Source organism: Neobacillus niacini (assembly GCF_023715415.1).
Taxonomy (GTDB): domain Bacteria; phylum Bacillota; class Bacilli; order Bacillales; family Cytobacillaceae; genus Neobacillus; species Neobacillus niacini_C.
The window spans coordinates 288,357-495,822 of the sequence record NZ_JAMBOB010000005.1 but is presented as its reverse complement, the minus strand read 5'-3'; the positions used below and the strand labels follow the sequence as shown (position 1 = coordinate 495,822).

At 37.8% G+C, this 207,466-nt stretch carries 220 protein-coding genes, 1 other RNA gene, 4 pseudogenes, 1 riboswitch and 3 other annotated features (1 of these 229 running past the window's edge); of the genes and pseudogenes, 32 read left to right on the top strand and 193 right to left on the bottom strand.

All coding sequences use genetic code 11. The annotated features are described in order from the left end of the window. A partial coding sequence (locus M3189_RS14560) for a hypothetical protein (RefSeq protein WP_251634770.1) occupies positions 1-255 on the top strand: 255 nt, incomplete at its 5' end. Between the two features lie 368 nt (positions 256-623). On the opposite strand, the gene spo0A is transcribed toward M3189_RS14560, so the two are convergent. The 22 genes from spo0A to spoIIIAA all read right to left on the bottom strand — a co-directional run bounded on the left by spo0A (position 624) and on the right by spoIIIAA (position 20,018). Then, positions 624-1,415 (bottom strand): sporulation transcription factor Spo0A, encoded by a 792-nt coding sequence (gene spo0A, locus M3189_RS14555; RefSeq protein ID WP_251634769.1) that lies wholly within the window; start codon positions 1,413-1,415, stop codon positions 624-626. Between the two features lie 283 nt (positions 1,416-1,698). Then, complete coding sequence (spoIVB, locus tag M3189_RS14550; RefSeq protein WP_435368087.1) at positions 1,699-2,997, bottom strand: SpoIVB peptidase; 1,299 nt, start codon at positions 2,995-2,997, stop codon at positions 1,699-1,701. Between the two features lie 100 nt (positions 2,998-3,097). After that, entirely contained in the window at positions 3,098-4,798 is a 1,701-nt protein-coding gene (recN, locus tag M3189_RS14545) for a DNA repair protein RecN (RefSeq protein ID WP_251634767.1), read from the bottom strand. A gap of 15 nt (positions 4,799-4,813) precedes the next feature. After that, positions 4,814-5,263: a transcriptional regulator AhrC/ArgR gene (ahrC, locus tag M3189_RS14540; protein WP_251634766.1), complete on the bottom strand. Its 450-nt coding sequence runs from the start codon at positions 5,261-5,263 to the stop codon at positions 4,814-4,816. A 147-nt stretch (positions 5,264-5,410) separates the two neighbouring features. Further along, complete coding sequence (locus M3189_RS14535; protein ID WP_251634765.1) at positions 5,411-6,250, bottom strand: TlyA family RNA methyltransferase; 840 nt, start codon at positions 6,248-6,250, stop codon at positions 5,411-5,413. A gap of 3 nt (positions 6,251-6,253) precedes the next feature. After that, positions 6,254-8,146 carry a 1-deoxy-D-xylulose-5-phosphate synthase gene (gene dxs, locus M3189_RS14530; RefSeq protein WP_251634764.1) on the bottom strand — a complete coding sequence of 631 codons (1,893 nt, stop codon included), beginning with the start codon at positions 8,144-8,146 and terminating at the stop codon, positions 6,254-6,256. Between the two features lie 147 nt (positions 8,147-8,293). After that, on the bottom strand, positions 8,294-9,187 hold the full coding sequence (locus M3189_RS14525; protein ID WP_251634763.1) for a polyprenyl synthetase family protein: 894 nt from the start codon (positions 9,185-9,187) through the stop codon (positions 8,294-8,296). A gap of 3 nt (positions 9,188-9,190) precedes the next feature. Beyond that, positions 9,191-9,424 carry an exodeoxyribonuclease VII small subunit gene (locus M3189_RS14520; protein ID WP_353057428.1) on the bottom strand — a complete coding sequence of 78 codons (234 nt, stop codon included), beginning with the start codon at positions 9,422-9,424 and terminating at the stop codon, positions 9,191-9,193. Next, the gene (xseA, locus tag M3189_RS14515; protein WP_251634762.1) at positions 9,417-10,772 is read right to left on the bottom strand and encodes an exodeoxyribonuclease VII large subunit; all 1,356 of its coding nucleotides are present in this window, start codon (positions 10,770-10,772) and stop codon (positions 9,417-9,419) included. The genes M3189_RS14520 and xseA overlap by 8 nt, the downstream gene beginning before the upstream one ends. Before the next feature lie 13 nt (positions 10,773-10,785). Then, positions 10,786-11,640, bottom strand: coding sequence for a bifunctional methylenetetrahydrofolate dehydrogenase/methenyltetrahydrofolate cyclohydrolase FolD (folD, locus tag M3189_RS14510; RefSeq protein ID WP_251634761.1), 855 nt, complete (start codon positions 11,638-11,640; stop codon positions 10,786-10,788). Positions 11,641-11,671: 31 nt separating this feature from the next. Next, positions 11,672-12,070, bottom strand: coding sequence for a transcription antitermination factor NusB (gene nusB / locus M3189_RS14505; protein WP_251634760.1), 399 nt, complete (start codon positions 12,068-12,070; stop codon positions 11,672-11,674). A 200-nt stretch (positions 12,071-12,270) separates the two neighbouring features. Next, positions 12,271-12,678 (bottom strand): Asp23/Gls24 family envelope stress response protein, encoded by a 408-nt coding sequence (locus M3189_RS14500; RefSeq protein ID WP_251634759.1) that lies wholly within the window; start codon positions 12,676-12,678, stop codon positions 12,271-12,273. 17 nt (positions 12,679-12,695) lie between these two features. After that, complete coding sequence (gene accC / locus M3189_RS14495; protein ID WP_251634758.1) at positions 12,696-14,051, bottom strand: acetyl-CoA carboxylase biotin carboxylase subunit; 1,356 nt, start codon at positions 14,049-14,051, stop codon at positions 12,696-12,698. 14 nt (positions 14,052-14,065) lie between these two features. Beyond that, positions 14,066-14,578, bottom strand: coding sequence for an acetyl-CoA carboxylase biotin carboxyl carrier protein (accB, locus tag M3189_RS14490; RefSeq protein ID WP_251634757.1), 513 nt, complete (start codon positions 14,576-14,578; stop codon positions 14,066-14,068). A 133-nt stretch (positions 14,579-14,711) separates the two neighbouring features. Continuing rightward, complete coding sequence (locus tag M3189_RS14485) at positions 14,712-15,266, bottom strand: SpoIIIAH-like family protein (RefSeq protein ID WP_251634756.1); 555 nt, start codon at positions 15,264-15,266, stop codon at positions 14,712-14,714. A gap of 15 nt (positions 15,267-15,281) precedes the next feature. Further along, a complete protein-coding gene (gene spoIIIAG / locus M3189_RS14480; protein WP_251634755.1) occupies positions 15,282-15,932 on the bottom strand; it encodes a stage III sporulation protein AG in 651 nt (216 codons plus the stop codon). Positions 15,933-15,936: 4 nt separating this feature from the next. Further along, a complete protein-coding gene (gene spoIIIAF, locus M3189_RS14475) occupies positions 15,937-16,554 on the bottom strand; it encodes a stage III sporulation protein AF (protein ID WP_251634754.1) in 618 nt (205 codons plus the stop codon). Positions 16,555-16,565: 11 nt separating this feature from the next. Then, positions 16,566-17,765, bottom strand: coding sequence for a stage III sporulation protein AE (gene spoIIIAE / locus M3189_RS14470; RefSeq protein ID WP_251634798.1), 1,200 nt, complete (start codon positions 17,763-17,765; stop codon positions 16,566-16,568). Between the two features lie 36 nt (positions 17,766-17,801). After that, positions 17,802-18,191, bottom strand: coding sequence for a stage III sporulation protein AD (spoIIIAD, locus tag M3189_RS14465; RefSeq protein ID WP_095247152.1), 390 nt, complete (start codon positions 18,189-18,191; stop codon positions 17,802-17,804). Positions 18,192-18,363: 172 nt separating this feature from the next. Next, on the bottom strand, positions 18,364-18,567 hold the full coding sequence (gene spoIIIAC / locus M3189_RS14460; protein ID WP_007084610.1) for a stage III sporulation protein AC: 204 nt from the start codon (positions 18,565-18,567) through the stop codon (positions 18,364-18,366). Positions 18,568-18,578: 11 nt separating this feature from the next. Next, positions 18,579-19,094, bottom strand: coding sequence for a stage III sporulation protein SpoIIIAB (gene spoIIIAB / locus M3189_RS14455; RefSeq protein WP_251634753.1), 516 nt, complete (start codon positions 19,092-19,094; stop codon positions 18,579-18,581). Next, on the bottom strand, positions 19,095-20,018 hold the full coding sequence (gene spoIIIAA / locus M3189_RS14450; protein ID WP_251634752.1) for a stage III sporulation protein AA: 924 nt from the start codon (positions 20,016-20,018) through the stop codon (positions 19,095-19,097). Between the two features lie 140 nt (positions 20,019-20,158). On the opposite strand from spoIIIAA, the gene M3189_RS14445 reads away from it, so the two are divergent. Then, positions 20,159-20,833, top strand: coding sequence for an SIMPL domain-containing protein (locus M3189_RS14445; protein WP_251634751.1), 675 nt, complete (start codon positions 20,159-20,161; stop codon positions 20,831-20,833). A gap of 49 nt (positions 20,834-20,882) precedes the next feature. On the opposite strand, the gene M3189_RS14440 is transcribed toward M3189_RS14445, so the two are convergent. The 16 genes from M3189_RS14440 to M3189_RS14365 all read right to left on the bottom strand — a co-directional run bounded on the left by M3189_RS14440 (position 20,883) and on the right by M3189_RS14365 (position 33,232). After that, entirely contained in the window at positions 20,883-21,389 is a 507-nt protein-coding gene (locus tag M3189_RS14440) for a TlpA family protein disulfide reductase (protein WP_251634750.1), read from the bottom strand. 20 nt (positions 21,390-21,409) lie between these two features. Continuing rightward, positions 21,410-21,535, bottom strand: a complete 126-nt coding sequence (locus tag M3189_RS14435; RefSeq protein WP_095247147.1) for a CcmD family protein — start codon at positions 21,533-21,535, stop codon at positions 21,410-21,412. A 13-nt stretch (positions 21,536-21,548) separates the two neighbouring features. Further along, positions 21,549-22,310: a cytochrome c biogenesis protein gene (locus M3189_RS14430; protein ID WP_251634749.1), complete on the bottom strand. Its 762-nt coding sequence runs from the start codon at positions 22,308-22,310 to the stop codon at positions 21,549-21,551. Between the two features lie 3 nt (positions 22,311-22,313). Continuing rightward, positions 22,314-22,988: a heme exporter protein CcmB gene (locus M3189_RS14425; RefSeq protein WP_251634748.1), complete on the bottom strand. Its 675-nt coding sequence runs from the start codon at positions 22,986-22,988 to the stop codon at positions 22,314-22,316. Next, positions 22,988-23,692: a heme ABC exporter ATP-binding protein CcmA gene (ccmA, locus tag M3189_RS14420; RefSeq protein WP_251634747.1), complete on the bottom strand. Its 705-nt coding sequence runs from the start codon at positions 23,690-23,692 to the stop codon at positions 22,988-22,990. The genes M3189_RS14425 and ccmA overlap by 1 nt, the downstream gene beginning before the upstream one ends. Positions 23,693-23,715: 23 nt before the next feature. Beyond that, positions 23,716-24,711 carry a hypothetical protein gene (locus M3189_RS14415; RefSeq protein WP_251634746.1) on the bottom strand — a complete coding sequence of 332 codons (996 nt, stop codon included), beginning with the start codon at positions 24,709-24,711 and terminating at the stop codon, positions 23,716-23,718. Beyond that, on the bottom strand, positions 24,708-25,085 hold the full coding sequence (locus M3189_RS14410; protein WP_251634745.1) for a hypothetical protein: 378 nt from the start codon (positions 25,083-25,085) through the stop codon (positions 24,708-24,710). The genes M3189_RS14415 and M3189_RS14410 overlap by 4 nt, the downstream gene beginning before the upstream one ends. 12 nt (positions 25,086-25,097) lie before the next feature. After that, positions 25,098-25,601 (bottom strand): cytochrome c-type biogenesis protein, encoded by a 504-nt coding sequence (locus M3189_RS14405; RefSeq protein WP_251634744.1) that lies wholly within the window; start codon positions 25,599-25,601, stop codon positions 25,098-25,100. Position 25,602: 1 nt separating this feature from the next. Next, on the bottom strand, positions 25,603-27,585 hold the full coding sequence (locus M3189_RS14400; RefSeq protein ID WP_251634743.1) for a heme lyase CcmF/NrfE family subunit: 1,983 nt from the start codon (positions 27,583-27,585) through the stop codon (positions 25,603-25,605). Between the two features lie 15 nt (positions 27,586-27,600). Next, the gene (locus M3189_RS14395; protein ID WP_251634742.1) at positions 27,601-28,065 is read right to left on the bottom strand and encodes a cytochrome c maturation protein CcmE; all 465 of its coding nucleotides are present in this window, start codon (positions 28,063-28,065) and stop codon (positions 27,601-27,603) included. A gap of 14 nt (positions 28,066-28,079) precedes the next feature. After that, a complete protein-coding gene (locus M3189_RS14390) occupies positions 28,080-29,144 on the bottom strand; it encodes a hypothetical protein (protein ID WP_251634741.1) in 1,065 nt (354 codons plus the stop codon). Positions 29,145-29,457: 313 nt separating this feature from the next. Next, positions 29,458-30,111, bottom strand: coding sequence for a c-type cytochrome (locus M3189_RS14385; protein WP_251634740.1), 654 nt, complete (start codon positions 30,109-30,111; stop codon positions 29,458-29,460). Between the two features lie 10 nt (positions 30,112-30,121). Next, positions 30,122-30,571 (bottom strand): PCYCGC motif-containing (lipo)protein, encoded by a 450-nt coding sequence (locus M3189_RS27165; RefSeq protein ID WP_353057427.1) that lies wholly within the window; start codon positions 30,569-30,571, stop codon positions 30,122-30,124. Positions 30,572-30,990: 419 nt separating this feature from the next. Continuing rightward, positions 30,991-31,551, bottom strand: a complete 561-nt coding sequence (gene efp / locus M3189_RS14375; protein ID WP_251634739.1) for an elongation factor P — start codon at positions 31,549-31,551, stop codon at positions 30,991-30,993. Between the two features lie 20 nt (positions 31,552-31,571). Further along, positions 31,572-32,633, bottom strand: coding sequence for a M24 family metallopeptidase (locus M3189_RS14370; RefSeq protein ID WP_251634738.1), 1,062 nt, complete (start codon positions 32,631-32,633; stop codon positions 31,572-31,574). A 101-nt stretch (positions 32,634-32,734) separates the two neighbouring features. After that, positions 32,735-33,232 (bottom strand): YqhR family membrane protein, encoded by a 498-nt coding sequence (locus M3189_RS14365; protein WP_251634737.1) that lies wholly within the window; start codon positions 33,230-33,232, stop codon positions 32,735-32,737. Between the two features lie 331 nt (positions 33,233-33,563). Between M3189_RS14365 and M3189_RS14360 the strand changes: the two genes are divergently transcribed. Beyond that, a complete protein-coding gene (locus tag M3189_RS14360) occupies positions 33,564-33,956 on the top strand; it encodes an SA1362 family protein (protein ID WP_251634736.1) in 393 nt (130 codons plus the stop codon). 41 nt (positions 33,957-33,997) lie between these two features. Here M3189_RS14360 and M3189_RS14355 read toward each other — a convergent pair whose 3' ends face one another. Next, positions 33,998-34,882 (bottom strand): patatin-like phospholipase family protein, encoded by an 885-nt coding sequence (locus M3189_RS14355; RefSeq protein WP_251634735.1) that lies wholly within the window; start codon positions 34,880-34,882, stop codon positions 33,998-34,000. 88 nt (positions 34,883-34,970) lie between these two features. Beyond that, on the bottom strand, positions 34,971-35,996 hold the full coding sequence (gene splB, locus M3189_RS14350; RefSeq protein WP_251634734.1) for a spore photoproduct lyase: 1,026 nt from the start codon (positions 35,994-35,996) through the stop codon (positions 34,971-34,973). A 194-nt stretch (positions 35,997-36,190) separates the two neighbouring features. On the opposite strand from splB, the gene M3189_RS14345 reads away from it, so the two are divergent. Beyond that, positions 36,191-37,981 (top strand): urease accessory protein UreH domain-containing protein, encoded by a 1,791-nt coding sequence (locus M3189_RS14345; protein WP_251634733.1) that lies wholly within the window; start codon positions 36,191-36,193, stop codon positions 37,979-37,981. Between the two features lie 91 nt (positions 37,982-38,072). Here M3189_RS14345 and M3189_RS14340 read toward each other — a convergent pair whose 3' ends face one another. The 5 genes from M3189_RS14340 to M3189_RS14320 all read right to left on the bottom strand — a co-directional run bounded on the left by M3189_RS14340 (position 38,073) and on the right by M3189_RS14320 (position 43,855). Further along, positions 38,073-39,443, bottom strand: coding sequence for a sensor histidine kinase (locus M3189_RS14340; protein ID WP_251634732.1), 1,371 nt, complete (start codon positions 39,441-39,443; stop codon positions 38,073-38,075). Further along, complete coding sequence (locus M3189_RS14335) at positions 39,444-40,130, bottom strand: response regulator transcription factor (protein WP_251634731.1); 687 nt, start codon at positions 40,128-40,130, stop codon at positions 39,444-39,446. It lies immediately after the preceding gene. A gap of 113 nt (positions 40,131-40,243) precedes the next feature. Further along, on the bottom strand, positions 40,244-42,658 hold the full coding sequence (locus M3189_RS14330) for a heavy metal translocating P-type ATPase (RefSeq protein WP_251634730.1): 2,415 nt from the start codon (positions 42,656-42,658) through the stop codon (positions 40,244-40,246). Between the two features lie 85 nt (positions 42,659-42,743). Beyond that, positions 42,744-42,950, bottom strand: a complete 207-nt coding sequence (gene copZ, locus M3189_RS14325; RefSeq protein WP_251634729.1) for a copper chaperone CopZ — start codon at positions 42,948-42,950, stop codon at positions 42,744-42,746. A 170-nt stretch (positions 42,951-43,120) separates the two neighbouring features. After that, positions 43,121-43,855: an urease accessory protein UreH domain-containing protein gene (locus tag M3189_RS14320; RefSeq protein ID WP_251634728.1), complete on the bottom strand. Its 735-nt coding sequence runs from the start codon at positions 43,853-43,855 to the stop codon at positions 43,121-43,123. A 240-nt stretch (positions 43,856-44,095) separates the two neighbouring features. Here M3189_RS14320 and M3189_RS14315 point away from each other — a divergent pair, with 240 nt between their 5' ends. Beyond that, positions 44,096-45,268: a chromate transporter gene (locus M3189_RS14315; protein ID WP_251634727.1), complete on the top strand. Its 1,173-nt coding sequence runs from the start codon at positions 44,096-44,098 to the stop codon at positions 45,266-45,268. 165 nt (positions 45,269-45,433) lie between these two features. Here M3189_RS14315 and M3189_RS14310 read toward each other — a convergent pair whose 3' ends face one another. The 5 genes and pseudogenes from M3189_RS14310 to M3189_RS14290 form a co-directional block, all read right to left on the bottom strand. Beyond that, positions 45,434-46,459 (bottom strand): HNH endonuclease, encoded by a 1,026-nt coding sequence (locus M3189_RS14310; protein ID WP_251634726.1) that lies wholly within the window; start codon positions 46,457-46,459, stop codon positions 45,434-45,436. A gap of 206 nt (positions 46,460-46,665) precedes the next feature. After that, positions 46,666-47,322, bottom strand: a pseudogene (locus tag M3189_RS14305) (hypothetical protein); the annotation flags it as partial. Positions 47,323-47,626: 304 nt separating this feature from the next. Then, positions 47,627-48,757 (bottom strand): annotated as a pseudogene (locus M3189_RS14300) (vitamin B12-dependent ribonucleotide reductase); the annotation flags it as partial. A 292-nt stretch (positions 48,758-49,049) separates the two neighbouring features. After that, entirely contained in the window at positions 49,050-49,835 is a 786-nt protein-coding gene (locus M3189_RS14295) for an HNH endonuclease (RefSeq protein ID WP_251634725.1), read from the bottom strand. Positions 49,836-49,909: 74 nt separating this feature from the next. Further along, positions 49,910-50,728: pseudogene (locus M3189_RS14290) on the bottom strand (ribonucleotide reductase N-terminal alpha domain-containing protein); the annotation flags it as partial. Between the two features lie 366 nt (positions 50,729-51,094). Between M3189_RS14290 and M3189_RS14285 the strand changes: the two are divergent. Then, on the top strand, positions 51,095-51,571 hold the full coding sequence (locus tag M3189_RS14285) for an SRPBCC family protein (RefSeq protein ID WP_251634724.1): 477 nt from the start codon (positions 51,095-51,097) through the stop codon (positions 51,569-51,571). A gap of 259 nt (positions 51,572-51,830) precedes the next feature. On the opposite strand, the gene M3189_RS14280 is transcribed toward M3189_RS14285, so the two are convergent. Beyond that, positions 51,831-52,667: a lipoate--protein ligase family protein gene (locus M3189_RS14280; RefSeq protein ID WP_251634723.1), complete on the bottom strand. Its 837-nt coding sequence runs from the start codon at positions 52,665-52,667 to the stop codon at positions 51,831-51,833. 183 nt (positions 52,668-52,850) lie between these two features. Between M3189_RS14280 and M3189_RS14275 the strand changes: the two genes are divergently transcribed. Then, a complete protein-coding gene (locus tag M3189_RS14275; RefSeq protein ID WP_251634722.1) occupies positions 52,851-53,234 on the top strand; it encodes a rhodanese-like domain-containing protein in 384 nt (127 codons plus the stop codon). Positions 53,235-53,327: 93 nt separating this feature from the next. On the opposite strand, the gene gcvPB is transcribed toward M3189_RS14275, so the two are convergent. The 3 genes from gcvPB to gcvT are packed head-to-tail and all read right to left on the bottom strand — an operon-like array spanning position 53,328 to position 57,253. Next, entirely contained in the window at positions 53,328-54,788 is a 1,461-nt protein-coding gene (gcvPB, locus tag M3189_RS14270) for an aminomethyl-transferring glycine dehydrogenase subunit GcvPB (protein ID WP_251634721.1), read from the bottom strand. Next, positions 54,781-56,127 carry an aminomethyl-transferring glycine dehydrogenase subunit GcvPA gene (gene gcvPA / locus M3189_RS14265; RefSeq protein ID WP_251634720.1) on the bottom strand — a complete coding sequence of 449 codons (1,347 nt, stop codon included), beginning with the start codon at positions 56,125-56,127 and terminating at the stop codon, positions 54,781-54,783. Before gcvPA ends, gcvPB begins: the two co-directional genes overlap by 8 nt. Before the next feature lie 22 nt (positions 56,128-56,149). Next, positions 56,150-57,253, bottom strand: coding sequence for a glycine cleavage system aminomethyltransferase GcvT (gene gcvT, locus M3189_RS14260; protein WP_251634719.1), 1,104 nt, complete (start codon positions 57,251-57,253; stop codon positions 56,150-56,152). 194 nt (positions 57,254-57,447) lie between these two features. Then, positions 57,448-57,537: riboswitch (glycine riboswitch) on the bottom strand. A gap of 156 nt (positions 57,538-57,693) precedes the next feature. On the opposite strand from gcvT, the gene M3189_RS14255 reads away from it, so the two are divergent. Together M3189_RS14255 and M3189_RS14250 are read left to right on the top strand one after the other, a co-directional pair. Next, entirely contained in the window at positions 57,694-59,382 is a 1,689-nt protein-coding gene (locus tag M3189_RS14255; RefSeq protein ID WP_251634718.1) for a DEAD/DEAH box helicase, read from the top strand. Beyond that, positions 59,360-60,151 carry a YqhG family protein gene (locus M3189_RS14250; RefSeq protein ID WP_251634717.1) on the top strand — a complete coding sequence of 264 codons (792 nt, stop codon included), beginning with the start codon at positions 59,360-59,362 and terminating at the stop codon, positions 60,149-60,151. Before M3189_RS14255 ends, M3189_RS14250 begins: the two co-directional genes overlap by 23 nt. A 33-nt stretch (positions 60,152-60,184) precedes the next feature. Here the strand turns inward: M3189_RS14250 and M3189_RS14245 are convergent, their stop codons facing one another. The 8 genes from M3189_RS14245 to comGA form a co-directional block, all read right to left on the bottom strand. Beyond that, positions 60,185-60,370, bottom strand: a complete 186-nt coding sequence (locus M3189_RS14245; RefSeq protein ID WP_251634716.1) for a YqzE family protein — start codon at positions 60,368-60,370, stop codon at positions 60,185-60,187. A gap of 74 nt (positions 60,371-60,444) precedes the next feature. Beyond that, the gene (gene comGG, locus M3189_RS14240) at positions 60,445-60,819 is read right to left on the bottom strand and encodes a competence type IV pilus minor pilin ComGG (RefSeq protein ID WP_251634715.1); all 375 of its coding nucleotides are present in this window, start codon (positions 60,817-60,819) and stop codon (positions 60,445-60,447) included. After that, positions 60,816-61,289 (bottom strand): competence type IV pilus minor pilin ComGF, encoded by a 474-nt coding sequence (comGF, locus tag M3189_RS14235; RefSeq protein ID WP_251634794.1) that lies wholly within the window; start codon positions 61,287-61,289, stop codon positions 60,816-60,818. The genes comGG and comGF overlap by 4 nt, the downstream gene beginning before the upstream one ends. Next, positions 61,240-61,578: a hypothetical protein gene (locus tag M3189_RS14230; protein WP_251634714.1), complete on the bottom strand. Its 339-nt coding sequence runs from the start codon at positions 61,576-61,578 to the stop codon at positions 61,240-61,242. Before M3189_RS14230 ends, comGF begins: the two co-directional genes overlap by 50 nt. Further along, positions 61,562-61,996, bottom strand: a complete 435-nt coding sequence (gene comGD / locus M3189_RS14225) for a competence type IV pilus minor pilin ComGD (protein ID WP_251634713.1) — start codon at positions 61,994-61,996, stop codon at positions 61,562-61,564. Before comGD ends, M3189_RS14230 begins: the two co-directional genes overlap by 17 nt. After that, a complete protein-coding gene (comGC, locus tag M3189_RS14220; protein ID WP_251634793.1) occupies positions 61,996-62,310 on the bottom strand; it encodes a competence type IV pilus major pilin ComGC in 315 nt (104 codons plus the stop codon). Before comGC ends, comGD begins: the two co-directional genes overlap by 1 nt. 20 nt (positions 62,311-62,330) lie before the next feature. Then, positions 62,331-63,362, bottom strand: a complete 1,032-nt coding sequence (gene comGB, locus M3189_RS14215; protein ID WP_251634712.1) for a competence type IV pilus assembly protein ComGB — start codon at positions 63,360-63,362, stop codon at positions 62,331-62,333. After that, positions 63,349-64,431, bottom strand: coding sequence for a competence type IV pilus ATPase ComGA (gene comGA / locus M3189_RS14210; protein ID WP_353057426.1), 1,083 nt, complete (start codon positions 64,429-64,431; stop codon positions 63,349-63,351). Before comGA ends, comGB begins: the two co-directional genes overlap by 14 nt. 298 nt (positions 64,432-64,729) lie before the next feature. Here comGA and M3189_RS14205 point away from each other — a divergent pair, with 298 nt between their 5' ends. Continuing rightward, positions 64,730-65,425 carry a helix-turn-helix transcriptional regulator gene (locus M3189_RS14205; protein WP_251634710.1) on the top strand — a complete coding sequence of 232 codons (696 nt, stop codon included), beginning with the start codon at positions 64,730-64,732 and terminating at the stop codon, positions 65,423-65,425. An 80-nt stretch (positions 65,426-65,505) separates the two neighbouring features. Further along, positions 65,506-65,748, top strand: a complete 243-nt coding sequence (locus M3189_RS14200; protein ID WP_095247095.1) for a DUF2626 domain-containing protein — start codon at positions 65,506-65,508, stop codon at positions 65,746-65,748. A gap of 45 nt (positions 65,749-65,793) precedes the next feature. Here the strand turns inward: M3189_RS14200 and M3189_RS14195 are convergent, their stop codons facing one another. Next, entirely contained in the window at positions 65,794-66,876 is a 1,083-nt protein-coding gene (locus M3189_RS14195) for a class I SAM-dependent methyltransferase (RefSeq protein ID WP_251634709.1), read from the bottom strand. A 198-nt stretch (positions 66,877-67,074) separates the two neighbouring features. Further along, positions 67,075-67,710 (bottom strand): MBL fold metallo-hydrolase, encoded by a 636-nt coding sequence (locus M3189_RS14190; RefSeq protein ID WP_251634708.1) that lies wholly within the window; start codon positions 67,708-67,710, stop codon positions 67,075-67,077. A gap of 195 nt (positions 67,711-67,905) precedes the next feature. Between M3189_RS14190 and M3189_RS14185 the strand changes: the two genes are divergently transcribed. Beyond that, complete coding sequence (locus M3189_RS14185) at positions 67,906-68,079, top strand: DUF2759 domain-containing protein (RefSeq protein ID WP_251634707.1); 174 nt, start codon at positions 67,906-67,908, stop codon at positions 68,077-68,079. A 39-nt stretch (positions 68,080-68,118) separates the two neighbouring features. Here M3189_RS14185 and M3189_RS14180 read toward each other — a convergent pair whose 3' ends face one another. The 4 genes from M3189_RS14180 to M3189_RS14165 form a co-directional block, all read right to left on the bottom strand. Further along, on the bottom strand, positions 68,119-69,261 hold the full coding sequence (locus M3189_RS14180; protein WP_251634706.1) for a hypothetical protein: 1,143 nt from the start codon (positions 69,259-69,261) through the stop codon (positions 68,119-68,121). Between the two features lie 195 nt (positions 69,262-69,456). After that, complete coding sequence (locus tag M3189_RS14175; protein ID WP_251634705.1) at positions 69,457-70,644, bottom strand: M14 family metallopeptidase; 1,188 nt, start codon at positions 70,642-70,644, stop codon at positions 69,457-69,459. Positions 70,645-70,742: 98 nt separating this feature from the next. Further along, positions 70,743-71,717, bottom strand: coding sequence for an ROK family glucokinase (locus M3189_RS14170; protein ID WP_251634704.1), 975 nt, complete (start codon positions 71,715-71,717; stop codon positions 70,743-70,745). Positions 71,718-71,726: 9 nt separating this feature from the next. Continuing rightward, positions 71,727-71,936 carry a YqgQ family protein gene (locus tag M3189_RS14165; protein WP_095247089.1) on the bottom strand — a complete coding sequence of 70 codons (210 nt, stop codon included), beginning with the start codon at positions 71,934-71,936 and terminating at the stop codon, positions 71,727-71,729. 190 nt (positions 71,937-72,126) lie between these two features. Between M3189_RS14165 and M3189_RS14160 the strand changes: the two genes are divergently transcribed. Beyond that, positions 72,127-72,960 carry a hypothetical protein gene (locus M3189_RS14160; protein WP_251634703.1) on the top strand — a complete coding sequence of 278 codons (834 nt, stop codon included), beginning with the start codon at positions 72,127-72,129 and terminating at the stop codon, positions 72,958-72,960. On the opposite strand, the gene M3189_RS14155 is transcribed toward M3189_RS14160, so the two are convergent. From M3189_RS14155 to M3189_RS14085, 15 genes are all read right to left on the bottom strand, one after another. Further along, positions 72,923-74,452: a rhomboid family intramembrane serine protease gene (locus tag M3189_RS14155; RefSeq protein ID WP_251634702.1), complete on the bottom strand. Its 1,530-nt coding sequence runs from the start codon at positions 74,450-74,452 to the stop codon at positions 72,923-72,925. The two genes, M3189_RS14160 and M3189_RS14155, sit on opposite strands and share 38 nt — an antisense overlap. 190 nt (positions 74,453-74,642) lie before the next feature. Next, the gene (locus M3189_RS14150; protein ID WP_251634701.1) at positions 74,643-74,849 is read right to left on the bottom strand and encodes a hypothetical protein; all 207 of its coding nucleotides are present in this window, start codon (positions 74,847-74,849) and stop codon (positions 74,643-74,645) included. Between the two features lie 56 nt (positions 74,850-74,905). Further along, positions 74,906-75,856, bottom strand: coding sequence for an L-lactate dehydrogenase (locus M3189_RS14145; RefSeq protein WP_251634792.1), 951 nt, complete (start codon positions 75,854-75,856; stop codon positions 74,906-74,908). Between the two features lie 114 nt (positions 75,857-75,970). After that, the gene (locus M3189_RS14140; RefSeq protein WP_251634700.1) at positions 75,971-76,756 is read right to left on the bottom strand and encodes a DUF92 domain-containing protein; all 786 of its coding nucleotides are present in this window, start codon (positions 76,754-76,756) and stop codon (positions 75,971-75,973) included. Next, positions 76,753-77,319 carry a 5-formyltetrahydrofolate cyclo-ligase gene (locus M3189_RS14135; RefSeq protein WP_251634699.1) on the bottom strand — a complete coding sequence of 189 codons (567 nt, stop codon included), beginning with the start codon at positions 77,317-77,319 and terminating at the stop codon, positions 76,753-76,755. The genes M3189_RS14140 and M3189_RS14135 overlap by 4 nt, the downstream gene beginning before the upstream one ends. Positions 77,320-77,377: 58 nt before the next feature. Next, entirely contained in the window at positions 77,378-77,527 is a 150-nt protein-coding gene (gene rpmG, locus M3189_RS14130) for a 50S ribosomal protein L33 (protein ID WP_015594975.1), read from the bottom strand. A 194-nt stretch (positions 77,528-77,721) separates the two neighbouring features. After that, positions 77,722-78,402: a DUF4912 domain-containing protein gene (locus M3189_RS14125; RefSeq protein WP_251634698.1), complete on the bottom strand. Its 681-nt coding sequence runs from the start codon at positions 78,400-78,402 to the stop codon at positions 77,722-77,724. A gap of 211 nt (positions 78,403-78,613) precedes the next feature. Further along, positions 78,614-79,273 (bottom strand): phosphate signaling complex protein PhoU, encoded by a 660-nt coding sequence (gene phoU / locus M3189_RS14120; RefSeq protein WP_251634697.1) that lies wholly within the window; start codon positions 79,271-79,273, stop codon positions 78,614-78,616. 12 nt (positions 79,274-79,285) lie between these two features. Then, entirely contained in the window at positions 79,286-80,086 is an 801-nt protein-coding gene (gene pstB, locus M3189_RS14115; RefSeq protein ID WP_251634696.1) for a phosphate ABC transporter ATP-binding protein PstB, read from the bottom strand. 26 nt (positions 80,087-80,112) lie between these two features. Continuing rightward, positions 80,113-80,991, bottom strand: coding sequence for a phosphate ABC transporter permease PstA (gene pstA, locus M3189_RS14110; protein WP_251634695.1), 879 nt, complete (start codon positions 80,989-80,991; stop codon positions 80,113-80,115). Beyond that, positions 80,991-81,956: a phosphate ABC transporter permease subunit PstC gene (gene pstC / locus M3189_RS14105; protein ID WP_251634791.1), complete on the bottom strand. Its 966-nt coding sequence runs from the start codon at positions 81,954-81,956 to the stop codon at positions 80,991-80,993. Before pstC ends, pstA begins: the two co-directional genes overlap by 1 nt. Positions 81,957-82,018: 62 nt before the next feature. Continuing rightward, positions 82,019-82,981, bottom strand: coding sequence for a PstS family phosphate ABC transporter substrate-binding protein (locus M3189_RS14100; protein WP_251634694.1), 963 nt, complete (start codon positions 82,979-82,981; stop codon positions 82,019-82,021). Between the two features lie 230 nt (positions 82,982-83,211). Further along, entirely contained in the window at positions 83,212-85,314 is a 2,103-nt protein-coding gene (locus M3189_RS14095; RefSeq protein WP_251634790.1) for a peptidoglycan D,D-transpeptidase FtsI family protein, read from the bottom strand. A 209-nt stretch (positions 85,315-85,523) separates the two neighbouring features. Next, positions 85,524-86,741: an MFS transporter gene (locus M3189_RS14090; protein ID WP_251634693.1), complete on the bottom strand. Its 1,218-nt coding sequence runs from the start codon at positions 86,739-86,741 to the stop codon at positions 85,524-85,526. A 108-nt stretch (positions 86,742-86,849) separates the two neighbouring features. Next, a complete protein-coding gene (locus tag M3189_RS14085) occupies positions 86,850-87,458 on the bottom strand; it encodes a superoxide dismutase (protein WP_251634692.1) in 609 nt (202 codons plus the stop codon). Between the two features lie 303 nt (positions 87,459-87,761). On the opposite strand from M3189_RS14085, the gene M3189_RS14080 reads away from it, so the two are divergent. Then, complete coding sequence (locus tag M3189_RS14080) at positions 87,762-88,457, top strand: Crp/Fnr family transcriptional regulator (RefSeq protein WP_251634691.1); 696 nt, start codon at positions 87,762-87,764, stop codon at positions 88,455-88,457. Positions 88,458-88,496: 39 nt separating this feature from the next. On the opposite strand, the gene M3189_RS14075 is transcribed toward M3189_RS14080, so the two are convergent. Further along, positions 88,497-88,979 (bottom strand): DUF456 domain-containing protein, encoded by a 483-nt coding sequence (locus M3189_RS14075; protein WP_251634690.1) that lies wholly within the window; start codon positions 88,977-88,979, stop codon positions 88,497-88,499. A 141-nt stretch (positions 88,980-89,120) separates the two neighbouring features. Here M3189_RS14075 and M3189_RS14070 point away from each other — a divergent pair, with 141 nt between their 5' ends. From M3189_RS14070 to ispG, 3 genes are all read left to right on the top strand, one after another. Further along, on the top strand, positions 89,121-89,900 hold the full coding sequence (locus tag M3189_RS14070; protein ID WP_251634689.1) for a DUF1189 domain-containing protein: 780 nt from the start codon (positions 89,121-89,123) through the stop codon (positions 89,898-89,900). Between the two features lie 86 nt (positions 89,901-89,986). Beyond that, positions 89,987-90,316, top strand: coding sequence for a hypothetical protein (locus M3189_RS14065; protein WP_251634688.1), 330 nt, complete (start codon positions 89,987-89,989; stop codon positions 90,314-90,316). Between the two features lie 119 nt (positions 90,317-90,435). Then, a complete protein-coding gene (gene ispG / locus M3189_RS14060) occupies positions 90,436-91,542 on the top strand; it encodes a flavodoxin-dependent (E)-4-hydroxy-3-methylbut-2-enyl-diphosphate synthase (RefSeq protein ID WP_251634789.1) in 1,107 nt (368 codons plus the stop codon). Between the two features lie 67 nt (positions 91,543-91,609). Here ispG and M3189_RS14055 read toward each other — a convergent pair whose 3' ends face one another. Beyond that, complete coding sequence (locus M3189_RS14055; RefSeq protein WP_251634687.1) at positions 91,610-91,990, bottom strand: DUF4190 domain-containing protein; 381 nt, start codon at positions 91,988-91,990, stop codon at positions 91,610-91,612. A 108-nt stretch (positions 91,991-92,098) separates the two neighbouring features. Between M3189_RS14055 and M3189_RS14050 the strand changes: the two genes are divergently transcribed. Continuing rightward, complete coding sequence (locus M3189_RS14050) at positions 92,099-92,662, top strand: hypothetical protein (RefSeq protein ID WP_251634686.1); 564 nt, start codon at positions 92,099-92,101, stop codon at positions 92,660-92,662. A gap of 71 nt (positions 92,663-92,733) precedes the next feature. Here M3189_RS14050 and M3189_RS14045 read toward each other — a convergent pair whose 3' ends face one another. From M3189_RS14045 to M3189_RS14035, 3 genes are read right to left on the bottom strand one after another with little or no spacing between them, the layout of a single operon-like run. Next, positions 92,734-93,144, bottom strand: coding sequence for a Fur family transcriptional regulator (locus tag M3189_RS14045; RefSeq protein WP_045517657.1), 411 nt, complete (start codon positions 93,142-93,144; stop codon positions 92,734-92,736). After that, a complete protein-coding gene (locus M3189_RS14040) occupies positions 93,141-94,004 on the bottom strand; it encodes a metal ABC transporter permease (protein WP_251634685.1) in 864 nt (287 codons plus the stop codon). The genes M3189_RS14045 and M3189_RS14040 overlap by 4 nt, the downstream gene beginning before the upstream one ends. After that, positions 94,001-94,780, bottom strand: coding sequence for a metal ABC transporter ATP-binding protein (locus M3189_RS14035; RefSeq protein WP_251634684.1), 780 nt, complete (start codon positions 94,778-94,780; stop codon positions 94,001-94,003). Before M3189_RS14035 ends, M3189_RS14040 begins: the two co-directional genes overlap by 4 nt. Positions 94,781-94,952: 172 nt before the next feature. On the opposite strand from M3189_RS14035, the gene M3189_RS14030 reads away from it, so the two are divergent. Continuing rightward, positions 94,953-95,207 (top strand): DUF2624 domain-containing protein, encoded by a 255-nt coding sequence (locus tag M3189_RS14030; RefSeq protein WP_251634683.1) that lies wholly within the window; start codon positions 94,953-94,955, stop codon positions 95,205-95,207. Positions 95,208-95,243: 36 nt separating this feature from the next. Here M3189_RS14030 and M3189_RS14025 read toward each other — a convergent pair whose 3' ends face one another. Both M3189_RS14025 and M3189_RS14020 read right to left on the bottom strand, forming a co-directional pair. Continuing rightward, entirely contained in the window at positions 95,244-96,137 is an 894-nt protein-coding gene (locus M3189_RS14025; protein WP_251634682.1) for a deoxyribonuclease IV, read from the bottom strand. A gap of 24 nt (positions 96,138-96,161) precedes the next feature. After that, positions 96,162-97,472, bottom strand: a complete 1,311-nt coding sequence (locus tag M3189_RS14020; protein ID WP_251634681.1) for a DEAD/DEAH box helicase — start codon at positions 97,470-97,472, stop codon at positions 96,162-96,164. Positions 97,473-97,776: 304 nt separating this feature from the next. On the opposite strand from M3189_RS14020, the gene M3189_RS14015 reads away from it, so the two are divergent. Then, entirely contained in the window at positions 97,777-98,430 is a 654-nt protein-coding gene (locus M3189_RS14015; protein ID WP_251634680.1) for a YqfQ family protein, read from the top strand. Positions 98,431-98,609: 179 nt separating this feature from the next. Continuing rightward, entirely contained in the window at positions 98,610-99,548 is a 939-nt protein-coding gene (locus M3189_RS14010) for a 4-hydroxy-3-methylbut-2-enyl diphosphate reductase (RefSeq protein ID WP_251634679.1), read from the top strand. Positions 99,549-99,614: 66 nt separating this feature from the next. Here the strand turns inward: M3189_RS14010 and M3189_RS14005 are convergent, their stop codons facing one another. The 23 genes from M3189_RS14005 to rpsU all read right to left on the bottom strand — a co-directional run bounded on the left by M3189_RS14005 (position 99,615) and on the right by rpsU (position 120,494). After that, the gene (locus M3189_RS14005; RefSeq protein ID WP_251634678.1) at positions 99,615-100,730 is read right to left on the bottom strand and encodes a Nif3-like dinuclear metal center hexameric protein; all 1,116 of its coding nucleotides are present in this window, start codon (positions 100,728-100,730) and stop codon (positions 99,615-99,617) included. Beyond that, complete coding sequence (locus M3189_RS14000) at positions 100,708-101,439, bottom strand: tRNA (adenine(22)-N(1))-methyltransferase (RefSeq protein ID WP_251634677.1); 732 nt, start codon at positions 101,437-101,439, stop codon at positions 100,708-100,710. The genes M3189_RS14005 and M3189_RS14000 overlap by 23 nt, the downstream gene beginning before the upstream one ends. A gap of 78 nt (positions 101,440-101,517) precedes the next feature. Then, a complete protein-coding gene (cccA, locus tag M3189_RS13995) occupies positions 101,518-101,874 on the bottom strand; it encodes a cytochrome c550 (RefSeq protein ID WP_251634676.1) in 357 nt (118 codons plus the stop codon). 500 nt (positions 101,875-102,374) lie between these two features. Beyond that, positions 102,375-103,502, bottom strand: a complete 1,128-nt coding sequence (rpoD, locus tag M3189_RS13990; protein ID WP_095247056.1) for an RNA polymerase sigma factor RpoD — start codon at positions 103,500-103,502, stop codon at positions 102,375-102,377. Positions 103,503-103,544: 42 nt separating this feature from the next. Further along, a complete protein-coding gene (gene dnaG, locus M3189_RS13985) occupies positions 103,545-105,353 on the bottom strand; it encodes a DNA primase (protein WP_251634675.1) in 1,809 nt (602 codons plus the stop codon). Between the two features lie 691 nt (positions 105,354-106,044). Continuing rightward, entirely contained in the window at positions 106,045-106,854 is an 810-nt protein-coding gene (locus tag M3189_RS13980; RefSeq protein WP_251634674.1) for a pyruvate, water dikinase regulatory protein, read from the bottom strand. Between the two features lie 60 nt (positions 106,855-106,914). Beyond that, entirely contained in the window at positions 106,915-107,550 is a 636-nt protein-coding gene (locus M3189_RS13975; protein WP_285889644.1) for a helix-turn-helix transcriptional regulator, read from the bottom strand. 54 nt (positions 107,551-107,604) lie between these two features. Then, positions 107,605-108,987: a glycine--tRNA ligase gene (locus tag M3189_RS13970; RefSeq protein ID WP_251634787.1), complete on the bottom strand. Its 1,383-nt coding sequence runs from the start codon at positions 108,985-108,987 to the stop codon at positions 107,605-107,607. Between the two features lie 56 nt (positions 108,988-109,043). Continuing rightward, positions 109,044-109,230, bottom strand: a binding site (T-box leader). A gap of 50 nt (positions 109,231-109,280) precedes the next feature. Beyond that, positions 109,281-110,033, bottom strand: coding sequence for a DNA repair protein RecO (gene recO, locus M3189_RS13965; protein ID WP_251634673.1), 753 nt, complete (start codon positions 110,031-110,033; stop codon positions 109,281-109,283). 31 nt (positions 110,034-110,064) lie between these two features. Beyond that, positions 110,065-110,208 carry a YqzL family protein gene (locus M3189_RS13960; RefSeq protein WP_075686228.1) on the bottom strand — a complete coding sequence of 48 codons (144 nt, stop codon included), beginning with the start codon at positions 110,206-110,208 and terminating at the stop codon, positions 110,065-110,067. 168 nt (positions 110,209-110,376) lie between these two features. Then, positions 110,377-111,297 (bottom strand): GTPase Era, encoded by a 921-nt coding sequence (gene era, locus M3189_RS13955; protein ID WP_251634670.1) that lies wholly within the window; start codon positions 111,295-111,297, stop codon positions 110,377-110,379. Beyond that, positions 111,290-111,688 carry a cytidine deaminase gene (locus M3189_RS13950; RefSeq protein ID WP_251634669.1) on the bottom strand — a complete coding sequence of 133 codons (399 nt, stop codon included), beginning with the start codon at positions 111,686-111,688 and terminating at the stop codon, positions 111,290-111,292. The genes era and M3189_RS13950 overlap by 8 nt, the downstream gene beginning before the upstream one ends. Before the next feature lie 194 nt (positions 111,689-111,882). Further along, complete coding sequence (locus tag M3189_RS13945) at positions 111,883-112,260, bottom strand: diacylglycerol kinase family protein (protein ID WP_251634668.1); 378 nt, start codon at positions 112,258-112,260, stop codon at positions 111,883-111,885. Then, a complete protein-coding gene (ybeY, locus tag M3189_RS13940) occupies positions 112,244-112,717 on the bottom strand; it encodes an rRNA maturation RNase YbeY (protein WP_251634667.1) in 474 nt (157 codons plus the stop codon). The genes M3189_RS13945 and ybeY overlap by 17 nt, the downstream gene beginning before the upstream one ends. Beyond that, positions 112,714-114,882 carry an HD family phosphohydrolase gene (locus M3189_RS13935; protein WP_251634666.1) on the bottom strand — a complete coding sequence of 723 codons (2,169 nt, stop codon included), beginning with the start codon at positions 114,880-114,882 and terminating at the stop codon, positions 112,714-112,716. Before M3189_RS13935 ends, ybeY begins: the two co-directional genes overlap by 4 nt. Before the next feature lie 188 nt (positions 114,883-115,070). Further along, a complete protein-coding gene (locus M3189_RS13930; protein WP_251634665.1) occupies positions 115,071-116,039 on the bottom strand; it encodes a PhoH family protein in 969 nt (322 codons plus the stop codon). Next, complete coding sequence (gene yqfD, locus M3189_RS13925) at positions 116,036-117,229, bottom strand: sporulation protein YqfD (protein ID WP_251634664.1); 1,194 nt, start codon at positions 117,227-117,229, stop codon at positions 116,036-116,038. The genes M3189_RS13930 and yqfD overlap by 4 nt, the downstream gene beginning before the upstream one ends. Then, positions 117,226-117,528 (bottom strand): sporulation protein YqfC, encoded by a 303-nt coding sequence (yqfC, locus tag M3189_RS13920; RefSeq protein WP_251634663.1) that lies wholly within the window; start codon positions 117,526-117,528, stop codon positions 117,226-117,228. The genes yqfD and yqfC overlap by 4 nt, the downstream gene beginning before the upstream one ends. A gap of 94 nt (positions 117,529-117,622) precedes the next feature. After that, positions 117,623-118,057: a hypothetical protein gene (locus M3189_RS13915; protein ID WP_251634662.1), complete on the bottom strand. Its 435-nt coding sequence runs from the start codon at positions 118,055-118,057 to the stop codon at positions 117,623-117,625. A 33-nt stretch (positions 118,058-118,090) separates the two neighbouring features. Continuing rightward, complete coding sequence (floA, locus tag M3189_RS13910; protein WP_133367663.1) at positions 118,091-119,056, bottom strand: flotillin-like protein FloA; 966 nt, start codon at positions 119,054-119,056, stop codon at positions 118,091-118,093. Between the two features lie 54 nt (positions 119,057-119,110). Beyond that, entirely contained in the window at positions 119,111-119,743 is a 633-nt protein-coding gene (locus M3189_RS13905; protein WP_251634661.1) for an NfeD family protein, read from the bottom strand. A 115-nt stretch (positions 119,744-119,858) separates the two neighbouring features. Continuing rightward, positions 119,859-120,305 (bottom strand): GatB/YqeY domain-containing protein, encoded by a 447-nt coding sequence (locus M3189_RS13900; RefSeq protein ID WP_251634660.1) that lies wholly within the window; start codon positions 120,303-120,305, stop codon positions 119,859-119,861. Positions 120,306-120,320: 15 nt separating this feature from the next. Further along, positions 120,321-120,494: a 30S ribosomal protein S21 gene (rpsU, locus tag M3189_RS13895; RefSeq protein ID WP_075686208.1), complete on the bottom strand. Its 174-nt coding sequence runs from the start codon at positions 120,492-120,494 to the stop codon at positions 120,321-120,323. A gap of 213 nt (positions 120,495-120,707) precedes the next feature. On the opposite strand from rpsU, the gene M3189_RS13890 reads away from it, so the two are divergent. Beyond that, on the top strand, positions 120,708-121,637 hold the full coding sequence (locus tag M3189_RS13890; protein ID WP_251634659.1) for a Na/Pi symporter: 930 nt from the start codon (positions 120,708-120,710) through the stop codon (positions 121,635-121,637). Positions 121,638-121,667: 30 nt separating this feature from the next. On the opposite strand, the gene deoC is transcribed toward M3189_RS13890, so the two are convergent. From deoC to gpr, 13 genes are all read right to left on the bottom strand, one after another. After that, complete coding sequence (gene deoC, locus M3189_RS13885; RefSeq protein WP_251634658.1) at positions 121,668-122,342, bottom strand: deoxyribose-phosphate aldolase; 675 nt, start codon at positions 122,340-122,342, stop codon at positions 121,668-121,670. 93 nt (positions 122,343-122,435) lie between these two features. Then, positions 122,436-123,794 carry a tRNA (N(6)-L-threonylcarbamoyladenosine(37)-C(2))-methylthiotransferase MtaB gene (gene mtaB, locus M3189_RS13880; RefSeq protein ID WP_251634657.1) on the bottom strand — a complete coding sequence of 453 codons (1,359 nt, stop codon included), beginning with the start codon at positions 123,792-123,794 and terminating at the stop codon, positions 122,436-122,438. A gap of 5 nt (positions 123,795-123,799) precedes the next feature. Further along, positions 123,800-124,552: a 16S rRNA (uracil(1498)-N(3))-methyltransferase gene (locus tag M3189_RS13875; protein ID WP_251634656.1), complete on the bottom strand. Its 753-nt coding sequence runs from the start codon at positions 124,550-124,552 to the stop codon at positions 123,800-123,802. Positions 124,553-124,655: 103 nt separating this feature from the next. Then, on the bottom strand, positions 124,656-125,597 hold the full coding sequence (prmA, locus tag M3189_RS13870; RefSeq protein WP_251634655.1) for a 50S ribosomal protein L11 methyltransferase: 942 nt from the start codon (positions 125,595-125,597) through the stop codon (positions 124,656-124,658). 17 nt (positions 125,598-125,614) lie between these two features. Continuing rightward, the gene (gene dnaJ, locus M3189_RS13865; RefSeq protein WP_251634654.1) at positions 125,615-126,745 is read right to left on the bottom strand and encodes a molecular chaperone DnaJ; all 1,131 of its coding nucleotides are present in this window, start codon (positions 126,743-126,745) and stop codon (positions 125,615-125,617) included. A 136-nt stretch (positions 126,746-126,881) separates the two neighbouring features. Then, a complete protein-coding gene (gene dnaK / locus M3189_RS13860; protein ID WP_251634653.1) occupies positions 126,882-128,714 on the bottom strand; it encodes a molecular chaperone DnaK in 1,833 nt (610 codons plus the stop codon). Between the two features lie 33 nt (positions 128,715-128,747). After that, positions 128,748-129,338: a nucleotide exchange factor GrpE gene (grpE, locus tag M3189_RS13855; protein ID WP_251634652.1), complete on the bottom strand. Its 591-nt coding sequence runs from the start codon at positions 129,336-129,338 to the stop codon at positions 128,748-128,750. A gap of 134 nt (positions 129,339-129,472) precedes the next feature. Then, on the bottom strand, positions 129,473-130,501 hold the full coding sequence (gene hrcA / locus M3189_RS13850) for a heat-inducible transcriptional repressor HrcA (protein WP_251634651.1): 1,029 nt from the start codon (positions 130,499-130,501) through the stop codon (positions 129,473-129,475). Positions 130,502-130,624: 123 nt separating this feature from the next. Continuing rightward, a complete protein-coding gene (gene hemW, locus M3189_RS13845; protein WP_251634650.1) occupies positions 130,625-131,767 on the bottom strand; it encodes a radical SAM family heme chaperone HemW in 1,143 nt (380 codons plus the stop codon). A 78-nt stretch (positions 131,768-131,845) separates the two neighbouring features. After that, positions 131,846-133,681, bottom strand: a complete 1,836-nt coding sequence (gene lepA, locus M3189_RS13840) for a translation elongation factor 4 (RefSeq protein ID WP_251634649.1) — start codon at positions 133,679-133,681, stop codon at positions 131,846-131,848. 250 nt (positions 133,682-133,931) lie between these two features. After that, positions 133,932-134,258, bottom strand: coding sequence for a YqxA family protein (locus M3189_RS13835; protein ID WP_251634648.1), 327 nt, complete (start codon positions 134,256-134,258; stop codon positions 133,932-133,934). A gap of 19 nt (positions 134,259-134,277) precedes the next feature. After that, on the bottom strand, positions 134,278-135,462 hold the full coding sequence (locus M3189_RS13830; RefSeq protein ID WP_251634647.1) for a stage II sporulation protein P: 1,185 nt from the start codon (positions 135,460-135,462) through the stop codon (positions 134,278-134,280). A 95-nt stretch (positions 135,463-135,557) separates the two neighbouring features. Further along, positions 135,558-136,682, bottom strand: a complete 1,125-nt coding sequence (gene gpr, locus M3189_RS13825) for a GPR endopeptidase (protein WP_251634785.1) — start codon at positions 136,680-136,682, stop codon at positions 135,558-135,560. Between the two features lie 222 nt (positions 136,683-136,904). On the opposite strand from gpr, the gene rpsT reads away from it, so the two are divergent. Beyond that, positions 136,905-137,165 carry a 30S ribosomal protein S20 gene (gene rpsT / locus M3189_RS13820; protein WP_251634646.1) on the top strand — a complete coding sequence of 87 codons (261 nt, stop codon included), beginning with the start codon at positions 136,905-136,907 and terminating at the stop codon, positions 137,163-137,165. Positions 137,166-137,213: 48 nt separating this feature from the next. Here the strand turns inward: rpsT and holA are convergent, their stop codons facing one another. Continuing rightward, positions 137,214-138,230, bottom strand: a complete 1,017-nt coding sequence (holA, locus tag M3189_RS13815; RefSeq protein ID WP_251634645.1) for a DNA polymerase III subunit delta — start codon at positions 138,228-138,230, stop codon at positions 137,214-137,216. A gap of 312 nt (positions 138,231-138,542) precedes the next feature. Between holA and M3189_RS13810 the strand changes: the two genes are divergently transcribed. Further along, positions 138,543-138,677, top strand: coding sequence for a YqzM family protein (locus tag M3189_RS13810; protein ID WP_251634644.1), 135 nt, complete (start codon positions 138,543-138,545; stop codon positions 138,675-138,677). Positions 138,678-138,748: 71 nt separating this feature from the next. On the opposite strand, the gene M3189_RS13805 is transcribed toward M3189_RS13810, so the two are convergent. The 3 genes and pseudogenes from M3189_RS13805 to M3189_RS13795 all read right to left on the bottom strand — a co-directional run bounded on the left by M3189_RS13805 (position 138,749) and on the right by M3189_RS13795 (position 142,323). Then, entirely contained in the window at positions 138,749-141,082 is a 2,334-nt protein-coding gene (locus M3189_RS13805) for a DNA internalization-related competence protein ComEC/Rec2 (RefSeq protein ID WP_251634643.1), read from the bottom strand. Positions 141,083-141,158: 76 nt separating this feature from the next. Beyond that, positions 141,159-141,605, bottom strand: a pseudogene (locus tag M3189_RS13800) (ComE operon protein 2); the annotation flags it as partial. 79 nt (positions 141,606-141,684) lie between these two features. Further along, positions 141,685-142,323, bottom strand: a complete 639-nt coding sequence (locus tag M3189_RS13795) for a helix-hairpin-helix domain-containing protein (protein WP_251634641.1) — start codon at positions 142,321-142,323, stop codon at positions 141,685-141,687. Between the two features lie 87 nt (positions 142,324-142,410). On the opposite strand from M3189_RS13795, the gene comER reads away from it, so the two are divergent. Further along, complete coding sequence (comER, locus tag M3189_RS13790) at positions 142,411-143,235, top strand: late competence protein ComER (RefSeq protein ID WP_251634640.1); 825 nt, start codon at positions 142,411-142,413, stop codon at positions 143,233-143,235. A gap of 60 nt (positions 143,236-143,295) precedes the next feature. Here the strand turns inward: comER and M3189_RS13785 are convergent, their stop codons facing one another. Genes M3189_RS13785 through M3189_RS13750 form a run of 8 tightly spaced genes read right to left on the bottom strand, consistent with a single transcriptional unit; the run spans position 143,296 to position 148,328 of the window. Next, entirely contained in the window at positions 143,296-144,051 is a 756-nt protein-coding gene (locus M3189_RS13785) for a class I SAM-dependent DNA methyltransferase (RefSeq protein WP_251634639.1), read from the bottom strand. After that, entirely contained in the window at positions 144,048-144,404 is a 357-nt protein-coding gene (gene rsfS, locus M3189_RS13780; RefSeq protein ID WP_251634638.1) for a ribosome silencing factor, read from the bottom strand. Before rsfS ends, M3189_RS13785 begins: the two co-directional genes overlap by 4 nt. Continuing rightward, entirely contained in the window at positions 144,404-144,973 is a 570-nt protein-coding gene (gene yqeK / locus M3189_RS13775) for a bis(5'-nucleosyl)-tetraphosphatase (symmetrical) YqeK (RefSeq protein WP_251634637.1), read from the bottom strand. The genes rsfS and yqeK overlap by 1 nt, the downstream gene beginning before the upstream one ends. Then, positions 144,963-145,532 carry a nicotinate-nucleotide adenylyltransferase gene (locus M3189_RS13770; protein WP_251634636.1) on the bottom strand — a complete coding sequence of 190 codons (570 nt, stop codon included), beginning with the start codon at positions 145,530-145,532 and terminating at the stop codon, positions 144,963-144,965. The genes yqeK and M3189_RS13770 overlap by 11 nt, the downstream gene beginning before the upstream one ends. 16 nt (positions 145,533-145,548) lie before the next feature. After that, positions 145,549-145,839 (bottom strand): ribosome assembly RNA-binding protein YhbY, encoded by a 291-nt coding sequence (yhbY, locus tag M3189_RS13765; RefSeq protein ID WP_251634635.1) that lies wholly within the window; start codon positions 145,837-145,839, stop codon positions 145,549-145,551. Next, complete coding sequence (gene aroE / locus M3189_RS13760) at positions 145,833-146,672, bottom strand: shikimate dehydrogenase (protein ID WP_251634634.1); 840 nt, start codon at positions 146,670-146,672, stop codon at positions 145,833-145,835. The genes yhbY and aroE overlap by 7 nt, the downstream gene beginning before the upstream one ends. A 27-nt stretch (positions 146,673-146,699) precedes the next feature. Then, the gene (gene yqeH, locus M3189_RS13755; protein WP_251634784.1) at positions 146,700-147,782 is read right to left on the bottom strand and encodes a ribosome biogenesis GTPase YqeH; all 1,083 of its coding nucleotides are present in this window, start codon (positions 147,780-147,782) and stop codon (positions 146,700-146,702) included. Between the two features lie 30 nt (positions 147,783-147,812). Then, the gene (locus M3189_RS13750; RefSeq protein WP_251634633.1) at positions 147,813-148,328 is read right to left on the bottom strand and encodes a YqeG family HAD IIIA-type phosphatase; all 516 of its coding nucleotides are present in this window, start codon (positions 148,326-148,328) and stop codon (positions 147,813-147,815) included. 401 nt (positions 148,329-148,729) lie between these two features. On the opposite strand from M3189_RS13750, the gene M3189_RS13745 reads away from it, so the two are divergent. Next, entirely contained in the window at positions 148,730-148,870 is a 141-nt protein-coding gene (locus M3189_RS13745) for a sporulation histidine kinase inhibitor Sda (protein ID WP_251634632.1), read from the top strand. A 53-nt stretch (positions 148,871-148,923) separates the two neighbouring features. On the opposite strand, the gene M3189_RS13740 is transcribed toward M3189_RS13745, so the two are convergent. Then, a complete protein-coding gene (locus M3189_RS13740) occupies positions 148,924-149,724 on the bottom strand; it encodes a phosphatidylserine decarboxylase (RefSeq protein WP_251634631.1) in 801 nt (266 codons plus the stop codon). A gap of 130 nt (positions 149,725-149,854) precedes the next feature. On the opposite strand from M3189_RS13740, the gene pssA reads away from it, so the two are divergent. Next, positions 149,855-150,394: a CDP-diacylglycerol--serine O-phosphatidyltransferase gene (gene pssA / locus M3189_RS13735; protein WP_251634630.1), complete on the top strand. Its 540-nt coding sequence runs from the start codon at positions 149,855-149,857 to the stop codon at positions 150,392-150,394. Positions 150,395-150,431: 37 nt separating this feature from the next. On the opposite strand, the gene M3189_RS13730 is transcribed toward pssA, so the two are convergent. The 8 genes from M3189_RS13730 to mtnN all read right to left on the bottom strand — a co-directional run bounded on the left by M3189_RS13730 (position 150,432) and on the right by mtnN (position 155,861). Then, a complete protein-coding gene (locus M3189_RS13730) occupies positions 150,432-152,231 on the bottom strand; it encodes a M3 family oligoendopeptidase (protein ID WP_251634629.1) in 1,800 nt (599 codons plus the stop codon). A 117-nt stretch (positions 152,232-152,348) separates the two neighbouring features. Then, positions 152,349-152,510, bottom strand: a complete 162-nt coding sequence (locus tag M3189_RS13725; RefSeq protein ID WP_251634628.1) for a hypothetical protein — start codon at positions 152,508-152,510, stop codon at positions 152,349-152,351. A 113-nt stretch (positions 152,511-152,623) separates the two neighbouring features. Then, a complete protein-coding gene (gene sigK, locus M3189_RS13720) occupies positions 152,624-153,340 on the bottom strand; it encodes an RNA polymerase sporulation sigma factor SigK (RefSeq protein WP_095250093.1) in 717 nt (238 codons plus the stop codon). A 556-nt stretch (positions 153,341-153,896) separates the two neighbouring features. Beyond that, a complete protein-coding gene (locus M3189_RS13715; RefSeq protein WP_251634627.1) occupies positions 153,897-154,037 on the bottom strand; it encodes a YrzI family small protein in 141 nt (46 codons plus the stop codon). A gap of 27 nt (positions 154,038-154,064) precedes the next feature. Beyond that, complete coding sequence (locus M3189_RS13710) at positions 154,065-154,205, bottom strand: YrzI family small protein (protein WP_285889642.1); 141 nt, start codon at positions 154,203-154,205, stop codon at positions 154,065-154,067. 31 nt (positions 154,206-154,236) lie between these two features. After that, complete coding sequence (locus M3189_RS13705; protein WP_251634625.1) at positions 154,237-154,377, bottom strand: YrzI family small protein; 141 nt, start codon at positions 154,375-154,377, stop codon at positions 154,237-154,239. Positions 154,378-154,790: 413 nt separating this feature from the next. Next, complete coding sequence (locus M3189_RS13700) at positions 154,791-155,039, bottom strand: YrhC family protein (RefSeq protein WP_251634624.1); 249 nt, start codon at positions 155,037-155,039, stop codon at positions 154,791-154,793. A gap of 126 nt (positions 155,040-155,165) precedes the next feature. Further along, positions 155,166-155,861: a 5'-methylthioadenosine/S-adenosylhomocysteine nucleosidase gene (gene mtnN / locus M3189_RS13695; RefSeq protein ID WP_251634783.1), complete on the bottom strand. Its 696-nt coding sequence runs from the start codon at positions 155,859-155,861 to the stop codon at positions 155,166-155,168. 215 nt (positions 155,862-156,076) lie between these two features. On the opposite strand from mtnN, the gene M3189_RS13690 reads away from it, so the two are divergent. Further along, complete coding sequence (locus tag M3189_RS13690; protein WP_251634782.1) at positions 156,077-156,283, top strand: DUF2536 family protein; 207 nt, start codon at positions 156,077-156,079, stop codon at positions 156,281-156,283. A gap of 26 nt (positions 156,284-156,309) precedes the next feature. On the opposite strand, the gene M3189_RS13685 is transcribed toward M3189_RS13690, so the two are convergent. The 21 genes from M3189_RS13685 to cymR form a co-directional block, all read right to left on the bottom strand. Continuing rightward, positions 156,310-156,975, bottom strand: coding sequence for a YrrS family protein (locus tag M3189_RS13685; protein ID WP_251634623.1), 666 nt, complete (start codon positions 156,973-156,975; stop codon positions 156,310-156,312). Positions 156,976-157,085: 110 nt separating this feature from the next. Next, positions 157,086-158,846, bottom strand: coding sequence for a peptidoglycan D,D-transpeptidase FtsI family protein (locus tag M3189_RS13680; RefSeq protein WP_251634622.1), 1,761 nt, complete (start codon positions 158,844-158,846; stop codon positions 157,086-157,088). Positions 158,847-158,911: 65 nt separating this feature from the next. Continuing rightward, entirely contained in the window at positions 158,912-159,388 is a 477-nt protein-coding gene (gene greA / locus M3189_RS13675; protein ID WP_251634621.1) for a transcription elongation factor GreA, read from the bottom strand. 160 nt (positions 159,389-159,548) lie between these two features. Continuing rightward, a complete protein-coding gene (udk, locus tag M3189_RS13670; protein WP_251634620.1) occupies positions 159,549-160,184 on the bottom strand; it encodes a uridine kinase in 636 nt (211 codons plus the stop codon). A 1-nt stretch (position 160,185) separates the two neighbouring features. Continuing rightward, positions 160,186-161,457 carry a peptidase U32 family protein gene (locus M3189_RS13665; RefSeq protein WP_251634619.1) on the bottom strand — a complete coding sequence of 424 codons (1,272 nt, stop codon included), beginning with the start codon at positions 161,455-161,457 and terminating at the stop codon, positions 160,186-160,188. A 17-nt stretch (positions 161,458-161,474) separates the two neighbouring features. Beyond that, positions 161,475-162,404: a peptidase U32 family protein gene (locus M3189_RS13660; protein WP_251634618.1), complete on the bottom strand. Its 930-nt coding sequence runs from the start codon at positions 162,402-162,404 to the stop codon at positions 161,475-161,477. 5 nt (positions 162,405-162,409) lie between these two features. Continuing rightward, positions 162,410-163,108, bottom strand: coding sequence for an O-methyltransferase (locus tag M3189_RS13655; protein WP_251634617.1), 699 nt, complete (start codon positions 163,106-163,108; stop codon positions 162,410-162,412). A gap of 103 nt (positions 163,109-163,211) precedes the next feature. Further along, positions 163,212-164,348, bottom strand: coding sequence for an endolytic transglycosylase MltG (gene mltG / locus M3189_RS13650; protein WP_251634616.1), 1,137 nt, complete (start codon positions 164,346-164,348; stop codon positions 163,212-163,214). 191 nt (positions 164,349-164,539) lie between these two features. Further along, positions 164,540-164,830: a DUF1292 domain-containing protein gene (locus M3189_RS13645; RefSeq protein ID WP_179157218.1), complete on the bottom strand. Its 291-nt coding sequence runs from the start codon at positions 164,828-164,830 to the stop codon at positions 164,540-164,542. A gap of 12 nt (positions 164,831-164,842) precedes the next feature. After that, positions 164,843-165,259 carry a Holliday junction resolvase RuvX gene (ruvX, locus tag M3189_RS13640; protein ID WP_095250077.1) on the bottom strand — a complete coding sequence of 139 codons (417 nt, stop codon included), beginning with the start codon at positions 165,257-165,259 and terminating at the stop codon, positions 164,843-164,845. A gap of 3 nt (positions 165,260-165,262) precedes the next feature. Continuing rightward, positions 165,263-165,529 (bottom strand): IreB family regulatory phosphoprotein, encoded by a 267-nt coding sequence (locus M3189_RS13635; RefSeq protein WP_251634615.1) that lies wholly within the window; start codon positions 165,527-165,529, stop codon positions 165,263-165,265. A 99-nt stretch (positions 165,530-165,628) separates the two neighbouring features. Continuing rightward, positions 165,629-168,262, bottom strand: coding sequence for an alanine--tRNA ligase (gene alaS, locus M3189_RS13630; protein ID WP_251634614.1), 2,634 nt, complete (start codon positions 168,260-168,262; stop codon positions 165,629-165,631). A 180-nt stretch (positions 168,263-168,442) separates the two neighbouring features. Continuing rightward, positions 168,443-168,660 (bottom strand) — a binding site (T-box leader). A gap of 45 nt (positions 168,661-168,705) precedes the next feature. Beyond that, positions 168,706-169,791: an AI-2E family transporter gene (locus tag M3189_RS13625; RefSeq protein ID WP_251634613.1), complete on the bottom strand. Its 1,086-nt coding sequence runs from the start codon at positions 169,789-169,791 to the stop codon at positions 168,706-168,708. Positions 169,792-169,887: 96 nt separating this feature from the next. Next, a complete protein-coding gene (locus tag M3189_RS13620) occupies positions 169,888-170,022 on the bottom strand; it encodes a YrzQ family protein (RefSeq protein ID WP_251634612.1) in 135 nt (44 codons plus the stop codon). Positions 170,023-170,104: 82 nt separating this feature from the next. Continuing rightward, the gene (locus M3189_RS13615; RefSeq protein WP_045517826.1) at positions 170,105-170,296 is read right to left on the bottom strand and encodes a hypothetical protein; all 192 of its coding nucleotides are present in this window, start codon (positions 170,294-170,296) and stop codon (positions 170,105-170,107) included. A gap of 12 nt (positions 170,297-170,308) precedes the next feature. Then, positions 170,309-170,824 carry a PRC-barrel domain-containing protein gene (locus M3189_RS13610; protein WP_353057425.1) on the bottom strand — a complete coding sequence of 172 codons (516 nt, stop codon included), beginning with the start codon at positions 170,822-170,824 and terminating at the stop codon, positions 170,309-170,311. Continuing rightward, entirely contained in the window at positions 170,817-173,231 is a 2,415-nt protein-coding gene (recD2, locus tag M3189_RS13605) for an SF1B family DNA helicase RecD2 (protein WP_251634611.1), read from the bottom strand. Before recD2 ends, M3189_RS13610 begins: the two co-directional genes overlap by 8 nt. Positions 173,232-173,264: 33 nt before the next feature. After that, a complete protein-coding gene (locus M3189_RS13600) occupies positions 173,265-173,918 on the bottom strand; it encodes a tetratricopeptide repeat protein (protein WP_251634610.1) in 654 nt (217 codons plus the stop codon). Positions 173,919-174,206: 288 nt separating this feature from the next. Further along, positions 174,207-175,325 (bottom strand): tRNA 2-thiouridine(34) synthase MnmA, encoded by a 1,119-nt coding sequence (gene mnmA / locus M3189_RS13595; RefSeq protein ID WP_353057424.1) that lies wholly within the window; start codon positions 175,323-175,325, stop codon positions 174,207-174,209. A 37-nt stretch (positions 175,326-175,362) separates the two neighbouring features. Further along, positions 175,363-176,505 (bottom strand): cysteine desulfurase family protein, encoded by a 1,143-nt coding sequence (locus M3189_RS13590; RefSeq protein WP_251634609.1) that lies wholly within the window; start codon positions 176,503-176,505, stop codon positions 175,363-175,365. Positions 176,506-176,549: 44 nt separating this feature from the next. Continuing rightward, positions 176,550-176,969 (bottom strand): cysteine metabolism transcriptional regulator CymR, encoded by a 420-nt coding sequence (cymR, locus tag M3189_RS13585; RefSeq protein ID WP_251634608.1) that lies wholly within the window; start codon positions 176,967-176,969, stop codon positions 176,550-176,552. 149 nt (positions 176,970-177,118) lie between these two features. On the opposite strand from cymR, the gene M3189_RS13580 reads away from it, so the two are divergent. Further along, the gene (locus M3189_RS13580; RefSeq protein ID WP_251634607.1) at positions 177,119-178,390 is read left to right on the top strand and encodes a replication-associated recombination protein A; all 1,272 of its coding nucleotides are present in this window, start codon (positions 177,119-177,121) and stop codon (positions 178,388-178,390) included. 29 nt (positions 178,391-178,419) lie between these two features. On the opposite strand, the gene M3189_RS13575 is transcribed toward M3189_RS13580, so the two are convergent. From M3189_RS13575 to M3189_RS13545, 7 genes are all read right to left on the bottom strand, one after another. Beyond that, positions 178,420-179,370: an ABC transporter permease gene (locus M3189_RS13575; protein WP_251634606.1), complete on the bottom strand. Its 951-nt coding sequence runs from the start codon at positions 179,368-179,370 to the stop codon at positions 178,420-178,422. Beyond that, the gene (locus M3189_RS13570; protein WP_251634605.1) at positions 179,363-180,289 is read right to left on the bottom strand and encodes an ABC transporter ATP-binding protein; all 927 of its coding nucleotides are present in this window, start codon (positions 180,287-180,289) and stop codon (positions 179,363-179,365) included. Before M3189_RS13570 ends, M3189_RS13575 begins: the two co-directional genes overlap by 8 nt. Positions 180,290-180,390: 101 nt before the next feature. Further along, positions 180,391-181,158, bottom strand: a complete 768-nt coding sequence (locus tag M3189_RS13565) for a tRNA threonylcarbamoyladenosine dehydratase (RefSeq protein WP_251634604.1) — start codon at positions 181,156-181,158, stop codon at positions 180,391-180,393. Positions 181,159-181,362: 204 nt separating this feature from the next. Continuing rightward, positions 181,363-181,558, bottom strand: a non-coding RNA gene (ssrS, locus tag M3189_RS13560) — 6S RNA. Positions 181,559-181,619: 61 nt separating this feature from the next. Beyond that, positions 181,620-183,398, bottom strand: a complete 1,779-nt coding sequence (gene aspS, locus M3189_RS13555; RefSeq protein ID WP_251634603.1) for an aspartate--tRNA ligase — start codon at positions 183,396-183,398, stop codon at positions 181,620-181,622. Between the two features lie 15 nt (positions 183,399-183,413). Next, entirely contained in the window at positions 183,414-184,685 is a 1,272-nt protein-coding gene (hisS, locus tag M3189_RS13550; RefSeq protein WP_251634602.1) for a histidine--tRNA ligase, read from the bottom strand. Positions 184,686-184,763: 78 nt separating this feature from the next. Continuing rightward, positions 184,764-185,033, bottom strand: a binding site (T-box leader). Between the two features lie 56 nt (positions 185,034-185,089). Beyond that, positions 185,090-185,266: a hypothetical protein gene (locus M3189_RS13545; protein ID WP_179157234.1), complete on the bottom strand. Its 177-nt coding sequence runs from the start codon at positions 185,264-185,266 to the stop codon at positions 185,090-185,092. 167 nt (positions 185,267-185,433) lie between these two features. Between M3189_RS13545 and M3189_RS13540 the strand changes: the two genes are divergently transcribed. Then, positions 185,434-187,167, top strand: coding sequence for an SH3 domain-containing protein (locus M3189_RS13540; protein WP_251634601.1), 1,734 nt, complete (start codon positions 185,434-185,436; stop codon positions 187,165-187,167). A 38-nt stretch (positions 187,168-187,205) separates the two neighbouring features. On the opposite strand, the gene dtd is transcribed toward M3189_RS13540, so the two are convergent. From dtd to M3189_RS13510, 6 genes are all read right to left on the bottom strand, one after another. Continuing rightward, entirely contained in the window at positions 187,206-187,649 is a 444-nt protein-coding gene (gene dtd, locus M3189_RS13535; protein ID WP_251634600.1) for a D-aminoacyl-tRNA deacylase, read from the bottom strand. 12 nt (positions 187,650-187,661) lie between these two features. Beyond that, positions 187,662-189,857, bottom strand: a complete 2,196-nt coding sequence (locus M3189_RS13530; RefSeq protein WP_251634599.1) for a RelA/SpoT family protein — start codon at positions 189,855-189,857, stop codon at positions 187,662-187,664. A 220-nt stretch (positions 189,858-190,077) separates the two neighbouring features. Beyond that, entirely contained in the window at positions 190,078-190,590 is a 513-nt protein-coding gene (locus tag M3189_RS13525; RefSeq protein ID WP_251634598.1) for an adenine phosphoribosyltransferase, read from the bottom strand. Continuing rightward, entirely contained in the window at positions 190,590-192,944 is a 2,355-nt protein-coding gene (gene recJ, locus M3189_RS13520; protein WP_251634597.1) for a single-stranded-DNA-specific exonuclease RecJ, read from the bottom strand. Before recJ ends, M3189_RS13525 begins: the two co-directional genes overlap by 1 nt. 112 nt (positions 192,945-193,056) lie before the next feature. Beyond that, the gene (gene secDF, locus M3189_RS13515; protein WP_251634596.1) at positions 193,057-195,321 is read right to left on the bottom strand and encodes a protein translocase subunit SecDF; all 2,265 of its coding nucleotides are present in this window, start codon (positions 195,319-195,321) and stop codon (positions 193,057-193,059) included. 149 nt (positions 195,322-195,470) lie between these two features. Then, positions 195,471-195,767 carry a post-transcriptional regulator gene (locus tag M3189_RS13510; RefSeq protein WP_251634595.1) on the bottom strand — a complete coding sequence of 99 codons (297 nt, stop codon included), beginning with the start codon at positions 195,765-195,767 and terminating at the stop codon, positions 195,471-195,473. Between the two features lie 136 nt (positions 195,768-195,903). Here M3189_RS13510 and spoVB point away from each other — a divergent pair, with 136 nt between their 5' ends. Next, entirely contained in the window at positions 195,904-197,454 is a 1,551-nt protein-coding gene (spoVB, locus tag M3189_RS13505; RefSeq protein WP_251634594.1) for a stage V sporulation protein B, read from the top strand. Between the two features lie 38 nt (positions 197,455-197,492). Here the strand turns inward: spoVB and M3189_RS13500 are convergent, their stop codons facing one another. Then, positions 197,493-198,155 (bottom strand): DUF421 domain-containing protein, encoded by a 663-nt coding sequence (locus tag M3189_RS13500; protein ID WP_251634593.1) that lies wholly within the window; start codon positions 198,153-198,155, stop codon positions 197,493-197,495. A 175-nt stretch (positions 198,156-198,330) separates the two neighbouring features. Between M3189_RS13500 and M3189_RS13495 the strand changes: the two genes are divergently transcribed. Continuing rightward, a complete protein-coding gene (locus M3189_RS13495; RefSeq protein ID WP_251634592.1) occupies positions 198,331-198,738 on the top strand; it encodes a TIGR04086 family membrane protein in 408 nt (135 codons plus the stop codon). Between the two features lie 35 nt (positions 198,739-198,773). Here the strand turns inward: M3189_RS13495 and yajC are convergent, their stop codons facing one another. The 11 genes from yajC to M3189_RS13440 all read right to left on the bottom strand — a co-directional run. Continuing rightward, positions 198,774-199,073: a preprotein translocase subunit YajC gene (gene yajC, locus M3189_RS13490; protein ID WP_251634591.1), complete on the bottom strand. Its 300-nt coding sequence runs from the start codon at positions 199,071-199,073 to the stop codon at positions 198,774-198,776. Positions 199,074-199,103: 30 nt separating this feature from the next. Then, positions 199,104-200,243 (bottom strand): tRNA guanosine(34) transglycosylase Tgt, encoded by a 1,140-nt coding sequence (tgt, locus tag M3189_RS13485; RefSeq protein ID WP_251634590.1) that lies wholly within the window; start codon positions 200,241-200,243, stop codon positions 199,104-199,106. A 41-nt stretch (positions 200,244-200,284) separates the two neighbouring features. Further along, positions 200,285-201,313 (bottom strand): tRNA preQ1(34) S-adenosylmethionine ribosyltransferase-isomerase QueA, encoded by a 1,029-nt coding sequence (gene queA, locus M3189_RS13480; RefSeq protein ID WP_251634589.1) that lies wholly within the window; start codon positions 201,311-201,313, stop codon positions 200,285-200,287. 25 nt (positions 201,314-201,338) lie between these two features. Further along, positions 201,339-202,340, bottom strand: a complete 1,002-nt coding sequence (gene ruvB, locus M3189_RS13475; protein ID WP_179157248.1) for a Holliday junction branch migration DNA helicase RuvB — start codon at positions 202,338-202,340, stop codon at positions 201,339-201,341. Positions 202,341-202,351: 11 nt separating this feature from the next. Beyond that, entirely contained in the window at positions 202,352-202,960 is a 609-nt protein-coding gene (ruvA, locus tag M3189_RS13470; protein ID WP_251634588.1) for a Holliday junction branch migration protein RuvA, read from the bottom strand. A 108-nt stretch (positions 202,961-203,068) separates the two neighbouring features. Continuing rightward, positions 203,069-203,713, bottom strand: a complete 645-nt coding sequence (locus M3189_RS13465; RefSeq protein WP_251634587.1) for a response regulator — start codon at positions 203,711-203,713, stop codon at positions 203,069-203,071. Positions 203,714-203,724: 11 nt separating this feature from the next. Further along, positions 203,725-204,834: a GAF domain-containing sensor histidine kinase gene (locus M3189_RS13460; RefSeq protein WP_251634586.1), complete on the bottom strand. Its 1,110-nt coding sequence runs from the start codon at positions 204,832-204,834 to the stop codon at positions 203,725-203,727. Positions 204,835-204,928: 94 nt separating this feature from the next. Further along, positions 204,929-205,294: a VOC family protein gene (locus tag M3189_RS13455; protein WP_251634585.1), complete on the bottom strand. Its 366-nt coding sequence runs from the start codon at positions 205,292-205,294 to the stop codon at positions 204,929-204,931. A gap of 13 nt (positions 205,295-205,307) precedes the next feature. Next, positions 205,308-206,336: an S-adenosylmethionine:tRNA ribosyltransferase-isomerase gene (locus tag M3189_RS13450; protein ID WP_251634584.1), complete on the bottom strand. Its 1,029-nt coding sequence runs from the start codon at positions 206,334-206,336 to the stop codon at positions 205,308-205,310. Next, complete coding sequence (locus M3189_RS13445; RefSeq protein WP_251634583.1) at positions 206,336-207,058, bottom strand: SDR family NAD(P)-dependent oxidoreductase; 723 nt, start codon at positions 207,056-207,058, stop codon at positions 206,336-206,338. The genes M3189_RS13450 and M3189_RS13445 overlap by 1 nt, the downstream gene beginning before the upstream one ends. Positions 207,059-207,422: 364 nt before the next feature. Then, positions 207,423-207,466: the 3' portion of an intercompartmental signaling factor BofC gene (locus M3189_RS13440; RefSeq protein WP_251634582.1), read on the bottom strand. It continues 508 nt past the right edge of the window; only the last 44 of its 552 coding nucleotides appear in the window; the start codon falls outside the window, past its right edge; it ends in the stop codon at positions 207,423-207,425.

Sequence of the window (207,466 nt, the reverse complement as noted above, 5' to 3'; positions counted from 1 at the left end):
TTGGACATCCCCATCTTTTGTAAGGTTATCCCATCTTATCAGCCAACATGGTTTCAGCCACCTGTTCCGAGTTTTGCCTTCAAGTCCTCCGCACGAAATCTCACGATACTCGCACTACCTGTCAGCTGTACATTTCCGCCACAACGGCATGTTAGGGACTTTCACCCATTAAGCGAAGCGCTGCCAAGCGCACAAAAGGCGCGGCACTGCAATTACCCCGCCTTTCTCCCTTGGAATGACCTAGTAACCTTATGATTACACCAGTACCTTTTCAATGTCATTATAATAAATGACCTATGATAAGATTCTACAGCCTTCTAATTTATCATACCTCGCTTTTGCCTCATCCCTATTTTCAAACTCAAATATTTGGATGCTTACTTTTACATAATAAGTAAAAACCCAAACAATCATTTCCTCCTTCATATTGAAATTTAAAAAAGGCATCTAATTAATATGCAAGAAGTGTACCAAAAACCTAATCATCCCAACAAATACAAAACCCAACAAATCAATTGATTTATTGGGTGAGATGGTAAAATTTTGTTGGTTTTAAATCAGAATATTAAGGTGAAATAATTGGTTGGCAAAAAATAACTTTTAAACCCTTATTCCGTTTCCCTTCAAGAGGCCTTATGCTCTAAGCGAAGTTTATCTGCAACCATCGCAATAAACTCTGAGTTTGTAGGTTTAGCCTTTGACATGCTAACTGTATAGCCGAATAGAGAGGAAATAGAATCAATGTTTCCACGGCTCCAAGCTACTTCTATCGCATGGCGGATAGCGCGTTCCACTCGGCTTGCAGTCGTGTTATATTTCTTAGCAATATCAGGGTATAAGACCTTCGTAATAGAACCGAGTAATTCAATATCGTTATAAACCATTGAGATTGCTTCACGTAAATATAAATATCCCTTTATATGCGCAGGGACACCAATTTCATGGATAATACTTGTAATGCTAGCATCTAGATTTCTTGGTTTATTTTCAGTGTGCGAACGATAATTTCCAGAAGGCGCCTTTCTGCTTACCTGACTGGTTTTACCGCTTACTTGACGGATATGGTTACCTAAATTCTCCATATCAAAAGGTTTTAAAATAAAATAAGAGGCACCAAGCTCAACTGCCTTCTTTGTAACGTCTTCTTGTCCAAATGCAGTCAACATAATAACATTAGGAATTGCACCCTTTTTAAGCTCTCTTAAACGTTCAAGGACAGCTAAACCATCTAGATGAGGCATAATAATATCTAAAACGAGTACATCCGTATCCGTTGATTCAAGAAGTTCTAAACAATCCTGACCATTATGAGCAATACCCGCAATTTCCATATCATCTTGGGAAGAAATATAGTCCTCTAATAATCCAACTAACTCCCTATTATCATCCACGACACAAACTTTAATCTTTTTCACTTTTATTTCCTCCTCAAATCCAAATGTTCATATCTCTATTTAACATTAATTTTTATTCTCTTAATTCTATTCTAAATTAGAAATTCGACAATGCAACTAAAATTCCTCTAGTTTTTTTAATATTTCTTAAAATAGTGAGAAAATCTCATCTTTTCTTTGTTTTACTTTAAATTTCGACTAAATTCGCATATGTGCCTAATTATTCCATTTTTTTGTCGAAAATACTTTATGTAAAAACAAAATAGGCTTTTATAGCCTATTTTGTTTTTATTACAATTTAGTTTTAGCTAGCCTTTTCTTCAGGTTTTTCGTATATGTTAATTCCTGCTTCATTTAACATCCATTCAATGTGTACTCCATAACCAGAGGTTGGATCATTGACAAAGACATGTGTTACTGCACCAATTAGCTTTCCATCCTGGATAATTGGACTTCCGCTCATCCCCTGAACGATTCCTCCAGTTTTTTCTAGAAGCCTTGGATCGGTTACCTTCAAGACCATGCCTTTTGTTGCTGGAAATTTCTGCGGGATTGTGCTGACAATTTCAATATCAAATTCTTCTACCCTGTCATCATTTACCACTGTTAGAATTTTTGCTGGCCCTTCCTTCACTTGGTGGGATAAGGCAATTGGAAGTGGTTTATCCAAAATTCCGTTCTTTAATTCTTTATTCAACACTCCGAAAATGCCAAATGGGCTGTTTTTTGTGATGTTTCCGACTATTTCACGGTCTGAAGAGAATCGCGCTAGCTTTTCTCCTGGGTCACCATTACTGCCCTTTTCAATGGAGGTAACCGTAGACCGAACGATTTGACCATCTTCTACTACAATTGGCTTCTTCGTATCCATATCTGAAATAACATGCCCAAGGGCACCATATTTCTTAGATTGTGGATGAACAAATGTCATCGTTCCGATTCCTGCTGCTGAATCACGAATATATAATCCAAGCTTATAGGAGTTTTCTCCCTTATCCTTAAGGGGAGTAAGTTTCGTTGTAAACTTACCACTTTCCCTGCTAATAACCATATCTAATGCTTTACCGCTTTGACCTGAATCTTGCACAAACGGGGCAACATCAGTCATTTTTTCAATTTTATTTCCATTGATTTCTGTAATGATATCACCGATTTTGATTCCTGCTATTTCACCAGGTGATTTTTTTCCATCTTCTGTATTAACTAAATGGTGGCCTACGACCAATACGCCAACCGTATTTAGTTTAACACCAATGGATTGTCCTCCTGGGGTGACTTTGAAATCCTTTAAGACATTTACATCGACCTTTTTTACAGGTATCCCTGCAAATTCTAAAAGCATTTCTTCTTTACCTGAATCATTTGCTTCTAAGGATACTTTTTCTTTATCTTGTTCAAGTGAGATAGTTGAATTGAGAGATACTAAAGAGGCTGAAACCGGTACAGCCTTTTGAAAAGTATAATTTTGTCCTTCAAAGACTGTAATGGTCTTTGGTATATCAAGGTACTGCTGAAATGGCTGAAAATAAAGAATGCTGATTAATGAAACAAGGAGAATTCCACCAATGATCTTTCTAATTATTTCTAACTTCAAAATCTTCACTCTCCTCGCTTTGCGTTTCACTCTACATCGAAATGGCTACATCTTTAATTTTGCCTCCATCAGCAGCATTTATAACATAAGACAACATAAAAAAGCTCCCCTAATTGGGAAGCTTTTCAATTTTTTTATTTTCAGATGCTAAAAATAACAATTCTTCAGCGTGTTTTTTTGTTAAATCAGTAATTTCAACGCCAGAAATCATTCGGCCAATTTCCTTTATTTTCTCATCAACACTAAGTGAATGAACTGAAGTTTTGGTTCGTCCGCCTGTTGTTACTTTGGAAATAAACAAATGAGTATCTGCCATAGCAGCTACTTGAGGTAAATGCGAAATACATAATACCTGTGAATCGACAGCTACTTTATAGATTTTTTCAGCTATTGATTGTGCCACCCTTCCGCTTACACCAGTATCTACCTCATCAAAAATAATGGAAGTAACGCCTTGATGTTTCGAAAATATACTCTTGAGCGCGAGCATTATCCTCGATAGTTCCCCGCCAGAAGCAATTTTCGATAAAGGCTTTAATGGTTCACCTGGGTTTGTAGAGATAAAAAATTCCACGTGATCCACACCATTTTTTGTAAAATGTGGCAGAACGGATTCAAAGCGAATTTCAAACACTGTTTTTGCCATGTATAGTTCTTTCAATTCATTATGAATTAATTTTGTCAGCTTCCCTGCCCAGCGTTTCCGGAGTTCCGTCAACTGTTTGGCTTCTAGGCTTAAATCTTTTTTAATGGAGGCTAGTTGTTTCTCTAGTTGCCCTATATGTGTTTCCTTATTTTGCAGCGTTTCTATTTCTTCTTCAATTTTCGCTGCATATTCTAAAACTTCTTCAATTGTTTTTCCATATTTGCGCTTTAACTGATTAATTTCATTTAATCTTTCTTCGATTTCATTTAACCGCTGTGGATCATATTCTAATTCATCTAGTTCATTCCTCAATGTGCGGGAAGCATCCTCTAGCTGGTAAAAGCTGTTCATGACGGATTCATATAATTCTTTATAAGCGGAATCCAATGCTTGAGCGTCTTCAAGCTGTCCCATTACCAAACTAATCCAATCCAGCCCCTTTTGTTCTCCAGTAAGGGCATTATAGCTGGATTGAATCGCTTCGAAAACACGTTCAAAGTTCACAAGCTTTCGTTTTTCTTCAAAGAGCTGCTCATCTTCATTAAGCTTTAGATTTGCATTTTGAATCTCATCAAATTGAAATTGAATTAAATCTAGGCGATGCGCTGTTTTTTGCTCATTCTCACTTAGAGACTTAAGTTTATGAGAAGTTTGTTCATAGCGATGAAACACTTCTTGGTATTCTGTCTGAGAAAAAGAAATATCCTCAAAACCAAATTGGTCAAGTAAGAGTAGATGCCTGCTCTCATCCATTAAATCTTGGTGTTCATGCTGACTATGTATATCAACTAAGGTAGATCCTACTTCCCTTAGAGTTGAGATGGTTACAAGCTTACCATTGATCCGACAAACACTCTTGCCCGTCCGAGAAATATCCCTTCGTAAAACGACCATACCTTCTTCAATTTCTATCCCAAATTCAAATGCCTTTGAAAACACAGGATGGTGCTCATCTATCTGAAAGAGACCCTCAATTTCCGCCTTATCTTCCCCGTGTCTGACAAACTCAAGCGAGCCTCTGCCACCTACTAGTAGATGAATGGCGTCAATAATAATTGATTTTCCTGCACCGGTTTCTCCTGTTAAAACAGTCAGCCCCTTGTCAAACGAAATGGAAAGAGCCTCAATAATCGCAAAGTTCTTAATCGATAATTCTGATAACATGGTCCTTTCCCCCCATTACAGCATGTCAAGGAACCGATTTGTGATAGTCTCTGTATCTTCAGGTGTACGACAGATGATTAATATCGTATCATCCCCACAGATGGTTCCTAATATTTCTTCCCAGTCGAGGTTATCAAGTAACGCTCCGATTGCCATAGCATTTCCAGGCAGACATTTCATGACAAGTAAATGTCCAGCAGAATCTATTCGAACAAATGCATCCATTAATGATCTTTTTAATTTTTGCAAAGGATTAAAGCGTTGGTCTGCAGGGAGACTATATTTGTATCTGCCATCTTGCAAAGGGACTTTAACCAAGTGCAATTCTTTAATGTCCCTTGATACAGTTGCTTGCGTTACATTAAAACCAGCACTTTTTAGTTCATCAACAAGTTCATCTTGTGTTTCAATATCATTGTTGGTGATAATATCTCTAATTTTTATATGTCGTTGACCTTTATTCAACTTTTTCACCCCGTAATCATCAGAACATCTAAGTATTTTGTACAAAAATGTCGCTTATACCAATATGTTAGCCCATTTTGCCTAGGATGTACAATGATTATTCAAGAGAAAAACTTGTCAAATTAAAAAGAAAGGATGAGCATATGCTCATCCTTCAACATCTTTTTTGGATTTAAATTCCTGATGGGAATCTTTCACTATTTGTAAAGGCTCAAAAGGCAATTCATTTTGGCCATTATCTTGCTCCCCAACCCATCTGAGGTGAAGGAGAAACTCAATATTCCCGTCTCCTCCAGTGATAGGAGAAAAGGATAAATTCACCACATTAAATCCTTGTTCAAGAGCAAAAACGACAATTTTATTAACAACCTGTAAATGAACTTTTTCATCGCGGACGATACCTTTTTTTCCAACCTGCTCACGACCTGCTTCAAATTGTGGTTTGACGAGTGCGACAATATCACTGTTAGGAACAAGAAGTGTTTTTAAAACAGGTAATATCAACTTTAAGGAGATAAAAGAAACATCGATGGTTGCAAAATTGGGCATTTCTCCTGCCAAATCTTTCGGTGTCACATATCGGAAGTTGGTCCTTTCCATTACCACTACACGGTCATCCTGTCGCAGCTTCCATGCAAGCTGATTATATCCTACATCTAGGGCATAGGACATTTTGGCACCATTTTGCAAAGCGCAGTCAGTAAAACCTCCCGTAGAAGCGCCAATGTCGAGCATAATTTTATCCTTCACTGTCACATCAAAGACTTTTAACGCTTTCTCAAGCTTAAGACCGCCGCGACTGACATAAGGGAGCACGTTTCCTTTAATCATAAGCGGGATATCAACTTTTACTTTTTCTCCAGGTTTATCTAATCGCTCCTCGTTTGAATAAACCAGCCCCGCCATAATTGAACGCTTCGCCTTCTCCCGAGTTTCAGATAATCCTCTTTCAACTAATAAAACATCTAAACGCTCTTTGTTCTTCATACCTTATGCCCTTTGTTGTTTTTTTCGTGCAAGTATAGTCATTCTTTTAACAACCTCTGAAGTGGTCATCCCTATTTCCTCAAGCAGTGAATCAACATCCCCATGCTCTATAAATTGGTCTGGTATCCCCATACGGTCGATTGCCTGATGATAAAAACCTTGATCATGCGCATATTCTAATACAGAACTTCCAAATCCGCCCTGGAGGATTGCTTCTTCAATGGTTAGGATAGGAATATTCTTTGAGAATAATTGATTGAGCATTTTTTCATCTAATGGCTTTATGAACCGCGCATTAACTACCTTTACTGAAATCCCTTGTTTCTCGAGTATTTCAGCTGCCTCCATCGCCATTGGGATGGTGGTACCAAAGGTTAAGATAGCACCGTCATAGCCTTCCTTTAAAACCTCCCAGGTGCCAATTGGAATACTCTTGAATTTTTCATCCATTTGAACACCCAAACCGTTTCCTCGAGGAAATCTCATCGCAATTGGACCATCATCATAATTTAGAGCGGTATAAACCATGTGCTGCCCTTCATTTTCATCTTTAGGCATCATTAATACTAGATTAGGCACATGTCTTAAAAAGGCAATATCAAATACGCCCTGATGGGTTTCACCATCTGCTCCCACTAACCCAGCCCGATCAATTCCGATGAAAACATTTAGATTCTGACGGCAAATGTCATGGACAACTTGATCATATGCCCGTTGTAAGAATGTCGAATAGATGGCTAAAAACGGCTTCATATTTTGGGTGGCTAATCCAGCAGCTACAGTAGCAGCATGCTGTTCAGCTATCCCAACATCGAACATTCTCTCTGGAAATTCACTAGCAAAGCCCTCAAGCTTAGACCCAACAGGCATTGCAGGAGTAATCGCAACAATTCGCTCATCCTCGCGTGCAAGCTTGCGAACTGTTTCACTAACTAGGCTGCTCCATGCCGGTGGTGCTTTATCAGACTTAACAAAGGCTCCTGTATCCATTTTATATGGTCCAGTTCCATGCCAAGTACCTTTAGTATCACTTTCAGCCGGTTTAAAGCCTTTTCCTTTTTTCGTGATTACGTGTAATAAGACTGGTCCTTCCGTTTTTTTGGCATAACGGAAATTTTCAAATAAAGCATCATAATCATGTCCATCCACTGGTCCTAAATACGTAAAGCCCATTTCCTCAAAAAACATACCTGAAACAAATAAATATTTGAGACTGTCTTTTACACGTTCCGCAGTTGCTGCGAGTTTTCCACCTACAGCTGGAACCTTTTTTAAGAATAATTCTAACTCGTCTTTAACCCACTGATATTTACCAGCTGTGCGTAATTGGCCAAGAATATTATGAAGAGCACCTACATTAGGTGCAATTGACATTTCATTGTCGTTAAGGATGACAATCATATTCTTTTTTTCATGTCCAATATGATTTAATGCTTCTAAGGCCATTCCTCCTGTTAGCGCACCATCTCCAATAATAGGTACGACATAAGAGCTTTCTTTTTTCAAATCTCTGGCAATGACCATACCCATTGCTGCTGAAAGGGATGTTGAGCTATGTCCTGTCTCCCAAACATCATGCTCACTCTCAATTCTTTTAGGGAAGCCGCACAGTCCTTTATATTGACGCAGTGTATCAAATTCTCTAGCCCTGCCTGTTAGTATTTTATGAACATAGGATTGATGTCCTACATCCCAAATAAATTTGTCTTTGGGGCTGTCAAAACATTTATGTAAAGCAATTGTTAATTCGACAACACCTAAGTTCGGTCCAATATGGCCTCCAGTTACAGACAGCTTTTCAATCAAGAATTGGCGTATCTCTTGACTTAAAGCCTCCAATTCTTGATTTGACATCCCTTTTAAAAAGGAAGGGTCTTTTATTGATAACAGATCCATGTTAGGACCACTCACTTTCATACTTTTTCTATCAGTCAACTATTTAAAAATAGCCGCTAACACTAATAGTGGTAACGGCATTAACAACGTTTTCTACATTGACAACAATTATAACACAATTACTTTGTTGTTCAAATACCAGTTATCTTAGTGGTCTCTAGAGGCCACTAAATCTGCAATTTCACTAAGCAGATTTATATTAAGTCCAGTCTTTTCTAAGTATTGTTTGGACAAATCTAATTGCTTTTGTAACTCTTCTTTTGCACCCTTCATCGTTAACAGCTGTGGATACGTACTCTTATCATTAGTGGTATCACTTCCAACAGGTTTACCCAATAGCTCTGGATTGCCCTCTAAGTCTAATATGTCATCCTGTATTTGAAAAGCAAGCCCAAGGTGATGGGCAAAAGAAGAAAGATTCTCTAGTTGCTCCTGATTTGCCCCGCCTAACAATGCACCTGCTATGACACTAAATCGTAAGAGTCTCCCTGTTTTATGTATATGTATATACTCAAGCTCTTCAATGGTAAGAGTTTTACCCTCGCCTTCCATATCCGCTACCTGACCGCCAACCATTCCTTCACTGCCCGCAGCTTTGGCCATTTCAGTTACCAATCGAAGTTTCGTCTCACTCGAAGCATTTTCGTTGGGAATCCGTCCAATTACCTCAAAGCTGTAGGTTAATAATGCATCTCCAGCTAGAATGGCGATTGCATCGCCAAACACTTTGTGATTTGTTGGCTTACCTCTTCTAAAGTCATCATTATCCATACTTGGCAAGTCATCATGAATTAATGAATATGTATGAATCATTTCTATAGCTGAAGCTGGTAACAACCCGATTTTAGGATCTTTTCCAAAAGCAGCGATAGTTGCAAATACTAGTAAAGGACGAATTCTTTTACCGCCTGCATCCAGAGAATAATGCATCGCTTCTTTAATAATAGGAGGCGCCTTCAGCTTTTGCACCAAGTTTCGTAGCTCTGATTCAAGCAGTTGTTTATGTTCTTGTGTAAAAGCATCTAGAACTTTAGCATTCAAAGCCTATTCCTCCTCTTCTATCGTAAAGTTTTGTTTCCGTCCGTCCTCCGTAATAATCTGTGTTAATTGTTCCTCTACACTTTTAAGCTTATCATGACAAAGCTTGGATAGTTCCATTCCTTCTTTATAAAAGACAATTGCCTCTTCTAAAGGGACATCTCCTTCTTCAAGCTTATCCACAATTTGTTCAAGCTTACTCATTGCTTCCTCAAAGGAAATCTTTTGTTCATTACTCACGGTTTTCGCTCTCCTTTATATTCTGTACATTACAGAGAAGGCTGCCATCTGTTAATTGAATTTGAAGTGGTTCGTTCTCTTTCACTTGTTTAATACTTTTTATTAATTCATTTTCATTTGTATAGACAAGGCTGTATCCACGTTCCATTATTTTTAACGGACTTAACGCTTGAAGGGTTGCAATAACCCTATCAAATTCTGTTTGTTTCTTTAAGAGAATTTTCTCCATTGCCCGTTTAACGTCTTTTTGTGAGCGGTCAAACCTGCCAGCGGCGTCGCGTAAAGCTACCCTTGGATGATTTCGCATCAGACGATTATGAACCGTTTGATGCTGGGACCTTTTTACATCTGACAATCGTGAGGCGCCGCGAACCAGGAGTTCTGTTAATTTATCTACCTGCTCAAGCTTCTGTTCGTAAAGACGCCGCGGGTACCGAAAAGCATAGGACTTTTGAGCTCGGTCTAACCGTTGCTTCTCGTATCGGTATAGGCTATTAATAGACTGGAGCATACGGGTTTTCCGCTGCAGCAGTCTTTCCATTAATTCATCGATATGCGGTACAGCTAACTCAGCAGCTGCAGTCGGCGTTGGCGCACGCAAATCTGCAACAAAATCAGCAATGGTAAAATCTGTTTCATGTCCAACAGCCGAAATGATTGGGACTGCAGATTGAAATATAGCTCTTGCAACTACTTCCTCATTAAAAGCCCATAATTCTTCAATTGAGCCGCCTCCACGCCCAACTATAAGCACATCAAGGTCATTCAGCTTATTTGCCTTTTCAATAGCTTTAGCGATAGAAGGGGCAGCATTTTCACCCTGTACGAGTGCTGGCAATACTAGAATATTCGCTATCGGATAACGTCTTTTAATCGTTGTAATAATATCTCTTATTGCCGCTCCTGTTGGGGAGGTAATGACGCCTACCGTCTTCGGGTAGCTCGGAATAGACCTTTTCCGTTCTATCGAAAATAAGCCTTCCGCTTCAAGTCTTTTTCTTAACTGTTCATAGGCTAAGAATAACTCCCCTATTCCATCTGGCTGCATTTCTTTTATATATATTTGATATTGACCACTTGGTTCATAGACAGAAATATCTCCTTTTACAACCACCTTCATGCCGTTTTCTGGCGAAAACTTCATTGTCCGTGATTGGCTGGAAAACATGACAGCAAGAATTCGTGCTTTATCATCCTTTAAGGTAAAATACATATGCCCGCTTGAATGCTGTTTAAAGTTTGATATTTCACCTCTTACATGGACATCCTGCAAATGGGGATCGGCATCAAATTTTCTTTTTATGTATTTTGTTAATGCCAATACAGATAAATACTTTTTCTCCTGCATTAGGTACTCCTTTTTAGGACCGCAGCGTATTTTTTGCTGATTTAAGAGTGTTATACATGAGCATCGTAATTGTCATAGGACCTACTCCCTTTGGTACTGGAGTAATATAACCGGCTTTTTCAACCACTTCATTAAAATCAACATCACCGCAAAGCTTTCCAGCCTCATTTCGGTTTATCCCAACGTCAATAATGACTGCACCATCTTTTACATGATTGGCTTTAATAAAATTAGCAATACCAACCGCCGCAACAAGGATATCAGCCTGTGATGTTTGAGCCTGTAAATCCTTTGTCCGTGAATGACAGTACGTTACAGTTGCATGCTGATTAAGAAATAACTGACCGACTGGCTTCCCAACAATATTACTTCTCCCTACAACAACTACATGTTTGCCAGCAACGGATATACCAGTCTCTTCTAAGAGGACCATGATTCCATAAGGAGTGCACGGTAAGAACGCATCTTGACCGGTCATCATTCTTCCAATATTAATGGGATGGAATCCGTCGACATCTTTTAATGGTGAGATAGCTTCAATAACTTTAATTTCATCAATATGCTTTGGCAGCGGTAGTTGTACAAGAATACCGTGGATTGCCGGGTCTTCATTCAACTCGTCGATTTTTAACAGAAGTTCTTCCTGAGAAGCCTCTCCCGGTAACTCAATGAGCACAGAGTGCATACCAAGTTCTCGACAAGTTTTTTCTTTATTTGTTACATATGTTCTAGACGCATGATTATTCCCCACCAGAATGACAGCAAGTCCTGGTGTTACCCCTTTTTCCTTTAGCTTTTTTACTTCCTCAGCAATTTCTACTTTTTTCTTTGCGGCTATTTCCTTACCATCAATAATCGTTGCAGTCATAATGTTTCCCCTCCAGTAGTAGGCAATCTATTTATTCGCTAATCAGCTGCTGTTTCACCTTTGATAGTACACCATTAATAAATCGGCTGGATTGTTCATCTCCGTATATTTTTGCAATTTCTATTGCTTCATCTAAAATAACATTTTCAGGTGTTTCATTTCGGAAATATTTCAATTCATAAACGGCTAGCCTTAACAAGTTTCTGTCTACAGTTGCTAAACGATCCATCGTCCATTTTTCAAGGTTTACTATGATTAATGGATCAATTTCATTTCTATGTTCAACCACTCCCAACACAAGCTTAGTTAGGTAGTCATCTCCTGACTCCCCTTCTAAGACATGTTCAATTGCAGAAGCTGGCTCTGTATTACTTACATCGATTTGAAAAAGAGCTTGTAGCGCCTTTTCCCTTGCTGTTCTTCTTTTCATTATACCGTTAACTCCTTTAGAGATCATAATTAATTTTTGTCTATTTTCATACAACAATTGTATGATATTGTTTTGCACATAAAAAGATAATAGCATAACTAAAATTGATTCGCACTGTAATACCTTATTTTTACCTAGAAGCTGTATACTAATAACCGTAAAAAAGAAAAAACCAAAGGATTTCTCCTCTGGTCATACGTTTAGATTTCTTCTTCTATTTCTGGTTCTGGTTTTTGGGTTTCGAATGAGATACCTACAACGTGTATGTTTACTGCTTCTGCTTCTAGAGCTGTCATGTTGAGTAGTGCTTGACGAATGTTATCTTGTATTTTCCCTGCTACAGTTGGGATTGATACCCCAAATTTCATTAAGCAGTATACGTCAACTGTAATTCCTTCTTCCGATAATTCCACCTTAACACCTTTACCGTGGTTCTTCTTCCCCAAGCGTTCAACTACACCTGTTGCAAAGTTCCCACGCATTTGTGCAACTCCCTCGACCTCGGAAGCAGCAATACCTGCAATGACTTCAATAACTTCTGGTGCAATTTCAACTTTGCCGTGGCCACTGTTACCTTGATTCATTTCCAGTACATTATACTCGCTCATAAAGTACACCTCCAGATTTAGATAGATTCCATCACATCATGTAACTCAAGAAATTTCGTATTAAACTGTCCCTCTACGAACTTTTCATGCTCAAGCAATTTTAAATGGAACGGAATGGTAGTATGAACACCCTCAATCACAAATTCGCTTAACGCACGTTTCATTCGTGAGATTGCTTCTTCCCTGCTAGTACCATATGTGATGACCTTTGCAATCATAGAATCATAATAAGGTGGAATCGTATAGCCTGGGTACGCTGCTGAATCAATTCGAACACCAAAACCACCAGGAGGCAGATACATATTTATTTTTCCTGCTGAAGGCATGAAGTTCTTTTCAGGGTTCTCTGCATTGATTCGGCATTCAATTGCCCAGCCTGTAAACGTAACATCCTGTTGCTTTACCGTTAGTTTTTCGCCTGAAGCAACTCGAATTTGCTCCTTAATAAGATCAATACCTGTAACCATTTCAGTAACTGGGTGCTCCACCTGTATCCTTGTATTCATTTCCATAAAGTAATATTTACGATTGCGGTAGTCATATATAAATTCTACCGTTCCTGCACCTGAATAATCAACTGCTTTTGCCGCTTTTACGGCAGCATTTCCCATTTCTTCACGAATTTCTCCATCTAATGCTGGTGAAGGAGACTCTTCTAATAGTTTCTGCAGCCTCCGTTGAATCGTACAGTCCCTTTCTCCTAAATGGACAGTATTTCCGTAGGAGTCTGCCAGAACTTGTATTTCAACATGACGGAAATCCTCAATATACTTTTCTATGTATACGCCAGGATTACCAAAAGCCGTTAGAGCTTCTTGCTGTGTAATATTAATACCCTTAACGAGTTCCTGCTCATTTTTTGCAACACGGATACCTTTACCGCCTCCGCCAGCAGTTGCTTTGATGATTACGGGGTATTGTATTCTCTTTACAAGCTCGAGCGCTTCATCGATATCATTAATGATTCCGGTTGAACCTGGTACAATTGGAACCCCTGCATCACGCATGGTTTCCCTTGCAATATCTTTTGTACCCATTTTGGTAATCGCCTCAGGACTAGGCCCCACAAAGGTAATATTACATTCACGGCAAAGCTCTGCAAAATCTGCGTTTTCAGCTAGAAAACCATATCCAGGGTGGATGGCGTCACAAGCTGTAAGTTTTGCCACACTAATTAAATTTGTCACATTTAAGTAACTATCTTTTGATAATGTTGGTCCTATGCAATAGGCTTCGTCTGCAAGCTGTACATGAAGAGCTTCACGGTCGGCCTCGGAAAAAACGGCAACAGATTCAATACCCATCTCCCTGCAAGCACGAATAATTCTGACTGCTATTTCTCCTCTATTTGCAATTAACAGTTTCTTTATCATCCTGTTATCGCTCCTTATTCTGGCTTCACTAAAAATAATGGCTGCCCGTATTCTACTAATTGGCCATTCTTCACTAGAACTTCAACAATCTCACCATTAACTTCAGCTTCAATTTCATTAAATAACTTCATTGCCTCGACAATACAAACGATAGAATCCTTTGTAACAACTGAACCTGCTTTTACATATGCATCTGCTTCCGGTGTTGGTGAGCCATAAAAAGTCCCTACCATTGGGGAAGTGATTTTGTGTAAATTGGATGTATCAGTTGGAGTCGCTGCAACATTGTTAGCTGCTTCCTGCTTTTCTACTTGCACAGGTGCTGCGGATACTGCAGCTGGTGCTGCTGGTTGAGATACAGGGACAACCTCACCTAATGCTTGTGGTAATGATTGTACAGTAGTTACTGTTGTTCCAGTATTCTTTTTCATTTGTATTTTTGAACCTTCATTTTCATATACGAATTCGTCAATACTGGACTGGTCAACTAATTTAATTAATTCACGAATTTCTTGTACTTTTAACAATCTGAACACTCCCTGTCCTACATAAATTAAGACTAACTACTAATACTATACGCTAATACCTTATTGAAGTTCAATATTCTTCTTATCAAACCTCTAAAAAAAGGAAAGCCGTTGGCTTTCCTTTTTGTTTGATTTATTTAGTCGGCTGGAATTCTACAGCTACAAAATTAGTTTCTCCAATTTCTTTCTTAACCATTTGGATAATCGCATTTGCTTCTGATTTAGAAGACTCCTTCTTGGACTTCACAATAATTTTAACAGTTGTACCATCAGCTCTCACTAATGCATCTTCATAATCCATGGCTTTAATTAATGTTTCAAGCATTTCTTCTTTTTTTGCAATTTCAGATAGCTTTTGCATTTGATCAACAGCTTCACTTCTTTGGTCCGCAGGTAAATCAGTTGTTGCCACAACAGTGTTTAATTGTTCTTTTTGTTCACTGCGCGCATCTTGAAGCTCCAAACGAAGTGCTTCAAATTCTTCATCGCCTGCAACTTGTGAAATAATGGTTTCGCCATCCTTAGCTTCAGTATCCGTTTTCGTTTCTTTTTGTTCAGCCTTCTCTTCTTGCTTCACTGCTGCAAGTTCATTGCTTTTTGGTTCAGGCGAGGTAATGTAATAAACCGATAATACAACCACCAAACTTAACATTGTTAATAACCAAACTGTTTGTTTTTTCAATAGCATTCGTAAATCCCCCTTTTATTTTTTAGGCATAACGGAAACGCGATGGCTAGGTACGTCTAACGCTCTTGTTACTGCCTCAATAATCCATTTTTTCACTTGAATATTTTCTGCACCTTTCGCTACTACTAGCACCCCGCGAATGGCTGGTTTTTGATATTCAACCACAATGGGCACCTCTTTCTCGCCTTCACGAATAATGACTAATTGCTGATCCGTGGAAGTATCCTGAACCTTCCGTTCTCCACCCTCGTTGTCTTTTTCCTCTGTTGTCTGAGATTTTGTCACTGTGTTTTTCTCAAGCACCTTTTTGTCTGTTGAATCAATATTCACCATTACCATTACATCGTCTACACCCAGCATTTCTTCCAGTGCCCTCTTAAGCTGTTTCTCATATTCTTCTTCATAACCAGAAATTGTTTTATTATTTGAATCTTTCTTTAAGCTAAAAGCCTCAACCTCTGACGTTTCTGACTGGCTTGCGGTTACTGCCTTACTGTCAAGTGGAGCTGATTTATCCGAGAATAGCACATTACCAACAATCATGAAGGCTGCGCCTATACATAGTACCAGAATCATATATTGATATTTCCCAGACTTTTTATCAGAAGTTTCTCCCTTTGAGACTAGGTTTTTAAGCCATGAAAATGGTCCCTTATTATTTTCCATTCTGCTATTTCATCCCCCCTTCAACCGAGACTTCAATTACTTTTTCGGTTACATTCCATTGTTGCGAAAGAAATGCGGCGACTTTTTCTGATTCCTCTGTTTGTTCTTTAGATGGAAGAGGCGTTTCTGTATCAATGCTAACTGGTTGAATGGCTTCGACGGTTGTAACTTTTGTTTCAGGCTGCTTAAGGTGAACTAATACCATTTCGAGATTTTCAGGGAATGATTCTTGACTATCATCCTGGGTTGTTAGTTCTATTTTTGCAATTTCCAAACCAAATTGTTCCATCAACTCCTCTTCTACTCCCTTTTCAAGCTGGACAGCCATTGTTTCTAAAATATATGCATGATTGGAGGCTTGTATTTCTTTTTTCTGCAATTCTATTAAATTTTCCATATTTTTTTTCCCTGGATCCTGGAAAGAGGGAATCTGAGCCATCGCTGTTTCAAAATCTTTAGAGATTAACTTAAAAATAGGTGTAAGGATTATCGCTATTAGCAGAAGCCCCGTAACCATTTTTGTATATTTTTGCATACTGGTATTTGGAAGCAGCATATCAATAACGGTTGCCAAGAGGATAAAAAGAATAATATTTGTTACCCATTCTATTAAAAATTCCATAACGTTCTCCCCTATCTCATCATCATCGTTAGATTCCCTGCTGCAACAATAACGGTAATACTTAAAAAGAACATGAGAGAGACGATACCGAGTGCTGCAAAAACATAAATAACGCTTTTGCTAATAATATCTAGGCATTTAATAACGGGTCCTCCGCCTAATGGCTGTAAAATTGCAGCAGCAAATTTATAAATAAACGCAATCATTAAGATTTTAAAGGCAGGGAAAGCAACAATGATGAGCAGGATTCCGACACCCGCTATTCCAACAGAATTCTTCAACAATCCCGAGGCACTGACTACAGTGTCCGCCGCATCAGTAAAGATTCTGCCAATGACAGGAATAAAGTTACCTGTCACAAATTTTGCCGTACGGATAGCAACCCCATCTGTTATCGCTGTTGAAGCACCCTGAACGGAAATAACTCCAAGGAAAACAGTCAGGAAAAGCCCCATTAAGCCAATACTCCAATTCCTTAGCAGCTGCGCTAGCTGTGTCACCTTATATTGGTCGGACATCGTACTCACAATGCTCAAAAGAGTGGCCAAAAAAAGCAGCGGAAGGATGACATACTGCATAAACGTCCCGCTGATATTCATTAAAAACAATATCACTGGGTGAAAGAAAGCAGCGGAAATGATTCCTCCTGAAGAAGCAATCAAGGCTAATAAGAGCGGAATCAGTGAAAGCACGAAGGAAATCATGGTTCCAATTGCTTCATTGGTATACTCTATGACAATATGAAAACTATTAAGAGCAATAATCACTAGAACCATATAAACAATAGAATAGGCAACTTTACTAATCGTGCTGCTTTCAAAAGCATTTTGCATTGATTGAAGAAACATGCTGAAAATAGTAAGAAGGATTAAAGAACCAAGTAATTTACCATTTACAACAAATTCATGAAATAGGAATTTAAGCACTCCCCCAGTCCAATCCTTGAAAGAGAATTTCTTATCACCCTTTACAAAATCATACAAACTTCCTTTCTGGCTTTCTGGGAGGAAGCCGCCGTATTCACTTTGAATATCCTCCCAATATTGTTTAAGCTCTGTTAAATCCATGTTTTTAAGCTGTGCGTCTACTAATTCCTGTGGCGATAGAGGTGTGGAGGCATTATTCACTTCTTCGTTAGCTTGTACACTTGTTGAAGTAAAAAACATAATTAATAGAATAATAATGGGAATAATCTGCAGCCTTTGCTTCATCATTTTTCACCTCATTTATTCAAAGAAATGACCTTTCTAGCTAGGAATCAGCTTGATTATCGTTTCTATCATGACCGTTAAAATTGGAATGGCCATCGCAAGAATTAACACTTTTCCAGCAAGTTCAATTTTTGAAGCTACTGCACCCTGACCTGCGTCCTTTGTAATTTGAGAGGCAAACTCTGCAATATAAGCAATTCCAATAATCTTAAGGATAGTCTCTACGTAAACTAAATTCACATTGGCATTTACCGCCAGCTTTTCAAGCATATGAATAATTTCATAGATTTTATCGACTAAAAACAAAAAAATACTGCAGCCTACAAATACAATTAACAGGAAGGCGAAATTAGGTTTTTGCTCCTTTATTATTAAGGCAAGGAAGGTTGCGACGAGAGCCACTCCAACTATTTTAATAATCTCAATGGCAAAGCCCTCCTTTCTTATTGAAGGTTATTTTCTTAACGATTGTTGTTAAAATCTTAAAGCCGATTTTAACGTGGAAATATGTTTTTTAGCGCATTGAATTTAGTTTGCAAGCTCTTTTCTAATATAATTTATGCTTTTTTATCATTAATTTTTGTTTAAGAAAAGAGCCTTATTGAAACAAGAAGACAGATTTTATTTTCTGGAAGAGATCATCTACAATTGAAGCAACTTGAAACAAAATGTAAATAAAACCAAATAAAGTAACCCATTGGGCATATTCCTTTTTCCCAACCTGATCAAGAACTGTGTGCAAAAATGCTACAACTATTCCCACACCGGCTATTTTAAAAATAATATCCACTTCTAAGCCCATTGCTTTTCCCCCTAAATTAATAAAATAATCAGTAATAACCCTGAAAAGAACCCTAAACTCTTCACCATCTTTTCGTATTTTGCTTGGCTTTCAACTGCGTCCGCTTCTTCTCTTTCGAGATGGGAAAGAGTTAGCATAATATGTTTTTGCTGGGAAAAGCGATCATGCCGACCCAGGGTTTCCCCAAATTGTTTCATAATCTCAAATTCACCTTGTTTAAAAGCCGTATGCTTCCAAACCTCCTTCAAGCTGTCCTCCCAAGCATCCTTTACTGTTGTTTCCGTATCTGTGAGTTTCTTTGCAAAACCTTCAAAGAAGGAGGATAATGGCTTGGATAATTGTGCCGCCAATCTCCTTGCTGCCTCATGCAAAGGGGTATGGCCATACATGATTTCAGCTTCAAGCGATTGAAGAGCAGATCTTAATTGCCTAAGCTGTCTTGGTCGTTCACTTAAATGTTTGGCAACTTCAAATCCTGTCCAAGTCGTAGCAAGAATAATAAAAATGGCACCAATGATTTTAACCATTTACGTCACTCTCACTTTTTGACTAAGTTGTTTTCCATTACCATCCAAAATATGTGTAATCGTTCCCGGGCCATGAGCCCTGCTAAGGACAATAAACCGCTGGAAAATATTTTGGTCGATAATAGATTTTAGTGAAGGTCTATTTTTCACTTCTTCTAAGCTTGTTCCATGCGTAGTCATGATTAGTTTTATACCTGCGTGGACAGCTTCTTGAATGGCTTGTGCGTCCTCCATTCGGCCAATCTCATCCACAACTAATACATCTGGACTCATTGATCGAATCATCATCATCATTCCCTCTGCTTTTGGGCAGGCGTCAAGCACGTCTAACCGATGCCCAAACGTCATTTGAGGAATTCCGTTTACGCATCCAGCAATTTCAGAGCGTTCATCTACAATTCCTACCTTAGATGCTTGAATCCTTTTTTCATGATTTCCAGATGAAATAATTCTGGCGATATCCCGTAACAATGTTGTTTTTCCCGTTTGCGGTGGACCAACAATCATCGTATGGTTCCAAGAGCTATTGAAAATAAAAGGGATAAGCTTCTCTGCAATACCTATCTTTTCTTTTGCAATCCGGATATTAAAAGAAGCAATATCCCTTATCGCTTTTACCTTTCCTTCTTCAAGGATGACCTTTCCTGCTAGTCCAATTCTATGGCCGCCTGAAACTGTTATATATCCCCGTTTTAACTCTTCCTCAAGTGTATAAATCGAGAATTGGCTGATTTTATTTAATAAGTGAAAAGCATCTTCTTGCCGAATAATGTACGATAGAAACTGTGGCGCTCCTTTCATCGTAATTTCTATTGGGCGGTCGATACGAATTCTGATTTCTTCCAATTCTTCTTTTTGACTAGGAGGGATTTTACTAATTTGATCTGCAATGTTTTTTGGTAAGAATTTTAGGATTGTTTCCACATATCTTCCTCCTTGCTTGTTGCTTGTCTCATTATTTAAAATGTATGCCTTTCGTGACGCAATATGACTAGATTGCTAGGAATACTTCATAAAGTAATACGTAATTTATGTAGTAAGAATATTAATGAGGGGGAAATTTCATGCACATTCAAAACCCTGGATACCGTAATAATCTACCTCAACGGAATAATGTAATAAAAGTAAAGGGGGAAGGTGAAATTGCCGTTCAGCCAGATACGGCATCTGTTAATCTAGGAGTAGTAACTGAGGGCAAAGAATTAATTGATGCACAGCAGCAGAATTCTATTGTAGGAAATAAGGTGATTGATTCTCTCATTGCTTTAGGTATTGATAGAAATCAAATACAAACGTTTGACTATCGAATTGAACCCAATTATGACTATGACCAAGGGAAACAAATATTTCGAGGATACAAAGTAACACACATCTTGGAAGTGAAAATCGATGATTTATCTATTTTAGGAAAAGTTGTAGATACTGCGGTTCAGAACGGAGCGAACTATGTTGCTAATGTTCAATTTACAACGAGGTACAAAGAAACTTATTATCAACAAGCACTTGTAATGGCTTTAAACAATGCAAGCAGCAAAGCAAAAACCATCGCTAATACCATAAGAGTAACACTCAATCCCACGCCCATTCTTGTAACAGAGGGCATAGACGTGATTCAGCCCTTTGAGAGCCATCAAGTTGCGTTTGCAAAAGGAGCCAGCTCACCACAGATTCTACCTGGACAGCTTCAAATTAAAGCAAGTGTTGCAGCAGTATATAACTATCATCCTATTGGTGGATAAAAAAAAGGATTGAGCCACAGAAATAGTGGTCCAATCCTCTTTTATATTCCTACTCATACTTCTTTACCATTCCATATAATTGTGCTGATGTCACGGGACCATTGTAATGCTCTCTTATTACTCCTTGTCTATCGATGACAAACGTTTCTGGCTGCCCGGTAACATTATATTTTTTTGCAATTTTGGAATTGTAGTCAAATACATAGACCGCAGGCGTATTATATTTTTCGAGGAACTTTTTCACTCGGTCCATGGTTTCACCTTTGTTAATCATAATTAATCGGTATTTATCGCCGTAATCCCTTGCAAATGCCTCAAGTTCTGGAGCTTCATCCACACATGGTTTACACCAAGATGCAAAATAATTTAAGATGATTACTTCGCCTTTATAATCAGAGAGCTTCGTATTGGTTCCATCTAAATTTGGGAGTTCGAAATTATAAGCTTGGTCACCAACATCGGTATTGTCACCTTTACTAGCCAAACTATATCCAAAAAAGCCAAACATTCCAATTAAAAGAAACAATACGAGTAAATTTATGACTCGTCTGCTCATCATGCTTCCTCCTAACAACCCTATTTATCTAGTTGTTTTAAAAACTCAATATCTTTTTTCAGGCTGCTATGACGCTTTCCAATAAGAAGCATATAACCAAAAATAACTAACCAAACAACTGAATAGGCTCCATACATGAATTCCATAATAAAATTCCTCCTAGTTTTCTAATCTTTCACGTAATTTTTCTTTGTACTGGTCAACTTTAAGTTTCATATTTTCAAAGGATACTCCTTTATGAAGAAGGTAGGCATAAAGGAAAGTAAAGGCCGTAATCGTCACTAATAAAGCAACAAGCATACTTGGTGCTATTCCACCGCCTTGTTGTGATGGACCATCTCCGAATACGATTGGATGAAATTTAGATTGCCACCAGCGAATCGCAAAGAATACGATTGGAACATCTGCAAATCCGATAATTCCAAATACTGCAGCTAATCTAGCTTTTTTATCCCAAACACCATCCATCTGACGAACCATCAAATAGGCTACAAAAAGGAAGAAAAGAATAAGTGTTGTCGTTAGGCGTGGTTCCCAAGCCCACCATGTATTCCATGAAGACTTTGCCCAAATAGGACCTGTTGTTAATACAATGATTGTAAATACAACGCCAATTTCAGCAGATACGTAAGCATACGTGTCATAAATTCGTTTGCGTTTGATTAAAAATAATATACTGAAAACAAATGTTACAAAGAAGGCTAAAAATGCTACCCATGCTGATGGAACATGCATATAAAATATCTTTTGTACAGCTCCCATTGTCTTTTCAATTTCTGCATAAAGAAAAATAAAGTAGAATGCCGCTAACATGGTCACTACCATGCCACCGTATAATATTTTGGTAAGCAGTGAAATTTTTATCGGAGCCCAATCTGCTACCTCGAAGGACGCCTTTTCTCTTTCAAGATTCATACTCATCTTTTAAACCTCCAGAACGTACTCAATTAGTAAAAAGCATAGTACAAAGAAAATTACATCATAGGCAGCGACCAATTGCAGCCAGGCAATAGCACTCGGTAATTTCTCCATATTAGTAAGAATAATTTTTGTTGCTTGGGTAACACCAATTAATACTGGGCTTGTCATTGGGAAGAGCAAAAGCGGCAATAGCATCTCACTGCTCTTGGAATTGGAAGCTAATGCGGCCAAGAAAGTTCCAATGGCAATAAATCCAAAACTCCCAACAAACAATACTAAAATAAAGTATAAAATACTGCCATTCACTTTAAAATCAAATAGTAGAAATAGGAAAGGAACTGCTACAATTTCTACTATTAATATCATCGAGAAGTTTGCCATGAATTTGCCCAAATAAATACTAGAGGCCTCCATTGGTGCAACCAATAAACCATGCATCGTATCATTCCGCTGCTCAGATACTAACGAGCGATTAAGGCCTAAGATTCCCGAAAATACAATTATGATCCAGACAGCACCTGGAATCACTGCTTTTGTCGTATTGTTGGCTGGATCAAAAGCAAAGCTAAGGACTAAGATGACTAACCCAGCAAATATAATCATCGTACCCAAAACTTGTTTTGTTCTGAGTTCAGAATAAATATCTTTTTTTGCAATTGTGAGGGCTGCTCTAAACATTACAATACTCCCTCCACTAAAGCCTCGTATTTTTCAGAAACTAAACCTAATGATTTATTATTAATGCTAAAATCATCAGCAATCTTTCCGTTCTTCACAATAATAATTCGATCGCAGATTTCAGCTGCTTGTTTGAAATCATGAGTAACCATTAATGTGGTACATCCCTTTTCTTTCATGGAAAGAACAACATTATTTAGAATCGTAATCGCACCTTGATCCAATCCAGTATGCGGTTCGTCTAGAAGCATGATTTTCGGTTCATGGATAATGGCCCTTGCTATCGCAATCCTCTGAATCATCCCTCGGGAGAAATTCTTAACTGGTTCATTAATAAAGAATGACAATCCTACTTCTTTTACCAATTGTCTTGCTCTATTTTCAACGTCCTTGACGCCATACAGCTCACCAAAAAACAATAAATTCTCTAGTGGTGTGTAATGATCGTAGAGTAAGCTGGAATGCGGTAAATACCCAAACAGTTTTTTTACTTTTATATGATCCTTTTTAAGATTCAATCCGTTAATCTTTACATGGCCTGAAGTAGGCTTTATTAATGTTGCCAGTACTTTTAAAAGTGTACTTTTACCCGCTCCATTTGGACCAAGAATAGCAACCGTTTCACCTTGCTTAATTGATAGGTCCACACCTCGAAGAATTAACTTATTGTCGGCTTGCTTTGTAAGCTTCTTTATTTCAATCATCAAGTATCCCTCGCATTCCGACGTTACTCTACAAATTGGCGTAAATTCATCTTAACTTGAACTAAATGCTGCTTATATGCAGACAGTTTGGCTTGATAATCCTCTTCTGACATATTTCCCTCATCGAAATTTTCTTCTAATTCGAGGATTTTATCCATAATCGCTTTTTGCTTAGCCATTAAATTCTTAAATGCATTTTCTTCCTTGTCAGCACCAAGTCTTTTCTCTTCCGCTCTCGCCTTCATTCTAAAGTAAGCAAAATAAGACATCGCTGCAATAATAATAGCAGCCATTACAATTAAGAAAACATGTGGATCCCAACTGCGCAGAGGAGATTGTGACCACATGCGAAGATGACCAGGATTATGGAAGGCAGGTGCTGTTTTTGTTACACTTCCACTAGTTTCACTTGTACCTTGTTCAGTAGAGCCTGAAGCAGCACTTGCAGATGGCTGTTTATCTTTGTCATAAATCATTGTAAAGGCTTGTTTTGCTTGGATGCCTTCAACACTGTATCCCTGATAATTTTGATCATCCATCTTGAAAAGGCCTTGATTAGTTGCTGTAATGTTCTTAAATTCAATACTGCCCATTCCCTCTGGAACAAGAATTTGCATCATTTGTACAGGATAGTCAAAGCTCAGGTTAATTTCCTCACCCTTTGGAATTCTGTAACTGTATGGCAAAACAATTGTCTGATTGGCTGGGATAGGGTCTGTTGTGATGAATCCTGTATCGACCTGTTTTTGGGCAATTTTATTATCTAAAAAGGTAAACCCTGTTGCTCCTGTCGGAATAGTAACATTTAGTACTGCTTCACCATTGCCGTCCCCTTTAAGTTCCTCTGCTGAAGTATTGGTATAGTTCACCATATTCATCATATTAGTTGAACCATCTTCTGCAGGGCTGACGACTAGGTAATGCATATCAACGGATATCGCTGATTCCCCTGCTGCCATTCCATTTAATGGAATGAGCAGCAGCAGTCCGAGAAGGAAAACGGTGACTTTCTTAATCACTTTCCTCCCCCCTTATTATTCTTATGACTCTTCATAGTCGCTTCAATTTCGCTTTCTATTTCAGCCATTAAATCCTTGTCAACTGTTTGAGATGTTATTTGCTCTTCCTCTTCCTTCATAATGCTGACTACTTGGGATTCATATTGCTTCTTTAGATTTTTGTAATCTACATGTGAAATTTTATCCATTTTGTATTCAAACTCTAGTTCATTTAGAGTGGATAAAAGCACTTCTTTATTGGTAGCGGAATCCTGACCCTTATTCGCAAAACTTAAATATGAATTCCAAGAAAAGATGGGTGCAAGGACGAGAAATAAACAAACGAGCACAAGGGCTGCGGTAAATATCATTGAAATGATCGAGATTTCTTGCATTATGTTCACATCCTAAAGATACTTTTTGCGTTCTTCTTCAATCATAGATGAGAGGATTTCTTCTTCCACTTCATCCTTTTCGATTTCGTTGTCTGCGGATAGTTCCTCGCTTCCTTTTTTCTTCACCCATTTACGAATGATAAAGAATATCGCTGCACCTGCAATAGCCAAAGCGACAAAAGGCATTACCCAAGCAACTAAACTGAATCCGCTTTTTTCTGGAGCTGTTAAAATTTCTTCACCATAAATATTGACATAGTATTCACGAATCTTGTCTTTATCCCAGCCCTTATTCATCATTTCAACGATGTCTTCCTTAAAGCCAATGGTGAGATTACAAGTCTTAGGATCGCATTCAAAGTGGTCTTGACCACAGCCGCATGTGCACATAAATTGAGATGCGGCTGCTTCGAATTCCTTAGATTTGTAGTCAAACTCTTTTGCTTCTACTTGAAAAATTGATGCCTGAAAAATAAAGGCAATTAGGAGGAGTCCAATATAAAATTTATTTTTCATATTAAGACACCTCTTTGCGTACTCCTGTGTATCTTGGAGTAATATTTTGATATTTTCCATTCCACACAGCAAACAGTGAGCCGATAACAATCATAAAAGATCCAATCCATAGCCAAGCAATCATTGGATTAATTTTTACAATAAAGGTTGCTTTTCCATCATTCTCCCAATCACTTAATACAACATACAAATCCTCTTTTAAGGATGTGATTAGTCCAACTTCTGATGATGGCTGATCCCAGTTGCCATAGAAAACTTTTTCAGGCTGGATATTTCCGATTCGTTTACCGTTTTTGAATACTGTCATTTCCGCATAAACGATATCATTTATACCCTCTTTTTTCTGATCAAGACGCTCGTAATTAATACGGTAATCCTTCAGTTCGATGGAATCTCCTAATTTTACAGTTTTCATAGTTTGTACGTCATAGTTTTGTGACCCGATTATTCCCATTGCGATAAACGCTATCCCAATATGAACCATATACCCTCCATAACGGCGGCGGTTTTTAGTCATTAAGCGATAGAGTGATAGATAGACTTTTTCATTTGTCATTTTCCTTCTTGCTTTTACTCCACGGTAAAACTCAAGGAAGTGAGTGATTAAGAGAAGAACGATCACTCCAAAGCCGATTACTGCCCAGGCTTTTTGTATTCCAAGTACAACCATTAAAGCCATTGCTGTAACAGCAAGAATTGCTGGAATCAAGAAGTTTTTCTTTAAGTTTTTTAATGATGACCTTTGCCAAGCAAGTAATGGACATACCGCCATTACAAACATCATAGATAATAGAATCGGAGCTTGAACGGTATTAAAGAATGGCATCCCTACTGTAACCTTCGTACCGCGTACAGCTTCTGATACTAATGGGAATACTGTTCCCCAGAATACGCCAAACGCCGCTCCCACCAACAATAGGTTATTAATTAAGAAACTACTTTCTTTTGAAATATAGGAGTTAAACTCACCTGCACTACGTTTAAGTAGGTTGTAACGGCTCATTAAGACATACAATGCTCCAATGACCATTACACCCATAAAGATTAGGAAGTATAATCCTAGATTTGAGTTAGCAAATGCGTGAACCGATGTAAGAACACCACTCCGAACAAGGAATGTTCCAAATAATGTTAATGCATAAGAAGTAATGATTAAGCTTATGTTCCAAATCTTTAACATGTTTTTCCGCTCTTGAATCATAACTGAGTGCAAGAACGCAGTTGCCGTTAACCAAGGCATAAAGGAGGCATTTTCAACGGGATCCCATGCCCAGTAACCGCCCCAGCCAAGCTCAACATATGCCCACTGGCCGCCAAAGATATTACCCAGACTTAAGAACAACCATGCAATAATCGTCCATCGTCTAGTCATTTTAATCCAGAAGTCATCAACATTTTTCAATAATAGTGCTGCCATTGCGAAGGCGAATGGAATGGCAAGTCCAACATAACCTAGGTATAGTGTAACTGGATGGATAATCATTCCCGGATTTTGCAGCATTGGGTTTAATCCATGACCTTCAATTGGAACTTGATCCAACAGTATAAACGGTTTAGCAACAAATCCAAGGATTAAAAAGAAGAATACGATATTTCCTAATAGAATGGCTGAAATATACGGAACCATCGGATTTCCTCTCATTTTGCGTGAGAAGGCAATCATTACAGTATAAAGAACTAGGAAGAAAGTCCACAACAGCAATGAGCCTGAATTCCCAGCCCATAATGCTGTAAGTTTATAAATAATTGGAAGCTCACTGCTGGTATAATCAGTAACATATTCATATTGAAATTGGGAAGTAGCTAGCAAGTAAAATAAGGAAAGCATGGCCATGGAAGCACAAACTAGGATAGCTATTACTCCACCCTTACCACTATTAATTAATTTTTGATTTTTGGTGCTAATCCCCAGCGTGATGATGAGGAGTGAATAGATTGCAAGCGCTAAGCCTACATAAATTGTTGCGTTAGCAAATAAGTACATATCGTCACCTTCTTATTATTTTGCAATTTCTGGTTCTGTTGGTGGCTGATCTAATAGTTTTTTATGTGCTTCAGGATCATAGTTTTCAACATCTTCACCCTCATATTTAGAAGGACATCTTGTTTTAACTGTTTCAGCGACAAATGTATTTTTCTTAGTAGGTGCACCTTGGAGAATAACAATAACACCTTCAGAGAAGTTATCTGGCCTTGTGCCGTTATGGATAACATGCATAAGGTTTCCCTCGTTATCTTCTAAATCAAATTTCAATTCAATTTTATCTGGATTCCATTTAATAGATTCTTCGATTAATAGTCCTTCTACTGTTACAAAATCATCTTTATGTTTTTCTTGGTTAGCCAAGAGATCTTTCATTGTTAATTCGATACCGCTTGATCCTGGTGTAGCTGCCATAAGTAAGAAAACGATTGCCCCTGCGATAATAAATCCACCAAGCATTACGATTGTGTTCTTTTTCACACCTATTCACCCCATTAGATTAATTTTTTCATTTCCTCATCGTACGTCTCTTGATCAATCTTTCCAGTTAAAAGCTTTTTACGTAATTCCTTTTTATCATCAACACTAATTGACTTCGTTTCTTTTTTACTTTGCTGCTTTTTTGGGTGTTGGTTTACTGCTTTAGAACTAGGTGCTTTAGTCGTAGAATATGATTTCCCTTTTAATCCTAAGTAAACAAACACACCAGCTATGATGATGGCGATTCCAATAACGACTGCACCACCAATCCCAATTAGCGGGCGATTTCCATCTGTTTTAGTGGATCCACCTGATCCACCAGAAATTTGATCTGTTGCCGTACCAGTAACACCAGTATGGTTTTCATCATTAGGTGGTTGTTTCTCATTAATAGCATCTAAAGTTGATTTGAAACCATCTTTTTGATAGGAAAATGAATATTTATAGCTTTCTCCCACTTTTACATCTTTGTATTGGTAGTAGAACAGCTCTTCCCCATATTCACTTTTTGTATTATTTGGTGCCTTAGGTTCCAGTGTGATCTCTTTTGCCTCCATTGGAGCATAGAAGATTACGTCTAGTGTTCCAATCTCTGTTGGGTTGCTATATTCGTATGTAAAGCTTCTTTTATCCTTTACATCCACTGAGCTCGTATAGTACTCGACAACGAATCTATATGATTCATTATTCTTAATTGCTTTTGAAGGTTTCCAAGAAATCGTTCCCTTTTCTTTATCTACATCAAATGGCCGTTGTACTTCAGGCTTATTGTCTTCTGGAAATTCAGCAACTAAGTACGCTTGGAAGCCTTTTTCACCAGCTGGAACAGCTAATTCTACCTTCCCATCAAAATCCTGCCCGCTTTTGTTTGTAAAAGTTCCATATTGTCCCACAAGTAAAGATGGGGTATCTTTTTCCCAACCTTCTGGGTAATCAAACTCTGGCATTACCTGAATTTGCATTTCAGTATAAGGAAACTTCTCTGGCTGAAAGGTTGTTTCGGCCTTAGCGTTTGAAATAATAAAACTAGATAAAAATGAAGTAATTACAAATAAAGCCAGCAACTTATTTTTAAGCATGTTAATCCTCCTTGAGCTCCTAAAGAATCTATTTTCACTATAGCCCTCTTTGAAATAAATATAATATTAATCATCTATGTATAGTTGATTCACTTATGAACATTTTGTAAATGAGGTATAAACGTTGCGTTTTTGTCAAAAAATGCCCACAGAATGTTCACATTTATCCATTTTCCATAAATATCCCCCTGTTTTTTATATATCCCATCTAGTACTATAAACCCTAACCTATATACCTAATTGACTAGAAAATGAACGTTTTGTTAATTTAGTAGATACTAAAAACCCTGAATCCGAAGATCCAGGGTTTTTGTTATTTCGCTTCTAACGAACGTATATAGGTCACAATATCCGTAATGTCTTCTTTCTCAAGCTCTCTTACTCCATCTAGGCCCTTCAATGATGCTGCCATTCTTGTATCATCACGGCCATATGCTGTACCAATCCAAATTTGCTTATCGGTAGTAAATTTCAAGAATTGTGGATTTGATAGAGCAGTTCCCATCTTTAATTTACCGCTGCCCGCTTCGCCATGACAGTTAAGGCAATATAAATTATATAGTTTTTCACCATTTACAATATTACCTGCAATTGTTTTAGGAACCTCAAAATCGATTTCTTCAGACTGCCAATTCCTTACATAAGCAACAACATTATTTAATTCGTCCTCTGAAAGTCTTGGTCCATAGCTAGGCATTCCTGTACCTTCTCTGCCAAATTTAACACTATTGAAAATGTCTTTGTCACTGAAAGCACTCAAATATTGTTGATTATTAATAGCTGTACCAGCATTTTTGCCTTCACCTTTGCCATTTTCACCATGACAAATCAAGCACTGCTTGTTATAAATCTTTTCACCTGCTGCAATTGCTTCACTATTCTTACTTGTAAAAATATCGCTATTAACGATACAAATAATAATCCCAATTATTATAACGATGTAAAGGCCATATAGTATTTTTTTCATAGGTTATCCCTTACTTAGGTTCTGGCGTCGGAGTAGGCTCCCCAAAATCTTGATACTTTGTAGTGATTAGGTCATATATTTTCTTAGGGCTTTTACCGTCTAAATGCATTTCTACCGCCTCCCGGGCGATATCTATACAGACGTCTCAGGATATACTCATTGAGTCCCAGCCGGTAACGGCATTGTCTTCTCCAAATGAATCAATATAGCAATCCAGGTTACTTTCATGCCCATCTTGCGCATAACAGCCGCAATAACAAGGAACACCTGCTACTACTTCTGGGTAGTTCGATACCATAGCATATGTTTCCTGAACTAAATCAGAAGAGTTTAAAACATAATCTGGTAATGGTAAATGTTTCTTATCTAATGTCACATTCGTCTCTTTGGAGTTACCGCAGGCTGCTACTAGTAGACCGATAGCCATACAGAGAAACAAGAGAGAGAGAATTTTTTTCATTGTTGTGTCACCCCTTTTGTTTATATGTTTTCGATTCTACTTAATTTTAGCAAAAACTATTCACCATAATAGAAACTAATTATTACTATTTAGTGAAGTTTTCACAATAGAGAAAGTAATAAACCTTTCATTATAAACAAAGGCTGTGTTAATGGAAATTGTTGATTGGAGCGGAAGGGCGCTTGACTCCTGCGGGATGCACGAGCTGAGTGAGACCCCGCAGGAGCGAAGCTGTGAGGAGGCTCACGGGCGAGCCCGCGGAAAGCATAGCGCCCTCGTGACAGGCAAAGACCGCCTGTCCCTGTGGTGATTATTCCCGGAAGCATTCCTTAGTGGAGCGCAAATCAACAGCCTAATTTAACACAGCCTAAATAAAAAAACTAAGACCCGGGTATTTCGGTCTTAGTTCTTTGAGTTAATTATGCACGAGAAACATAGGATGATTCTGTAGTGTTGATAATTAATTTATCACCTTGATTAACGAAGAAAGGAACTTGAACGGTAAGTCCTGTTTCAAGAGTTGCAGATTTGGTTCCACCTGAAGAAGTATCACCTTTGATACCTGGCTCTGTTTCAGCAACTTCTAGAACAACTGTATTAGGCAGCTCTACACCAAGTGTTTCATAGTTAAACATCATGATGTGTACTTCCATATTCTCTTTTAAAAACTTTAATTCATATTCGATATTGTTTGCTGGCAGCTCAACCTGCTCGTATGATTCCATATCCATAAAGATATGCTGATCACCACTTGCATATAGATATTGCATTTTACGATTATCAATTTGTGCTTTTTCAACTTTTTCACCAGCACGGAATGTTTTTTCTTGAATTGCTCCATTACGCAGGTTACGAAGCTTAGAACGAACAAATGCCGCACCTTTACCTGGTTTTACATGTTGGAAATCAAGTACGCGCCATAGTCCGCCATCCACTTCAATGGTGAGACCAGTTTTAAAATCATTAACAGAAATACTCATATTATATCCTCCTATGTCTATTACAAAATAATAAGTTCTTTTGTGGAATGAGTAAAAGCTTCGTTATGGTCTTTCGAAATGAGAGTATCATCCTCAATCCGAACCCCGCCAAGGCCTGGTATGTAGATACCTGGTTCAACCGTAACAATCATGCCTGGTTCTAAAACCATATCTGAACGCATAGAAAGCGTTGGACCTTCATGGACTTCAAGACCAATACCGTGACCTGTTGAATGCCCAAAGTACTCTCCATAACCTTTTTCCGTTATGTAATCCCTTGTAAGTGCATCTGCCTCTTTACCGGTCATTCCAGGTTTTATTCCAGCCATTCCTCTTAGCTGTGCTTCAAGAACAATTTCGTAAATCTCCTTCAGTTTTGCTTCAGGTTCTCCTACTGATACTGTTCTTGTTATATCTGAAACATAACCGTTATAATAGGCACCAAAGTCTAAGGTTACAAAATCTCCTTTTTCAATGACTTTGTCACTTGCAACTCCATGTGGGAGAGCTGAACGATTCCCTGATGCAACAATAATATCGAAAGAAGAAGATGTTGCTCCTGCTTTTCTCATAAAGAACTCTAACTCATTGGACACATCCAGCTCCGTTTTTCCTGGACGAATAACATCCAAAATATGCTTAAATGCAGCGTCGGCAATATCCGCTGCTACCTTTAATATCTTAATCTCTGCTTCTGTCTTAATCAAGCGTAACTTTTCAATTACACCTGAAACAGGAACAAGTTCTGCTTCCACTTCTTTTTCATAAGCTTTATAAGTAGCAAATGTTAGATGATCCTCTTCAAACCCAAGTTTTTTTATCCCAAGTTTTTTTGCTTGTTTAGCAACCTCTTCAACAAGTGTACCGGTCATTTTAACAACTTCATAACCTTCGCATTCGTTGGAAGCTTGCTCAACATAACGGAAGTCCGTAATAAATTGTGCCTTATCAGCACTTATGAGAACTGCCCCAGCCGAACCAGTAAAGTTTGTCATATAGCGACGGTTAAATTGACTTGTAATTAGGAAACCATCAATTCCATATGTAGAAAAACTTGATCTTAATTTATCTATCTTTCCCATCTTCTCCCACTCTCCCATATGTAATCCAGCAGTAAAATTGCCTTATTCCATAATATCAAAAATATTTTAACACATCTCAGTCCATAAAGACTAATAAAGCTTTAAGAGGCTGTCTCATTTTCTTCCATATGATTATTTTCATACTCATAATTTATGGAATAACCAATAAATAGGCCATAAACCAAATATAAACAAATTGAAGTAATGACGGTATTACGACTTAATTCTAAAAATGGCTTCATTTCTGAAAAAACGGGATTCAATACTAAGTACACAATCAAGAATAGTGCTATACCATAGCCTAATCCCAACCATATACCGTTGAATTTTTTTAGTGCAATCGAATATACAAAAGCACCACCAACCGATAAAATCCCAAGTAATATAATTGAAATGACAGTCCCCAGCCACTCATTTTTCCATTCCCCTAATGCCCATGGACCTAGTATGATATTAGGACGAATTTCAGTGAAATTGAAGTAGTATGCAAAAAAACCAACAGTCCCCCAAAATAGACCTCCAAATAATCCTGTCCAAAATACGACAGTAACAAAAGACATAGGTTTTGGATATTTTGATTTTTCAGGACTTTTACCCATATATAAATTCCTCCAGTAAAATTATTGACTTGCCCAATATGTAATCAGCATTATTATGCCCTACCCACGTTAATCCCTTGCATAGAATAAAATTTTTAATTGGAAATATTATGTCATCCTAGAGGTTTTTTCATATATGAAGTAGAATTAAATAGTAAGTACAAACAATTTTTTACATCCTACAATTTAAACCTTTCTATCTTTTGCATGCAATACGAAAGAACTAGTTGAAGAGTGTTTATATTACAGCAATAAGCTGAATAAAATATTAAAAACATTATTATTTATGAGTTTAAAAAATTAAGAAAATGATTAAGATGCTGTTAGGGAGGTGGCTTTCTTGAAAAATCGGATTTCCGTTCCTTTGGTTGGTAGTGTTATTGTTTTAGGAATAATTGGCATTGTTGCATCATTTACAAGTGATCCTATTGGTTTTCTTAAGAATATCGTAGTGTTCGCATTGGTTGGTTTAGTCATTTATTTTGTTTTCAGACTAATTCGCAGGTCGAATCCAAGGAATAAAGAGCAGCAGGCCTTTATCAAAGCAGCTAAGAAATCGAAAAAAAGGCTACAAACTAAAGGCGGCGAACAATCTACAAAAGGTACATCTTTTGGTTCACTAACTTCTTTAAAGAGAAGTAAAATGACTAAAAAGAAATCCCCTGTTCACTTAACAGTTATCGATGGTAAAAAAGGCAAAAAGAAAAATCGAGCGTCTTTATAAGCGCTCGATTTTTTCTATTTTATTTATGGAAATACAAACCTTTAATAACACCAAGTCTTAAAAAAATTTTGTGCGGAATTTCGACCCAATTGAAAAAGCTCTTGTTTCTTTTCCTCTGTCAAATGGAACTCCATTGTCAACGCACCTTCAGTAGGGATAAAAATGATATTCTTTTCATGCTTTCTTGAAATATAACGTGAATCATGCGCATCCTTCATCGTTTCAAATAAAGCACCAAATAATTGAACCGCATTCTTGATTTGATGCTTTTCATGCTCATACTCATTTGCACTTAATTTAATTCCAATGACTGGTCTTACTTTTTGAAGATTTTCTCTGTCAAAGAGCCACATCGGGAAATTGCTTAATACCCCGCCATCCACTATAACATTTACCCCATCCATCGATTTCATTTTCACAGGTTCAAAAAAATATGGGATACTGCAGCTCATTCTTACAGCTTTTGCAATGGAGAAGGATCCAGGAGCAATACCATATTTCACCAAATCATCTGGCAATACAAGCAACCTGCCGTTAGAAAGGTCTGAGGCAACAATCCTTAAGTTTTGAGGAGGTAAGTCTGAAAAGGTTCTTATGCCTTTTGCGGCTAATTTTTCTTCGATCCATTTTTCTAATTCATTGCCTTTATATAATCCCAACTTCCAATAAACAAACAACCATTTAGCCAGTGGAAAAGGTATAATCATTTTACGAGCATCAAGAAAATTTGTTAAATCCAATTCATCAAGAAGTTGCTCCATTTCACTACTACCATAACCAGCTGCAATAAATGCGGCAACAATTGACCCTGCACTGGTCCCTGCAACTCTTTCGAATCGGAAACCTCTATTTTCAATTTCTTGAATGGCCCCAATAAGGGCAAACCCTTTTATTCCTCCTCCAGAAAAAACACCGTCTATTTTCATGGCAGCCACTCCTAAGGTAACTCATTGTTACATTTTTAAGCAGGAGAACCATGAAATAGTACGGTGTACAAGTAAAAAAATAATTTTTTTAAGTAAAATATTCAACAACTGCATTTGGAAAATATTCATTAATATATTGGCGAATGGTGGTTTCTAATTCATTCGCTTCTTCTGTTGGATAGACATATTTACCAATTCCATAGCGCCCCCATTTATATTTTCGCTTTTCCTCATCCATTTCAAGCTTGGTTTTCGGGTACCTCTTGGCAATTACATTCTTTGCCGGTTTTGTAAAGCGATGCTGAATGAGTTCAAAGGTTAAATCTGGTATTTCTATTCCTGATAGTTCGGCACTTAACCTCTCAAACAATTCACGATAGCCTTCCTTCCAATCGTCATGCAAATATATAGGGGCGATAATAAACCCTAATGGGTAATTTGCCTTCGCAACCTTCCTTGCAGCTGATAACCGATCTTCAAAGGAAGATGTACCTGGCTCAAAATTCTTTATCACATACCGCGAATTCACACTAAAACGGAATCTTGTCCTTCCGTTATGTTTGGCATCAAGCAGATGATCCACATGATGGAATTTTGTAACAAACCTCAGCAAGCCAAACTCCGATTGTCCAATAAATTCAATTGTTTTCTTTAGCGAATGTGTTAAATGATCTAGTCCAACAATGTCCGAGGTACATGCGGCTTCAAATCGAGTTACCTCTGGCTTACGTTCATCCATATATTTTTGAGCTTGTTCAAAAATATCCTCTAGATTTACATAGGTTCTAATATATGGCTTGCTTCCAAGTGTTGTTTGTAAATAGCAATAATGGCAATGCCCCATGCAGCCAGTGGCTAAAGGAATGGCATATTCTGCAGAAGGTTTGGAAGTGTCAAATTTCAAGGTCTTTCTAATTCCGACCACAAGGGTAGATTTTGCATTCCGGTATTTCTGAAGTTCATTATCACCTGGTAAATCCCGTATTTGATTATGGGAGGTAGTCTCACGAATTTCAAGATTCAGTTTTTCAAATTTTTCTTTTAGTTCTCTTCCAAGAGGGTATTCCAATGCTCTAGGTTCAAAGTAAACTAATTGAGGCATAAATGGTTCCAAGTTGGTTCCTCTTTTCAATCTGTTTTTTATAGTATGAACATTTAGGAATGATTAACATAGTTCAAAATTTGGATATTTTTTGTCTACAAATTGTTCACTCCCACACTCTCTTTCTTCATATCATCAACACAAAAATTCTCTATACTTTACCTATTATTTAGTTGGTTCATTAATTGGTAAAGGTAGGGAACTTTATGAGTATAATAAAAGAACGTATAAAGGTATATGAAATGACCTGTACATCCTGTGAGAAGCGTGTTGAGAGAACAGTAAAAAAGTTAGATGGGGTCCTCGATGTAAAAGCTAGTTTTAGCAGTCAATTTGCGGAAATTGAATATGATAATCATGTTTGCGATGTAAAAAAAATAAAAAATGCGATTGAAAGTGTAGGTTATAGTACCCAAAGCCCTAAAGACTTTAAGTTTATTGGCATTATGATTGCCGTAGCGGCCGTTGTGTTACTAGGAATAAACTCTGGAAATTACGATATGGAATCACAATTAAATAATGCCTCATATGCAGTATTATTTGTAGTTGGAGTGATTACTTCTATCCATTGTGTAGGTATGTGCGGTGGAATCATGCTTTCGCAAAGTATTGGTAAAGAAAGCAAGAACAAATTTGATGCAATAAAGCCAGCACTTTTATATAACACTGGAAGAGTGGCCGCTTATACGGTACTTGGCGGGGTTATAGGTGCTATTGGATCGGTTTTCGCTCTGTCTTTAACTGCTAAAGCTGGCTTGCAGTTATTTGCCGGTGTTTTCATGATTATGATGGGCTTTAATATGGCTGGTTTTAAGGCCTTTAGAAAATACCAAATAAAATTGCCAAATATGGCTTGTAAAGCGATGAGTAAACCAAGAGCACCATTTTTTGTCGGACTACTCAATGGAGTAATGCCTTGCGGTCCCCTGCAAACCATGCAAATATTTGCACTAGGTACAGGCAGTGCTTTCGCTGGTGCCTTATCGATGTTTATGTTCTCTATTGGAACAGTTCCGCTCATGCTGACATTTGGAGCATTATCAGGGTTGTTGACAAAAGGGTACACAAAAAAAATACTTAAGTTTAGCGGTGTGTTAATTATTATGCTCGGCCTTATTATGAGTAACAGAGGGCTTGCCTTAGCAGGCATGAATATCAGTCCAATGGCTCTAATGTCCAGTGTGGGAGCTTTCGGTGATATAAATGCCACATCAGCCTCATCCGATATGATTAAAGCAACCATTAAGGATGGGGTTCAGGTTTTAAATATGACAGCTAATGTTTATGGCTATACACCAAAAACACTTTATGTCCAAAAGGGAATGCCGCTGAAATGGGTTATTAATGGTGAAGAAATTACTGGCTGTAATAATACGATTGTTGTGCCAGGTATGAATATTCAACAGAAGCTCCAAAGTGGGAATAATCTAATTGAATTTACACCAGGGAGTGAAGATCTTAATTTTAGCTGCTGGATGGGAATGAAGCGTGGAGTAATGAAGGTTGTAGATGATTTGGAAGCTATCACGGCTTCAGGCAGTGACGGAGATGGGCTAGATTCTGCTGTTACTGCACCCCCAGCAGAACCTGCTAAGCCTAGTATCTACGGTAAAGATTTTAGTAAGGTAGCCACCGAACGATTAGTTAAAAAAGCGGAAGTGGCTGCTAATGAGCAGACAATTAATATAAAGGGAATTGGATATGAGTTTGAGCCGCTTATTACGGTGGTTAATAAAGGTATCAATACAAAAATGGCTTTAGACCTAACAGACTTTGATAATGCGGAAGGATACTTTATGATTCTAAATTCATCAACCATGCAAATTGTTACCGATTTTACCGGGACAAAGGGAATCAATACTATTGAATTTACAATAAGTAATAGTGGTTCATATGCTATCTACCTGAATGAACAAGAATTACTAGGAATTATTGAAGTGGTTGATGATTTAAATACAGTGGACTTCGAAGCAGTTAGAGCGAAATATATTCAATAACCAATAAACAAAAAGAGTCTTGGTAATCGATTGATTACCAAGACTCTTTTTGTTTATCTAGCTGGAGTCAAATTTTGGTCACAGATTTGCGTTAATTTGTTGAATTTATATAGACCTTCACTGTCGTTCCTATTCCTTCATCACTCACAACCTCAATCAGCGCATTGTGAAGCTCTAGTATGTTCTTTACAATCGTTAATCCGATACCATTTCCTTCAATTTGATTCCTGCTTTTATCGCCTCTATAAAGCCTTTCAAAAATAAAGGGTAAATCCTCCTGTCTGATCCCCATGCCGTTATCTTTTATTTCTAAAATGATATTTTTATTTTCTTTATATAGATTAATAAGTACTTTTCCATTGCTTTCAGTAAATTTAATAGAGTTTGATAATAAATTAATTATTACTTGTTTTATCTTATCTTTATCCCCAATCATTTGATAGGTTTCATCAGGTTGAATCACATATTCGATGGAAATATTTTTACAATCACCACAAACAAAAAAATCTTTACTCATCTCAGTAATTAAATCATCAAGGTGAATGGTTTCATAATTAAGCTTAATACTTTCTGATTCAAACTCCTTTAAGAGGTTTAAGTCATTTACTAATTTTCCAAACCGAATGACTTCCTCATTTAAGTAATTTAATCCCTCTTTTGTTACTGGAACTACACCGTCAATCATGGCCTCAAGATTATTTTGAAGGACATTCAAAGGTGTTCTAATTTCATGTGTAATATCCGACACTAACCTTTTTCTAAGCGTGTCCTGATGCTTTAATTTTCCAGCAAGGATGTTTACGCTCTTTCTTAAATCCTCTAATTCTTCAATATTACTTTTAATAGTTGAAACGGTATCAAAGTTACCTTGAGATAAGCTTACAGACATTTTTGCTACTTCCCGAATCGGTGTTGAAAATTGTTTTGAAAAATATAGACTCAAGCTAATAATGATAATAAGGGTGAGAGCACCACTGGCAATGATGCTTTTATTTATAGACGATTTAAAAGTTAAATCTTCTTCTGATAAAAGCACAGATGAATATTGTCCAATATCGACAAAACCGACTACCTTCCCATCCACGTTAATGTCAAATGTTTTGGTTGTATAAACCCCGCTCTCATGTCCTGACATTTCCCCTATGTGGATTTGGGTTTGTAAGTGCTCTGGGTCCATTCCCCAGACTGCATGTTTCCTGCTATCTAAAAGGGTCAAACAATAATTTCCCATATAAGCCTCATGCATTAATTCTATACCTGTATCTGAGGACCATTTCCCTTCCCTTTTGTAGACTTCTTCAAAATAAGAAACAATTCTTTCATACCTCTTGTTCTGGATTTCAATCATGTATTCGTTAAATTTATTGGAAACTGTCATATTAACAAAAATAGTAACTAAGAGGATAGCAGCGACCGCTGATAATACCAATAAAATACTTAATCTTCGGCTGATAGATTGCACCTACTTCTCACCACCAAATTTATATCCTGCTTTCATAACCGTAAGAACATATTTTGGATTCTTCGTATCTATTTCTATCTTTTTACGAATATTTTTTATATGCACATCAATGGTCCGATCATAGCCGCTAAAATCCACACCAAAGATTTTATCAATCAGTTGTTCTCTCGATAACACACTTCCTTTTGCTGAAACAAGGGCACAAATAATATCGAACTCATTAGGTGTAAATGGGACATCTTGTTTCAAAATTTGGACTGTTCTTTTATCACAATCAATTCTTAAATAACCATCGTCAAAAATAACCTTTGAAGAAGGAAATTTGGAGCTAATTCTCCTAAATAAAGCATTTACTCTTGCGGTTAATTCTCTTGGACTGAATGGTTTTATTAAATACTCATCAGCACCTATATTTAATCCCTCTATTTTGTCATTTAATGATCCTTTTGCTGTCAGCATAAAGATATGCACATCCGATGATTGACGAATAATCTTACAAACTTCTTCGCCGCTAATATCAGGCAGCATTAAATCTAATATAATTAATTTAAAATCCACTGTTTTTAATAGATCCAACCCTTTTAAGCCAGAGATTGCACAATGAACGGTATAACCCTCTTTTTCTAAATAACCCTTTATGACAGTTGAAACACTTTCCTCATCTTCAATTAGTAAAATATGATTCATACGATTTCACCCAGCTTATTAAATTTGATTCCTTGTAAATAAGTATAATAGTTAAAGATAGTGAAAAATGTGAAAAAGGCTGACAATTATGTGTCAGCCTTTTTGCGGTATCATTAGAGTTTTACTTTTTGTAATCGTAAAGCGTTAAGGACAACGGAAACAGAACTGAATGCCATTGCTGCGCCTGCTAGCCAAGGAGCTAAGAAGCCGAGTGCTGCAAATGGTATTCCCAGTGAATTATAGGCGAGTGCCCAGAAAAGATTTTGCTTGATATTTGTTATCGTCTTTTTACTCATGAAAATTGCGTCTGCAATACTATTTAGATCCCCGCGAATAAGGGTTATGTCAGCTGCCTCCATTGCCACATCTGTTCCAGTTCCTATCGCCATTCCAATATCAGCAACCGCAAGCGCCGGAGCATCGTTAATCCCATCGCCGACCATCGCTACTTTTTTGCCTTGTGCCTGTAACTTCTTAATTTCAGCTGCCTTGCCCTCTGGAAGAACTTCTGCAATTACGTTTTCAATTCCAGCCTGTTTTGCGATAGCTAAGGCGGTCTGCTGATTATCACCTGTAATCATAATGACCTTAAGCCCCATGTCTTTCAGTCGGTTGATGGCACTTTGTGATGTTTCTTTAATCGTGTCAGCAACAGCAACGGTACCTGCATAATGTCCGTTTATAGCTGTAAGCATCGCTGTCTTTCCTGCCCTTTCTAATTCATTCATTTTTTCAAAAGCAGAAGCGGCCTCTACGTTGTACTTATTCATTAATTTTCTAGTACCAATTAATAATTCTTTCCCATCAACCACAGCCCTGATTCCAAAACCAGGAATGGCTTCAAATTCAGTTACATCTTTAAAGTGAATTCCTTTTTCCTTTATCCCCTGGACAATCGCTTGAGCTAAGGGATGCTCCGATTGCTTTTCAGCTGAACCAATCAATGATAGTAATTCTTCCTCGTCGAAGGTTTCGGCTGTGATTACATCTGTTAAAACAGGTGTACCGTTTGTTACTGTTCCGGTTTTATCCAATACAACAGTGGTTATACGGTGGGTCATTTCTAAATGTTCTCCACCTTTAAACAGAATTCCATATTCTGCAGACCTTCCTGAGCCAGCCATTATTGATGTTGGTGTGGCCAATCCTAATGCACATGGGCAGGCAATAACAAGGACGGCTATCATTTTTTCTAAGCTTTCCGCAAAATCCCCAGGGGCTACCCATACGAACCAAATAATAAAAGTAAGAACCGCAATTCCAACCACGATTGGTACGAATACCCCTGATATTTTATCTGCAAGTCGTTGAATGGGAGCCTTAGAACCTTGTGCTTCTTCCACTACTTTAATAATTTGTGCTAAGGCAGTATCTTTTCCAACCTTTTTAGCTTCTACTTTTAAAAACCCGTTTTTGTTAAGCGTTGCGCCGATTGTCTCATCACCAATAGTCTTATCAACAGGAACACTTTCACCAGTTAGCATGGACTCATCAATGGCTGAATGACCTTCTATGATTTTTCCATCAACAGGTATTTTTTCGCCAGGTTTTATATATAGAATATCTCCTACGACAACCTCTTCAAGTGGTATTACCAGTTCTTTCCCTTCTCTTTCAACTGTAGCACTCTTAGCTTGCAGCCCCATTAATTTCTTAATCGCTTCTGAGGAACGTCCTTTAGCTTTTGCCTCGAAAAGCTTACCTAAGATAATTAAGGTAATAAGGACTGCACTTGTTTCGTAATAGAGCTCAAGTGAGTGGGTACCCATCGAAATTGACATGATTGACAAATATAAACTATAAAAATAAGCGGCTGACGTACCTAGAGAAACTAGAACATCCATATTGGCACTTTTATTCTTTAAGGCTTTATAAGCACCTATATAAAACTGACCTCCAATAAAAAACTGAACGGGTGTTGCCAATGCCAGTTGAAACCATGGATTCATAAATAATTCAGGCACCCATATAAAAGAAGTAAATGTAAAGTGTCCAACCATTGCCCATAATAATGGAAGTGAAAGGATGGCAGAAAAAATAAACTTGTTTGTTTGCTTTTTTATTTCCTTCTGACGATAGTCGCTTGTTTCTTTTGCTGCCTCCTTTACACGAGCTCCGTAACCAAGATTTTCTACCTTTTTTATTATGTCATTAGGGGTTAAAGCCGTTCCATTATACTCAACCGTTGCTTTTTCAAGTGCCAGATTCACATTCGCCTTAACAACACCATCTAATTTACTCAAACCCTTTTCTATTCTCATTGAGCAGGCTGCACAAGTCATTCCAGTAATATCAAATTCAGCTTTTTCGGTTACTACATCATAACCAAGGTCTCTTATCTTTTTTTCAATATCTTCGACCTTTAGTTTTTGTGGATCGTATTTAATTGCTGATTTTTCTAATGCAAGATTTACGGTTGCAGTTTCTACACCTTCTAATTTATTTAATCCTTTTTCAATCCTTAAGGCACAAGCAGCACAAGTCATTCCAGAGATTTGTAAATTGGTTTCTTTTAAAACTTGAGACATAGAAGTCACCCCTTTTATACCCCGTGTGGGTATATTTTATTTTAAAAAGAACGTGCTATTCACTAGCACGTGTCTTTTCCTATTTTTACTCTACGTCGTAACCTTGGTCATCAATTGCTTCTTTGATTTTATCTAGTGATACCTCTTGATTGTTATATTCCACATCAACCGTATTAGCTTTTAAGTTAACTTTTACAGAGCTTACTCCGTTTAGTTCACCAACACTGCCTTCAACTGCTTTTACACAGTGATCGCATGACATTCCTTGCACGTTTAAAGTAACTTTTTCCATTGTATATACACCCTTTCATAATTACACTTTTTTAACCTTGTAATAGAGGTAAGGTTCTTAAGTATATTTAACCATACCCCCCTACCCTATGTAAAGTGATTTTTATAAGTTCAACTTTATTATTTCCAACTTTCACATTCTGTTCATATAACCTTATTTTTATCCAAGAGTTACAATGACCAGTAGGTAAGTGTGTCAAATATTCCCAACAGAATAATCAGTATTCCTGAAACTCTTTGTATGGAAGTCCCAAACTTTCTTCCCTTTTTCATTAATACTCCGCCACCGCCTAAGTACCAAATAATTAAAATAAAAAGGATAAGCGGCAAAGCAGTTCCTATTGCAAATACAGAAGGCAGGATAAATCCGTATGTGCTGGACAAAACAATTGGCATCAAGGTAACAAAGAATAGGATAAACATGGTTGGACAAAAAGCAAGTGAAAAACTGAAACCTAACATAAAGGAGCCTAATGGAGTTTCTCGTTTGTACTCTTTAGATCCTTTAAATAAATGGATTGTCCCTTTTAGTTTAATGAATCCAATCATATATAACCCGACAATAATAAGTAATGGCCCTATAATTTTGCGGATCCAGGGAAAATAGGAAATTAGGCTATCTTGAATTTCTCTTCCTAATATCCATACAAGACCTCCTAATAAAGAGAAGGCAGCTACTTTTCCTAATGTAAAAAAGAGAACATCCTTCCAGACAATTTTCTGTTGAAAGGAGCGGTTGCCATACAGTGTTAAAGCACTGATGTTTCCAGTCAGTTGACAAGGTGCAAGTGCACCGACAATGCCCAAAAGGAGCGCAAAGATAATTGGCCATGATTCCAAGTTATTGGCTATGATAAAAAACGGTTTGCTGACAAAAGAACTGAATTGACTCAATAAATTGTACATATTATCACCTGCAATCTAGAAAACATCTATTTACTACTATTTCAATAGTACTCAGATTATATGAAGATGATATGAAGAGATTTCGACAATTTTTCAACAACTTCCCTAAATTATATAAATTTTTCTATCTATATTTAATTATATTATTAATATTATTTACAAACAAATTACACGTCCCACCCGAAGAAAGACTTACAATTAAACATAAGTATCTATTTTATAAAATTCAAAGGGGGATTTATGAGACAAAATATTTTTTTAGAAATCCTTATTGTTTCTACCAAGCTCGGTTTAACATCATTTGGTGGACCCGTTGCTCATTTAGGATATTTTCATGAAGAGTATGTTCGAAAGAGAAAGTGGTTAGACGAACAGGGATATGCCAACCTAGTTGCACTGTGTCAATTCTTGCCTGGTCCTGCCAGCAGTCAGGTTGGAATTGGTATTGGCGTATTGCGTGGCGGGTTATTTGGGGGAATACTAGCATTTATTGGTTTTACCATTCCTTCAGTCATTGCACTGATTCTTTTTGCTCTTATTCTACAAGAGATGGATATTGGTAATACAAGCTGGATTCATGGATTGAAAATAGTGGCAGTTGCGGTTGTAGCTCATGCCATTATGGGTATGGCACAAAAGCTAACCCCAGACATTTCTCGAAAAACAATTGCTCTGTTTGCCTTGATAGGAACTCTTCTATGGCAAACAGCCTTCGCACAGGTAGGTATAATCCTTCTAGCAGCAGGGGTTGGATACTTTATTTACAAGGAGCAAAAGGAAGATTCGTCTACCTATATACAGGTTCCAATTTCCCAAAGGTTTGCTTTTGTTTGTTTAGGTTTATTTTTTGGATTATTGATTGTTCTGCCTATATTAAGAGAGTTGACAGGTTCGAGCTTGGTGGCAATGTTTGATAGCTTTTACCGTTCCGGTTCTTTAGTCTTTGGCGGCGGTCATGTGGTTTTACCATTATTGGAACGCGAATTTGTTCCAAGTGGCTGGCTTAGTAAAGACGCATTCCTAACTGGATATGGTGCTGCCCAGGCTGTACCTGGACCGTTGTTTACCTTTGCTGCCTATATAGGTGCGGTGATGGATGGATGGGCTGGGGGCTTGCTGGCAACCTTTGCAATCTTTCTCCCTGCGTTTTTATTGGTTTTGGGTGCATTGCCATTTTGGGTAAGCTTAAGCCGTAATCCAAAGATAAAAGGTGCATTGATGGGAGTAAATGCAGCAGTAGTAGGTATTTTAATTTCTGCCTTTTATACTCCAATTTGGACTAGTTCTATACTTGGACCAATGGATTTTGCTTTTGCGGCACTATTGTTTAGCATGCTTGACTTTTGGAAGATGCCGCCATGGGTGGTTGTGGTTACGGGAATCATTTGGGGGTTACTTGCTAGGTTTTATTAAGCAATTAGTGTAAAAAAAGGGTAACAATTATACAAAAAGAATCCATTTTGAAAATAGATTTATCAAAATGGATTCTTCTCTAGTGAAATGTGGCAGGTTTTGTGGATCTCCTTCAGAATGTGCACCGAATACCTCCCTCTAATTAATGATTAAATAAAAAAACAATTAACTTTTTAAACTCTTACTTCTCGGCCTAACCAATCGGGGTGCAATATCATAAAGATTTTGATTAGTCTTTCCATTATAGATACTATAAAGATTTGACTTTGATACCCCCGTCTGGTTCATGATTTCTTTAATTGTTAAATCAGTATTTAGCAGCAAATAAACAGCTTCTTTAATCTTTTCCCTAGAAGAAATTGGATCTTTGAATATGCTCATTTCTCTTGGTCTTATTTCCTTTGGAGACTTAGTATATAATTGCGTCCACCTTTCTCCTAAATAAATCGAGCGTACTCTTTGGTAGGATAATCCTGTTTCCTCCGATATGACTCTTAGCGATTTATCAGTGTTTAACAATAAATATACAACTTTTTTTGCAGTCTCCAGTTGTCTCATTCCTACTCTTTCCAAAGTATTCTCAAAAACTATCTTTTCAGTATTAAATTTTAACGGATGCTGCTTCCCAACATGCGCTTTCCTATGACATGGTTCGCATAAAGAAACTAGATTATCTAACTTATTTGCTTCTGAATAATCATTAAAATATACAAATGGTACTTTATGATGTACTGATAATTCTTGTCCATATTCTTTTTCTGTTATTCTACAGCTTGGATTCTGGCAGGTATAACTGTCACGTTTTCTCGCCCTCTTTCTTTGATGTAACCAATTGGGACCATAATATTTTTTACCACCTGTCTTTAAATCCTCTGAAATTAAAGAATCAAAGAATGTTTGACCAATACTTTTACACACTTGTGAACAATAAAATTTGGTTTTGGCATGACATGACGAAACCCATATTGGTTTATCACAAACTTTGCAAAGCCGAAAAAATCCCGTTACCTTCAATAAACCATTTCTTACATTTTCACAATATTTACAACACGTATATAATCTCTTAGAATACCTTGAAGGAGAAGGAAAAACTCGTTGGCAAATAACACATTCATAATATTCAAACTTATAGTAATTGGGATAACTTCGAATACTAAAAATTGAATCTAAATTTGATTTAGAATTTCCCATCAAAAAATCCCCTCTCCATTATAAGGATAAATTACTCTACTAAGTAGAGTATATAACAAGAACATTTGTTCTTAAATAGGAAATTCAAAAATCTTTAGGGAAATATATCAAAAGTTTTTCGTTTCTGTATCAAATAAGAAAAAGGGAATCAGCTTAATTATCGCTGATTCCCTTTGATATTTCCTATCTGCTAAGGAATATTCATTTTATAGTCCACATTTCAACTGTGCGTTACAGTTTGTACAAGTGTTACATCCACCAAGTTCTTCAACAGTTCCTTTATGGCAAATTGGGCAAGTATCGCCAACTTCAGAACCAATTGTCACGGATGTTGAACGCAGGTCATTGATGGTATCAATTAACACGACATGTGATTGTGGCTTTGCTTTTTTAAGAACACCATCATGATCTTGGGTGTTTTCTTCGGCTTTAAGAGTAAGAACCTGAGAATCACGAGAACCGTCAACGTACACTGTACCGCCTTTTGCTCCACCTTTATATAAACGCTCGTAGACTTTTTCTACTTGTTCTACACTGTATCCTTTTGGTGCATTAACCGTTTTACTGATTGAACTGTCAATCCAACGTTGGATCACACATTGTGTATCAGCATGTGCCTTCGGTTCAAGTTCCATTGCAGTTACAAACCAATGTGGTAAATTTTGTGGATCTGCTTCTGGATGTGAATCTAAATATTCTTGAACAATATCTGCCTTCACTTCAATAAATTTACCTAATCTTCCGCTTCTGAAATATGAGAAGGAGAAGTATGGCTCTAATCCAGTTGATACGCCAACCATAGTACCAGTTGATCCAGTCTCTTGTATTCGTATAAAGACGCTACTCTTTATACCGCTATTAATAGCTGCTTGTGCTTTCACACAAGGATAGACTATATCAAACACTCAAGGAAGAGTGCCCTCCTATTTCCCCCGTCCATCACTTACGGAGTACGAGCTGCCGCTCTAGTCGTTGAAGCTTTTACCTTATCATTTTTTGTACGGGATAAGGCAACTTGCCTGCTGATTGCCCATTGTTCCATCTATTTCATTTTTGAACCTTCACGTTTATTGTTGCCAATTACGTTGTGGTTGAAACAGCTTTAGGGTGTCCCAGCAATTAAAGAGGTTTCGATTATGTGTCACCACATAAAAGCCCAAATTATTTAGGTGCAACAGTTAATAAGTGTGAATTGCGAATTCCGCGTTCAAGTATAGATTCTCTAATATCTCCAGGCATTTTTTTCATAAAACCTGTTTCAATAAAGGCTTGACGAAGACGATTAGTTGCCTCTTCGTTTTCTCCCGTTAAGAATGGGAAGCTTCCTTTTTCTTTAGCCAGTTCTACTGATGTACGATATGCAGTTGTCGCAATCGTTTCGAACACTTTATCAACAAGTTCGTTTCCTTCTGCTGAACCGTATTCTGTTTCGCAATAAATAAGCAAGTCATGTAATCCCATAACACCAAGACCTACACGGCGTTCTCCAAGAGCTTGCTTCTTATTTTCTTCAAGGAAATATGGTGTAGCATTGATAACGTTGTCCTGCATTCTAACACCGACTGCTACGGTTTTCTTTAACTTCTCAAAATCTACTGTTTTAGTTTCCTTGTCTGCCATTTCTGCAAGGTTTACAGCTGCAAGGTTACAAACGGAAAATGGTGCAAGAGGCTGCTCCCCACAAGGGTTTGTAGCAACAACTTGCTGACCATAAGCTTTTGCATTTGTCATGTCGTTAGCATTGTCAATGAAAAATATTCCTGGTTCTGCTGAGTAAGTCGCACAAATGTTAATTAGATTCCAAAGTTCCTTCGCTTGGATTTTCTTATATACTCGTACTTTGTGACCGAGTCTCTCCCATTCACGTACATCTCCAACATTATGCCATTCTTCATTGTAAATCTTCATTTCCTCTTTACTGTAATGTTCAACATATGGGAAACGAAGCTCATACTCACCATCTTTTTCAACTGCGTCCATAAATTCCTTCGTTAAACATATAGAGATATTCGCTCCTGTTAAGAATTCCGAATTATGAACGGTATAGTTACCACCAGTTTGAAGCTTCTCTTCGGCCTCAGCAATGATTTCTTCACCAAATCCACCAGTACCTGGTATATGTTTATAATTAACAATTCCCTTATACATCGCCTTTTCCTGTGGAGTCAATGGAGTGAATTTAAGTTTGTCCTTAGCATGTTTCTTAATTGTTTCATCATTTGTATTTTCAATTAAAAACCGTAGAATTCTAGGGTTTTGCATTTTTGAAATAATAAATTCAATAACGTCTGGATGCCACGTACATACCGTCCTTTTCAGGATATTTACTCCGCTAGTCAATTGTTGACTAACAGACGGCCTAGACTATATCATCACCCTCAGCTTAATACTGTTAGGGGCCGGGCGCTTATGAGGGTTTATTGTTGGGACTCACCCTCTAGTCGTTGAACCTTCGCCATAACCTTTGCCCTATGACGCTTGGCTGCAGATTGTCCAATACTTACAATTTTTAAAGCATTCACGTTCACCGTTTCCAGTCACGTTGTAGCTTGCAAGTCTCTAAGGATTTTCCTGCAATTCACCCGATTTTCTAGTCATTCATTTTCTGAATGACGCGGACTAGTGCATCTATAAAATTAGTTTCTTTCCCAAAAGTCTTTTCATGGCATTTTTTACAAAGAGTTATTCCATTTGATACTTCAAACCGTTTTTCAGGGTAATGCTTTTTAGGGTAAATATGGTGGGCAGCAATTTGTTTAGAATTAGATGAACAACCAGGCATTTTACATTTGTAGGAATCACGAATATACACTTTTTTCCGCCATTCTTTGTATTCTGCAGAATCTGTAATATCCACTGTTACAACCCTATTCTTTTTTAGATAGTCTTTATAACAGGCAAGACTACAAAAGCTTTTTTTACTTTTATTGTATACAGAAACAACCTTCTCAATTTCCTCTTCACAATTTGGACAGTTAAAAATGATTCTATTTTTTATCCTACTGTCTTTAATTTTTTGAATAGAAATGTCTGAGCGTTTTTTTCCTCTACTAGGTGCACCTTTGTCGATTGAGTTGTGTCCTCTAATTTCCCATCCAAAAAATAAAATTCTATCTAAAATTGTGGTGTAACTTACATCCAATTCATTGGCAATTACTGTATACCCTTTTTTCTGTACAATATATTGGTCATACAGCCAATCCTTATTGTCATATATTTGGTCTCCTAGCTTTAGCCTATGTTTCCTAATTCCAAATCTTCTAAGACGCCCCTTAATTCTACTATTTGTATACCCTGTTTCATCTGAAATACCCTGAATGGTTTGATTATCAATTATATACTTTTGGTAAAGAAACTCTTTAGTAAGATTTAACATGATAGACCTCCTTAAAAACGAACGTCTGTTCTGGTTAAATCATACCAAAATTATTATTTATTGTCACTTTTTTAATCCGCTAACATTATCATCTGAGCTCCGCGGCGCGAACCACCTTGCTCTACTAAGTGTGTCAATTTCGCAATATCATCTAACCACGATACCGATCCAGATGATTTACCATTTACGCCTCTTGCCAATGTATTTCTAGGTCGTAATGTAGATCCATTCGTTCCAACACCGCCGCCGCGGCTCATAATTTCCATTACCTGTTTACGATGATCAGAAATCCCTTCACGTGAGTCTGGAACGAACGGCATTACGTAGCAGTTAAAGAATGTTACATCTGTCTCTGCTCCTGCTCCATAAAGCACACGCCCTGCTGGAATGAAATTCATCGAAACAAGCTCATTGTAAAACTTTTCAAACCACTCAATTCGCTTCTCTTCAGTTTCTTCAACTGACGCAAGCCCCGTAGCATTCCTCTTGGCTATTTGCTCATAGAACAGTTCCAAAGGTTTTTCAATGACATCTAGTGACTTCCATATTAAACCTGTGGCACTTTCTTCAGGATCATCAAGGACTCCTCTAAATTCCTCTTCCACTTTAACCTTTGCTTTTTTACTCTCCCAATCTATTTCCATGATGTAGCCAAGACCACGTGCTGGGAATTTTGGATCTTCTTTTATCGTGAGAACAACAAAGTCGCCATTTGTTAGGGTGATTTTTGCAGTGTCTTTGAAGGTGTACCGGTCCAACATGACCAATCGTGAAACACCCTTATGAGTTATTTTCATATCTGGGGTAACCGGGTGCACTTGGGGGAATAAGTGGATATCCTCATTCAACCTTTCAAAATCAATATTCATTTCTTGTCTAAAAACTACAGACATGAGAACAACTCCTTCAAAAAATTCTATATCTAGTGTGTCAATCTAGCAGGTAAGCCATATCTAGTTGACTTAATATAATTAAATTAACACAGGTATGGGACACAAATCAATATATAGTACCGAAAATATTTTCGACACTACTACATATTGTGTTTCAATCAGAAATAAATAAGTTTGTCAAACTCAAAATAAACTAGAAACAGGAGAAAAGATAAGATATCATTCAAATTTCAGCATAAAACAAGAAAATTTAACAAATTTCGCAGGTTGCCATTTTTAATAAAAGGAAAAAAGGAATTTAAGTGATTAGAAAGAATATTAAAAAAGGTATAATTACTTTAAGAGCTATTAGGGAGGAAAAAATAGATGATAGCACATATTGAAAAAGTGGAAAACGGCTATACTGCCACATATGAACGCCATCTTAAACATCCTGTTGAGGAGGTTTGGTCTTATTTAACCTATAACGAGAAACTGCCAAAATGGTTTTCAGAGCTACGAGTAGATGAGCTTCGTGAAGGCGGGGTTATTAAGTTTGACATGGGGGATGGTACCTTTGATGAGCTTACTATTCTAAAATTAAAAATAAATTCCGTTTTGGAATTCTCCTGGTGGGTAGACACAGTCAGGTTTGAGTTGTCCGAGGAATCTGGGGGCTGCTTACTGGTATTTATTGAAAAAATACATACCATAACTGACCATACCCCAAGAGATCTTGCAGGATGGCATGTCTGTTTGGATGTCATAGAAGCATTGTTGGATGGGCGGACAATTGAACGTAAAAAAGAGTGGAAAATATGGTATGAAAAGTATGTAAAGGAAATTGAAAAGGTTATTCAATAATAGTAACTAAGGCGGACACATTATAGATGCGTCCGCCTTCTGCCTTTTTACTAATATAATTTTTAGATTGTTTATAGTTTCTAAACGAATAGTTCATGAGGCCAATTTGCTCTATTCATTCATTATTTTGAGCCTCATGAGTCCTTTATGAGGACCGTTTTCTCTTTCAACTCATCATTTTGGGCTTCATGAGCCATTCATAGGGCCCGTTCCTTCTATCAACTCATCATTTTGGGCTTCATGAGCCCTTCATGTGGCCTTATCTTTTGAAGTTCCACTCATCATTTTCATATCGCTCTTTTGCAATTTTATTTACATAAGCAAGTTCTTCTTCTGTTAATTGATAGGACTCAAGTTCGATATTTAGCCCATCTGCAAAGCCTTTATAAAAAGCTTCTTTCGCTTCCTCGAGTGAGATTCTTCTAGGACTGATTTCATTAATAGCAACCGCTTTATTTTTGAAGGAAGATTTCATCCGTTCCTTTACCCGCTCATTAGGATATTTAAATAAACTGAACAGCTTATCTTCATCTAAATCTAATAGTATCGACCCATGTTGAAGGATGACTCCCTTTTGCCTTGTTTGTGCACTTCCTGCCACCTTACGACCTTCGACTACAAGTTCATACCAGCTTGGGGCATCGAAACAAACAGCAGAGCGTGGATCCTTCAGTGCACTCCGCTCTTCCTCGGTTTTTGGAACTGCAAAGTATGCTTCTAATCCGAGTTGATGGAATCCTTTTAAGATACCTTCAGAAATAACACGATAAGCCTCTGTTACCGTTTTAGGCATTTCCGGGTGATCCTCAGAAACAATTACACTGTATGTAAGCTCATGCTCATGCAGAACCCCGCGTCCGCCAGTGGGCCTTCTTACAAAACCTAATCCATGGGCTTTTACTGCCTCTAAGTCAATCTCCTTTTCAACCTTTTGGAAATATCCTATTGATAGAGTCGCAGGTTCCCAGCCATAAAATCTGATAACCGGTGGAATTTTCCCTGCACTATGCCAATCAAGCAAAGCCTCATCCAACGCCATGTTGAAAGATGGGGAACAATTGCCAGAATCTATAAAACGCCATACCTCTTTATCCATTTAACAACCTCATCTTTATGTAGTTTACTCTTGCTTTAGTCTACCAAATTCTGATATGAATTCAAAACGAGAAGTTTTTGGTATAATGAAGAAGAAGTTTTTTGTCGTTTATTCTTTATCTTTGTACGATTGACTTATATAATAAAACATAGTGTACCAAAGCTTGAAAGGAGCAAAAAGAAATTGAATTCACTTATACCTCTATTAATCATCATTGTAGCCGTTATAGCTTATTCCGTTTTCACCTATTTTTATCAAAAAAGGATTGTTAAAACGGTAACAGAAGAGGAGTTTCGTGCCGGTTATAGAAAGGCACAGTTAATCGATGTTCGTGAACCGAACGAATACGAAGCAGGTCATATTTTGGGAGCTCGTAATATTCCGGTTTCGCAAATAAGAACACGTATGAAGGAGCTTCGCCCAGATTTACCTGTTTATTTATATGACCAAAACGGAATGCGCAGTGCCCGTGCAGCACAATTTCTACACCGTAAAGGTTACAAAGACCTTACCCAGCTTCAAGGCGGGTTTAAAAAATGGTCTGGGAAAGTAAAAGTAAAAAAGTAAACCAATGAAGACTTCTATTTATTGGAAGTCTTTTTTATTTTTTGACAAAAAAAAGGGGCCAGATTCAGCTGTATGAATCTGGCCCTATTATTATTAAGCCTTTTGAAATTTAAGAATTGGTTTACGAGCTGCTGTTGCTTCGTCCATACGGCCAACAACAGTTGTATGTGGCGCTTCTTGGACGATTTCTGGATTCTCCTCTACCTCTTTCGCAATTTGAATCATGATATCAACAAATGAATCTAGCGTCTCTTTCGATTCTGTTTCAGTTGGCTCGATCATGATACATTCTTCTACATTTAGCGGGAAGTAGATGGTTGGCGGATGGTAGCCAAAATCAAGCAGTCGTTTCGCAATATCCAAAGTACGAACACCTAATTTTTTCTGTCTTCTTCCACTAAGTACAAATTCATGTTTGCAATGCTTATCAAATGGAAGATCATAATACTCAGCAAGTCTTCTCATCATATAGTTTGCATTTAATACTGCATACTCAGTTACTGCCTTTAAGCCATCAGGACCCATTGAACGAATGTAGGTATACGCACGTACATTAATTCCAAAGTTACCATAGAAAGGCTTCACACGGCCAATAGATTGCGGACGGTCATAATCAAATATATACTCTTCACCACGTTTTACTATAACTGGTTTCGGTAGGAAAGGAATTAGGTCTGCTTTTACACCAACAGGTCCTGAACCAGGACCGCCGCCGCCATGTGGACCGGTAAAGGTTTTATGAAGATTCAAGTGAACGACATCAAATCCCATATCTCCCGGTCTAGCTTTTGATAATACTGCATTTAAGTTTGCACCATCATAATAGAGCTTACCGCCTGCAGCGTGAACAATCTCAGCCATTTCAACGATATTTTCTTCAAAAAGGCCAAGTGTATTCGGGTTAGTTAACATTAAAGCAGCTGTATCTTCTCCAACCACTCTTCTTAAATCTTCTAGGTCAACTAAACCATACTCATTTGATTTAACCGTAATCGTTTCAAGCCCTGCTACCGTTGCAGATGCGGGATTTGTTCCATGTGCTGAATCTGGAACAATAACCTTTGTACGTTTTAGATCCCCATTTGCTTCATGAAAGGCACGAATCATCATTAATCCAGTCCATTCACCGTGCGCACCAGCTGCTGGCTGTAATGTCACTTCGTCCATTCCTGTGATTTCAATTAAATGCTGCTGCAAATCATACAACAGCTCAAGAGCACCTTGGACCGAGCTTTCGTCTTGAAGTGGATGGACGTGAGCAAATCCATTGAAACGAGCAACATTTTCATTTATTTTCGGGTTATATTTCATTGTGCAGGAGCCTAATGGATAAAAGCCAGAATCAACTCCATGATTTCTCCGTGAAAGGGCGGTGTAATGACGCATAATATCTAGCTCAGAAACTTCAGGCAGCTCCGGCTCTTCCTCGCGTAAATACCCTTCTGGAAGAAGCCTGCTAAGTTCTAATTCAGGAACATCCATTTCTGGGAGGCTGTATCCAATTCTTCCTGGTGTACTAAGTTCAAAAATGAGTGCCTGGTCTTGGTTATGCATGTAAATCCCCCACTTCTTTCACAAAAGTATCAATTTCTTCCTTCGATCTTTGTTCTGTAACCGCAACGAGCATATGATTTGAAAGCTCAGGATAATCACGGCCTAAGTCGTACCCGCCAATAAACCCTTTTCCTAACAACTCTTGATTGATTTCTTTTACTGGTTTGTTTAATTTAACAACAAATTCATTAAATGAGTAACCATCATGGATGACTTCAAAACCAGCCTCTTTAAAAGCAGTCTTTGCATAGTGAGCCTTTTGCAGGTTGGCAGCGGCAATTTCACGAACACCTTTTTTACCTAATGCCGTCATAGCTACTGAGGCTGCCAGTGCATTTAACGCTTGGTTTGAACAAATATTAGAAGTCGCTTTATCTCGACGAATATGCTGTTCACGTGCTTGAAGAGTTAGTACAAAACCGCGGCGGCCCTGATCATCTTTTGTCTGTCCGACAAGGCGACCTGGAACTTTACGCATTAACTTTGTGGTTACCGCAAAATAACCGCAGTGTGGACCGCCAAATGCTGTTGGGATACCAAAAGGTTGTGAATCTCCAATAACAATATCTGCTCCAAACTTTCCTGGAGGTGTTAATACTCCTAGTGATAGCGGGTTGCTTGAAACAACAAATAGTGACTTGTTAGCATGAATGATTTCTTCTAGTTCCTTTAAAGGTTCAATTCTGCCGAAGAAGTTTGGATACTGAACAATCACAGCTGCAATCTCCTCGTTTACCAAGCCCTTTAGAGCTTCAATATCTGTTACCCCGTTATCTACTGGAACCTCAATCACTTCAAGATACTGACCTTTTGCATACGTTTTGAGGACTTCCTTTGATTCAGGGTGAACAGCACCAGAAACAAGGATTTTTTTGCGTTTTGTGTGTCCCGCACTTAGCATTGCTGCTTCAGCTAGAGCTGTCCCGCCATCATACATAGAGGAGTTCGCAACATCCATGCCTGTTAATTCACAAATCATCGTTTGGAATTCAAAAATAGCTTGAAGCTCTCCTTGAGAAATTTCTGGCTGATACGGTGTATAAGCTGTATAAAATTCAGAGCGTGAAATAACATGGTCCACAATGACTGGCATGTAATGGTCATAAACCCCTGCTCCTAAAAAGGATACATTTCTTTTTAAATCGGCATTACGAGAAGCCATTTTAAATAGCTCTTTCATCAAAGCTGTTTCTGACTTTGCGGCCTTGATGTTATATTCACCTTTAAATCTAACCTTTTCAGGGATATCGCTGAATAATTCATCAACAGAATTAACGCCAATTGTTTCAAGCATTGCCTTTTTATCTTCTTCAGTCATAGGTAAATAACGATGTTTCATAAACCTAATCTCCCCCTCGTGTTTACTTTTCTCGTTTATAAAAAGGTGTTGGGACTATTTTCGCCTTTAGGCGTTTGCCGCGAATTTCCACATCAATTTCAGAATCTATACCTGTATGTTCACTTTTAATAAGGACAAGTCCAATATTCCTTTTCAAGGATGGTGATTGAGTTCCAGTTGTTACCTCACCAATTAGCTCTTCACCTTTATATACGGGATATCCATGACGTGGTATCCCACGGTCAATCATTTCAATTCCTACTAACTTTCTAGCTGCCCCTGCATCTTTTTGCTGCTTAAGTACTTCTTTACCGATAAAATCTACTTCTTTGTTTAACTTAACAGCAAAGCCAATACCAGCTTCTAATGGTGAGATTTCAGGAGATAATTCTTGGCCATAAAGAGCCAAAGTTGCCTCAAAGCGAAGTGTATCCCGTGAACCGAGCCCGCATGGAACAACTCCCTCCTCTTCTCCAGCAGATAGTAGTGCCTTCCAAAGTTCTACAGCATCTGACGCATCGCAATAAATTTCAAAGCCGTCTTCACCTGTATAACCAGTTCGAGAAACCAGTGTATTCTTTCCATTGATATTCACTTCCTGTTGGAACTTAAAGAAGCCTATTTTACTCAAATCGCTATCACCTGCTAGCTTTTGAAGAACCTTTTCAGCAAGTGGCCCTTGAAGCGCCAATTGAGCCATTTTTTCTGATAAATTATCGATTGAAACATTGCCCTCTAAATGGTCTTCCAGCCATTTGAAATCCTTCTCAATATTTGATGCATTCACAACAAGTAAATAATGATTGTCTTCTATTTTATAAACTAGGAGGTCATCAACAGTGCCGCCATTTTCATAGCACATTGCATTGTATTGTGCTCCTCCATTATTAATTTTTGAAATGTCGTTTGTTAACATCTTTTGCAAGTAGTTTAAGCTGTCTGGTCCCTTAACTTCAATTTCCCCCATATGCGAAACATCGAATAAACCAGCCTTTGTGCGGACTGCTTCATGTTCTTCCTTGATGCTTGAGAATTGAACAGGCAGTTCCCAGCCTCCAAAATCAATCGTTTTCCCACCATACTCCTTATACACTTCGAATAATGGCGTGCGTTTTAATTCAGTCATCGATAATCCCCCTTTAATCAAAGATGTTTTTCATACGTTGATACCTTTGCTAAATCCCTTTAGCGCATAACAACAAAAAAGGACAGAAACCTCCCTTTACGAAAAAGAAGGTCTCTGTCCTTGCACCTGAAAGTTTACCTAGACTAGGCTTTCCCCTTTGGTGGCTGCCCTTAAGTCAGCACTCTCCAGAGCTGCGTCAAACAAGAGTTCTTTTGCCTGAGAGATTCACACATTTGTGCTTGCTCCTTCGGCGCTACATTAGTAGTCTCTCCCCTAGTCATCATCCGCATTATAATAATTTCAAAATCGGGTCATACTAAAATATACATCTGAAAAAAATTATTTTATTACAATATTTAAAACTTTCAAAGCTATTTCCATCCTACCATTAAAGCATAATATTGAGCAATAAATTTTTTGTGCAAAAGGGAGTTGAAAACATGACAGTTCAAATAGAATTTGATTCCTCATGGCAGGATGAATTTTTACACAGGATTGAAAACGATGGACCATGGGGAAATTGGGAGCTTTTTAAGCAGGCAGTTGGGGTTGAAAAACATCTGATAATCCCTGATTTTGAAGGCTTACAAGCACCAAGTCATCTGCCTAATCTAACCCCGCTTCCGCATCAGCTCGAAACTGCGAAGCAGGTAATTGAAAACATGAATGGAAAAGCAATTCTTGCTGATGAAGTGGGGCTTGGAAAAACAATAGAAGCAGGACTCATTTTAAAAGAATACATGATTCGTGGACTTGTTAAAAAAGTGTTAATTCTCGTTCCTGCTTCCCTTGTAACCCAATGGTCCTATGAATTAAATAGTAAGTTTTTTATTCCCGCTGTTTCTCAAAGGAAAAGCTATGTATGGGAGCAATGCGATGTAGTCGTCTCTTCCATTGACACAGCCAAACGGGACCCACATCGTGATATCATTTATAAACAAGATTACGATTTAATCATTATTGATGAGGCTCACAAATTGAAGAACAATAAGACTAAAAACTATGAGTTTGTTCAAAGTCTAAAAAAGAAGTTTTGTCTACTCCTCACTGCAACACCGATTCAAAATCGTATTGAAGAAATCTTCAACCTTGTTTCCCTACTAAAACCAGGACATTTAGGCAGTGAAACAGCATTTTATGAAAAATACAAACGAGATGCCCGCTCATTAAATGACAATGAGCATTTAAAAGAGTTGGTAAATAAAGTAATGATCCGAAACCGGCGTGCCGATACAGGTATTGAATGGACTAAAAGACATGTGGAAACGATTCCGATTGCATTTTCACCTCAAGAGAAAGAATTGTATGAAGCGATCACTGAATTAAAAAGTGAAGGTGATTGGGTTCAAACAAGTGCTTTTTCGGTTATGACTTTACAGCGGGAAGCCTGCAGCAGCAGGGAGTCCGTATTTTATACGCTTAAAAATATGCTGCAGAAAAAGGAAAATCCAACAAAGGCATTCGAAGATCAAATACAATATTTAATTTCAAAGGTAGAAGCAGTTACAACAAACTCAAAAGCTGAAAAGGCATTGGAGTTAATTCAAAAAATTGATGATAAGGTAATAATCTTCACCGAATACAGAGCAACCCAAATGTATCTACAATGGTATTTAAAACAAAATGGGATATCATCTGTTCCCTTTCGAGGCGGTTTTAAGCGCGGCAAAAAAGACTGGATGCGTGAGCTATTTCAAAAGCACGCACAAGTCCTCATAGCAACTGAAGCTGGCGGCGAGGGAATTAACCTTCAATTCTGTAATCATATAATTAATTTCGACCTGCCCTGGAATCCAATGAGGCTTGAGCAAAGAATTGGAAGGATTCATCGTCTTGGCCAGGAAAAGGATGTTATGATTTACAACTTTGCCATTCAGAACACGGTTGAAGAACATATATTAAAGCTTCTTTATGAAAAAATTGAACTATTTGAAAAAGTAATAGGAGATTTAGACGATATCTTAACGAAGCTGGACTTTGGAAGTATTGAAGATCATTTAATTGATATATTTGGTCAATCCTGCTCTGAAGGTGAGATGCGAATAAAGATGGAAAACCTTACGTCTATGATTGATTTGGCTAAAGATATGCAGAAGGAGGATTCACATGCAGCAGCTGGAAATTCATAACTTTCTCATACGCTATTTTCAGGCTAATGAATGTCAAATAACAGAAAATGGCCCTGGTTACTTAACTGTCCAGTTATCTATAGAGCTCGATAAGGAATTAATGAATCGACCTTTTTATTGGCATTATTTAGAAAAAACTGGTGGAGTCGCTAATCCAATGAAGCTTACTCTTATTACGAATCCACAGATTGCACCCGAAAATATCAAAGGAGAAATTATTCATTTTGGGTCTCCAAGACTGCATCAAATATTTCAATCAACTAAAAAGCTTTCGAGCTACATCAGGCTTTATGAGAATCACCAGAATAACCAACAACAAACTCCATTACTGCCCTGGCTGTGTATGAATGTTAAGATATCGTATCAATGCGACCGCAAACGGGATATTTTTAAATCAATCGGTTTACAGCTAATAAACGGACAAATGGTAGAGGATTTCCATGATCGTCTGCAGAATGTCAAGCTTACACCAAAGATACCAGATTATTCGTTTACGCTATCGCCGCTAGTAAAACCGAAAAGCGGTTTGTCACGGATTGAAAATTATTTAAAAGCTGTAATTGCAGAAGATGACCATTCATGGGCAGAGGATGCTAGGCAGCGTTGGGAGAAGGATTTGCAGCTTCTGCATCATTTTTATGAGGATGCAGAGGAAGAAAATGAAAGTTACGAAACAGAGAAACGAGCTTTGCAGGAACAGTATGAACCAAAAATAAACATATCGTTTATTAATGGCGGATTGTTTTATTTAACCGACAAGGCTGTTTAACGAAAATAAAGAAGCAGACTTTGTTCTGCTTCTTTACCTTTTCTTCCGATTCTTTACTTCGATATAAAAGATATAAGGAAGAATCCCGAACCAACGATACCAAAAAGACGCCTTGGCTTGCTTTCTCTCTTCCTTGAGCCGTTTTCGTTCGTCTTTTGGCTGGTCCGCATATTTAACAAGAGTTTGAGTCATATATTTTACATAATCATTTGTTTTCATGGACACACCTGCCTTTATTCTTCCCTAAAAGTATGTCCATGAATTCAAACAACTAACACCCTAAATAAACTTCTTTAGTCCATTTTTATCATTTTTTTTGCAGTAATATCGAAATAGCAGCGTACTGCCACTGTTTCACCAGTGTTCATTTTAAGAGTAAAGTTGATTTTCTGTACAGATCCAATCGGAATGTCGGCTTGATATCCCATAGTCCCTTTTTGATAAGAGAATGAACCCTTTCCTGATATTAGACCCCCCGATTGCAATATTTTTTCGACTTTTTTAAAAGAAGAATGGAAATAATATTCTTCCTGAAGAATGACAGTTGTTTCATATGACATTTTCCTTTCAGAAAGCAGTTGTTCAACTCGAAAGGAAAAAATGGATAAAAACAGAATGAGGACCACTAAAGTCAATGGATATGTAAATCCTTGTTCACGACTCCTCATAAAAGTGGAACCCATTCAATATAGGATTGTACTACAACACTGTATTCTTTTTCCCAAACATCCTTTACAAAAATTTTAACTGAGTTATTTATCCTTGTAAAAGTGACCAATGATACATTCTGCAGGATTGTTTCATGACCAGTAGAATTTACTCGCCTTCTTATAATACTGCCGTACTTTTCATATGAAATTTTTTCATTATTCAAGGTTAATACCAAGGTCCCTGAAATCACCTCCGCTTTAGAACTAATACGGATTTCCCTTTTTATCTGACTGCAAAATACATCCCATTCCATGTTTTGAAGTCTTCCATTTGAATCTTTATTGTCTAATATAATTTGAATTACCGGAAACATGAAAAACACTATCATTGTGAAGATTGAGAAAGCAAATAGCACCTCGAGAAGAGTAAAAGCTTTTTCATTCGGGTATCGCACAGTCTTCAATACTTGGGAGGAGTGGATTTTCATCAACTTTTACACACACCTCCTTTTGTCCATTAACTGAGTTCAGACGCCAGTAAATCTTATATTCTGTTCCATTAAGAGTGACGGAGTAATGGGTATTAATCCTATCTTCTATTAAATTCGCTTGAAGTTCCTCAAATAAAAACTGCTTAGCTCTTTTATCTCTCATAAGCTGCTGAGATTGGTTTGCAAAATCTATTAACAAGGGTACAAAAAACATACTTAGCATAAACAAAGCCGATAATGATAAAAGGATCTCTAGTAAAAAGAAACCATCATTCTTCCAAAACATAAAACCGTCCCTTTCCAATCAAAAGAGTTAATTTGTAAATCTGCCGCGGTGTCCGAATAAATATTGTACCGAATCTATCCACATTCCCATTTGAAGTAAATTTAAAAATTAATGGGATGGTCCCCTGACTTACAGTAATCTTTGGAGAATGTTTTCTTTCAACAATGATTTTAACACCAGTCGCGATGACATACTTATGCTCATTCTCTGTAAAGTTAACTCTAACCTCAGTCTGATTAGCGATGGCGTATTGCTGACCGTAATATAAATCTGCTTTTAATTGGGAAATAAAGGACTTGTAGGTAGCTATTTGGTATTGTGGCTTTATGCTAAAGACAGTTATCGAAGAGATGATTAAAAAGATGGAGAGAACAATCAAAGATTCAATTAATGTAAATCCTTTTTGATTGTGGAGCATTAAGATGCTGGCTTGGCTACTGCCGTAACATTTCCTTCAGAATCAATCAATACATTTTTTGTTCCATTTGGACAACCGGTATCTTCAATAAGATAGTCTTCTTCAGTTAGCATTGTCATAGTAGGCACCTTATTATTTTCCATTATATAAGACTGCACTTGCGCTTGAACCATTTTCACATATGCATCACAGCCTTTGTTGTTTATATTGGTATTATGCTTGGCCACATTTGGAATTGTAACAATTAATAAAACCGAAATAACCAGCATAACAATCATCATTTCAATAAGAGTAAAACCTTTTTCATTTTTCATCATCATAAATTCCTCCATTTTTAAATTCCATCGAGTAAGTTAAACATTGGTAATAATATGGCTAGGTACATGGATACAACGAGAAACCCAATAAAAAGATAAAGAACAGGCTGAATCATTTTTAAACTTTTTTCGATTCTTTCTTCCATGTTCAACATACAATGCTGGCTGAAGAATAGTAATTCTTGTTCCAATTTTCCATTTTCTTGACCATGTTTTATTATCATCGGGAATTCTTTTTCAAAGAAAGGAAAGCAAGCCAGGATTGACTCTAAGTTTTCACCCGTTAACAGCTTTTGCTTGATTTCCCTTCCCAACTGGCAATAAAATGGCTGCCTGTAGTTTTTCTCAAATAATTGCAAGGCTTCTAAAACCGATATTCCACCAGCTAAAAGGAAACTAAGTTGAACCGAAAAATAATGGGTAAACAACAATTTGAGGATTCTTCCTGCAATCGGAATTTTCACGAGTTGGGACCTTTGCTGCAGGATGGTGATTTTTCGAAACCAAAAAACATAATAGATTGCACCTGATGCCAAAAGTGCCAGAAAGATAGCCATAAATATTGGAAAATACTCATCAAAAGAATAAAGTACTTTCATAAAGAAATTTTCTTCAAGACTCATAGAATTGAAGAGACTTGTAAATTTAGGCAGCAATGATTTTTGTACAAATACAAACAAAAAGCCTGTTATAAAGATAAGCAATGATGGATACTGTAATATTTTTAAAAGCTTTTTCCTATCATTCTCCTTTACTAATGCTAGACTACTACCTTCCAATAGTGCTTCTGAAAAGCTGCCATGCTGCTCTGCAAAATAGACGTAACCAATTAAGTCCTTGTGAAAGCCAAGCTTATTTAGAACATCATGGAATGATGTCCCATTTCTCAGCTCAACTAAACATTGATACAGCTCCTCCTTTCGATTCTTAGGTAAATGCAATGATATGGATTCAATTGCTTCTGCAATTGGATACCCGCGTGCCAATAATTCACCAATCCGTTTTAATAAGATAGCTTGCTCATTAATAGACCATTTATGGTGCTTCATGATCATACACCAGGCGATCGTATTCAGACTCTTTAATATACCCCAGAGCAATCCCTTTTTTTATTACTTCCCTTACTGTTGTGTAATGCGAAATAATATTTTCTCCCTTTGCTTCTTTCATCGCAGTATTAAGATTTCTCCCTGATAGAAGTTCAAAAACACTCGCCCTTTTCCATCTCCCATATGAATAGCAAAAAGGTGAACACTCCCCTTGGCAATAGGGACAAGTTAGTTCCACTAATCGCTGAGCTGTAACAGCAATTAAGGTTTGTTCTACCTCTAACCAATTTACACCAAACTCACGGAGACGATATACCGCCCCCTTCGCATCCCTTGTATGCATGGTACTAAGAACCAAATGGCCCGTTAATGCAGCACGCACTGCAATTTTAGCTGTTTCCGCATCACGTATTTCACCGACCATAATAATGTCGGGATCATGACGAAGAATCGCCTTTAGACCGGCAGCATATGTAACGCCCGCTTTTTCATTCACTTGTATTTGTAAAACAGAGTCGTAGTTTTTTTCAATGGGGTCTTCAAGTGTGATTACATTTCGATGAAAAAGGTGAGCGGTTTCATTTAAAAGGGAATAAAGAGTAGTCGTTTTTCCAGATCCGGTTGGTCCGGTGAAGATGATTAATCCATGTGCGTGTTTTAGGAGAGCAAGTAGTTTTCTGGTCATTCCAGGAAAAAGTGAAAGTTGGTGAAAGGGAATCTGTTCTTGTTGAGGCAATAGTCTGATAACCAGACTTTCTCGATTGTTTGATGGAAGGGTTGAAAGTCTAAGACCCATTAATTTTCCATCCACTTCACAAAAAATCGCACCGCTTTGGGGGCGTCTTCGTTCTCCGATATCCATATTGGCTGTAAATTTAAAATGTGAAATTAATCTGTCGCATTCTTCTTTTGGAAGTGATAACCGGGGAATGAGTTTGTTCGTTAAGCGGATTTGGATGAGTGTGTCTTTCTTTCTGGGTACAATGTGAATATCTGTAGCTTGGTTTCTTGCAGCATCCGTAATGATTCTATTCGCTAATATTTCGATTGAACTAACAATGTGTAACACCACCTTTTATTTTGTCTTTGTAGGTATTCGACATCTTTCAAGCTTTTCCTTCAAGATTCTTTTCTTTTTTTAAAAAAATATTTCTTGAGATTCTTACTCTATAATCCTCCAAAAAACAACTATTGACAAACGGATTGTATATATTTTGTGTAATATTTGTACAACTAAACCTCGATATACATTCGGCAAATGTGAACAATTTCTAAACATATAGTGTTAACATTGTTAACCTCATTCCCATGTTTAAATCGCTGTATTATAATTGGATTAAATTATGGGGGTTCGAGGTGAACTAGAGATGGAACAAACATTAAAGATAACAAATGTTTTATCAGATCCAACCAGGTATTACATCTATCAATACATTACGAAACGTCACCAAGAAGTAACTGTACAAGAGGTGGCAGAGAACTTTAATATTCATCCCAACGTTGCAAGATTACATTTATCTAAGCTTGAAGATGTTAACATGTTAGCTTCTGAAACTAAAAAAACTGGTAAAGGTGGAAGACCAAGTAGATTATACCGTTTATCAGACGATGTCATTCAATTGCACTTCCCGTTCCGGGATTATATGCTTCTATCCAAAGTTGCAATTACAACTATGCTTACATTAGGAGAAGCTGGTAAACAAGCTCTATATTTAACTGGCAAGCGTTTTGGGGCTGAAGTGATTGAGCAGGAATTGGCAAGAAGATCCTTTGGGGAAGAAATAGAATTTGATCAAAAGTTAACCATTTTAAAAAGTGCTGCAACATTAGCAGGATTCTACCCAGAATTTGAAGTTAATGGGGATCACACAAAAATTTTCTTCCAGATTTACAATTGTCCTTTCAAAGAAGTTGCAGAGGAACACGAAAGTGTTTGTGCTATGCATCATGAGTTCCTAAAAGGAATGTTTGAAGCATTATTTGACAAAGTGGAGCTAGTTGAGAAAGAAAATATCATATCTGGTTGTGAAACTTGCTCATACCAGGCGCTTGTTTCAAACTAATTTGAAACTTTATTTACTTTTGAACTCCTTTTCTTTATAATATTTCTTGATGGTACCGTAGGGGAAAAGGAGGGATACATATGGATCGTATGTACAGAGTCTTGGGTTTCTGGACTGGTATTTTCACTGTAATGTTCTATTTAGGTGATATGGATAAAACTGCCATGCTTTTCTTGGCCCAAACTGGATTCTTTGTTTTGTTAAGCTATCTAAAATTATCCGAACGGATGTACATGTATGTTTTCTGTGGGTATTTAACGGTATTCTTCGCAGGCTTCACTTATTGGACAACTTTTATGATGCCGCTAGGTGGAGGACATTGAGAAGATATTAAAAATAAAAAACACCGGACTCTTTTCCGGTGTTTTTTATTTTTGAAAAAGAATACCATTGATGCCCTTTTGTTGAATAAGTATGTGAAAAAAAGAACTCATACCAGATGGCATAATCAAACTGCGAATAGCACGATTTCGTTTGCTCACAACTGAAAATGGATTTGGATCATAATGATTTTCCAACTCCTTTAATATACCTGCATTAAGTAGAAACTCATCCTGCCTAAGCTTTGAATGGAATAACAAATCTGCCTGCTCACCCTTTTGTATAAGCCAATCAAAATGAATGTGTGTCGTTATGTCCATTTCTCCAGGGCGCTCTAGTACATCATGAACCATTTGGTGCTGATAATATCCCCTTAAGCTTCCCTTTATTCTTGAAGGATGCTTCCAGTCCTCCTTGGTGTATCCATAATCAGCTGTTACTACAAGCCCCCTCTTTAACACTCGGGATATATCATGGACCATCCCTTCCATTAATAAAGGCACTTCTATTCGCTGCTTTTCCGTTAATTCCAAATCACTTTCCTTTAAAAAAGTATAGATAGATGGATTGGTTAAGGGAACCTTCTCCTCATATAAATTCTCATTTTTTATTCCTACCATAACCTCATACAATTGATTGTTCTCTTTCTCAATTACATGAACAGGCATGGCATCAAATAATTCATTGGAAAAGACCATCCCTTCGAATGGCTCTAATTCATCAAGCCTGGTTACTTGCGTGAAGGTATAGGAGGGCTTTAACAATTCATTTTGTAACTTAAGATGATAGGGACTGCTTTCAACAATTATGTATTTTAATGGAGATTTGATGGAATCCTCCCATTCTTGTAAAAAGGCATGAGCAAAACGGCCATTTCCTGCACCAATCTCACAAAAAGTAGGTTCTAAATCATTTTCCTTACAAACATTTGCAAACCATTTTGCAATCATTCGCCCATAAATATCAGAAATATTACTTGTGGTTATAAAGTCTCCCTGACTGCCAATTTTTTGTTTATTTCTCATATAGAATCCTAATTCAGGATGATAGAGGACAGCCTCAATATAATCTGCATAGGATAGTAAGTTTAGTTCTGAGTATGAAATCAACCTCTTTAAATAGGTAATCATAATTTTTTCCCTCTTTCGAGTTTACATCATTGACATAGTGATAACTTTGTAATATTGTAAATTTAGTAGCTTAACTATATCCCTCCCATTATTTATAATAGGACATCCCCCAGAAAAACCCTTCTCCAACGAGAAGGGTTTTTCTATGGATACAAATCCGTCTAACGCAAGCAGCCAAGGCACTTTTCGCATTGGGATTTAAAAACCATTCAAAAACGGATTACTATCCATCTCTTCTCCGATAGTGGTTATTGGTCCATGCCCCGATAAAACAGTAGTTTCTTCAGGTAAAAATAATAATTTTTCATGGATACTCTTCATTAATTGTTTATGGTTACCCCCTGGGAGGTCTGTTCGACCAATACTGCTCTTAAATAATGCATCCCCTGATACAACAAATCCCTCGGATTCAAAGTAATACGATACACTTCCAGGTGAATGCCCTGGAGTCTCAAAGATAGAGAACGTAAATTCAGCAATCGTAAAAGTTTCTTCTTTTTTTATGATATAGTCAGCTTTTTTCATTTTCATTAACTCTTGCATTTGAAAATACTTCGAACCATTTAGAGCGGGATCTATCAGCCAATCTTCTTCCTCTTCATGAATGTAAACAGGAATCTTATAGTAGTCCCTTACCTCATCAACGGCACCAATATGGTCAAAATGTGCATGTGTTAAAAAAATCGCAATCGGCTTAAGTTCTCTCTTTGTTAACCACTTTATCAGTCTTTTCCCTTCACTGCCTGGATCAAAGATTAAGCAGGATTTGTCAGGACTTTCAACTATGTAACAATTTGTTTGTAATACCCCTAGAGGGATTTGAGACCATTTCATTTATGACATTACCTCCAACTATTTTTACATTACTATTATTTTACACTATGTAAGCTGCATTGCTAACTTTTTTAGCCCTCGACAAATGATAAAAAAGAATATAAAATAAGAATCGAATGTATATAATATTCTTACATAACTATTTTAGAGATTTGGGCTAAGTCCAAGTATTATCTAATAAAGGGGGCTTTATTAATGGGAGTAGTTATTATTTTTGCTTTGGTTGCCTTACTTTCTGCTTATGGTGCGTTCACTGCCCTAAAAAATAAAAATTTCTTAGGTGCATTTTGGGCAGTAGCAACTTTGGCTGTTTTTGGCTGGTTTGCAATCATGACCCTTATTGAAAGTGGTTTTCCTACAGCACATTAAGCTCAGGGAAAATTGAAAGACTGCCAAACGGCAGTCTTTTTATTTTTCTACAAGCTCTGATATTTCTTTTGTATTTAAATGAATGATTTTTTCAAAACGGTTTCCGTACAGTACAGCTTCCCCAGTAGGTGAAAGCAGAATAGGTTCATTCTTCAGTCCTTGCAAAATCATATTGCTGTTGCCCTTATTAATATCATAGCTTACAAGCTCAAAGCCTTCACTGTAAGCATCAGCCTCTACACTTTTCAGGGGCTGTAAGGTAATGAACCTTCCATTACTCTCATTAAAGTCGTGATAAGGAACTAACCAGCCTGAAAACATTGTCAGGTGAGGGATAGAAAAAGAATACAGCTGCTTTTTGTCTTTATTATAAAAAGTATAAGCAGCCTGTAATTGCTCTTCATCCCTAGTTGTAACAGTCATGATGATATTATGATAGGTTGAGAATTGAAGTACATCATTGAATAGAATTTCCTCACCTGCAGTTCCTATTTTCTTTGTCATGAGTGGCGCAAAAAGTGAGGGGCTGGTTTCATCCCAGTTCAGATAAGCAATTTCATCTTTTCTCAACCACTTAATAAATGGTTGAGGAATTGATAATTCCGTTGTTTTACTTTGTTCAATATTAAGCAACAGCAGCTGATATGTCCAATCTGCATTAAAAGAAGAGATTATAATCTCCGACTCATTAAACGGGTTCCATTCAAAGGCTAATTCATACGAGGGAAAAGATTGTTTCATTAATTCAATACCCTCAGGAGATAGTATGGTAACTTGTCCTTCATAAGTGGAAGGAGAAGTTTGTATTAGTATATTCTTTCTTGTGGGGCTAACCTGTAAAGTGACAATTGGGACCTCACTCTTATATAGAAATTTACTTTTTCCAGTTAAAAGATTATAAAAATATACAGATGACGATTGCTCAAGGTTAGTAATATAGAGTAGCTGATGGTCTGAAAACCAGCTCCCTATTTTATAGAATTCACCTTCAGGAATTTTAATTGGAAGTTTCCAAGCTTCAACTGGGTCTGAGGGTTCGTTATTATGTTTGTCAATTTCTTTAGAAGGGCTGGGCTTGGCATCTTGTTGATGCGAGCAAGCACTAAAAAAGGAGGCAAAAAAGAGTAAAAACATGATTTGAAATATATATTTACTATTCACTTTACTACTGTTTATACCCATTTTTCCCCTCCCTCCTAATTTCTTTATACTAATTAGACGTTTTCATTACAGAAATGTTTCAATAATAACAGAATTATTTTAAAAATAAGAAAAAAAGTCGCATGTGTACGACTTTTCTCTTATTTACAAACAACCAGCACAATAGTTTATTTTAATGTCATTGATTTCATTTTACAAGTTGCGTAGGAGAATTATTTATAAATAAAGTGAGGCTAGAAAAATACCCTCAACTTTTAGGAGAATGTCATGAAATTGAGATAAAGGCAATGGATTTATTCCCCTTCCAAGCTCTATAGTAAAACCAGGACGCTTAAACTCTTGAATATACCAGTCCTTGAATCCCGCATGACTATCTACATTTCTTATCGCCTTGTATCCACTGACTCGCTCGAATTCCTTTGCCAGAATCCCTGATTCAAGAGGTTCAAAGCCTTCATAGCCCCAATAGAACTCTTCGCCTTGAGTATGGAAGGCAAGGATTCGATCGTAATGATTTTTTTTCATTAAATTTGCCATTGCAATTGCTTCAGGTTCTGATAAAGAAGACTCGCCGGGATAATCTCTAGGTGCAGGAGACTTAGGTTCCTTCCTCTCCTGCTCAATCTCCCAATTTGCAGGGAACTGGTTGTTTAAGTCTACTCCTCTAATATTTGCCTTCCAATGAACAAAATCATTGCTGCCTTCGTTGATATTCACCACTTCATCCCGACAGCTTTTTGGTGGGCCATTTAATACTAGGTCTACCCCGTCTGGATTTACCATTGGTACAATTGATAATTCCGTTTCATTATATAAATTTATTGTATTAATTCCTCTTATTGCATCCCGATTTGTTAATGAAATGAGGTACCGATTCACAAGGTTCATTACTATCATTGTTGTAATCCATTCGTTAGCATGAAAAGAGGCATTCATATGAACTTTTTTCAACCCTTTTCCAATTCTAATTTCTTGAATTGGATTCCCTAAAACACTAGTACCAATTGTCTCAACATTAATAAATGGATAATACTTCTTAAGAGTTTTTATTTGCTTGACTAATATCCCTGAACCAAATGGCAATTTTGAACTAACATTTTGCTTTACTATTCGTTCTGGCAGATAGAGAATTTCACCTGGAATTAGTCGATTGGGATTTTTCATTTGATTTAGAATCATTATAGCATCAATCGGTACGTTTTTTTCATTTCCAATCTTCCACAAAGTATCGTCTTCTTCTATTGTGTACGGAACAGAAACGTAGCCTGGAATGACTATTTTCTCACCAGGTTTCAAACTAACAGCGTTCGCTTTCACGTTTGAATCGGTAATAAGTTCAAGCGGGACCCTAAATAATCGGCCATAATACGAAAATGAATCACCATCTCGGACTCGAACTTCCATCTTCTTCCCCTCCTTCCATCATAAAAATCATATGACAAAAGACGGTAGAAAATGAGTACAACAAAAACCTGCATGTAATTGCAGGTTTCGTTTATTCTTTATAAATCTAGTTTATTTTTAATAAGCCAAGCCGCACCAATTGCTCCGGCATCATTACCTAATGTTGCCAGTGAAAGAGTTGTAGACTCTCTAACTGCTGAGAAAGCAAACATTGAGAAGTTAACTTTTACTGCGTCTAATAGAAGGTCCCCTGCACGAGATACACCACCGCCAAGGACTATTGATTCCGGATTTAGTGTATTAGCTATATTCGCAAGAACAAATCCTAGATGAAAGGCAACCTCATCAGTTATTTTAATAGCCAGTTCATCACCATTACGAGCACTATCAAAAACATCCTTCGCTGTAACTTTTCCATTATCAGCCATGATCACGCCAAGCTGTCCCTTTGCTTCGGATTTTGAAAGTTCAACTTCAGCCAAACGAACAATTCCCGTTGCAGAAGCAATTGTTTCTAGACAGCCAGACTTTCCACAGTTACAAGCTGCTCCTCCAAATGGGATAGCTGTGATATGACCAATCTCACCAGCTGCGCCGTTAGTACCTCGTACGATATTACCGTTAGCAATTACTCCGCCGCCTACGCCCGTTCCAAGCGTCACACACACAAGATCTCTGGCACCCTTACCTGCACCATTCCACATTTCCCCTAATGCAGCACAATTAGCATCATTTTCAATAACAACCGGCAAGCCTGTTAGTGAATGCAAACTTTCTTGTAAAGGAAAGTTATCCTTCCACCCCAGATTAACAACATTTAAAACAACACCTGTCTCATAATCTATTGGACCAGGCGCTCCCATACCGATTCCAATTAATTTTGACTTTTGTTCATTTAAGTCTGCTAATTTTTGATTGATTGCATTCGCAATATTACTTGTAATATTTTGACCTTCATCACAGTTATCCGTAGGAATTTCCCACTTATGAAGGATTTCTCCGTTCAAGTTAATAAAAGCGATTTTTGTGGTGGTCCCACCTAGGTCAACACCAACAATCCATTGTTCCGACACCCTAATCACCTATCTTTTTTCTTCTTTTTCTTTTAAAAATCTAATTTCATGTCTTAAAATTAACAGTGCAGTTGAGTATTCTTTCGGTTCGATTAACTGAGCTTGATACAAATCTTTTAATTCTGACTCCATTAATTCTAGGTCCGCGATTCGATCCCCAATGTAAATAATTGTTCCATATTGTTTTAAAAATTGCTGAATATCATAAATTGACTTCATCTATTTAGCCCTCTTACATAAAGAATGAGAAACATTACATGTAAAGTATACCTTAAGCCCCTACCACCCTCAAGCGGTTCTTGCGAAGAAATGAAAACAAGAATTTGGCATGTCCAGTCAGTTGTTCCCATATAACATTAATAAAGCTGCTATTAATCTCTCAATAGTAAAAAGGAAGGATGTGGGGTAAATGAAAAGAACCTATTTGGTGCTAGGTGTATTTATCATAGTTATTTTAGCTTTTACGATACATCAGTATAAAAAGCCGGAGGTACAGGAGAGTATTACCTACTTCCCAATTGATCCAAAGGTAAGCTTTAAAACAGCACAAACCACTCTTACAAAAATGAATAAACCCGCAAATACATTTCAATGGAAGGAATCCTCCACTTTGGATCGCAAAGCATACTTAAGGCAGGATGCTGCTTTGCTTTATGGCAACGGACGTCTTATCGATGAACTTTGGAACTGGAAGCAGAATACTGCAGTAATTGAACAGGAAAAAAGAATAACTATGGATAAAAATGTTCTTTTACAAGCTATTACTTTTCACCACGCAGAGCTCCACGAAACCGAAAATCAAATATTCAGTTCTCAAGCAATGTCATCTGATCAAATTTACCTCCTTACATCTATTGCTGATGAGGAAAATGTAAAGAAACAGTTGGAACAGCAGATAGAAAGAACGCTGCAACTCAGCTGGAATAAAGGATTGCGTCATTTTTCTATTAATTTAAGCAACTACCAAGCATTTCCCCTCAGCGAATTTAATGAACGTTCCAAGGACTCCTTACCGGGTTTTACAAAATCAGAAACTGCTGCAATTGTAGGAAACCTTTGGGAGGGCTTATATAAAAATTATATCCTTGGAATAAAAAAAGCAGAGGGTGCCATTGAAAACCCCAAAGGCAGTACCCTCCCACTTATTTTAATTGCAAACGACAAAACACATTTATTAGTATTAATAGAGACAGCATCAGGTGAACCTATTCTCCTCCGTCAGATGATGGCAGTAAACGATTAAGTTCCTGAACCAAGTCAGAGTATTCCTGTTGGCTTGAGTTTAATTCTGCCGCCTTTTCAGCATTGTTTTTTGCTTCCTTTAGGTCATTTTCCTCTAAATAGAGCAAGGCTAAATTATAGTAGGCTTCAGGTAAATCCGGGTCTAATTGTATCAATTTGAGCAGATGAGATTTTGCATCTTCGAGTTTGTTCATCTTAATTTCTACAAAAGATAAGGCAAAATATACATCTAGAGACGGAGTACCTGCGTCCTCCACGTATTTCGTTAGTACACCATATGCTTGTTCATAGTTCTCTTGTTTAATATATTCTTGAGCTAACATCATAGTAGAGCTCTCATTCCCACTTGTAGCAGAATGTTGAAAACCATATACTAAGGAGCCATATATGATTGATGCAGATAGTAATAAAAATAGTGTCTGTAAGAATGGCTTCCTTTTCCTAGGGAAATGAAAAATACCTGCTGCTAGGAAACCTCCTGCCAAACCTCCTAAATGACCAGCATTATCTATGATAGATACGGTAAAACCAAATATTAAATTAAAAATTAATACGGGTATAACACTTGGTCCAATTGTCCGAAAAAAAAGCTTAGGATATATAAGAGCAAAGTAGAGTAAGGCTCCGAAACACCCAAAGATTGCCCCACTTGCTCCTGCTGAAATATTAGGGCTAAAAATAAAACTGGCAATAACCCCGGATATTCCCGCAAAAAGATAGATAAATAAAAATCGGGTATTGCCAAAGATTTTCTCCACAGCCGGGCCTAAAAAGTATAAAGCCAGGGTATTCATTGCTAAATGTAATAAACCGATGTGAAGGAAGATAGGCGTTATGAATCTCCACCACTCTCCCTCGTAGATATAAGGATTAAATTTGGCTCCAAACTTAATCAGAGTAGTTGTATTCGTGCTGCCCCCTTGAAGCTCTAAAAGTAAGAAAAGTGCAACCTGGATGATCATAAAAAGGTATGTAAAAAATGGTTTAGCATTTGAGAACATTTCTTTTTCTTTTTTAGACTTTTGGATGGCTGAATCTAATGCTGCTTTCTTTTGATCCATTACCTCTTCGTCTGAATACTCATCACGTATCGGGAAGGAAATTTCTCTTTCCAGTCTTGCTGATAATGCTTTAAAACCTGATTCGTATTGGCTGCCTGTTAATAACACGGAGGTTACACTTGTTTTATTTCCCTGTGGATAGATAAATGGAGTTTGCAGAACATATTCATAATCATCAACCGGAGGAAATTGACTTATATAGATATTTACAACCGAAAGCTCTCCACGACCGATTTGTTTCCCTATCTGTTCTCCATTCGAGGCTGTAAATTCTATATCTCTTTGCAATGAGTTGCTCCAGTCTAAATCAATCCGTACCAATCGAAGTATGGGCGCCTTTTTATTCTCAAGTTTTTCCAGCCATAATTCTTTTTGGTTTTCAAATAATTGAATAATTCGGTAGTCTTGCTCCGAAATAAAGAAATGTGCCAATCTCCAAAAGGCATAATCCTCTCTGTAATTCAATACCCCCACTACTTTCTATTAAGACCTAAAGTCAAAATTATTATTTTTTATTCATCTTTTACTTGTCTATTACATTATAAACGATAAACTTGCCTTAGAATGATTAAACAAGAGAATAAGATGGGTATTTTTACAACAAAAAAACCATCTGTGGCTTTCACCATTCAGATGGTCTTTCTGTTGGTCTCCCAAAAACGGTCTGCATCATTTTACTTTTAACACCTGGGAAGCTCATGAATGAGCCTACAGCTATTCGACGCATCCAGCCTGACCTAAGCATTAGATTGATAATTCGAAACCTGAAGCGGTATGCAAAATAGCCAATGGACCCAATCATAAATATGGATGTCAACATACGAGACATTATCATCCCTCCTACCGATATTATGTGAATAGGAGGCTGATTTTATCCACTTTCAATTAGTATTTACTTAACACAGGGTCCATTGTTTGTTTTAGTACGTTAACTGAGTTCGTAAATTTTTCTTTTTCTTTCTTATTCAGATCAAGCTCTACAACTTCTCTTATTCCACTGCGGTTTACTACTGCAGGTACACCGATATAGACGTCTTTATGTCCATATTCACCATCTAAATAAGCCGAGACAGTTAAAACTGAATTTTCATCACGCAATATCGCTTTTGTTAATCGAACGAGCCCCATCGCAATGCCATAATAGGTGGCTCCCTTTCGCTCAATAATATGATAAGCAGCATCCCTGACATTGATAAATATATTATCTAGGTCCTCTTGGTTCGTTTCATGTTTACTTGTCCATTCGGAGATTTTCATTCCGGCAATGTCTGCGTGGCTCCATACTGGAAGTTCCGTGTCCCCATGCTCGCCGATGATATAAGCATGAACGTTACGTGTATCTACATCATAATACTGTCCTAATAAAAAGCGGAACCTTGCTGTATCTAAGATAGTTCCAGAACCAATTACACGTTCCTTTGGAAGCCCAGAGAATTTCCAGACAGCATATGTTAAAATATCAACTGGGTTCGTTGCAACAAGGAAAATACCATCAAAACCACTAGCCATTATTTGTTCAACTATCCCTTTAAAAATGTTGGTATTCTTCTCTACAAGGTCCAAGCGTGTTTCACCTGGTTTTTGGTTAGCTCCGGCCGTAATGACAACGAGGTCTGCTTGATTACAATCTGCATAGGTACCATACCAAATTTTAGTGCGTGAAGGTGCAAATGGTAACCCATGATTTAGATCCATCGCATCCCCTTCGGCTTTTGCTTCGTTTAAATCAACTAATACAAGTTCCTCTGTAATTCCTTGATTTAATAATGCAAATGCATAGCTTGAGCCAACAAAACCTGTTCCAACAAGGACAACTCTATTCACTTTTACCATGATATTTCCTCCTCAGGCATAGTGTGTATATTAATAATTGATTATACTTTTATTGTACAATATTTCACAAGTTTTCAACCAGGCGAAATTTTAAGTATAACGTTATTAGCCATTTTGTTAAACTATATAAATGAATATCATAGCTAGTATCGCAGCCATGAAACCAGATAAAAAATTCACCATATCATTATCCACTAAATGCCACCCTTTTATTCTTTTTGCTTCACTTTGGCAATGAACCTTTTTCTCCGTTTCAATCCCACATGTACGGCAAATATAAACCTGTTGATAATAGGCTCCCATTAACGTATCAATGATATTTCCTAGGAAGCCGAATATGAAAATGATAAAGAAGTAGACTATCTCCAAATGGAAAAACCAAGCCCCTGCAAATGCAATTAACAAGGACCCTAATAAGGCAGCAGTAGTCCCTAACACACTAATGGCACCTGATGTTCCTTTTTCTATTGGTTTAAATGTACGTATGTATATAGGTTTCTTTTTGCTTAAGGTGCCGATTTCGGATGCCCACGTATCTGAATTCGAACTAGCGAGGCAAACAATAAAACCAATCAGCCAGACGATGTCCTGTTGAAAATAATAAATAATACTTAGCAATGCTGCAGAGCCGCCATTTGCCATTACTTGGCGCCAATCTCTAGTAGCTCCCTTTGCTAATTTCTCTTCCATTTCCTTCTTTACTGAACTTTTATATTTAGACCATGTGCTGGATGTTACAAAGAATATTCCGAGCAGAATAAGCCCTTTTACACCAAACCCGAAATACACAGCTGTTCCAACAAATACTGCCGCAATTGCTCCATTACTACTTAATGACCGTTGTAAAAAACCTGCAATACCGCCTAAAATAATAATTGTAATAATAATTAGTGTTTGAATCATCTTATCGTAATTACCTCATCATTTGTGATAATGATTGAGACAGGAATATCATGCTCTTCAATAGTAAATTGCGGAATAACTTGGAAATCAAAAGCAAGTGAGATAGTTTTACCACTATACTGTGGTAAATAGCGATCATAGTATCCCCCGCCAAAGCCCAGACGGAACCCTTCTCTTGTAAAAGCTAACCCAGGCACAATCAAAAGGTCAATGTCTTTAGGCATCACTTCAATCGTCTTTTCTATTATTGGTTCAAGTAACCCATAAAAAACAGATTCAAGCTGTGAAAATTGTGTTATTTTGTGAAAGGTTAAAATCTTCTCTTTCGGATGGCACTTTGGAGCGACAACCTCTTTTCCAGATTCCCAAGCCTTTCGAATAATTTGATAAGTATCAACCTCTGGCTGCTTCGAGATAGTAACTCCGATTACCTTCGCTTGTTTCCAGTCTTCATGATTATATAAATTCCTTGCAATTTTATAGGAATAGTCTTCATAGTTAGGTTTAGAAAGTCCAGACAGTAATTCTTTCATTTCTTTTCGTCTACTATTTTTTTCATTCATGAGCGTCGCATTCTCCTTATTTTTATACAACAAAAAAAGCAGCAGGAAGCCCTACTGCTTATTTTGTTTCACGATGTGCTGTTGTACGCTTTTCTCTTGGGCAATATTTCTTAAGCTCAAGACGATCAGGGTTGTTACGTTTATTTTTTGTTGAAATATAGTTACGATCTCCACACTCAGTGCAAGCTAACGTAATATTTACACGCATGTTAATTTCCCTCCAAACGATTAAGCTAGTTCGTTCATACGACTTTTCTATAATATCATTTTTCAAAAGGAAATGCTAGTGCGATTTTAAATAAAAGCGAAAGCGCCTTGAACAGGCGCTTTCGTTAGACAATAAAATTTTTATTTGCGATTCGTAGGAATTCTTTTGAGTCAATTCAGTATATAAAAAGTCATTCATTTTTCTACACCGTATTTTTTTGATTCTCCATAGTAGCTGTAAGTACTTACATAATCAATCCATCTTGGTGAAAAATTATCAATCTGTTGAATGTTCACTAAGTCAGTATAAATTTCACTGCTGTTTATATTCCCTATCGCAGGAGTTTGAACTGAGTTTGAGCGGAGAATTGGAAAAAACTCATTTTCTTTTAATTTTACTCCTAATTCAGCTATGTAACTCCGATTCGCTGTCAATCCCTTAATAAACCAATAACCCTTGTTATAAGGAACTGTAATATCATAGTAATGATGAGCATTCTTCCCATTAAAAATTATATCACTTACATCATAAATCCTCACGATATGAACTAGTTCTTCAAAAGGTCTATCAAAAAATAAAGTTATGACCTTGCTAGGAATTTTAGATGTCTCCCAATAAAGAATTATCTTTCTAGGGTTAACCAGTTTAACCTGCAGCTCCCCCTTAACTGGAGTATAATCGACTGTTGTCTGATTTACCTCACTGTCTTCCTTTTGCATCTTCTCCTCATCCAAAATAACTTCTACTTGATGTTTCTGAGAATGGATATATTTATTCCATCGATATTGAACTCTTCCAATAGTGGTATTCAAGTGTGAGGCGATTTTTCGGAACGATAAACCATCCTCTCTTAGTTTAATAATTTCTTCAATCATTGTTCTTCCTCCATTTCCGCAAACAACTACTATATGCAAAAGAAATCGAAATATTCTTTCATAGATACTATTAATGGTAACATCAGGAAACAACCTGTACAATGAACGTATTTTGTCGTATTTTGCTCGTACATAATAAGACAATCTTCTCAGCACAAAAAAAAGATGAGCCATTTGATAGGACTCATCTTTTGGGTGATTTATTAATTTTTTACTCATTTAGGTTGAACGTTTTACCTGTTACCAGGTAAATGACATTCTCAGCAATATTTGTAGAATGATCTGCAATTCTTTCGATAAATCGGCAAACAAAAGAAAGTTGAATGATCTGGTTTGTAGCATTCGGATTGTCAGGTACCATGCTGATTAGTTCATGAACTAGTTTACCGAACATTTTATCCACATCGTCATCTTTTTCAGCACATTTTTGTGCCAACATAACATCTTCGTCTATATAAGCCTTCACGGACATGGATACCATTTCGAGGGCCTTATCCATCATTTTCGGAATATCCAAGATTTCTTTAAAATGCTTTTCATTACCGATATGCAAGGTAGCTTTTGCAATATTAACCGCCATATCAGCCATTCGTTCTACTTCAGATGAAACCTTCAGAGCGACATTAAGTGTTCTTAAATCTTTGGCGACAGGCGATTCTCTCGCAATCAAAAGCAATGCTCTATCATGAATTTCATGTTCCAAGGCGTCTATTTTATCATCACCATCAATGACCGAATTAGCTTTTTCAATATCGTGATTAATAAGGGCGCTTAGTGACTCACGAACGGCCGTCTCCGCTAAACGTTCCATTTCTAAAAGTTTCTCTTTTAAATCCGTTAATTTACTATCAAATTTTGATCTTGTACTCATCTCTTCACCTCATCATCCAAATCTTCCTGTAATATAGTCCTCAGTTCTCTTATCTGCTGGAGTAGAGAAAATTTTATTAGTTTCTGAAAATTCTACCACTTCACCATTCAAAAAGAAAGCAGTTTTCTTCGATATACGTGCAGCCTGCTGCATGTTATGAGTAACGATAATAATACTGAATTCCTTTTTCAATTCTTGTACAAGTTCTTCTACTTTTAATGTTGAAATTGGGTCAAGTGCAGAAGTCGGCTCATCCATTAAAATGACATCTGGCTCTATCGCAAGACAGCGGGCGATACAGAGACGCTGTTGCTGACCCCCAGATAACCCGTAAGCATTTTGATTGAGACGGTCCTTTACCTCATCCCAAATCGCAGCCCCACGTAAGCTTTTTTCAACAATTTGATCTAAGATTTTTTTATCGCGAATACCATGTATTTTTGGTCCATAAGCCACATTTTCATAAATTGATTTTGGAAATGGATTTGGCTTTTGGAATACCATTCCAACCTTTGTTCTCAATTCTTCTACTTGGTAAGATTTATCGAGGATATTTTTCCCTCGATAGAGAATTTCACCTGAAGTTCTAACACCTGGTACTAGTTCTATCATACGATTTAATGTTTTAATATACGTTGATTTTCCACAACCTGAAGGTCCGATAATAGCCGTCACTTCATTTTCCATAATATCCAGGTTTATTTTCTTTAGCGCTTGATTATCGCCATACCATAAATCTAAGTCGCTTGTTTTATAAACAATTTTTTTTTCTTGTGGATTTACAACTTTTGCAGCGGCAGTAGATGTTTCCATAATAGTTTGCCTCCCTAATCATAGCCTTAATATCTTTTTTGGAATTTATTGCGAATTAAAACAGCAATAGAATTCATAATTATTAACATCACAAGTAAAACGATAATACCTGCGGCAGCTAATGCGTGAAACTCAACTTGAGGACGACCTGTCCAATTGTAAATTTGTAAAGGTAAAACTGTAATGCTATCTAAAAGTGTTTTTGGTAAAAAGGCAAGAAATAAAGGCATTCCAAGGACTACAAGCGGTGCAGTTTCTCCGATGGCACGAGAAAGAGCCAAAATTCCGCCCGTAAGTATCCCTGGAATTGCAGCAGGAAGAACAATACGGACGATAGTCTGCCATTTAGTTGCGCCTAACCCAAATGAAGCCTCTCTTAATTGATTGGGCACCGCACGTATAGCTTCTTGTGCAGCTACAATAATGACTGGCAAAACAAGTAGACTCATGGTCAGTCCTGCGGCCAAAACACTTGTCCCAAATGCTAATGCACGTACAAATACTGTTAATCCAAGTAATCCGAAAACAATAGACGGGACACCAGCTAAATTGGATATATTAACTTTAATAAAATTTGTTATCACATTGTCTTTTGCATATTCTTCAAGATAAATGGCAGTACCCACACCTAGAAGTAATGAAACAGGTGCAACAACCGCCATAAGCCAAATAGTTCCAATTAACGCAGCATAAACACCTGCATTTTCAGGTTTTCTTGAAGGCAGACTTTGTAAAAATTGCAAATCTAAATAGCCAAATCCTTGAGAGAATATGCGAAATAATAATATTCCTAGTATTAATAAAACAAACATAGTTAAAGCAAAAAATATCCATTTTGAAATAGAATTTTTTGATAATCTTGATTTCATCCGCTTTACGACGGTTTCATGATTAATTAGATTCATTAATATTCCTCCCTAAAACGGCGAGTGATGTATTGAGCTAATAAATTCATCACTAATGTAAATACAAATAGGGTCATCCCAACAGCATAAATACTATAGTAGATTGTCGTACCATATCCTACATCCCCTTGGCTGACTTGAACAATATATGCTGTCATCGTTTGAATGGAGCCCGTTATATCCCATTCAAGATTAGGTGTAGATCCCCCAGCTACTGCAACAATCATTGTTTCCCCGATGGCTCGTGAGATACCTAATACAATAGAGGCAACTATTCCTGAAATAGCTGCTGGCAAGACGACTTTAATAGCTACTTCAAATTTAGTCGCTCCTAGTGCTAGTGCACCTTCTCGCATTGAATTTGGAACTGAAGTCATCGCATCTTCTGAAAGAGAAGCAATCATCGGTGTTATCATAATTCCAATGACAATACCGGGGCTTAAAGCATTAAAAATTTCAAGGGATGGAATTATATCACGTAATATAGGAGTAACAAAGGTTAGCGCAAAAAATCCATAAACAATTGTTGGAATTCCGGCTAAAACTTCCAATATCGGTTTAATAATTCTGCGAGCAGAATCTGTTGCATACTCACTCAAATAAATGGCTGAAGCCAATCCGATAGGAACAGCAACAATAGCAGCTATTACAGTTACCTTTAGCGTTCCCATTACTAACGGTAGAATACCGAATGATCCATTGGTTTCGGAAAAAGGATACCATACTTTAGCTGTAAAAAATTCTTTAATCGATACAGCATCAAAAAATAAAAATGTCTCAAAAATAAGTGTAAGAACAATGCCAATCGTTGTCAAAACAGAGACAGCCGCCGTGAGGAATAAGATATATGGCATAATTTTTTCTGTAATTCCACCAGCACTTTTCTTTTTCTTCTTCTCTTGAATCATTTTTTGAACCGAGAAGGAATTGGTGTTTTGAGTGGCCAATTTGAAAACCCCTTTCATTCCAATGACAAGATGAGAAGCACATTTTACCATGCTTCTCACCTATAAAATTATTCTAAATCTTACTTAAGAGTTTCTAATGTATCTAGTTGCTTTGTATAGTCTGCTTCTGGTAATTTTACATATCCAACATCTTCAGATAAGGTTGCAGCATTTTCTAAAAGGAACTTTACGAAATCATATACTTCTTCTTGATCTTTAATAGCAGAGTTTTTCACATAAGTGAATAATGGACGTGATAATGGAGCATACTCGCCAGATTCAATTGTTTTATTATTCGGCTCAACAGGGCCATTTCCGCCATCAATTTTAACAACTTTTAAAGAATCTTTGTTTTCAGCATAGTAAGCATAACCGAAGTAGCCAATTGCATTCTTATCACCCTTAACACCTTGTACTAGAATATTGTCATCTTCAGAAAGAGTTGCTTTTTGAACAATCGGTTGTTCGTCAAGAATTACTTCATCGAAGTAATCAAATGTTCCTGAATCTGCACCTGGTGAGTATAATTTGATTTCTTCAGCTGGCCAATCTGGATTGATATCCGACCATTTTTTTGTTGTACCATCTTCGATCCAAATCTTCTTTAAATCATCGATTGTTAAACTTTCTACCCAATCATTGTCTTTATTTACTACTACTGAAAGTCCGTCAAATGCTAATTTAACTTCTGTAAAATCGATTCCTTTTTCTTTAAGACCTGCTGCTTCTTCATCTTTAATAGGACGAGAAGCATTACTTAATTCAGTCTCACCTGCGATGAAAGCTTTAAAACCGCCTCCAGTTCCTGATGAACCAACTGAAACTTTAACACCCGGTTGTGTCATACCATATTCTTCAACAACTGCTTCCATAATTGGGAAAACTGTAGATGAACCGTCTATTTTAATTTCACCTTGAAGTTGCTTTGTTTCTTCGCCAGCTTGTTCTTTGTTGCCTTCAGTACCTTGTGCACCACAAGCTGCAGTGATTGCTAGCACACCAGTCATCATTGCTGTTAGTGCTAATTTCTTAAAGCTTTTCATTACTTAATTCCCCCTACGAAATTGGTTTGTTTTTATCGTGTTCGTTTTCCTTACAAGATTAATAATATACCCCTTCTGTAAAGCTTGTTTTAATGAATTGTAAAGGTTTTGTAAATGCGTGTATGACTTTTGTAAATCACAAATAAAAAAGTACTATTATTAACATGTTCAATTATTAAAAAAATATAAAAAAAAACTGCCTCAGGTTATTGAGACAGGTTGCGAAAAAACTATTGGTTGTTTTGTTGGGTATCTGTTGTTTCATTCATATCTTCAGCATTCTCTGCTACGTCTTGGTTTTCCGTCGCAGGAGTCTGCTTCTTTAGATTAAAATAGGTATCCAATACTCTTTTACCAATGATATTAGCTGTAGCTGGACCGCTGTTCCCCTGGTATGCCCATGGAACTAAAACGGCCATAGCTACCTCTGGATTATCAAACGGTGCATAGCTTATAAGACTGAGATTCATTACTTCAGGAGGTATTTTCCCAAAGTTCTTTCGCTGAGGACCATCATAGAAAGCTTGGGCAGTTCCTGTTTTACCTGCAGGATTGTACTCCACACCCTTAAAGGTGCTAACACCGGTACCATCCCCTACTTGCATAACCATTCTAAATCCTTCCTGTACCCGATCAATCCATTCATCCTTACCATCAATGCGATTCAGGATAGTAGGTTCTATTTCTTGAACAATTGGACCTAGTTGGTTATTCTCAAGCACAGGTTCACGAATTTCCTTTACAATATGAGGCTGAACACGATACCCGCCGTTCGCAATAGTTGAAACGTATTGTGCTAATTGCATAACCGTATAGGTATCATACTGGCCAATGGCTAAGTCAAGTAGTAAACCAGGCTGCTTTAAAGGTCCAACATATCCAGTACTCTCGTTTGGAAGGTCAATTCCTGTTTTTGTACCTAGACCAAACTGACTGAAAGATTGACGCATCGTGTCAAAAGCAGTTAAATCTAATGGCAGCGGCTTATTAGGTGCGTAGGTCCCGCCTGCCATCTCAATTACTGTCTTCCACATATATACGTTTGACGATACTTGTAGTGCTCTAAGGTCATTAATAGATCCAAAATTCTTCCAAGAAGATTTAGGCGGTGTATTTTTTATTAATAATGGTGAATCATACTGAGTAGAACCTGGGCGAATTGCCCCTGTATTATAACCAGTTAATATGGTTGCTCCTTTAACAACAGACCCAACCGCATAAGAGGTCGTAATATTCCCGAGAGCAAAGTCACGCATTTCTTGTTTGTTAGTCTCATCATTTTTAGCAATTTGCTTTCCGGCCATTGTTAATATTTCCCCAGTATGTGGATTCATAAGAACAACAAAGGCTCGGTCTAATAGTGCCGATTTAGAATTTTGTTTTGCATTCCAAAGTTCCTCTTCAATTATTTTTTCTATTTCTAGTTGAAGATTCATATCAATCGTCAGAACAAGGTCTTTTCCACGCTGCCCTTCTGAAACCACTTCTGTAGACAGAATCTTGCCACCTTTATCCGTGACATTTTTAACTTTACCCTTTTGTCCATGTAAGACATCTTCATATTGCAGCTCAATATAACTTTTACCGACCCGATCATTTCGATTATAATCCCGAGCAAGATATTCCTCTAGTTTATCCTTTGGTAATCCTTCATCGGAAGACGTTACATTTCCGAGTACAGTCTTTAATGTACTCCCAAATGCATAGTTTCGTTCCCAATCCGTTGTAGTATCCACACCAGGCAGCTCTTCTAAATTCTCACTGACCACCGCAAATTCTTCAGGTGTGACATTTTCGTTTTTTACGATTTGTTGGGTTAGGGCATAACCACTATTAAATTCCCTGAATATGGCCAGAGTTTCTAAATCTTGTTGAGATAAACTTTTTAGGTCATCTTCCGTTATTCTTTTTAGCTGAAGGTTATATAATTCTTTATCATCTAATTCGTCTTGGTCGTATAAGTCCCATTCTTTTTCAGTAATTTTTTCTTTTGCCTTCTCTGAATTCTTTAATAACCAGAAATCCTTTTTATCACGATCCCGAACTTTAGATGTATCTTTATCAATCAGCTGTGCCAAACGTTCAGCAGTTTCAAGCATTTCCTCTTGGCTTGAATCCTGAAATTTCGTGTACGTAATGGCGTTTAACGGGGTATTATCCACAATAATTTTTCCGTTACGGTCAAACATTTTTCCCCGAGGCACTGGATTATTAACGGTTATATCTTCTGTCCGCTCAATTTCACGTTTAAAATCCTCACCATAAACGATTTGTACTAAACCTAAACGTAGAATAAGAACAGAAAACAGCATAAATACAACAAAGAAAAGCATGTTCAAACGAAAAGTAACATGCGGCTTCTTCTTCTTTTTAAGATTCAACTTCTCCACTTCCTTGTCATCTCGACATTATAAGCCTTATTTTAGCTGAAAATCACCCCATTTACTACGAAAAACTCTTACCAATTGACAACCTTCAACAAACAACTACAAAACCCCTAAAAATAAAAAAATACGATGAGTAATATGGATTACTCATCGCATTAGACTGTGGGTAGTTGGACTTTTCTGACAAACAAATAAATCAATGAATGTCCTGCCCCAATAAATAAAAGGAGGATTGGAATGCTTTTTGCGGGATCAAACCAAGTTACTGCTGCTAGGAAAGACAAAATCGAAACAAATCTCCCTAAATTAATAAAAATCTCCCGTACCACAATATACTCTATTCTCATTTCTGCAGCTTTCCATGCACTTCCAATTATATCATATGTAGTTGACATATAAGGCACAAGCAAGAGAGGATAAGCAACCGCAATCATGGCTGCATAAATTAATAGTTTTACATAATTAATATCCCAGACAATTAACAAAACAGCTAAGTAAAGGATGATACCGCCAATAAGAATGGCCTTTTTCCGCTTGTTTTTCTTAATTAACCGGGATGCAGCGTAATAGGCTATGAAGGAAATTCCGGAATTAATAAGTCCAAACGTTCCTAGAGCCAGCTCACTTCCTGTGGAAATATAGACGAATACGGAGATAATAAATAAAAACGTGCCTTCTCTAAGTCCTTGAAAAAAATTCGCATTGGTAATCAGTCGCCAATTTTCATTTTTCTTTCTTTCCTCCAGAATCCGTCTAAAACAATACTTACCATTAGCAGGTCGAGGCTTTAATGAAAAGCTCAAGAAAACCGCAAGTGCAAATAGGGCTAAGGAAATTCCAAATACAATTGTATACCCTGTAAATTTTTCGAATCGTGTAATAATAAATCCTGCAGCAATCGGTCCAATCATCCCACCCGTTGAAGATAAGATCCCTAAAAAGCCATTAAAAAAATCTCTCGTTTCAGGCTCGGTTATTTCAAAGGTTAAAACATTGTAAGCAAGCCAATAAAACCCATAGCCAATTCCAAGGAGACTTCCTAACAGTAATAGATACGTTGAAGCATTTTTGCCAGTTATTAATACCATTAAGTAGAAAAGCGCTAAAAAACTAACTCCCACTCTTAACACTTTAACACGGTCAATTTTCTTTGCCCATCTGCCTGCTAGGATAAATGTTAAAGGCTGTAAAATGACAATCGAAAGGTTATAAAGTGCAAGGTCAGAGTATTCTCCTGTTTGTTTCCATAAATATATATTCACAAAAGTATTTGATAGTGCAACACTTAAAGAATACGTACCACCGATTAATAGCAGTAAAGTTAAATCTTTCGTTAATTGTACGTCACCTAACAACTTAAATTTTTTCGCCATAAAAACTCCCCTTTGTGATAAGGGTTAGTCTTTAACAAGCATGCTTTCTTTATACGAAAAAAACAAAAGACAGCTGAAAAATCAACTGTCTTCTTTACTATCTTGTTATTATTTCGCAGCGTTGAAACGCTTAGAAACTTCATCCCAGTTTACAACGTTCCAGAAAGAAGAGATGTAATCAGGACGACGATTTTGGTAGTTTAAGTAATAAGCATGCTCCCAAACGTCAAGGCCAAGGATAGGTGTCTTACCTTCCATTAGAGGAGAGTCTTGGTTAGGAGTACTAGACACTTCTAGTTCACCATTGTTTACAGATAACCAAGCCCAGCCAGAGCCAAAACGAGTTGTAGCCGCTTTCGCAAATTCCTCTTTAAAGCTTTCTAAGCTGCCAAATTTATTATTGATAGCGTCAGCTAGTTCACCAGCTGGTGCGCCGCCTCCATTTGGAGAAAGGATTTGCCAGAAAAGTGCATGGTTAGCATGTCCTCCGCCATTATTACGTACTGCTGTACGAACTGCTTCAGGAACAGCGTCAAGGTTTGCTACTACTTCTTCAACTGATTTAGATAATAATTCCTCATTACCTTGTAGTGCATTATTTAAATTTGTCACATACGTGTTGTGATGTTTAGTGTGATGGATATTCATTGTTTCTTTGTCGATGTGAGGCTCAAGTGCGTCATACGCATAAGGTAATTGTGGTAATTCAAATGCCATTATTATTTCCTCCTATGTATAAAAAGTTTTTTTCTAGCCCTAGTTGTGTCTAAAATCAAACTGATATTAGAATATTCCTAAAGCTTTATAGCTTAAGATTATCAGAGATAGTCTTTTGTTACAAATAAAATGCTTTATACCTAACAAATATACAATTTCCTTTCCGGGTTCATTTTATACATTTAATTTTCATGAAAGAAAACATTGAGATTACAAAGTTTTCGATAAATTGTCATGTTTCAACCAGTGATAGGTTGTAAATACATGATTTAATCAAATTGTAGGGATAAAGGAGTGAGAAATATGCTTAAAAGCAGTTTTTCTATATATAGTTTATTGGATCAATTCTTTCGAAAAGCAGATCAAATTCAAAAGGTAAGGGCGGAAAGTGTGCTCTTTCAGGAGAAAGAGGCTGTTGAATATGTATATCTATTACTTAGTGGGTCCGTTGCACTAGGGAGAGTTCACATGCGCGGGAAAGACTTTACATTAAAGATAGTAAATAGCAGAGAATTAATAGTGGAATATCAAATATTTAAAGAAAATCCACGATATCAGTTTTATGCAAAAGCCGTTTCTGATTGTGAAATACTTGCGATAAAAAAAGACCAATTTGAAGAATTTATCATAAACGACCCTGATGCGATGAATGCTTTTGTGGCATGGTTGAGCACAAGCTACTTAAAAGCTCAAATGAAATGCCAGGACTTGATCATGAATGGGAAAAAGGGGGGGTTATACTCCATCCTTATCCGTCTTTGCAATACCTACGGGGTAAAGAACGAGGATGGAATTCTCATTGATATGCCTTTAACCCACCAGGAGCTTGCCAACCTAACCTTTGGAACAAGAGAAGTGATTCAACGTGCGTTAAAAGAATTACGGGAAAAAGATGTGATATCCTATGATCAGCAAAAGTTCACAATAAAAGATCTTCGATATTTAAAACAAGAAGTAGACTGTCAAAATTGTCCATATGAAATTTGTGGTGTAAATTAAAAAATCTCCTGCTCTCAATCATGAGCAGGAGACTTTTGATTAGAGTACTACTAAGAAGAAATATACAAGCATGAGGATTTGAATGATTGTTTTGGTAATGACGCTGCTGATAAACCCGACAACAGACCCAAAACCGATTTTTAAGCTGTCCTTGAAGTTTGTTTTATTTACTAAAAGCTCAGCAGCAACTGCACCAATAAATGGACCAATTAGTATTCCTAAGAACGGGATGACAAAGGGACCCACTATTAACCCAATTGTACTTCCCCATACTCCAGCCTTCGAACCCCCATATTTCTGAATTCCAATCATATTGGCTATATAATCTGCAATAAATAATAGAATAATGAAAAAGCTTTGAATTAACCAGAAGAACCAGCCAAAAGGTTCAAAGGAGAAAAAGACACCATATAATAGATATCCAGCTAATAAGAACAACACACTAGGGATGATGGGATAAATGAGTCCAGCAAACCCAATGATAAATAGGATGACTATAATTGACCAATAGACGATTTCCATACTTTTTCATTCCCTTTATAGTTTTATTTTTAAGAAATATACGGATTCATTCCCTAATTGGTTTCACAATTCATCATTCTTGTTAATATTAGCTCCTAAAGCTACAATAGAAGGGCGAATCTTTATTTAGGGTGGTAAATTATGAATATTTTCAAACAACTTTATAAAAGTACTCATTCACCAAAGGACATTGCCTCTTTTCGCTTTCAGGGAATTGGAAAAACAATCTTATATGTATTTCTTCTTACATTCATCTCCATCTTGCCGTCCATTTATCACATAAGTACTATGCTTACTGCTGGAATCGAAGGTACAAAATCTGTTATGAATGATGAACTTCCCTCCTTTACGATTGATAATGGGACTTTGACCTCTGAAACAGATGTACCTATTACCATCGAAAAAGGAGAATTCTCCATTCTTTTCGATTCAACGGGAGTTATTACAACCGAAGATGTGGAAGACGAAGATGCTGCCATCGCTTTACTTAAGAATGAAATTGCAGTATCAGCAGGTGGAAGAATCGATACCTATTCCTACTCCATGCTTGAAGGCTTAACCATTACGAAAGATGATTTTATTGACTTAGTCGATACAGTAGATGGAATGAAAGGAATTATTATTCCCGTTATGTCTACTTTTATCTTCCTCTTTTCAAGTGCGATAAATTTCATTGAAGTTTCCATACTTGCTTTATTTGGTTTAGCATTAAAAAATCTTGCTGGCAGAAGTATTAGCTATCGTCATCTATGGAGAATGGCCGCTTACAGTGCAACGCTGCCAACGGTGTTCTTCACTATTATGAGTGCTATTAATACGCCTGTGCCAAATAGCTTTATGATCAATTGGTTTGTTGAAATAATCATTTTATACTTAGCAATTAAAGAAATACCAAAAGAAAAAGCAACGATAGAGAATTAACGCATCCTTTGGGTGCGTTTTTTCGTTCTATAATACTTTGGACAAGCATAGGAATGTACAAACATTCCAATTTGGAGGCTTGTATCATGAAAAGAATATTCCTTTTTCTATTTGGACTCTTAACCATTTATGTTATATATATTGATTTAACAGCCGGTACGTTACCCAAGGATGAAGCCCAAGTACCTGAACAAACAGTAGCGACAATGGCTGTCCCTGAAAATTCGATTGCCGCATTTGAGGCCGAAGTTGAACCAGGTGAAACACTTATATCCATTGTCGAAGGTCATATTAAAAAGCCTTTACCCGTTTCCATTGACGAATTAATTGGGGATTTCAAAAGCTTAAATCCAGGTCAATCTCCCGAGAAAATTCAAATTGGGGCCTCCTATCAATTTCCTGATTACTCAAAATAGGGAAACAAAAGGCGTCAGTCTTGTCAAAATTAGTAAAGGACTGATAAAATAATAGATGCGTGTTAAAACTAAACTATTATTCGAATCCAATTTGAAGGAGCGAATTTCCCTTGAGTGAAATTATTCATCGTACAAAAACCCGTCCAATTAAGGTTGGCAATTTAACCATTGGCGGCAGTAACGAATTATTTATACAAAGCATGACGACTACAAAAACACATGATGTGGAAGCAACTGTTGCTGAAATTAAGCGTCTTGAAGAGGCAGGCTGCCAAATTGTTCGAGTAGCGTGTCCAGACGAACGAGCAGCTAATGCGATTCCTGAAATTAAAAAGAGAATTAATATCCCTTTAGTTGTCGATATCCATTTTGATTATAAATTGGCGCTGAAAGCGATTGAAGGCGGCGCTGATAAAATTCGGATTAATCCAGGAAATATTGGTAAGCGTGAGAAAGTTGAAGCTGTCGTTAAAGCTGCCAAGGAACGTGGAATTCCAATTCGAATTGGTGTAAATGCCGGATCCCTTGAAAAAAGAATTCTTGAGAAATATGGGTACCCAACCGCCGACGGAATGGTTGAAAGTGCCCTCCATCATATCAAAATTCTTGAGGATCTAGATTTCCATGATATTATTGTTTCCATGAAAGCATCCGATGTCAGCCTTGCCATCGAAGCCTATGAAAAAGCCTCTAAGGCGTTTGATTATCCTTTGCATTTAGGAATAACTGAATCAGGGACTCTTTTTGCAGGAACGGTCAAAAGCGCAGCCGGACTTGGAGCGATTATAAGCAAAGGTATTGGGAATACACTTCGGATTTCTTTAAGTGCTGATCCAGTTGAAGAAGTCAAAGTAGCTAGAGAGCTTTTAAAAGTATTTGGCCTGTCTTCCAATGCAGCAACGTTAATTTCATGCCCAACCTGTGGTCGAATCGAAATTGATTTAATTAGTATTGCTAATGAAGTGGAAGATTATATTTCAACAATAAAGGCTCCAATTAAAGTCGCTGTTCTAGGATGTGCAGTTAACGGCCCTGGTGAAGCAAGAGAAGCTGACATTGGAATTGCCGGTGCACGTGGTGAGGGCTTACTTTTCCGTAAAGGTGAGATTGTTCGTAAAGTTCCAGAAGATCAATTAGTTGATGAATTGAAAAAAGAAATTGATCAACTTGCAGAAGAATATTTTCAGAAAAAAGCAGCTGAAGAAGCAGAAGTAACAACCAAATAAAATGCATGAAGAAACCCGGTATCACAACCGGGTTTCTTTTTTTGCCCCTATATATGCAAGTTACTGTTTAAAAGAACGGGAGGACAAAGATACCAACAATGATTGAGATGGCACCTATCCCGATTGCCCATGCTCCCAGACTCTCTGCTCCTCGACGTCTGGCAACGAACCCTAACACAATACCTGCTGCACCAAAAAGAATCGGCATGACAAACAGTGATAGTATGGATAGAACTAAAGCAGCCCATCCCATGCCTGTTCCCGCTTTTGCCCCTGTTCCTTCACCTGATTTTGATCTTTCATGGAATCCAGGGCTAGCTATTGGAACAGGAGCTGCAATTTCAGCTGCTGTTTCCTCTCTATAATCAGAAGGGTAATCTGGACTATCTACATCAGTGTTTGGACTTGGGAGATACCCACGTATTTTCGTGTCTTTTTTATCTTCCATCCGAATCCCTCACTTTCAGTAATAGGAGCATTTATTATTGTTTGTAACTTTCATCTTTTTAGTATGGTAAAATAAAGATAAAATCTTGGCAATTGAAGGTGAATACATATGAGGAAAAGATTTGGAATCGATATTGATGGGACCGTGACATGTCCATCAGCACTTGTTCCCTTTATTAATGAGGGATTCGGGCTTAACCTTACACTCGCAGATGTTAAGGAATATGATTTAAATAAAGTTGTAAATGTTCCAAAGGAAAAATTTTCAAAGTGGTTTGTTGAAAACGAGCCTACAATTTATGAGGAATCTCCACTTGCAGAAGGTGCAGAAATTATCATTAACACGTGGAAAAAAGAACATGAATTATTCTTTATAAGTGCCAGAGGCTCACACCTTTTAGAAAATACAAAGAAATGGTTTAACAAAAAAGGCTTGTCCTATAACCATATAGAATTAATTGGTTCCCATGATAAGGTGTCTACAGCTAAACACCATCAAGTAGATATTTTTCTGGAAGATAAACACGACAATGCTGTCATAATTCATGAAGAATGTGATATTCCTGTCCTATTGTTTAATACCCCTTATAATCAGGACCCTATTCCTAAGGGTGTTATACGGGTTAATAATTGGTATGAGGCAAATACTTGGGTAAAACAGTGGCTAAAATAGTAAGAACAGCATGGACATACCATGCTGTTCTTTTTTCTAGCTAGAGCGCCTAGGGGCTTCCAAATTCAGTTTTAATTACATTCAGGACAACGTCCGTAAATTTCAAATTTATGCCCGGAAATATCATATCCTTTTAAATCCTCACTTAAGCTGTTCATTGGGCAAGTTTCAATTTCCTTCGTCTTACCACAATCCATACAGATGAAATGGTGGTGATGCTGGTGGCGTGAACAGGAAAAGCGAAAATGCTTTTCGCCAGATAGTTCCGTCATTTCGAGAATTCCCATTTTAACAAAAAGAGAAAGATTCCGATAGATTGTATCAAAGCTTAACCCTGGATAGTCTTCCTTTAACTCATCTAAGACGTCCTTTGCTGTTAAGTATTTATCACTATCTGCAAATAGTTGGAGCATATCTTCTCTTTTTCCTGTTTGTTTAAATCCATTTTCTTTTAAGAATTGAATGGCTTCATTAACATTCACCCTGCTGCACCCCCTTGTGAAACATGATTTTTAATGATTAACTTTTTATAAAATATGGTAAACACTAATATCGCCACAGCAATCATGACAATCGTTCCACCAGGAGCAAGGTCTAAATAATAAGAGGCAAACAGCCCTCCAAGAACAGATACTTCCCCAAAGATGATGGACAAAAAGATGGTTTGTTTAAAGCCTTTTGCAATGCGTATGCTTGCTGCAACTGGTAATGTCATCAACGAAGAAACAAGCATGATTCCCACTATTCTCATGGAAGCAGCAATCACTAGAGCAACCATGATGATAAAAATAAAGTGAATGCTTTTTGCTGCGATTCCCGAGGCCTTTGCGTGCTCTTCATCAAAGGATAATAAAAATAACTCTTTATATAATAAAATGATCGTCATTACAACTACGATACTAATAATAAAAATTACCCATAAATCTGTACGGCTTACTGCAGATACACTTCCAAATAAATAACTATACAGGTCCGTATTAAAACCATCAGCGAGTGAAATAAAGATTACCCCAAGACCTATACCACCGGACAATATGATAGGGATAGCAAGCTCTTGGTAATGCTTATATACGCCCCGCAGCTTTTCAATGAACAACGAGCCTCCGACTGAAAAGACCATTCCTAAATAGAGTGGATTTAAACCGCTTAGCGCAGCAAAGTATTTTTCAAGAAGAAGGCTGGCAGCAATTCCTGCCAAGGTTACATGACTCAAAGCATCAGCAATTAATGAAAGCCTCCTGACCACAATAAATACACCTAATAATGGTGCAAGAAAGCCAATTAAAATCCCTGTAAGGAAGGCATTTTGTAAAAATTCATATTGAAATATTCCTTGAATCATTTAAAAACGCCTCCGTGGTCATGGTGATGGGATATTAGTTTAACATCTGTCCCATAAAATTCAGACATTCCTTCACTTTGGTGCTTTTCAAATTCATGTGTATCCCCGTGGAAATGCAAATGCTTATTTAGACAGGCAACATGGGTGACTTTATCTGAAATGGTTCCCACGTCATGTGTAACAAGTAGAAGTGTAATTCCCCTCTTCTTATTTAGATCTGCAAGCATTTGGTAAAATGCATTCACATTTTCAGCATCAACCCCAACGGTTGGTTCATCTAAGATTAATAACTTTGGCTCACTTACAAGTGCACGCGCAATGAATACTCTTTGCTGCTGCCCGCCTGAAAGCTCTCCGATATTCCGATGACTAAACTTTCCCATTCCCACAGATTCCAGAGCATCATATACTTTTTGGGAATCTTCCTTCTTAAAAAAGCGAAATAATCCCAGTTTCTTTGTTAATCCACTAGAAACAACTTCAAAAACGGTGGCTGGAAAACCTGTGTTAAATGAATTCGCCTTTTGAGATACATAACCGATTTGCTGCCAATCTTTAAATTTATTCATTTCCTGCCCAAATAAACGAATTTCTCCTTTTTGCGGCTTTAACAGTCCCAAAATCAACTTTAATAAAGTTGATTTTCCTGAGCCATTTGGTCCGACAATTGCCAGAAATGAGCCATTCGGGATGATAAGGTTAATATTTTCAAGAACTGTATCCTTTTCGTAGCGATAGGAAACTTGTTTTATTTCAATAATTGATTGTGATTTCATGGTTTCTCACCTTAATTTTAAGAATCATTCCGATTTAACTTAAAGTAGTATACAATAGGAACTCTCTATTGTAAAGCTTTTACCTTTACACGAATTGTTTAAAAAGTGGATGTTAGCCATTTTGTAACACTCTAATTTCACCTTTCATACAGTAGATGAAGGAGTGATGAGTGTGAAGATTTTTGAGAGTGTCATTAATCATAAGATTAATACCATTACTGGTGATGAACTATTCAAGTACGCAGAACAATTTAATATTCGAGTGAATAGGCAGCAAGCATATAAGATAGCTCAATACTTAAGAGGGAAAAATGTAAATATTTTTGATGACCGTGAACGAGCAGTATTAATTAAAGAAATTGCAAAAATAGCTGGCCCAGAGGCTGCAAGAGAAGTAAATAAGCTATTTGTTCAATTTACAAAATAAAGTCAAAAAGCTGTGCCCAAGTGAGCACAGCTTTTTTTATGAAAGGATGATTTTGTCCAAAAGATTTTCGTTAAATTTCTTCTCTCTCAGCATTTCAATTTCAAATAAATACGGAGGCTTTTTATTATCTTTATCTTCACCAACGTAAGGTGTCTCAAGTATCTTAGGTACATCAGTCAGCTGTGGATGGTGGACGATATAATTGATAGCATCAAACCCGATATGACCAAAGCCGATGTTTTCATGACGGTCCTTTCTCATCCCTACTGCATTTTTACTATCGTTAATATGAAGAACCTTTAGTCTGTCTATGCCGACAATTTTATCAAATTCATTTAATACACCATCAAAGTCTTCAACAATATTATATCCCGCATCATGAGTATGACAGGTATCAAAGCAAACAGAAAGCTTATCACTATAGTTTACTCCATCGATAATCATCGCTAATTCCTCAAATGACTTCCCACATTCAGAGCCTTTACCCGCCATTGTCTCTAAAGCTATTTGCAGCTGCTCTTTTCCAGTTAGTACTTCATTTAAGCCTTCAATAATTTTCTTTATCCCCGCTTCAGTACCAGCACCAACGTGTGCACCTGGGTGCAGCACAATTTGTTTAGCACCGATTGCCTCGGTTCTCTCAATTTCTGTTCGGAGGAACCTTACACCTAACTCGAACGTATCTGGGTTTGTAGTATTACCGATATTGATGATATAGGGAGCATGGACAACAATTTCAGAGATTCCGTGCTCCTCCATATGCCTTCTCCCTGCTTCAATGTTCAAATCCTCGATTTTTTTCCTTCTCGTGTTTTGCGGTGCTCCTGTATAGACCATAAATGTATTCGCACCATATGAAACGGCTTCCTCGCTCGCTGCCAGCAGCATTTTTTTACCGCTCATTGAGACATGTGATCCTATTTTCAACAAAACATTCTCTCTCCCTTCAAACTCTTACTTCTTCTTTAATCTACGTTCCCGTTTTTTTATTTTGTCCATTTCCCACTGCATTTTCTTTTTGTAGCCCGGTTTAACCTTTTGAGGTTTCTTGACCATTGTCTTAGCAGTTTTATCTGCTTCATCCTCTTTTCTAACCCTTGTTTTTCTTTTATTGCGATCCTCTAATTCAACAAATTCCTCTTTTTTAAGATCAACGTATTTAAACTGAATTCCCATCTTCTCAAGGCGATTCAATGCATCTTCATCAGAGATATCATAAATAGTAAGGGCAATTCCAGAGTTTCCGGCTCTTGCAGTCCTTCCTACCCGGTGGACATAAAAGTCTAAATCGGTAGGTAATTCATAATTGATAATATGACTGATACCTTCAATATCAATTCCTCTTGAAGCTAGGTCTGTTGCAACGATATATTGGTACTCTAAATCTTGAATTTGTTTCATCATTTTTTTTCGTTCACGGGGGTTAAGATCTCCATGAACACGAGCAACCTTAAGCCCTTTATTTATCAAAAAGTTGGCAACCTCTTCAGCCATCTTTTTTGTATTTGTAAAGACAATCGCTAAATATGGATTGTATTGGATAAGCGCATCGTGAACAAGCTGTTTTTTATTTCTGTGCCTTGAAGGCAAGAGATAATGTTTTAAATTCTCCGCTGTTTTTCTCTTTGCATCAATTTGAATAGTTTTCGGATTTTCCATGTATTTCTTGAGAAACGGTTTAAGTTTTTCGGGAATCGTTGCCGAAAATACAAGCATTTGCAATTTCTCAGGCATTTTTGCAGCTACCTGATCCAAATCCTCGATAAAGCCCATATCAAGCATCATATCTGCTTCGTCAACAACTAAAATTTCTGAAGTATGGACAAATAATGCTTGTTCAATCATCAGATCTTTAATTCTGCCTGGAGTTCCTACTACAATATGGGGCTGTACTTTTAGTTTATCAATGGTTCTTTGCTTGTCTGTACCGCCAATGTAGCATCTAGTCATAATCGCTTTTTCAGGACTACAGTGCTCTGTCACTTTTAAAATTTGATGATAGATTTGTGAAGCAAGTTCTCTTGTTGGTGCTGTGATGACAGCTTGTACCTCTTGTCGCTCTGGATTTATTTTTTCTAGAATTGGCAATACAAAGGCAAGTGTTTTACCTGTTCCAGTTTGTGATTGACCGATAGCACTTTCATTCTTTAGAACCAAAGGTATCATTCGTGCCTGAATTTCAGTTGGTTCATAAAAACCTTGTTCCTTTATAGCGTCTATAATAAATGGTTGAAAATTAAAACGTTCAAAACGATTTTCCTTCATGTAATTGCTCCTTATATATTAATTGTTCCGTTTATGGAGTAGTTTTCTTACTTTGGGACAAAACTTACACACTAACTTATTAGTATTGGAAGGTAAGTTTTTGTCCAAGCAAAAGCTTCCACTTTTATTTCCATCTCGTAATTATAGTAAAGTTTCGACTAAATAACCAGTTATTATCATCTTTTACTTTTCGACTACTTTTAATCATGAAAATATACAGTTTATCCTAATGTTTATTCCTAAACCAAATTTAGAAAATTGCATACCTTAAACTATAAGGCTTTTTTGAGAGGAGGACTTACCTATGCAGCAGCCTAGAACAAGATACTCCATGCACGGGCATATGGGTCCAAACATGATGGGAAGAGGACCATACGGAGGTCAACAACAACACATGATGAATCCATATGGCGGCAGTGGAAACATGATGGGGTTCCAGCAGAATTATAACAGTGGCAGTCCTATGATGGGACAATCGATGGGAAGAGGGCAAGGAAGAAGAACTGGAGGCGGTTTACTTTCAAAAATTCTTGGCGGGAAGAAACAAGGTAATCAAGCAAGAGGTCCTGTTGGTGCACAGACAGCCGGTCGAGCTGCTTCAGGCGGAGGAGGTGTTGGTTCGTTACTTCAAACACTTAGTAATCCCAATAGTCTATCAGGATTTCTAGACAACACCCAAAAGGTTTTGAATTCAGTTCAATCCATAACACCCATGATTCAGCAATATGGACCATTAGTTAAGAACATCCCTATGATGTGGAAATTATATAAAGGGTTTAAAGATTTACCAACGGATGAGCAAAGTGGAGAGAACAAGTCAGATTTAATGGCAGAGGCAGAGGATTCCGCTCCGTCCCCTTCAGAACCAAAGAAAAGAACAAAAATGGTTGTTCCATCTGATACAGGTGAAGAAAAAAAACGACCAAATGGGCCATCTGTTCCTAAATTATACATTTAAACAATGGATGCTGAGAAAACAGCATCTTTTTATTTTTTTCGCAGAAAGTTTTCACAGAATTTTCTAGGGAATTTTTACAGAAATTTCATAGGAAAAATGTATCTTTGTATTATTTCTATTAGTTTTATATAATAAATACATAGATTCAAAGTCAATGTTCCTTAGGAGGACTTTATTATATGCAAATTATTAAGATTTCACCGCGCGGATATTGTTATGGTGTCGTGGATGCCATGGTAATTGCAAGAAATGCAGCATTAGATAAATCATTACCACGACCTATCTACATTTTAGGGATGATTGTTCATAATAAACACGTAACAGATGCTTTTGCTGAAGAAGGCATTATCACACTTGATGGAAAAAATCGCAAAGACATCTTGGACAAGGTCGATACTGGAACTGTCATTTTTACGGCTCATGGCATCTCTCCAGAAGTAAGAGAGTTAGCGAAAAAGAAGGGACTTGTTACGATTGATGCTACATGTCCAGATGTAACAAGAACACATGATTTAATTGAAGAGAAAACAAAGCAAGGATTTCAAGTCATTTATATTGGAAAAAAAGGACACCCTGAGCCTGAGGGCGCTGTTGGTGTTGCCCCTGATCTGGTACATCTTGTCGAAACACCAAGCGATGTTGAAGCCTTAAACATCCATAGTGATAAACTGATTGTTACAAATCAAACCACCATGAGCCAATGGGATGTCGCTGATACGATGAAAAAGGTTCAGGAGAAATATCCGCATGCAGAGGCTTACAATGAAATATGCAACGCCACGCAAGTGCGTCAGGAAGCAGTTGCAGGTCAAGCCGGTGAGGCTGATGTCACAATCGTAGTTGGAGACCCAATGAGTAATAACTCCAATCGACTTGCACAAGTTTCAGAGGAAATTGCCGGCACCAGAGCCTATCGAATTGCCGATATCTCAGAGTTAAAAGTTGACTGGATTAAGGATGCGAAGAACGTCGCTGTTACTTCTGGTGCATCTACTCCTACACCAATCACCAAGGAAGTCATAACATTCTTGGAGCAATTTGATCCCAATAACGAAGCAACCTGGGAACGCCAGAAAAATGTTCCTTTAAATAAAATATTACCTAAAGTAAAAAAATAACCGGTCGTATCAATTCGACCGGTTTTCTTTTGTCTAGCGCAAGCATCCTAGGCGCTTTGCGCTTTTCTATACATATTGAAACGGATCTGTATTCACTTCTGATGGGAAAATCTCTACTTCATAGCCAGATTCCTTGCACATATTTGAGAGTGTTGCTGTTAGACCCTTTTTCATAATTTTTTCGACATTATGACCAGGATCTATCATATTTAATCCCTGCATCATTGCATCATGAGCAGTATGATAGTAAATATCACCCGTAATATAGACATCCGCACCCTTAAACTTAGCGCTCATGAAATACTTATTGCCATCTCCGCCTAATACAGCCACTTTCCTGACACGCGATGATAAATCACCAACCACTCTCACCTTAACAACTTCTAACGCTACCTTTACCCTCTCAGCAAATTCTCTGAGCGTCATTTCATTGACTGTGCCGATTCTGCCAAGCCCCAGGACTTCACCCTTATTTTCAACAGGATAAATATCATAAGCAACTTCTTCATAGGGATGAGCTTTTACCATAGCTGTAACTACCTTTTTTAATAGGGAATCAGGTACGATTGTTTCAATTCTAACTTCATCCACTGATTCTAAAGCACCTTGCTGTCCAATATGCGGGTTTGTATTTTCCCCTGGTAAAAACCTACCTGTTCCATCAGCAGAAAAGGAACAATGGCTATAATTACCGATATAGCCAGCGCCAGTCCTCCCAAGGACCTTTCTAATTTCCTCAGCGTGACTTAAAGGTGTAAAGACAACTAGTTTTTTTAGTTTCGTTTCGTATGTAGGAACTAGTACTTCGGTTTTTTCTAATCCCAGTGCTTCCGCTAGAAGGTCATTTACCCCGCCTTTAGCCACATCAAGATTAGTATGAGCAGCATAAACAGCTATATCATGCTTCAATAGTTTTTCAATCATCCTTCCCTGGACAGTGTCTGTTAGGACATTCTTTAGGGGACGAAAGATTGGGGGATGATGAGCAATGATTAGCTGTACATTCCTTTCAATTGCTTCATCAATCACCTCTTCTAGGACATCAAGGGCAATCATAATTTTATCTATTTTCTTATTCAACCGACCAATTTGTAAACCTATCTTATCATCTTCCATTGCAAGACCCTTAGGAGAAAACTGTTCAAATAGTTGAATAATTTCATGTCCATTCGCTTTCTTCATTATCCAATACCCCCTCTACAAGAGTAATTTTTTCTGAAACCTCTTGCTTTTTCTCTTCTGTTTCTACAGAAGGAGCAGCACTTTCAAGCTGTTCATAAATACGCTTCCAGTTCTTTATTTCAAAACTCCATTTTTTCTTAAACACACTTTCATTTCTTTGAAGAAGAAAGGGTCCCACTAAAAGGCCCGTTTCTAAATTCACATCACGATAGGGGTTTAAAGGTTCTCCCTTTTCGGCAACTAAAATCTCATAAATCTTGCTATCCTCTTCAATGATTTCTTCTGCAATCAATTCCCAATGGTTATCGATTAGCCACTTTCGAATGGCAATTGCATTTAGATTCGGCTGCAGGACAAGCCGTTTAATTGTTGAAAGCTTATCCTTTCCATTTTCTAAAATAGTGGCAATCAGACTGCCGCCCATTCCAGCTATGGTGATACAATCTACATCGCCTGGCTGAATAACCTCTAGACCATCTCCCATTCTCACTGATATCATGTCGGTAAGTCCTTCTGCCCTAACATTTTTCTCTGCAGACTGAAATGGGCCTTTTGCAACCTCCCCAGCAACCCCAAATGTTATCACACCATTCTTAACAAGATAACTTGGTAAATAAGCATGATCGGAACCAATATCAGCTAACTTTGAATCCTTTGGAACATATTTTGCTACCGTTTCTAACCGTTCGGATAATTTATCTGTATTCAATTCATTCACCACTTTTTTTTTATTACTTACAGTATAAAAAAAGTCCTTTACATTAGCAAAGGACCTTTCATTGTAACATTATTTAATATTAGCTAACCATTCAGCCATCGCGTCTGCTTCCTCTGGTTTAACCATACCGGCTGGCATAGCGCCTTTACCATTAACTATAGTTTCCTTAATCTCGTCTTGGGATAATCTGTCGCCAACCCCCTTAAGAGCAGGACCCATTCCACCTTGGTACTGATCTCCGTGACAACCTATACAAGAATTGTAAATTTCCTCAGGACCTCTTGCAACCTGTTCTGTTTCAGTTCCGCCTTCTTTTTCCTTGGCAAGCTCATCCATATCCCCGAGGCCTTTGAAAGACAATAAGAACATGAGTCCGATACCAAATACAAAGATCAGGATGTAAGGAATTACCGGATTTCGATTCATCATATAACCTCCCTTATGTACGTATAGCTGAAAATAAATAGTCTTCTACAAACAACTACTATTTTACTTTAAAAACCTTAGAAGGAAAAGCCCTAAACTTACTTTGTCACGATAATATTTATAAAAAATACAAAACTGGGTGATTTTTGAAAGAAATGTCACCCCGCTTATTCTTCCCTCCTATTCCTATTAGCAACCATTTATTCGTACAATTGAGCAGGTAATACTTTCAAAATTTAAAAATAATAATTATTTTTAGTTATTTTTGAATATAAATTTCCTACTCTCAACATCTAATGTCTCAGGAAATGAACAAAAAATACCCTTTCTTACAAAAATGAATTGTGATAAAAATCAAAAAGTTTACTTTTGGCTATTTGCAAAGTGTAAAACAATTCAGTAAAATAAATACAAATAGAGAAAGTGCTTTCATTTCCATGATTTCAAAAAAATAGTTTACCTCTGGGTTAGAAGTAAACTACTTTAAAATATTTAGAAATTTATTCTAAAAAGTCTTTTAGACGCTTACTGCGACTAGGATGTCTTAATTTACGCAAAGCCTTTGCTTCAATTTGGCGGATACGTTCACGGGTAACACCGAAAACCTTACCTACCTCTTCTAGCGTGCGTGTGCGGCCGTCATCTAAACCAAAGCGGAGACGAAGCACGTTTTCTTCACGATCCGTCAATGTATCAAGGACATCTTCTAGCTGCTCCTTTAATAATTCATAGGCAGCATGCTCCGAAGGTGAAGTAGCATCTTGGTCTTCAATGAAATCACCTAAGTGTGAGTCATCCTCTTCACCTATTGGCGTTTCAAGGGAAACAGGCTCTTGAGCAATTTTTAAAATTTCTCTAACTTTATCTGGTGTTAAGTCCATATCTTCGCCAATTTCTTCTGGTGTAGGTTCACGGCCAAGGTCTTGAAGTAATTGTCTTTGGACGCGGATAAGTTTATTTATGGTTTCAACCATATGAACAGGAATACGAATAGTCCTAGCTTGGTCAGCGATTGCTCTTGTTATAGCTTGACGTATCCACCATGTAGCATAGGTACTGAACTTAAATCCTTTTTGATAGTCAAATTTTTCAACAGCTTTAATTAATCCCATATTGCCTTCCTGGATAAGATCAAGGAATAGCATACCACGGCCAACATATCGCTTTGCAATACTAACCACAAGGCGGAGGTTGGCTTCAGCTAGTCGCCGCTTCGCTTCTTCGTCACCTTTTTCTATACGAAGTGCCAACTCTTTTTCATCATCGGCAGAAAGCAAATCAACTCGGCCTATTTCTTTTAAATACATACGAACAGGATCATTTATTTTAACTCCAGGTGGAACGCTAAGATCATTTAAATCAAACTCATCGTCATCCCCTTTTGCTAATTGCTTAGGATTAGGATCTTCGTCTTCGCTTTCACCCACTAATTCAATTCCCTGCTCAGTTAGAGATTCTAAGAAGTCATCCATCTGATCAGATTCTAAATCAAAATTTGCCATTCTTTCCGCAATATCATCATAGGCAAGGACGCCGGTTTTCTTTCCCAGTACCGTTAACTGGTCTTTTACTTGTTCAAAAGTCAATTCGTTCTCGGTCTCTTTTGAACGGGCTGATTTTTCAGCCATATGTCCCCCTCCTTCCAGAATCAAAGACATTAAAAATGGAATCTATAGCGATTTACGCAATTGAATAATTTCATTCCCAATTGCGGCAGCTTTACTAAAGTCACTTTGTCGCTCAGCTTCTTTTTGTTCCACTTCTTTTTCTTTTATCTTTAACAATTTTTGATAATTCAACACCTGTTTGATATAATCAGTTAATTCTTGATTGCTTAATTCTTCATTAATTGACATCATTTCGATGTCAGCGACTATTCTTCTAAGATTTTCATCCTGAATATAGGTTAAAAACGCACTAGAATCAGGTTTCATATGCTCTTCGTAAAAACCAATTAGATATGTTATTATTGCCTGATGTTCATCGATGTTAAACGTATTACCCTTTAATAAATCCTGGACCCTATAAGCTGTGTCCCGATTTCTTAACATATGGGCAAGTAACCGTCTTTCAGCAGTGTAATGCGCAGGCTTTAATTTCTTATCCTGTTTAACCCTAACACTAGTCTTATTTATCGGCGGTGGTTGACCATTTGACTTCCTTTTTTCTGTGAAGAATATTTGTTTCAACTGTTGCTGTAAGGCGTCAAGAGAAATGGAAAACTCAGAGGCAAGCTGCCGCAAATAATGATCTTTTTCAACAGCTTTTGTCAATTTACTTATTTCTTTAAGTATTGTTTCGATATAGGCAAGCCGATCTCCTTCTAATTGAAGATTTTTTCCTCTTCGAAAATAAAGAAATTTAAAAGCCATCCAAGTATGGCTTGCACCTATGACCTCATTACGAAACTTTTCTGGACCATTCTTTTTTATATATTCATCTGGATCAAGTCCATCAGACATCATAGCAACTTTTACGGAACAACCCACATCGATGAGCATATTTCCAGCTCGAAAGGCAGCCTCAATCCCTGCTTTGTCCGAATCAAAACAAATCGTAATCGACTCAGTATTCTGTCGTATTAGGGTAATGTGCTCTTCTGTTAAAGAAGTACCCATTGTGGCGATACCATTTTCCACACCAGATTTATCAGCAGCTATGACATCAGCAAATCCCTCAAAAAGAACAGCCTGCTGCAATTTTCGAATACTAGGTTTGGCTAGATGAAAATTATATAAAATTTTGCTTTTATTAAAGATTACTGTTTCGGGACTATTTAAATATTTGGGCTCATCGGCCCCTAATGATCTCCCCGAAAAAGCAATACAGTTTCCATTTCGGTCAAAAATCGGGAACATAATCCGATCACGGAATCGATCAAAGTAGGTTCCATCCCTTTCTCGTTTGATAATCAATCCGGCCTTTTCAATTATTTCAGGAGAAAAGTCTCTTTTCGTAAGAAATTTGTATACAAAATCCCATGAATTTAATGAATAACCAATTTGAAATTTATCAATCGATTCTCGGGTAAAGCCTCTGTTCAACAAATACTCTAAAGCATGTTGACCGTCTTTCGTATTAACCAATAAGTGATGGTAGAATTTTCGCAAAAGCTCATGCGCATCCAGCATTGACTGAACTTCCGGTGATACACTCTTACCTTTCCCGCTAGCTGAGAAGTTTACTTGTAAGTCAACATTAGCCTTTTCAGCTAATTTAACGGCTGCTTCTAGAAATGAAATTCCTTCAAGCTCCATTAAAAATGAGAAAACATTTCCTCCCGCTCCACAGCCAAAGCAATGAAAAATTTGTTTATCGGTTGAAACGGAAAACGATGGGGAGTTTTCTCCATGGAAAGGACATAATCCGAAGTAGTTTCGCCCTTGTTTTTTCAGTTGAACGTATTCGCTAATAATTTCAACAATATCAACAGACTGACGAATTTGATTAATTTTTTCTTCGGCAATCCGTTCTGCCATGAAAAACATCTCCATTTATACTTATTCTGCAAAGAAATCTAAATTCCTGCATATTTCGACAAAATTTTTGTAGTTCTTTCGTGAATTTTGTACGATCATCAGAATTAAAAATTTCAATATTTCTGTGTAACAGTAATATCCCCCTTTGCAGTATGATTCAAAATGAATAAGTCCGTCGCTTCTGTACTGGAATCAACTTCTTATGTAGAAGTACCATATGTAGTCGTATTGTTTCCATGTTTGATTAGAAGAAGCAATAAATGGAAATAGTAGAAGCAATTTCGACAATTTCCTCTTTCAACGGGCATGAATTGCGCATCGACAAATTTAGTTGAAATAGCTTTTGTATAAGTAATAATTCTACATCTCTCAGCAAATTCCTTCTTTAAGATGCTAACTTTTTTTACATACACTCACCATTTGCAAGCCTTAAGGCGCTTTTAGGAGGGTAGTTGTACTTACACATGCAAAATTTCATAAATCTGTGATTTGAATAGCCTATAAAAGACTTATGTCGAATTTTTTTCATTAGGTTCCCTTGACATCTAACAATAAATAGTTTATTCGTATACGTGCAAGTCTAAACCTAAAAGATTCATTTTTATCACAATTTTTTATTATAGTACATTCTTTTCTATATTTCCATACTTTTTTAGCCTTATATGAAAAACACATAATCTAAGATTATGTGCTAGGATCTTCTTTTATGAAAGTAATTAAGAATAACATTTGCAGTTTCTTCTACAGCTTTATTGGTAACATCAATAACTGGACAATTTATTCTATTCACTATCTTTTCAAAGAAGGTTAATTCATCACGAATTCGTTCAATATTTGCATAGCTTGCCTGATCATTTAATCCTAGTGAGAGTAACCGTTCACGCCTAATATTATTTAGTTTTTGCGGGCTGATTTTTAATCCAAAACATTTTTCAGCTGGTACTTTGTATAACTCATCTGGAGGGTCTACTTCTGGAACTAAGGGTACATTGGCAACTTTTAATCGTTTTAAAGCTAAGTATTGAGACAAAGGAGTTTTTGACGTTCTAGATACCCCAATTAGGACAATATCCGCTTTTAATATTCCCCTTGGATCTCTGCCATCATCATATTTCACAGCAAACTCAATAGCTTCTACTTTTTTAAAATAATCTTCATCAAGTTTTCTTACGAGTCCGGGTTCACATAGAGGGGTTTTCCCACTAAAAATTTGAATTTGATCCATGATTGGTCCCATTAAGTCAACAGCGTAAATTCCCGCTTCGTCCGCTTTTTCATTCATATAAACCCTCATATCAGGTTTTACAAGAGTAAATGCAATCATAGCGTGATCCATTGAAACTAGAGAAATTACTTCATCAATATGTTCCTTGTCCTCCACATAAGGGAATCGCTTCAATGTCATTCCTGATCCATTAAACTGGCTGATTGCTGCTTTTGTAACTAATTCAGCTGTTTCCCCCACTGAATCAGATACTACATATATGACTGGTGTAATCATTCTTCCTCAACAGCTCCTCTGGAAATACTTTAATATTTTTCTACATCCGGCCTAAAAATTTTATTCATCACCTAGGGCAACAAATGCCTTTGTGATATTAGTTTTTGTTATTCTGCCAATTACTTCATACCCATTTTCTGACTGTCTTACAACCGGTAGCGCATCAATTTGTTTATCGATGAGTAATTTAGCGACATCAATTAATGAGTCATCCATTTCACACATTGTTATATTAGGCATTCTAGTCATAATGATGTTTATTGGCAGTGTTGTAAGCTCCTGTTTACCGATACTGGCTCTAAGCAAATCTTTTCTTGATAAAACCCCAACTAAGAGAGCGTTTTGGTCTACAACAAATAATGTTCCCACATCCTCAAGGAACATTGTACAAATCGCATCATAAACCGAAACATTTTCCTTTACTATAACAGGGATTGAATTAAAATCTCGGACAAGTATTTTCTGGAGGTTTTCCGCTAATAGCTGAGTTCCAGATTTCCCTGTATAAAAGTAACCTACACGAGGTCTTGCGTCTAAGTATCCAGCCATTGTTAATATGGATAAATCTGGTCTTAATGTGGCTCTTGTTAGGTTTAGCTGTTCTGCAATGTTTTCCCCAGTAATCGGTCCATTATCCTTTACAATTTGAATAATAGTTTCTTGGCGTTTGGTCAGTTCTATTTTTCTCACCACCATATATAATCCAATATGTGAGGTGCGGTATAAACCGCACCATCAAAATTTTAAAAGTTAAAACATAATCTTATCCTGGATGAATGTGACTAGTTCTGCGATTGGTACTCGGGTTTGTTCCATTGTGTCTCGGTTTCTGATGGTTACCATTTTGTCTTCTTTTGAATCAAAATCAAAGGTGATACAGAATGGCGTACCAATTTCGTCATGTCTGCGGTATCTTTTTCCGATTGAACCTGCTTCGTCATAGTCAACGGAGAAATGCTTAGCTAATGTTTCATAGACTTCTCTGGCTTCTTCAGATAGTTTCTTTGACAATGGAAGAATAGCTGCCTTAAAAGGTGCCAGTGCCGGGTGGAAGTGCATTACCGTTCTTGACGTTCCATCTTCGAGCTGTTCTTCGTCATAGGCATCAATTAAAAATGCTAAGGTTACCCTGTCCGCACCTAGAGATGGCTCAATGCAATAAGGAACATATCTTTCATTTGTCTCTGGATCAATATAGTTAAAGTCTTCACCAGAGAATTGCATATGCTGCTTTAAGTCATAATCTGTCCGTGAAGCCACACCCCAAAGTTCTCCCCAGCCAAATGGGAATTTATATTCAAAATCGGTAGTCGCATTACTATAATGTGATAGTTCATCTTCTGAATGATCACGAAGTCTTAAATTTTCCTTATTCAATCCTAAAGAATGAAGCCATTGTTCTGCAAAGTTCTTCCAATAATCAAACCATTTCAAGTCCTCACCAGGTTTACAGAAAAACTCAAGCTCCATTTGTTCAAACTCACGAGTACGGAAAGTAAAGTTACCAGGCGTGATTTCATTTCGGAAGCTTTTTCCGATTTGCGCAATCCCAAACGGTAATTTCTTTCTCATCGTACGCTGAACATTTTTAAAATTAACGAAGATTCCTTGTGCTGTTTCAGGACGAAGGAAAATTTCATTCGTGCTAGATTCAGTTACCCCTTGAAAGGTTTTAAACATGAGGTTAAATTGGCGAATACCTGTAAAATCATGGCTACCGCAATCAGGGCACGCAATATTATGTTCTTTAACAAGATCTTCCATTTTATCAAATGGAAGTCCATCAACGATCATCTCGACTCCCTTTTCATCAAGAGCGTTTTCAATCAACTTATCGGCACGATGTCTCGCCTTACAGTTTTTACAATCAATCATTGGATCGTTAAAGTTACCAATGTGACCAGAAGCCTCCCAAGTTCTTGGGTTCATTAAAATGCTTGCATCCAAACCAACATTGTATGGGGATTCTTGAACAAATTTCTTCCACCAAGCTTGTTTAATATTGTTTTTAAATTCTACCCCAAGTGGACCATAATCCCATGTATTTGCCAGACCACCGTAGATTTCTGATCCAGGAAAAATAAAACCTCTATGTTTTGCGTGAGAAACGATCTGCTCCATTGATACTTTCATTTTCATTACTCCTCCTAAATAAAATAAAAAACTCTCGTCGCTATGCTTAAAATAAGCATAGGGACGAGAGTTACCCGCGGTTCCACCCTATTTGCTGCATGTTATAAGCAGCCTCTTTAATGTGTGAGTTCACACATGATATGCTCAAGAACGCCTTCCTTAGGTCCCTATACCCTAGCTCACACCATCCTAGGTTCGCTTTTATAAAGATTGCTAAGTACTCTTTTCCATCATTGCAACTATTTATTATTAAGACACATGATATCGAAATCCGAAATAAATGTCAATAAGTACTAGAATTGATTTCGGAATTTTTCCATTGACAGAAGAAATTTCTTTGATTTTAGATAAAGACCAGAATATTCTTCATAGTACGCAGAAATAATTTTTTTCAATTCATCCTTTGTTTCCTGCTTAACTGAGATGTTCCCCAATCTTGATAAATCAATAAAATAAAATTGCCGTAATAATTTTACAGATGATGGCGATAATTTATAATGGTACGGATCTTTATCTAAGCAGCGATGACAGATAAAGCCGCCTTCACGAATGGAAAAAGAAAAAAGTCCGTCTGTGCTGCCGCAAACGGAACATTGATTAAGAGTTGGATATAATCCCAATAATTCAAGCATTTTCATCTCGTAGATATTCATCAGAATATCTGAATCATACCCTTCATTCATATAATTAAGTGTCTGAAACAGCAGTTCGAAATGAAATGGGTTTGGTTTCTTATCCTCCGTACACTTATCTGTTAATTCGACAATATAACTAGCATAGGCAGTTAAGAATATATCTTCCCCGATACTCCGAAAGCTAGTAATCATTTCTCCCTGTTGAACGGTCCCTAATCCAGTCCCTCTTTGGACTAGAAAGTATCCGTGCGTAAATAGCTGGGTAATTGAGGAAAGACGGCTGTTTGGCTTTTTGGCACCTCTTGCCATAATACCAATCTTTCCCCATTCCCTTGTATATAGTGTAATAATTTTATTGGTTTCACCATAATCTGTAGTTCTAATGACGATGCCTTCACACTTTTGGAGCATATATGTCACCATCCCGATACATTAGACAAACTTATGAAACGGGAAAATCCATTTGCGCTAGATCTTCATTCTGATTTCCGGGTATTTCTTGGTTTTCCTTCTCAAGCTCTTTAAAGAGAAGATATGTGTCAATATTACCTGTCTGTAGGAATACTTTCCACGTAAAATCCATCATCGAAAACCCCACCTTTCATGATTTAGACTAGCCTTTTAAAAAATCCCAAACCTTACAATTATCATAGCCTGCCTACGCAAAAATCATAAGACGAAAATTTTGTTAATGTTGTCCATGCATAATTTTATATAATAGTTAATATTTTAGTTAGGGTTTAGATAGTTCGTATTAATATTCATCTTCGTTAAAGCCATAATCGCGAAGCTGGGACATTTTATTACGCCAATCTTTTTGAACTTTAACCCAAAGCTCCAAGAAAACTTTTGACCCTAAAAGATTTTCAATATCGACTCGGGCACGTTTCCCTATTTCCTTAAGCATACTTCCTTGTTTCCCAATTATGATGCCCTTTTGAGAATCTCTCTCGACAATAACAGTAGCCATAACATGAATAATATCCTTCCCTCCATGTTGTCGTTCCATCTTATCTAGAACAACAGCAAGGGAATGAGGAATTTCTTCACGTGTTAAGTGCAGCGCTTTCTCTCGGATTAATTCCGTGATAATAAATCTTTCTGGGTGATCGGTAACCTGATCTGCCGGATAATACTGCGGTCCTTCAGGTAAATAAACCTTAATTTGTTCTAATAAACGTTCCACATTATTTCCTTCAAGTGCTGAAATAGGAACAATTTCTTTAAAAGGATACTTTTCTTTATATGATTCGATTAGTGGCAACAATTCATCTGGGTGTATCTGATCGATTTTATTTATAACAAGGAAGATTGGTGTGTTGATGGTTTCGAACTTTTCAAGAATAAATTCTTCCCCCCGGCCAAACCCTTCCTCAGCATTTACCATAAATAGGATTAAATCAACTTCTTTTAATGTGTTTTGTGCAACCTTCATCATAAAATCGCCAAGTTTATGTTTTGGCTTATGAATCCCTGGTGTGTCAATAAAGACCATTTGCGTATCATCTAAGGTAAGTACACCCTGAATTTTGTTTCGAGTTGTCTGTGGTTTATCACTCATAATAGCAATTTTCTGACCAATAACCCGGTTTAGAAATGTTGACTTCCCAACATTTGGACGTCCAATAATTGAAATAAATCCTGATTTATAACCTTGTGTTTTATTACTAAGCATGTAAATCCTCCGGAGAAAAGGCACCTGGAAGTAACTCGGCTACAGTAAGTTCTAAAATATCACCTTTTAAGTTGGTAAGTACAACCTTCATGTCACTTGGGCAAAGTTCCGAAATTACCTGTCGACATGCCCCACATGGCGAGCATGGTCGATCTGTGTCAGCGACAACTGCAAGCATTTTAAAGTCTCGATCACCTTCAGAATAGGCTTTAAATAATGCAGTACGTTCAGCGCAATTGCACATGCTATAAGCGGCATTTTCAATATTGCATCCATGATATACTTTTCCATCTGTTGTTAAAAGTGCAGCTCCTACCTGAAAATTAGAGTAAGGAACATAGGCTTTTTCTCTTGCTTTCTTTGATTCTTCAATTAATTTCTCGGTGTTCAAAGTTCAATCTTCCCTTCGGAGCAGTAATTATCTGCCACTTACTTTATTTTACCCTAAAAATGTCACAAAATCATCACTTGTTGCGAAAAAGTAATATAAAAATTTGAATTTTCATAAAAATCAGCTAATTTACCCATAGCAGGTTAGAGCTGTTACGTTATTGTACCGAATTCGTAATTCCATTTCAAATAACATCAGAATAACCATCTAATAAAATAGGGTAAAAAGATTATAATCCCAATTACAACCACAATAACAGCATAAATAAAAACCGCTCCGGCAGCTAAATCTTTTGCTTGTTTTGCAAGCGGGTGGTACTCCACTGTAATTAAATCAACAACACGCTCAATCGCACTATTCATCAATTCTAAGGAGAAAATTCCACCTATTGCTACAATGACAAATAACCATTCCCATTTATTGATTGAAAAGAAGATTGAACACCCAATTACAATTATCGAAACCAATAAATGGATGCGCATATTTCTTTCTGTCTGAAGAGCTGTCTTTATCCCAGTAAAGGCAAAATGAAATGACTTCCATATAGTAAACTGTTTATCTTGTAAGTCCATAGTCGTCTAAAATTTCCCTTTGTCTCGAAAACATTTTTTCTTCCTCTGCCTTTTCCATGTGATCATACCCCAGGAGATGGAGGAAACCATGTACAGATAAAAAGCCTAGTTCGCGAATAAAAGAATGCCCATATTCCTTTGCTTGTTCTTCTGCCTTTGGTATAGAAATGATGATATCACCCAAGACACGAGGGAGCTCTGCCCCTTTCAATTGAATTTCTCCCTCACCAAGCTCTTCCATAGCGAAGGAAATAACATCCGTGGGAGCATCTTTCTCTCTGAATTCCCGATTAATTTCGTGTATTCTTTCATTGGATACAAATGTAACTGAAACCTCACTATTATCTTCAACATTTTCTTTAGCAGCTGCAAAATTTAGCAGTTTTTCAATTTGTTCCAGTTGCTCGTCAGACAGTTGATTTGTTTCGTCCACTAAATCAATCATCAATTTGTTCATACTTGGACCACCTTCTTCGTCATTTCTGGATATTCAATTCTCGAGTGGAAAATTCCCTTTAACGTTTCACAAAAAGAGTGCGACACTGTTTCTAATTCTTTTAATGTTAAATCACATTCATTTAATTGCCCATCCTGCAGCCGATCTGAAACAATCTTCTTAACAAGTGATTCAATTGTTTCAGGGGTAGGCTGGTTAAGTGATCTAACTGCAGCCTCAACGCTGTCAGCAATACCAACAATAGCTGATTCTTTCGTTTGTGCTTTTGGACCAGGGTACCGGTATTCCTCTTCCTTTACATCGTCTCCGCATCCTACAGCCTTATGGTAAAAGAATTTTAATAAAGTAGTCCCATGATGCTGTTCAGCTATATGAATGATTTCCCTTGGCATGTTGTATTTTTTTAATATTGCTACCCCATCTGTAACATGTGAAATAATGATATTTGCACTTTTATCAGGCGGCAGCCGGTCATGTGGGTTTTCCCGGTGCATCTGGTTTTCTATGAAAAAGTTTGGACGTTTTGTTTTCCCAATATCATGGTAATAACAGCCCACCCTTGCAAGCAGTCCATTTGCTCCAATGGCTTCACAGGCTGCGTCCGCTAAATTAGCAACCATAACACTATGGTGATAGGTCCCAGGTGCTTCCATTAAGATTTTCCTCAGAAGTGGATGATTAGGGTTTGAAAGCTCAATTAACTTCATTGTAGAGAGAATTCCGAAGCTGGTTTCAAGTAATGGTAATAATCCCATTGTCAAAACAGCGGAACCGATACCTGAAAAAATGGCTGTTAAAATATAATACCCATATTCCAACCCTGAGAATTGTCCATTAGGTAAAAACATAAGTGCCCAAATGGTAAAAAGATTTACTGCTGCTGCAAAGGAACCTGCTTGCAAAATTTTGGAGCGCTGATTTTGATCACTTAAGAAGAGCAAAGCTGCAAGAGAGCTAAACAAAATATAGATTCCCACAGAAAAATTAAGTGTTCCCGACACCCCTTCATTAAATAAAAGACTGCCAAAAATAGAAAAGATAATCGATGATAGAATCGCAAGCTTTTCATCAATCAATATCTTAATTAACATCCCGCCCATAGCTGCAGGGAATAAATATCCAATCCCTGAATAGTTGAAAATTTGAAGCATGCTGACAATTTTCAAAACAAAAAACGTCAGGATAAAAATAATCCCAAACAAGAGAAGGTTGGTATGTCTCTTTTCTGGCTGCTCCTTCAATTGATAGAAATAGTAATAAAGTGACGAAAGAATAATTGAAAGTAAGATAGTTAAACCAATGAAAGGTTTATATGACTGCTTGTTGTCCAACAATCCTACTAGTTCTAGTTGTCGAAATTCTTCCTGACGGATTAATTTACCCTCTTCAATAATAATTTGTCCCTGCAGGATTCTCACAGGCTCAATAGACTCTGCAGTCTGTTTACGCAGCTCTTCGGTAGCCTCTGGATCATAAAACTCATTTTGAATAACTGCATATCTGCCTAATTCTATGGCCGCATTCTTTAAGTCACTGTTCAAAGTCGTAAATTTTAATTCTTCTTCTAGACTTTTTTTGGCATTTTCTACATCATCTGCTGAAATCCGCTTATTCATTACATTATTAATGGCTGTTACCGTCAAGTCTTTTGCAATCGCTAATTCATCATCACCAGCTTGTACCAATGCGGTAAAAACACGGTCTGATAAATCCTTGATTACTCGATCTGTTAATTTTTCTTTTAGCATGATTACTTTTTCGTCAACAGTTGGCTGCAGTCCATCTAGCGGATTTTCATCAGTCACAATCTGTTTTTTCATTTCATCCTTTATTTCTTTATTAACTTCCTTAGCTGAATCAAAAATGGATGAAATCAAATCTACTTGGTTGGACGAATATTCTTTTTTTAATGTATAGACGTCTTGAACTTGGTCTAATGCCTCTTGACGTTTTTTTTCTGTACTCATTTTATCCTCTACCGTTGCAGGGGATCGAATTGTTTTCTCAGCTACAGTTAATAGACTTATATCAAGTTTTTCAGGCTTTACATTTCCATACATAGAGGTAAAGAAAATGACTCCTAAAATAACAAACACTAATACTCTAAAGAAGGTATAATCCAAAAGCTTTTTTATCTTAATTAAGTATTGCTGTATTTTTTTCAACGAACTCCCCCCAAAAGCACTAGAAATAACCGTAGTCAAGTATGTAAACACGCTTTATGTAAAATGATAACAGTTTTTTCCTTAAGTTTCACCCTCTAATAAAAGATGGGCCATTTTTACAAGCCAATTATTATGATTATATGGCAAAAGGGATAAACCATATACGGTTTATCCCTTTATCCTTGCCTTTAGCTTTGCAGCGGCTTCTTTTCGTATGCCTCGACAATCCTGCCGACAAGTGGGTGACGAACAACATCGCTTTGTTCTAAGAAAACAAAAGAAATCCCCTTTACACCCAGCAAAATCTTTTCTGCATCTATTAGTCCTGACTTTGCACCTTTAGGTAAATCGATTTGCGTTTGGTCACCAGTTATAACCATTTTCGAACCGAAACCAAGCCTTGTTAGGAACATCTTCATTTGGGCATGAGTGGTATTTTGGGCCTCATCTAAAATTACGAAGGCATCATCTAATGTCCGTCCCCTCATGTAGGCTAATGGCGCAATCTCAATCGTTCCACGTTCAATTAACCTTTGAGTATGTTCGGCACCCAAAACGTCATTTAATGCATCATAGAGAGGGCGTAAATACGGATCGACCTTTTCTTTTAAATCCCCAGGTAAAAATCCAAGACTCTCGCCAGCTTCTACAGCAGGTCTCGTTAAAATAATCTTGTTTACCTGTCCATTTTTCAAGGCATTTACTGCCATTACCACGGCTAAATATGTTTTACCTGTACCCGCTGGTCCAATTCCAAATACAAGGTCATTCTGTCTAATAGCCATAATATATTGTCTTTGCCCAAGCGTTTTAATTCGAATACTTTTTCCTTTTACATTCTTTGCAATTTCCTCATCATAAAGATTGTCAAAGTAATCGAGGGTACCTTTTTGAGCCATTTGAATCGCTGACAGCACATCCCTTTGGCTTATGGTTACACCCTTTCTAATGACAAAAATAAGTTTATCAAGAATTTGACTGGCCAGAATTACTCTTTCTTCATCACCAGAAAGGCTGACAGATTCACCCCGTGTAACTATAGATACTTTGAGTTCATCTTCAATTATTTTTAAATTTGCATCCGCATTGCCAATAAGGGCAATAGCTTCTGTTGGATTTTCTAGTTGTACATTTATTGTTTTTAGATTTATCGTCATTCAGGAGTCTCCTTGGGTATTGGTTGTCCAACCGCAATATTTTCGATAATCTTAAAGTGGATATCTAGGATAACTTTACCATCTTTCAACTCTTTGTGTAAAATTTTTTCATCTTTTATTATAGCTTCTTCATCCAATCCACTTTTTATTTTATTTTTCGCTAATTCAAGTGCATTTTTTTCGGCTTCTTTATCCGTATACGTGCGGGTTGTCTCTTCACGTGCTCTCAATGTTTCATTTCCAATCGAAATAGGCAGCTCCCATTTTAAGAGATTGATTTTCTTCACATTCTTTTCCGCTTCGTATTCCTGAAAATCTGGTTCGCCAAATCCCCATATAGGAATTTCTAGATTACCCAAGATTAAAGAAAATTTTTGTTTTTCCTGACCGTTGAATACAAAGAATTTCGTTTTTAAAGGTAATTCAACATGGCTCCTGTACCACGTTTCCCCCCAAACCTCTCCAATGGCCGCAACTTGCTGTGTTTGACCTTCCTTTCCGATAACACCGGATACTAACAATTGCCCAGCTTCGACATGGTCATGGATATCAACCATTTTTTGTCCTGTTTCAACATACATAGAATCAATAACTGCCTTCTTTTTTGCAACTAAATTCCTTGGTGCAAGTTGTTCCGGCTTCTCAGGTTCTTTCTTCTCGACCACTTGTAGATGATAGGTTGTCCCCTTTAATTCCACACCTACCCATGTAAGGTTACCAACATTATTAGTCAATTTCCTTTGTATTCCTTCTACGTTATCCACAAAAAATTGCACTTTACCAATTTTCACACCCATCTTGTCCAATTCTTTGCGAATCTGATACTCCGTTGCAGGTTTAGCTCCCTTTATTTCAATCCCCCAAATGACATTAGATAAAACCAAAATAATCATGAGGAAAAGAATGGCTCCACCAATAAACCCACTATTTTTCAATAGTCGTTTAAATAAAAAAGGCATCCCAGCCCTCCTTAAAAAGGTAATGGAGCATTCTTTTTCTCTTGCAAAATGTCTAATTTTTAAAGCATCACTGAGACTCATTGTGAAAGTAATGGTTTCAGTGCCATGTCGTTTTACATTCCAAATCATTAGTCCGTTTCTAGTAAGAACATTTAAAAATCTTTCTATTCCTCTTCCCGATACTTTTACAGTTACTTTGCCAGAAAAAAATTCGATCCATTGGTTTTTCATTTTGCTCCTCCTGGATTTTCATTTATATAAATGACCTGATCGATTTTCCCTTCAAGTAAAATCTCTTCAGGCAATATGGTTTTAATCACGAAAGAATTCCCTTTTATTTGCAATTGACCCTGCTTTAACAACAGACGCAATTCTTTATCAGTAAAAGTAATCAACCCTCTATGATTCTCAATGTATATATGGATTTGCCCAATCATTGTAATCCGGGGTAAATCCATCATGACATCTTGAGGAAGATCCATTTTTTGTGCCATCCAGTTCCGGACACGCAGGCCCCATTTTTTTGCCATAAAAAAAGAACCCCCTTTCATCTCATAATATGAAATGAAAGGGGGTTCTAGCACATCTTTTTCGATTGATAAAATGGCTTTTAAAATAATTTATTTAGCCTTTTCTCGGATAGTACGGCTTTTTCGCTCGTGGTTCACCTAGTATCTCAGCCCAAATTATCCCATTAATAATTGTTTTTTCATCTGGTTTTTCAAATGGAGTCTCGTCAGATTCCACTTTCATTCTGGCAGCAGCTTCTCTAGTCTTCAACTGATTTACTTGGGTTTTCGAGTTGACTGGATTCTGCTTCATCTCTTGATACTTTTCCTCCATACTTTGCAAATTCGTTTCCTTCTTTGCTGGCAGGCCTGTAGAGATTTGTCCTTTGTTTCTTGGAATGCCCATCATTTGTTGTTCAACCTTTGTTCGGAAATCTGCAAAACCTTTTGTAGGAAGAGATTTTGTTTTTCCTTGATTATTATTACCCTTTGCTTTACCAAAGATTGATGAGAGAATTCCAGCAATAATTAAAAATAGTATGGTTTCCATTTCCACCCTCCTTACTTAGGAAAAATTGGTGGTTTATTTGTCGTCCTTTTTATCACCAGTCATCTTGCCGATAGATCCGCGCATATCTGTATCAGCAGAAATATTTTTATAATTCATATACTCCATGACACTAATATTACCAGATTTCAATGCTTCTGCCATAGCCAGAGGTACCTCTGCCTCAGCCTCTACAACCTTAGCTCTCATTTCTTCTACTTTCGCCTTCATTTCCTGCTCTGTAGCGACAGCCATCGCACGGCGCTCTTCTGCTTTTGCTTGAGCAATCTTCTTATCGGCTTCTGCCTGCTCCGTTTGCAGCTCAGCACCGATGTTTCTTCCTAAATCAACATCAGCAATATCAATCGAAAGAATTTCAAAAGCGGTACCAGAATCTAATCCTTTAGCTAGTACTGTTTGTGAAATCAGTTCCGGACTCTCGAGTACTTTACTATGGTCAAGTGAGGAACCAATCGTCGAAATGACCCCTTCGCCAACACGTGCTACAACAGTATCTTCACCGGCACCACCGACAAGTCGGTCGATATTAGCACGTACGGTAATTCTCGCTTTTGCTTTAACCTCGATTCCGTTCATGGCAACACCTGCGATGAATGGAGTTTCGATAACTTTTGGATTTACACTCATCTGCACAGCTTCTAAGACATCACGCCCCGCAAGGTCAATTGCGGCACAACGTTCGAATGATAACTCAATGTTTGCACGATGTGCAGCGATTAACGCATTCACGACTCTATCTACATTCCCGCCTGCCAGGTAGTGACTTTCGAGCTGATTTGTTGTAACGTTTAACCCTGCCTTATGTGCTTTAATAAGCGGATTGACAACTCTGCTCGGTGTAACCCGTCTAAGTCTCATCCCCACTAATGTAAAGATACTTATTCGAACTCCTGCAGCAAGAGCAGAAACCCAAAGCATTACTGGAACAAATGATAATAAGATTCCTAGAAAAATTAGTGCCACAACGATAATACCAATCATAAATAAACTTCCACTTGTTAATTCCACAGCGTTTACCTCCTAGTTAGTCATTCATTATATTTTTCTGACTACAACACGTACCCCTTCGACCTTTACTACGGTGATTTTTGAATTTTGATCAATAAAATCACCTTCAGTTACAACATCAATTCTTTCATTATTAATAACTGCTGTTCCGGATGGCCGTAATACTGTCAATGCGATTCCTTCTTTTCCTATTAGTTCTGTGCGATTCACATTCGACACATACCCATCCTCTTTTTTTGCCGAATCAAATAGTATCATTCGATTAAATAAGACCATTTTTTTGCCTAAGACCTTGATCATAAAAAATAGGACAACAATCGAAATACAAATAGCGATGAAAATGGATATTCCCATATTCAAAGGATTTTCTCCTGCGATAAAGAGACTTGCGATTAATGCTGCCAATCCTAAAGTTCCTGAAATGGCCCCTGGAAGAAAAAATTCTAAGAAAATTAGCATGATTCCTACAGCGAATAACATAATGGTTCCGAAACCAGCAAGACCAGCTTGAAAATGTCCATAAAAGAAAAGAAGCAATGCAAATAAACCTATAAATCCTGATATTCCAAACTTTGACGAAAACAACTCATAGACAATAGCTGTCCCTGCAATCGTTAATAGCAGTGTTACAACGACTGGGTTTGTTAAAAACTCAACCATCTTTATCCTCCCTTCATGTCGACATTATGTATACGTTTAAACTCCAAATAAGTTTCAATTTTCCCAAAATGAAAAGCCGCAAGCTTTACGCTTGCGGCCTTGGTTGTCAGAATAATTATGAAAGGTGTTGTTGTACGTATTTATTTACAAGTGACCCGTCTGCTTTACCCTTTACTTTAGGCATAATCGCAGCCATCACTTTTCCCATATCCGCTTTTGATTTTGCACCGACTTCAGAGACTGTTTCTTTAACAATTTCTGACAACTCTTCTTCGGAAAGCTGCTTCGGTAAGTACAGTTCGACGATAGCCAATTCTGCACGCAATTTATCAACAAGGTCTTGACGACCTGCTTTATCAAATTCATGGAGGGATTCTTTGCGTTGCTTCACTTCGCGAGAAAGGATAGTTAACTCAGTTTCTTCGGAGAGCTCTTTTGTTCCAAGCTTAATCGCTTCATTTTGCAATGAAGCTTTTACCATCCGAATCGTTATGAGTTTGTCTTTTTCCTTATTTTTCATCGCTTGTTTCATGTCACTATTTAAACGCTCGAGAAGACTCATTAATTACACCCTCTCTTAGAACTTACGTTTTCTTGCTGCTTCAGACTTTTTCTTACGCTTTACACTTGGCTTTTCGTAGAATTCGCGCTTTCTTGCCTCTTGCAAAGTACCAGTTTTTGATACTGTACGTTTGAAGCGACGAAGAGCATCTTCAAGCGATTCGTTTTTCTTAACGACGGTTTTAGACATTCTCTTTCCCTCCCTCCGAAACACAACACACTTACATTCAATCCATGTACCTTGCAATTATAATATATCCTAGAAATTAGGTCAACTGTATTTCTAGAGTTGAATAGAGCTTTTGATATTTTTATTCATAAATCCACAATTTATTGAACAACCTGTCAGAAATCTGGCATGTCCCCTTCCCTCAGGCATACAATGAAGGTAGGGGGTGAAGACATGCTATACATAGTATTATTTATATTATTTATCTTATTATTTATATTTGGAATGACCATTATTAGGTTTGGATTATTTAATTTGTCGGGGAATAAATTAAAAGGATGGCTGACCAAACTAACTAGTACACCACTAAAAGGTATGGTGACAGGAACCTTTGTTACTGCCTTATTACAGAGCAGTTCAGCAGTTATGGTCATCACGATTGGACTAATTTCAGCGAAAATTATGACCTTTCCTCAATCAATCGGAATTATTTTGGGTACAAATATCGGAACAACCTTTAAGACAGAGCTAATTACCTTCAATCTTGATAAAATTCTAGTGCCACTTGCTATTATTGGAGCCTTACTTACCTTTTTTAAATCTATAAAGATTAGAAGCATTGGTATGGTCACCTTTGGTATCGCCTCAGTTTTTACATCAATGAAAGGTTTTGAGCTTTTGGCTCGCCCATTAACTGAACTCCCTTTTATCAATAATTTTATCCTCTCCATTAATGACAATATCATTTTAAGCATTTTAACTGGCGCAGTTATAACTGCCATTATTCAATCTAGTACAGCTATGACCGGAATTACCATGGGGTTTTTAACGGCAGGTTTGCTTCATCTTGATGCAGGAATTGCGATTGTGTTTGGGGCCAATATCGGGACATGTATTACGGCAATGATTGCTTCGATTGGAGGCGGGAAAGAATCAAGATTGGCTGCCTTTGCACACGTTTGGCTCAATGTAGCAGGCGTTTTACTCTTTACTCCCTTTATCCCAGCTTTGTCCGAAAATGCTCATTTGTTAGCGGATGAAAAAATGATTCAGCTAGCACATATTAGTGTTATATTTAACATCGTTTCATCCATCATGGTCCTGCCTTTTGCAACAAAATTTGGTGAAATGATCCTGAAGGTTCATGGCGGAAAAACAAAATAAAGCACAAAAAGACGGCTGTTGCCGTCTTTTTTAGTAATCGGAAGTAACAGTTAATCCTTGAAGTATAGCGACTCCTGCACTTGCGCCAATTCTCGTTGCTCCCGCTTGAATCATTTTTTCGGTATCTGCTGTATTACGAACCCCTCCCGAGGCTTTAACTCCAATATTCGGTCCAACACTTTCTCTCATTAGCTTAATATCTTCAACTGTTGCACCACCTGTTGAGAACCCAGTCGATGTTTTAACAAAGTCTGTTCCTGCCTTTACAGCAAGCTGACAGGCACGAACTTTTTCTTCATTGGTTAGCAAGCTAGTTTCAATGATTACCTTCGTTAATGCTTTGCCCTTTGCAGCTTCAACAACCGCACGAATATCCTTTTCCACTAACTCATCATTTTTATCCTTCAAGGCACCAATATTGATGACCATGTCAACCTCATCTGCACCATTCTCTATTGCATTTTTTGTCTCAAATGCCTTGGTTTCCGGGGTTGTCGCACCAAGTGGAAACCCAATAACAGTACAAACCTTAACGTCACTTCCACTTAATAAATCGCTCGCAGTGCTAACCCAAGTGGGATTTACACAAACGGAAAAAAATTTGTGCTCTTTCGCTTCTTGGCAAAGGGTCTCAATTTGTTGACTTGTTGCGTCCGCTTTTAACAATGTGTGGTCAATCATTGAAGCAACATTGGTAGTAGCCATTTTCTTAGCCCCTTTTCTAACTATATTTTAAAGAAGGTTGATACTACTATTAGAATACCCAAACCAATATAAAAAAAAGGACCAAATAGGTCCTTAAATGGCAGCTTCTTCTTTTGTAAATACTTCATATATTACTGGTTCATCCTCAACAATTGTGACAAATTGCCCTTCATTGTATGGATACCCAGCTTTTGAAATTTTTACTTTGACAAGCTTCCCAATCATTTCTTCTGTTGCAGGGAATACCACCTTCAAATAATTATCTGTGTACCCTACATACATGCCTTCATTGAATTCTTCTTCTGGTATTACTTCTAATACATCATTTTCAAATTGTGATGCATATTCCTTAGCTAATTGATCAGAAAGAGCAATTAAGCGGTGTACACGCTCGTTTTTAACCTCTTCGTCCACTTGATCTTCCATTCTAGCAGCGGGTGTTCCTGTACGCTTAGAATATGGGAAGACATGTAGTTCAGAAAATTTATGTTCATTAATAAAGTTATATGTTTCTATAAATTCTTCTTCAGTTTCACCTGGAAAACCAACAATGACGTCAGATGTAACAGCTAGACCAGGGAGCACTTCCTTTAGACGGTCTAATCGTTCGCCAAAGAATTCCATCGTATATTTACGACGCATTCTTTTTAATACTGTATTTGAACCTGATTGAATCGGGATATGCAAATGACGAACAATAATATTTGAGTGTTTAATTACTTCAATTACTTCATCCGTAATTTGACTTGCTTCAATAGAAGAAATTCGGAGACGTGCAAGCCCCTTTACCTGAGCTTCTAAATCACGTAGCAGCAAGGCTAGGTTGTAATCCTTCATGTCCTCGCCATATCCACCTGTATGAATCCCAGTTAATACAATTTCTTTGTAACCTGCATCCACAAGCTGCTGTGCCTGACGAATGACTTCCTTTGGATCACGCGATCTCATTAACCCACGTGCCCACGGGATAATACAAAAAGTACAGAAATTGTTACAACCTTCTTGAATTTTCAATGAAGCACGTGTGCGATCAGTAAATGCGGGAACATCAAGCTCTTCATAGACACGATTTTTCATGATATTACCGACACCATTTATTGGCTGGCGTTCAGTCTTATACTGTTCAATATATTCAAGCATTTTTACTCGATCCTGGGTTCCAACTACGATATCAACACCAGGTATTGCCATAATTTCAGCAGGTGATGTTTGCGCATAACATCCTGTCACACAAATTACTGCATCAGGATTTTTGCGGACCGCACGACGAATTACTTGGCGGCTTTTCTTATCTCCTGTATTTGTTACCGTACACGTATTGATTATATATACATCAGAGATTGATTCAAAATCAACTCGATCGTAGCCTTCTTGCTTGAACAATTGCCAGATAGCTTCAGTCTCATAATGATTCACTTTACATCCAAGTGTATGAAAAGCGACTGTTGGCATTGTATTCATCTCCTCATTAATTCAAAATGGTAGGAAATCGCCGCTAAAGCATACAGTGGCGCAGTTTCCGTTCTTAATATTCGCGGACCTAAGCCGCAAAGGGCAAAATTATTTTCCTGTAAAACGTTAACCTCTTCTTCAGCTAGTCCACCCTCAGGACCAAATACCAAAAGCAGCGATTCCCCTGGTTTCATTTTTTGTAATGTTGCTGAAAAAACAGATGTTTCACCACTTCTGCTCTCCTCTTCAAAGGCAACTAATTTATAATGAAAACTTTTGCTTTTCTCTATCAAAGCTTTAAAATTCATTGGGCTGCTAATTTCAGGGACAACTCCTCGATGGGATTGCTCCGCAGCTTCTTTGGCAATTTTTTGCCATCTCTCTACTTTTTTACCGGCTTTTTTTTCATCCCATTTTACGACGGAACGACGGGCAGCAAAAGGAATAAATTCATGGGCACCAAGTTCTGTACCTTTTTGAATAATCCATTCAAGTTTGTCCCCTTTTGGAAGTCCGCTGGCAATCGTAATTGAAATAGGAAGCTCTGACTTCTCATCTTTCCATTGTACAACGTCTGCAACGACTTGTTCATCGGTAATTTTTGCAATTTCACAAACTGCACTATTCCCTTTTGAATCAACACAAATAATTTTGTCCCCGATTTCCATACGCATAACCTTACTAATATGGTGGCGGTCATCACCATCAATCACAAAACTATTTTCATTTGCATGTTGTTTAACAAAGTAGCGTTGCACACGATGCACCCCTCTAAAACATTTTACTCTTTATTTTACTGCAACAATTGTTTCATTAAAAGCGTGAAATAGAAAAAAGGGGCATTATCCCCTTTTTTAAGCATTATACCCTTTTAGCAATAATAGCAACCCAATCCTCCATTAAGATAGTTTCGGTGATTTCAAAACCGGAATGAATGAGTCCTTCTTTAACTTGATCTTTCTTTTGCTGAATAATTCCTGAGGCAATAAAAGTCCCGCCAGGTTTAACAACACGTGCTACATCATCTGTAAATCGTAGAATAACTTCGGCTAAAATATTGGCAACAACTACGTCAGCACAATTCTCTTCTACGCCATCTAATAGATTATTTTGCGAAGTGGTTACTTTTTCACTAACTTTATTCAGCTTTATGTTGAGCCGGGCTGAAGTTACCGCAACTTCATCTAAATCAAAAGCACGGACATCTTCTGCTCCTAACATGGCAGCAGCAATACTGAGGACACCAGAGCCAGTCCCAACATCAATTACCCTATCACCCGGTCTAACAGTTCTTTCTAAGGCTTGGATACACATGACCGTAGTGGGATGCGTTCCAGTCCCAAAAGCCATCCCAGGATCCAGTTCAATAATTAATTCATCACTGCTGACTGGCGTGTATATCTCCCAGGTAGGAACAATCGTAAACTTCTCTGAAATTTTAACAGGATGATAATATTTCTTCCATGCTGTAGCCCATTCTTCTTCATTCACTTCACTAATGGTTACTTTATTTATCCCGATATCAATATTGTGAATAATCAGGTTGTTAATGGATTCTTTAATAGCATCCACAGTCTCACCTAAAAAGCTGTTTACTGGTAGGTATGCTTTGACGATAACACCTTCTTCAGGGTAATCATCTGGATTGAGTTGGTAGATTTCCCCGAACTGATCTTGCCTTTCCTTTGTTAGTTCAAAAGGATCTTCAATAACTACACCACTGGCACCTGCCTCGTGTAAAATATGTGATATTGGTTCAATCGCTTCGTTTGTAGTGTGAATACTAAATTCAGACCACTTCATTCTACCAACTCCAATCCTTACTCGCCTTTAAAGGCTCGTTTTACTTTTGAGAAAAAACCTTCTTCATGTTCACCAATTGGTGAATTTCCACTTAGTTCAGCAAATTCACGAAGAAGCTGCTTTTGTTTATCCGTTAACTTAGTCGGTGTAATAATACGGACGATTATGTGCTGATCCCCGGTACCATATCCACGTACATTCGGAATTCCCTTCCCTTTGAGTCGGAATTTAGTTCCTGTCTGTGTACCAGATGGGACCTTTACTTTTACTTTGCCATGCAAGGTTGGGACTTCGATTTCGTCGCCGAGCGATGCTTGAACAAATGTGATAGGCATTTCACAATAAACATCGTCGCCATCTCTTTCAAAAAACTCATGCTCTCTTACGTGGAAAACAATATAAAGATCACCAGATGGACCTCCGTTTACACCGGCCTCACCTTGTCCAGAAATTCTTAACTGTTGTCCATCGTCAATCCCAGCAGGAATTTTCACATGAATTTTTTTGCGTTTTTTCACTTTACCACTACCGCCACAGGTTGCACATTTATGCTTAATTTCTTTTCCTGTGCCATTACAATGGTTACAAATACGACGATTAACCACTCTGCCAAACGGCGTATTTTGTTCAATATTTAACTGTCCTGTTCCATGACAGTGTTGACATGTTTCAGGCTTTGTACCCTTTTTAGCACCAGATCCGCTGCATGTACCGCATGTTTCTTCACGAGGAATTTCAATATCTGTTTCTTTACCAAATGCTGCTTCCTCAAACGTAATTGTCATCGTATACTGTAAGTCAGCACCTTGTCTTGGGGCATTAGGATCGCGTCTGCGTGATCCGCCGCCCCCGCCAAAGAAAGTATTGAAGATATCCTCAAATCCTCCAAAACCGCCGCCAAAATCAGCGCCGCCTCCAAAGCCTTGATTTGGATCTGTATGACCGAATTGATCATAGTGTGCCTTCTTTTGATCATCGCTTAGTACCTCATAAGCTTCAGCGATTTCTTTAAATTTATCTGCAGCATCTGGCTCTTTGTTAATATCTGGATGATATTGTTTAGAGAGCTTTCGATATGCTTTTTTTATCTCATCCTTAGAAGCGCTCTTACTAACACCAAGCACCTCATAGTAATCTCGTTTACTCATGATTACCACTCCCGAATCTTTCACATAAAGATTATTCTAACATCTATTTAAAGATGAATGCAATAAAATATCTTTAATAAAGAAAAAGCCAAAGCCGATGCTGACTTTGACTTTTTCATAAGCTAGAAAGAAATTTTTATTTTTCGTCTTTGATTTCTTCAAATTCAGCATCTACTACATTGTCATCTTTAGGGCCTGCTGCTCCACCTTCTGCACCTTGTGCTCCTTGTGCTGCCTGAGCCGCTTGTTCATATAGCTTAACCGTTAACGCCTGAACAATTTCTTGTAAAGCGTCTTTTTTCGCACGGATTTTTTCAAGATCGTTTTTCTCGATCGCTTCTTTTAATGCATCTTTTGCTTCGTTAGCTTTTGCAACTTCGGAAGCATCTACTTTATCTTCTAAGTCTTTTAATGTTTTTTCAGTTGTAAAGACTAATTGGTCTGCTTCATTGCGAAGTTCCACTTCTTCTTTACGCTGTTTGTCAGCTTCAGCATTTTCTTCTGCTTCTCTGACCATTTTTTGAATTTCTTCATCAGAAAGACCAGTTGAAGATTTGATAGTAATTTGTTGTTCTTTATTTGTGCCAAGATCTTTCGCACGTACATTTACGATACCGTTTTTATCAATATCAAATGTTACTTCAACTTGCGGAATTCCACGTGGTGCTGGTGGAATATCAGATAATTGGAAGCGGCCTAATGTTTTATTTAGGTTCGCCATTGGTCGTTCCCCTTGAAGAACGTGGATATCAACAGCTGTTTGGTTATCAGCAGCTGTAGAGAATACTTGTGATTTTGATGTCGGGATTGTTGTATTACGGTCAATTAACTTTGTGAATACGCCGCCCATTGTTTCAATACCAAGTGAAAGTGGGGTAACGTCAAGTAATACTACATCTTTAACATCACCTGTGATAACGCCACCTTGGATTGCAGCACCCATCGCTACTACTTCATCTGGGTTAACTCCACGGTGTGGCTCTTGCCCAGTTGCTTTTTTAATTGCTTCTTGAACAGCAGGAATACGCGTTGACCCACCCACTAGAATAACTTTATCAAGCTGTGATGGTGTAAGGCCTGCATCACTTAATGCTTGACGAGTTGGTCCCATTGTACGCTCAACAAGGTGAGCAGAAAGCTCATCAAATTTAGCACGTGACATCGTTACCTCAAGGTGAAGTGGACCAGCTGCTCCAGCTGTGATAAACGGTAAGGAAATTTGTGTAGAAGTGACACCAGATAGATCCTTTTTCGCTTTTTCAGCTGCATCTTTTAAACGTTGTAATGCCATTTTATCTTTAGAAAGGTCAATACCATTCTCTTTTTTGAATTGTTCTACTAAGTAATCAATGATTACTTGGTCAAAGTCATCGCCGCCGAGACGATTGTCACCAGCTGTTGATTTCACTTCGAATACGCCATCCCCAAGTTCAAGGATAGATACGTCAAAAGTACCGCCGCCAAGATCATAAACAAGAACAGTTTGGTCCTGATCTGTTTTATCTAGACCGAATGCAAGTGCTGCAGCTGTCGGCTCATTGATAATACGCTCTACTTCTAATCCAGCAATTCTACCTGCATCCTTGGTTGCTTGACGTTCTGCATCATTAAAGTAAGCTGGTACGGTAATAACAGCCTTTGTAACAGGCTCTCCAAGATAATCTTCAGCATAAGATTTCAAATATTGAAGGATAATTGCCGACATTTCTTGAGGAGTATAGTTTTTACCTTCTGCTTCTACTTTGAAATCTGTTCCCATATGACGTTTAATGGACATGATGGTATTCGGATTCGTAACAGCTTGACGCTTAGCGACTTCCCCTATTTGGCGTTCGCCGTTTTTAAATGCTACTACAGATGGTGTTGTACGGTTTCCTTCTGGATTTGGAATAACCTTTGGTTCGCCGCCTTCAAGAACAGCAACACATGAGTTTGTTGTACCAAGGTCAATACCGATAATTTTACTCATTTCCCTTTTCCTCCTAAGTATTAATATGTAGTTTTATTGATTTACCTGAACCATTGATGGGCGTATAACCCGATCCTTTAACATGTAGCCTTTTTGGAATTCAGCACTTACGATATTAGAACCAAAATTCTCATCTTCACCCTGCATAACCGCTTGATGGAAATTTGGATCAAATTCTTTCCCGACTGCTTCTATTGCTTCAACGCCTTCTTTTTTCAAGGCTTCTATTAAGCTGCGATAGACCATTTCCATACCTTGAAGAACAGAGCGGGTTTGCTCATTATCTGCTTCTATTTGTAAGGCTCTCTCAAAATTATCTAAAGCCGGAAGCAGTTCAGTTACTAACTTTTGTGCTTTATATTTTTCACCCGCCTCGATATCTAATCGAGTTCGACGGCGGAAGTTATCAAAATCCGCTTGAAGACGCAGGTAACGATTATCTGCTTCTTCTAATTTACTAGTGAGGTTTTGAATCTCAGCAGCATAGTCTATATCCGTTGAATCCTGATTAGAATCTTCTGCTTCATCAAAAACAGTTTCAACTTCCTCATTGGTAAGTTCTACTTGTTCATTCGTTTCAGTTTCAACTTCCTCATTAAGCGTGTTGTTCTTTTCTTCTGTCAACTTACTCACCTCCTTAAAGGATTGTTAAATATTTATTGTCGAAGTGATTTTCATGAAAAGGAGGGCGAAAATAGAGTAATTCACCTAGGTTGAATTATACAGTAACTCACCCTTACTCAATATTTCCACCCCTATTATTTTTGATACAGGTTTGTTAACACTGAGGTCAAATCCTTACTTAAAAACTGCAGCAAGCTAATAACTCGGGAATATTCCATTCTAGTTGGGCCAAGAATCGCAATGGTTCCCAATTTCTCTGTGCCAACTGAATAGGTTGCGGTTATAAGGCTGCAATTTTCCATAGCGCTATTTTTGTTTTCTCTGCCGATTTTCACGTTAATACCAGCTGAATCATTTTTGATTAAAGGGTAAATCCACTCTTCGTGATCAATCATTTGTAAAAGCTCACGAATTTTACCGATATCATGAAACTCTGGCTGACTTAACATATTTGTCTTTCCGCCAAAAAAGAGCTTTTCATTAGCTGGCATTTTTAGTGAGTCAGCAATGGTATGCATCATTAGATCATAATTACGGATATGCTGCCTTAGTAACATTGCCAATTCCTTGTAGATTTTATCATTTAAATCTTCAAGTGCTACCCCAGTCAAACGTTCATTTAGAATATTGACTGTCTTTTCCAAATCACTTGCATCCACCGTTGGGGGCAAATAAAATGTTCGATTTTCAACATGGCCAGAATCGGTTACAAAGATGGCTACAGCACTTTCTTTGCTTAATGGAATGATTTGAATCCGTTTAAGTTTATTAAAGCTCGCCGCAGGACCTAAAACGATAGAAGTATAATTGGTTAAATCAGATAATATCTTAGCTGATTTTTGAATGATTTTTTCGAACTCAAAAATTCTCTCAGCAAAGATTGATTGAATAATCGTTATATCCTGCTTGTTTAATACTTGAGGCGACAGCAAATGGTCTACATAATACCGATAGCCTTTTTCAGAAGGAACTCGACCAGAAGAAGTGTGCGTTTTTTCAATATAGCCTAGTTCTTCAAGATCAGCCATTTCATTCCGAATAGTCGCCGAACTAAATGATATTTCATCCTTTTTCGACAAACTCCTTGAGCCGACAGGTTGTGCAGACCGAATAAAATCATCAACAATAACCTGAAGAATCAATAATTGACGATCTGTTAACACCTTTCATCACCTCTGTTAGCACTCATTGAAGTCGAGTGCTAATTCTATTAATAAATTATCAAAAATAGGGGGATGGTGTCAATCATTTGGCATAAGAAATTGCAAAAGTACCTAGATAGATGGTTAGTTAGTAACCCCTAAAAATGATTGAAAAACCTCATTTCCTAATAACCGCCCTGTTTTTGTTAAATATATATTATCATCTTTTATTTCTATCCATTTTTTAGAAATTAAATTAGCTATCTCTTTTTCAAATAATTGCAATGGGTCGATTTCATATTTATCAATGAAATGTGATATAGATACTCCATCTGTTTTTCGCAGACCTAAAAACATCTCTTCTTCTATTTGTTCTGCTTTTGAAGTTTGGTGTTCCTGAAAGATGGGGAGATTCCCGTTATCAATTAGTTCCATATATTTTTTTAATGGCCCTGCATTCGAACGTCTCCAGCCATCCACATAGCAGTGAGCACCTGCACCGAACCCATAATAATAATCGTTATTCCAGTATGTTAGGTTATGTTTGCTTTCATAGCCAGGCTTTGAAAAATTACTTATTTCATACTGGTTAAAATTATTCCTTTCCATTTCCTCCATGAGCAGAACATACATAGCTGCTTCCATATCTTCCCCTGGAGTTGGAAGTTTACCTTTTTGCATGAGATTGTAGAAAACAGTCTTCGGTTCAATAATTAACGAATAGGCCGAGTAATGTTGAATATCAAGTGTAAATGCCTCTGATAATGATTCCTTGAAATCATTAATCGTTTGGGTTGGCAGACTAAAGATTAAATCGATGCTGATGTTTTCAAATCCAACAGCCTTTGCATTGTCAACAGTTTGGTAAACATCCTTTGCACGATGGACACGGCCAATTTTCTTTAATAACTCCTCATTAAAGGTTTGAACACCAAGACTGAGCCGGTTTACCCCGGCATCTTTTAATATTTGTAACTTCCCTTTTGTTAAGTCACCTGGATTAGCTTCAAAGGTAAATTCCAGATTGCTGCTCCTCGGTAAGTTCCGGTTGATACTTTCGCAAAATCTATCAAGCTGTTTCTCGTTTAAAGATGTGGGAGTCCCGCCACCTACAAATATGGTTTCCAACCCATTCGTTGGGTATTTTTGTAACGTTAAAATCATTTCCTGCTCAAGTGCCAGCAAATATTCATCCACGGGCTGCCCTTTTAGAAAAACTTTATTAAAATCACAATAATGGCAAATATGCTCACAAAAGGGGATATGGAGATATGCAGCTTTAATCATACTTTCACCTCTTATATAAATAAAAGAGGCTGGATTTCGCCTATTTAATAGACAATTCCAAACCTCCCGTTTTTGTTTTTATTTTTTTGTATTGTTATCATCCATTTTTAGGACAGCCATGAAGGCTTCTTGTGGGACCTCGACAGATCCAACCTGCTTCATCCGTTTTTTACCTTCTTTTTGTTTCTCAAGCAGCTTTCGTTTACGAGAAATATCTCCCCCATAACATTTAGCCAATACGTTTTTACCCATGGATTTAATGGTTGAACGAGCAACAATTTTTTGACCAATAGCGGCTTGGACAGGAACTTCGAATTGCTGCCTAGGGATTAATTCCTTTAGCTTCTCAACAATGACTTTGCCACGTTCGTAGGCAAAATCTTTATGAACGATAAAGCTTAAGGCATCAACCTTTTCAGCGTTTAACAATATATCCATCTTAACCAAGCTAGAAGGTTTGTAGCCAATTAATTCATAATCAAATGATGCATAGCCTCGGGTGCTAGATTTAAGTTGATCAAAGAAATCATAAACAATTTCTGCTAACGGAATTTCATAGATGATGTTTACACGGTTTTCACCTTGGTATTGCATATTAATAAAAATACCACGCTTTTGCTGACACAGCTCCATTATCGCACCGACATATTCATTTGGAGCCATCATGGTGGCTTTTACGTAAGGCTCTTCAACATGGTCAATTTTCTGTGGATCCGGAAGATTTGAAGGGTTATCCACTTTTATTTGAGTGCCATTTGTCATGTGTACATCATAGATAACACTTGGAGCTGTTGTAATCAAATCAATTTTGAATTCACGCTCAATCCGCTCTTGAATGATCTCCATATGAAGAAGACCTAAGAACCCACAACGGAAACCAAAGCCTAGGGCTTGAGAAGTTTCCGGCTCAAATTGAAGCGCAGAATCATTCAACTGCAGCTTCTCTAATGCTTCACGTAAATCATTAAATTTTGCAGTATCGATTGGATACAAACCACAATACACCATTGGATTTAATTTACGGTAACCTGGAAGGGGTTCTGTTGAACCATTTTTTGCATTTGTAATGGTATCCCCAACCCTTGTATCCCCAACATTTTTAATTGAAGCTGAAAGGAATCCAACGTCCCCAACGGTTAGCTCATCGACCAGCGTCGATTTTGGTGTAAATACACCTACTTCATTTACTTCAAATTCAGCACCGGTTGCCATCATTTTAATTTTATCTCCTACTTTGACGCTGCCTTCAACAACTCGGATGTAGGCCACTACACCACGATAAGCATCATAAAGAGAATCAAAAATTAGTGCTTTTAATGGAGCATCAGGGTCACCAGTTGGAGCAGGGACAGTTTTTACCACCTGTTCGAGGATATCCTCAATCCCTATTCCCGCTTTGGCAGACGCTAAAACCGCTTCAGAGGCATCAAGTCCAATAACTTCTTCAATTTCATTACGGACTCTTTCAGGCTCAGCACTTGGTAAGTCAATTTTATTAATAACCGGTATAATTTCAAGGTTATTATCCAATGCAAGATAAACGTTCGCCAAGGTTTGTGCTTCAATCCCCTGTGCGGCGTCAACGACTAAAACAGCACCTTCACAAGCAGCAAGACTTCGAGAAACCTCATAGGTAAAATCGACGTGCCCAGGTGTATCAATCAGATGGAAAGTATACTCTTCACCATCTTTTGCTTTGTATTTTAATTGGACAGCATTTAACTTTATCGTAATCCCGCGTTCTCTTTCTAAATCCATTGAATCTAAAAGTTGAGCCTTCATTTCACGGGAAGTTAATGCATTCGTTCTTTCAAGTATTCGGTCTGCTAATGTTGATTTCCCATGGTCAATATGGGCTATAATCGAAAAATTTCTTATATTTGATTGTCTTTTGAGCTTTTCTTCTCTGTTCATGTATTTCACTCCTACTATAACTCGCACAATTACACTATTTTTGATTATATCAGTACGGGAAATAAGATTCAATTAAAACTGAAAAGCGGAAGTGCCTTGCCAGGGGCGACAGGCATAAGACGAGCGCTGACAGAAGGCGCTCTTTGCCTTCCGAAGCGATTGGCTTATGACCCCGAGCCCCTAGGCACTGAAGCTAGACAAAAATCACACAAAAAAAGCGGCATCCAAGAGAAGGATCCGCTAGGAATGTTTATTCGGTTATTAGACTAATCAGTTTTTCCGAAGCAGTGGAGACACCTTGAGAAATCTTCTTTCCCATCGAGGAAAATAGATTAAAGGCACTTATTTCCTCAAGTTTTTTTTTCTTTTCATCAATATCATGACTTGATATTTCATTTCCCAAAAAAGTAGCTTTTACATGCTCGCCATTGTCATTAATGCCAACAGCGTTTTGAAAATTCGGGTCATCGTAGCCCTTCATTTTATGAATGCCGTCGTTCGCCAGCTGCATCCCAGCTAAAACCGATATAAACATAATGGCTATTATACAGAAAAATTTCAGCATGAACATTTTCATATGACATGCTCCTTTACCTCTATTGTTTATCAGTGGATGGTTCACCATTTACTTTTTCAGCCTGCCAGAAGTATTCACTAAAAACATCAGCAAGTGCGTCAGCGGAACGATTTAATTCCTCGAAAGTATTATCCACTCCGCCAAATTCCACTAAAATTACATTCTCAGACAAGTTTTGATTATAGACACCATTTTGCCCCGCACCCTGGTTCATGTGAATTCCCCAGCTCAATCCTTTATATTTCTTTTCAAGCAGATTATGCAGGTCACTTGCTAACTTTTCATTTTTTTCATGATTTGGATTTTTCCCGCCAATAACAAAAGCCAACTGTGCATATGCCTTGCCATCTATCATAACCGTCGTCTTATCTTTGCGGCGTGCATCTCTATGGATATCGATAAAATATTCCAATTCACGGTTTGCGGCCATTGCCGTCTGGACTAATTCACCAGATTTCTGGTAAGTACCAGCCATTTTTACGGTTCCCATAATATCAGATTTATCAATTGAAGTTCCAATACCTCTAGCCTCTAAGCTTTCTTTTAACTGATCGCCAATCTTGGTGACATTTAATTGTGAATGATAGGCAAGATTCGGATCGGTCACCCCTTGTAAATAAGGAAGATAGGACTCACGGTTATGAGTAAAGTAAAGATGAACCACCTTTTTATCACCTGTTGTAAGTGAAGGATTCGACGGTATATCACCCTCGTTTCCTTTGTCGATACCTTCAATATTTTGCAGTGATGCTTCTCGTTCTGCTTTCATTATTTCTAATGGGGGTGAGGATTCAAATGGCATGTTCGTATAATTTGAACCTTGCCCAGCAACAAGTATTTTTCCATCAAACTGTTCAAAGCCCGGAAGCTCTCTACCTAAAAGGCTCCTTGGGTCATTTAAATTAATATTGCTTGAAAGCTTGAAAATTAAATTAGTCAGTTTGGGACTTGAAGTTAAATTTTCTTCAATAGATAAGAAATGGTGATTTTCCCATGCCATAAGTTGATATAGCATTTTCCCATTTACTTGATTTGCTGCTGTATTAACAGAATTAGACATCGGTCTAAATTGGGGCTTTAATGATGTTAACAACCCACTGATGGAAAACACCAAGAGCATAAACAGCAAGATAAAAGAGGTTACTTTTATTAGATTCGTCCCTTGCACCGTCAAAAACAATCCAGAATTTCTAGTAGATTTCATGGTTCCACCTCTCAATTTAATTCTAGTAAATACTTATGACATTACTAGAATTGCTAGAACCATTTTTCGCAGGTTGTGAGGTGGTCACATAAACATTATCTCGTATAGAAGCCTGCATTTCCCTGATCAACATTACTGTGAAGCGATGCATTCAATCCGCTCGCAATCAGGTTAGCCATATCTTCAATAAACACATCCACTTCCTTAGGGGTAACCATTAGATTATGTCCTAAAGGGGAAAGTACCTCATAGATTAATTTACGTTTTTCTTCTTCTTCTAAAGTTCCAATCATCCCAAGAAAAGTCTGACGATGCTTTTCTTCTGGAAGATCATCATCGGTAAGTTTTTTTCGTTTCCCAAAAGTCATTCCTGCTGGTGCGAGGGCTCTTGAAGGACGATTTCCTTCTTTAAGCTCCTTACCAAAATGCTTTAGAATATAATCAATCGTGTCACTTGTAATCGAAACAGCATCAACAACAGTCGGAACACCAATTGCAATAACCGGAACTCCTAATGTTTCTTTACTTAATTCTTTTCTTTTATTTCCTACACCCGATCCTGGGTGAATGCCTGTATCCGAAACTTGGATGGTAGAATTCACCCTATCAATTGATCTAGCTGCTAATGCGTCAATTGCTATGACAAAATCCGGTTTGGTTTTTTCGACTACTCCAAAGATAATATCGCTCGTCTCAATCCCTGTTAATCCCATTACCCCTGGAACGAGGGAGCTGACTGGACGATATCCTTCTTCAACATTCTCTGGCTGTAATTGAAACAAGTGCCTGGTGATTAATAGGTTTTCACAGACCATTGGACCAAGTGCATCAGGTGTAACATTCCAATTCCCTAGCCCCACTACGAGACAGGAGGCATCTTTCTTAATCCCTGTGCCTTCTAGAAAGTGAGCAAATTCTTTGGCAAAAATTTCTTCTACCTTTTGTTGTAAAGGGGTGTCCTGCTGCCTAATTCCTTGTACTTCAAGCGTTAAATAGCGGCCTGCTTTTTTACCCAGCTGTTGCGCACCTGCATCCGTGATCTCTACTAAGGAGATTTTTATATCATCAATATCTTTTTCTTTAATAATGACTCCTTCAATTTGCGAGAGGTTCTCTCCCTGTTGAACTGAGCCTTCCCTATCAGCAATGACCATTTCTCTCGCTTCAATTGCTAAATCCGTGCGAATTGAATACTGGCTTAAGTCGATATTGGTATCCATGTTCTCCTGCATTATGTCTCGCTCCCATCCAATTTCTAATTAGAAACTATTCCCTATTTTTACCCCTTTTCCGCTAAAACATTCAGGTTATTCTTATATGTAGATAATTCTAGTATTGCAAAATAGGGTTTGGTTTGATAAAATATCTCTTGTTCTGATTAATTGTGAATGAATGTAAAGTCGAGTTCATATAGTCTCGATTCTTTGTAGGAGGTGAAAGTAATGCCTAACATTAAATCTGCTATTAAGCGTGTGAAAACAAACGAAGCTCGTAATGCTCAAAATACAACTGCTAAATCTGCAATGCGTACTGCTGTTAAGAAAGTAGAATCTGCCTTAACACTTAACGATGCTCCTGCAGCGAAAGAAGCATTCTCTACTGCTGCTAGTAAACTAGACAAGGCTGCTGCTAAAGGACTTATCCATAAAAATGCTGCTGCCCGTAAAAAATCACGTCTTGCTAAAAAAGCAAACACTCTATAATAAGAGAGCATAAAAAAACGATTCCTGAATGGGATCGTTTTTTTATGTTTACCTTTTTATTTTGAACAATAACATCTCAATTAGTAATGATTTATTCATGCCGCCCGTTTTCATCTGAAGGTCAGCATTCGCCAGCATGCTCATAAGGTTAGTCAATTCTTCATCCGTAAATTGATTAGCTTGTCCAGCAGCTAACTTTACCCGGAAGGGATGAGTCTTCAAATAACCGGCCATTTGCTGTTGTCCATAGCCTCTCCTTGAAAGCTCCTTTACCTGATAAATAAGCCTAAATTGGCCCGCAAGCAAGGCTAATATCTTAATCGGTTCCTCATTTTGCTTTAATAAGTCGTAATAAATTCTAAGTGCATCTTCGGGTCTTCTTTGTACTACCTTCTCAATTAACGTAAAGATATTTTGCTCAAGTGATCGCGACACTAATGTTTCTACCATAGAAGCATTAATTTGTTTTTTATCTGCAGCATATAACGCTAATTTATCAACTTCACTTGTAATCATAAACATATTTGTACCCACTAGTGTGATTAGGAGTTCAAGTGCATCTGGGTCGAAAACAATTCCATTTATTTTTGCTCTTTCTTTCACCCAATTTTTCAATTCATACTCATTTAATTTCTTTGCTTCTACTGTAACAGCTGTTCTTTTTAGCTCTTTGGTGATTTTTTTCCGTTCATCGAGCTTTTCATATGGCGCTGAAATAACTAAGACGGTATAGGGGGCAGGTTCTTTTAAATACAACTCAAGCCTCGCTAAATTATGTTCCATCTTATCTTTTGTCTTTTCAGCTGTTAAAAACTTTGGATTATGTAAAAAGATGACTTTTTTCTCACCTAAAAAAGGAAAGGTTTCTGCGTCTTCTAAGGCTGTTTCAATAGGTGTTTCCTCTAAATCATACGCAGTGAAATTAAAATCCTTATCCTCTTCATCTAACACCTGATTAAGCAGCAATTGCTTCGTTTCATTGATTAAAAAGGCCTCTGTACCATATAATAAATAAATGGGAGCAATTTCCCGTTGTTTAATTTGTTTCCAAATATCTAATACCATTTTCCAAGCTCCCCTTCGATTCACTTTCCATTATCTATCGTAATGAAGCTTGGACATTTTGACAAGTGTTAAAAGGGAATTGACGGCTTTCTTAGAAAGCGCCAATTCCCGATCTATAATGAACGCCTGCAATTAAAGCCCTAGGATCTTTAATTGCTTGGCGGAGTTCCTTGTGTAAATTTAGTGTCACCTTTTTGCTTTAAAGTATTTGTGTCAACTCTTGTCAATCGAGGAAGTAGATATGCGAAAGCATGCTGGATTTTTTAAGTGAAAAAGCTTATACTATAATGTGAAATAGGAGGGGTATATTTTATGAATGAATTTGAAAAGAATGTGCAAACTAAACGCAACGACGCAATTGATTCTGGAATAGGTTTTGTTGTTTCTTTTGGTGTTTTTGCTGCAATGTTTATTATTGCAACAGTGATTAAAGTTGTCGGATCGTAATCTTAATGCACTGCTACATATTAATTCTTGGAGACTGTATCCTTGCAGTCTCTTTTTTGTTTTCTGATAGGTTATTGCTTTATATTATGTAAAACGTAAGAAAAGGTTCCACTCTCCAGAAAAAACCTGTAGGTGATTGCACCATGTTCATCTGTCCTGTATACAGTTGCAGTCTTGAGTTGTTCTAACACCTCGTTATGCGGATGACCATAACGATTATGCTCACCTACTGAAATCAATGCGATAGCAGGTTTTATTTTATTTATAAACTGCTCGCTTGTTGATGTTTTACTTCCATGGTGTCCTGCCTTAAGCACATCTATATGCAGATTGGGATATTTTTTAATAATTCTTTCCTCTCCCTCTTTATCTAAATCACCTCCAAAAAACCAATTAAGTCCGCCTATGTTTGCCATTATTGCTATCGAACCGCTATTGGGCTCACCTTGAAAATTCTTCTCAGGACTTAAAACATAAAATGAGCTTTTTCCATTTTTCCACTGACTCCCTTCAGCAACCTTGACCACCTGAATTCCATTCCTATTTGCCTCCTGAATAATCTTTAATTCAGACTCTGAAGGTTCTGCAACAGCGGGCATAATAATTTGTTTTACCTCAATATCTTTCAAAACTGCGAGAGTTCCCCCCGTATGATCAGTATCACCATGTGTAAGAATTAATTTATCTAATTTTGTAATCCCCTTTCCTTTCAAAAAAGGGACAACAACATCTCTCCCGACCTCAAATGGTTTTGCTGCCTTTTTCCATTCATCCTCTTCGAATTGAACGGTCCCTCCCGTATCAATTAAATAGGTACCCTTTCCGAATGGGTAATGGATTAAAATACTATCTCCCTGCCCCACATCAATCATTGTGACTTCTCCAAATGGATTTGCCCAATTCCAAATGGTCTGGAAAGTAATTAAAGTGAACGTTAAAAAAATGAGCTGACGTTTCCTCTTTTGCTGTAAACCCGCTTCCCATAGTAGAAAAATGGCGAGGATAATGACCATATAAATGATAAAGAGAACCAAATTTGGCCTTCCAGTTACAAGCTGGAAAAAAGATAGCTCTGCAAGACTTTCAATAAGGCCATTGGCTAAAGTAATAATTTTCATAAATAAGTTAATAAGAAATGATGGAGTATCGCCAAATATAATCTGAATTAGATACAAGATATATAAACCAGGGAGAAATACAAACGAGAAGAGAGGAATATAGAGAAGGTTAGCAACAATACTTATAAAAGAAATTTCGAAAAAATGATACAGTAATATTGGCAAGGCTGCGAGTTGAGCAATAATGGAGGTAACCACCATTGCTGAAATACTATCTTGATACCGAGGAAAGATCCTGGTGACAGATAAAATAATTGCGTAGCTTACTGAAAACGATAATTGAAAGCCCGCATCTAAAATAATCAATGGAGAAAAAAACACATAGATCATTAGGGTAAGGCTAATCGCATCGATTGGGGATAATTTTATTTGTTTTTTCCATCGCAGAACAAATAAAACAAGAAAGAGCATTAATACCGCCCGAATAACAGAAGGCGAAGCACCTGTTAAAATCGCATATATCGGCAACAGGATGAGAAGAAAATTCATCATAAACTGCCTAGTCAAGCCGATTCTTATTCCAAAATAAAAGACCATTCCGATTAATAAGGAAACATGAAGCCCAGATATTGCTAGTAAATGAACAATTCCCGTTTTTTGATAATTTATCAGCACCTCAGGATCAAACATACTTCTATCACCAAATATTAAAGCAGCTGACAAGGAGGCAATTTCTGCAGGGAAGTGTTTTTCGAGATAATTAATGCCAATAAAACGAAGTTCTTTAATCAATGTTAATGGAGTTGATTTAACTTCAGCACATGTAGTGAGAGGGTTATTTTGTAATTCAACTATTCTATATATCTGTTTTGAAGCTAAATATTTCCGGTAGTTAAAGGCATTTGGATTTTTGGCAATAGAAGCTTCTGTTAATACTCCTGTTACATGACATAAACGTCCGTAGAAATTTGTCTCTTTTAGAGACTCTTTCTCTGCCTCCGTTTTAATTTTATATCGAATTAAGAGCCTTTCTTTGTTTTTTATATCAAATGCGATAACCTGGAGCAAATCACCATCAATTTTGGTGTTTTCTGTATATTTCAGATAAAAGGTTGTTAGTGACTCGTGCAGCCTAGTTTTATTATTGGTAATTGTATGTTGACCAGTGAGGAAAAAAGTAATAAAGAGGCAGATGACGATAAACACTTGTTGTTTAGAGTATTTCTTAAACGTATAGAGGAGATAAAAATAAAAGATGGAACAAAGTAAGAGAGGCAGAAACTTAATTAGAGAGGTTAAAACACCCAATATGGCTGCAATTGCAAAAAAAAAGCATTTATTATTCATTATTTTCTCCAATTTGTTGGTAGTATTTTAACGCCGGATACCCGGCGTTATTAATTGGGGATTATTGACTTATCTTACGAAAATCAATCACTGATTCCTTTAATTCTACCTTTTCAGTTTTTACATTTGCTTGTTGGAATAACTCCACCGCATGAGGATGATTCTTATAATCCTCCGCATAATAGACAGTTTTAATCCCTGCTTGAATAATTGCTTTACAACACTGCAGGCATGGAAAATGAGTAACATAAATTTCTGCTTCAGCAGTGGGGACACCAAACTTGGCACATTGCAGGAGGGCATTCATTTCGGCATGTATCGTCCTTACGCAATGATTATCGATGACATAACAGCCCTTATCAATACAGTGGTCTCCACCAGCAATTGAACCGTTGTAACCACCGGCAATAATTCTCTTATCTCTAACAATTGTTGCGCCTACTGTCAACCTTGTACAGGTACTTCTTAATGCCAGCAAATGACTTTGAGCCATAAAATATTGATCCCACGAAATACGTTCCACTTTCTCCAACTCCTCCAAAATTCGATATATTTCTCTCTTAAGTGTAATATCTCAGACTTTAAATGGTCAATGAGTTTTCTTATTGAACGGTAATTAGATCCTTTAGCTTCTCAAATGTTTTATCACCAATCCCGCTAATATTTTTCAAATCTTCGACAGTCTTAAAGAGTCCACTTGTTTCCCTGTATTCCGTTATTGCAGCTGCTTTTGCAGAACCAATTCCTGGAAGGTTTTGCAGCTGTGTTTCATCCGCTTTATTTATATTGATTTTTGCTTGATTACTTGAAGTGCCGCCAGTGTTTAAGGGATTAACCGTTGTTCCTCCAGCAGGTACGGTTATTCCTTCCTCACCCTTTGCCGGGATATAAATAACCATCGCATCCTGAACATGCTCAGCGAAATTCACCATGCTTTCATCGGCGTTTTCAGTTAACCCGCCAGCACGTTGGATAACGTCTATTACCCTTTCACCCTGACTTGATGAATATACACCTGGCATGGTAACCTGCCCCTTAACATCCACCATAATAATTTCAGGTTTCTGAATTTCTTCTTGTTCTTGTGGAGTATCCTTCTCTTCCTTTAATTCTTGCGGGACAATATTTTCTACATCACTTACAGAAGAGTTTCTTTCTTCAAAGAAATAAAAAATGGCCGCAAAAGCGATTATGGCGGTAATAATCACATAAACCTTATGCTCATACATCCAGTCCTTCATAAGTAATCAATCCTTTCAATTGGTATATTTCACTTTCATATTTCATATTGTTATTAGAGAATCTGCATGCGAAGGAGGGTCGGAATAATGAAAATTGGTATCATTGGTACCGGTAATATGGGGACTATTTTGGTTGAGGCTTTAATCGATGGAAAAGCAGTTTCCCCTTCTTCAATGGTTATTACAAATAGAACAAAAACAAAAGCGAAGCTGCTTAAAGATAAATATAAGGGAATAAGGGTTGGGGAAAATGCAGCTGAAGTGGCATCTCAATCCGATTTAGTGTTTATTTGTGTTAAACCCTTAGATGTCTATACCATTATTAATGAAATTAACCCACATTTAAATAATAGAAAATGTGTTATTTCCATCACAAGTCCCATCGATACAAGTCAACTAGAAGCAAAGACAGCTTGTTCAGTAATCAGGGTTATTCCGAGCATTACGAACCGTGCATTAGCGGGAGTTTCACTGATAACATACGGTGAACATTGCAGTGATACTTGGAAAACCAAAGTGGAAGGTATGTTTTCACAGATTTCAATTCCAGTAAGGATTGAAGAGGATATTACAAGAGTGGCTTCTGATATTGTCAGCTGCGGTCCTGCCTTTTTCAGTTATCTATTACAGCGTTTTATCCTTGCTGCTGTAAAAGAAACGAATATTGACCAAGAAAGAGCAACTGTAATGGCGAGTGAAATGATTGTCGGCTTGGGAGAGTTATTAAAACAAGGACATTATACATTACCTTCGTTACAAGAAAAAGTTTGTGTTAAAGGTGGTATTACTGGTGAGGGCATTAAGGTGATGGAAGAAGAGCTCGGAGATCTTTTTGAACATATTTTCCAAGCTACACATTCAAAGTTTAATGAAGACGTAGATAAAGTTAACTTGCAGTTCTATAAGCATTAATTCGCCAAGTTTAGTCAAATTCCTTTATTTATTTTAAAATATTTTAAAAAGCCATCAAATTTAAAATGATGGCTTTTTTCTTGCAATGAAAAATATTCTCTCTGATTGTTCCTTTGGTTCATCATCCTTAAAATCTGCACAAATCTCGAGGATTTCAAAGCCTGCATCATTTAACCATTCAGAATACTGTTGAACAGGGTATGTTCTTTGGTAGTGAATTTCATCAAAACGGTCATATTTACCAGACTGTTCATCTAAAACGAAAAAACTCAGTTCATGTTCCACACTATTTGGTAATTCACCGGAAAAACTATTCCAGATATAGGATAGATGATCATCTGCTAACGTAAAGGTTTGATTAATAAAACGTTCAGAAATTTTATAAGTAGAATGGACATCAAAGAAGAATATGCCGCTATCTGTTAGATGATTATAGGCACTCGTAAAAGTATGTATCACGTCTTCATCAGATTTCAAGTAATTTAAAGAATCACAAAAAACCCCAATAACATCAAACTCTCCGTGTCCTTCTAAATGGGCCATATCTTGCTCAAAAAAAGGAATAGCCAATCCCTCTTCCTGTGTTTTTGCCTGTGCAACACTTAACATATCAGCAGATAAATCTACACCAGTAACGGAAAAGCCCTCCTTAGCAAAACGAAGTGAGAGCTCTCCGGTACCACATGCCAAATCAAGTAAATGTTTACCATTCACTTGATATTTACTCAACTTTTCTGTTACAAATCTAACCCATTCATCATATGGAGCATCTTGCATGAGCTCGTCATATAAATAGGCAAATTGCTCATAACTCATGTTGTCAGCTCGCTACGAATATCCTCTAATGGTGCATCGCCCCATAAGCGTTCTAATTTGTAGTAGCTTCTTTCATCACGATGGAATACATGCGCAACCACATCACCAAGGTCAATTAAGATCCATGTGGCTTCATCAAAGCCTTCCATTCTTCTGACATTATATCCATTCTCTTCTGCTTTTTCTTTAATTTCTCTTGCAATCGCCTGTACTTGTTTGTCAGAGTTTCCGTGACAAATAATAAAATAATCGGCAATTAAGGAAATCCCCTGCATATTGAGTGCTAAAATATCTTCAGCTCTTTTATCATCTGCAGCCTTTACTGCAATTTTTAATAACTCTTGATTAGTCATTAATCAATCCTCCGATTCATTACGAGATCATTATATGTTTGAAAGCTATCCGGATAAACCGGTTGATTCTTTTTCATTAAGAATAGTATTGTATTTTTAACGGCTTGTATTAAGGCAGTGTCCAAATTTTCCTTGGCTAAATCTCTAACCTCATCTACCCCTGGAAAATGGCGGCCTGGTTCAATATAATCTGCTAAATAAATTACTTTTTCCAGCAGAGTCATTCCTGGCCTTCCTGATGTATGGTAGCGAATCGCATCTAGTACTTCCTTATCCTTTATCCCAGCTTCTTTTTCAACTAAGTAAGACCCTGCTGGAGCATGCCACAACTCAGCATGGTAATGAAGTAAATCTTGAGGGAATTTTTGCGATACAATAATTTGTTTCATTTCATCCTTAGGTCGAAATTTCGCATAGTCATGAAAGATTGCAGCCAGTTCTGCCTTTTTTTCATCAGCACCATATTGTTTCGCTAAAGCAATAGCCGTTTCCATGACTCCTAGGGTATGTTGATATCTGTGGTCAGTTAGCTGTTCTTTAACAATCTTTAATGCCACTTCACGTTCCATATAAATGATTCTCCCTAATAAAATCAATAACACTGTCCGGTAATAAATAGCGAACCGTCATGCCTTGTGATACTCTCTCTCTAATCATACTTGAAGAAACATCAAACGCAGGTACATCCACATAAGTGATTGGATAATCTGTTTGTAAACTGTACTGAGGTCTTTCAACACCAACAAATTGAACTAGTTCGATCAATTCATCAATTTTATGCCAGTTGGGAAGGTATTCTATCATATCTGCACCAATAATAAAATAAAATTGATGATGTGGATATTGTTCATTTAATATCCTCATGGTTTCAACAGTAAAAGATGGCCCCGTTCTCTCTAGCTCACCTTTTTCAATTTTAAATGCTTTATTCCCTTTAATTGAGAGTTCAAGCATTTGCAGACGTTCTTGATTTTCAACTGATTCCGATTTTTTCTTATGAGGAGGCTCTTGGTTTGGCATAAACCATACTTCATCAAGATTAAGCTTGGAGAGTACCTCATTAGCGATTAACAAGTGTCCATAATGAGGCGGGTCAAATGTCCCCCCCAATATCCCAACCTTCGGCATGATGAAACCTCCTTTACTATGGAAGTGTTATTTGTTTCTTTTCCACTGATTCTTTATATAAGACAATGGTATTGCCAATAATTTGGACAATGTCTGCCCCTGTCCCCTCAGCAAGCTGCTGGGCAACAACATTTTTATCTTCTTCACAATTTTGCAAAACACTTATCTTAAAAAGTTCTCTTGCCTCTAGTGTATCCGCGACTTGCTTTACCATATTTTCATTTACCCCGCCTTTTCCTACCTGAAAAATTGGATCCAAATGATGGGCTTTTGATCGTAGATATCTTTTTTGTTTTCCTGTTAACATTTCACGCCTCCAAGCTGTTGTAAAACATTTTCTCTCATTCTGTTTACATCTGGGAATATTCCTGTCCATTTCTCAAAAGCAAGCGCTCCCTGATAAACAAACATTTCAACTCCATTTTGAATAGTTGCTCCCTTTTGTCTTGCTTCCATTAAGAATTGCGTCTCTAACGGGTTGTAAATAATATCACAAACAAGGGATTGGGACTTTAAATTCTCAAGGCTTATTGGCAGCTCTGAAATTTTCGGGTACATCCCTATCATCGTTGTCTGAATCACCACATCATATTCATTCAATTGAAGTTCTGCCTCCTCTAACGATAAGGCTTTAGAGTTTGATTCATATGGACATGATGCAATAAGCTCATGGGCTTTAAGGACAGTTCGATTCGCAATATCAATTGCCAAAGGCTTCATTTTCGCCATTGTAAAATAAATCGCTCTTGCTGCTCCCCCAGCACCAATCACTAATACTTTCTTGTCAGAAAAGGATGAAATATACGGATTTAACCCCTTAATAAAGCCATATCCATCTGTATTATAGCCGACAAATTTCCCGTTTTCATTTACAACCGTGTTGACTGCCCCAATACTTAAAGCCAATTCATCAATCTCATCTAAGAAAGGAATGATTGTGCTTTTATGAGGTATCGTTATATTAAAGCCGGATATACCAATCGCCTTTAATCCCTTAACCACTGTTTCTAATTCATCTCTCCTTACATGAAAAGGATGATAATGAGCATCGATTTCATATAACGACAAAATATCATTAAGCATAATTGGTGACATCGAGTGGCCAATTGGATCTCCCAAAACCGCAAAAAGTTTCTTCACCTGTATCTCCCCCACTTACTAGTCTTTTTAGATTAAAGATTTACGGGTTAAGGTTTGTACACCCTTAGGCACGTATGCTGCTATCTTTATTCCCGGTTCATTTATGGTTATCCACCCAAGTCCAGAAAAGACTACATCTGTTTTGGCATCCTTAATCATGAATTCTTGTTTCACTAACTCAGGAAATGTTCCTAATTCATCTTTTCGAGGGGGAGCCAGCATTTCTCCAAGATGATTTTCATACAACTCATCTGCATTATCTGTTTTTGTCCGATGTATATTGATTTCATTTGCGACATGGCAGACAAATGAGTTTCTGCCTCCGCTTATATAATCAAATCTTGCTAATCCCCCAAAAAACAATGTTTGACCTTCATTCAATTGAAACACCTTAGGCTTTATTTCCTTTTTCGGTGTTATCACTTTTAAATCCTTTTTATCTACAAAGTGTGCCATTTGATGATGATTGATAATTCCAGGCGTATCGATCAGGGCTTTACCATCCTCAAGTGGTATTTTGATGATATCTAAAGTAGTTCCAGGGAAATGTGAGGTCGTGATAATGTCTCCTTCTCCCGTAACTTCTTTAATGATTCTATTAATAAAGGTAGATTTCCCTACATTTGTGCATCCTACGACATAAACATCTTTTCCATTTCTCATTTCATCTATGGCAGCGGCTGTTTCTTTAATGTACTTTCCTTTTTCTGCACTGACTAAGAATACCTCTTCAGGTCTTAACCCAAGCTCTTTTGACTCATGTTTCATCCAATTAATCAATTTGTTATGTTTCACTGATTTCGGCAATAAATCTACCTTATTGCCCACAAGTAGAATTTTGTTATTTCCTACAAATCGGTGTAATCCTGGCAGCCAGCTTCCATTAAAATCAAAAATATCCACAATCATAACAATCAGGGCATCCGTCTGGCCAATGCCATTCAAAATTTTCAAGAAGTCATCATCGGTTAAACTGACATCCTGAACTTCGTTATAGTGCTTTAGGCGAAAACACCGCTGACAAATGATACTCTCTTTCTCGATTGCTGATGCCGGTGCATAGCCTAATTCCTCTGGATCTTCAGTCTGAACCTTGACCCCGCACCCCATACATAAATATTGTTCTTGTTCACTCACACTTTAGTCCTCCCATTGAATCATCCCTTTTCTTCTGAACCAATTCAAAATTCTTCGTTCAGTAAAACGGTTAAATTTAGTAAAAAAACCATCTGTCTGTGCAACAGGGACAACTAGAATCGTATGAAATCCGCTTCGATTTCCACCTAAAACATCCGTTAATAATTGATCCCCAATAACAACAGCTTCTTCCTTCTTGATTCCCATTTGGGAAAGTGCCTTATTAAATGCACGCACCATTGGTTTACGGGCTCGAAAAATAAATGGAATTTGTAACGGATCAGAGAATTCCTTTACCCGCAATTCATTATTATTAGAAACAATTGTAACAAGTATATTGTTCTTTTTTATTTGTTCAAACCATTTAACAAGTTCAGGCGTGGCACTTGGACGATCCCATTCCACAAGCGTATTATCCAAATCAGTTATAATTCCCTTAACCCCTCTTTTTTTCAAGTCTTCAGGGTGAATATCTAATATGCTTTTTACATGTTCATCAGGCAAAAAATTCTTTAACACTCAGCTTACACCTCATTAATTCATCTGTTTATCTGTACCATCATAACCAATTTTAACCTTAGTATCAAAATAAAACTATTATAGCTGTATGGGTTTATTATTTGTCAAACTCAAAGATTTTTGCTGTAAATACAAAATAAAAAAATATTTTTCGACAAAAGTCACGTTTTTGCACATCTGTGGATAAAGTTATTAACATTATACCCATTGTTTTAGTCCCTTTTTTATCCTTTATAAACAAATTAATCACAAGTTATCCACTGTTAATTGTGAATAATTGGAAAGGTTGTCCAATTCAACTTAATTTGGTAGATTTATGGTACACCAATTGAACCTACCATTTTATGCTTCTTTCCTTTCTTTTAGTACTATTTATTTTTTTATATGGAGGTGCTTCTGGCTTGCGTAAACTGTCAGATGAGTTATTAATTGAATCTTATTATAAAGCAAGAGAATTAAATCTAAGTCCCGAGTTTATTCATCTTATCGAAACAGAAATTCATCGTCGATCACTCTTCAATAAACTGAAGATTTCATCTTAATAGTTTACTTATGACCCTAGAGGGTCTTTTCTTTTGCAAAAAAATCAACGGCACTATTTAGTGCCGCCATCTTGGTTTATCATGACTCCAATTTTTTCGCCAATCCTAATGTCCTTTGGTGTTTGAATAGAAGGATCTAGTTGAAAGGTTCCTTTTTGGAATAACAAAACAATCGTAGACCCGAAACTAAAGTAGGCCATTTCCTCGCCTTTTTGAAGCGTCATTCCTTTATGCGTTTTTTCAATTGAATTGACAAACATGGCTCCCACTTTCACAATTGCAATATGCCCGTTTGCTGTTTTCACTTCTGTAATCATTCGATAGTTTTTAGCTAATGTTCGAACACCATATTTTAAGCCCATTTTATTAACAGGATAGGATTTGGAACCAAGTGTCCACTGTTTAACAATGGTACCGGCTATCGGGCTATGTATTCGGTGGTAATGACTTGGACTTAAATATAGAATCATATACGTTCCCTGTAAATATTTATTTACGGTTTCCTGACTTCCCAACATTTCCAGTATAGAATAAGTTTTCCCCTTAACAATCATTTCACTGGTTTGATTAATAGAACCTACATCCTCAATCACTGCGTCAACAGGACTAACCACCGCATTTTCACTTTTGTCAATGTTACGAGCTTCTTTTCGTAATGTTCGAATAAATAAATCATGAAGTGTTGGGTACTCATGCAGCGACTTTTCCATTTCTTCCTGATTTAACTTATAAATCTTTGCAAACGATGGGACAACAAATCGACTGATCCTAGAACGGGCAAAATGCTGTAAAATAACTGATGTCCACTTCCCATTGGTAAGTTCTATCATTAGACGATATACGTGCTTAAACATTACATGACCCCCAAAAAGTGTAAAAATACTCTTTACGAAACTTCTTAAAAAGCTTAATATTAAATATAATAGATAAACAAAAAAAATTAGAGTTCTCTTCCGGCTTGTTGAAAAGGAGTGGTGGAGCAAAATGTTTTTATTAGACGTTTTTGATTCTACAATTAAGAAACTTAAATCCCAAACTGCAAATGTTATTACCTTAACCAATTTATCTTTTGGTGGATTTGCCATTATTTTTGCCATGGAGGGAAATTTACGATTAAGCTTGTTATTAATTTTTATCGCCGCATTAGCTGATCGATTTGACGGTATGGCTGCTAGAAAATTTAATATTGAATCAGAGCTTGGCAAACAATTGGATTCCATGAGTGATATTATATCATTTGGAGTGGCACCTGCACTATTACTATATCAAGGAATCTTAAATGAATTTGGGGGACCTGGATCGTTTTTCACGGTTTTCTATATCGGTTGTGGTGCTTTTAGATTGGCTCGCTTTAATATCACAGAGGGAAATGGCTATTTTACAGGTCTGCCGATTACTGCAGCAGGGTGCCTTGCAACATTAAGCTTCTTAGCTATTCCATACTTGCCGGCACAAACATTTTTGTTCATTATCATCATTTTATCATTCCTAATGGTCAGCCCATTTAAACTAAAAAAGGTGTAATAGTAAAGCCCAGCAGGAATCTGCTGGGCTCCATTTTTTATTTATTTTCTGTTAATTGAAGGAACTCTTCAATATCATCAATACAGATTTTGACTGCCTTTTCCCAGAAATCTTTTTGATCTAAATTCACTTGTAAATGTTTAGCTGCTAAATCCTCAACAGTCATCGAAGCAGTATCTCTTAATAAGGCAATATACTTTTCTTCATAGCCTTTACCTTCTTCAAGTGCCTGCGCATATATACCAAGTGAGAATAAATAGCCAAAAGTATATGGGAAATTATAAAACGGTACACCTGTAATAAAAAAATGAAGCTTGGATGCCCAAAATAACGGATGATATTCATCCAAAGCCTCACAATAAGCTTCCTTCTGAGCACCTTCCATCAGTTCATTTAATGTTTCAACGGATACTGGACCGCGCTTTCTCTCCTCATAGAAACGGGTCTCAAATAGAAAGCGAGCATGGATATTCATTAACAGGGCAACCGTTCTTTGAATTTTATCATCTAGTAATGCGAGCTTTTCTTCTTCATCCTTAGCATTTTTCACAGCTGCGTCAGCCACAATCATTTCTGCAAAAGTAGAGGCAGTTTCGGCAACATTCATGGCATACCCGCGATTGAGATAATGTACTCCTCTCATTGCATAGGAATGGAAGCCATGACCCAGTTCGTGAGCAAGTGTAGATACATTGGAAGGTGTACCTGAATACGTCATGAAAATACGAGATTCTTCACTTTCAGGAAATCCGGTACAGAAACCTCCAGGTGCTTTTCCAGGACGGTCTTCGGCTTCAATCCATTGATTCTCAAATGCCATCTTCGCAAAAGCGGACATTTTTTCACCAAATAGAGCGAAGTTTTGCTCAATAAATTCAGCACCCTCTTGGTAAGAAACCTTTGACTCAGTTTTTCCATAAGGAGCATCTAAATCAAACCAGCTTAATTTTCCAATACCTAAGAGTTTCGCTTTACGATTCAGATATTCAACAAGAGGCTGTTTATTTTCAGAAATGACTGCCCACATGGTTTCTAATGTTTCTTTTTTCATTCGATTAATTCGTAATGGTTCTTTTAAAACTTCTTCCCAACCACGTTTTTTATAAACATTTAAACGGAACCCAGAAAGATGATTTAATGTTTTTGATAAGTAATCACTTTGTTCATTCCATGACTTTTCCCAGCTTTTAAAAACGGCTTTTCGTACTTCGCGGTCTGAGCTAGAAAATCTATTCGATGCCTGGCCAACAGATAGCTGTTTTATCTCACCATTTTCCTCAACAGGAATCTTTATTTTACTAACAATAAGATCATACAATTGTCCCCAGCTATGGTACCCATCTACACCTAGTGAACTAATTAGCGCTTCTTCCTCAATCGAAAGCTTTTCTTTTGCGCGTTCGCGGCGTTCCGTTAGCGAAAACGTCATTTCTTGCAGGTAATTATCTTCCAACACTTGTACCCAAATATCATCATTGATGGATGATAATAAGTTGTCAAATGCACTAAGTGCAGATTGAAAAGTAGCACTAAGCCCTGTTACGGTCGCCTCAAGTTGGTAAGCCTTTTTGTCTTCAGTATTTTGAGCTTGAAGACAGCCCACAAATGCCGCTGCTTGACGAAGCTTTTTTCCAGCGCTTTCAAAGTCTGATAGTAACTCTTTTAAAATAATCTTATCCTCAGCTGTATTGAGCGGTGACCAGTTTTTTACTTTTGTTTCAAATAGCTCAATTAATTCCTTTGTTACCTTTAAGTGGTCTGCTAGTTCAGCAGAATTGCTTCCACCTTTAAAAAATACTTCCAGATTCCAAACATCTGAATATGTAATCGCTGTCATCCCATTACCCCCTTATCTATGTACCTTTCCATTATAAATATATGATCTGAAAAATTCTATTATTTGCCTCTGACATAAAAAATAGCTTGTGCAAGGACTGCACAAGCATTTATCCTCTTAACAGCAGCTTGTATAATACCACCAGCCGCCAAAGATTAGGACTAGTATTAATAATACGATGAAGAGTGCGTACCATCCGCCTCCTCCAGTTGCATAAGGTACAGGATAAACTGGATATGGGGCTTGATAGCAGCAGGGATTTGGATAACCATATGACACGTTAATACCCCCTTTCCCTTTTACTACTAGGGTATGTGCCTGTATACTTTTATGTATGGGCATCTGCCGCAATACATAAAAAAACAGAGACGGAAAGGTTCCGGCTCTGTTGCTCAGTTCTTTTTCTTTCGTTCTTTTTCTGCACGGTAAAATTCATGGAACATTTTCATGAGTGCGCGTTTTTCAATCCTTGAAACATAGCTTCTTGAAATCCCTAATTCCTTCGCAATTTCTCGCTGGGTTTTTTCCTTTTGAAGATCGAGACCAAAACGGCCGACAATGACTTCTTTCTCTCTGTCGTCCAGGACATCAATATATTTCCGAATTTTTTCAAGCTCCATATTCAACTGGATGGTATCAATAACATCTTCTGATTCCGATTTTAGTACATCAATGAGTGAGATTTCATTCCCTTCTTTATCCTGTCCAATCGGGTCATGTAAAGAGACATCCTTTTTGGTCTTCTTTAGCGCTCGCAGATGCATGAGGATCTCATTTTCAATACATCGTGCTGCATACGTTGCAAGCTTCGTTCCTTTCCCCTCGGAATAGCTCTCAATTGCTTTTATTAAACCAATCGTTCCTATTGAAATTAAATCCTCTGAATCTTCCCCAGTGTTTTCGAACTTTTTTACAATATGAGCTACAAGCCGTAAATTATGTTCAATCAACATATTACGAGCATGAGAGTCCCCTTCCGCCATTAACCGTAAATATTTCCTTTCATCTGCAGCAGATAGGGGCTGCGGAAAAGCATTGTTTTTAACATAAGAGACAAGAAATAAAAATTCCTTAATGAGATAACCAAGTGCTGTAAGAATCCCTGCCATGCACATCCACCCCCGTGCTTTTTTGGGCTTTGCCTATAACTAATTCCTATGTTACAAACAGGGTGATTGTGTCTGTCCAAAACATTTTATTTGAAAATAAAGGCTTTTATCACAGTACAAAAAAAAGCACTGACCTTAATAAAGGTCAATGCTTCTTGTTATTCTACACTTAGCTCCGCTGTTATTACACAGCCAATCGCCGCAGTTATGACCAAAGCCATCACCATCATGAACATATTCTCCACCCCTTAAGATAGATCCTTTTATCTACTTCGAATTTATCACATTTTCACAGTATTTAACTTAAGGGGATGTGAACAATTTGTTAACAAACATATATCGTTAATCTTTTATCGTTATTTATGATTTCATTTTTTACTTTTCTTCTTTGCTTTTATGAAAAGAAACAATATAAAGGTATGGACCGGCATTTTTTACTACCTCCTTAAATAAGTTAACTAGGTGGTATCTTTCATACTCCATAAGCTTGCACCACGTTTTTGAATCAAATATATCATTGTAAACCCACCTTTCATTTTTTGTATTTAAAGCATTACTACATAATGCGATGCACGGAGATTTGACGATCTTTCGTTGCTTCATATATTTTCTTTACTTGTTCTTGATGCGCTGCTTCTTCGATACTCATCTCACGTTTTTTTATGGTAATGGATAAGAATAAAATATTTAATGTCATGACTTGTCACCTCCCATAAAGGGTTTATTACATTAAATGATACGCAGTAGCTTGACGGTCTTTGTGCTGATCATATAACTTTTCAACCATTTCATTTTGAATTGCTTCTTGCAGACTTTCTTTACGTTTCTTAACTGTTATTGAAAAAAACAAAATATTAAGAGTCATTTAAATACACTTCCTTTTTTTTAGGGTTAATTTATAGTAAATGATAAACGGACAATTGACGTTCTTTGTTTTGCTCAAAAAGTTTTTCAACCATTTCATTTCGTTTTGCTTGCTGCAGGCTTTCTTTGCGTTTTTTTAATGTAATCGAGATAAAAAATATATTTAGTGTCATAACTATCACCCCTTCCCTTTATAACCATTTTTGCTAATTATATCCATATTTCAGGCACAAAAAGGCCGCAAGAAATTACTCCCTTGCGGCCTTAATTTTAGGCACAAAAATACCGCAGGGCAGCACTCTCCCTGCGGCATGGATATGTTAGGTAACTAAAAATTAGTTAAGCAATCCATTCCTGTCGGTCGAATGCAAATTATTTACATATGCAGTTGTCATCCAAATAGCATTACCAGTGGCAGCAACCATTAACTTCATCATCATTTTCTTCGACCTCCTTCGGAATTTTTTACTAACTACGGTAATTATATCCAGCGACATACCCTTTGTAAACCACTTTTTTGAAATTTTTTAAAAAATAATTAAATTGCCTTGTTTATTCAAAAAAAATAAACGTCCCAAGGGAACGTTTATTTTTGGCTGCTGTCTTCGATATCCATAAGTTTAAGCTGGCATTGTTTTGATTGAATAAAGAATAAAATCGAAACTGCTAAAAAGGACATCGAGGAGATCATCATTATATTTACATCCATTTCGCTCTTAAAGTCTGATGGAATAATTACACCTAGAAAGAAAAATACACCGACAGCGAGTAATACGATAGCAAATTGTTTAAAATCAACCATTTTTTCATTAAGACTTTTCGTTTGTTTGTCCACTGTTGGTCACCTACTTTTCTTAAAATCTACTAACCTACTTTACCATAAAAAACAGCTTAAAAGAGTATGTAAATTTTAGAAAAACAAAAAGCCCGGATATTCCACCGGACTAATGATATCTACTGCTTACCCTATTGCTTCGACGATTTTCATGACCAATGTTGCGGAATGAGTTGCTGCCTTGTCAATAAATTGATCAAAGGAGGTTTCAGATTCCTTCCCTGCAATATCAGATAAAGAGCGAATGATGACGAAAGGTACTCCAAAACGATGAGCCACTTGAGCTATCGCTGCTGCTTCCATTTCAACCGCCTGCAATTTATCGAATTTGGATTGGACAAATTTAACACGCTCGGGATCTTCCATAAATGAATCTCCAGTAACGATTAGCCCTTTCACCACTTGAAATTTATCTAGTTCCTTTGCAGCATCTTCAGCTATTTGTATTAACTTTTCATCTGCACAAAAAGCTGCTGGAAGCTGTGGTACTTGACCATATTCATACCCGAAAGCTGTAACATCGACATCATGATGACGTACTTCAGTAGAGATTACGGCATCACCCACGTTTAAATCAGGATTGAAACCACCTGCAGAGCCTGTATTAATTATGTAATCTGGCTTATATTTTTCGAGCAAAATGGTTGTTGACATCGCTGCATTTACTTTGCCAATTCCAGAACGCAGTAATATCACCTCTCGGCCCTTCATTTGTCCAAAAGTAAACTCGCAGCCTGCAACTGTTTCCTGAGTCTGTCCCTCAATATTGTCTCTTAACAATTTTACTTCTTCTTCCATTGCTCCAATGATGGCAATTTTCATTTTCATACCTCTTTCTATTTGTTTTACTTCTTTCATAATAATCTTCCTCAGATTAAACTATCATATCCGCAAACACTATTCTACCATCATTCGACAGAATTCTTCCAATACGAACAGGTAAAACATCTTTATCCTTACAGAGAAAATGGTACTATTTCATTGATTCACTGGCAGGAATTAACTAGAATGTACATAGGGAAGGGGTGGTTAATATGATGAATTTCCAACTTGATTTTATTGAGGATAAAGTAGAATTCTTTGATGCAACAGATCTATTGGTATTAGAAAAGAAAATCGAAGCAAAAATTGAGGAAAATAAGGCAATCTTATTAGGCGTTCATTCAGTCTCCCATCAAATGTACGTTACCGAAAAGGGGCAGACCTTCTATACCGCAGTTGTGCACTTTAAACGTAAAAAATAGGATGGAGAACCCATCCTATTTTTTGTTTATTCTATTGCAGAAAGCTCCTCAACCTTTACAGGCTTCCAGCCTTCGCCATCTACCCAATCAAGGTAGACAGTGTATTTTTGCTGTTTGTCTTTTGAGGCAACAGTACTAAACACTCCAACACCATCCGATTTATCACGGCCAAACCAATAAACAGTCGTATTAGTTTCCTCTAATCCAGTTGCATAAGAGACCGCCTTTAACATCTCCTGCCAATCAACGGATGTCTTGTCGTAAACAGTCGCATGTTCACCTGTTTGCACGGTACCTACAGGCTTCCAGGCAGGGTTCTCGATGGTTCTAACTACATTGGTAGTTCCATCCCCCTCGGATATAACTGCCTGTGAATCATCTTCCTGCTTAGGTGCTGAAGCTTCTTCACTCTCTTCATCCGCAATCTCCTCAGTATCAGTATCTTCCTGAGTTTCCTGGGCTGCGTCATTTTTTTCAGTATCTTTATCCTCTTTTTCTGAGGTTTGATTTGCTGCTGTTTTGGTGTCTTCTTGTTTAGGAGTTGCTTTGTCATCACCTGATAAAAAGATTGTATAGGCTACAAAGAAGATAAGCGCTAGCACAATGACAATAAGACTATTCAAGATAATATTCGTTTTCTTCCTTTTAGCCCGATAACCTGAACGTGAGCCAGATTGGAAATCGTTACTCATAAAAAAATCCCTCCAAATAGAAAAGCGAAGCGCCGCTAAACAATTATTATGGCTGTCAACATTCTAACATGAATTGAAAAGAACTTGAAGGATTTTCCCTTAAGTTAATACTATTGTAATCCTTTGTCATATTCATATAACATTTTTACCATATCGGCAAATAACAAATTTACACCGCCTTCTGTATCTAGAACATCTAAATTAACGGCAACAAGCGCATATTTTGGATTTTGATAGGGAAAATAGCCAGCAAACCACTTATTATGCAATTGTTTATCATTCTCGTATTTCCCTGTCTCTGCGGTTCCTGATTTACCTGCAACCTCATAGGGAAGGTCTTGAAACCATTTACCAGTTCCATTCGGATTTACAACAACCTCTCTTAATAATTTTTGAAGCTTCATCGTCGTATAAGGTGAAATGGTATCGCCAGATAATGGTTTATTATCGAAGGTTACCATCGTCGTACCATTTTTATACTCTATTTTCGAAGCAGTTCTCACCATTTCTTTTTTACCGCCTCTAGCTATTGTGGCCATCATATTGGCTACGGCCAGCGGCGTTGCCCGAACCTCATGTTGACCAATCCCAGACATGGCTGCATAGTTTTGGTCCTTCTTAGCCTCTTCTGTCAAAAATACCCTGCCCTTATCTTCATCGACAAGCTGTTTAAAATTTTCGGTATGATACACTTCACCCTGCCAGCCAACAGTACCTGTTAATGACAATTTCTCAGCATAATCCTCCAGCATATTTTTATCTATTTTTTGAAGTTCCTTTGCCAGTTCTCCAAAGGTCCGGTTACAGCTTCTCGCAAAGCTGTCCGTAAATGAGAGCATTCCATAATTGTACTTGAGTTCAGGTTCACCGTTAATTTTTTTACTACAATTAAATAACCTTGTTGGGTCATCAAGACTATTATCAATGGCAGCCGCTGCCACCACAGTTTTAAAAATAGAACCCATTATTTCTTGCTTTAGCATCCGGTTTGTAATCCCAGAGCCGCTATAGGGATCACTTTTATTGATAGACGGACGTGAAACGGATGCTAGGACACTATTGCTTTCAATATCAAGAAGCACTAAACCGCCCTTCTTTATTGCATGCTGGTCCACTAATTCCTCTGATTTCTGCTGTAAACTTTTATCAATCGTTGTTTTAATATTTACTGGGTAAAAAGGATTAGCAGGATCAACATACTTTACATTAATCCCGAATAACGGTGCGCCGTCACCATCAACATGATAAACCAGTTTAGACTTACCTTCAGGAAGTAAAAATTCATCAAAACTTTCTTCAAGACCAGAAACACCTAAAAGTGTCTTTTCTGAAAGCTCCTTATTGGGATACCGTTTTTTTAATTCTTCTACGTTTTCCCCTGTTAAACCAATTAATTGCTCCGCAAGAATCTCGCTGCGTTCAAATTTCTTTTCAATGGCAAATACACCAGGTATTTCAAGCTTATTAATTTTTTCCATTTGTGATGGTGTTAATTCTATTGGCTGTGGTTCTCCATAAGCAAATGGTTTATTTGCATCCTCTAAGGCGTTTTTTAAACTATACTCTGAAATACCAGAAATAGAGGCTACTGCTTCTACATCCCATTCCATATTTTTCAAAAAAGGAAAGAGAACAAGAACTGATACTTTCTTATGGGTTAGCAGTTCTCCATTCCGATCAAGAAAATTACCACGCCCGTTATCGATGACTAATTCCTGCGTTCTTTGCTTTACACTTTCTTCTAGCAGATTTACATTATGCTTTGAAAAAGTTTCCGTTTGAACCAGCTGAATCTGAATTAATCGACCAGTAAGAATTAACAGCCCAATTATACAAAGGACGAGTAATCCTTTAATTCGTTTTCGTATCATGAAAAAACACCTCGTCAAAAGTTTTGACGAGGTGCAGCGTTTTCAAACATATTGATAAAAATCATTTACTTAATCGAGACAATTCTGACGCTCATTTCGCCGCCAGGTGTTTGAACAGATACCTGATCGCCCACTTTTTTGCCAAGTAAGCTTTTTGCTATTGGAGAATCGTTTGAAATTTTCCCTTCAAACGGATCTGCCTCTGCACTTCCAACGATCGTATAAGTTTCTTCATCACCATTGGGAAGTTCCACAAATGTAACAGATCTGCCTAATGTAACTGCATCACTAGCCGTGTCGCCTTCTTCAATAATCTTAGCATTGCGAATCATATTTTCTAAAGTTGTAATACGACCTTCTACAAATGCCTGTTCTTCTTTTGCAGAATCATATTCAGAGTTTTCAGATAAATCTCCGAAACTTCTTGCAATTTTAATTCTTTCTACAACTTCTTTACGCTTTACAGATTTTAAATGTTCAAGCTCCTGGATAAGTTTGTCTTTACCCGCCTGTGTCATTGGAAATACTTTTTCAATCGCCAAAACTTCTCACTCCTTCTAGTCTTCACAATCCCCCATAGATTGTGTTTGATAATGTTATGTAGGAATCACATAAATACATAGGAGCGCGTCCTCTTAAAGGGCGCGCAACCAGTATTCATCCAATATGGATTCATTTTAACCTAATCTTTAAGCTATTGTTTCATAAAATTGACTTTTGTTCAAGAATTGTTTGAATTTTTGTGACCATTAAATCAATCGCCACATGATTTTGACCGCCTTCAGGAATTATAACATCTGCATATCTTTTGGTCGGTTCAATAAATTGATTGTGCATCGGACGAACCACATTCGTATATTGCTCAATAACTGAGTCCAATGTCCGCCCACGCTCTTTAATGTCACGTGACATCCTTCTGAGAATCCGAATATCCGCATCTGTGTCAACAAACAGCTTCATGTCCATCAATTTTCGCAATCGCTCATCTTCAAGAACAAGTATACCTTCTAGTATAATAACATCTTTCGGTTCAACATCAATGATTTCTTTTGAGCGGGTATGCAGCGAATAATCATAAACTGGTTTTTCAATCGGCTCGTAACGTAACAGCTTTTCAATATGTTCGATAAGCAAATCATTATCAAACGCCAAGGGATGATCATAATTCGTCTTTAAGCGTTCCTCAAAGGGTAAATCACTTTGGTCTTTATAATAATAATCCTGTTGAAGCATGGTTATAGAATGACCTTTAAAGCTTTCATAGATTGCCTTTGTTACACTAGTTTTCCCTGAGCCGGAACCTCCGGCAACACCAATAACAACCGGTTTGCGCATCAACCTAGTTCTCCTTTCGCATCATGTTGTTAGGGTAAACCGGTTTGTCCAATTTAAATTGTACAATTTGAAGCGGATGTCTTGCTGCATCCAGTTCATTACCTTTTTCATCCCAAATTTTATCTATCACATGTGTAAAGTTTTGAATTTCCGGACCAAAGAATTCGACTTCCTGACCCGGTTTAAAGTGGTTTCGTTGTTGAAGGGTAACCATTTGCGTTTCTTCGTTGTAATCCAACACAAGACCGACAAATTCAAACTTTGTCTTGTTGCTATGATTACCAAACATTTGCTCTTTATACCCAGGAACTCCTTCAAAAAATGCAGGTGCTGTTTCACGATTCGCACATTTGTCCAGCTCTTCTAACCACTCACGCTTAATCACGAAATTGTCTGGGTCGGCACAATAGGCGTCAATAACCTTTCTATATACACTGACAACCGTAGCAATATAGTGAATCGACTTCATTCGGCCTTCAATTTTCAAGCTATCAATTCCAAGCTCAATCATTTGAGGAATCGCTTGAATCAGGTTGAGATCCTTAGGGCTCATGGCAAATGGCGCATCATTCTCGCCATATAAAGGCACTTCTGTTGTACTGCCTTCAAGTTGATATAAATCATAATCCCAACGGCAGGACTGACAGCAGCCGCCTCGGTTTGAATCCCTAGCGGTCATGTGGTTACTTAGTGTACAACGTCCAGAATAGGCAATACACATTGCTCCATGAATAAAGATTTCAATCTCAACATCGACTTTTTTCTTCATTTCTCTAATTTCTTCTGCACTTGCCTCACGCGCTAAAACGACACGTTCCGCACCGCTTTCTTTCCAAAACTGAGCTGTTTTCCAGTTTGTAATAGATTGCTGCGTGCTGATGTGAATTTCAATTTCTGGTGCCAGTCTGCGGCATGTTTCAATAATTAATGGGTCTGCAACGATAATCCCGGCTATTCCTGTTTCCTTTAACCCAAGGATGTAGTCTTCTAACCCATCAATATTCTCGTTGTGAGCAAAAATATTAGTTGTTACGTATATTTTTGCTCCAAATTTTTTAGCGAATTCTACGCCTTCCTTCATTTCTTCAAATGTAAAGTTATCAGCGTTTGAACGTAAACCATATTCCTGACCGCCAATAAATACGGCATCAGCACCATATTGAACAGCAATTTTTAATTTTTCAAGATTTCCTGCGGGCGCAAGGAGTTCTGGTTTTTTCACAATCACGCGTTTTCCATCGATGATTTCAGAAATATTTTCTTTAACTGTATCCACGAATGAACTCCTCCTTTTTAGTAAACTGTTTCTTTGAAAAAGAATCCGGTGTCTAATTTGCGATTTTCTGGCTGTACAGACTCAATAGCTTCTAATAGCTCGTCTTTTTTATCGTCATATAAATCAGTGTCCTTATAGAATAAGTCAATCGCTTCACGGTATGCCTTTGTTACTGCAATAAGATAGTCTGAAGACTTTAAGATTCCATCAATTTTAAAGGAATCTACACCTGCTTCAAGCATTTCCTGCAGCTCGTCAATGATACAAATATCATTTGGACTCATAATATGAGTGCCATTCTCATCTTCAAAGATTGGATATTTATTTTCTCTTTCTTTATCATGTATGAACATATTTTTTTCCGCTTTACGGTTTTCGATTTCCATAACTTTTCCTTGGTACTCATAATAGTTTCCAAGAAGTGACCGTTTAGATTGGAACATACAGCTCATCCCATGAACTTGAACCTCTATTTCAACCTCAGCATTTTCTTTGATTTCCACGATTGCATCCATATTCATTTCACGGGCTAGAACAGCTCTTTTGGCACCTTTTTGACCCCAATAGTTACAGGAAAACCAATTTGTTCCAAGCGTTTCCGTGCTCCAATGCAGCTTCATTTCAGGTGCTGCTTCACGTGCAGTCATTAAGACAGCAGGATCACCAAAGATAATTGCATCGGCATTTGCTTCTTGAGCAAATTTAATATAATCACTTAATTCATCCATTTTTTCATTATGAAAAATAGCATTCATGGCAACATAGACTTTTTTCTCTTTAGAATGTGCTAATTCTATCGCCTGCTTTACCTGTTCACGATTAAATTCGCCTGCTAAACGTAATCCATATCTTTGTTCTCCAACTACAAACGCATCGGCACCAGCTTCAGCTAGCGGCATTATATCGTCAACTGACAGTGGAGTAACTAATAATTCCGTTCTTTTCATTTTAGTCACCTCTTCTTTTTACTAATAGCAATCCCATCACCAACAGGGAGAATCACTGTATGATAATCAGGATGATTCATCAGCCATTGATTGAAGTTATCTATTTTCCTGACAAGATTACGAATCCTTTTTGATTCAATCTCTGATTGTGTAACAAGACCTTTAAATAAAACATTATCGGTTATGATGATGCCATCAATACTAAGGTATTTGGAATACATCTCAAAGAATTTTTGATATTGTCCCTTTGCAGCATCTACAAATATGGTGTCGTATGGGGCTTGTTCACCTACAAGCTCCTCAACCTCTAAGGCATCACCTTTAATCAAAATAACCTGTTTGCCATGCTTCGAACGAACTATATATTCTTCTGCAGCCTGTATTCTATCTATGTCTCTTTCTATCGTAACGATGCTCGCATTTGGCAGAGCCTCCGCCATTCGTAAGGCAGAATAACCAATTGCAGTTCCTACCTCAAGAATTTTACTAGAGTTTTGAATTCTTAATAGTTGCAGGAGAGCTTCAATTCCAACAAGCTCCATAATCGGTACCTTATTTTCTAATGCGTATTTTTCCATTTCGATAAACAATGGTTCACGTCCTGGAATCAGTTCCTCAATATAAGAATGCAGTTTATCATTCAACAAACTGCCATCACCTGCCTCTTTTAAAGCATTGTTGCCACAATGCTGCTCTTTAGACATGAAAAAATAGCGTTCTAAGAAACGCTATTATCTGCTCATAAAACACTTGAACTATTTTAACACAAACAGGGAGGAAAGAAAACCATTCCCCCCTGTGTCTTTATTAATTATTATTGGTAATATGCTCAGCTTTTGCCGCATTATGTTCCTCTAGAGTTTTTGTGAAAATAACATCTCCTCCGGCTGTAGCTAGGAAATACAAATACTTCGTTTCAGATGGATTTAAAGCCGCCTCGATTGAATCTTTGCCTGCATTCGCAATCGGACCTGGAGGAAGTCCCTTATGCTTATAAGTATTATAAGGTGAATTTACTTCTAAATCCTCGTATAAAACTCTTTCCTTGTGTTTACCTTGCGCATATAAAACGGTTGGATCTGTCTGTAAAGGCATATCTTGTTCGATTCGATTATAAAAGACACTCGAGATATCTTTACGATCCGCTTTTTCCGTTGCCTCTTCTTCAATCAAGGAGGACATCGTCAACAACTGGTGTGCGGTAAACTCTTCTTCACTGAGTTCTGCCAAATAAGGTGTAATCACTTTTCTAGTTTGTTCGAGCATCGTAACAATCATTTCTTCTACTGTTGGATTTGGCTTGTAGAATGGATAGGTTGCTGGAAACAAATAGCCCTCGAGTGGATATTTAATAGCAGGATTCAGTATATCTGTTGTTAATAAATCAGGAAATTTCCCCATCATTTTTTGAATAAATGTTCGATCATTTAATTGAGTAAACACTTCTTCTTCCGATTTATTTACCGTTTTTGCAATGATTTGGGCGATTTCCTTTAACTGTTTACCTTCTGGAATCGTTAACTGAAAAGCAGCTTGCTGCAAGACCTTTCCTGTTTTTAGGCGATTAATAATTTCTGGAATCTCCATCGAAGGACTCAGTTCATATTCTCCAGCCATAAAACCAGCTTCATTTTTAAATTTAACATAGTATTTAAAGACTTTAGCATTTTTAATGATTCCGTTAGATTCCAATTTCTCAGATATTCCCGTTACGGATGACCCTATTGGGATTTCTACCTTTTTCTGAACTTTACTATCCTTGTCAACAGGCTGCAGTGCTGACTTGATGTAGAGATAACCCCCTCCGCCGATAAAGACGAGGATTAAAATAGCCACGATTGTAATAATTAAAACAATCCTGCGAACAATTCTTGCTTCGCTTTGGTGCTCCAGCATTTTCTTTCGTATGACCTCTTTTTTCGAGTGTGTCTCTTCTGTTGACATCTAATTGACCCTCCCATAAGCCCAGAAACATATATCTTTCAAACTCTTTTTTCGCATTTTTGAAATTGCGTATCAAATATTATTTCAGCATAAATAGCGAAAAATGTCAATTTTACACGAAAATCGTAAGCGTATTCAACCATGACATAACAAAAAACGACCCATTAACAGGGTCGTTTTTTGTACTTGTTTTATTCTTCGTCTTCTTGCTCGTCGTAGAAGGTATTGAGCATTTCTTCTACCATGTCCCATTCTTCTTCCGTTTCAATCGGAATTAATTCACCTTCGCCATCCTCATCATTAGGATTGAAGGCATAGGCATGAATTTCAGGACCTTCTTCATCGTCTTCGGCTCCGCCTACTTGTTGAAACAATACATAAGACTTGCCAAAATCCTCTGATTCAAATGTAAAAAGTACTTCACATAGTTGTTCGTTACCTTTTTCATCTACAATTGTAATTTGATTTTCTCCGTGTTCCATATCTTCACCTCATTAATTTTTGCTATCAAGATAGCCTTGTAAAATCATCATAGCTGCCATTTTATCAATTACTTTTTTTCGCTTTTTACGGCTGACATCCGCTTCAAGCAAAACCCGTTCTGCTGCCATTGTCGTTAACCGCTCGTCCCATAAAATGGTTGAAACTGAAAATTGATTTTCAATTTCCTCTGCGTATCGCTTACTGGCTTCACCACGAGGTCCAATGGAACCATTCATATTCTTTGGCAGCCCAATAACAACTTGACTGATTCCATACTCTTTTATTAATTGACCAATTTCATCAAAACCAAACTTATTTTTTTCTTCGTCAATTTTGAGGGTTTTGAGGCCCTGTGCAGTCCAGCCAAGCTCATCGCTAATAGCAATCCCGACTGTCTTAGAGCCTACATCTAATCCCATAATCCGCATTTCTTAACCCTCGCGTCGTTGATTTAAATAGTATTTAACTAATTCCTCAATAATTTCATCCCGTTCAAGTTTACGAATGATATTCCTAGCATCCCGATGACGGGGAATATAAGCAGGATCTCCGGACAGTAAATATCCGACGATTTGATTAATTGGGTTATACCCTTTTTCCTGTAAGGCCTCATAAACTTGAAGAAGAACATCATTTACGTCATGTTCAAAAGGCTCTTCAGGAAAATTAAATCTCATCGTTTTATCAAATGAGCTCATCATATGCACCTCGCATTTTTAGTAGAGGAGATAACTAACTTGTACACGTTGCTAATTTTAGCCTTAGTTACCTATATATTACACTACTTTGTCTCATTATCAAATTGATTTCACCCATTCTTCTACGAATTGCAGGGCAGAGTCTAGTTTTTCTGGATCTTTTCCGCCAGCTTGTGCCATATCAGGTCTGCCGCCGCCACCCCCGCCGCAGCGTGTAGCAACTTCTTTGATTAATTTACCAGCATGGTATCCCTTGTCAATTAAATCCTTTGTGACAGCAGCAATTAAATTAACTTTCCCATCATTTACACTGCCGAGCAGGATTACAGCTGATTCGACCTTTTGCTTCAATTCATCAGCCATATTTCGCAAGTTGTTCATATCCGATGCTTGAACCTTTGCTGCCAATACCGTTACACCGTCAATTACCCTTGCTTTTGACACAAGGCTGCCAGCTTCAATATTTCCTAGTTTTGCAGCAAGCGATTCGTTTTCACGCTGAAGTTGTTTAATTTCAGACATCAAGACTTCAATTCGATTAACGACTTCTTTAGGATTTGTTTTCAACTTATCAGCTGCATCCTTTAATAAACTCACTTGATCGTTCATCAATTGGTACGCTGACTCACCTGTTACAGCTTCTATTCTCCTCGTCCCCGCACCGATTCCGCCTTCAGAAACGATTTTAAATAGACCAATTACAGATGTATTTGGAACGTGACAGCCGCCGCAAAGCTCTAAGCTATAATCGCCTACTTTAACAACACGAACGATATCACCATATTTTTCACCGAAAAGAGCCATTGCACCCATTTCTTTTGCTTCAGCAATCGGTTTAAGGCTGATATTCACTTCGATATTTCTCCAGATTTGCTGATTAACATTTTTCTCAATTTCCTCTAGTTCTTCTGGCTTCACTTGACCAAAATGTGAGAAATCAAAACGGAGACGATCTGGTTCCACTAGTGAACCTGCCTGGTTTACATGTGTTCCGAGAACATCCTTTAGTGCTTGGTGAAGCAAGTGGGTAGCTGTATGATTTTTGATAATTTGCACTCGATTATCTTGATTTACAGTTGCTGTCACTTTTGCATCACTTTTTAGTATTCCTGATTCTACTACTGCTTTATGAAGATTTTGACCATTTGGTGCTTTTTGTACGTCTTTTACCGCTACGGCAACACCCTCTGCATAAATCATTCCACGGTCTGCAATCTGCCCGCCGCTTTCGGCATAGAATGGTGTTACATCAAGAATTAATTGAACCTCGTCACCACTAAATGCTTCCTCGATCAATTCACCATTTTTAAGGATTGCCACAACCGTAGAGCTTGTTTGAAGTTGGTCATATCCAACGAATTCACTATCTACCTTAATGTCTCCAAGTACGCCGCCTTGAACCTGCATACTATCGACATCCTGGCGAGCAGCACGAGCGCGTTCACGCTGTAATTCCATTTCTGTTTCAAAACCTGCGTGGTCTACCTTCATTCCCTCTTCTTCTGCATATTCTTCGGTTAATTCTACAGGGAAACCATAGGTGTCATACAGTCGGAAAATATCACTTCCAGAGATCGTATCGCTTCCTTTTTCCTTCTCTTTTTTAATGACAGTCCCTAGTATCGATAAACCTTCATGTAAGGTTTCGTGGAAGCGTTCTTCTTCATTTTTTATCACTTTCTGAATAAACTCCGTCTTGTCTTTTACCTCTGGGTAGAAATCATGCATGATTTCCCCTACTACTGGAACCAATTCATACATAAAAGGACGGTTAATATTAATCTGTTTTGCATAGCGGACTGCTCGGCGAAGCAGGCGTCGTAATACATATCCACGACCTTCGTTTGATGGCAATGCCCCATCTCCCACAGCAAAGGCAACGGTACGAATATGGTCGGCAACTACCTTAAAAGCAGTATCCTTTTCTTTATCCTCGCCATATTTCACACCAGAAATCTCTTCAGTTGCTCTGATTATCGGGATAAACAAATCGGTATCAAAGTTAGTTGGTACATTTTGAACAACAGAAGCCATTCTTTCTAGGCCCATGCCTGTATCAATGTTTTTCTTTGGCAGCGGCGTATACGTTCCGTCCGGGTTATGATTAAACTGAGAAAATACAAGATTCCAAACCTCAAGATACCGTTCGTTCTCGCCGCCCGGATATAATTCGGGATCAGCTGGATCATCCCCATACTCTGGACCGCGGTCATAGAAGATTTCGGTATTCGGACCACTTGGGCCTTCACCAATATCCCAGAAGTTCCCTTCAAGACGAATGATTCGCTCCTCTGGAATACCAATTTTTTTATTCCAAAGATCAAATGCTTCATGGTCCTCTGGATGAATCGTAACAGAAAGAAGTTCTTCGTCCCAGCCAATCCATTTTTTATCCGTTAAAAACTCCCATGCCCACTCAATCGCTTCCTCTTTAAAATATTCGCCAATAGAAAAGTTGCCGAGCATTTCGAAAAAGGTATGATGGCGTGCAGTTTTCCCAACGTTCTCGATGTCGTTGGTGCGAATTGATTTTTGAGCATTTGTAATCCTTGGATTCGCTGGAATAACACGGCCATCGAAGTATTTTTTTAATGTGGCAACACCACTATTAATCCATAATAATGTTGGATCTTCATGAGGAACAAGCGACGCACTTGGTTCAACAGTATGCCCTTTCTCCTGGAAAAAATCTAAATACATTTTTCGAATTTCTGAACCAGTCAAGTATTTCATATTAATAAGCCTCCCTAGTTTAAAAGCATAAGCGCCTTGTTCAGCCCCGACAAGCAAAAGTTCTTCGGCAATAAAAGTCCGCTTTTTGACTTTTATTGCCGAAGGTTTTTTGACCTCGAGGGGCTAGGCGCTGACGCTGGATAATAATTTAAAAATGAACACAAAAAAGCCCTCATCCCTAACAGGGACGAGAGCTAACTCGCGGTACCACCCTGATTATGAACACAAAACCTTTGGTGTTCATCTCTCAAATAATGCCTTAACGCGGCAATGACGGCAGTGGTTAGCTGCACTCCAGACTAGCTTCTGTTATCCTTCATCTAGAGCCTCTCACAGCCAAGGAAGCTCCTCTCTTAAAAGATGGTCTACAACATACTAAGGTCCTTCAACATGTTTATCCAAAATATTCTATAATGGGATTATAGCCACACAAAAAACGTTTGTCAATCTGATGGAGCGGGTTCCTTTACTTTTTCGTGCATGAAATGATTTTTTGCATGAATAATGCTTACTTTAAGGACAACAAGAACGGGTACAGCTACAATCATTCCAAGGATTCCTCCTATTTCTCCGCCTGCCGTTAAAGCAATCATAATCATCAATGGGTGCATATGCAGACTTTTTCCCACGATATAAGGAGACAATATATTTCCTTCTAAAAATTGTAATCCAAAAACGATGACAACGGTAATAAGCACTAATTTACCTGAGCCTGTGGCAGCGATAATAACGGCCGGAACCGCACCAATAATTGGACCAAAATAGGGGATTACATTTGTGACCCCAATAATCATGCCTAAAAGTAGAGGATATTTTAAATGGAAAATCCAAAATAAAATAGAGGAAAGACTTCCGATAATAAGACAAACTAAAAGCTGTCCTCTAATGTAGCTGCCAAGTGATTCATCGATATCCATAAGAAATCGTGTTCCTTTTCTCCGCCATTTTTTAGGTGTAATATACCATACCGCTCTTTTAATGAGACCGAAATCCTTTAACATATAAAAAGCAATAAAAGGAATAATCATGATGGCAAACGCAAAATTCAAGAAGCTAAGCAAGGAAGTAACGATTACATTTAGTAGTGAATCTAATCGTTTTTCAAAACCAATAATTCCTTCATTGATTTGCTCTTGAAGACCATCTGGCCATTCCCGTGTATGCGATTGAAGTTCCTTTATCCAGTTTCGGTATTGCTCTGCTAGGATGGGCGCACTTTCTGCAAGGTCTCTTACTTGTGAAATAAAAGCAGGAATTCCTTTATAGAGTGCTAATCCAATACCGCCAAAAAACAGAAAATAAATCAAAAAAATCGCAAGTCCTCGATGTAAGCCTTTTTCATGGAGCTTTTCAACAATTGGGTGAAGCAAATATGTAATAAAGCCGCCAATAAAGAAAGGCAGGATAATCACTATCGCCACTCTTACAATGGGTAACCAGACAAATCGAATTTTTAAAAACACGTAAAGTGCAATGAGTAAAAGAAGCAAAAAACCTATTCGATAAAACCATTTAACCCGAATTTCCACCGATAAAATGCCTCCTTAATACCATTATTCTTAGAGACAAATAGCGGATTTATACATCTAGCAAAAATCCCCCTCAACATAGAGGGGGATTCATTTTTAGAATAAAGCTCGTTTTACCTTTCTTGACATTCGTTTCACTTGACGGCCAGACATCATGTTGTTTCTCTGTGCAAGATTATAAGCTGCCATTCCGACTCCAAATGCAACAACGGAAGTCATCACTTTATTCATACGTCTCACCTCTTCTGTAGTTTGACAGTGCTCGACTATTTTTACGCTTACTGTCTACCTTCAGTACATAAGTGTTTCCACTTTAAATGGTGTAACGACGTTCTTCTTCTTCAAACAAGTCATCTAAGGAGCTGAGTGTACCATCTTCTTCGACTTGATGGGTATTAATAATACCTTTGGCAAGAGACAATTCGATAAAACAACTCCAGCAATAATATTGGTTTATTCCGATTTTGCCGATATCCTTGCTCTGACAATTGGGACATTTGAACATGGAAAGAACACCTCACGTATGATTAACGTCTACGATGATGGCATCCTTTCCGATTGCAGGGGGCTTCTCGGAATGTATAATCTGTTTCCCGTCTGTGATATCCGAAAAGAAACCATCCGTAATTTCGTACCCTACGATTGTGCCCAATTCTTCATGAAAATATACATCCTGTAACAACCCAAGTGACTCTCCGCTCTTTGAAATCATCATCTTTCCGTTAAGAGAGTGTTGATGGTTAAGGGTATATTCTGGAGTTGTTTTTAGTCTTTCAAGGCTGTTATCATCCTCAATCATGACCCCATCCCAGCCAAAAGCTTCTACATCTTGAATGTCCAGAAAATAGGTTTGTTTGAAGAAAGCGCCTTTTTTAACCATCAGGCCTTTTACGGCTCCATCGCTAGTGATACACAAATCAGTAACTTCACCAATTTTTGCTCCTGTACTTGACTCAAAGACTGGTTGTCCTTTTAATAAAGAAAATGTTCGCAGAGTGTCCCACCTCCTGTGAACATTTATAGTCTTAGTCAATTACCATGAAATCATAAGGTGTAAGGTTTTCCATGCCAATCATTGGATTAACCTGCATTAATTTTTCTTCAGCAGATAGGCCTGGTTCATCTTCCATTTCTTCTACTTCGGAAGAATTCTCGACTGATATCATCTCCTGAAGCTTTTGGGATAATGTGGTTTGTCTGCTTAATTCATCTGCCCTTTCCACACCCATCCTTAATGCTTCCACTTCACCACAAAGAATTAAGGACTTTTTACTCCGTGTTATCGCAGTATAAATAAGATTCCTTTGTAACATTCGATAATAGCTTCTTGTAATGGGAAGAATCACAATCGGGAATTCACTTCCCTGAGATTTATGCACCGAACAACAATAGGCATGAGTAATTTGATTCAAGTCCTGTCTTGTATATTCAACTTCATTACCTTCGAAGGAAACGTATACCATATCTTGTTTTTCCGTATTTTCCTTTGCATAGATAATAGAAATAATTTCACCAATATCTCCGTTAAAAACATTGCTTTCTGGTTGATTTACAAGCTGGAGGACCTTATCACCAATACGGTATTTCACTTCTCCAAATGCAATTTCTTTCCGAGTACCGTCCGGGTTCGGATTAAATATTTCTTGTAACAAAACATTTAATCGGTCAATTCCTGCAGGACCTCTATACATGGGTGCGAGGATTTGAATATCCTTGGCTGAATACCCTTTACTTTTTGCATTAAGAGCAACCTTTTCAATTACTTGAGGAATCTGAGCCGTGGAACATTTAATAAACGAACGGTCAGGCTGCTTCATGGTAACATTTGCTGGCAAGTATCCCTTCTTGATATCATGAGCCAATTCAATAATGGAGGATCCTTCTGCCTGGCGATAAATATCTGTTAATCTAACAGTTGGGACAACCTCAGACCTCAACAAATCCTTAAGCACTTGACCTGGTCCTACGGAAGGCAGCTGATCTTCATCACCCACGAGAATAACCTGAATGGTATCAGGCAATGCCTTAAACAATTGATTTGCTAACCAAATATCTAGCATTGAGGTCTCATCAACAATTAGAATTTTCCCTTCAAGTTCAGGAGCATCGTCACGCTCCATTCCTTCTGATCCATTAAAACCAAGTAAACGATGAATCGTCACCGCCGGCAGACCGGTGGATTCACTCATTCTTTTTGCTGCCCTTCCTGTTGGGGCTGCAAGTAAAAATGGAAAGGGTTCACCTTTTTTATGATAGTCTTTTGGCTCTAAAGAACAGCCATGCAATTCGGCATAAAGCTCAACAATCCCCTTAATGACAGTGGTTTTACCTGTTCCTGGCCCCCCTGTTAAAATTAACATCGGTGACATCAAGGCCGTTTGAATCGCATCTCTTTGCGTGGGGGCATACTGCACCTTTAGCCTTTCCTCCAATTCCCCTAACGCCAGCAAAAATTCGGATTCAGGAAATTGCTCCTTGTATTGTGTTTGTTCAAGGATTTTTTTAATATTTGTTACAAGTCCTTTTTCAGCAAAATACAACGATGGCAAATAAACACGCTTTTCCTCACCAACTAATTTGCCCTCTTCTTCGAGTTTCAAAATCTCTGTAGATATATCGGTGAATTCAATTTGATCTCGTTTATTTTCTTCGAGTAGGTTTTTCACCTGTATGAGCAAATCCTCTGCACGAACATATACATGCCCATTCTGCATACTTTCGTTTTCAAGCGAATAAAGACAGGCGGCTTTTATTCTATCGGGATGATTCCCTGAAATGCCTAGTTGATAGCCCAGCTCATCAGCACGACCAAAGCCAATACCCTCAATATCCTCTACAAGCTTATACGGGTTCTTTTGAATAATATCAAGGGTTTCATCCTTATAGGTTTGATACATTCGCATGGAAAGCTGCGGTCCAAAACCATATTGGTTTAAAGCAACCATCACCTGCTCGAGACCCTGGTGTTCCATCAATGTATCGTATAGCATTTTTGCCTTATCAGGAGGAAGCCTTGGGACAGAATCCAGCAAGGAAGGCTGATTTAGTATTTTTGAAATCGCGTTTTCTCCTAATGTTTCAACGATGTTTTCTGCTGTTTTCTTCCCAATCCCTTTAAACATCTCGCTTGATAAATATGCAGCCACACCTTGCTTGGTTTGTGGAATATCCTTTCGAAAATGCTGTGTTTGGAATTGCATGCCAAACTTGGGATGTTCCTTAAACTCACCAAAGAAAATATAGGTTTCCTGCTCGTGAATCTTTGGAAAATAACCGGTAATTACCGCTTCCTTGTCATCATATTGATGATTCGTTTCTTCCACACGAATTCTTAATACGGTGTAAAGATTTTGCTCATTATGAAAGATGGTCACCAGGTGTTTTCCTTTTACGAACTTTCCTTGCTCTGCAAATAAATCAAGTGAGCTTTGCTTATCCATGGGGTTCTTCCTCCTTTCTATTTTTTTATCGATTTATCTTGCTGATTCAATCAACTTTTTCGCATGCCCTGCTAATAGATGATCAGGCTGAATCTCCAAAGCTTTATCAAACATTTCTAATGCTTTGGCTGCATTTTCTTTGTATGCATATGACACACCAAGATTATAATAAGCATCCGTATGTTCATCATCTAGTTCAATGCATTTTTCGAGTTGAACAATGGCCTCATCAATTAATTCTAGCTGTGCCAGACATAAACCATATTGGAATCTTGCTTCTGAGTCCTCTTCATTTAGTTCGACACTTCTTTGTAAATAGGGCAGTGCAAATTTCCCCTGTTCAAGCTGCACAAGAGTTAGACCGAGCATGAAATAATTATCGCTAGATTGAAGCCCTTTTTTCATGGCCGTTTCAAACATCTTTTTAGCTTGTTCAAATTTATCGTTACTAAAATATATGGTACCAGCACTATAATAAGCTGCAGCAGTATTCTCATCTAATTGAATGGCCTTTTCGTAAAATTTCAAGGCTTTCTCATCATCGCCAACAGCGGAAAGCACGTTACCAAAATTTATGTAGGCAATCGGATCTTGCGGGTTTTCTTCGATGACCTCATTAAAAATCTTTGCTGCCTCTTCCCACTTGCCTTCTTGCATGTATTGAACACCTAATTGGTTTTTATCCATGTCATAATCACTCCGTTCTAATTTTAGAGTATACCATAAATCTATCTATTTACCGTATGTTTAGGGATATGGAATAGGATATTGTGTTGAGTAAATGGGGAATATTGTCTAAAAGTACAAAACCCCTTGAAAAAGGTCCAAAAGGTAACCAAAAAAGTCCATAACCCTCCGAAAAAAGTCCATAACCAACAAAAAATAGTCCATAACCCCATAAAAAAAGTCCAAAACTCAAATTACCTAATTTTTATCACAAAAAACCCCTGATTCCAGCTGGAATCAGGGAGTTTTTCATCCTACATAGGTTAAACGTTGTCCATCTTTATATACTTCATCAATCGTACCACCGCCGAGACACTCATCACCATTGTAAAACACAACAGCCTGTCCTGGGGTTACCGCACGGAGTGGTTCATCGAAGATTACTTTGACTTTATTATCGTCCAAAAGCTGTACCGTCACTTTATTGTCTTCCTGACGGTATCTGAATTTAGCTGTGCATGTAAATTCTGCAGGCTTTTCCCGATTAGATACCCAGCTTACGTTATCAGCGATAATCGAGTGAGAATAAAGCATTTCATTATGAAAACCTTGTCCGACGTAAAGGATATTTCTTTTTAAATCCTTACCGATTGCAAACCATGGCTCACCTGAACCGCCGATTCCTAAGCCGTGACGCTGTCCAATGGTATGATACATCAAGCCTTCATGCTTCCCCTTAACCTCTCCATCCATTGTTTCCATGTTTCCTGGCTGGGCTGGAAGGTATTGACCAAGGAACTCCTTAAAGTTACGTTCTCCAATAAAGCAAATACCCGTGCTATCTTTCTTAGTCGCAGTTGCTAGATTTGCTTCTTTCGCAATTTCACGAACTCTTGGCTTATCTAAATTACCGATTGGAAACATAACCTTACTTAGCTGCTCTTGATTCAATTGATTTAAGAAATACGTTTGGTCTTTATTTTCATCTTTACCACGGAGCATTTTGTACTCTCCGTCTCGATATTCAACTTGAGCGTAATGACCAGTTGCCAGATAATCAGCACCTAAGTTCACAGCATGCTCAAGGAAGGCTTTGAATTTAATTTCTTTATTACACATGACATCAGGGTTAGGCGTTCTTCCCGCCTTATATTCTTCTAGGAAATAGGTGAATACCTTGTCCCAGTATTGTTTTTCAAAATTTACTGCGTAATAAGGAATACCAATTTGATTGCAGACACGAATGACATCGTTGTAATCCTCCGTTGCCGTGCAGAATCCAGTATCGTCGGTATCATCCCAGTTTTTCATAAAAATGCCGATGACATCATAGCCTTGCTGTTTTAACAGAAGTGCTGCGACTGAGGAGTCAACTCCCCCCGACATACCGACCACGACTCGTATATCCTTTGGATCTCTTGTTTCCACTGTTTCCACCTCTCTTTACCTCAACAATCACACTTATTTATTTTTTCAGACGTGACACAATTCGTGCCGTTTCTTCAGCAGCCTTGATGATTTGCTCTTCTGTTGTGTTAAAACCAAAGCTGAAACGGATAGAATTAATCAACACTTCTGATTCTTTACCAAACATGGCAACCAGGACATGTGAAGGTTCAATCGAACCCGCCGTGCAGGCAGAACCACTTGATACCGCTATCCCAGCTAAATCAAGATTTACCAGCATTGCTTCCACGTTCGTTCCCGGAAAGCTTAAGTTTAATACATGAGGCATGGAATTTTCAAGCAATCCGTTTATGGAAAACTTTACATTATGTTCAGTCAAGTGTTCGATAAAGGTTTTCTTATATCCCTGATACTTTTCCCGTTTCACAGAGCGTTCTTCTGCTGCGACGATTGCGGCTTCTTGAAAACCGACAATGGCTGCTACATTCTCCGTACCAGCTCGTCTTTTTCGTTCCTGCTCACCGCCATAGGCACGAGGAACTAACTTAACCTTGTCACGTACAAAAAGAAATCCAGTCCCCTTTGGACCATTAATCTTATGAGCGGAAACAGACAATAAATCTACATTGAGTTCGTCCACATTGATTTCTTCTATTCCATATGCCTGGACTGCATCACTGTGGAACAATGCTTGATGTGTTTGCAGAAGCTGACCGATTTCCTTTATAGGTTGAATCGTACCAATTTCATTATTTCCATACATGACTGAAACCAATATCGTATCTTCCCTTAATGCCGCCTTTAGGTCATCAAGAGAAATTACCCCTGTTTCATCTACTGGCAGATAGGTTACCTCAAAGCCCATTTTTTCTATACGCTTGCATGCATGCAGTACTGCATGGTGTTCGATTTGAGTCGTGATAATGTGCTTTCCTTTATGCTGATAGCTTTCAGCAACACCAAATAAAGCCATATTATCGGCTTCTGTCCCACCGCTTGTAAAAATAATCTCATTTTCCTTTGCACCAATACTCTTGGCTAAAGTTTCTCGTGCCAAGTCTATATAATGTCGTGCTTCTCTTCCGAAAGAATGAATACTTGATGGATTACCAAAGTTATGGCTCATAACTTCCATCATCTTTTCAATTACCCTTGGGTGCATCGGAGTGGTAGCAGCATGGTCGAGATAGATTCTTTCCATCATTCCACCTACAATCAAAATAATTCTCTATTCTACTTTTAACATTAAATATAAAACATATAACCATCAATATCTTCATGGTTACTATGACTTGCTAAATCTTCAAGAGTTGTATTGTCTAAAACAGATTTAATGGCATCACGAATACGGATCCAAAGTTCACGCTGTGCCGGCTCCTCATCCTCGATACCTTCCACAAGTGTAATAGGTCCTTCAAGTACACGAATGACATCACCAGCGGTAATTTTGGAAGGAACATCAGCGAGAATATAACCACCATAAGCCCCGCGGATACTTTTTACTAAACCTGCATTTCTTAGTGGAGCAATCAGCTGTTCAAGATAATGTTCAGATAGTTGATTTGCTTGAGCAATTGATTTTAGGGAGGTTGGTCCTTCACCCTGATTTTTAGCTAGTTCGATCATTATAGTTAAACCATATCGTCCTTTTGTCGAAATTCTCATTTATAACACCTCTATTTTTTTATTCATTATTAAATACACAGTAATTTGATAGGCATTAGCAATTATATCATATTGTACTTTAATATGCTTTTCCATCCAAAAATGGTAGAGTTAAAGGGAACTCATTTATTTAGTTGGAGAGATGAATTATGCAGCAAAAGCCGCTAGCATTTCGAATGCGCCCTAGAACAATTGAAGAAGTCGTTGGACAGCAGCATCTAGTGGCAGATGATAAAATTATTGCCAGAATGGTGAAGGCTAAACAGCTGACATCGATGATTTTATATGGACCTCCTGGAATAGGTAAAACCTCGATTGCCAGTGCAATTGCTGGCAGTACGAAATATGCTTTTCGTACACTTAACGCAGTTACCAGCAACAAAAAAGACATGGAAATCGTTGCAGCAGAGGCAAAAATGTCCGGAAAAGTAATCCTGCTTCTGGATGAAGTCCACAGACTTGATAAAGGAAAACAGGATTTCCTGCTGCCTTTTTTAGAAAATGGAATGATTACACTCATTGGGGCAACGACGAGTAACCCCTATCATGCAATTAACCCTGCAATTCGCAGCAGATGTCAGATTTTCGAACTCAAACCGTTAACGCCAGATGAAGTGAAACTCGCCTTACTTCGTGCCATTGAGGACGAAGAACGTGGGTATGGGAAGTTGCAAATAGATATTACGGAAGAAGCATTAACTCATTTTGCCACTGCTTCAAATGGGGATGTCCGCAGCTCTCTTAATGCTCTTGAACTAGCTGTTCTATCAACCGACAAGAATAATGTAGATACCATCCATATCGATTTAAAAACTGCAGAAGAATGCATGCAAAAGAAAAGCTATGGTTCGGATAAAGATGGGGATGGGCACTATGATGTACTTTCAGCATTTCAGAAATCGATTCGCGGAAGTGATGTAAATGCAGCTCTGCATTACCTGGGGAGATTAATTGAAGCCGGGGACCTGCAGAGTATTAGCAGAAGATTACTTGTAATTGCTTACGAAGATGTTGGTCTAGCGAGTCCGCAGGCTGGTGCGCGTACATTGGCCGCCATTGAAACGTGTGAGAGAATTGGTTTTCCTGAAGCTAGAATTCCCCTGGCTAACGCTGTTATTGAATTATGTTTGTCGCCTAAATCCAATTCAGCTGTGATTGCAATTAGTGAGGCCCTTGCTGATATCCAAAAAGGGAATATTGGGGAAGTGCCAGATCATTTACGTGACGCACATTATAAAGGTGCAAAAGAGCTTGGAAGAGGAATTGGCTACTTGTATCCACATGATTATGAATCTGGCTGGGTTCCACAGCAATACCTGCCGAACAATTTGAAAAACAAACAATATTATCAGGCTAAAAAAACCGGTAAATTTGAACAAGCACTGGCAATGGTATATGAAAAGTTATTACGAAAAAAATAACCTCTGGGGAATTCCCAGAGGTTGTGTTTTTATGCAGCGACATCTCTCTTATTGAATACGTAAAAAGCTAAAAATTGAAAAATCACGAAGTAGATAATGAGCATGATGATTGAGAATGACATCGTCATCCCCTCGAGCAGCGGTGTTCCCTCGATATATTGCATTAGATTTGTATTAGCAAATAGAATGTATTTTGCCCAATCAAACTTCATTGAAATAAGAGCGGTGAATTGACTGCCCGTGAACATCAAAAATAATGATAATCCAATGGCAAGTGAGCTGTTACGGAAGACCGATGAAATCATAAAGGCCATTGTAGTCAACATAATCATATCAATCGAGCCTAATCCATAGTAAATAATTAAGTAAACAACGATATGCTGCTCGGTTACCTTTCCATTAAAATAATTCAAATAGGGAAGTGTTTGCTCAGGCACACCAAAAAGTATTGCACCAAGCAGAGCAGAGAAACCAAATAAAATTCCTACCATGATTAAAGCAAACAATAATACGGTTATATACTTTGATAATAATATTTTCCTGCGATTGATTGGCCGGATTAGCAGCAGTTTAATGGTTCCCCAATTAAATTCACTAGCGACTATCCCTGCAGAAATAACAATCGTAAATAATCCTGCTAGCAAAATGAGCTCTGAACTGTCTTTGACAAAGGACCAGACATTATATTTTTCCCTAAAAGGTATATTATGCTCAATCCTATATTCATTGATTGCAATTTGTTTCTTATAGTAATCCTGCTCTAATTTTATTGGACTAGATTCTAGCTGGCTTTTCAATGCTTCGTTTTCCTGTTGTAAAACTGGTTTCCACTCTTCCGTGACATTCGGTTCATCTTCGACCAAATTATACTTCATAAATACACCTGTGATAGAGATAATCACTACAAGTATCCCAATCATCACATAGGTTCCTGGTCTTCTAAAAATCTTCATTAATTCATTACGAATTAAATTAATCATGATTCATGCCCCCCTTATCTGCCGTCACTTCAAGGAAGCGGTCTTCTAAGGTTTTGGAAACCTCTTTAATCCCAAATACTTGAATCTCTTCTTCAACGAACGCCTTTACCATTGCAGGTACTTCATTTTTTGCAAGTTCCATGGTAATACCGTTTCGTGAATGCGTAACTGGGATAGTAGGGTAGTTAGTTTTCAGAAAGGTCAATGCTTTTTCACTAGGAATAACCTCAAACTCAAAACTGGCACTCGTCCCGTGTACAAATTCCTCTATCAATTGAACATCAATGAGAGTACCATTTTGAATAATGCCAATACGGTCACACATCATTTCCATTTCTGAAAGAATATGGCTCGATACAATCACCGCCATATTTGTCTCCCTTGCAAGGCGACGTATGTAATCACGGATTTCTCTTATACCTGCTGGATCCAGTCCGTTTGTCGGCTCATCCAAAATTAACACTTTAGGATCATGCAAAAGACACTGTGCCAATCCCAATCGTTGCCGCATGCCAAGAGAATAGGTTTTAACTTTATCATGGATTCTGTCCGATAAGCCCACAAGCTTTACCGTTTCATCAATCTTTTCCTTGGATATCCCTTTTACCATCCGCGCATAATGAATGAGATTTTGGTAGCCGCTTAGAAACTTGTACATTTCCGGATTTTCAACGATGGCGCCAACATGTCTTACCGCATCTTCAAACTTTGATTTAATACTAAAACCATCGATTGTGATATCCCCTGAGGTGATGTCCATTAAGCCGACAATCATTCGAATCGTGGTTGTTTTACCCGCTCCATTGGGACCAAGAAATCCGAAGACTTCTCCTTTGTTTACTTCGAAACTGATATTATCTATTATCGTTCGTCCTTTGATTACTTTGGTAACATCTTTTAATACAACAATTGATTCCAATAGCCCTCCCCCTCACTTATCAAGTTTAACGCATAATAGATAAATTTAATATTTTTATAAAAAAAATAGCCCCGGTCTTACGATTCGGGGCTTCTAACTATTTACCTTTCATCAGATACTCTTTTAATTTTGATGCCGGCTAACAGCTCTCGAACCACATAGCTTGCCATAATTAACCCGCAAGCAGAAGGAACAAAGGCATTTGAGGATGGCGGCATTTGTGCCTTTCGAATCGGAGCATTTTCATTCCCAACCTCTTTTTTGACATCCTCACGAATAACAATCGGGCTCTCATCAGAAAAAACGACTGGAATGCCTTTGTGTATTCTTTCCTTACGGAGCTTCGTGCGGATTACCTTAGCGATTGGATCTGTATGTGTTTTAGAAATATCAGCAATTTTAAAACGAGTTGGGTCCATCTTGTTGGCCGCACCCATGCTCGAGATGATTGGAATATTTCTATTCAAGCATTCTTTCATTAGGTGGATTTTATAAATAATGGTATCTGAAGCGTCAACGACAAAATCCAAACCATGGTTAAAAAATTCTTCATACGTCTCTTCTGTATAAAACATTTTTAAGGCAATAACTTCACAATCAGGATTAATATCTTTAATACGCTCTTTCATAAGTTCAGCTTTCTCTTGTCCAATCGTTGATAGCAAGGCGATAAGTTGACGGTTGACATTGGTGATATCAACTGTATCTTTATCGACTAGTATAAGCTTTCCAACTCCAGAACGAGCAAGAGCTTCAGCGGCAAATGAGCCGACACCGCCAATGCCTAGTACAGCAACTGTACTGTTCTTCATGATATCTAGGCCTTCTTTGCCAATGGCAAGTTCATTACGAGAAAATTGATGCAGCATGTGGATCCTCCAGAAATTAAATTAGACATATCTATATCTTTTACCCTAAAAAAATATAACATACTCCTCTATAAATTCAAGTATTTCTATAGGAATTCAGAAAACGAAAAGTATTTCAATTTCACCCTTTTCGGGCACAATCGATATGCTTTTCCTCAGTAAAAATAAAAATAGCCCCCTGCTTATGCAGGAGACTATTTTTATAAGGGTCCCAATGGTGCCGTCGCGCTTGTTCCTTCTTTTGATCCCGCCACTCTCGCAGGTGGGTGTCTTGTTCCAAGCTTATGTAAGTCCCTTTAACCGTATAGGTTGAGGCTTTTACGCTGCTTGAAGACTTCAGACTCCCGAAGAAATAATGTTGGTCAAAAGTTAGGTAATACAACGAACATTTCAGGACACTTATTTGATTGACTTTATAATACCATAGAATAAAAAACCATTCAAGGGATTATGAAAGCGTTTTATTCATTTTTATTGGTAACATTTAGTGACAGATGCAGTTCTTTTAATTGGGCTTCCGAAACTTCACCTGGCGCATTAGTCAACAGATCGCTGGCACTAGCCGTTTTTGGAAAAGCAATGGTATCACGTAGGTTTGTACTGCCTGATAGCAGCATAACCAAACGGTCCAAACCAAGAGCAATCCCACCATGCGGAGGAGTTCCATATTCAAAAGCATTTAACAAGAAGCCAAATTGTTCTTGAGACTCTTCAGGTGTAAATCCAAGAACCTTAAACATTTTCTCTTGAACATCACGCTCAAAAATCCGTAATGATCCTCCTCCGAGCTCATACCCATTCAATACAAGGTCATAGGCCTGTGCACGAACTCTTGCAGGGTCTGTATCTAAATATGGCAGGTCTTCTCTTACCGGCATCGTGAACGGATGATGGGCTGCATAGTAACGCCCTTCTTCTTCACCATACTCAAGGAGCGGCCAATCTGTAATCCATAAAAAGTTAAACTTACTTTGATCGATTAATCCTAATTCTTTTCCAAGCTTAGAGCGGAGTGCACCTAGTGCGTCAGCAACAACATTTTTCTTGTCCGCAACGAATAATAATAAGTCACCCTCATTAGCATTTAAAACAGTTCTTAAAGCCTGGGAATCCTCATCAGCAAAGAACTTTGCAATCGGACCTTTTAATCCTTCTGCGTCTACCTTCAGCCAAGCAAGGCCTTTTGCCCCATAAACTCCCACAAATTCCGTTAGAGCATCAATGTCCTTACGGGAATATTGATCAGCAGCACCCTTCACATTAATGGCTTTTACTTGACCACCATTCGCAACCGCCGCTGCAAAAACTTTAAAGCCAGAATCCTTAACAACCTCAGAAAGGTCAACGAGTTCAAGTCCAAAACGAGTATCTGGTTTATCTGAACCAAAGCGGCTCATCGCTTCATCATAGGTCATCCGTGGGAACGGAGCAGGAATTTCAAGTCCTTTTACTTCTTTCATCAGACCAGTCATCATTTTTTCCATTAAGCCTAAGATATCCTCTTGACCAAGAAAACTTGTTTCAATATCAATTTGTGTAAATTCCGGCTGACGGTCAGCACGTAAGTCTTCATCACGGAAACAGCGTGCGATTTGATAATAACGCTCAATCCCGCCAAGCATTAATAGCTGCTTAAACAATTGCGGTGATTGTGGAAGTGCATAGAACTCACCAGGATGAACACGGCTAGGTACGAGATAGTCACGTGCTCCCTCAGGGGTGCTTTTTGTTAAAATTGGTGTTTCAATATCTAAGAATCCCTCAGCGTCAAGGAAATCTCTAATTTGTTTTGTCACTTGATGACGCATCTTTAATGTTTCAAAAATCACTGGGCGACGGAAATCTAAATAACGGTATTTAAGACGAACATCTTCGGACGCCTCGGTTTTATCTGAAATGGTAAATGGAGGTGTTTTCGCTTCGTTAATAATCGTTACCATTTCAGCTTGAACTTCAATTTTCCCAGTTTTTAAATTGGGGTTAATCGTTCCATCCTCACGGGCGATTACTGTTCCCTGTATATCTAGAACATACTCGCTGCGAATCTTTTCAGCCGTTTGCAATGCTTCTTTCGATACATCCGGATTGAAAACAACCTGAACAATACCGGTCCTATCGCGTAAATCGATAAAAATTAATCCGCCTAAGTCCCGGCGTTTTGCAACCCAGCCTTTAAGTGTTACTTTTTCACCAATGGCTGACTCTGGTACATCGCCACAAAAATACGTTCTCCCGTACATGAAGATCCTCTCCTCTTATCTCTTAAGTTCTTGTAAATATTCCACAAATCGTGTTAACTCAATTTCTTGTTGCTCGCCTGTAGCCATATTTTTCAGGTTTATTTTATTGTTAGCCAGCTCGTCATCACCGAGAACAGCAACATATTTTGCATTCAAACGGTCAGCTGCTTTAAATTGTGCTTTGATTTTTCGATTTAAATAATCTCTCTCGGCTGATACACCAGCAAGTCTTAACTTTTGCAGGAGCCCTACTGTATAATCCTTGGCCTCTTCACCAAGGGATGCAATATAACAATCAATACCTTGATTGATTTCAAGCTCAATTCCTTCAGCATTTAGCGCTGCAAGGAAGCGTTCAATACTCATGGCAAAACCGATTCCCGGGGTTTCTGGACCGCCCATTTCTTCAGCTAATCCATTATAACGACCACCGCCGCATAAAGTGGTAATGGCTCCAAAGCCCTCTGCATCACTCATTATTTCAAAAGCAGTGTGATTATAATAATCCAAGCCACGAACCAGGTTCGGATCAACTACAAACGCAATATCCAATTGCGTTAAATACTTTTGTAACTTTTCAAAATAGGCCTTCGAATCATCATTTAGATAATCAATAATCGAAGGTGCAGATTTCATTAATTCATGATTGTGATCCTGTTTGCAATCAAGAATCCGCAATGGATTTTTCTCGAGACGGTTTTGACAATCGTGGCAAAACTCCCCAATTCTTGGCTGAAAGTGATTGACTAACGCATTGCGATGAGCAGTTCTGCTCTCCTTATCTCCAAGACTATTGATTACAAGCTTTAGCTTTTTCAAGCCCATTTCCTTGTATAAATTCATTGCAAGCGAAATCACTTCTGCATCAATGGCCGGGTCATTACTGCCTAATGCTTCAATACCAAATTGAACAAACTGACGGAAACGTCCTGCCTGCGGGCGTTCGTATCGAAACATAGGTCCCATATAATAAAGCTTAACGGGCTGATTTGCATAACCAAACATTTTTTTCTCAACAAACGACCTTACCACTGCTGCTGTTCCTTCTGGTCGTAATGTAAGACTGCGGCCGCCGCGGTCATCAAAGGAGTACATTTCTTTCTGTACTATATCCGTGGTATCGCCAACACCCCGTGCGAATAGATCTGTATGTTCAAAAATCGGAGTCCGAATTTCTTGATATTGATATTTCTCGCAAAGCTCTCTTGCTTTTGCTTCAATCAGCTGCCATTTTTCTACCTCTCCTGGCAGAATGTCCTGTGTGCCTCTTGGAATGCTAATAGACATAGCAGATTCCTCCTTACCGTTTCAAATTTATGTAAAACTTTCTATAAAAAACAAAAAACTCCCGTCCCTTGTATAAATACAAGGGACGAGAGTTATATCCCGCGGTGCCACCCTAGTTGAAGGCATTCACAATCTATGCACTTCCTCTTTTACAGTTAACGCCTGCATACGTTCTTCTCCTAGTAGAGGTGGTCAAAAGTGGAAGTATTCCGTCTTAAGAATCCTTTTTCAGAGAGAAGCCTAAGGAGTGTTCATTCATTAAGAATCATGTAGAAATGCTTTCAGCCCAAGGCATTTCCTCTCTAGTCATGTTTAATCTTAATTACTATGCTCCATCATTGGTTATCGCCATGTTTATTATTTATATAATATTACGGAGCATTGAATCCAATGTCAAGAAGGATTTAGGATCTTTCCAAATGTTTTTTCAACTTTCTAACATCACCGATCGTTAGTCCAAATTCGGATGCAAGCTCAAACGTAGTATTATTATGTTCTTTTTGAATAAAGTCATGAAAATCCACTCCAAAAAGCCTGCTGTCCATTGATTGGATACTATTTGACTTATCGCTCGATCTCATCCCTCAATCACCTCTTTATCATCACTATAGTCTCTATTATTTCCAATCATTTTAAAAACTTACATGATAGACAAGGTTTTCACAAAAAAGGCGAAATTTAGCAAATAAGGAATGATTTTCACCTTCCTCTACGTTAAAATTATAGATAGTGTGAAGGGAGAGAGAGGATGATAAAGAGATTTATACTTTTGTTCGTATGTTTCACGTTAGTTTTTGCTGTATTCCCCCCACAGGATATAGCTGTGGCAGCAAGCGGTACCGTTACCATCGCTGAGAGTACAGTTAACATACGTAATGGTCCAGGCTTAAGCTATCAGCTTGTGAAACAGGTAAAAAGGGGCGAAAAGTTTACGATTATTAAAGAAAAAAATGATTGGATACAAATACAGCTCTCAGCAACCAAGACCGGCTGGGTTGCCAACTGGGTTGTAACGAAATCTTCTAATGGAACAACTACTAGCAGCTCTAGTAATTCGAAAAAAGGGAGTGCTGTAGCCAATACCAATCAATTACGAGTGCGCTCTGGCCCTGGAACAAGCTTCCGAATCATAGGCTATTTAAATAAGGGACAAGCTGTCAGTGTTCTTGATGAGAATGAAAACTGGTTGAAAATCTCTGCATCATTTGGAGAAGGCTGGGTTGCAAGAGAATACATCGATTTAAAAAGTAATAGCACTAATTCTGAAGAAGATAATAATAAAGCCATTGATAAAGGTATCGTAACGGATGCATTGAATATTCGAGAAGAGCCTTCTACCAAAGGAAATATTATTGGCAAACTAGCAAAAGGAACCACGGTTAGTATTTACTCAAAAAAGAATAATTGGCTGGAAATTAAGTACTCTGGCCAAAGTGCATGGGTAAGTAGTGATTTTGTTCAAATTGGGACTCAAAGTCAACCAACGGAGCCTACTGGAGTTATTGGAATTGTTACAGCCAGCTCTCTTAGTGTCCGTGACGGATCTTCCTTAAATTCCAAGATTATTGGCTCCGTTTCAAAAGGACAAGAATTTACCATTCTAGAAGAGGTAAATAATTGGGTCAAAATTGAATTTAAACCTGGAAATATAGGCTGGGCAGCCGGCTGGTATTTTAATAAAGATAAAGCAAAATCAAACCAAATTGCCAAAGATAGCAAAGTAACAATCCTACATAGTGGTACTAATATCAGAAAAGACCCTACCGTTCAATCACCGGTTCTACAACGAGTAAATGAAGGAGAGTCCTTTCAAATTGTAAGTGTCGAAAATGATTGGTATGAAATTAAATTGTCGAATGGTAAGAATGGATATATTGCCGGCTGGATTGTAACAACCAATGGCACAGGACCTGGAATTAATAAACAGGGAGCGGAAAGTTATCTTAAATACAAAACCATCGTCATTGATCCCGGTCATGGCGGGATTGACAATGGTGCGACAGGCTCGCGTGGAACACTTGAGAAAGAATTAACACTAAGGACTGCCCAACTTTTGTCGGATAAGTTAAAAGCGGCTGGCGCAAATGTATTTCTGACAAGAAGCAACGATTCATATCTACCGCTTCCATCAAGGGTAAGACTCGCGAGTATCCATCAGGCGGATGCCTTTCTAAGCATACATTATGATAGTAATCTTGATCGAAGCGTCCGGGGGATGACCGGCTATTACTATCATTCCTATCAAAAGAAACTCGCAGAATATGTTTATAACTCAACCAATTCACAAACAAGATTAAAAAGCCGAGGTGTTCGCTCGGGTGATTTTCATGTCGTTCGTGAAAATCACAGACACGCTGTCCTTATGGAGCTTGGATACCTAAGTAATTCAACAGAAGAAGCAACGCTAACCTCTGGTCAATTCCAAGAAAATGCAGCTACAGGTATATATAACGGATTAGCTAAATATTTTAAAGAACTTTAAAAAAAATGCTTGGCAGCTTCTAAAGTGCCAAGCATTTTTTAACCTTTACTTTCAACAATTAGTGTAACGGGGCCATCATTGATTAATTCAACATCCATCATCGCTCCAAAGATTCCTGTTTCAACCTTGATACCTTTTTCACGTAACAAACCATTGAATACATCATAGAGCTGAATGGCCTGTTCCGGTCTTGCCGCTTCCATGAAATTCGGTCTTCTTCCTTTGCGGCAATCCCCATACAAAGTAAATTGAGAGACAGAAAGGATTTCACCGCCAACTTCTAATAAAGATAAATTCATCTTTCCAGCGTCATCTTCAAAAATCCGTAGATTTACGATTTTTTCCGCTAAGAAGGCAGCGTCCTCTTCTGTATCAAGATGTGTCACACCTACAAGGAGGACAAGTCCTTTTGAAATCTGACCAGTAATTTCTCCATTTACAGTTACCTTTGCATTTTTACTGCGCTGTACAACTACTCGCATTTCATATACTCCTTAATTCATAATCCGGCGAACGGAATAGATATCTGGTATCTGTTTGATTCGCTCAACAACCCGTTGTAAATGGCTGACATTATGAATGGCAATAGACATGATAATTGTCGCCATCTTATTGCGGTCAGATCGGCCAGAAACTGCTGAAATATTGGTTTTAGTCTCGTTTACCGCCTGCAGGACTTCATTCAGCAAACCACGGCGGTCATACCCACTAATTTCAATATCAACATTATACTCTTTCCGGTCATTTAAGGAGGACTCCCATTCAACAGGAATTAACCTGGTTTGCGCATCATTTGAATCAATATTTGTACAATCTGCACGGTGAACAGAAACACCTCGGCCTTTTGTAATAAAGCCAACAATTTCGTCACCTGGGACAGGATTACAGCATCTAGATAAGCGAATTAACATATTATCAATCCCAGCAACACGAACACCGGATTCCCTCTTTTTCGTTGAAGGGAAGGCCTTCATATCTGAAATCGCATTCGTAATCGTCGAGGATTGCTCCTGGTCGCGCTTTTTCCGCCATTTCTCCGTTAAGCGATTGGCTACTTGGAGCGCTGTTACACCATTATAGCCGACAGCTGCATACATATCGTCATCATTGGCAAAATTAAACTTCTCTGCCACCTTCTTCAAATTATCGGCAGTTAAGATTTCTTTTAAATCAAATTCCATGGAGCGAATTTCTTTTTCTACAAGCTCTCTTCCTTTAATAACATTTTCATCCCGTCGCTGCTTCTTAAAGAATGCACGAATCTTATTTTTAGCCTGTGACGTTTGTGCAAGCTTTAACCAGTCTTGGCTTGGTCCATAAGAATGCTTAGAGGTAAGAATTTCGATAATGTCACCTGTTTTAAGCCGATAATCGAGCGTAACCATTTTACCGTTTACTTTTGCCCCAATCGTCTTATTGCCAATTTCAGAGTGAATTCGATAGGCAAAATCAATCGGAACAGAACCGGACGGTAATTCAATGACATCCCCTTTTGGAGTGAACACAAAAACCATATCGGAGAATAAATCAATTTTTAGAGACTCCATGAATTCTTCTGCATTCGCAGTGTCATTTTGGAATTCAAGAATTTCTCTAAACCAAGTCAGCTTTTGCTCGTAAGAAGTTGTATCGCTAAGGGCTTTTCCTTCTTTATACGCCCAGTGTGCCGCAATACCGAACTCTGCAATTCTGTGCATTTCTGACGTCCGGATTTGAACCTCAAGCGGGTCACCCTTAGGACCTATCACCGTTGTATGAAGCGACTGATACATATTAGGCTTCGGCATTGCTATATAGTCCTTAAAACGACCAGGCATAGGCTTCCAGCACGTATGAATGATACCCAGTACAGCATAGCAATCCTTAATACTATTGACTACAATCCGCACTGCTAGTAAATCATAGATTTCACTAAATTGTTTATTCTGCTGAACCATTTTCCGGTAAATGCTATAAATATGTTTAGGTCTTCCATTAAGCTCCGCATTTATGGACACTTCTTTCATTCTGTTGCGAACCTCGTCCATTACATCGACTAAGTATTGTTCCCGTTCCGCTCGTTTCTTCTTCATCAAGTTAACAATACGGTAATATTGCTGTGGATTTAAATATCTTAATGCAGTATCTTCCAATTCCCACTTAATCTTAGAAATACCAAGACGGTGAGCCAAGGGTGCAAAGATTTCAAGTGTTTCATTTGAAATCCGGCGCTGTTTCTCAACGGGAAGGTGCTTAAGCGTCCTCATATTATGCAAACGGTCAGCAAGCTTTATCAAAATAACGCGGATATCCTGAGCCATTGCCACAAACATTTTCCTGTGGTTTTCGGCCTGCTGCTCCTCGTGCGATTTATATTTAATTTTCCCTAATTTCGTAACCCCGTCGACAAGCATGGCCACTTCGTCATTAAATTCAGTCTCGATGTCCATTAAGGTGACATCTGTGTCTTCAACAACGTCATGAAGAAAACCAGCGGCAACCGTTGCAGGATCCATCTCTAGGTCCGCCAGAATTCCAGCAACCTGAATGGGATGGATAATGTAGGGCTCTCCCGACTTTCTATATTGTTCACGATGAGAGTGTTTTGCGAATTCGTATGCTTTTTTTACAAATTCACAATGCTCCTCGTTTAAATAGACCCTCGTCTTGTCGATGACTTGTTCGGCGGTTAGTACTTGGTCGTTCGCCATAAAATCACCTTATTTTTCATCTTTTATTTTTATTATTAAATGTTTCAGTATTTGAACTAGTTACTAATGAATGTTACTATTATCGAAAAAAAAATCACAGATGTAAAGGGTTTGATACCTATTTTACTGTATTTTGCGAAAAAAGTGTCGAAATATAATAAAAAAAATTGTACTCCACTTATAACAAGAGAGCACTCAGCTACGAGTGCCCTCATTACTATTAATAATTCATCAATGTCATGATGTCATAACCTTCAAGCTTCTTACGGCCATCGAGGTAGGTTAATTCTACAAGAAAAGCAATTCCAGCAACCACACCGCCAAGCTGCTCAACTAATTGAATGGTTGCATCAATTGTTCCACCTGTAGCTAACAAATCATCCGTAATCAGAACACGTTGGCCAGGCTGAATCGCATCCTTATGAATGGTTAGCACATCACTTCCGTATTCCAATCCATAGCTGACTTTTACAGTTTCACGCGGAAGTTTGCCTTCCTTACGAACAGGTGCAAAGCCAATACCAAGGGCATAGGATACAGGGCAGCCAATAATAAACCCTCTTGCCTCTGGACCAACGATTAAATCAATTTGTTTGTCTTTTGCATATTCAACAATTTGGTCTGTTGCATACTTATATGCTTCCCCATCGTTCATTAATGGAGTAATATCCTTGAATGTAATTCCTGGTTTCGGGTAATCCGGTACGATTGCGATAAATTGCTTTAAGTCCATTACTTAATTGCCTCCTCAAATTGAACTGATTCCTCAATAACCTCGTCAAACCAGCTCTTCAATGCTTGAAAGGATGAAAATAATAAATCTCTTTCAAGTGCATATTGAGACTGTTTCGTTTGGTAGGTAATCGAATCAGTTAGGTCACGCTTTTGTGATTGTTTATTCAAAGTAATAAATCCATTGTTAATTGTAACAAAATCAAGTTCAGAAAACACCTTTGACATAAAGGTTATCGTTTCTGTCGACCAGCCCCGATGCTTGGCAATTTCATCTCCATGTCGGCCTAAATCAATCGGACCTTTCTTTAATAGCAAAGCATAAAACCATTTAAAATGGTCCCTTGTTGGCAGAGTACTAAAGAAATCACTCGATTCTTTATGGAAATAGGCATAAATCCGAGCAGGCTGTTTTCCATTAAACAAGTGACAAAGTATGTCCTTTGATGGCGGCAGATCTACGAGTACCACATTGGCTTGGTGAGAATCGAAGCTTAGCGCATCAGTTTCATTTTGAATCAGTATTACCTCATTTGTTAGAGCTGAATCCATTTTATCAAACTGTTCTTTGTTAAAAATAATAAATGTCCGCTTTTCTTTCGGGATGGTATTCACCATCGAGTGAATCCGTTTGACCCCGCGATGATCGAATAATTGCCAGGAATCAACAGCAACATCCTGGATAAAAATTTGTGGTTTACGGATATTATTCCACTCATTGATGGCTAATTCACCTATTATAGAAATTTTTGAAGCTGGTGAAATATGGTCCACTAGCTGGCCGAGCCCAAACCCAATTCCATCTAAGTTAGCACCATTATCATTCACCAATACTTTCAAATGATTTTGTTCTGAACCAATTTTTCTCATCGTGGAGACTTGGACATTACTGATTAAGACTTTCGGCTTCGGGTTGTCCATCCCAAATGGAGCTAGAAGATTTAATTCATCTAATGAGGATAGATTAATTTCTTCCACATTTATTTGATGATCGAGTAAAGTAATTGGAACAAAATCTTCTTTTGTTAACTGCTCATCAGCCAAAAGATTTAATCTTTGACGAAGTTCTGAAACATCTTCTAGCTTTAACGTCATTCCAGCCGCCATAGGATGTCCGCCAAAATGTGGAAGAATATCGCGGCATGTAGACAGATTTTTAAATAAATCAAATCCTGCAATACTCCGAGCAGAACCCTTAGCCAAGCCTTTTTCAGGGTCAAAACTAAGGACAATTGTCGGCCGGTAAAACTTTTCAACTAATCTTGAGGCAACGATGCCAATCACACCAGCATTCCAGCCTTCTTTACCAATTACAAGTACCGAATTCGAATCAATAGGAAAGTTTCTTTCAACCTCTTCAATCGCTTCAAGTGTTATCGAGTTGACAATTGACTGCCGTGTTTTATTTAATCCGTCCATTTCTTGCGCTAAGTTTTCAGCTTCAAAAGGGTCATCTGTAAGCAATAGCTCAACAGCCATATCAGCATTTTCTAATCTTCCCACAGCATTGATCCTAGGGGCTAGCGTAAAGCCGATCGTTTCTTCGTTAATATTTTGTCGATCTACACCTGCTACTTTTAAAATAGCTTTCAGACCCATATTTTTCGTGACTTTAAGCTTTTCCAAGCCTTTTTTGGCAATGAGACGATTTTCGTCTTTTAACGAAACCAAATCTGCGATTGTACCAATAACCGCAATTTCAAGTAAATGCTCTGGAAGTTCTCCATAAAGGGCATGAGCTAATTTAAGAGCTACACCTACCCCAGCAAGTTCACGAAATGGATAAATACTATCTGGCAGTTTAGGATGAATAATCGCTAATGCTTCCGGTAAAACGGGACCTGGCTCATGGTGATCTGTGATAATTAAGTCAAGGCCCAGTTCCTTTGCAATACCTGCTTCATGAATAGCAGAAATACCTGTATCAACAGTAATAATTAATTTTATTCCAGATTCAGCTGCACTGCGAAAGGCTGGTTCGTTCGGACCATATCCTTCTGTGAAACGATTGGGAATATAAAATTGGACATTCGCACCCAGATCCTTGAGTGTAAGCATCAATAGTGTTGTACTGCTCACACCATCTGCATCGTAATCTCCAAATATTAAGATAGGTTCTTTATTTTCAATGGCTTGACGAATTCTGTTTACGGCTATATCCATTCCTTTTAAAAGGTAAGGGTCATGAAATTGCTCATTTCCATATAAAAAATACCGTGCAGAATCAACGGTATTTACTCCGCGGTTGATAAGCAACGACGCAACAAGCGGCGTAATTTTCAATTCATTTTCGAGAGTTTTTACTAGTTGTTGATCAGATTCACGAACAATCCATCTAGTTTTCGACTTTAACATGCGTTCACCCCTCAGACTTTACTATTATACAGGAGCAATGTTTAGCTTTCAATCATTGATATTTTCCACTTGAAATTAAAATAAACCGCAGTGTTATCTGCGGTTTCATTTGTTACACTTGTGGCTCGTCAGAGTATTTTCTCTTTTCTTTTACTGTCTTAATGGTACCTTTCTTCTTAAGTTCTTTTGCTTTAAGAACTACCCAAAGATTGGTTGCAATAAAGATGGAAGAGTAAACGCCAGTGATTAAACCAACTAATAATGCGATATTGAAATTACGGATTGATTCACTGCCAAAGATTATCATCGCAACAACCGTAATTAATACGGTTAAAACTGTATTAACAGAACGAGTTAATGTTTGTCGAACACTTACATTTACAACATCTGCTATATCCTCAAAAGTCTTTAGTCGTTTCTTCTTCGCTAAGTTTTCACGCATCCTGTCGAAGGTAACGATCGTATCATTAATCGAATAACCAATTATAGTTAAGACAGCGGCAATAAAGGTTAAGTCTACTTCTAAGCGCGTAATACTGAAAAAGGCAACCATAAAGAAGGCATCGTGAAGCAGAGATGCGATTGCTGCAACGGCCATTGCGAATTCAAAACGGATTGTTACATAGATAATGATTCCGATTGAGGCAAGGATCAAGGCGATAATTCCATTTTTCGCCAACTCTTTGCCTATTGTTGGAGAAACCGTACTAACACTTGGATCCGTACCAAATTCATCATGAAAGGCTGATTTCAATTTTGCGATTTCATCCTTCGATAAAACCCCAATCATTCGTGCAGAAGCTACTTCATTGTTATCACCAGAAAGTGTTATATCATCAATTTTGATATCCTGCTTTTCAAAAGCAGCTTCAACCATTTCTGCTGTTAATGGTTTATCTGATAAGACTTCAATCCGTGTTCCACTTGAAAAATCAATGGACAAATTCAGGCGGAAGACAAGAACTAACACGATGCCCAGAGCGATAAGAACCCCAGAAACCATGAAAAATAATTTTCTTACTTTTACAAAATCATAGCGATCCCATCTCGTTGGCAGGTCAAGTGTATCGTAATTTTCAGCAATGTCCTTAATTGCAGATTTTCTTACATCAAACCAACCTGCTTTTTTGTTTAAGAAACCGCTGTTTACCCACAAACCTAATAATAGGCGGGAACCAAACACTGCTGTAATAAAGCTCAACAAAATACTCACCAATAGCATGGTAGCAAATCCTTTTATCGAGCTTGTCCCGTAGTAGAAAAGCACCGCAGCCGTTAAAATCGTCGTTAAGTTTGCGTCAAGAATGGAGGTAAAAGCACCCTTACTACCAGCTTGGAAGGCTGATTTAATGGATTTACCCACTTTAATCTCTTCTCTAATTCGTTCATTAGTGATGATGTTGGCATCAACAGCCATTCCGACCCCCAAAATAAGGGCGGCAATTCCCGGTAAGGTAAGAACCCCATTCATCCAATCAAAAACTAATAAAACAAGATAGATATAAACCGATAGTGTAACCGTTGCGATGAACCCAGGAAAACGATAATAAACTAACATAAATAGATAAATGATAGCAATTCCTATAATACCAGCTAGTATGGTCTGGTCTAACGCCTGTTCACCGAATTTAGCTCCAACGGATGTGGAGTATACTTCGGTTAGCTTTACAGGAAGTGCTCCAGCATTTAATAATGATGCAAGATTTTGTGCTTCCTCAGCTGTAAAGCTTCCCACAATCGAAACTGTATTTTGGTTGAAAATTTCTCTTACGGTTGGTGCTGATAAAAATTTAGGATTTTCTTTTGTTACTTCTGTTTTGAATGAATCTTTTCCTTCTTCAAAATCAAGCCATATGACTAGATAATTATTCGGAGTCATTTTGACAATTTCTTCAGTAACTTTTTTGAATGTTTCAGCACTTTTTAATTTCAATGAAACACTTGGTGCCCCGTTCTCATCAAAAGTCTGGCTCGCACCATTCTCCGCTAAGTCCGCTCCGTCCATCATCATGCGGTCATTAGCATCACGGAAAGTAAGATTCGCTTGTGTAGATAGAATCTCCCGCGCTTCATTTTGATCGGTTACTCCAGCGAGCTGGACACGAATCCGATTTTCTCCTTCAATTTGAATATTCGGTTCACTAACCCCAAGGACATTAATCCGTCTATCTAGTGCCTCAGCCGTACTAGCTAACGTTTCTTTGGTAATCTCCTGACCCTTCTTTGCTGGTGTAACTTCATATAAAACCTCGAATCCGCCTTGAAGGTCCAGACCTAGTTTAATGTCTTTTAAAATACCTGTTGCTGTTACACCCATTGTACTTCCTAATAGTATAACTACTAATAGGAAAGCGATAATTCTACTGCGCTTAACCATTATGTATTGTTCCTCCTTAGGGCTTAAAGCCAAAGCACTGCAACGAAAAGCCTTATGTAAAAATAATAAAAAATCATGGTTCCATTATGAAATAGTTTATAATTACTGTCAATTTATTCTAGATATGTCCATAAAAAATAGGTAGTGTTTTATTTTAATAATTCCTTCATTTCATTTTCATCTGCTAGATTAAAATCATGGTTCTTATACGTATCAATCGTAGTAAAGCTAATGTAGTCACTTACCTTAACCGATAGGATATCATCAATAATTTCATATATTCTTATTTCTTCTTTAGCCTTCTTCCACTTTTTTCTTGTTAGAAAATCCCAAAGACTACTTTCTGAAACTTCTTTGTAACCTAACAGGCGAAATTCTTCCAGTTTGCTTATTAAAGCTGGTTCAACTTGAGTACGAAAATGATTGTAAGCGTGGTTTTTCTCCAATGACGTTGCCCCCTTCCCGACATTAAGTCTAATCTCTGTCTTGAAAATAAAAAACACCTTGTCATGCTTTGTCCACCCTTATGCATATAGATTAATTGTATATGAATTCTTCTTTTTTGAGAAGGTGGGAAGTAGTATGTCGAAGTTTTTAAAAGGGACCTTTATCCTATTATTAGCGGGATTAATTACAAGAGTGCTTGGATTTATTAACAGAATTGTCATAGCTCGAAGTATTGGTGAAGAAGGGGTCGGCCTCTATATGATGGCTTTTCCCACCTTTATCCTTGTTGTGACCTTAACACAAATGGGACTACCCGTCGCCATTTCAAAAAATATTGCCGAAGCGGAAGCGAAAGGAAATCATCAAGAAATTAAAAAAATACTCGTGGTTTCTCTGGCCATAACCATCTCGCTTTCTGTTATCTTTACCCCGGCACTAATATTGTTAGCACCCATTCTGTCTACCACTCTCTTTACGGACCCAAGAACGTTTTATCCATTAATCGCAATTGCACCCGTTGTACCTGTTATCGCTGTATCCTCTGTTTTAAGAGGTTATTTCCAGGGCAGACAAAACATGCGCCCTTCTGCTATTTCGCAGATTTTAGAGCAGCTTGTGAGAATTACCTTAATTGCCGTTATGACTAGAGCATTTCTTCCATACGGAATTGAATATGCCGCAGCCGCAGCAATGGTAGCTGCCATCATTGGTGAAGTCGCATCATTAATCTATTTATTAACAGCCTTTAAACTAAAGAAACGATTTAAACTAAGAAAGAATTTTTTCCAATTTGTCCATTCTGGAAAGAAAACCTTCAAAGAATTAATGGAAATCGCCTTGCCCACAATGGGGAGCAGAATGATTGGGTCTGTATCGTGGTTTTTTGAACCGATAGTAGTCGCCCATAGTTTAGCCATTGCTGGTGTTGTAGCAATCGAAGCTACGAAACAATACGGATCTCTGACTGGTTTTGCCATGCCATTATTAATGCTGCCATCGTTTGTTACTTATTCATTAGCCACCTCTCTTGTCCCAGCGATTAGCGAAGCCAACTCACAAAATAACCATCAATTGATTGAACATCGGCTGCAGCAGGCATTGCGTTTTGCTTTTTTAAGCGGCGGTTTGTCCGTTATTGTCCTTTATGTGCTGGCAGACCCTTTGATGGAACTCATGTACGGCTCAACAAAGGGCTCTTACTTTATACGGATAATGGCACCATTCTTTTTATTTTATTATTATCAAGGCCCGCTTCAGGCAGTATTGCAGGCCCTAAACCTAGCTAGAGCAGCAATGATCAATAGTTTAATTGGAGCTGTTATCAAAACAGCTGTCATCTTCTTACTCGCATCACAGCCAGCTTTCGGGATAACAGGAGTGGCATTGGGCATTATTGTAGGTTTTGTGTTAGTAACGATGCTTCATTTTGCTACTGTACTTAAGAAAATTTCTTTTAGCTTTCACGTAAAGGATTACCTAAAGGGAGTCATCATTATGGCAATCTCTGCTTGGATTGGCTATTGGTTATTTAATCACATTCTTCTTGGTGAGCATTTAGCGATTAGAGTATTGTCGGCCACTTTTGGAATGAGCTTCATCTACATTTTCCTATTAATCCTAGCTGGCCTAATCAAAAAAGAAGAACTCAGAAGAATACCAATCATTCGCAATTTAATTCCGATTTGATAGAGAAGGGAAAAGACACGCGAAACTAGCGTGTCTTCTTATTCTTCGTCCATAATATCAACAAAGAACTTGCCATTTTCAAAACTGCAGAAGGAAATTTTTCTAACATCACGATAACCCATTTTCTTTAATTCCTGGCGAAGCCATAGATTGGTCTTATTAATGCGGGTTAAATTTTCTTCTTCAATATTGCCATCAATGATTAATGGAATGGTAATATCCCCATCCTTAGGCTTACCGTCACTATTATTCATCCTTTCGATAACAGAGAGACTTCCTGAGGATTCTAAAATGGCAAACTCAACGTCTGCAATGCTCCTGATGTCTTTTTCCCTTAGCTGGGTAAGTAAATCATCAAAGTTGTAGCGCTGTTTCCTCATTGCCTGTTCATCAATTTTCCCACGATTTATGATAATGGTTGGCTTACCGTCGACAAGATCACGAAACCTTTTACTCTTTAATGATATCTTTGCCAGGATTATTTGAATAACCATTAATAAAACCATAGGTATAGCAACTAGTATGGAAGGTTCCTTAGGATTTTCGATTCCAAGAATAGCCAATTCACCAATCATGACAAAAACCACTAGGTCAAGAATACTTAATTCCCCAATTTCTCTTTTACCCATGACCCGAAAAATAACGAGGATTAGTACGTAAAATAAGACTGTCCTGATTACGATTGTTGTGTATATCTCCACCACTGTCGCCCCTTTATTAACACTCTATTTTATTATTAGCTTTTTCCCCTTAATCATTTGAGGAATAAAATACCAATAACAATAAAAACTGTTAAATTTATATTCTACTTTTAAAATAGGTGAATATGCTTGTACTAGGTAAGAATCTGTTTTTCTTGATTCTAAGAAAAGTAACATGAAGGGGGAGAGTCAAATCGAATCAAAAAGCTTTGGTACAGCTATTTTGTACGGGTTAATTTTTATTTTCGTATTTGCGATAGTCAGCAGCCTTATTTTCGCATCTATCCTTAGATTTACTTCTGTTCGGGAAGTCTCACTTCAATACATTGTAACCGCCGTTTCCTTTATTGGACTGTTTGGAGGAGGATTTCTCTCTGGTGGAAAGCGAAAGCAAAAAGGCTGGTTAATCGGAGGGTTAACAGGCTTAATTTACAGCATTATCATCTTTTTGTTCCAATACTTAGGATTTGATCGCCTGTTTGATGTTGAACAGGTAATCTACCATGTTTGCTATACGTTAATTGCCATGATGGGTGGAATACTCGGGGTGAATATTGCAACAAACAACTCAAGAACAGCATAGAAAAAGGAAGCCAACATGGCTTCCTTTTGTCTATCTTACTTCTCTAAAGAAACTTCAGCTGATGTTGAAGTTTTTGCAGATTCCGTTACTTCACGGATTGCACTGCGGTCATATGTTAGACGGCTGCCGTCTCCACATTTGATCACGACTTTGTTTTCATCAATTGAATCGACAAAACCATGTAAACCGCCAATCGTGACAATTTTATCACCTTTTTTCAATTCGTTTTGCATTTGAGCAACTGCTTTAGTACGTTTTTGCTGCGGACGAATTAGTAGGAAATAAAATAATACAAACATTAATATTAATGGAATGATTGAACCAAGTCCTTGCATGTTGTTTCCCTCCTTTCACTCTAGCATCTATTAGAAATTTTTCGCGTTCGGTTTGTTAAAACCATAACGTTCAAAAAACTCTTCTCGGAAATCACCAAGCCGGTCCTCTCGGATAGCTTGTCTGACCTTCTCCATTAATCTTAACAGAAAATAGAGGTTATGATAAGATGTTAATCGAATTCCTAAGGTTTCATCACATTTAATTAAGTGACGAATGTAGGCTCTGCTGTAATTTCGGCATGTGTAGCAATCACAATCTGGATCAAGTGGTCCGAAATCTTTTGCAAATTTAGCGTTTTTCACCACTAAACGACCCGTGCTCGTCATCAACGTACCATTTCTGGCAATTCGTGTTGGCAGGACACAGTCAAACATATCAATCCCACGAATCGCCCCATCAATCAAGGAATCTGGTGAACCTACTCCCATTAGATATCGTGGTTTGTCTGAAGGTAATAATGGTGTTGTGAATTCAAGAACGCGATTCATAACGTCCTTTGGCTCACCAACAGATAATCCGCCTACTGCATATCCTGGAAAATCAAGAGAAACAAGGTCTTTCGCACTTTGTTTACGTAGCTCCTCATACTCTCCGCCTTGGACGATTCCAAAAAGACCTTGGTCATTAGGCCGCCCGTGAGCATTTAAACAGCGCTCTGCCCAACGAGAGGTTCTCTCTACTGATTTTTGCATATATTCATATGTAGCTGGGAACGGCGGACATTCATCAAATGCCATCATGATATCGGAACCAAGGTCATTTTGAATTTCCATTGCTTTTTCAGGTGATAAAAATAATTTTTCACCGCTCATATGATTACGGAAATGAACGCCCTCTTCTTCAATTTTACGGAATTCACTTAAACTGAAAACCTGAAAGCCGCCAGAATCCGTTAAAATAGCACGGTCCCAGTTCATAAACTTATGAAGGCCTCCAGCTTCCTTAATAATTTCATTTCCAGGACGAAGCCATAAGTGATAAGTATTACTTAAAATAATACCAGCACCCATTTCCTTTAAATCCTCTGGAGACATTGTTTTTACAGTAGCAAGAGTTCCTACCGGCATAAATGCAGGCGTGTCAAAAGAACCATGCGGTGTATGTACTCGTCCTAAACGGGCACCTGTTTGCTTACATGTTTTGATAAATTCATATCGAATCGCAGTCAAATATATTTCTCCTTCTTTTCCGGTTAATCAGTATGATTAACCTAGATGATGAGCATTGCATCGCCAAAGCTAAAAAAGCGATAGCGTTCGTTTACAGCAGTATTATAGGCATGCAATATATTTTCTCTCCCCGCTAACGCACTAACAAGCATGATTAACGTTGATTTTGGCAAGTGGAAGTTCGTAATCATTCCATCAATTGCCTTAAATTCGTACCCAGGATAGATAAAAATATTTGTCCATCCACTGCTTTCAATAAAGGTACCATTGTTTTCGGACGCAATGGTCTCAAGTGTCCGGGTTGATGTGGTTCCAACCGTAATAATTCTACCGCCATTCTGACGTACTTCATTGAGCAAACGTGCAGTTCCTTCGGTAATCATATAAAATTCGGAATGCATATCATGTTCTAGGACATCATCAACACTTACAGGTCTGAACGTCCCAAGACCAACATGAAGCGTAATAAATGCAACATGAACCCCTTTTTCTCTCACTTCATTTAGCAGCTCTTCCGTAAAATGAAGCCCAGCAGTCGGGGCTGCGGCAGAACCCGGTTCACGGGCAAACACCGTTTGATAACGGTCTCTGTCATCAAGCTGTTCTTTAATATAAGGCGGTAATGGCATTTCTCCTAATTGATTAAGGATTTCGTAAAAAATACCTTCATAGTGAAACTCCAATACCCGCCCGCCATGCTCGGAAGCTCCTGTACAAACCGCAGTAAGTAAACCATCGCCAAAATCAATTTCTGTACCCTCTTTAATACGCTTGGCCGGCTTCACAAGTGTTTCCCATTGATCCCCCTCAAGCTGCTTCAGCAGTAATACCTCAATTTTGGCACCCGTATCCTTCTTCACACCAAAAAGGCGTGCAGGAAGTACCTTTGTATCGTTTAAGACAAGGCAATCCCCTTCACGCAGGTATTCACTTATATTTTTAAAAATTTCATGCTTTATATTCCCTGTTTCCTTATTCACTACCATTAACCTGCTATCAGTCCGATTTTGAAGCGGAACTTGTGCAATCAGCTCTTCAGGCAAATGAAAATCAAATAAATCTACCTTCATAAAATACATCCCTACTTATCAAAAATTACTGTTTTGGCGGCTCCATGCCGAAATGGCGATAGACTAAATCTGTTACCATTCTTCCTCTAGGTGTTCTTTGTAAAAAGCCAATTTGCAGTAAATACGGTTCATAAACATCTTCAATCGTTTCAGATTCTTCTCCTATAGATGCTGCTATCGTATCAAGACCCACAGGTCCACCCCGGAATCGTTCAATAATTCCTTTAAGGAGCTTATGGTCAATATGGTCTAGACCGAGTTTGTCTACCTGCAAAAGCTCTAATGACTTCCGTGCCAAATCGATATCAATTTCACCATTGCCTTTTACCTGCGCAAAGTCTCTTACTCTGCGAAGTAAACGGTTGGCAATCCTAGGGGTTCCCCTAGCACGTCTCGCAATCTCGGCAGCAGACTGTTCATCAATTGCAGTTTCAAATAAATCTGCTGTTCGTAAGACAATATTTTTCAACTGGTCTTCCTTATAATACTCGAGTCTGCTTAAAACTCCAAATCGATCGCGAAGCGGAGCAGATAAAGAGCCAGCCCTCGTTGTAGCACCGACAAGTGTAAACGGCGGAAGATCCAATCGAACGGAACGTGCACTTGGTCCTTTTCCAATGACAATATCCAAACAAAAATCCTCCATTGCTGGATAAAGCACCTCTTCAATCTGTCTTGGAAGCCGATGTATTTCATCAATAAACAAAACGTCACCGGGTTCAAGTGCGGTAAGAATCGCAGCTAAATCGCCAGGTCTTTCAATGGCAGGACCTGAGGTAGTCCGGATGTTTACACCCATTTCATTGGCAATTATAACAGCAAGTGTCGTCTTTCCTAATCCAGGAGGTCCATAAAGCAGAACATGGTCCAATGTTTCCTTGCGGAGTCGTGCAGCCTCAATGAAAATCTCAAGACTTTTTTTCACTTGATCTTGACCAATGTATTGTTTTAACGTTTGCGGCCTGAGGCTTTGCTCTAAGGAGATTTCGCTCTGGTCTGCTTCACTAGAAATAATTCTCTCATCCATGAATAATCACCTTATTTTAAAAGCCGCTGCAGGGCTTTTTTAATATATTGGTCGGTTGTCAGCTGTTCTTTTCTTAACTCAGGTGAAATCTTTTTCACTTCCTTGTCAGAATAGCCCAGTGCCTTCAAAGCAAGGACTGCCTCTTCAAAAGCAGTATTAGTCGATTGTTGTGTTGCGATTTGATCTGCATTAAATAAATTCGGGAAATAATCCGGAACAATATCCTGTAATTTTCCTTTTAAGTCCAGAATCATTTGTCTTGCTGTTTTCTTGCCGACTCCTGGAAACTTGACTAAGAAGCTCTCATCTTCATTTTCAATTGCTGAAACAACCTGCTGCACTTCACCAGAAGCTAAGATGGCCAGTGCACCCTTTGGGCCAATCCCTGAAACATTTAATAATTTGGTAAACAGCTTTTTTTCTTCTCTAGATTCGAAACCATATAACGCCATTAAATCCTCACGGACGTAGTGATATGTATAAACAGTGACATTCGTATTCATTTTACCAGAATAAATAAACGGATTCGGCGTTGATATTTGGTAGCCTATTCCATTATTTTCGATGACAATATACTCAGGGCCAACAAAATCAACGGTTCCTTTAAAAAATTCGTACACTCGCTTTCTCTCCCTCAGCGTTTCATGTATTCTCCATTCTATCATATTAATTTAAAGGAATAGAAAAAGAAGTCTATAAAGGAAAGAATAAAAATATTCTGTGTTTTATTACTCCACCAGTTGATTCTTTACAGCAAAAAGGGCCGCTTGAGTTCGGTCTGCCAATTCAAGTTTTGCTAAAAGATTTGAAACGTGAGTTTTCACGGTTTTTTCCGTAATGAATAAGGAAGAGGCGATTTCCTTATTGCTCTTTCCTTTTGCAATTTCTTTGAGAACATCTAATTCTCTCTTCGTTAACTCAGAAATTAACCTGTTATCATCTTTTTTGTCTTTATTTGATAAATTGGCAAGTAAATGAGAAGTGGCTTTGGGATGAAGCTGATTTTCCCCGCTCATAATTTTTTTAATACAATTTATTAACTCATCAGGCTCAATGTCTTTCAGCTGATAACCAGATGCACCTGCTTCTAGCGCCGGAATGACATGGTCTTGGTCAGAAAAACTCGTCAACATCATAATTTTTATTTCGGGCAGTTCTGTTTTAATTATTTTTGTCGCCTCTATTCCATCCATCTCTGGCATAACAAGATCCATAAGAATAAGATCAGGTTTCAATGTTCTAGCCAGTTCAACCGCTTCTTTACCATTGCCCGCTTCTCCAATAATTTCAATATCTCGCTGTGTTTTTAGAAAAAATGCCAGTCCTCGTCTTACTACATGGTGGTCATCTGCGATTAATATACGAATCCCCATTGTTTCTCCCCCTAGATTGGAATCTGTATTTGAATCTCTGTTCCGCTTCCTGGCTTGCTGTTTAATAGAAAAGTGCCATTCAATGCTTCTGTCCTTGATTTCATATTTTTCAGTCCGTACGTGGGCAGTTCAAAACTCTCATCGTAAAAGAACCCGCATCCCTGGTCTTTTATGGTCATCGTTACAGCTTCACTGCTCCTCACTAAAACTAAGGAAACATCACTTACCTGTGAATGCTTTTTACAATTGCCAAGCGCCTCCTGGCCAATTCTCCACAGAGCTTCTTCTATTCTTTCAGGAAAGCTTGAGATTCCTATTAATTTTGCCTCAATGCTTAATCCGAGCATTTCAGCATAGCTTCTTAATGCACTAATAATGCCATTTTCTAGCCCCTGGGGTTTTAACTGCCAAATGAGCGCCCTCATTTCGCCAAGTGCTTCCTGAGAGAGATCTTGAATATACGCAAAGGTTTGTTTAACCTCTTCGCTTTCAGTCATTTCTCTGCCTGCTCTCGCTGTCAGACTTAGTGAAAATAGTAATTGGTTAACAGAGTCATGCAAATCCCGTGCAAGACGATTTCGCTCGGAGATGAGAGCTGTTTCCTGCTCTCTTTGTGTTAATTTGATTCTTTTCAGTGCAGTCCCAATTTGAAAGGCTACTGCCTCTAACAGTGCGAGTTCATCTTTTTGAAAATGTGTTTTATTAGGTGAACCGACATTTAGAATTCCAAATCGCTCATTTCCCGCTCTTAACGGGACAGTAGCATGATGGGTTAGACCGCCGGTGTCACCTGCATTCTCGAGGATTACATTTTCAATCCGCTGACATTCGATAATGTTGACCGCCTTGTTCAATTTACCGTTGTTGTATCGACTGACACACCAGCAATCACCCTTACACATTCTTTGGTTATCCTGTTGGGCCAATGGTTCGGGTAAAGACTCTGTTGCTGCCAGGTGATGCTGCCCATTATCATTTATTAGAAAAATCCAGCCTGTTTGCAGCCCAGTCAGATGGAGGAGTTTTTTTAATACCCCAGCTAAAACAGTCTTTGAATCTACACCTTCGTTCAAAAGCTCAGCAATTTCCTTTAAAATGCCGATTTCTTCATTCCTGGACATGCCTTCACCCCGCACAATCTCTTAATCTATTGATTAAATCATAGTCGCATAACAAGCATCGTGGCAAGCAAGAAACAGGGAAAAAGCTGATAAATTAATGTTCAGCTTTCTCCCTAATTTGTAGAAACTCAATTACCTCATTGTCAGGACCAGTATAAAAAACGGTTTCCCAGCCATTGTTTAACTTGTAAGGACCTTCTAATGCCGAAATATGATGTTCGTTAAATTTCCTGATTATCTCATGCACATTGTCTACTTCTAAACAGATGTGAATACTTTGGGAGACGTTTTGTTGTCCTCCTGAAATGAGTTCAATTCTGAAATCATTATTTGCCAAAAAGACTATGTTTTCTTTATTGAATTGAAGTCGATTTTCTTCATGGAGACCTAGATACTTTTGATAGAATGCTATTGACGTCTCCAAGTCTCTAACTTCAATGGCAAAATGGTGAATGTTCATCGCTTTTTCCCCTTTATAAAATTAAATTCATGTCTCCAAATTCGTGCCAAAGGTATTGCTGGTGAATCGCTTCTTCGTAAGCACTCCATAATAAATCCTGAGGAACAAACGCAGTTAACATATCCAGATGGCTCGCTTTTGGTTCGTGGAAACCGGTAATAATTCCATCAACCAATTTCAGCGGGAAATTTTGATTAATATAAAGATTGGTCACACCATTTAACTTGCCAGTAACTCCTGCACTCTCTAGTGCTCTCACCACCGTTGTTCCCACAGCAATCACCCTTCCACCAGCAGCTTTTGTGTTGTGAATTTTTTCAATTGTTTTTTCAGACAGATGATATTCTTCGAAATTATCAGCTGGTGATGGTTCATACTCGTCATCTAATAGATAGCTAAGCCCGGTATGAAGCCGAATAAAATCAAGCTCAATTCCCTTCCGTTGAAGGTTGAACAAAAGCTCCCAGCTGAAGGCTCTTCCGGCAGAAGGCATTTCAACTGAGCCAGGCTGGCTGGCAAAAACTGTTTGATAATAGTCCAGCCCCCATTTGTTTTGGATATATTCATAGCGGATCGGTTCCCCCAGTGCATAAATACTATTAAATAGATCTGTTCCTTTTTTAGAGAAAGAGATTGTTTTTAGTGGTGAACTTTCTTTTAAATCGACGACAACTGCGGACAGTTCTGGCGAAAATTGCAGGATATCACCTAATCCAACGTCGTCTGTCACGATTAACACATCCCACGTTTCTTCATTGCGACGTCTGGCAAGCCGAATTTCAACATCTTGTTGGACTTGTTTTGTATGTCTTAGAAGTGTAGCTTGAAGGATGGCAGGTACTGTTCGGCTGTTATTCATGACAACTAGGTCACTTGGCTTTAGATAATCAGCAAGTCTGAAAAATCGATCATGCCTTACGTTTCCAGTTTTTTTATCTAAAACCATCATCTTCACATGATCTCTTCTGATTCCTCGTCTTTCAGGCGGATGAGAAGCATTTAACTCAGAAGGTAAATAGAAATCAAATGCTGTTGCTGCCATCATAATCCCTCCCCTTTAAACTCTTGCGCTTCAAATCGCTGACCTGTAATCCCAATTGACTTATCAGAAGCTAAATACAAGAACACGTTGACGACATCCTCAGGCTTTGCTAGTGAATAATCACAGTCAGGAACCGCTAATTGATGCATTTCTGTATCCATTTCCCCTGGATCGACCATATTTACCCTTAGGTTCGTTTCACTAAGCTCATCTGCCCAAGTTTCTGTTAGTCCCTCAACAGCAAATTTGGAAATCCCATAGGCGCCCCAGCCTGCATAGCCAACATGCCCCGCTTCTGAGGTTACATTGATGATTGAGCCTTGATTTCGCTGCAGCATTCCTGGTATCACTCTGCGTGTTACGAGGAATGGCGCAATGGAATTGACCCGTAAGACTTCCGCAAAATCTTCTTCAGGATAGTCGAGCAAAAGCGGCATCGGACTTGGCCCGAGAATCGAAGCATTGTTTATGAGAACATCTATTTGACCAAATGCTTCTTCGGTCATGGCGACAAACCTTTCTACATCTCTAGTTAGTGAAATATCTGCTATAACAGCGAGGACCTCAGCACCCAACGCTTCTGCTTCATTTTTTACTTCTATTAGCCCTTTTGATGATCGAGCGCATATAGCAAGTTGCGCACCTTCCTTTGCAAATGCAAGAGTTAATGCCCTTCCTAGACCTTTTGATGCACCCGTAATCATAACCACTTTATTTTCCATTATTAATCGCTCCTTTAAGTGTTTAACTTGATGTCTTAAGCTTAAAGGATTTTGGAAATTCCTCCCTCAGAAAAAAGCTTGAACTTTATCTACAACTTTAGGATGAGGTTTTTAAAAATAGCATGCTGGTTGGTGGTTATTAAAGGAGCCTACTATTCCCACTGGACTGAAATTCGCTTTTTTGGCTTTTTCTGGCGTGTAGAGAACCCCCACTCGACCTAATTTTACGTATTTTCTTTTTTCGGGCACGTAGAAGCTTCCCACTGGACCGAAATTCACCTTTTTTCTTTTTTCGGGCAAATAGAATGAGCTAAATAAAGTGTTGGAAACACAAAAAAGCCTCATGAGTTTTCATGAGACTTTTTTATTCTTGCTTCGAATAGGGTTTAAAGGTTTCTAGCACTTCTA

Excerpts from the sequence above, each read along its gene's own strand:
- recN (WP_251634767.1), bottom strand. The coding sequence starts at position 4,798 with ATGTTATCAGAATTATCGATTAAGAACTTTGCGATTATTGAGGCTCTT.
- M3189_RS14535 (WP_251634765.1), bottom strand. The coding sequence starts at position 6,250 with ATGAAGAACAAAGAGCGTTTAGATGTTTTATTAGTTGAAAGAGGATTA.
- dxs (WP_251634764.1), bottom strand. The coding sequence starts at position 8,146 with ATGGATCTGTTATCAATAAAAGACCCTTCCTTTTTAAAAGGGATGTCA.
- xseA (WP_251634762.1), bottom strand. The coding sequence starts at position 10,772 with ATGCAGGAGAAAAAGTATTTATCTGTATTGGCATTAACAAAATACATA.
- folD (WP_251634761.1), bottom strand. The coding sequence starts at position 11,640 with ATGACTGCAACGATTATTGATGGTAAGGAAATAGCCGCAAAGAAAAAA.
- nusB (WP_251634760.1), bottom strand. The coding sequence starts at position 12,070 with ATGAAAAGAAGAACAGCAAGGGAAAAGGCGCTACAAGCTCTTTTTCAA.
- M3189_RS14500 (WP_251634759.1), bottom strand. The coding sequence starts at position 12,678 with ATGAGCGAGTATAATGTACTGGAAATGAATCAAGGTAACAGTGGCCAC.
- accC (WP_251634758.1), bottom strand. The coding sequence starts at position 14,051 with ATGATAAAGAAACTGTTAATTGCAAATAGAGGAGAAATAGCAGTCAGA.
- M3189_RS14485 (WP_251634756.1), bottom strand. The coding sequence starts at position 15,266 with ATGCTATTGAAAAAACAAACAGTTTGGTTATTAACAATGTTAAGTTTG.
- spoIIIAG (WP_251634755.1), bottom strand. The coding sequence starts at position 15,932 with ATGGAAAATAATAAGGGACCATTTTCATGGCTTAAAAACCTAGTCTCA.
- spoIIIAF (WP_251634754.1), bottom strand. The coding sequence starts at position 16,554 with ATGGAATTTTTAATAGAATGGGTAACAAATATTATTCTTTTTATCCTC.
- spoIIIAE (WP_251634798.1), bottom strand. The coding sequence starts at position 17,765 with ATGAAGCAAAGGCTGCAGATTATTCCCATTATTATTCTATTAATTATG.
- spoIIIAC (WP_007084610.1), bottom strand. The coding sequence starts at position 18,567 with ATGGGCTTAGAAGTGGATATTATTTTTAAAATAGCCGGTGTGGGAATA.
- spoIIIAB (WP_251634753.1), bottom strand. The coding sequence starts at position 19,094 with ATGGTTAAAATCATTGGTGCCATTTTTATTATTCTTGCTACGACTTGG.
- M3189_RS14445 (WP_251634751.1), top strand. The coding sequence starts at position 20,159 with ATGCACATTCAAAACCCTGGATACCGTAATAATCTACCTCAACGGAAT.
- M3189_RS14440 (WP_251634750.1), bottom strand. The coding sequence starts at position 21,389 with ATGAGCAGACGAGTCATAAATTTACTCGTATTGTTTCTTTTAATTGGA.
- M3189_RS14435 (WP_095247147.1), bottom strand. The coding sequence starts at position 21,535 with ATGGAATTCATGTATGGAGCCTATTCAGTTGTTTGGTTAGTTATTTTT.
- M3189_RS14430 (WP_251634749.1), bottom strand. The coding sequence starts at position 22,310 with ATGAGTATGAATCTTGAAAGAGAAAAGGCGTCCTTCGAGGTAGCAGAT.
- M3189_RS14425 (WP_251634748.1), bottom strand. The coding sequence starts at position 22,988 with ATGTTTAGAGCAGCCCTCACAATTGCAAAAAAAGATATTTATTCTGAA.
- ccmA (WP_251634747.1), bottom strand. The coding sequence starts at position 23,692 with ATGATTGAAATAAAGAAGCTTACAAAGCAAGCCGACAATAAGTTAATT.
- M3189_RS14410 (WP_251634745.1), bottom strand. The coding sequence starts at position 25,085 with ATGCAAGAAATCTCGATCATTTCAATGATATTTACCGCAGCCCTTGTG.
- M3189_RS14405 (WP_251634744.1), bottom strand. The coding sequence starts at position 25,601 with ATGAAAAATAAATTTTATATTGGACTCCTCCTAATTGCCTTTATTTTT.
- M3189_RS14400 (WP_251634743.1), bottom strand. The coding sequence starts at position 27,585 with ATGTACTTATTTGCTAACGCAACAATTTATGTAGGCTTAGCGCTTGCA.
- M3189_RS14390 (WP_251634741.1), bottom strand. The coding sequence starts at position 29,144 with ATGCTTAAAAATAAGTTGCTGGCTTTATTTGTAATTACTTCATTTTTA.
- M3189_RS14385 (WP_251634740.1), bottom strand. The coding sequence starts at position 30,111 with ATGAAAAAAATACTATATGGCCTTTACATCGTTATAATAATTGGGATT.
- efp (WP_251634739.1), bottom strand. The coding sequence starts at position 31,551 with ATGAGTATTTCTGTTAATGATTTTAAAACTGGTCTCACCATTGAAGTG.
- M3189_RS14370 (WP_251634738.1), bottom strand. The coding sequence starts at position 32,633 with ATGGGAAAGATAGATAAATTAAGATCAAGTTTTTCTACATATGGAATT.
- M3189_RS14365 (WP_251634737.1), bottom strand. The coding sequence starts at position 33,232 with ATGGGTAAAAGTCCTGAAAAATCAAAATATCCAAAACCTATGTCTTTT.
- M3189_RS14355 (WP_251634735.1), bottom strand. The coding sequence starts at position 34,882 with ATGAAAATAGACGGTGTTTTTTCTGGAGGAGGAATAAAAGGGTTTGCC.
- M3189_RS14345 (WP_251634733.1), top strand. The coding sequence starts at position 36,191 with ATGAGTATAATAAAAGAACGTATAAAGGTATATGAAATGACCTGTACA.
- M3189_RS14335 (WP_251634731.1), bottom strand. The coding sequence starts at position 40,130 with ATGAATCATATTTTACTAATTGAAGATGAGGAAAGTGTTTCAACTGTC.
- M3189_RS14330 (WP_251634730.1), bottom strand. The coding sequence starts at position 42,658 with ATGTCTCAAGTTTTAAAAGAAACCAATTTACAAATCTCTGGAATGACT.
- copZ (WP_251634729.1), bottom strand. The coding sequence starts at position 42,950 with ATGGAAAAAGTTACTTTAAACGTGCAAGGAATGTCATGCGATCACTGT.
- M3189_RS14320 (WP_251634728.1), bottom strand. The coding sequence starts at position 43,855 with ATGTACAATTTATTGAGTCAATTCAGTTCTTTTGTCAGCAAACCGTTT.
- M3189_RS14315 (WP_251634727.1), top strand. The coding sequence starts at position 44,096 with ATGAGACAAAATATTTTTTTAGAAATCCTTATTGTTTCTACCAAGCTC.
- M3189_RS14310 (WP_251634726.1), bottom strand. The coding sequence starts at position 46,459 with ATGGGAAATTCTAAATCAAATTTAGATTCAATTTTTAGTATTCGAAGT.
- M3189_RS14295 (WP_251634725.1), bottom strand. The coding sequence starts at position 49,835 with ATGTTAAATCTTACTAAAGAGTTTCTTTACCAAAAGTATATAATTGAT.
- M3189_RS14285 (WP_251634724.1), top strand. The coding sequence starts at position 51,095 with ATGATAGCACATATTGAAAAAGTGGAAAACGGCTATACTGCCACATAT.
- M3189_RS14280 (WP_251634723.1), bottom strand. The coding sequence starts at position 52,667 with ATGGATAAAGAGGTATGGCGTTTTATAGATTCTGGCAATTGTTCCCCA.
- gcvPB (WP_251634721.1), bottom strand. The coding sequence starts at position 54,788 with ATGCATAACCAAGACCAGGCACTCATTTTTGAACTTAGTACACCAGGA.
- gcvPA (WP_251634720.1), bottom strand. The coding sequence starts at position 56,127 with ATGAAACATCGTTATTTACCTATGACTGAAGAAGATAAAAAGGCAATG.
- gcvT (WP_251634719.1), bottom strand. The coding sequence starts at position 57,253 with ATGACTGAATTAAAACGCACGCCATTATTCGAAGTGTATAAGGAGTAT.
- M3189_RS14255 (WP_251634718.1), top strand. The coding sequence starts at position 57,694 with ATGACAGTTCAAATAGAATTTGATTCCTCATGGCAGGATGAATTTTTA.
- M3189_RS14250 (WP_251634717.1), top strand. The coding sequence starts at position 59,360 with ATGCAGCAGCTGGAAATTCATAACTTTCTCATACGCTATTTTCAGGCT.
- M3189_RS14245 (WP_251634716.1), bottom strand. The coding sequence starts at position 60,370 with ATGAAAACAAATGATTATGTAAAATATATGACTCAAACTCTTGTTAAA.
- comGG (WP_251634715.1), bottom strand. The coding sequence starts at position 60,819 with ATGAGGAGTCGTGAACAAGGATTTACATATCCATTGACTTTAGTGGTC.
- comGF (WP_251634794.1), bottom strand. The coding sequence starts at position 61,289 with ATGAAAATCCACTCCTCCCAAGTATTGAAGACTGTGCGATACCCGAAT.
- M3189_RS14230 (WP_251634714.1), bottom strand. The coding sequence starts at position 61,578 with ATGTTTTGGAAGAATGATGGTTTCTTTTTACTAGAGATCCTTTTATCA.
- comGD (WP_251634713.1), bottom strand. The coding sequence starts at position 61,996 with ATGCTCCACAATCAAAAAGGATTTACATTAATTGAATCTTTGATTGTT.
- comGC (WP_251634793.1), bottom strand. The coding sequence starts at position 62,310 with ATGAAAAATGAAAAAGGTTTTACTCTTATTGAAATGATGATTGTTATG.
- comGB (WP_251634712.1), bottom strand. The coding sequence starts at position 63,362 with ATGAAGCACCATAAATGGTCTATTAATGAGCAAGCTATCTTATTAAAA.
- M3189_RS14205 (WP_251634710.1), top strand. The coding sequence starts at position 64,730 with ATGGAACAAACATTAAAGATAACAAATGTTTTATCAGATCCAACCAGG.
- M3189_RS14200 (WP_095247095.1), top strand. The coding sequence starts at position 65,506 with ATGGATCGTATGTACAGAGTCTTGGGTTTCTGGACTGGTATTTTCACT.
- M3189_RS14195 (WP_251634709.1), bottom strand. The coding sequence starts at position 66,876 with ATGATTACCTATTTAAAGAGGTTGATTTCATACTCAGAACTAAACTTA.
- M3189_RS14190 (WP_251634708.1), bottom strand. The coding sequence starts at position 67,710 with ATGAAATGGTCTCAAATCCCTCTAGGGGTATTACAAACAAATTGTTAC.
- M3189_RS14185 (WP_251634707.1), top strand. The coding sequence starts at position 67,906 with ATGGGAGTAGTTATTATTTTTGCTTTGGTTGCCTTACTTTCTGCTTAT.
- M3189_RS14180 (WP_251634706.1), bottom strand. The coding sequence starts at position 69,261 with ATGGGTATAAACAGTAGTAAAGTGAATAGTAAATATATATTTCAAATC.
- M3189_RS14175 (WP_251634705.1), bottom strand. The coding sequence starts at position 70,644 with ATGGAAGTTCGAGTCCGAGATGGTGATTCATTTTCGTATTATGGCCGA.
- M3189_RS14165 (WP_095247089.1), bottom strand. The coding sequence starts at position 71,936 with ATGAAGTCAATTTATGATATTCAGCAATTTTTAAAACAATATGGAACA.
- M3189_RS14160 (WP_251634703.1), top strand. The coding sequence starts at position 72,127 with ATGAAAAGAACCTATTTGGTGCTAGGTGTATTTATCATAGTTATTTTA.
- M3189_RS14150 (WP_251634701.1), bottom strand. The coding sequence starts at position 74,849 with ATGTCTCGTATGTTGACATCCATATTTATGATTGGGTCCATTGGCTAT.
- M3189_RS14140 (WP_251634700.1), bottom strand. The coding sequence starts at position 76,756 with ATGATTCAAACACTAATTATTATTACAATTATTATTTTAGGCGGTATT.
- M3189_RS14135 (WP_251634699.1), bottom strand. The coding sequence starts at position 77,319 with ATGAATGAAAAAAATAGTAGACGAAAAGAAATGAAAGAATTACTGTCT.
- rpmG (WP_015594975.1), bottom strand. The coding sequence starts at position 77,527 with ATGCGTGTAAATATTACGTTAGCTTGCACTGAGTGTGGAGATCGTAAC.
- M3189_RS14125 (WP_251634698.1), bottom strand. The coding sequence starts at position 78,402 with ATGATTGAAGAAATTATTAAACTAAGAGAGGATGGTTTATCGTTCCGA.
- phoU (WP_251634697.1), bottom strand. The coding sequence starts at position 79,273 with ATGAGTACAAGATCAAAATTTGATAGTAAATTAACGGATTTAAAAGAG.
- pstB (WP_251634696.1), bottom strand. The coding sequence starts at position 80,086 with ATGGAAACATCTACTGCCGCTGCAAAAGTTGTAAATCCACAAGAAAAA.
- pstA (WP_251634695.1), bottom strand. The coding sequence starts at position 80,991 with ATGAATCTAATTAATCATGAAACCGTCGTAAAGCGGATGAAATCAAGA.
- pstC (WP_251634791.1), bottom strand. The coding sequence starts at position 81,956 with ATGAAAGGGGTTTTCAAATTGGCCACTCAAAACACCAATTCCTTCTCG.
- M3189_RS14100 (WP_251634694.1), bottom strand. The coding sequence starts at position 82,981 with ATGAAAAGCTTTAAGAAATTAGCACTAACAGCAATGATGACTGGTGTG.
- M3189_RS14095 (WP_251634790.1), bottom strand. The coding sequence starts at position 85,314 with ATGCTTTTCTTTGTTGTATTTATGCTGTTTTCTGTTCTTATTCTACGT.
- M3189_RS14090 (WP_251634693.1), bottom strand. The coding sequence starts at position 86,741 with ATGGCGAAAAAATTTAAGTTGTTAGGTGACGTACAATTAACGAAAGAT.
- M3189_RS14085 (WP_251634692.1), bottom strand. The coding sequence starts at position 87,458 with ATGGCATTTGAATTACCACAATTACCTTATGCGTATGACGCACTTGAG.
- M3189_RS14080 (WP_251634691.1), top strand. The coding sequence starts at position 87,762 with ATGCTTAAAAGCAGTTTTTCTATATATAGTTTATTGGATCAATTCTTT.
- M3189_RS14075 (WP_251634690.1), bottom strand. The coding sequence starts at position 88,979 with ATGGAAATCGTCTATTGGTCAATTATAGTCATCCTATTTATCATTGGG.
- M3189_RS14070 (WP_251634689.1), top strand. The coding sequence starts at position 89,121 with ATGAATATTTTCAAACAACTTTATAAAAGTACTCATTCACCAAAGGAC.
- M3189_RS14065 (WP_251634688.1), top strand. The coding sequence starts at position 89,987 with ATGAAAAGAATATTCCTTTTTCTATTTGGACTCTTAACCATTTATGTT.
- M3189_RS14055 (WP_251634687.1), bottom strand. The coding sequence starts at position 91,990 with ATGGAAGATAAAAAAGACACGAAAATACGTGGGTATCTCCCAAGTCCA.
- M3189_RS14050 (WP_251634686.1), top strand. The coding sequence starts at position 92,099 with ATGAGGAAAAGATTTGGAATCGATATTGATGGGACCGTGACATGTCCA.
- M3189_RS14040 (WP_251634685.1), bottom strand. The coding sequence starts at position 94,004 with ATGATTCAAGGAATATTTCAATATGAATTTTTACAAAATGCCTTCCTT.
- M3189_RS14035 (WP_251634684.1), bottom strand. The coding sequence starts at position 94,780 with ATGAAATCACAATCAATTATTGAAATAAAACAAGTTTCCTATCGCTAC.
- M3189_RS14020 (WP_251634681.1), bottom strand. The coding sequence starts at position 97,472 with ATGAAGGAAAATCGTTTTGAACGTTTTAATTTTCAACCATTTATTATA.
- M3189_RS14015 (WP_251634680.1), top strand. The coding sequence starts at position 97,777 with ATGCAGCAGCCTAGAACAAGATACTCCATGCACGGGCATATGGGTCCA.
- M3189_RS14010 (WP_251634679.1), top strand. The coding sequence starts at position 98,610 with ATGCAAATTATTAAGATTTCACCGCGCGGATATTGTTATGGTGTCGTG.
- M3189_RS14005 (WP_251634678.1), bottom strand. The coding sequence starts at position 100,730 with ATGAAGAAAGCGAATGGACATGAAATTATTCAACTATTTGAACAGTTT.
- cccA (WP_251634676.1), bottom strand. The coding sequence starts at position 101,874 with ATGAATCGAAATCCGGTAATTCCTTACATCCTGATCTTTGTATTTGGT.
- rpoD (WP_095247056.1), bottom strand. The coding sequence starts at position 103,502 with ATGGCTGAAAAATCAGCCCGTTCAAAAGAGACCGAGAACGAATTGACT.
- dnaG (WP_251634675.1), bottom strand. The coding sequence starts at position 105,353 with ATGGCAGAACGGATTGCCGAAGAAAAAATTAATCAAATTCGTCAGTCT.
- M3189_RS13980 (WP_251634674.1), bottom strand. The coding sequence starts at position 106,854 with ATGATTACACCAGTCATATATGTAGTATCTGATTCAGTGGGGGAAACA.
- M3189_RS13975 (WP_285889644.1), bottom strand. The coding sequence starts at position 107,550 with ATGGTGGTGAGAAAAATAGAACTGACCAAACGCCAAGAAACTATTATT.
- M3189_RS13970 (WP_251634787.1), bottom strand. The coding sequence starts at position 108,987 with ATGAAAGTATCAATGGAGCAGATCGTTTCTCACGCAAAACATAGAGGT.
- recO (WP_251634673.1), bottom strand. The coding sequence starts at position 110,033 with ATGCTCCAAAAGTGTGAAGGCATCGTCATTAGAACTACAGATTATGGT.
- M3189_RS13960 (WP_075686228.1), bottom strand. The coding sequence starts at position 110,208 with ATGATGGATTTTACGTGGAAAGTATTCCTACAGACAGGTAATATTGAC.
- era (WP_251634670.1), bottom strand. The coding sequence starts at position 111,297 with ATGCTTAGTAATAAAACACAAGGTTATAAATCAGGATTTATTTCAATT.
- M3189_RS13945 (WP_251634668.1), bottom strand. The coding sequence starts at position 112,260 with ATGGACTTACAAGATAAACAGTTTACTATATGGAAGTCATTTCATTTT.
- ybeY (WP_251634667.1), bottom strand. The coding sequence starts at position 112,717 with ATGAACAAATTGATGATTGATTTAGTGGACGAAACAAATCAACTGTCT.
- M3189_RS13930 (WP_251634665.1), bottom strand. The coding sequence starts at position 116,039 with ATGACGATAAATCTAAAAACAATAAATGTACAACTAGAAAATCCAACA.
- yqfD (WP_251634664.1), bottom strand. The coding sequence starts at position 117,229 with ATGAAAAACCAATGGATCGAATTTTTTTCTGGCAAAGTAACTGTAAAA.
- yqfC (WP_251634663.1), bottom strand. The coding sequence starts at position 117,528 with ATGGCAAAAAAATGGGGCCTGCGTGTCCGGAACTGGATGGCACAAAAA.
- M3189_RS13915 (WP_251634662.1), bottom strand. The coding sequence starts at position 118,057 with ATGGAAACCATACTATTTTTAATTATTGCTGGAATTCTCTCATCAATC.
- floA (WP_133367663.1), bottom strand. The coding sequence starts at position 119,056 with ATGATTGGTATTATCGTTGTGGCACTAATTTTTCTAGGAATCTTATTA.
- M3189_RS13905 (WP_251634661.1), bottom strand. The coding sequence starts at position 119,743 with ATGGTTGAGTTTTTAACAAACCCAGTCGTTGTAACACTGCTATTAACG.
- M3189_RS13900 (WP_251634660.1), bottom strand. The coding sequence starts at position 120,305 with ATGAGTCTTCTCGAGCGTTTAAATAGTGACATGAAACAAGCGATGAAA.
- rpsU (WP_075686208.1), bottom strand. The coding sequence starts at position 120,494 with ATGTCTAAAACCGTCGTTAAGAAAAACGAATCGCTTGAAGATGCTCTT.
- M3189_RS13890 (WP_251634659.1), top strand. The coding sequence starts at position 120,708 with ATGCTATACATAGTATTATTTATATTATTTATCTTATTATTTATATTT.
- deoC (WP_251634658.1), bottom strand. The coding sequence starts at position 122,342 with ATGGCTACTACCAATGTTGCTTCAATGATTGACCACACATTGTTAAAA.
- mtaB (WP_251634657.1), bottom strand. The coding sequence starts at position 123,794 with ATGCCAACAGTCGCTTTTCATACACTTGGATGTAAAGTGAATCATTAT.
- prmA (WP_251634655.1), bottom strand. The coding sequence starts at position 125,597 with ATGAAGTGGTCTGAATTTAGTATTCACACTACAAACGAAGCGATTGAA.
- dnaJ (WP_251634654.1), bottom strand. The coding sequence starts at position 126,745 with ATGAGTAAACGAGATTACTATGAGGTGCTTGGTGTTAGTAAGAGCGCT.
- dnaK (WP_251634653.1), bottom strand. The coding sequence starts at position 128,714 with ATGAGTAAAATTATCGGTATTGACCTTGGTACAACAAACTCATGTGTT.
- hemW (WP_251634650.1), bottom strand. The coding sequence starts at position 131,767 with ATGATTAAAGCTGCATATCTCCATATCCCCTTTTGTGAGCATATTTGC.
- lepA (WP_251634649.1), bottom strand. The coding sequence starts at position 133,681 with ATGAACAGAGAAGAAAAGCTCAAAAGACAATCAAATATAAGAAATTTT.
- M3189_RS13835 (WP_251634648.1), bottom strand. The coding sequence starts at position 134,258 with ATGAAAATGTTCATGCTGAAATTTTTCTGTATAATAGCCATTATGTTT.
- M3189_RS13830 (WP_251634647.1), bottom strand. The coding sequence starts at position 135,462 with ATGAAATCTACTAGAAATTCTGGATTGTTTTTGACGGTGCAAGGGACG.
- gpr (WP_251634785.1), bottom strand. The coding sequence starts at position 136,682 with ATGGATACCAATATCGACTTAAGCCAGTATTCAATTCGCACGGATTTA.
- rpsT (WP_251634646.1), top strand. The coding sequence starts at position 136,905 with ATGCCTAACATTAAATCTGCTATTAAGCGTGTGAAAACAAACGAAGCT.
- holA (WP_251634645.1), bottom strand. The coding sequence starts at position 138,230 with ATGGTATTAGATATTTGGAAACAAATTAAACAACGGGAAATTGCTCCC.
- M3189_RS13810 (WP_251634644.1), top strand. The coding sequence starts at position 138,543 with ATGAATGAATTTGAAAAGAATGTGCAAACTAAACGCAACGACGCAATT.
- M3189_RS13805 (WP_251634643.1), bottom strand. The coding sequence starts at position 141,082 with ATGAATAATAAATGCTTTTTTTTTGCAATTGCAGCCATATTGGGTGTT.
- M3189_RS13795 (WP_251634641.1), bottom strand. The coding sequence starts at position 142,323 with ATGAAGGACTGGATGTATGAGCATAAGGTTTATGTGATTATTACCGCC.
- comER (WP_251634640.1), top strand. The coding sequence starts at position 142,411 with ATGAAAATTGGTATCATTGGTACCGGTAATATGGGGACTATTTTGGTT.
- M3189_RS13785 (WP_251634639.1), bottom strand. The coding sequence starts at position 144,051 with ATGAGTTATGAGCAATTTGCCTATTTATATGACGAGCTCATGCAAGAT.
- rsfS (WP_251634638.1), bottom strand. The coding sequence starts at position 144,404 with ATGACTAATCAAGAGTTATTAAAAATTGCAGTAAAGGCTGCAGATGAT.
- yqeK (WP_251634637.1), bottom strand. The coding sequence starts at position 144,973 with ATGGAACGTGAAGTGGCATTAAAGATTGTTAAAGAACAGCTAACTGAC.
- M3189_RS13770 (WP_251634636.1), bottom strand. The coding sequence starts at position 145,532 with ATGCCGAAGGTTGGGATATTGGGGGGGACATTTGACCCGCCTCATTAT.
- yhbY (WP_251634635.1), bottom strand. The coding sequence starts at position 145,839 with ATGTTAACAGGAAAACAAAAAAGATATCTACGATCAAAAGCCCATCAT.
- yqeH (WP_251634784.1), bottom strand. The coding sequence starts at position 147,782 with ATGGGGTGCGGGGTCAAGGTTCAGACTGAAGATCCAGAGGAATTAGGC.
- M3189_RS13740 (WP_251634631.1), bottom strand. The coding sequence starts at position 149,724 with ATGTTTAAGCACGTATATCGTCTAATGATAGAACTTACCAATGGGAAG.
- pssA (WP_251634630.1), top strand. The coding sequence starts at position 149,855 with ATGTTTTTATTAGACGTTTTTGATTCTACAATTAAGAAACTTAAATCC.
- M3189_RS13730 (WP_251634629.1), bottom strand. The coding sequence starts at position 152,231 with ATGACAGCGATTACATATTCAGATGTTTGGAATCTGGAAGTATTTTTT.
- sigK (WP_095250093.1), bottom strand. The coding sequence starts at position 153,340 with ATGGCAGGGATTCTTACAGCACTTGGTTATCTCATTAAGGAATTTTTA.
- M3189_RS13715 (WP_251634627.1), bottom strand. The coding sequence starts at position 154,037 with ATGACATTAAATATTTTATTCTTATCCATTACCATAAAAAAACGTGAG.
- M3189_RS13710 (WP_285889642.1), bottom strand. The coding sequence starts at position 154,205 with ATGACTCTTAATATTTTGTTTTTTTCAATAACAGTTAAGAAACGTAAA.
- M3189_RS13705 (WP_251634625.1), bottom strand. The coding sequence starts at position 154,377 with ATGACACTAAATATATTTTTTATCTCGATTACATTAAAAAAACGCAAA.
- mtnN (WP_251634783.1), bottom strand. The coding sequence starts at position 155,861 with ATGAAAATTGCCATCATTGGAGCAATGGAAGAAGAAGTAAAATTGTTA.
- M3189_RS13690 (WP_251634782.1), top strand. The coding sequence starts at position 156,077 with ATGAATTTCCAACTTGATTTTATTGAGGATAAAGTAGAATTCTTTGAT.
- M3189_RS13685 (WP_251634623.1), bottom strand. The coding sequence starts at position 156,975 with ATGAGTAACGATTTCCAATCTGGCTCACGTTCAGGTTATCGGGCTAAA.
- M3189_RS13680 (WP_251634622.1), bottom strand. The coding sequence starts at position 158,846 with ATGATACGAAAACGAATTAAAGGATTACTCGTCCTTTGTATAATTGGG.
- M3189_RS13660 (WP_251634618.1), bottom strand. The coding sequence starts at position 162,404 with ATGAAAAGAACGGAATTATTAGTTACTCCACTGTCAGTTGACGATATA.
- M3189_RS13655 (WP_251634617.1), bottom strand. The coding sequence starts at position 163,108 with ATGTCTAAAGAGCAGCATTGTGGCAACAATGCTTTAAAAGAGGCAGGT.
- mltG (WP_251634616.1), bottom strand. The coding sequence starts at position 164,348 with ATGTCAACAGAAGAGACACACTCGAAAAAAGAGGTCATACGAAAGAAA.
- M3189_RS13645 (WP_179157218.1), bottom strand. The coding sequence starts at position 164,830 with ATGGAACACGGAGAAAATCAAATTACAATTGTAGATGAAAAAGGTAAC.
- ruvX (WP_095250077.1), bottom strand. The coding sequence starts at position 165,259 with ATGCGGATTATGGGATTAGATGTAGGCTCTAAGACAGTCGGGATTGCT.
- M3189_RS13635 (WP_251634615.1), bottom strand. The coding sequence starts at position 165,529 with ATGAGCTCATTTGATAAAACGATGAGATTTAATTTTCCTGAAGAGCCT.
- alaS (WP_251634614.1), bottom strand. The coding sequence starts at position 168,262 with ATGAAATACTTGACTGGTTCAGAAATTCGAAAAATGTATTTAGATTTT.
- M3189_RS13620 (WP_251634612.1), bottom strand. The coding sequence starts at position 170,022 with ATGAATAAAGTGATGACTTCCGTTGTTGCATTTGGAGTCGGAATGGCA.
- M3189_RS13615 (WP_045517826.1), bottom strand. The coding sequence starts at position 170,296 with ATGTTCAAATGTCCCAATTGTCAGAGCAAGGATATCGGCAAAATCGGA.
- recD2 (WP_251634611.1), bottom strand. The coding sequence starts at position 173,231 with ATGGATAAGCAAAGCTCACTTGATTTATTTGCAGAGCAAGGAAAGTTC.
- M3189_RS13600 (WP_251634610.1), bottom strand. The coding sequence starts at position 173,918 with ATGGATAAAAACCAATTAGGTGTTCAATACATGCAAGAAGGCAAGTGG.
- M3189_RS13590 (WP_251634609.1), bottom strand. The coding sequence starts at position 176,505 with ATGGAAAGAATCTATCTCGACCATGCTGCTACCACTCCGATGCACCCA.
- cymR (WP_251634608.1), bottom strand. The coding sequence starts at position 176,969 with ATGAGAATTTCGACAAAAGGACGATATGGTTTAACTATAATGATCGAA.
- M3189_RS13580 (WP_251634607.1), top strand. The coding sequence starts at position 177,119 with ATGCAGCAAAAGCCGCTAGCATTTCGAATGCGCCCTAGAACAATTGAA.
- M3189_RS13575 (WP_251634606.1), bottom strand. The coding sequence starts at position 179,370 with ATGATTAATTTAATTCGTAATGAATTAATGAAGATTTTTAGAAGACCA.
- M3189_RS13565 (WP_251634604.1), bottom strand. The coding sequence starts at position 181,158 with ATGCTGCATCAATTTTCTCGTAATGAACTTGCCATTGGCAAAGAAGGC.
- aspS (WP_251634603.1), bottom strand. The coding sequence starts at position 183,398 with ATGTACGGGAGAACGTATTTTTGTGGCGATGTACCAGAGTCAGCCATT.
- hisS (WP_251634602.1), bottom strand. The coding sequence starts at position 184,685 with ATGTCTATTAGCATTCCAAGAGGCACACAGGACATTCTGCCAGGAGAG.
- M3189_RS13545 (WP_179157234.1), bottom strand. The coding sequence starts at position 185,266 with ATGAGATCGAGCGATAAGTCAAATAGTATCCAATCAATGGACAGCAGG.
- M3189_RS13540 (WP_251634601.1), top strand. The coding sequence starts at position 185,434 with ATGATAAAGAGATTTATACTTTTGTTCGTATGTTTCACGTTAGTTTTT.
- dtd (WP_251634600.1), bottom strand. The coding sequence starts at position 187,649 with ATGCGAGTAGTTGTACAGCGCAGTAAAAATGCAAAGGTAACTGTAAAT.
- M3189_RS13530 (WP_251634599.1), bottom strand. The coding sequence starts at position 189,857 with ATGGCGAACGACCAAGTACTAACCGCCGAACAAGTCATCGACAAGACG.
- M3189_RS13525 (WP_251634598.1), bottom strand. The coding sequence starts at position 190,590 with ATGGACTTAAAGCAATTTATCGCAATCGTACCGGATTACCCGAAACCA.
- recJ (WP_251634597.1), bottom strand. The coding sequence starts at position 192,944 with ATGTTAAAGTCGAAAACTAGATGGATTGTTCGTGAATCTGATCAACAA.
- secDF (WP_251634596.1), bottom strand. The coding sequence starts at position 195,321 with ATGGTTAAGCGCAGTAGAATTATCGCTTTCCTATTAGTAGTTATACTA.
- spoVB (WP_251634594.1), top strand. The coding sequence starts at position 195,904 with ATGTCGAAGTTTTTAAAAGGGACCTTTATCCTATTATTAGCGGGATTA.
- M3189_RS13495 (WP_251634592.1), top strand. The coding sequence starts at position 198,331 with ATGAAGGGGGAGAGTCAAATCGAATCAAAAAGCTTTGGTACAGCTATT.
- yajC (WP_251634591.1), bottom strand. The coding sequence starts at position 199,073 with ATGCAAGGACTTGGTTCAATCATTCCATTAATATTAATGTTTGTATTA.
- queA (WP_251634589.1), bottom strand. The coding sequence starts at position 201,313 with ATGAAGGTAGATTTATTTGATTTTCATTTGCCTGAAGAGCTGATTGCA.
- ruvB (WP_179157248.1), bottom strand. The coding sequence starts at position 202,340 with ATGGATGAGAGAATTATTTCTAGTGAAGCAGACCAGAGCGAAATCTCC.
- M3189_RS13465 (WP_251634587.1), bottom strand. The coding sequence starts at position 203,713 with ATGGGGATTCGTATATTAATCGCAGATGACCACCATGTAGTAAGACGA.
- M3189_RS13460 (WP_251634586.1), bottom strand. The coding sequence starts at position 204,834 with ATGTCCAGGAATGAAGAAATCGGCATTTTAAAGGAAATTGCTGAGCTT.
- M3189_RS13455 (WP_251634585.1), bottom strand. The coding sequence starts at position 205,294 with ATGAACATTCACCATTTTGCCATTGAAGTTAGAGACTTGGAGACGTCA.
- M3189_RS13450 (WP_251634584.1), bottom strand. The coding sequence starts at position 206,336 with ATGGCAGCAACAGCATTTGATTTCTATTTACCTTCTGAGTTAAATGCT.
- M3189_RS13445 (WP_251634583.1), bottom strand. The coding sequence starts at position 207,058 with ATGGAAAATAAAGTGGTTATGATTACGGGTGCATCAAAAGGTCTAGGA.